Consider the following 228,302-nt stretch of genomic DNA (forward strand, 5'->3'; position numbering starts at 1 on the left):
GCGCAATCAGCACGTCGAGCGCAGGCGCAATCCGGCTGACCGACGGCGCTACAACCTGATCCTCACCGAGTCCGGCCGCGAGGCGCTCGCGACGGCGGACCGGGTGGCCACGGAGGTCGAGTCGGCCTTCTTCGGCACGCTCGCGGAGGGCGAGCGCGACGCGTTGCGCGAGATGCTCGGCAGGATGCTGGCGGGCCGCTGGCCGGCGTCCGTCTGTTCCGACTGACGCAGGCCGCCTGGCCGGCGTCCGTCTGTTCCGACCGACGCAGGCCGCCTGGCCGGCGTCCCGTCTGTTCAGACTGAGACCCACGGCGTCGGGCGGATCCGATTGAGGCGCTCACGGCGCCGGGCGGACCGGCTTCACTCCCTTCGTGCTGTCCGCGCGACGTTGCGCGGGGGCTGACGGCTCGAGCCGTCGAGGTTCGCATCACCTGACCCACACACCTTCACTGCACCGCTTTCGCGTGCCTGGCGGTTTTCGCGTGCCCGGCACTCGAGCCCTCATGCTGTCGACGGCCGGCACCCAACCCCGGCCCGGTCCCACCGCGTCAAGAATGGTCACTCTGCGTGAGGATATGCGCACCGAAAGTGGGTGGCGGCCGGGTTGCGAGATCGGCTGGGCGCTACCGACCGTGACGACTGTTGACGCCCGACTTTCCAATCATCTAGATTTCCATCATCGATTGATCCTGCTGATTGGAGCCTTCCACCATGTCCGCAGAACGCGCACCATCGCCCACGAGGTGGTGGACACTCGGGATCGTCGCGTTGGGCACGTTCATGCTGATGCTCGATCTGAGCGTGGTGTCCATCGCTCTGCCGCAGATCCACGAGTCCCTGGGCAGCAGCTTCTCCGACCTGCAATGGGTGTTCGACGCCTACGCCCTCACGCTCGCGATCTTCCTGGTGGCGGCGGGCTCACTCGCCGACCGGATCGGCCGCAAGAAGCTCTTCCAGGTGGGCTTCGCCATCTTCACCGCTGCTTCTTTAGCCTGTGGCCTGGCCGATGGTGCCGGGGCGCTGAGCTCCTTCCGCGCCATCCAGGGCATCGGTGCCGCCATCATGTTCGCGGTCGGTCCGGCGATGCTCAGCCATGAATTCCACGGCAAGGAGCGGGCGACAGCCTTCACCGCCTTCGGCGCCGCTGTCGGTCTCGCCGTCGCCACCGGCCCGCTCATCGGCGGCTCGCTGATCAACTCGCTGTCCTGGCGCTGGATCTTCTACATCAACGTGCCGGTCGGTGTCGTCGCCATCCTCATCGGCGCCCTGCGCGTCCGGGAGTCGCTCAACAAGCGGGCCCACCCCACCGACTGGGCCGGCCTCGCCACCTTCAGCATCGCGCTCGCGGCACTGGTCTTCGCCACCATCCGCGCGCCCGAGGAGGGCTGGACCAGCGCCACCACGCTGGGTCTCTACGCGGCCAGTGCGATCTTCCTGGTCCTGTTCGTGGCCATCGAGCGGCGGCTGGGCGAGCGCGCCATGATCGACCTGGCGTTCTTCCGCAACCCCACCTTCGTCGGCATCTCCCTCGTCGCCATGATCGGCAACGCCGGAGCCCTGCCTTCGGTGTTCTTCGAGACCAGCTACCTCGAGAACATGCTGCATGTGGACGCCTGGGGCACTGGCCTGCGCTTCCTGCCGCTGACGGGCGCGATGTTCGTGGCCGGCGCCATCGGCGGCGGCCTCATCGGCAAGGTCCCCTTCCGAGTGCTGCTGGGTGGCTCGACCCTGGTCATGGCCATCGGCATTCTGTGCCTGAACCTGACGGAGGCCGACTCGTCCTGGACCGTGCTCATCCCGGCGCTGGTCATCGCCGGCATCGGCATGGGCGCCTTCAACCCGGCCCGGGCGGCGCTGGCCATCGGTGTCACGGAGCCGGCCAAGTCCGGTGTGGCCTCCGGCATCAACGAGACCTTCCAGCAGGTCGGCATCGCGGTCGGTATCGCCGGCGTGGGCGCGTTCTTCCAGAACCGCGTGTCCAATGACTTCACCTCCTCCGAGGCCGGCAAGCAGATGGGGCACGATGCCGCGGAGCAGGCCTCCCACGGCATCAGCGCCGGAGGACTCGACGCCGTCGCGAAGGCCGCGGGACCCCTGCACGACCGGGTACTGGCCGCCGGGCAGGACGCGTTCATGAGCGCCTTCCACAGTGCCATGACCCTGAGCGCGATCCTCGGGTTCGTCGCCGCGTTCATCGGCTTCCTCATGCTGCGTACGCAGGACCTGCACTCCAGTGCGCTGTCGACGATTCCGCCGGACGTCGACGAGGACGGCGAGGTACGGCCGGGCGACGCGTCGCCGGACGTCGCGGTGGGCGTGTCCGCCTGACGCAGGCTTGGACGGGACCGGCTGACGACGCCGGGCCCTCCCCCTCAGTCACCGTCCCGGTGGTTTGTTCCCCCGCGCCACCGGGACGGTTCACCGCGTGAATCCGTAGGACGCCTTCGCCTCGGGCGGCAGTGTCGTAGGGGCCATCCCCACCGCCACAGCCGCTTGGCCGTCAGGAGGAGCCGTCACCAGGCAGCGTGATGCGTCAGGCCTTGATGGTTCCGGTGGTGAGGCCGCCGGTGATGAAGCGTTGGAAGACGGCGAAGACGCAGACCACGGGGATGCTGATGAGAGTGGCGGTGGCCATCAAGGCTCCCCATGCGGTTCCGTGTTGGCCGACGAAGGCGCTGAGCAGGACCGTGACCGGTTGTACGTCGGGCTTCTCGGCGAGCGTGAGGCCGAAGACGAACTCGCCCCAGCCGATCAGGAAGGAGAGTCCGGCCACCGCGACCAGGCCGGGCACCATGATCGGGAGGACGATGCGGAGCAGTACGCCCATCGGGCCGCAGCCGTCGACCAGGGCCGCTTCCTCCAGTTCCCTGGGGACGCTGCGCAGCACCGGGCGCAGCACGATCACCGCGAAGGGCAGCGTGAGGGTGGTGTCCGCGGCGATCAGTCCCAGATACGTGTCGTCGAGTCCGGCCCGGCGTTCGAGGATGAACAGCGGTGCCGCGAGCACGATGCTGGGCGGCAGTTGGGCGATGAGGAGTACGAGCACCATGGTGCCGGAGCCGCGCATCGGGATGCGGGCGAGCGCGTAGGCGAGAGGGACGCCCAGCAGCAGGGTGAGCGCGACCACTCCGCAGGAGATCACCAGGCTGTTGAACAAGGCCTGGAGCAGTGCGCCGTCGGACAGCGCCCTCGCGTAGTTCTCCGTGGTGGCCGGGGCGGGGACCCACTGTGGGGACTCGGCCAGGATCCGGTCCGGCTCGGTGAGGCTGGTGTTGACCATCCAGTAGACCGGCAGAAGGAAGGCGGCCGTGATCAGCGTGGCGGTCGTGGTGAGGAGCCAGGGGCGGCGGGTCGGTCTCCGACCGATTGGCATGCGCTTCTTCACGCTGTCTCTCCCTCCCGGCGCAGTCGACGCACATAGAGCGCGCCCGCGAGCAGCGGGACGAGCAGCAGCAACAGGCCCGCCGCGGCGCCCTCTCCGAAGCGGAAGAACTTGAAGAAGATCTCGTAGACGTAGAGGGACAGGACGCTGGTCGCGTCGACGGGGCCGCCGCCCGTCATGACGAAGATGATGTCGAAGACCTTGAAGGTGTAGACGAGGCCGAGCAGCAGCACGGGCACCGACACGGGCCGCATCAGCGGGAGCGTGATCCAGCGGAAGCGCTGCCAGACGCCCGCGCCGTCGATGGCGGCGGCCTCGTGGAGCTCCGGGTCGATGGTGTGCAGCCCGACCAGGAGCAGCAGCATGTTGAAGGGCACGCCGACCCATACGTTGGCGAGGACGACCCCCGCAAGCGACGTGCTCGGGTCGGTGAGCCAGTCGTGGGACAGGCCGCCCAGACCCGCCCTGCGGAGCAGCGCGTTGTAGACGCCGGACTCGCCGTCGAGCATCCAGCGGAAGAGGGTGCCGCTGACGACCGCGGGCAGCAGCCAGGCCACAAGGAGCAGCGACCGGAGCAGGCCGTTCAGCGGGAACGGCCGGGCGAACAACAGGGCCAGGGCGAACCCGATGACGAACTGGAACAGCAGCGATCCCAGGGTGAAGACCATCGTGAGGCGTACGGCGTGCCAGAAGTCCGGGTCGGAGACGGTGGTCCGGTAGTTGGCGAGGCCGGTGAACCGCGGGGCACCACCGAGCAGTTCCCGCAGGCCCACGTCGTGCACGGACGTCCATACGTTGTAGAGCAGGGGGTACGCCAGGAAGAGGCCCAGGAAGACCAGGCCCGGGACGGAGAAGAGGTACCCCGCCCGTCGACGGCGGGCGGAGAGGGAGAGGGGAGTGGGGCGGCTCGGTCTCACCGCCGCTCCAGCGCCTTGTCGATCTTGACGGCGGCGGACTTCGCCGCGGCGGAGGGAGCGGCGGCGCCGGTGAGTACGGCCTGTTCGGCCTCGGCGACGGCCCGCGAGGCATCGGCGTAGTGCGGCCCATACTGACGTGGACGGGCCACGGGCAACTGGCTGAGGAAGAGCCGCAGGGCGGGGTCGGACGCCCAAGTGCCCGCGCTCGCCAGGTCCTTGCGGGCGGGGAGGTTGCCGAGCGCCACCAGGTACGGCACCAGAACCGAGGGACGCTGGGTGTACTCGAGGACCGCCCACGCCTTGTCGAGATGCTCGCTGCTCGCCATCACGACCCAGTTCTCTCCGCCCAGGCAGGTGGCGGACGTCCTGTCGCTGGGGAGCGCGACGACCTCCCACTCCAGGTCGGCGTTCTTCAGGGTGGGGAGCTGCCACGGGCCGTTGATCTGCAGGGCGGCGCGCTGATGGATGAACCGTGTGTTGACGTCCTGCTGCGTCCAGCCCACGCACTGCTCGGACAGCGAGCCCTTGGCGACGAGGTCGTCGAGGAAGGACAGCGCGGTCGCGCCGTAGCCGGCGAAGGTGTCCAGGTCGCCGCCGGCCTGCCACAGGAAGGGCAGGAACTGGAAGACACCCTCCTCCGTCCTGATCGCGCTCAGTGCCAGACCGAACCGGTCCCCACTGGTCAGCCGGTGCGCCGCGGCGGCCAGTTCGTCCCACGTGGTGGGGGGCTGCACGTCGGCGGTGCGGAGCATCGCGGTGTTGCAGTAGAGGGCGAGGCAGTTGCTGTTGTTGGGGATTCCCAGGCTCTTCCCGGCGACCTGGCAGCCGGCCCAGGGGCCTTCGTAGTACTGGTCCGCCTGACCCCATTCCTCGATCCTGTCGGTGAGATCGGCCAGCAGCCCGCTGCCGCCCAGTGAGTTCATGGCGACGTTGTCGACGATGGCGATGTCCGGAAGATCACCGGAGACCGCGCCCAGGGTGATCTGCCGGTCGAGGTCCGCGAAGGGGAACGTGCGCCGCTCGATCCGCACGCCGGGGACGTGCGCCTCGATGTCCTTGACCAACGCCGTCATCGCGGGCTGGAAGTTGTCCAGGGTGAAGTAGTCCCACCAGGTGAGGGTGGCCGTACCGCCGCTCTGCTGGTCCGAGCCGCAGGAGGCCAGGGCCGAGCCGAGGCCGAGGGCGGCCGCTCCCGCGCCGGCGGCGCGCAGGAATCCACGGCGGTCGACGGCGTACGACATGCTCTGCTCCCACTCTGTGATCGGTGTTCGCCACCTCGGAAGTCGGCAGTCTCGGAAATCGGAAGTCTCGGGGTCGGAAGTCTCGGACATCGGGAGCGGAGTCTCGGGGTCGGCCGTCTCAGAAGTCGGAAATCTCAGAAGTCGGAATCCGGGAGATCGGTGAAATCCTCGAGATCCGGAAAGTCCGCTTCGGGCTCCGAACCGGGCACCGGTCGGCAGGGACCGGTGCTGGCCCGCAGGGAGATCAGGGGTTTCAGCAGGACGTGTCGGGGAGGAGAGCCGGGTGAGGTGAGCCGTCGCATCATCAGGTCGACAGCCACCCGGCTCATCTCCTTGGCGGGGATCTCGGCCGCGGTGAGCTGCGGGTTCACCTGCTCCGCCCAGCGGCCGGCCGCCACGCCGACGACCGAGAAGTCGCGCGGCACGGCGCGGCCGTGGCGCGTCAGCCCGCGATACAGGCCCTCCAGAGCCGCCTCGTTCATGGTGACCAGCGAGGTGGTCGCCGGATCCTCCAGCAGGATCTGCTCCAGGACCGCTTCGCCCGCCGCGACGTCGTCGCCGCAGAGGTACGCGTGTGGGGTGAGTACATGTTCCGCCATGGCCTTGGTGTAGCCCTCGAGCCCGAGGTGCGCGAATCCGTATCCGATCCGGAAGAGCTGTTCGGACCGGTTGACGAAGGCGATACGGCGGTGGCCCAGGTCGGCCAGGTGGTACACGCAGCGGCGCGCCAGGCCCGCGAAGTCCAGATCGACCCAGCCGGTCTCCTCGGCCCTGCTGTTCCTTCCGATGGTCACGAAGGGGAAGCCGGCCTTGGCGAGGTGCTCGACCCTGTCGTCCTCCAGCGTGATTTCCATGACGATCACGCCGTCCACCCGACGCTCGTCGATCACCCGCCGGAACGAGGGGTCACTCGCCCGGTCCGCGGGGGAGAGCAGCAGGTCGTAGCCGTACGTGGTGGCCGCCTCGGCCACGCCGCCGATGAAGGCGAGCTGCATCCCGGTGTAGTCGCGACCCCGGCCGGCCGGCGGATAGACCAGACCGAGGGTGTGCGTACCCCCGCTCGCCGTGGCACCGTCGCCACCCGCCGTGGCACCTGTCGTGCCGGCCTTCGCCGTGGCGCCTTCGCCCGCCGGGGCATCCGTGTCCGCGCGCGGGCCGGCTCCGGTCCTCGGGTCGTCCGGCCGCCTCGTCATCTTCAGCTGACCGGTAGGGGTTGTTCGGCCCAGATGGTCTTGCCGGTCGGGGTCTGGCGGGTGCCCCAGCCCTGGGTGAGCTGGGCAATCATGTGCAGCCCGCGTCCGCCCTCGTCGTAGGTGCGGGCGCGTCGCAGGTGGGGCGCGGTATTGCTGGCGTCGGAGACCTCGCAGATCAGCGTCCGGTCGCGGATCAGCCGCAGCCCGATGGGCACTGCCCCGTACCGGATGGCGTTGGTGACCAGTTCGCTCACCACCAGTTCGGTGACGAACGCCGCTTCCTCCAGGCCCCAGACGGCCAGTTGGCGGGAGGCCTGGGCCCGGGCGTCCGCGACGATCGCGGGGTCGGACGGCACGGACCAGGCGGCGACCTGATCGGTGTGGAGGGCGCGGGTGCGCGCGAGGAGCAGGGCCACGTCGTCGGCCGGGGCCGGGCTTTCGGGGAGCAGCGCCTTGAGTACGGCGTCGCAGGTGACCTCCAGAGAGGGGACGGGGGAGGTCAGGGACTCGCACAGCCGGTCGAGGCCGATGCCGATGTCATGACCGCGGGCAACGACCAGGCCGTCGGTGTAGAAGGCGAGCAGACTGCCTTCGGGCAGTTCCAGCTCGGTGGCCTCGAAGGGCAGGCCGCCGACGCCCAGGAGGGGTCCCGGGGAGAGCCGGACCACGCTGACCGTGCCGTCGGGGAACAGCACGGCGGGCGGCGGGTGGCCGGCGCTGGCGAGGGTGCAGATGCGGGAGACCGGGTCGTAGACGGCGTACAGACAGGTGGCGCCGATCTCACCGGAGGACGTCATGTCCTGCGAGGTGCTGTCGTCGCCCGAGGTGAGGTGGGTGACCAGGTCGTCGAGGTGGGTGAGGAGCTCGTCCGGAGGCAGGTCGACATCGGCGAGGGTGCGCACCGCCGTGCGGAGCCGGCCCATGGTGGCGGAGGCATGGAGGCCGTGCCCGACCACATCGCCGACGACCAGGGCGACCCGGGTGCCGGAGAGGGGAACCACGTCGAACCAGTCGCCGCCCACGCCGGCCCCCGGGCCGGCCGGCAGATAGCGGTACGCGACCTCCACGGCCGCCTGTTTGGGAAGGTCACGGGGCAGCAGGCTGCGCTGGAGGGTGAGCGCGTTGGTGCGCTCGCGGGTGTACCGGCGCGCGTTGTCCACACCGACGGCCGCCCGGCCCGCGAGTTCCTCGGCCAGGACCAGATCGTCCTGTTCGAAGGGTCTCGAGCCCTCTCTGCGGGCGAAGACCGCCACCCCGAGGGTGATCGCCCGGGCCTGCAGCGGAGTGGTCATGATCGAGTGGAATCCGTAGGCCCGTACGCGTTCGATGCGCGTCTCGTCCTCGGTGATCCACCGGATGAAGTCGGGATCGTCGAGGCCGCTGAGCCTAGGTTGCCCGGTGGTCAGGGAGCGGACGGGAGGAGAGAACGGGGGATAGGTGTCGAACGCGCCGAGGTCGACGACGGCTTCGGGCACCCCCTCGTAGGACGACTGGTGCGCGACCCGGCGCAGGAGCACGCCGGCGTCGACGGGTCCCGGGGCCGGCTCCTGCCCGCGGGTCACGGAGTCGAGCAGGTCCACGCTGACGAAGTCGGCGAGCCGGGGCACGGCCAGATCGGCGAGTTCCTGGGCGGTGCGCTGCACGTTCAGGGTGGTGCCGATACTGGCACCCGCTTCGTTCAGCAGGGCCAGCCGTTGCCGGGCCCAGTGCTCCTCGCTGCTGTCGAACGCCGCGGTGCCGACGCCGCACACTCGGCCGGTGGAGGGGTCCCTGACGGGCCACATCTCGATGATCCAGGCGGGTTGACGGGAGGAGAAAGCCCCCGGGGCGCTGCGCTCGTAGCGCATCGGCCTGTCTTCCTCGGCCACCTTTTGGACGAGCCGCAGGAACCCCTCGTCGGCGTGGTGCTCGTCGAGGACGTCCGGGTACGGCGACGACCCGCGCCGTTCACCCGCCTCGCCCGGTCCCGCTCCCCCCTTCGCTTCCCCTCCTCCTGAGGCGACCGTGTTCAGCCGCCACCCGTGCGAGCCCAGGGCGAAGGTGGACATGGCCACCGAGGACTGGGTGTACGCCCACTCCACCATCCTCCGGTCGTACTCCGACTCGGACGCGTCCGAGGTGGCGGTCACGACGAACCCCTGGGCCTCGCCGTTGCAGTCCAGCGAGGCATAGGCGTGCAGGGCCAGATCGACGCGGTGACCGTCCTGGTGGCGGAGGGCCGCTGTGCCGCTCCATTCCTGGGAGCCGATCAGGGAGAACCCGGCAGCGCGGGAGGCTTCCACGGTGGCGAGAAGGTCGGCCGCGGTCTGCCCCACGACGTCCGAAGCGTGGTAACCCAGCAGCCGTCTGGCTCCCTCGCTCCAGCCCGTGACGACGCCGCTGGTGCCGATGGTGGCCGTGGCGGCATCGGCTGAGTACGCGCAGTGACCGGGAGCTTGATCGGAAAACGGCCTTCTGGTGTCCATTCCTGCTCAATTCACGCCAGGCGTGTCACTCATAGTCCTCAGCCTGCGCGCTGCACAAGAAACGGACAAGTCGGACTCGTGCAGGTGGTTGCCAGGGCTGCGCCCGGGCCTTCACCAGGGCTGGGGCGTCCGCCGAGCCTCAGTCGGCGTCCCGTTCGTGTGCCGAGACCGGGATGGTCTCCTTGCGGAAGAACGCCGGGCGGATCACCCGGTACACCAGCATCAGAACAGCGCCGAGCAGCAGTGCGCCGATGCCGGTGACGAAGACGCCGCCGAGTTGCCGGTGGGGCGGGAAGGGCAGGGTCCAGGAGGTGCTGCCGTAGTCCGCGGCGGAGTACACCCTGCAGGCGTTGACGAAGAAGTAGAGGAGGAGGACGCCGCCGAGGCCGGGCATGATGCCCTTGGTCCACAGGTCGCGCGGGCTGCGGGTGAGGACTCTGCGGTGGTACCGGACGCAGGCGAACCCGGTGAGCCCGTAGTAGAAGGCGATCACGAGGCCGACCGAGCCGATGGAGTCGGCCAGTACGTCCTCGCTCACCCGGGTCAGCATGACGTAGAAGGCGATGGAGGCCAGGCCCATGCCGACCGTGGACCAGGTCGGGGTGAGGAAGCGGGGGTGGATGCGGGCGAAGCGGTCCGGGACGGCCTTGAAGGCGGCCATGGAGAGGGTGGTTCGGGCCGTCGGGAGGATGGTGGTCTGGGTGGAGGCCGCTGCCGAGGTGAGCACCATCAGGATCAGGAGCTTGGTGGCGATCTCGCCCCATCCCGCGGTCCCGAAGACCTCGGCGCCGAGGCTGGAGAGGACGTCTGCGGAGTTGTCGGGGTTCGCGAGGCCGATGCCGCGGTCTCCCACGCCGGCGAAGGCCTGCGCGGACGTGGTGACCATGAAGTAGACGAGCAGCAGGATGACGGTGGAGATGACGGCGGCGCGACCCGGGGTGCGATCGCGGTCGATGGTCTCCTCGTTGACCGATACGGCGGTGTCCCAGCCCCAGTAGATGAACACCCCGGCCAGCACGCTCTTGGTGAGGTCGTCGAGCGAATCGATCCGGGCGGGGTTGAACCACGACCAGGAGAGCTCCGACGAGACGCCCGGCGCCGTTCCCCCGTACACCTTGACCAGCGCCGTGATCGCCAGCAGGAAGAGGACCACGATCTCGATGGTGAGCAGCACCTTCTGCAGATTCGCCGAGATCTCGATGCCGATGTAGCAGATCAGCGTCATCACGGCGATCCAGGCCACGCCGACCACGGTGACCCAGAACGTGTCCCGCGCCAGTCCGTCCGCGCCCACGAGCTGGAAGCCGTACGCCCCGGCGATCTGGGCCAGGTTGGCCATCACGATGATGTCCGCGGCGACGATTCCCCATCCGCCCAGCCAGCCGGTACGCGGGCCGAACGCCCTGGAGGCCCAGGTGAAGGTGGTGCCGCAGTCGGGGTCCGCCCGGTTGAGCTCCTTGTAGCCGTAGGCGATCAGGAACATCGGGATGAAGGCGAGGATGATCACGATCGGTGACTGGTAGCCCACGATTGCGACGACGACGCCGAGGGTCGCCGCGAGGCTGTAGGCGGGGGCGGTGGACACCAGACCGATCACCGTGCTGGAGAAGAGCCCCAGCGCGCCGTCCTTGAGCCCCTTGTCCGTCGCTCCCGGGCCCGGCGAGAGATGCGCTGCGGGCGGGACAGAGGGCAGGCTCATGGCGCCCTCCGGTCAAGGAACACGGAGCTGCTGCTCCAAGAGTGACCCGCTCGTCAGTAAGCGGCCAGTTGTCGCCGCGGCGAGGCCGACTGCCCTGTTGCACCTGGGGACGACCCCCTCCGGCCAGGAGACCTCAGGCGAGTGCCGCCGTGACGTCGACGGCCTTCAGATGGTGGGGGCTGAGGACCCGGGAGGCGGGGGCGGATGCGGCCGTGAGTTCCTTGGCCGCCGTGGTGGGGGTCGCGGCCGCGAGGAGGGACGGGGCGTCGCTGAGGGGGGTCGTCATGTCGTCGTGGTGGGTGGGGATGAGGAGGGGCGGGTCGCCGATGGCGGCGAGAAGGCGCTCGACATAGCGGTGGAGTGCCGAGTGCGAGGTCATCGCGATCGCCGCGATGTCCGGGCGGATGCCGGACAGTTCACGCTCGGCGAAGTTGCTCGCGCCCATGAGCAGGATGCTCGGACCGCCGTCCACGGTCAGTTGATAGGCGAGTGTGTCGCCCTCGACCAGGTCGCCCAGCACGGTGGGGCGTCGGGGCGGTGCGGTCTTGCGGCCGGGGGCGAAGTAGCCGTGGTCGGGCTGCTGGCTGTGCAGGCTGCGGAAGACCTCCACGGTGTATCCGTCGAACTGGAGGTACTCGCCGCCCTTGACCTGAATCACATCGTCCAGACGGGGCCGAGGGGTTCCCATGGCCGTGAGCAGATTGCGTACCGTCTCGTCGCACATCGCGCGGATGCGGTGCTTTTCCCAGGCGGGGCGCCCCAGGAGTTGGGGTACGTCCGCCACGTGGTCGAAGTGGCCATGGCTGACCAGGATCAGTTCGGGCGGTCCGGTGAGGTGCCGTGCGGCGACCCGCTCCACGGCCGCCCGGTCGAGGCGCAGGGGGAGCTTCGGGTCGATGGCGCCCTGCGCGTCCCGGTAGGGCATGCGGCTCAGATACGGGTCGAAGAGGATGCTGCGGCCGCCGTCGATGACGATCTCCCAGCCGGAGACGCCCAGCCAGCGCATCTCTACGGGGGTGGAGTACGGCGCGCCCCGCCCGGTCGTCGGCGCCGCTCCGACCAGCCCGGCCGCGGACGCCGCCGCCCCCGATGCCGCCAGGACTCCCTTGAGGACCGTACGTCGCCCGGCCATGTGCTGCCACGCTCCCTGTGACGACCTTGAGTGCGAGGAACGCTACGGCAGGTGAGGGCGTATGGGGTGGTTTTCGGTCATTGGTGCCGAAGGCGTCGCCGTGGCCGCAGGGGCCGCCGTGGTCACGCGGCCGCCACGGTCACCGGGACGCGGAGGTCACCAAGAGGCCGAGCCGACGAGGATCTCCCCGTCGGCTCGGCCCCGCGATCCCGTACTTACGCGTCCGGCTGCCGTGACTTACGCGTCCGGTGTCGTGCGCGGCGTAGTTACGCGCACTCGTGTCATGCGCACCGCACTCACGCGCACTTGTGTCATGCGCGCCGTACTCACGTGTCCGGTGTCGTGCACGCCGTCTCGGTGCCGTCCGAGACGCATGCCCTGACGTACTCGCCCGAGGTGGCGGAGAGGATCCCGCCGTCGGCGACCTTTCGGTATGTGCCGCCGGGAGCCTTGTCCTCCAGCCAGGCCGTGGCGGTGCCGGACGTCTGCGCCCAGGCGTAGACGTCGCTCACCGACCACGTCGGGCGGCCCCCGTACAGCGAGACCTGGGCGCCCGACTTCAGCTTCGCGGCCTTCCACACCGGTCGCCCGTGGCGGCCGGCCGTCGGCTCGCTCCCCGGTCGCCCGGCAGCTGCTCACCCCACCCGGTCGCCCGACAGGGGAATCCCCGTGGCCCTGAGCAGCGATTCGTCCTGCTGCAGGATGGCCTGCATCAGTTCCCTCAGCCGTGCCCCCGGATTGATGCCGATCTGCTCGCGCAGAATCTCCTTGGCCCGGTGGAAGACCCGGATCGCGTCGGCCTGCCGGCCCTCGCCGTAGTAGGCCTTCATCAGGCCCACGTACAGGTCCTCGCGCAGCGGGTCGTGGTCGACGAGCTCCGACAGCTGCGAGATCGCCTCGCCGTAGTGCCCGAGACCGACGTCGATCAGCGCGCGCAGCTCGGCCGCCGCGGTCCGCTCGCGGTCCAGCGCCTCGCCTTTCATTCGGAGCCGGGTCGAGGTGACGTCCGTGAGGGCGGCGCCCCGCCACATGGCCAGCGCGCCGTCGAGGCGCTCGGAGGCGATCTTGTACTGGCCGCGGGCGTGCAGCTCGCGGACGTGGCGTACGGCGTCCCGGAAGACGAACACGTCGATACGGTCGGCGGGGACCCGCAGTTCGTAGCCGAGGGCGTGCGAGCCGAGCGCGTCGCGGGTGAGCCCCGCCTCGGCCAGGGCCGTGCGGATCATCCAGGCCGAGGTCTGCAGCTGTCCGGAGACGGTCAGCGGCGGCTCACCGTCCCACGAGTCCTCGATGATCGCTTCCTTGGTGGTGACCTGTCCGGGCTTCAGCGCCAAGGAAGCGAGGAATCGTCGCTGCCGCTGACCCCGGATGGGTATCGGTATGTCATTTCTCAACAGGGTCACGGGGCCGAGAAGCTGGATGGTCACACTGTTCCTGCTGTCCATGACGGTTCCCCCTTGTGTATGTGAATCAGGCCGTCGCCCAACAGGGGCTGCGGTATTGACGGAAGCGGGGGAACCGCCACCGGCGGCGCGGCTGGGCCGGCCTCGGTGACGCTTCGTGGAATCGTGCGACTCTGTCCCCCGTACCGTTGGCTCTCAGGTGCTCCGTGACCGTTGCTGGGTCACGGATGGGTCGATCACAGATGGTCGATGACACGTGGATCGATAACAGATGGGTCGATCTCAGATGGGTCGATGCGTCAGTTGAGGTTCTTGAGGAACTTCGCGGCGATGGGGCCCGCGTCGGATCCGCCCGACCCGCCGTCCTCCAGGAGGACCGACCAGGCGATGTTGCTGTCGCCCTGGTAGCCGATCATCCAGGCGTGCGTGTGCGGCGGGGTGTCGTCGCCGAACTCTGCGGTGCCCGTCTTGGCGTGCGGCTCGCCGGGCAGGTCCTTGAGGGCCCAGCCGGCGCCGTACGTGACGGTGGCGCGCATCATCTCGCGCAGGTTGCCGACCACGTCCGACTCGAGCCGGGCGGGGGCCTCGTACTTCTTCTTCACGGCGTCGGGCACCAGGACGGGCTGCTTGAACTCGCCCTCCTTGACCGTGGCCGCGATCGAGGCCATGACCAGTGGCGACGTCTGGAGCCGGGCCTGTCCGATGGTGGACGCCGCCTTGTCGTTGTCGCTGTTGGTCACCGGGATGCTTCCGTCGTACGTCGTGGTGCCCACGTCCCAGGAGCCGCCGATGCCGAAGGCCTCCGCGGTGTCGTGCAGGGCGGTGTTCGACAGCTTTCCGCGCGCGCCGACGAAGAACGTGTTGCAGGACTTGGCGAAGGCGTCCCTGAAGGTCGAGCCGGACGGCAGCACGAACTGGTTCTGGTTCTCGAAGCGCTGGCCGTTGACGTAGGCGAACTTGGGGCAGTCCGCCCGGTCCGTGGGACGCATCCCCTGCTTCAGCAGAGCCGCGGAGGTGACGACCTTGAAGGTGGAGCCGGGCGGGTAACGGCCCTCCAGGGCGCGGTTCATGCCGGAGGGCATGTTGGCCGCGGCCAGGATGTCGCCGTTGCTGGGGTCGACGGCCACGATCGCCGCGTTCTTCTTCACTCCGTCGAGTGCTTCGGCGGCGGCCTCCTGCACCTTGGGGTCGATGGTGGTCTTCACCGGCTTGCCCGTGCTGCTTCCCGAGCCGGTGAGCTGCTTGACGACGCGGCCGCTCTCGCGTTCCACGATCACGACCGACTGTGCCTTGCCCCCGCCGCCGGTGAGCTGTTTGTCGTAGCGGGCCTGGAGGCCGGAGATTCCTTTGCCGGTCCTGGGGTCCACGGCGCCCACGAGAGAGGCGGACTGGAGTTCGTCGCCATTCTTGTCGAGGACGGCGGCCCGCTCCCGTGACTTCAGTGCGAGGGTCTGCCCCGGAACCATCTGAGGGTGAATCAGCGGTGTATGGAATTCAACGGTCCATCGACCGCCCTTCTCGATGAGCTTCGCTTTCGAGTCCCACTTGTAATCGCCCGCACCGGAAAGGGCCATCTTCACGGTGAACGGAATCTCTACTTCCCCTTCCGTTTCCCGCTTCCCGGCACCGGCGGTGATCTCCGTCTTCGACGGCTTCAGGTTCGTCATGACGGATTTGATCAACGACTCGGCGTTGTCCGGCGTGTCCGTCAGCCCGGCGGCCTGCTTGGCGTCGCCGGCCTCCCATGCGTCCAGGAACTTGTCCAGCTGTCCCGTGGCCGCGGCGACCTGTGGGTCGTCCTCGTCGTCCCCGGCCAGGGCGTTGTATGCCCAGTAGCCGATTCCAGCGGTCGCCGCAAGTGCCACGAACGTTGATACAACCGCGCGACGACGGGACCGACGCCTGTCGTACCGCGGGTAGTCAACATAGACATCGGAACGATTCATGTGGCGCAGATTAATCGCCTCTCTCTCTTCGTGCTCTCCCCGAACACACGGTTCAAGACAAGGTAAAGAGGAAAGAAATGGTTGGCGGAGAGTGGCGGGTGACACCCTCCTCCGCTTGTCGCCACAGCCGCCTCGGCCGAATCCATGTAGGCCGTCTGGCCGAGAACGGTCGACAACGGTGGCTAACTGGTCTAGACCTCCGAAGGAAATGCCATCGACACGACGCGCGCGGTGGCCAACAGTGGCCTGAACTAATCAGGTTCCTGGCGTCGCGATAAGCGAAATCGGACGAGGGATGTCCCGTATTGGCGCAAGGCGAAACGGAGCCCTCCGCTCCACCGATCTCCTGTTTCTCTCCGCGCGCTCCCCGATATCCGAGGGAGAGGGAGCGAAGAGGGGGCCTGGTCAGGGTTGGCGCGAACTGTCCACCGCTGACCGAGTCTGGAGACCATCCATGTCCCGTGTATCGACCGGCCCCAGCAACAAGCCGACCGCCGCGCACGCCCTCCTGGCGCGACTGCGTGACCACGGCGTGGAGAAGGTGTTCGGGGTAGTCGGCCGCGAGGCCGCGTCGATCCTCTTCGACGAGGTCGAGGGAATCGACTTCGTCCTCACCCGGCACGAATTCACCGCCGGCGTCGCCGCCGACGTCCTCGCACGCATCACCGGCCGCCCGCAGGCCTGCTGGGCCACCCTGGGCCCCGGCATGACCAACCTCTCCACGGGTATCGCCACGTCCGTCCTGGACCGTTCCCCGGTCATCGCCCTGGCCGCCCAGTCCGAGTCGCACGACATCTTCCCCAACGACACCCACCAGTGCCTGGACTCCGTGTCGATCATCGCCCCGATGTCCAAGTACGCGGTGGAGCTGGAGCGTCCGCACGAGATCACCGACCTCGTGGACTCCGCCGTGACCGCGGCCATGACCGAGCCCGTCGGCCCCTCGTTCATCTCCCTGCCGGTCGACCTGCTCGGCTCCTCCGAGGGCATCGACCCCGCCGTCGAGCACCCGGCGGCGAACACCCCGGCCAAGCCGATCGGCGCGGTCGCCGACGGCTGGCAGAAGGCCGCCGACGAGGCTGCCGAGCTCCTGAAGGGCGCGAAGCACCCGGTGCTGGTCGTCGGAGCCGCCGCGATCCGCTCCGGCGCGGTGCCCGCCATCCGCGCCCTCGCCGAGCGCCTCGACATCCCGGTCATCACGACGTACATCGCCAAGGGCGTCCTGCCGCACGGCCACGAGCTCAACTACGGCGCCGTCACCGGCTACATGGACGGCATCCTCGACTTCCCGGCCCTGAACACGCTGTTCGCGCCCGTCGACCTCATCCTCACCGTCGGCTACGACTACGCCGAGGACCTGCGGCCCTCCATGTGGCAGAAGGGCGCCGAGAAGAAGACCGTCCGCGTCTCGCCCACCGCGAACCCGATCCCGCGCGTCTACCGGCCCACCGTCGACGTCGTCACGGACGTCCTCGCGTTCGTCGAGCACCTCGACGCGGCGACCGCCTCGCTCGCGGCCAAGGAGCGGCACGACATCGCCCCGCTGCGCGCCCGGGTCGCGGAGTTCCTCGCGGACCCGACGGTCCACGAGGACGGCATGCGGGTCCACCAGGTCATGGACTCGATGAACACGGTCATGGAGGAGGTCGCCGGGGCGGGCGAGGGCACGATCGTCTCCGACATCGGCTTCTTCCGGCACTACGGCGTCCTGTTCGCCCGCGCCGACCAGCCCTTCGGCTTCCTCACCTCGGCCGGCTGCTCCAGCTTCGGCTACGGCATCCCCGCCGCCATGGGCGCCCAGCTCGCCCGCCCGGGCCAGCCCACCTTCCTCATCGCCGGCGACGGCGGCTTCCACTCCAACAGCGCGGACCTGGAGACCATCGCCCGCCTCAACCTGCCGATCGTGACGGTGGTCGTGAACAACGACACCAACGGTCTGATCGAGCTCTACCAGAACATCGGCCACCACCGCAGCCACGACCCCGCGGTGAAGTTCAACGGCGTCGACTTCGTCGCCCTCGCCGAGGCCAACGGTGTGGAGGCCACCAAGGCGACCGACCGCCAGGAGCTGCTCGCCGCACTGCGCAAGGGCGCCGAGCTGGGCCGCCCCTTCCTGATCGAGGTCCCCATCAACTACGACTTCCAGCCCGGTGGGTTCGGGGCGCTGAGCATCTGATCATGGCCTCCCAGGACCTTCCCGCGGCCTTCGGTCTCCTGGCCTCCGCTCGTCCGAGCGGGGGCCGGGTCCCCCAAGCCGCCTTCGCCACCCGGGGCACCCACACCGGCGTCGACCTGCATTTACGCTCGCAGACTCTCGGCGCGACCCTGGTGCACGCCCCCGGGCTCCCACCCGACTCCGCCCAGGCACACGACGCGGACACCGCCGTACTGCTCGCCGGTGAGATCTACAACCGCGGCGACCTGTACTCCGTACTGGGGCCCAGGACCGAGCGGTCCGGCGACGCACAGCTGGTCCTGGACCTGCTGCGCCGCTACGGCCTGCACGCCTTCCGCCTCGTCAACGGGCGGTTCGCGGCGGTCGTCAGCACCGGCCGGCAGGTCCTGCTGGCCACCGACCACGCCGGATCGATCCCGCTGTACGTGTGCGCGAGCCCCGGCGAGGTCACCGCGTCGACCGAGGCCAAGACTCTGGCCGGGCACGGCAGTCCACGGGGCTTCCCCTTCGCGGACGCCCGCCGGGTCCGCGGCCTGCCGGGCGTCTACCAGGTGCCCGCGGGCGCCGTGATGGACATCGGCCTCGACGCCGGCACGGCCGAGACCCACCGCACCTGGGCCCCGCCGCTCGCCCGCCGGATCATGGACGAGGACGACGCCGTGGCCGCCGTACGCACGGCCCTCGACCGGGCCGTGAGCGCGCGCCTCGCCCCGGGCGGTACGCCGCTGGTGGTGCTGTCCGGCGGCATCGACTCCTCCGGGGTCGCCGCCCTCGCGCACAAGGCGGCGGGCTCGATCGACTCGCTGTCGATGGGCACCGACGTGTCCGACGAGTTCGCCCAGGCCAAGGCGGTCGCCGACCACCTCGGCAGCCGGCACCGGGAGATCACCGTCCCCGCCGCCGACCTGCTGGGCCAACTCCCGTACGCGGTATGGGCGGCGGAGTCCGAGGACCCCGACATCATCGAGTACCTGCTGCCGCTCGTCGCCCTCTACCGCGCGCTCGACGGGCCGCCCCGCCGGGTCCTGACCGGGTACGGCGCCGACATCCCGCTCGCGGGCATGCACCGCGAGGACCGGCTGCCGAACCTGGACACGGCCGTGGCGTACGACATGGCGACGTACGACGGCCTGAACGAGATGTCGCCGGTGCTGTCCGCCGTGTCCGGCCACTGGTCCACCCACCCCTACTGGGACCGCGACGTGCTCGACCTGCTCGTCTCGCTGGAGGCGGGCCTCAAGCGCCGCTACGGGCGCGACAAGTGGGTGCTGCGCGCCGCCATGGCCGAGTTGCTGCCCGAACAGACCGTCAAGCGGCCCAAGCTGGGCGTCCACGAGGGGTCGGGCACCACCTCCTCCTTCTCGCTGCTGCTCCTGGAGGAGGGCGTCGCGGAGCCGTCCGTCGACGCGGCCAAGCAGCAGGTGGTGCGGGAGCTGTTCGACCGCACCGTGGTGGCCGGCGAGGACCCCGGCGAGGTGAGCACCGCCGAGGTCGTGCGGTCGGTGGCCGACCGGCTGGAACGGGGGGCGGCATGACGTCGTACGTCCGTCCGGCGGCGGCTGCGGGTCCGTACGGCTGCCGCGTGCCCGTAGGCCCGTACGGCGGTCCGTACACCCGCGTCGCGAACCCGTCCCTGACCGCCGTCGAGACCCCGGAGGGGGACTGAGCCGTGGAACGCATCGACTCGCACGTCTCGCCCCGCTACGCCCAGATCCCCACCTTCATGCGCCTGCCGCTCGACCAGGAGCCACGCGGTTACGACGTCGTGGTCATCGGCGCTCCCTACGACGGCGGCACGAGCTACCGGCCGGGCGCGCGGTTCGGGCCGCGCGCCATCCGCAACGAGTCCGGGCTCATCCACGGTGTCGGCATCGACCGCGGTCCCGGCACCTTCGACCTCATCAACTGCGTCGACGGCGGCGACATCGATCTGACCCCGTTCGACATGAACATCGCGATCGAGACCGCCCAGCGGCATCTGTCGGAGCTGCTGAAGAGCAACGCCGCCTTCATGATGCTCGGCGGCGACCACTCGCTGACCGTGGCGGCCCTGCGCGCCGTGGCCGAACAGCACGGCCCGGTCGCCGTCGTGCACCTGGACGCCCACTCCGACACCAACCCCGCCTTCTACGGCGGCCAGTACCACCACGGCACGCCCTTCCGGCACGGGATCGACGAGAAGCTCATCGATCCCGCCGCGATGGTGCAGATCGGCATCCGGGGCCACAACCCGAAGCCGGACTCGCTCGACTACGCCCGCGGACACGGCGTACGCGTGGTGACCGCCGACGAGTTCGGCGAGCTGGGCGTCTCCGGGACCGCCGGCCTCGTCCGGGAGCTGGTGGGCCAAAGGCCCGTGTACGTGTCGGTCGACGTCGACGTGTGCGACCCGGCGTTCGCGCCAGGGACGGGCACCCCGGCGCCGGGCGGGCTCAGTTCGCGGGAGGTCCTCGGGCTGCTGCGCTGCGTCGGTGACCTCAAGCCGGTCGGCTTCGACGTGATGGAGGTCTCGCCCCTGTACGACCACGCCGGGATCACCTCCGTCCTGGCGACGGAGATCGGTGCGGAACTGCTCTACCAGTACGCCCGCGCCCATCGCATACAGATGTAGCTGAAAAGGAGATATCGCACCCATGGCTTCTCCGATCATTGACTGCACCCCGCACCGGGAGCAGTTGCGCGCCCTCGCGGCCGAGCTCCCCGAGGTGCCGCGCGCGGACCTGTACGGCTTCCTGGAGAAGGCGAAGGAGCTGTCCGCGAAGCTGCCGCGCGAACTGGCCGAGGCGCTGGACAAGTTCGACGCCGAGGGCACCGAGGACGGCTACCTGCTGCTGCGTGGGCTGCCGTTGGAGGCGGACGACGAGCTGCCCACCACGCCCACCTCCACCCCGGCGCCGCTGGACCGCGGCCGGCTGGTCATGGAGGCGATGCTCGCCGTGACCGGCCGCAGGCTCGGACTGCACACCGGCTACGCGGAGTTGCGCTCCGGCACGGTCTACCACGACGTGTATCCGTCGCCGGGCGCGCACTACCTCAGCTCGGAAACCTCCGAGACCCTCCTCGAGTTCCACACCGAGATGGCGTACCACGTCCTCCAGCCGAACTACGTCATGCTCGCCTGCTCCCGCGCCGACCATGAGCGCCGGGCCGAGACGCTCGTCGGTTCGGTGCGCAAGGCGCTGCCGCTGCTCGACGACGAGACGAAGGCGCGGCTGTTCGACCGGAAGCTGCCCTGCTGCGTGGACGTCGCCTTCCGCGGCGGCGTCGACGACCCGGGCGCCATCGCCAACGTCAAGCCGCTGTACGGGGACGAGAACGACCCCTACCTCGGCTACGACCGCGAGCTCCTCGCCCCCGAGGAGCCGGCCGACAAGGAGGCGGTGGCCGCGCTGTCGAAGGCCCTGGACGACGTCACGGAGGCCGTGAAGCTGACCCCCGGCGATCTGCTCATCATCGACAACTTCCGTACCACGCACGCCCGTACACCGTTCAGCCCGCGCTGGGACGGCAAGGACCGGTGGCTGCACCGGGTGTACATCCGGACGGACCGCAATGGGCAGTTGTCGGGTGGCGAGCGGGCGGGGGACGTCGTCTCGTTCACTCCGCGCCGGTAGTCACGTCGCCGGCCGGCCGGTTGACCGCGCCCCCTCCCCGTTTCGGGAGGGGGCTGCGGTGCGTTCGGCTCATGTGGCTCGTTCGGATCGTTCGCGTCGCCATACCCGCGATGCATGAATATGCTGCCTGATTGGAAGTAATGCAGACAGGAGACGATGACCATGCCCGACTCCGAACACTTCGACGGCTCCGAAGGGAAGACGACGCCGCAGGGGTTCGTCGTGCACACCGCGCCGGTCGGTCTCGCCGACGACGGCCGGGACGACTTCACCGTGCTGGCCTCGACGGCCCCGGCCCAGGTCAGTGGGGTGTTCACCCGCTCCCGGTTCTCCGGGCCGAGCGTCCTGCTGAGCCGTGAGGCCGTCGCCGACGGCCGGGCGCGGGGCGTGGTGGTGCTGGCCCGCAACGCGAACGTCGCGACCGGGCGGGAGGGAGAGGCCAACGCGCGCGAGGTGCGCGAGTCCGTGGCGCGCGTCCTCGGCGTGCCCGAGGACGAACTCCTCATCGCCTCCACCGGCGTGATCGGCCGTCAGTACCCCATGCCGCAGATCCGGGAGCACCTCAAGTCGCTGTCCCTGCCCTTCCCGGAGGGCGGTTTCGACCATGCCGCCCGCGCCATCATGACGACCGACACCCGGCCGAAGGAGGTCCGGCTGCGGTGCGGGGACGCGACGCTCGTCGGGATCGCCAAGGGCGTCGGGATGATCGAGCCGGACATGGCGACGCTGTTGACGTTCTTCGCCACGGACGCCCGGCTCGACGCGGCCGAGCAGGACCGGATCTTCCGGCGGGTGATGGACCGCACCTTCAACGCGGTGAGCATCGACACGGACACCTCCACCAGTGACACGGCGGTGCTGTTCGCCAACGGGCTGGCCGGGGACGTCGATCCCGTCGCCTTCGAGGAGGTTCTGTACGAGGCCGCGCTGGCCCTCGTCAAGGACATCGCGAGCGACGGGGAGGGCGCGAGCAAGCTCATCGAGGTCCAGGTCACCGGGGCGCGTGATGTCGCCCAGGCCAAGCGGGTGGGCAAGACCGTCGTCAACTCACCGCTGGTGAAGACCGCGGTGCACGGCAGCGACCCCAACTGGGGCCGCGTCGCCATGGCGATCGGCAAATGCTCCGACGACACCGACATCGACCAGGACGCCGTGCGGATCCGGTTCGGGGAGGTCGAGGTCTACCCGCCCCGTGCCTCTGGCGCGCGGGAGGAGGACGCGGTGCGGGCGGCTGTCGCCGAGCACCTTGAAGGGGACGAGGTGATCATCGGCATCGACCTCGCCGTCGCGGACGGGGCGTTCACCGTGTACGGGTGCGATCTCACCGAGGGGTACGTGCGGCTGAACTCGGAGTACACGACCTGACGGGTGGGGCGGGTGCGGGCGCGGGTGGGTGGTTTTTTCGCCCCCTCCGCCCCTGCCCGTCCCGACCAGCCTGTCGGCTGCGGGTGGGTGGGGGCTTGTCGCGCAGTTCCCCGCGCCCCTAAAAGGGGCGCGGGGACTGCGCGATCTTTTAGCGGGGGTCTGGGGGCGCAGCCCCCAGGTACGGGACGGGCAGGGGCGGAGGGGGCGAAAGACATCCCTCACGCCCACCCCGGCTATACCGACCCGCCGGCGGCTATGCGTGCCCCAGCCCGTACCCCCTTCCTCGCATGCCCGCCCCCACAAGATGTGGAGGAAGGCATCCGCGAGGAGGGCTGCAGGGACATGGAGAGCACTCGGTCGACGAGTACGGGCAGTACGGGCAGTACGGGCGGCGACGACGGATTCGGCGCGGGGGCGCGTGGCGTGGTGAGGCCGACCGACGCCCTCGGCGGCACGCTCCGGCTGGTGCGGACGGACGACTTCGACTCGCTGGACCCCGGGAACACGTACTACGCCTACACCTGGAACTTCCTGAGGCTCATCGGCCGGACCCTGGTCACCTTCGACACGGCCCCGGGCAAGGCGGGCCAGCGGCTGGTGCCGGATCTCGCGGAGTCGCTGGGGGAGTCGTCCGAGGGCGGTCGGGTGTGGACGTACCGGCTGCGGGCGGGGCTCCGGTACGAGGACGGCAGTCCGGTGACGTCCGGGGACGTCAAGTACGCCATCGCCAGGAGCAATTACGGGACCGATGTGCTGGGGGCGGGGCCGACCTATTTCCGGCATCTGCTGGGGACGGAATACGGGGGGCCGTGGCGGGAGCCCGACATCGACGGGCCCGTCACGCTGGAGACCCCCGACGAGCGCACCCTCGTCCTCCGGCTAAAGGAGCCGTTCGCGGGGATGGATCTGCTGGCGACCATGCCCAGTACGACGCCCGTGCCGCGCCGCCTTGACACCGGCGCGGAGTACCGGCTGCGGCCGGTCGCGACCGGACCGTACCGCGTCGTCTCGTACACCCGCGGCGAACTGGCCGTGCTGGAACGCAACCCGCACTGGGACCCGGCGACGGACCCGGTCCGCAGGCAGCGGGCCGAGCGCGTCGAGGTGCACCTCGGCAAGGACCCGCACGAGGTGGACCGCATGCTGCTGGCCGGAGAGGCGCACATCGACCTCGCCGGGTTCGGCGTGCAGCCCTCCACGCAGGAGCGGATCCTCGCCGATCCGGCGCTGCGGGCGAACGCCGACAATCCGCTCACCGGGTTCACCTGGATCTACTGCCTGTCGAGCAGGATCGCGCCGTTCGACAACGTCCACGCCCGGCGTGCCGTGCAGTTCGCCACGGACAAGGCCGCCATGCAGGCGGCGTACGGGGGTGACGTCGGTGGGGACATCGCCACCACCATCCTTCCGCCGACCATCGACGGGTATCGCGCATTCGATCGCTATCCCGTCGGGGGCGACGGGAGCGGCGATCTCGATGCCGCCCGTGCCGAGCTCGTCGCCGCCGGGATGCCCGACGGGTTCCGTACGAAGATCGCCGCCCGCAAGGACCGGCTCAAGGAGTACCGGGCCGCCGAGGCGCTGGCCGCCGGGCTCGCGCGGGTCGGGATCGAGGCCGAGGTCCTGGACTTTCCCTCCGGCGACTACTTCGACATCTACGGCGGCTGCCCGGCTTATCTGCGCGAGCACGGGATCGGGATCATCATGTTCGGCTGGGGCGCCGACTTCCCCGACGGGTACGGGTTCCTGCAGCAGATCGTCGACGGGCGGGCGATCAAGGAGCGCGGCAACCAGAACATGGGCGAGCTGGACGATCCGGAGATCAACGAGCTGCTCGATCGCGGGGCCACCTCCGGCGATCCGGCCGAGCGCGCGGAGATCTGGCACCGGATCGACCGGCTGACCATGGAACACGCGGTGATCGTGCCGTATCTGTACCCGCGCTCGCTCCTCTACCGGCACCCGGACGCCGGCAACGTCTACGTCACGGGGTCGTTCGGCATGTACGACTACGTGGCGCTCGGGGCGAGTTGAGCCCGGGGGGCATCCGCCTGCCGGTGCGTCGCCGGCAGGCCGATGCTCCGGCAGGCCACGGCCGCATCGTGGAACTCGGCCTCGAAGCGGGCCAGTTGGTGAAGGAAGCGCCGGGTGGGGCTGGTCAGGTCCGTGCCGCGGGCACTGCGCAGCAACAGTCGGGCGCCCAGGCCGAGTTCGAGGCGGTGGATGCGACGGGTCAGCGCGGACTGGCTGATGGACAGCACGGCGGCCGCCCGGTTGATGCTGCCGTGCTTCGCCACCGCCCTCAGTACATGCAGATCCTCGACGTCGAACTTCCTGGTCGCGGTCGGCACGAGCGGTGCGTCGGGCGCGTCGCTCTCCCGTACGGGTCGGGTGTTCCGGGCGGTCTGCTCCCGGTGCCAGCGCGTCCACCACGGGTCGCCCAGCAGGCACTGGTGCTGCTCGGCGAACCGCCGCAGATAACGGTCGGCGAGCAGTGCGGCGAGTCGCTCGGCCAGGGCGCGAGGTACGACGGTCGGGTCGACAAGGAGGCTGGTGGAGCGGTGCGGCCGCTCCACCACGGACCGGTGGACCACGGAGGGCGCGAGCACCGCCGGATGCGTGGGGGAACCGAGCCCGATGGCGTCGCCGCGGCGCAGCATTCCCCGGGCCACCGAGGCGCCGGTGACGTGCAGGGCGGCGGGTGCGGGGAGGCCGGCGGCTTGGAAGACCCGGGCGACCAGGACCTCGGAGTCGGGGCCGGCCTCGGACACCCAGTTCTCGCCCCGCAGATCGGCGAGCGAGACCGCGTTGCGGCCGGCCAGCGGGTGGTCGAACGGCAGCGTGACCCACAGCGGATCGTCGAGGACGCCGTACGTGCGCACGGCCCGCTCGACCGAGTTGCGCGGCGCGTCGAGGCTCCAGGTGTGCGCGGCGTCGACGTGATAGCCGGCCAGCTTGCGCATGACCTGGTGGGGCGTGTCGTGGTGGACCGACAGAAGGACGTCCAGCGTGGCCGCGGCGTCCTCGACCACGTCCTCCAGGAGCGGTTCGGCGGAGGCGATGGCCAGCACGGCGGGCGCGTCGACCGCCTCCGAGCCGCGCCCGAAGATGTTTGTCTGGACGGCGAGATCGACCTGGCGGAAGAACCGGCGCCCGGCCACCAGCAGGCGCGAGCCCGCCGAGGTCAGCCGCGCGGTGTGGCGGCTGCGCAGGGTCAGGGGGAGGCCGACGGTCTTGTCGAGGCGGTCGAGTTGGCGCTCCACGGCCCCGTGCCGCGACCCGGTGCGCCGGGCCACTTCCGCGAGGTCTCCGCACTGTCCCACCGCGTCCAGCAGGGACAGGTCGGGGCGGGTGAAGGGGAAGGGAAGGGGAGAAGTTTCCGGCCGGTCGGGAACAGACGTTGTCGCAGACGTCATCGCGGGCTTTATCGCAGGCGCTGTCGCGGGCTTTATTGCAGGCGCTATTGCAGGCGTTGTTTCTGACCCGTAAGACAATGTCGGTTTCCTTTTTGGTCAAGGACTGTGCCGCTTGATTGTCCGCAGTGGCTCAATGAATTCGCTGCGGCGATCTTAGGCGCGTCCTCTCTTCGGGCTCTCCTCGCGCCGGGGTGAGGAGAGCGTCCGAAGACGGTCCGGATAGATCCGGACAGGACCGTCATGGATCCCGACAGGACCCTCGTGGATCCTGGTAGGACCCTCAGGCCTGGTCGGTCGGGCGGATGAAGATCTCGTTGACCGTCATGTGGGAGGGCGCCGTCACGGCGTAGCGCACCGCCTCGGCGATGTCGGCCGCCTGCAACTGCCGGATCTTGCTCACCCGTTCCTCGATGGCGGCCTTCGTCGGCGCGTGCGTGATGTGCTCGCGCAGTTCGGTCTCGACGGTGCCCGGCTCGATGACCACCACGCGCACACCGCGCTCGGTGACCTCCTGGCGAAGCCCCTCGCTGAACCCGTTCACGGCGAACTTGCTGGCGTTGTAGCCGGCGGCGCCGCGGCCCGCCACACGCGCGGCGATCGAGGAGATCTGCACGACCGCGCCCTGGCTCTTGAGCAGGTGCGGCAGTGCCGCGTGGGTCATGTACATCAGGCCCAGGACGTTGGTGCCGATCATGCGGGTCCAGTCCGTGGTGTCGGCGCCCTCGACCGGACCCAGCAGCATCACCCCGGCGTTGTTCACCAGGACGTCGAGCCGCCCCAGGGTCTCCACGGTCGAGCGCACGGCGCCGTGGACCGCCTGCTCGTCGGTGACGTCCAGTTCGAGTACGTGGACGGTGGCGCCGGTGGCCTCCAGTTCGTCCCTCAGGGCGTGCAGCCGGTCGACCCGGCGGGCCGCGACGGCCACGGCGGCACCCTCGGCGGCCAGCACCCGTGCCGTGGCCGCGCCGATTCCCGAGCTCGCACCCGTGATGAGCGCTACTTTCCCCTGCAGTGCTGAAGTCATCATTCCCCCGGTGGGTGATGGATAGGGCGCGCGAATGACGGACACGGTGCGCGAACGTACGTACAGAGCGCGCGAATGTCTTGAGAATGGTGTGCGGTGGCGCCTGGAAAGGGCTGGATGCCGTGACGCTATCAGCCGCGGCATTGTGCGGTGAATGGCTGTCGGCGCCTCAGGTTATGACTGTTTCCGGCCGGTTATGCATGCCCGGCCGCAGGCCAGGACGCCTCCGCGCGGGCACGGCAGATTGGGTCGACGACAGCACGTCGGCACGACCCCTGTGCAGCGACCTGTGCAGCGATAGGCGGTGGATGATGCAGAACGATGCAGCGGTCCAGGAAGAGAGGGCGGCGGCACCGTCGTACCCGATGCCACGTGTCTCCCCCGTGGACCCGCCGCCGCAGCTCGCCGCGCTGCGGGCCGGACGCGCCGCGAGCCGGGTGACGCTGTGGGACGGCAGCGAGGTGTGGCTGGTGACCTCGCACGCCGGTGTCCGGGCCGTGCTGGGTGACCGTCGGTTCACCGCGGTCACCAGCGCCCCCGGCTTCCCGATGCTGACCCGCACCTCGCAACTCGTGCGCGCGGCGCCCCACACGGCCTCGTTCATCCGCATGGACGACCCGGACCACTCCCGGCTGCGCTCGATGCTCACCCGCGACTTCCTCGCGCGCAAGGCGGAGGAAATGCGGCCCGTGCTGCGGGAGTTGCTGGATGACATGCTGGGCGGTCTGGTGGCGGCCGGTGAGAAGCCCGTCGATCTCGTCGCCGGTCTGACGATTCCCGTGCCGTCCCGGGTCATCGCCCTGCTGTTCGGCGTGGGCGAGGACCGCCGGGACTTCATCGAGGGCCGCAGCGCGATTCTCATCGACCGTGGCTACACCCCCGATCAAGTGGCCACCGCAAGGGACGAGTTGGACGGCTTCCTGCGGGAGCTCGTCGAATCGCGGGTCGCCGATCCCGGCACCGATCTGGTGAGCCGTCTGGTGACCGACCAGGTACGGCCCGGCCGGCTGAGCGTCGAGGAACTGGTCCCGATGTGCCGGCTGCTGCTGGTGGCGGGGCACGGCACGACCACCAGTCAGGCCAGCCTCAGTCTGCTCAGCCTGGCCACCGACCCCGGCCTCGCCGACGCCCTGACCAAGGACGAGAGCCTGCTGCCCAAGGCGGTCGAGGAGTTGCTGCGCTTCCACTCCATCGTGCAGAACGGACTGGCCCGCGCCGCCATCGAGGACGTACAGCTGGACGACGTGACGATCAAGGCCGGCGAGGGTGTCGTCCTCTCGCTCTCGGCGGGCAACCGCGACGAGCGGGTCTTCCCGTCCCCGGACACCCTCGACCCGCACCGCGACGCCCGCCGCCATCTGGCCTTCGGCCACGGCATCCACCAGTGCCTGGGGCAGTGGCTCGCCAAGGTCGAGATCGAGGAGATGCTGGCCGCCGTGCTGCGCTGGATGCCCGGTGTGCGGCTGGCCGTGCCGTTCGAGGAGCTGGACTTCCGCCACGAGGTGTCCAGTTACGGACTCGGCGCGCTCCCGGTCACCTGGTGACAGACGTGAGCGACGCGAGCGACGCGAGTGGCATGAGCGACGGGAGCCACGCGGCCGGCGCGAGCCGCCTGACGATCACCGTCGACCCGGACGCGTGCTGCGCCATGGGCCGGTGCGCGGCGAGTGAGCCGGAACTCTTCGACCAGGACCCCGACACCGGCACCGTGGTCCTGCTCGACCCCACCCCCGCGCCCGCACGGCACGCATCGGCCCGGCTCTGCGCCGAGTTGTGCCCGTGCGGGGCCATCACGGTCACCGAGGACTGAGAGCCCGCGCCCCAGCGGCGCCCTTCGCCGCTCAGCGGCCGACAAGGAGCGATCATGATCCAAGCCCCTGGTTCCGTCCCGTCCGGCGCCACCGCCGCCGAGGCGGCGCTCGCCGCCGACGACTCCCCGATGGGTGACGCTGCCCGGTGGGCGGTAGGGCTGCTGACGGCGCCCGACCTCGCCCCGGACGAGTCCACAGCCGGTCGTTTCGTGCCGACCTTCCCCGCCCGGCACGCGCGGGGCTTCTCCGCGACGCTGGAGGAGTGGCGTACGAAGGGGCCGTTCACGGTCCGGGAGTACCAGCCCGTCGCCCACAAGGGCTGGGTCGTCCTGTCCGGGCCCACCGGCCTGCGCCACACGCTGTCGCTGACCCTCGACTCCACCGGGCTGATCCGCATCCTCGCCCTCCAGCCCGAGACGGTGATCCCCGAGATACGCACCTGGGACGAGCTGGAGGACACGCTGCGCATATCCGGCGTCGACCACTCCGTCCTCGCCGCGCGCCTCACGCCCGGCGGAACCGCCGTCCTGCACGAGTCGGCCGCCGCCCGGCCGATGCCCACCGGCTCCGCGTACAAGCTCTATGTGATGCGCGCCCTCGTCCAGGCGATCGAGAGCGGCGAGCTGAGCTGGGACGACGAGGTCACCGTACGGCCCGAACTGCGCAGCCTGCCCACGGGCGACATGCAGGATCTGCCGGACGGAAGCCGCGTCCCGGTGCGCGAGACGGCGTACAAGATGATCGCGATGAGCGACAACACCGGCGCCGATCTGATCGCGGACCGGTTGGGCCGGGACGCCGTCGAGCGTGCCGTGACCGCCTCCCGCCACCACGACCCCTCCCTCCTGCGTCCCTTCCTGACCAGCCACGAGGTCTTCGAACTCGGCTGGGGCGCACCGGAGTTGCGTAAGGCCTGGGCCGAGCGCGACGAGTCCGGACGGCGCGAGCTGCTGCGCGAGATCGCCCGGCCGATGACGGTGCGCGGCTCCGATCTGGGCGAGACGGTGCACCGGCTGGGCCTCGACTGGCACATGACCGCGTACGACGTGCTCCACGTCCTCGAAGGACTCCGGCACGACAGCGAGCGGGACGCCACCGGCACGGTGGAGCACATCCTGACCGCCTACCCCGGCATCCCCGTCGACCACGCCAAGTGGTCCAGGGTGTACTTCAAGGCCGGTTCCTGCCCCGGCGTGATGATGTTCTGCTGGCTTCTCCAGGACCGGGCCGGCACCGTGCACGTCCTGGTGCTGCGGCAGGCGGCCGACGAGCAGAAGCCCATCGGCGACGGCCTGTTCCTGCGCGGACTGGGTGCGCGGGTCATCAACTCCGGTCTGCTGGAGGCCGGCCCGGAGCACGGCGAAGGAGCCGAGCCCGGCACAGCTCCGCAGCACGGCGAAGGAGCCGACCGGGAAGCCACCCGGTGAGCGTCAAGGACCGACTCCTCGCCGTTCTCGTCGCCGTGCTGTGGGGGCTGAACTTCCTCGCCGTACGGATCGGACTCGACCACTACCCGCCGCTCTTCCTCTCCGCGCTGCGCTTCCTCGTCCTCGCCGTGCCGGTGATCCTCTTCGTGCCCCGCCCGAAGGCGCCGGTGCGCTGGCTGGTGGTCTACGGACTGGGCTTCGGGGTCCTGCAGTTCGGGCTGCTCTTCCTCGCCATCGACCAGGGCATGCCGTCCGGGCAGGCCTCGGTCGTGGTGCAGGCTTCGGCCCCGTTCACCATGCTGCTCGGCGCGCTGCTGCTGGGCGAACGGGTCTCCCCGCGGCAGCTGGGCGGAATAGCCCTCGCCGTGCTCGGCATGGCGGTGATCGCGGTGGAACGGGCCCGCAGCGCCGCTCTGCTCCCGCTGCTGCTGACCCTGCTGGCGGCGCTCGGCTGGGCACTCGGCAACATCGCCAGCCGCCAGGCCCGCCCCGACCATCCGCTGCGCTTCGCCCTGTGGATGTCCGTCGTGCCGCCGCTGCCGCTGCTGGCCCTGTCCGCCGTCATGGAGGGCCCGACCACCGGCTGGCGCGCACTCGGCGGCTCGTTCGACGCCGACGGCTGGCCCGGCCTGGCGGCCCTGGTGTACACCGCGCTCGCGGGCTCGGTGGTCGGCTCGGGCATCTGGACCACCCTGCTGAAGCGCTACGAGGCGGGCGTCGTGGCCCCGTTCTCCATGCTGGTCCCGGTGGTGGGGGTGGCGGCGGCGTGGGCGGTGCTGGGGGAGGAGCTGACGGGGTGGTCACTGACGGGCGGCGTGGCGGTGGTGGTGGGGGTCCTGGCGGGAACGGGTTGGGCACCGAGGGTGCCCTTCCGGCGAAGCAGTGGGGGAGCGCCCCTTGAGGGGCGCGAGGCTGTGACATCTGCGGCTCCGCCGCGTGGGCGCGCCCGGCCACGACCCACCCGCACCGACCGAACGGAGAATCAGTCCCCCGAACCGACCGCCCCGGCCCAGAACACCCACCGGTCATAAGGCACGAACCCCATGGCCGCGTTGACCGCGATCATCGCGTCGTTGTCCTCGGCGTTGGCCGTCTCGATGAGCCGCACACCCGGCTCATGCCGCAACACGTACTCCAGGTTCGCCAGCTTGAGCAGCCGCCCCAGCCGATGTCCCCGATGCGCCCGGTGCACGACGGTCATCCCCTGAAGCGCGTACTCAGGATTCCCCGTGGTCTTCGAGACACTCGTGTACCCGGCCAGACGGCCACTCGCGTCGTGGACGACACCGGTGTGGTACGCCCGCCGCCCGCGCCCGACGCGCATGGTCTCGAACTCCCGGGCGTAGCTGGTCTCGACTTCCTGCTCCTCGTCGAAGGCCTCGTCGCCCAGCGACTCATCGCCGAGCGACCGTTCCAGCACGGACACCCGTACCGCGTATTCGTCGGGCGTGATGGTCCCCCAGGTGACGAGGGAGTACCCCTCCGGCACGGCGGGGACGCCGTCGGCCAGCGGATCGTGCGCGCCGAGGTCCAGCCACTGGTGCACTCCGGCCGGTACGGCCGAGCGCTCCGCCCCCATCGCCGCCGCGAAGGCGGCCGGTCCCGGGTCGCGCGCCGGGCCGCCGGGCAGTGCCTCCACCACGGTCGCGGCGAGCGCGGAACGCCCGTGCCCCGCGGCGATGTCGGCCGCCCGCTCGTACAGCGCGCGCCCGATGCCCCGGCGGCGCAGCTGCGGGTGGACGAGGAGCTGGTCCACGCGTGCCACGCCGGCGCCGTCGGGCAGCGCGAGCCGCAGCGCGCCGACGACCCGGCCGCCGTGCCCGTCGTGGCGTACGACCCAGTCCTCCAGCTTGGTGGCGGGCGGCGGGAAGCGCAGCGAGCCCGTCATGTCGGCGGTGCAGGGGGGCGCGGCCTCCGGGACGTCACCGGCCGAGTCGGCGAGCAGCCGCAGCCACTGGCCGACCGTGGTCTCGTCGTCGGCGGCCAGCGGGCTGAAGCGCAGGTCGTGCGTGATGTCGTTCAAGGGGTGTTCTCCCAGTCGCTACGGTCGGCGCGGTCGGGGGCGATGCCCATGGCCTGGACGTCGTACAGCCCGAAGGCCGGATGGACGTACACATTGGTGACCCACGGGTTGCGGAAGTGCAGGGTCTTGTCGTGGACCAGGGGAAGGATCACGGCGTGTTCCATCACCAGGCGTTCGACGGCGCTCCACTGGCGGGCCCGTTCGGCGGGGTCGGTGGTGTGCAGGCTCTGGTCGATGAGCTCGTTGACGCGCGGGTCGTCGAGCTCGGCGATGTTCCAGTTGCCGCCGTTGGGTTTGATCTGGCGGCCGTCCACGAGGGGCGCGAGGAAGCCGTACTCGGTGGGGAAGTCGGCGCCCCAGTCGGTGACGATGAGCCCGAGCGCGTGCTCGCGGACGGTCTCCGGGTGCCCGGCGCCCAGGCTGAAGTAGCTCGCGACGTCCAGTTCCTTCACGGTCAGCCGGATGCCGACCCGGGCCACCGACTCGGCGACCGCGTCGGCGACCAGCCGGAACTTGCCGCGCTGGGTGCCGATCACCGCGTCGAAGCCGTCCGGCAGCCCCGCCGCCGCCAGCTCGGCGCGCGCCGCGTCGAGGTCGCCGCGCAGGTCCGGGCCGGTCGGATACCGGTCCAGGTCCTGATGCGCGGGCAGCCGTGGCGGGAACAGCGCCGTGGTGAGGTCCCCGCCGGTGACCGGGCCGCCGCGCGCCTGCTGGAGCAGGATCTTGTCGGCCGCGTAGTGCACGGCGCGGCGCGCGTGCACGTTGTCGAACGGCGGGATGTGCGGCTGGATCGACACGAAGTGCAGGAAGCTCGTCCGCGGATTGTCCGTGTACGACCGCAGGACACCGTCCGTCGTGACACGGCCCTGCGCCGCGTGCTGGAGGCCCCGGCCCTCGAGGTTGATGTCGAACTCCCCGGCGATCAGCCGCTCGTCGAGCTCGTCGACGTCCACCCCGATGGTCAGCTCCACCCGGTCGGGCAGCGCGGGCCGCACCGGGTCCGTGGCGCGGTCCCAGTACGGGTTGCGCTCGAAGTGCATGAACTTGCCCGGCCGGTGGACGGCGATCCGGTACGGACCGCTGGAGCGCGGGTTCTCCCCGTAGTCGGCCCCGGTGTCCGCGCGCCGCGGCACCGGGGCCGCGCAGGGCTGCGCCATCAGATGGTCGAAGTCCGAGAACGGGCGCCGCAGTTGGAAGACGATCGTGCGCTCGTCGGGGGTGAGCACGGACCGCAGCGGGTCGCTGGTCCGGTACGGACCCGGGTACGGCCGCGCGGGATCGTCGAGGAGCGGTACGAGGTAGGTCGGGCCGCCGGGCAGCACGTCCTGCGCGAACACCCGCTGCACGGCGTGGCGTAGGTCGTCCGAGGTGATCGGGGTGCCGTCGTCGTAGCGCAGGTTCTCGCGCAGCCGGTACGTCCAGGTGCGGCCGCCGTCGCTCACCCGCCCGGGGCTCTCGGCGAGGTCCGGGACGGGGACGAGCCCGGCGGGGCCCGGGTCGGTGGGGTAGGCCATGAGGGTGCGGTTGAGCATCCGCTGCAGCAGCCACACCCACACGTAGTAGGTGCGCGCGGGGTCGAGGGAGTCCACATCGGCCGAGGAGACCAGACGGAGCGTGCCGCCGCGCCGGTCCGAGGGGTTCACCATCGAACCGACGCCGGCGTCCCAGCCGGCACCCGCACCCGCCGCCGCTTCGGTGATTCGCGTACTCATCGTGCCGTCTCCCCGATCCGCAGCAGGAAAGAGTGCTCCTCGCTCGCCAGGCAGCCGCGCGCGAGTTTCGCCTCGACGCTGCCGATCCCGGCGTGCAGGACGGACACGCCCTCGCGCGCGGCGGCCTCGAGGACGCGGTAGTACAGGACGTCGTAATAGAGCGGCAGCTTGCCCTGGGCGTCGTAGTCGAATCCGGCGCGGTGGCCGAACCACTGCTCCTCGCCGCGGGCCCGGGAGCGCAGCACCATGCCGAAGCCGATGATGCTGCCGTCCTTGCGCGCCACCGAGACCATGGCGTCGTCGCCCATGACCTCGGAGATCCAGCTCAGCAGCCCGGCCGAGTGCTCGGGGCTCGCCGGATTGCCGTACTTGCGCAGCAGGTTGCAGTCGAGCTCGCCCAGGCGCGGGGCCAGTGCCTTGGTCAGCGGTTCGAGGTGGACCTCCACCTTGGCCTCGGCCAGCGCCCGGCGCTCCAGGCGCACCCGGCGGCGCCGGTGCTTGCTCATCTCCTCGAGGAACTGGTCCCAGCCGCCGGGCGGAATGGGCAGCCAGGCGTAGTGCGCCGAGAGGTGCGAACGGTAGCCGCGGCCGCGCAACAGCTCGACCAGGCCGGTGTCGCGGACGTCGACATGGGGGAAGCAGACGGACGCCGCCCCGCGCTCCGCGGCGAGTTGCTCGGCCCGCTCCAGCAGCGCCTCGACGTCCGAGGGCAGCGCATCGGGTCGGGCCGGCGCCCGGGTGCGTCCCAGGTGCCGGCCGCCGCACACCAGGGACGGCAGCAGGGCCGCCGGATCGCCCTGGGCCACCTCGGTGAGGACGGCCTCGGCCTCCGGTGTGCCGCCGTCCTCCAGAGCCCGGGAGAGCATCGCGTCCGGCCGGGCGAGCAGCCACGGCACCGAGTCGTCGGCCCACGCGGCGACGAGGCCCGCGACCGGCTTGTCGTCCCGGTGCTGGACGAGAAAGTCCATCGTGGTCCCGGAGTTGCGCTCCTGGACCGCCAGCCAGCGGGAGGTCTGGAAGAAGTCCTCCGCGCCGAGCAGGTCGTCCCAGCCGGCGGCGGGCAGCGCGGCGGCGTCCGCCACCGCCCGCACATCGCCCCGGCTGCCCGCATACGGACCGGTGCCCCTCACAGCTTCTGTGCCCCGTCCTCCTCGACCACGAAGTCGAGGTACGCGGCCGCCTTGTCGGCCAGGGCCTGTGCTTCGAGGCGGTCGGGGCCGTTGCAGTAGGTGAAGCCGACGCAGGAGGAGTTGTCCATGCGCTGCAACAGGTGGTCGCCCTTCTCCACGTGCAGCAGCACCTGCACGCCCGGCACCGAGGAGGCGGCCTCCACGCCGTCCACGCGCTTGAGGACGCCGCGCCGCTGCGGGTAGATCATGCGGACGGCGGCGCCGCCGGTGTGGATGACCGGCTCGATCGGCGGGATCTCGCCGATCGCGAGCAGCCAGGCGTCCAGGATGGGGCTGCGCCCGGTGACGTCCGTGACGAGCATGGTCATGCAGCTCGACGGTGTGCGCGGGTTGGCCTCGATGATGCGCCAGCCGGACTCGGTGCGCCGGACCTCGGTGTGGCAGGGCCCGCGGTCGTAGCCGATGGCCTCCAGCGTCCTTCGCACCACGGAGTAGAGCTCGTCGCGCTCGTCGTCGGAGAGCGGCACGGGGAAGGTGTGCCCGCACTCGATGTAGGCCGGGTCGCCGAACAGGTCCTTCGAAGTGACGCCGAAGACGTGGGTGTGTCCGTCCACCGTCATCGTCTCGACGCTGACCTCGACGCCTTCGACGTACGTCTCCAGGAGCACGTCGCCCGAACGCGGCTGGCCGCGCAGGCTGTGCCGTATCCCGGACAGCTCCTGCCACGCCTCGACCAGTTGGTCCATGTCGTCGACGCGGCGGACCCCGTAACTGATCGCCTCCGCGGGCGGTTTGGCGATCATCGGGAAGCCGAGCCGCTCGGCCGCTTCTTCGAGCTGTTCGCGGCCGCCGACCAGCATGTGGGGGATGTTGAACGGTACGTCGCCGAGCGCGACGCGCAGCCGGTCCTTGACGTTGGCGGTCTCCACGGCAGCGGGGTCGGGACCCGGCAGACCGAGGCGCCGGGCCGCTTGCGCGGCGAGCACCGTGTGGTAGTCGGAGAACGACGTCAGACCGTCCACCAGGGGAGCGCCGTTGTCGTCGGTCACCACGGACAGCACCGCTTCCAGGTCGGTGGTGTCGACGTCGATCACGTGGTCGACGGCCGCGGCGAGCGGGTGGGAGTCCCAGTCGTGGCCGTGGGTGTACCAGGCCCGGTCACCGGTGAGCAGCCACACCTCGAGACCGTGCTCGCGGGCCTGGTGCAGGCCCAGGACGAACGGGTGGTTCTGCATGTGCTCGACGATCGCGATGCGCCTGCCGGCGAACTTCGCGTAGTCGGCCAGGGGTGTTGTCATGGGACCGCCTCCATGGTCCGCCGCCGATCACGTCGGTGGCGTTGCAGTCGACTGGCGTTGAGGACCAGTTGAACGCGTCGGCCATGGCGAAGCCATGAATCGGGTGGTCACACGCATAGGCGGTCGGCGAGGCGCATAGGAACGCCGCCGGCCGCTCACTCGCTCGGTGACCGGACCCCGGCCAGCAGTCCGCCAAGGACCGCGAACAGCGCCAGGAAACCGGCGGTGGCGCCCGTACCGACGGCGTCCTCGACCACATGGCCCCCGATGAGGATCCATGCCAACGCGCCGAGCAGCACCAGCAGGTGGTTGCCCCTCTCGCGCAGTACGCGCATCCCCGCCCACAGCAGCACGGGCATCGATGCCACCCCGGCGACCCCCGCGAGGAGCGACTCCAACGACCCGGCGAACATCGCGTCCGGATCGGCATCGCCCACACCCTGCGCCCACTCCCGCAGGGACGACCAGATCCAGTAGCAGACGACGGCGGACACCGCCGACACGACGGCGCCCTTCACCCAGCGGGCGGTCCTGCGGTTCGTCATATCGCTCAGCCTTCCACGGCACGGCGACGGGGGCCTGAGTACGAGTACTCAGGCCCCCGTCCCCTGTTGGGATCCTGCCTACAGCGAGTGCTGCAGGCTGTCGGCGTACAGCCGCGCACCCGCGATCTTCGGGTGGAAGGACTTCATGGAAGGCGCCACATTGCCCGGCAGCCAGTTCCAGTCCCGGTTGTCCGCCTGCGAGTGGCCGGACAGGACGATGCCGTGCACGTCCTCCGGGTCACCGCAGATCGCCTTGCCGGCGAACTCGTCACGCGGGTCGGAGAAGACCGCGTTCGCGTTGTACAGGCTGTTGGCGTCGTTGACCGCGCCCTGCATCTCGGCGGCCAGCGTGTCGGCCATGCCGTTCAGCCACGGCGCCTCCTCGGTGCCGATGCCGACGACGCACTGGCCGTTGCCCTCCAGGAGCTTCGGATAGCCCATGAGGACGATCTTGGCGTTGGGCGCCTTCTGGTGCAGCGAGTTGAGCATGCCCGCCAGCCGTGGCCGGATCTGCTCGTGCAGCCACTTCGGTGCCCATTCCTCCAGGGAACCGGTCGACTGTCCGTCGATCTTCTTGCCGGTGTCCGGGTCGACGGCGTCGATGGAGTTGTCGTTGCACACGGTCAGGGCCGTGATGCACTCCTGGATGATGTCGGCGAACCGGGCGTCGTTGCCGCCGATGGACAGGGTGACCAGCGTGGTGTTCTGGTCGAGATAGCCCTGCTGGATCTGTGGCAGCTCACTGCTCTGGCCCTCGCGCAGGATGTTGTAGTGGCGGGCGCCGGAGCAGGCGATGAAGTGGTAGTCCATGTCGGAGTCGCGGTCGTCGGCCATCGCCCCGATCGACTTCGAGTAGCCGGGCAGCGTGGCCTGACGCGACCAGGCGTACTTCGACCGGTGGCACTTGTCCTCGGTGTCGGGCTGCTGTTTGTCGTAGTAGTCGGATTCCGGGTAGTAGTCCGCGCCGCCGTTCTCCGAGGCGCCCTCACCCGAGGAGTACGAGTCGCCCATCGCCACGACCATGTTCTTCGGCTTGCCGATCATCGGTTGGAAGCCGACCGAGTCCCAGGCGACGTCCTCGGTGCCCTTGCCGTCCTCCGTCACGTTCGACAGGGACACCGTGGGCGTTCCGGTGAAGTTGAAGACGCCGATCGGCACCCACTTGTTCGCCATCACCCGCTGCGGCAGCGCGCGGTTGGGGCTGAGGGAGTTGGTGCCGCCCACCTTGTACATGGCCTGGCGGGTGTGCGCGCCGTGGTCGGGCAGGTGCACCCAGACACGCATCCAGCCGCGGTCGGACTTGTTCAGCGTCCAGGTGCCGGTGGTCTGCAGCCTGCTCGCGTCGGTCGTCCCGTTCTTGTTGGTGTGCGAGAACCAGAAGTGGTTTCCGTAGGCCGCGCCGATCTGGTGCAGGTCGATCCGGGACGAGGCGCTTCCGAAGTCGAGGTTGAACGAGCCCGCGGACGACACCGTGCCGCACGATCGGGTACTGGAGCCCGCCGGGGTGATCCCGTCGGCGAGGTCGTCGACGATGTACGTCCCGGAGGGCAGGTTGGCCGAGCACTCCGGCGGATACGAGTTGGCGTCCGCCTGCTCGGGATAGGTGTCGTCGAAGCGGTGGATCGGGTTGCCGCACTGGGCGCTGGACGTGCAGTTCTTCCAGGTCGCGGCCTTGGTGAACCAGCACTTCAGGTACAGCGGGTCCGAGGTGTTCGGGTCACCCGGCAGCAGGCAGGGGCCGCCGCCGGTGTCGTTGGTCGCGCCCGTGCTGATCTTCGACGGGTCGCAGTTGTTGCTGCTGTCACAGAACAGGCTGATCGGAGGCTTGGCCGCCGTGCGGTAGGCGTTGGAGTTCCACCACGCGGCGCGGTAACCGGGCTGGAAGTCACCGGGCTTGAACATCGCCGAGATCGGGCGGGCCGCCCAGCCGATGACCTTCTCCTCGTACGGCCAGTCCTGCGGGTGCGCGGCATGGCTGTAGTCGTCGGCGCCGGCCGCGTCCTCCAGGAACGGCGTACGGTTCTCCTTCCACAGCGGGTTCGCCGGGTTGTTGGTCCAGCCGAGGCCCCACTTGCCGGCGTTGCTGCCCGCGTCCGCCTTGAGGTGGTAGCCCGTGTTGTACGACCACAGGGCGGCGAACCAGTTCTCGATGTACTTCGGGCTGCCGTCGTTGATGACGATTCCGTCGGCACGGGTCTGGTTCCACTTCTCGACCAGGATGTTCACGCCGGCCGCGATGTTCGCCGCGTAGTCGAGCGCGATGGCCTCCTGCTGCTGCACGGTCTTCGTCGGCTGGCCCTTGCCGGGCAGCCGCATGCCGTCGGTGACCTGGGTGACGCCGTAACCGCAGTCGGACTTGGTCCAGTCGATGGCCCACGGGTCGGTCTGGGAGCCGTCGGAGGAGTACTTGACGCCGTAGAAGTTGCCGATCAGCGGGTTCGCGGTGACACCCGGCACGGCGTAGCGAGTCGCCTGCCACATGTTCGACTCCTGCGCGGTGACGCCGAGCATCACCTGAGCAGGGATGTGCCAGTCGGCGCCGCTGCCGCCGCTGAGCGACTGGAGCGGGAACAGGGTCTGCGGCGCGTACGCGCTCATCCCCGTGTTCTTCCAGTTCGCCCCTCGTGTGGCGCCCTTGTTGAGGGTGCCGACGACCGCCTGGTCCACGGCCCACTCGATCTGCCGCGGAGTCGGCTGGAACGCCTGCTTCTTCGGGTCGTTGCGCGGGACCGAACACGTACGGTCCGCGTCGACCGGCGACGCCATCGGGGTGGCCTTGCCGGACTTCGCGGGCGTGCCAAGGGCCGGGCTCAGCGCGGTCGCGGTTCGCTGGGCGGCCGCGCTGCCGATCCGGTTGCCCGGCGCGGCGTCCAGGACGGCCGTCCTTCCGGTGTCCAGGGCCTTCAGGGTGATCCTCGCGGCGCGCGCCGAGAAGGAGTCCTTCTGCGTGATCCGGGAGTCCTTGCCGTCCGCCCACGCGGTGGTCACCGCGGCGCCGCCGCGGCTGGAGATCCGGGCGTCCTTGTCGATGCCTCCCGGATTGCGGACCGCGCCCGGCAGCGACCCGTGGCCGCGGGCCTTGCCGGTGACGTACACGGTTCCCGCCGGGGTGCGCGCGAGGTCGAAGCCGGTCAGCGCACCCTGTGCGAGCTCGGCGGCCCTCGCCCTGCCGTTCGCCGCCCGCAACGCCCCCGCGGTGACACGGGAGACGGCGGCCTGGTCATCGGCCGACGACTTCTTCTTGCCGCCGGGCAGCCGGTCGATGAAGGTGACACCGCCGTCGGCGTCCGGCTGCAGCTGGAACGGTACGGCGTGGGTGCGGGCCACCGTCTTCACCGTCGTGCCGTCGATCCGTACGACCCGGTTGCCGCGCGCGGCGACGATCCCGCCGCCCACCGGAACCGCCGAGGTGACCTGGCCGGCCACCTTCGTGTTCGCGGACTTCCCCGAGGCGGCGGCGACCGTGACCAGCCGGGTTTCGTTCGTCTTGGACGTCTTCTCGTCGGTGAACTGGGAGAACACCGCGTCGTCGCCGGTGCCGCAGCCCGGCGAGAAGTAGCCGAGGGTGGCCTGGAACGGCAGCTTGCGTACGGCGCCGGTCTTCAGGTTCACGATCGCGGTGAAGGCACCGCGGCTCATCAGCTCGGGCTTGTTGGTGAAGGTGCGCGGCGCGTACGCCACCGCCGCGTACGTGCCGGACCTGGTCACACAGGCGTTGCCGATCCAGGTGTCCGTCTCGAACCCCGGCTCGGACAGCGAGGCGGCGGTCTTCCACGCGTAGCCGCTCTTCTCGTCGGCCACCATCACATGGAAGCCCGTGCCGTCACCCGAGGTCGTGAACGCCCGGTCCGAGGAGGACTTGTAGCTCTTGCCGAGCAGCTCGGCTCGCTTCTTCGCGGGAACCGCGCCGGGGTTGGTGTCGTTCGGGGCCCCCTTGCCCGTGCCGCTCGCGGACTTCGAGGTCGGGGAGGTCGGGGAGGTCGGGGACCAGCCGTTGGCTGCTCCTGGCGGGACCGCGTCCGCGTAGGCCTGCGTCGTACCGACCCCACAGGCCACCGCTATCGCGACGGCCGTGGCGACCGGGACACGCGCATATCTCACTATGCTGCGTCTCAACTTCCTGTCTTTCTTCTGGGATTCACGCCCAGATCAGGGCGTGCACCGCACCCAGGGACCGGACCGGCGCCAACAGGCAGAGCGGGCAAGCCCTCAGGGGGCGGAGATGTGGGGTGCGGGAGGTCGACGGACCTCAACCGCTGGGTGAGCGGGGTCAGTTCAGGCTGCTGTTCTTGGACTTGCCTCGGAGCGTGTCGTCCGTGAACCAGACGTGGGCCCAGCCGGCGCCCGTCGCCGCCCGGCACTGGAAGTCGATCTGCCATCCGGCCTTCGAGGGGTACGCGGGATACTCCTCGCCCCACACGACGCAGCTGCCTCGGCCGAGGACCGTCATGACCTGGTCCACGGTCATGCCGGTGGTGACCTTGTTGTAGTTCGCGAGCGTGAGCTGCGGGTTCGTGGGATTCAGCAGCTTTTCCTGCGACTTGCGGTTCAGCTGGTCGGCGGCGTTGAAGTCGAAGTTCGCGTACGGCGGGTAGTCGTCGCTGTACGCCCGGCAGGAGAGCCCGGTCCTGTCGCCGAATTCGTCCGGATCGCACACGCCCGGGCCGACGATGTCCAGCACCTGCTGGCGGCTCATCCCGAACTGGATCTTCTGGAACATTTCCAGGTTCATCCCCGAGCCGGCGCTCGACGGGCCGGCCGTCCCGACGACGGCACCGGCCGCCGCCAGCGCCATCACCGCCGCGGTCGCGAGGGACCTTCTCAGCTTGCGCATGGTCGTTGCTCCTCCCCGTAGTCCTGTGCCGCCCCTGGTGCCACACCTGCGGGGAGGCGGGAGCAGCGTGGCACCGGGCACTCTTCTGGCCATCCCCTGCAACTCCCCTGTGGACAAGGCGGGTTGGAAGCTCTTCGGAGGCTCTTCGCGGCCTCTTGCGGCGCACTTGCCGGGCTCTTCCCGGGCTCTTTCCGGCGGAGATGAGTGCCCGTACTCAGGCGCCCGGCCGACCTCTCTGCCAACCTGGCGGCATGCCTTCTCGCGAGAGCCGTACGAGCCGTACGAGCCGTACGAGCCGTATGGGCGATACGAGCCGTACCAGCGCCGGCCGCGCCGCCCTCTGGGCCGTGACCGCCGTGACCGCCGCCGCCTGTCTCGCCGCGTGCGGAACTCAGCGGCCCGGCGCGACGCCGTCCGAGACCCCCACCTCGTCCGCCGGCTCCTCCTCGTCGCCCGCGAGCCCGCACGCGGAGCCGGACCGCGGCGACAGCGCGCCGCACAACGCCGAGAACAACATCGGCCGGATGCCGGCGGACATGACCCCCGCCGACGAGGCGGCCGCGCAGGAGAAGGCCGAGAAGGTCAAGCCGGTACTGGAGGAACTGCGAAAGCAAGGGCGCATCAGCCCCAAGGACGTACGCCCCGCGCTCGCATCGCTCGGCTTCCGTGCCGCGGACATGCGCGTCCAGGACCCGTGGTCGCGATGGAACGTGGACCACTCGGAGAAGGTGCCGGGCACCTTCTACGGGATCTGGGTCGGCAAGACCGCCTGTATCTCGGGCGCGGTGAGCGAGGACAGGGTGTGGGTCGAGGTCAACGGCCCCTATCCGGAGACCGCCTGCATCGTGCCGCCGGTCGCCCACTGATTCCTGTCACACCCCCTCTCCCGCGCGTAAGCGAGATGACGGCGCCGCGCCACGCCCCGCGCGTACGCGGACTGACGGATCCACCGGCGGTGCCATCCTTCAGGCATGGGTGTCTCCGGCGCGGCGAGCGGCGGGTACTCCGGTACTCCGCTCGCCAAGAAGATCGGTATCAAGGCAGGGCAGCGGGTGCGGCTGACGCACGGGCCGAAGGACTGGGACATTCCCGGGCTGCCCGAGGACTGCGCGGTCTCCGCGGGTGGACCGAAGGGGGCGGACGTCACGGTCGCCTTCTTCAGGGCCCGCGCGGAGCCGGCGGCTCAGGCGGCCGGGCTGGTCCGGGACCTGTCCGACGAGGCGATGCTCTGGATCGCCTGGCCCCGGCGCGCGGCCGGGCACGAGAGCGACATCACCGAGAACGATCTGCGGGAGATCTTCCTGCCGCTCGGGGTCGTGGATGTGAAGGTGGCGGCGCTGGGAGAGGACTGGTCGGGCCTGAAGTTCGTACGGCGCAGGGAGAACCGGGATCAGGGGAGCTGACGTACGCCGAACCGGCATACGGAGAACGGGCGCACGTCAAGGGGGAACGTCCGGACGTACATTCGGACGTACGTCGGGGCGTACCTGAGGGGGACTTCCGGTGAACGGCTAGCATCGCGGCACAGTTGTCGGCCGGGATGGGGTGGATGTCGTGTCACAGGCGGAGGAGGGGCCGCGGGTTGCCGTTGCCGTGGTGACCATGGGGAATCGGCCCGCCGAGGTCGACGCGCTGCTCACCTCCGTGGCCAAGCAGGACGTCGCGCCCGCACGGATCGTGATCGTGGGCAACGGCGCTCCGCTGCCCGAGTTCGCCGAACGCCTCGGACTGCCCGGGGAAGTCACCACCATCGAAGTCGACGAGAACCTCGGATGCCCCGGCGGGCGCAATGTCGCCCTCCAGCGCCTGAGCGAGCTGGGGGACGTCGACGTCGTCGTGGAGCTCGACGACGACGGGCTGCTCGTCGACGGGGACGTCCTGCGCAAGGTACGGGACCTGTACGCCGCCGATCCGCGGCTCGGCATCGTCGGCTTCCGCATCGCCGACGAGAACGGGGAGACGCAGCGCCGGCACGTGCCCCGGGTCGGGGCCAAGGACCCGATGCGGGGAGGACCGGTCACCGGCTTCCTCGGAGGCGGCCACGCCCTGTCCATGCCCATGCTCGCCGAGATCGGCGACTGGCCCGCCGAGTTCTTCTTCGCGCACGAGGAGACCGACATGGCCTGGCGTGCCATCGACGCCGGGTGGACCGTGCTGTACGAGCCCGAGCTGCTGCTCCAGCACCCGAAGACCTCGCCCGCGCGGCACGCCATCTACTACCGGGTGACCGCCCGCAACCGGGTCTGGCTGACCCGCCGGCGGCTGCCCCTCCCGCTGATCCCGGTGCACCTGGGCATCTGGACCCTGGCCACACTCCTACGGACCCGGTCCGTAGGCGGACTGAAGGCCTGGTTCGGCGGTTTCGCGGAGGGGCTGCGGGAGTCCGGTGGGGAGCGGCGCCCCATGCGCTGGCGGACGGTGTGGCGGCTCACCCGCCTGGGCCGCCCGCCCGTCATCTGAGGGTCTGCACGAGCCCGTACGACGGACGGAGGCCCCGGTCGTTCACCTCCGACGACCGGGGCCTCGCGCGTCCCCGGATCCGGCCACGGCGGCGACACTCCCCCGAGTTACGCGTCGTACGCGCGCACCGTCGGGCCAGATCCGATGTAGTGATCACATCAGGCCACGCCAACGGATCGCTAACATGAGGCCAACGGTTCGATCGGGAGCCGTGAGTCGGTCGGCGGGAAGTCGCCGGAAGAAGGCGCGAAGTCGCCGTGGGCGCGGCCGGGGCGGTCGCGCGGGAAGGCAGTGGGGCGGCGTGATGCGGGACGGGCTGCGGTTCGGGCTGCTGGGGCCGCCGGTCCTGTACGACGCCGAGGGCGAGTTCAGGTCGATCGGCGGCGGCAAGACGCGTGCCCTGCTGGCGGCGCTGCTTCTGGAACCGGGCCGGGTCGTCTCGGTCGACGTGCTCAAGGACGCGCTGTGGGGCGGGGCGCCACCCGCATCCGCGCAGGCTTCCCTGCAGAACCATGTGACGCGACTGCGGCGCCTCCTCGACGATCCGGAGCGGCTGCGCGCGGTCCCTCCCGGATACGTCCTGCGGGTCGGCGAGGGCGAGTTGGACGTCCGTGTCTTCGAACAGCACGCCACCGCCGCACGTGCCGCGCACGCCGAGCGCGCCTGGGAGCGGGCGCTGCGCGAATCCACGTCCGCGCTCGCCCTGTGGCGCGGCACCCCGCTGAGCGGCCTGCCGCCCGAGACCGGCGGACACGCCTTCGTCCAGCGCCTGGAGGAGGCCCGCCTGCTGGTCCTGGAGTGGCGGTACGAGGCCGAGCTGCGCCTGAGCGACCTCGGGGAAGCTCGGGTGCGTTCCCGAGGCAGCTCAGCGCTCAACCCTGCCCGACTCGACCGACTGGCCCCCGAGTTGGCCGAACTCACCGCCGAGCACCCCCTCCGCGAGGCCTTCCACCGGCTCCTGATGCTCGTGCTGCACCGCACCGGGCGCCAGGCCGAGGCCCTCGCCGTCCACCGTGACCTGCGGGCCCGCCTGGTGGAGGAGCTCGGGATCGAGCCGGGCCCCGCGGTGCGTGAGGCACATCTGGAGATCCTCCGGGAGCAGGGCGACACGGAGGGGGCGGCGGACGGCGCCGACGACGCCGGGCGAGGAGAGCGGGAGGCCGCGGTCGTCCCCTCGGATCCCGGCCCGCCGCGCCCCGCCCAACTCCCGCCCCCGCCCGCGCACTTCACCGGCCGCGACGACCTCCGCGAGCCGCTGCGCCTGGCGCTGGACCCGGAGCGCCGGTACGCCGGGTCCGACGTCGCCGTGGCCGACGGGATGCCGTGTGTCGCCGTGATCAGCGGCATGGCCGGCGTCGGCAAGAGCGCGCTCGCGCTGCACGTGGCACACGGGCTGAGGGAACGTTTCCCCGACGGCCAGTTGTACGTCAACCTGCACGGCGCCACCCCCGGGATGACCCCGCTCACCTCGGGCCAGGCGCTCGCCGCGCTGCTTCGCGACCTCGGCGCCGAGCCGCGCCGGATCCCCGAACACCCGGACGCGGCGGCCGCGTTGCTCCGGTCGATGCTCGCGCCCACCCGCACACTGATGGTGCTCGACGACGCCGCGCATGCCGCGCAGGTGCGACCGCTGCTGCCCGCGGGCGTGGGCTGCGCGGTGATCGTGACGAGCCGTTCGCCGCTCACCGCCCTGGACGGCGCGCACCGCTTCCCGCTCGCGCCGCTGTCGGACGAGGACAGCGCGGCGCTGCTCCGCGCGATCTCCGGCCGCCGCAACGGGCTCGACGGCGGGCACCCCCTTGTCGAACTCACCGGCCGGCTGCCGCTCGCCCTCCGCGTCGTCGCGGCCCGCCTCGCCGCGCGCCACGCGCTCACACCGGACGCGCTCGCCGGTCAACTGGCCGCTACAGAAGGGCGGTTGCACCACCTGGAGTACGACGACCTGAGCGTCCGCCGTTCCCTGGCCGTCGCCCACGACGCCCTGCGCGCCTCGGAGCGCCAGGCCGACCGGGACGCGGCGCTCGCCCTGTGCCGCATCGGCGCGCTCGACCTCCCCGCGTACGGGGCGCCCCTCCTCGCCCGCCTCTCCGGCATCGCCGAGCGCCGAGCCGAGGCCGCCCTCGACCGCCTCGTCGACGTCGCCCTCCTGGAGGAGACGGCGTACGGCCGCTACGCACCGCACGACTTGGTACGGGACTTCGCGAGGGAGATCGCGGGAATTTCAGCCCCTCCGGCGTTGGAGGAGCAGGGTCCGGGGCGGAGCCCCAGGTACGGGACGGGCGGGGGCGGAGGCGGAGCCGCATCCGTCAGCGGCTCCGCCGCGGACCCATCTGGTGCGGACGCCATGGCTTCGCGTGCCGCGGGCAGCCCTGCTCCCGCCGACACGGGCACCCCCGTTCCCGGCGGTAATGCCGCCGCTGCCCCCGGCGGCCAGGACGCGGTACTCGCCGCCGGCCATGACGCGGCCGTGGCCGAGCGCGCCCTCCGCTGGTACGCCGGTGTCGCCGCCCGCTCCCTGGAGGCGATCCTCGAACCCGGCCTTGACCGCGAGGACCGCGGCCGCCCGACCGCCACGCAGCCCCCCGCGCACGCGGCGGACGTCGCGGCCATTCCACCCTTCTGCTCCTCCAAGGACGCCTTCGCCTGGGGCGATCTGGAGCTGGAGAACGTGGTCGCCCTGGTGGAGCGCCACGCGGAGACCTCCCCGTACATCCCGGTCCTGGTCCGCCTGTTCAACCCCTACGTCCAACGCAGCGGCCGCGTAGCCGAGTTGGAGATCCTTCAGCGGGCCGCGCTCGGCGCGGCGCGGCGGCTCGGGGACGAGGCGGCCGAGGCGTACGCGCTCGGAGACCTCGCGGGGCTGCACTTCATGACGGGCCGCGCGAGCGACGCCCTCGTGCTCAACGACGAGGCGCTGGCGATCTGGCGCAGGCTCGGCGTCCTGTCCTGGGTACGGCGGGGCCTGAACAACCGCGGCATGCTCCTCGAAGGACTCGGCCGCTACGCCGAATCCAGCGAGGCCCTGATGCAAAGCCTCGAATTCTCACGGGAGTTGGGCGACCCGCACATGGAGGCCATCACCTACAGCCACCTCGGCAACCTGTACGAGCACACGGACCCCCGGGCCGCCATCGACCACCACAAGCGCAGCCTCGCGATCGGCGACACGATTCAGGACGTCATCATCCGCCACTCCGCGCACTGCAACATCGGCTACGCCCACCTCACCCTCGGCGAACCGGCCGCCGCCGTACCGCACTTCGAGGAGAGTCTGCGCATCCTCGGCAGCCATGGCGACTGGCACGGCGAGTCGCAGACCCGGCTCGGGCTGGTGCGCGCCCTGCGCGGGGTGGGGCACTGGGAGCGGGCCGCGCGCGAGTGCGATCTGCTGCTCTGCCGTGCGGACCGCCGAGCCGACCGCTACACCGGAGGGCTCGCTCGCCATCAGCGGGGCCTGCTGCTGCACAGCCGGGGGGATGTCGAGGGGGCGTTCGAGCAGTGGGAGTCGGCCCTGGAGGCGCTGGTGGAAACGGACAGCCCGGTGGTGGGGGAGTTGCGGGAACTCCTGGCGTAAAAGCCGAAGCGGGCAAAGTGACTCGGCGGTCTCACTTGGCATCCGCGTAGCACTCCACCACCGCCGTGGTGAACGGAAAGCGGACCGGTGTCTCCCCGAACGTGAGCCGCCCCGCGAGGTCGGCCGCCTCGCGGATCGCCGTCACGACCGTGTCGGCCTCCTCGGCGGGGCAGTGCACGATCACCTCGTCGTGCTGGAAGAAGACCAGCTCGGCCGAGAGGTCGGCGCAGGTGCGCCGGAGTGCGGCGAGCACCAGCAGGGCCCAGTCGGCGGCGCTGCCCTGGACGACGAAGTTGCGGGCGAACCGGCCGCGGGCACGGGAGTTCGAGGAGGCGTACCCCGGAACCCACCCCTGCTCAAGGCCGCTCTCCACGGGATCGTCCTGAGGAATACCCGCCTCCTCCGCACTCTCGTCCGACGAGCCCACCGCCGGGGGAGAGGTCCGGCCCAGCCAGGTCCGCACCAGCCGCCCCTCCTCTCCCGCCCGCGCCGCGTCGTCCACGTACGCCACGGCCTTGGGAAAGCGGCGGCGCAACAGGGCGAGGTTCTTCAGCCCGTCACCCGACGTCTGCCCGTACACGGCACCCAGCACGGCGAGCTTGGCCTGCGCCCGGTCGCCGGCGAACGCCCGGTCCGAAACAGCCTGATACAAGTCGGTCTCCCGCCCCGCGACCTCCATCAGATCGGGGTCGCGCGAGATCGCGGCCAGCACGCGCGGCTCCATCTGATCGGCGTCGGCGACGACGAGCCGCCAGCCGGGATCGGCGACGACGGCACGCCGGATGACCTTGGGGATCTGCAGGGCACCCCCGCCATTGGTCACCCACCGCCCGGTGACGGTCCCGCCCGGCAGGTATTCGGGCCGGAACCGCCCGTCGCGCACCCAGTCCTGAAGCCAGGACCACCCATGGGCGACCCAGATCCGGTACAGCTTCTTGTACTCGATCAGCGGCTTCACGGCCGGATGGTCGATCGACTCGATCTCCCACCGCCGAGTGGACTTGACCTTGATCCCGGCCTGAGCGAAGGCCTTGACAACATCCGCGGGCAAATCGGGTCTGACCCGTCTCCCGAAAGCGGCCGACACCTCATCCGCCAGCTCGGCAAGCCGCCGGGGCTCGCCCCCGCCCGCGTACCGCTCCCCGAGCAGCTCGTGCAGCACCTCCCGGTGGACGTCCGCGCTCCACGGCAGCCCGCCCTGGTTCATCTCGGCGGCGACCAGCATCCCGGCCGATTCGGCGGCCGTCAGCAGCCGCATGCGCTCCGGATGCGCGGTCGCGTCATGCCGCCGTTGCTGGTCCGCGTACACCTCCAGGAGATCTTCCAAAGGCACGTGGACCGGGCGCGGCTCGAAGAGCGACGACTGCGAACCGGGCTCGGCGGACCGCTGCGGCGGATCGACCGGTACGGGCCCACCGCGCAGCCTCGCCAGCGCGGCGGCCGCCGACCGGGGCTCGCCGAGCCGCCCCTCGTGCCCGAGCAGCAGCGTCTCGGCGGCCTCCAAGTCGTAACACCGCTCGACTCGCACCCCCGCGGCGAGCAGACGCGGATACACCTCCGCGGTGGACCGCCAGACCCACCGGCTCACCTCGGGCCTCGACCGCACGGCCTCCGCCAGATCCGCCTCCCTGCGGACCGGCCCTTCGGGCAGCCCGTCGGGGCCGAGGACGGCGACCTCCGCGCCGCCGTCCTCGGCCGGTGCGAGAGCCCAGCGCCCGGTCATGATTCCGAGTCTCGCAGGGAGGTCTGACAATGGCGCCGACCACGAGCAGCGCCCGAGCCGCAGGCTCGCTCAGCCCGTGCTCGCCCCCCCGCGCCCCGTGACGACCTCCTCGAGCATGCGCGCGACGTGCCCTTCGGTCGTCGCCTTGTCGACGCCCGCACCGCTGAGGACGCCCTCGCCGTTCTCGTACTCCAGGAGGGCCAGCAGGATGTGCTCGGTGCCGACGTAGTTGTGGCCGAGGCGGAGGGCCTCGCGGAAGGTGAGTTCGAGGGCCTTCTTGGCGGCGGGCCCGTACGGGACCAGTTCGGGGACCTCGTCGACGGCCGGCGGGAGCGCTGCCTTCGCCGCCTCGCGCACCGTGTCCAGGGACACGCCCTGCGCCGTGATCGCCTTGGCGCCGATCCCCTCGGGCTCGGCGAGGAGACCGAGGACGAGGTGCTCGGGCAGCCCCTCCGCATTGCCCGCGGCCTTGGCCTCACTGTGCGCGACCATGACCACCTTCCGGGCACGCGGGGTGTAGCGCCCGAAGCCCTGGTTCGGATCGAGATCCGACTCAGCCTTCGGGACGAACCGCTTCTGGGCGGCCTGCCGGGTGACCCCCATGCTCTTGCCGATGTCCGTCCAGGACGCGCCCGAACGCCGGGCCTGGTCCACGAAGTGCCCGATCAGATGGTCGGCCACGTCACCCAGGTGATCCGCGGCGATCACCGCGTCCTGGAGCTGGTCCAGCGCGTCGGTGTGAACCTTCTTGATGGCCTCGATGAGGTCGTCGAGACGTACGGATGCATTGCCGAGCGGGTTCGAAGTCATATGTCAACCGTAGGTTGACACCCCACCACTGTCAACCCAAAGTTGACACCCGTCGAAATGGCCGATGCGCACCCTCCTCGACTGCCCTCAGCGAGGACCAGCCGTACGGCGGCCCGCAGCCGCACACGCACGGAAGGGGCCGTGTCGGTACATCGAATGCCCGTATCCGGACGGATCCACAAGGAACGGCTCCGTGGCTCCCCACGGTTGATCCGTTCGGATACGGGCGGATGTACCGACGTGGCCCCGACCCACCACGAACAGCGGGCGGGGCTCCCCACGGTTGATCCGTTCCGATACGAGCGGATGTACCGACGTGGCCCCGACCCACCACGAACAGCGGGCGAACCACCGGCGGCCGTCGTCACGTCCGCCGCCACGCCCCCACCGCCGCCGCCCCGACCGCCACCACCAGGCAAGCCCCCACACACCCGCCCAGCACCCCCCACGGCACATCCACCCCCACCGGCGCCGACACCCGCGCCAGCGCCGCCGCGACCCCCCCGCAAGGTTCACCCCGGCCCGCCGCACCCCCAAGCACCGCCCCACGCAGACCCCCACCACCGCCTCCCCGGCGACCACCCGCAGCACCTGCCCCCGAGTGGCACCCGCCATCCGCAGGGACCGCAGCTCCGTACCCCGCGCCGACGTCGCCATCACCAGCGTCGCGGCGAGCGAAATCCAGGCGTACACAAGGGCGATGCCCAGCACCACGAGAAACCCCAGCCGGGTCTGCGGGCTGGTGCGCGGGTGGGTGGCAGCCAGCCACGCCGACGCGGACCTCACCGTGCCGCCCGTCGAGGCCCGCAACGCCGTCCCGACGGCCGCCCGATCCACTCCACGCCCCACCCGCACATCGAGCCGATCGACCACGGCTCCCACCGCGTTCGCCGAGGTCACATACGCCCCGTTGTCCCCCGTCCCCCGTGCCAGCACCGCCACGACCCGCAACCGCGCAGGCCGCCCGTCACCGAGCCACACACGAACCCAGGCTCCCACCTCATGCCGCTCCCACTCCTCGTTCACGACGATCGACCGGTCGTCGAGATCGCGCACGTCGCCCGCGACGACCGGCAGCCGCGCCACAGCCGCGAACGCCGCCACATCGCTCACCGCCCGCGCGTCGGACCGTATGAGCGCGGTCCCCTCCTCCCGTACGAAGACCGCGGTCGACGCGGTGGCCGAGACCGTGGCCCCAGCAACCCGCACCGCCCGCAAGTCGCCCCCGCTGACCACGAAGTGAGCACGGGTCTGTTCCCGGGCCTCCGTCGCCTTCGCCCGAGTGACGGTCGCCGCAGCCCCCAGCAGCGAACCCGCCAGCGCGACGGTCACCAGGACAGGAGCCGCCACGGCGGCCGTGCGCCGCAGCGCCGCGGCCGCGTTCTCACGGACGAGCAGCCCGACCGCTCCGGACAGCCGGCCGAGGGGAAGCAGCCGTACGAGAGGCAGCCGTACGAGAGGCAGCCGTACCAGGGGACGGACGAGCACGGGAGCGAGGGCCGCCACCGCCGTGATCAGGACCATCGGCTGCGTCGCGTACGTCTTCCGCTTCAGCGGCGCGGACGGATCCGTCGCCAACATCCAGACCATCAGCCCGAGTCCGACCGCGAGCAACCCGAAACCGATCACCCGCCGCGACAGAGGCATCACACCCGTGTCCACGGACGCCTCGCGCAACGCCTCCACGGGCCCGATGCGCCCCGCCCGCCACGAGGCCACCCAGGCGCCCGCAAGGGCCACCGACACACCCGTGCAGAAGGCGACGTGGCAAGGCCAGTCCGCCGACCCCCGCAGCGCGAACCACGAGGGCGCCACCCCGCCGTCCACCAGCGCCCGCACGAGCCGAGGCGCACCACGCGCCCCCAGCGCGCACCCCGCCGCTGAAGCCGCCAGCCCCACCGCGCACGCCTCCCCGAGCAACAGCCGCCGCACCTGCCCGGGCGTCGCACCGGCCATCCGCAGCAGCCCGAACTCCCGCCGCCGCAGGGCCACGACGAACGCGAACGTCGAAGCCGTCACGAAAACGGAGACGAAGGCCGTCACCCCGGCCGCCGTTCCCAGCAGGGAGCCGACCCCGGCCAGCGCCTCGGCATCGCGCGCCGCGGAGGGGTCGGCCTGATGCCGGTCGTCACCGGTCAGCACCCGCGCACGATCCCCGACGAGCCGCCGCACAGCCGCAACGGGCGCGTCAACGCCAACCGCGTCAACGCCAACCGCGTCAATGCCAGCCGCGTCAACGCCGACCGCATCGACACGTACCGCACCGCCACCAACCGCGTCCCGATTCGCACCATCCGTCCGTACGATCCGCACCCGCCCCAATTCACGAAGCTCACGGACGAGTTCACTGTCCACAGGATGTGGATGCGCCAGCTTCTTCGACACGAGGGCGCTGTCCGCCCCCCGCCGCACCTCCACCGTGAGGGTGTCCCGCCCCATCACCACGACGGGCGAGGACGCGAACCGTGTCGGCGGCCGCCCGGACGCGTCGAGGCCGGCGGCAAGGGCGAGCCCCATCGCCGTCATCACCGCGACCCCGAGCCCGACGGCGACGAAGGAGCCGAGAAGGGAGGCCCAGCGCGTACGCAACGACGAAAAACTCAGCACGGCGCACCCTCCAGTCGCTCCAGCCCCGCGAGCCGCTCCAGCCCTGCCAGTCGCTCCAGCTCCGCCATCCGCCCCGCGACGCCCGTCGCCGAAGGCTCCGCCAGCTCCCCGCTCACCCGCCCGTCGACCAGGAACACCACCCGGTCCGCGTACGAGGCCGCCACCGGGTCGTGCGTGACCATGACGGTCGTCTGCCCCTCCCGGTCCACCAACTCCCGCAGCAGCGAGAGCACTTCACGACCCGTCCCGGTGTCGAGCGCCCCCGTCGGCTCGTCGCCGAAGAGGACCGCGGGACGGGTGATCAGCGCCCGCGCGAGAGCGACCCGCTGTTGCTGCCCGCCGGACAGCTGCGCCGGCCGGTGCCCGGCGCGGTCGCCGAGCCCCACCCGGTCCAGCGCCTCGCGCACGGCCCCGCGGGAGGGCCGCCGCCCGGCCAGCCGCAGCGGCAGGGCGACGTTCTGCGCGGCGGTCAGCGACGGCAACAGGTTGAAGGACTGGAACACGAATCCGATCCGCTCCCGCCTGAGCAGCGTCAGCCGACGCTCGCTCAGCCCGCGCAGCTCGACCCCGTCGACGGCCACCGTGCCGGAAGTCGGCCGGTCGAGCCCGGCCGCGCACTGCAGCAGGGTCGACTTCCCCGACCCGGACGGCCCCATCACGGCGGTGAAGGTTCCGGCGGCGAAGTCCAGATCGACCCCGTCCAGGGCGGCGACGGCACCATAGTCACGGCGCAGAGATCGAATACGTACGGCTGTTTCGGTCATGCCTCAAGCGAACCGTCCGGCAACCGCCCGAACACGACCACCAGAGGGCGTCCTGGGGGTAGGGCAGGCCCTACCGGGGCCCGTGACACGATCGACGTATGAGCAGCAGTAACCCCAGCCCCGGCACGGTCGAGCGCGCCTTCGAGACCGCTCTCTACGCCGACTCCGACACGGCCCTCGACACGGGCGCCTCGCTGCTCGCCGCCGACCCGGCATCCGACGCCGAACTCGCCCGCCGAGGCGAGGAGTTCGTCTCCGCGGCCTGGCGGCGCGGCTGGCAGCCCGCCGACGTCGTACGGATCGTGCGACGCGAGCTGGAGGATGTCCACGTACAGCTGGTGTCCGCGCTGATCCTCAGCGAGAACCGCAAGCCACAGGGCCCGCGCTGGGCCGCACAGCTCGAAGACCTGGCGGCCGAGCCCCGGGCTCCCCGCACCGACCGCTTCTCGTACGCGACCGCCGTACTGGAGCTGTACCGACTGCTGCTCCGCCTCCCCGCCATCGAGCCGCTGGACGTACCCGGGAAGGGCCAGGCCGCCCCCCAGGACACCCGCATGCTCACCCGCATCCGCGCCCTGCTCGCCAAGGCCGAGGCGACCGGGTTCCCGGAGGAGGCGGAGGCGCTGAGCGCCAAGGCGCAGGAGCTGATGGCGCGGCACAGCATCGACGAGGCGCTGCTCGCGGCGCGCACGCACGCGAAGGACGCGCCCGGCGCCTGCCGCATCGGCGTCGAGCCGCCGTACGAGACGGCCAAGGCGGTGCTCCTGGACGCGGTGGCAGGGGCGAACCGCTGCCGGGCGGTATGGAACGAGGCCCTCGGCTTCTCGACCGTCGTCGGCTTCGAACCCGACCTGGAGGCGGTCGAGCTCCTCTACACCTCACTCCTCGTGCAGGCCACGGCGGCGATGACGAAGGCGGAGGCCGCGCAGCGGGCGGGCGGCCGGAAGCGTACGAAGACCTTCCGGCAGTCCTTCCTCGCCGCGTACGCGCACCGGATCGGCGACCGCCTCGCGTCCGTGACCGAAGGGCAGGAGGCGGCCACGGAGGGGGAGTTGCTGCCGGTGCTGGCGGCCCGCGACGTGGCGGTCGCGGACCACATGGACCGGATGTTCCCCGAGACGGTGACCACCCGGCTGCGTGGGGTCAGCGACGCGGCCGGGTGGCACGAAGGGGCCGCGGCGGCGGACCGGGCGCAGGTCAAGGGGCGGCCGCCACTGCGGTGATCAGTCGCCCGCGTGCTGGAACGGGCTCACGGAGGCATTCAGGTCGGCCGCCTCGTTCTTGCCCGCGACGGGCCCGTACGACCACTTGAAGTCCTGCGTGGCGGTGGCACCGGGCAGGCTGATCTTCAAGGTCTGGGCGTCGAAGGTCTTCGCGTCGCCCTTCTCGCCCCGGACGTAGGTGATGGTGAAGGTCGCGGTGTCGTTCTTCGCGAGGGTCAGCTTCACCGGGTTCGCGGACTTCTCCGGGGCGATGTCCGTGGAGTCGCCACCGGCATGGACCTCGAGGCCGGGGAAGCCCTTCAGTGTGCACGTGGAGTCGCGGTTGGTGAGGGTGACCGGGACGTTGCCGGTGTCCCCGGCGGCCGGGGCGGCGTTGGCGGGTCCCACCTCGATGCCCACGTGGTCGACCCGGCAGTCGGTGGAGGCGCTCTTGTCGGTCTTGCCGGCCTCGTCGGTCTTGCTGCCGCCGCTGTCGTCGCAGGAGGTCAGGGCGAGGGCGGCCGCGAGGACGGTGACGGCGATGGGCAGGGCACGCATGGGGTTCCCCCGGAGGTGATGACGGTGGTGCATGGATCATCACGCATTTTGATCCCCGGACGTTGCACGCCCCTCGGTCGTTCGCCTCCGCCGAGCCGCGAATGTCCATAAAAGTCCCTTAGGCTGACGGAATGAGCTGGATCCGGGCGCTGAAGGAGACCGCGCGCTCGGGACTGACGATCGAGCGGAAACGTCTCGAACCGCTGATCGCGCTGCGGGGCGCCGCCGGGCTCGCGCTGGTGATCGGGGTGAGCCTGTGGGCGTTCGGGCCCGGGGCGGCGGCGGGGGGTGCGTTCGGGGCGTTCCAGGCGGCGATCGCGACCTTCCAGCGCAGCTGGCGACCGCGTCCCGAGCTGGCGCTCGCCTCCGGCACCACCCTGGCCGTCTCCACGTTCGTCGGCTACCTCACCATCACCCACCTGGCCCTGTTCCTGGCGCTGTTGGTGGTGTGGACGTTCGTGGCCGGGATGAGCTGGGCGGCGGGCCCGACCACCGGCCTGATCGCCACCTCGAACGTGGCGATCATGCTGATCACGGTCACCCTGCCCACCTCGGTCGCGCAGGCCGCGGGCCACAGCGCGATGATGATCGCCGGCGGCGTGGTGCAGGCGTCCCTGGTCGCGCTCTTTCCCATACGACGCTGGGGGGCCCACCGCGACGCGCTGGCCGACGCCCTGGCCGCCGAGGCGGACTACGCGCGCCGACTGTGCCGCGACCCGCTGGCACGCTTCGACCCGGAGCCGCTGATGGAGGCGCGCAACGCGGCCGCCGTCACCCAGCGCCAGGCCCGCCGCCGCCCGGCCGAACTCCACGGCCCCCGCGGCCTCGCCGAACGCATCCGCCCCGTCCTCGCCTCCCTCGCCGACCCGGCGATGGGCGTCCCGACCGAGGGCCCCGAACGCGACCGCGTCCGCGAACTCCTCGCCGCCGCAGCCACGATCCTCGACACCTCCGCCGGCGCCATCCGCCACGGAACCCCGGTCTCCCTCCCCCCGGGCGCCGTCGCGGCCTTCAGAACCCCGGACACGTCCGCCATCCTGACGGGCCCGCCCTACCGAGCGGCGAAGCGCCTGGGAGCCCTGCTCCAGCGCGTGGTGGAAACGGTGGAGGGCGAACGCGACGCGACATCCACGGGCGTACGGGCCGCCGAAGCGCGGCCCCGCCCGGCCAAGACCCCCGGCCGCCTACGAGCTGCCGGACGCGCGGGTATGCGCGCCGCCGGCCGCCTCCGAACCGCCCTGGCCGTGGGCAGGCATGCCACTAGGGGCGGCACCCGTCCCGAGGAGAGCGGCACCTCGCAGGGGCCGAGCAGTGCCCCCACCCCGACTCCAGCCCCCACCCCGGGCAAGGGGAAAGCGGGCGGCACCCGTCCCGAGGAGAGCGGCACCTCGCAACCGCCGAGCAGCGCGCCCAGCTCAAACTCAGCCCCCACTCCGGGGACCCACCACCCCGAGAGCACCCCCACCAAACCCATGCTCCGCCCCACCCTCCTCGAACTGACCCCCGTGGCCCTCAAAGCCATGCGGGAGGAACTCCACCACGACTCCCAGATCACCCGCCACGCGATCCGCGTGTCGACCGTCGCCGCCACCGGCTACCTCCTCGGTACCTGGCTCCCCCTCGGCCACGGCTACTGGGCCCCCCTGGCCGCGGTCATGATCATGCGCCCGGACTTCTCGCAGACCTACAGCCGAGCCGTCGCCCGTTTCGCCGGCACGCTCGTCGGGGTGGCGCTGGCCACGGGCGTCGTCCAGGCGGCACACCCGGGGACGTACCTCTTGGGCGCCTTCGCCGTGGTCAGCGCGGGGCTGATGTTCCTGCTGATGCGCACGGGGCAGATCGCCGCCCAGGCCTGCATCGCCGCGTACGTCGTCTTCCTGCTCGGCATGGGCGGGGAGCAGTTGAACCAGACGGTCCCGGAACGCGTGCTGCTCACCCTCCTGGGCGGACTCCTCGCGGTGATCGCCTACGCCGTCTACCCGGCCTGGGAGACTCCGCGCCTGCGCCCCCGCCTCGCGGACCGGCTGACCGAACAGGGCCGCTACGCGGCCGCCGTCGTCGCCCGCTACGCCGATCCCGGCGGCGGAGGCGACGACGTCCGCAAGGCTCTCCTCGCCTCGCGCGCCGCCCGCGCGGCCTGGCACACGACCGTGACCCGCGCCCAGACGGAGCCGGTACGCCACCGGGGCCTGCCCCGGACCACGGCCGACGCCGCCGACGAGGCCATCGCCCACATGGGCCGCGTCACCATGCTGCTTGAGGCCCACCTCCCGGACCGGGACGCACTCCCGGTCCCGCCCGCCGCCCGCTTCGCCGAGGCCCTGCCCAAGGCCACCCGACAGGGCGCCAAGGCGGTGCGTGAGCGCCGCGTCCCGCGCTGGGACACGGTCCGCGAGGCCCTGGAGGCCTGGGATCGCGAGGGCGTCCCGAAGGACGGCCCGGCGGCATTCGTCCGCCAGGGCGCGAGGCTGCTCCTGGAAGCCCTCGACGAGCTCTCCGAGGCCCTGGACACGGCCGTACCCCCGACGACGGCGGAGGGCGGCGAGTCCACACGCGCGAAGCGCACGAAGCACAGGAAACACGCAAAAAACGTGAAGCACGCGAAACGTGGAAAACATGCGAACGGGCCGCGGAACCCAAAGGATTCCGCGGCCCGAAAATGACCAGCCGAACGATCAGGCGCTCCGAATGATCACGAGCCCCCGAAGGACCAGGCGCCACCAGCGATCACGCGCCGCGAACGATCAAGACCCCAAGCTCGCCGTAGGCAACCCCGTGGGCAACTGCTGCGCGCCCTCGCTCTTCACGTAGGACTCCTTGCCGAGCGCGCCCTCCCACGTGATCTTCAGGCTCGTACCGCTGACGGAGTCGACCATGCCGACCGCACGGTCCTTGCTGCCGTCCGTGCACTTGAGGCGGATCATCCGCATGCCCGACTCCTCGGCGGCGGTACCGCTGCACACGCTGCCCCCGGTCGTGAAGAGCGCGGCCTTCTCGCCGGTGACCATCAGTGCCACGGCCTTGCCGCCCGTGGTGGCCAGCCAGCTGCCCTCCAGCTTGCTCTTGGCGCCGGAGGTGCCGCCCGTGCCGCCGCCCGTGGCGGCCGTCTCCGTCGCGGACGCGCTCGGGCTCGTGGACTTGTCGCCGGAGCCGCCGTCGTCGCTGCTGCAACCGGTCAGCAGGAGCGCGGCCGCCAGCCCCGCGGTCGCGGCCGCGATACGCGCCTGCCTGCGCGGGAAGGTCGCCGAAGTCACTGAAGCCCCCAAGGGTGGGTGAGGATGCCGAGGTCGCCGGGACGACCGCAGCAAGCTACCAGGAGGACTTGCGAACCCCGGGGAGGAATCCGGCGTGCGCTTGCTCACGCAGATTCACCCGGGAGAGGCCGAAGGTACGCAGATAACCGCGCGGGCGGCCGTCCACGCTGTCCCGGTTGCGTACGCGGGTGGCGCTCGCGTCGCGCGGCTGCCTGCGCAGTTCCTCCTGCGCCGCGACCCGTTCGGCATCCGTCGAGGACGGCCGGCGGATGATCTCCTTCAGCTCGGCCCGCCGGGCGGCGTGCCGCGCGACGATCTCCTGGCGCTTCTCGTTCTTCGCGATCTTGCTCTTCTTCGCCATCAGACCTTCACTCCCCGGGCGCGGATCCGCGCCACCGCCGCCTCGACGCCGATCGTGTCGACCGTCTTGATCCCCTTCGCGCTCAGCCGCAGCCGTACGTAGCGGCCCTCGCTCGGCAGCCAGTAGCGCTTGCGCTGGACGTTCGGGTCGAAACGGCGGGAGGTGCGCCGGTGGGAGTGCGAGATCTGGTTGCCGAAGCCCGGCCGGGCGCCGGTCAGCATGCAGTGGGCGGACAAGGTGACGCACCTCTCGTGATCGCTGGCCAGTGACTACTGGCAATGGGATTCATTTTCAGTAAGATACCAGGCATGGCACGCAACGAACTCCGTCCGGTCATCAAGCTCCGGTCCACCGCCGGGACCGGCTACACCTACGTCACCCGCAAGAACCGCCGGAACGACCCGGACCGGATGACCCTGCGCAAGTACGACCCGGTCGCGGGCCGCCACGTCGACTTCCGAGAGGAGCGCTGACCGCCATGCGCGAGGGAATCCACCCGGCGTACGGCCCGGTCGTCTTCCGGGACCGCGCCGCGAACCACGCCTTCCTCACCCGCTCGACCATGACGAGTGAGAAGACGATCGAGTGGGAGGACGGCAACACCTACCCGGTGGTCGACGTCGAGATCTCGAACGTCAGCCACCCCTTCTACACGGGCAACGCGCGCGTCCTGGACACGGCCGGGCGCGTCGAGCGCTTCGAGCGCCGTTACGGAAAGCGGAGCTGAAGGTGGCCGAGCTCTCCGTCGCGATCGTCGGCGGACTGCACGCCGATGCCCGCAGGGCGGCCGTCGAGCGCCTGCTGACGGCCGTCCCGGGCAGCGTCGCGCTCCACCACGACCTGGCCACGGCCGCGGCGGGCACGGTCGTCCGTACGGTCCGTGACCGCACCGGCATCCTCTCCGCCGGCGAAGCGCCCCTGGTCAACGACTGCGCGTGCTGCGCACTGCGCGAGGACCTGGTGCCCGAACTGGAACGGCTCGCGGACGCCGGCCTCACCCGGCTCGCGATCGTCGAGCTGTGGGACTCCGTCGAGCCCAAGGCCATGGCCGAGGTCGTGGCGTCGAGCGGCCTGACGCTGACCGGCGTGATCACCGCCGTCGACCCGGCGCTGCTGCTCCCCTACCTCGGAAACGGCGACGACCTCGCCGACGGCGGCCTCGCCGCGGCCGCCAACGACCAGCGCACCGTCGCCGACACCTTCGCCCGCCAGCTCGAGTACGCCCCCGTCCTCGCCGTGGCCGACTCACAGGAGGCCGACGACGAGGACCGCGCCCTGCTCGCGCAGTTGCACCCGACGGCCCGCCAAGTACCCATCAACGGCACCGCTTCGGCGGACCCTGATGCGTCCGGGGCCGGCTCGGCGGGCCCCGGTCTGCCGGGTGCCGGGTCGTCCGGCCCGGACGTGCCGGCACCCGGGTGGTTCGGCTCGGCCTCAGTGCCGGGCGGGTCGCGCTCGGCGCTCGCCGAGGCCGCGCTCGCCGGGTTCGACGTCGAGGCCGCCGCCGCGGCCCAGCACCCCGCCTGTGCGCTGCTCCCGGCCGAGGCCGACGCGCACGGTGTCTCCACCCTCGTATGGCACCGGCGCCGTCCGTTCCACCCGGAGCGGCTGTATGCCGCACTGGAGGACCTGACCTGCGCGGCCGCGCGCAGCCGGGGGCGGTTCTGGCTCGCGGACCGGCCCGACACGCTGCTGCACTGGGACGCCGCCGGGGGAGCGCTGTGCGTGGAGAGCGCGGGCCCGTGGCTCGCCTCGCTGCCGGACGCGGCGTGGGACATGGTCCCGCCGGTGCGCCGGGCCGCCGCCGCGCTCGACTGGCACCCGGAGCACGGGGACTGCTGCCAGCACCTCGTCTTCACCTCGCCCGGGCTCGACCGCGAGGGGCTCGAACTGCTCCTGGAGTCCTGCCTGTTGACCGACACCGAGTACGCCGCCGGGCGCGCCGCCTGGAAGCGGCTCCCGCCCGCCTTCGACACCCTCCTGGAAGTCTGAGAAGCCTGATGCCCCGCAAGACCGAACGCAAGCCCGCCAAGTCCCGCCCGAATCCGCTGGACCGCGACGGGATCACGTACATCGACTACAAGGACACCGATCTGCTGCGGAAGTTCGTCTCCGACCGCGGCAAGATCCGCAGCCGTCGCGTCACGCGCGTGACCGCGCGGCAGCAGCGGATGCTGGCCCGCGCCATCAAGAACGCGCGGGAGATGGCGCTGCTGCCGTACTCGTCCCGGTAGGCCCGACCGGGAGTGCACAGGTAGGAGATTCCCTACGGTTGACCCGTAGGGAATCTCCTATCTATTGTCGTATCCATGAAACCCATGGAACCCACGAACATCACCCACGCCTCCTTCGTCACCCTCCCGGTCGCCGACCAGGAGCGCGCCCTGCGCTTCTACACGGACGTACTCGGCTTCGAGGTCACCGCGGACCGGGACATGCCTCCCGGGCGGTGGCTGCAGGTCGCGCCCAAGGGGGCGCAGACCGTCTTCACGCTCTCGGGTCCGGGGATGGGCGGTTTCGTGCCCGGCGAGACCCGGGGGATCATGTTGGTCACGACCGATGTCGACGCCGACTGCGCGCGGCTCGCCGCCGCGGGCGTCACGGTGGAAGGTCCCGACGACCTCCCCTGGGGCCGCATGGCCTCGTTCCGCGACCCGGACGGCAACGGTCTGATGCTGATCACGGAGAAGGAAGGCTTCTGATCGCGCCATGACGACCATCGGGGCCCATGAGGACCGCCTCTTCGCCGCGCTCGCCAACGCCACCCGCCGAGAGGTGCTGCGGCTGCTGCGCGACGACGGGCCCCAGCCCGTCCAGGCGATCGCCGACCACTTCGACATGCGCCGCCCGAGCCTCTCGGAACACCTCAAGGTGCTCCGGGAGGCCGGCCTGGTGTCGGAGGAGCGCGCGGGACGGCAGCGGATCTACCGCCTGGAGGCCGCGCCGCTCGCCGACGTGCAGGACTGGCTCCACCCGTACGAGCGGTTCTGGCGCGACAGGCTCAAGGGCCTCGGCGATCTCCTGGACCGCATGCCCGACGATGACGAGACATGAGCCCCGTTTCGCAGTCCGAGCCGGCGGATGACCTGACGACCATCCGCGTCGACCAGTTCCTCCCGCACCCGCCCGCCAAGGTCTGGCGCGCCCTCACCGAGCCCGAGCTGCTCGTGCAGTGGCAGATGCAGGGATCGGAGGACTTCCGGCTCGAAGTCGGCCACCAGTACACGCTGACATCGGTCCCGCGCCCCAACTCGAAGTTCTCCGGCACCGTTGACGTGCGCGTTCTCGCGTACGAGCCGGAGCGGATGCTGCGCGTCCGGTGGGCGGACGCCGATCCCGCCAATCCCGCGGATTGGACCATTACTTGGACACTGGAACACGAAGGCCGCGGTACGCGTCTGTTCCTAGTACACGAGGGATTCGATCCGGACGATCCCGCACAGATGATGGCGCGGAAGATCATGGACGGGGGCTGGAGGTCGCATGTGATGCGAGCTCTGGGGAATGCGCTGGACCGGCTGTAGTCCTTTTGCGGGCCGGTGAGCAGCAGGCCGTAGTCGCGCGAACAACAGCTGGTAGTCAAGCGCCGGTAAAAGCTGTAACCGTAGGACCACCCCGCGTGCACGTGCATCTGCCCATGCATCTGCACATGAACAGAGCTATGATCCGGGTCAGTTGACCACTGCATCTATGGCCACTTCAGCCACTGCACGACCGGGGAGCGACCTGTGGACCACGACGTGTACGACGTGGATGACGTGTACGACGGCATGGCTGACGACGTGTACAACGGCATGGCTGCGACCGCGCTGGACGGGGTGGCCTGGCAGAAGAGCCGGCACAGCAACTCGCAGGGTTCCTGCGTGGAGTTCGCCCGGCTGCCCGGCGGCGAGGTGGCCGTGCGGAATTCGCGGTTCCCCGAGGGGCCCGCGCTCGTCTACACGCGTGCCGAGATAGAAGCGATGCTCCTGGGCATCAAGGACGGCGAGTTCGACCACCTGATCGCGGGCTGATGACGCGCGATCGCCGACACGACCGAGGGCGATCGCCGCTCGACGCTGCGTAACGCGCGTAGAACCGCGGCGCCAAAAGGCGCCGCGGTTTCCTATTCGGTGGCCACCGGCGGCTGGAGCCGGAACAGCGCCCACACGACCTTGCCGCTGAGCGTGCCCGCGAGCGGGTGCCAGCCCCAGCCGTCGGCGAACGAGTCGACCAGGAAGAGGCCGCGGCCCGATTCCGCCGAGAAGTCGTCCGAGTCGCCCGCGACCGGGCTGTCGTGACTGGGGTCGCGCACCGCGCATACCAGACGTGAGGTCCACCGCATCAAGTGCAGCCGCACGGGCGGGCCTTGGTCGTCCCGAGGGGTGTCCGAGGGCAGTGCGTGCCGCAGCGCGTTGGTGACCAGCTCGGAGACCACCAGACAGACGTCGTCGAAGCGGTCGCCGATGTCCCACTGGTCCAGCGTTCTGCGGGTGAACTGCCGTGCTTCGCGCACTGCTTCGTAGCGGGCGGGCAGGGCGCAGGAAGCGGCGTCGGACACGGCCGCGGGATCGAGCGGCGGAAGTCCCTGCCGTAAGGGCTCGAGCATGGTCGATCCATTCGTCCCCATGCGAGGCACTCCCGGGTGTTCGCGGTCGTTGCGATGCAGCGGTGGCGCGGGGACCATGGTTCCGAATGCGTACAGCAGATGCAAGGGCAGATGCACGTGCACGCGCCCGAATTAGACCTTCGTCTACCAGTTCTTGCTCATTTCTTCTGTCACCTTCTTCCCTCTTGTTGCCCCTCTCCTGATCTTTTCGTGCGTGGCTCCTTTGGCTACTTTCCGTTTCCGTAATCGAACGAGTACTGCTTGAAGTGTTTTAGTGGCAGACTTCGGCCCCTGAAGACGGTTGGGGAGGCGGACGAACGTGAGCGCTGGTGAGTCGAGCGGCTCGGTGGTGCGGCGCATGCTGCTGGGGTCACATCTGCGGCGCCTGCGGGAGGCGCGTGGAATCACCCGGGAAGCGGCCGGTTACTCGATCCGTGCCTCCGAATCGAAGATCAGCCGCATGGAGTTGGGACGGGTGAGCTTCAAGACGCGTGACGTCGAGGACCTGCTGACGCTGTACGGCATCACGGACGAGGTGGAGCGCACCTCCCTCGTCTCGCTCGCGAAAGAGGCCAACGTCGCGGGCTGGTGGCACAGTTACTCCGACGTCCTGCCCAGCTGGTTCCCGACCTACGTCGGCCTCGAAGGCGCGGCCCATCTGATCCGGGTCTACGAAGTGCAGTTCGTGCACGGCCTGTTGCAGACCGAGGCGTACGCGCACGCGGTCGTCGCGCGCGGCATGAAGGGCGCGTCCGTCGCCGACATCGACCGCCGCGTGGCCCTGCGCCTGGAGCGCCAGAAGTACCTCGTATCCGAGAACGCCCCGGAGTTCCACATCGTCCTCGACGAGGCCGCGCTGCGCCGCCCGTACGGCGACCGCGAGGTGATGCGCGGACAGCTCCAGCATCTGATCGAGGTCTCGGAGCGTCCCAACGTACGGCTTCAGGTCATGCCGTTCAGCTTCGGCGGGCACTCCGGCGAGAGCGGCTCCTTCACCATCCTGAGCTTCCCGGAGTCCGACCTGTCGGACGTCGTCTATCTGGAACAGCTGACCAGCGCGCTCTACCTGGACAAGCGTGAGGACGTCACCCAGTACGAGAGCGCGCTGAAGCAGCTGCAACAGGACAGCCCGGGCCCTTCCGAGAGCCGCGACTTGCTGAGGGGGCTGCTCCAGCTCTCCTGAGCGCCTTCGCGCAGTCTCCGAAGGCGTCCTTCAACTCCCTTGAAACACAAGTACGATGACGCGTGATCAGACCGTGATCGGATGTCTGCTTCGGCAGCGCAGGGATTGAGGGATCGAGGAGCACATGTCGTCCTACTTCACCGACCTGGCCCAGCAGTACATCGATGGCGAGTGGCGCCCGGGCACCGGCTCCTGGGACATCATCGACTTCAATCCGTACGACGGTGAGAAGCTGGCGTCGATCACCATAGCCACGGCGGACGAGGTCGATCAGGCCTACCGCGCGGCCGAGCGCGCCCAGAAGGCATGGGGCGCGACCAACGCGTACGCCCGTCGCGCGGTCTTCGAGAAGGCCCTGCGCATCATCGAGGACCGCGAGGCCGAGATCACCGAGGTGATCATCGCCGAGCTCGGCGGCACCCACCTCAAGGCCGGCTTCGAACTGCACCTCGCCAAGGAGTTCCTGCGCGAGTCGATCCAGCTGGCGCTGCGTCCCGAGGGCAAGATCCTCCCCTCGCCGATCGACGGCAAGGAGAACCGCGTCTACAAGGTCCCCGTAGGCGTCGTCGGTGTGATCAGCCCCTTCAACTTCCCGTTCCTCCTCTCGATCAAGTCCGTCGCGCCCGCGCTCGCGCTCGGCAACGGCGTGGTCCTCAAGCCGCACCAGAACACCCCGATCGTCGGCGGCTCCCTGGTCGCCAAGGTCTTCGAGGACGCGGGCCTGCCGGGCGGTCTCCTCAATGTGGTCATCACCGACATAGCCGAGATCGGCGACGCCTTCATCGAGCACCCGGTGCCCAAGGTCATCTCCTTCACCGGCTCCGACAAGGTCGGCCGCCACGTCGCCACGGTCTGCGCCTCCAACTTCAAGCGCTCCGTCCTCGAACTGGGCGGCAACAGCGCCCTGGTGGTCCTGGACGACGCGGACATCGACTACGCGGTCGACGCGGCGGTCTTCAGCCGCTACGTCCACCAGGGCCAGGTCTGCATGGCCGCGAACCGTGTCCTCGTGGACCGCTCGATCGAGGCCGAGTTCACCGAGAAGTTCGTCGCCAAGGTCAGGACGCTGAAGGCCGGCGACCCGAGCGACCCGCAGACGGTCATCGGCCCGGTCATCAACTCCTCGCAGGCGGACGCGATTTCGGGCGCCGTCGAGCAGGCGATCGCGGAGGGCGCCACGGCCCTCGTGCACGGCACGACGACCGACAACCTGGTCGAGCCCTCCGTCCTGACCGGCGTCCCCGCCGACTCGCCCCTCCTTCAGCAGGAGATCTTCGGCCCGGTCGTCTTCCTCGTGCCCTTCGACGGCGAGGAGGAGGCGGTCCGCCTCGTCAACGACACCCCGTACGGGCTGAGCGGCGCCGTCCACACGGGGGACATCGAGCGCGGCGTGCACTTCGCCAAGCAGATCGACACCGGCATGTTCCACGTCAACGACGGCACCGTGCACGACGAACCCCTGGTCCCCTTCGGCGGCGAGAAGCACTCCGGCATCGGACGCCTGAACGGCGAGACGACCGTCGACGCGTTCACCACGGTGAAGTGGATCTCGGTGCAGCACGGGCGGAGCTTCTTTCCCTTCTAGGACGTCCTCGGCCTGCCGGGCCCTTGCGGACAGAACCTGACCGCAAGGGCCCGTAGCTTCGTCGGTGTCAGGCAGCAGGTGCCCGGCAAGAGGTCCCGACGAAAGGCGGCCGGTCATGGTGACTCATGTGCGAGCGGAGGCTCAGGGTGACGAGCGTGGGGCGTTGCTCTCCTTCCTGGAGGAACAGCGCGGCGGTATCCGCCGGGCACTGCTCGGGCTGACCGAGGAGCAGGCGGCTTCGCGCCCCAGCGCGAGCGAGCTGTCCCTGTCCGGGCTGCTCAAGCATGTCGCCGAGACCGAGCAGGGCTGGGTCGCCCGTGCCAAGGGCGAGTCGCCGGCCGTCAAGCGGGACGAGTCGAACTGGCACGAGTGTTTCGTCCTCGTCGACGGCGAGACCGTCGATGCGCAGCTCGCGTACTGGGAGAAGGTCGCTGCCGAGACGGACGCGTTCCTCCGCTCGGTGCCCAGCCTGGACGACACCTTCGCGCTCCCGAACGATCCTTGGTTCCCGCCGGAAGGGCGGGTCTCGATGCGCTGGCTGGCGCTCCATCTGATCCGCGAGACGGCCCGGCACGCCGGCCACGCCGACATCATCCGCGAGTCCCTGGACGGCGCGACCGCCTTCGAGCTGGTTGCCCGGGAGCAGGCTGGCTGATCCAGGGGTCCTAATGTGGACCGCATGTCAGCGATCCGTCTCCTCGTGCTCGGCGCCGTCCGCCAGCACGGGCGGGCCCACGGCTACCAGGTGCGCAACGACCTGGAGTACTGGGGCGCGCACGAGTGGTCCAACGCCAAGCCCGGCTCGATCTACCACGCGCTCAAGCAGATGGCGAAGCAGGGACTGCTGCACGCCCATGAGGTCGCGCCGTCGACGGCAGGGGGACCGCCGCGCACCGAGTACGAGATCACGGACAAGGGCACCGAGGAGTTCCTGGCCCTCCTGCGCGAGTCCCTGACGTCGTACGACCAGAAGATGGACGTCCAGTCGGCGGCGATCGGCTTCATCGTGGACCTGCCGAGGGGCGAGGCGGTGGCGCTCCTGAAGGAGCGGATCCGGAAGATCGAGGAGTGGCGGGCCGCGGTCACCGAGCACTACGTGCCCGAGGACGGCCCCGAACAGCTGGGCCACATCGGCGAGATCATGAACCTCTGGGTGCACACCGCCGATGCCGACGCCGAGTGGACGCGCGGCCTGATCGCGCGGATCGAGGGCGGGGCCTACACCTTCGCGGGTGAGGGTGAGCCGTTCGTCGGCGTCCTGGCCGAGGGTGAGGAGAACCCGTACGCGACGGGGGCGCCGCACCCCGGGGACCGCGACTGAAACAAGGGTAATCAAGTTTGACGAATACGTCCTCCGGGGTTACTTTCCAGAAGTAGTCAAGTTTGACTAGCGAGGGAGAACTCAGTGGCCGACGCGGCGATCACCGTCGAAGGGGCACGCAAGAAGTACGGCGACAAACAGGCACTGGACGGACTCGACCTGCTGGTCGGAGGCGGCACGGTGCACGGAGTGCTCGGCCCCAACGGCGCGGGCAAGACAACCCTGGTCCGGATCCTGTCCACCCTGCTGCGGCCCGACGAAGGGCGCGTGGAGGTCGCGGGCCACGACGTGGTGAGCGAGGCGGGCCGGGTACGGCTGCGCATCGGCCTGCTCGGTCAGCACGCCGCGCTCGACGAGGAGCTCGGCGGACGCCAGAACCTGGAGATGTTCGGACGCCTGCACCACCTGGGCGCCCGGCACGCGCGCGTGCGGGCCGACGAGCTCCTGGAGCGGTTCGGGCTCGCGGACACCGGCCGCAAGGCGGTCAAGCGCTACAGCGGCGGCATGCGGCGCCGCCTGGACCTCGCCGCGTCCCTCGTCACCGACCCGGACGTGCTCTTCCTGGACGAACCGACGACCGGCCTCGACCCGCGCGGCCGGGCGGAGGTGTGGGCGTCCGTGCGCTCGCTGGTCGGCGGCGGCACCACGGTTCTGCTCACCACGCAGTACCTGGAGGAGGCCGACCAGCTCGCCGACCGCATTTCCGTCGTCGACCATGGGCGCGTGATCGCCGACGGCACGGCGGACGAGCTCAAGGCCCGCACGGGCGGCGACCGCATCGACGTGGTGCTGCGCGACGCGGGCCAACTGGGCGCGGCCGTGGCCCTGTTGCCGTTCCCCGCCGAGGGCGTCTCGGTGGACACCGACCGCCGGCTCCTCAGCGCCCCGGTCACCGACCGCATGTCGGCGCTGGCCGGAGCCGTACGCGCCCTGGAGGAGGCCGGGATCGAGGCGGAGGACATCGCGCTGCGGCGGCCGACGCTGGACGAGGTGTTCCTGCACCTCACGGGAGACGACCACCGAGTGAAGGAGGCCGCGTGAGCACGACGTACGGGACGAGCCGTCCGGACGCGTACGGGGCGTACGCCCTCGCCGACTGCTGGACCATGACCCGCCGCGAACTCGCCCACTGGGCAAGGCAACCGGTCCAAGTGGTCGTCGGTCTCGCCTTCCCCGTGATGCTGCTGCTGATGTTCGGCTATCTGATCGGCGGAGGCCGGGGCGTCGAGGGCGACTACGTCGACTTCCTGGTGCCCGGCATGCTCGCGCTGACCATGGCCTTCGGCCTGGAGGGCACGATGCTGGCCGTCACCCAGGACCTCAACAAGGGCGTGATCGACCGCTTCAGGTCGATGCCGATGGCGGGTGGCGCGGTCCTGGTGGGCCGTTCCGCCGCCGACATGCTTCAGTCGGCGCTCGGTCTCGCCGCCCTGATCGGCGTCGGGTACGTGATCGGCTGGCGTCCCCACGGAGGTCCGGGCGCCTTCCTGGGAGCCGTCGGCCTGCTCCTTCTGTTCCGTTTCGCGATGCTCTGGATCGGCATCGAGCTGGCGCTGGTCGCCGGGAAGCCGGAGATGGTCCAAGCCGTCCAGATCCTGGTCTGGCCGGTCGGCTTCCTGTCCAACGCCTTCGCGACCCCGGACTCCATGCCCGGCTGGCTGGGCACGGCGGTCGAGTGGAACCCGATGTCCCAGACGGCGACAGCGGTACGCGACCTGTTCGGCGGCCCCGGCGGGGAGCCGGGGCACGTGTGGGCGGCGGTGATCTGGCCGCTGGGCCTGCTGGCGGTGTTCTTTCCGCTGGCGGTACGGCGATTTGGGCGGCTCAGCGCGTAGTCGGGGTCACTCCTCGATCAGGTTGCGCAGGTCGATGTCGACCGGGAAGGGGACGACGGTGGTGAGCTTGTCGGTGTGGACGGGGCGGTCCGGGCGCGGGACGAATACGCCGCTGTCCTCGTCGCGCCAGAACTGGTGCACCTCCGGAACGTCGTCCTCGCCCCGCTCGACGCGCCAGTAGTGGGCGATTCCGGCCTCGGCGTACATGGCGGGCTTGTGGAAACGGTCCATGCCGCGAGAGCCGGGTGAAACCACCTCGATGGCAAGTGTCACGCACGCGACCGGTGTGCAGTCCAGGGTGCGGATGTCGAGCCCGGTCCTGTCGTACACGATGATGTCCGGCTTGGGGGCGTTGTTGTCGTCGAACTGGGTCCAGCGCTCAGTGTTGACGGCGTACGGCGGCCGCTTGGCGAGAGCCAGCGAGAGGTAAAGCTGGTCTCGGACCTGGTCGTGCCACCAGCTGGTAACCCCACGTACCACGATCTTCCCATCCACGAGTTCCCAGTCGAACGGGACGTCCAGCTCCTTGACCTGGTCCCACGTCCAGCCCTCCTCGGGCGGGAACATCCAGTTCTCGGGAGTGGCCCGCGGGTGCTGCTCGGTGTGTGCCTCTGCGGCCATGACTGCTCCCATGGAGGAGATCGTGAGTGGTGGTGCTCTCTGCTGTTCCCCTTACGACAGTAGTGTCACTCGCCCGAGTGAGGGGGCAACGTTCCTGCGGGCCTGGTCCTAGTGGTGGAAGCTGGTCGCCCTGTCCTTGTCGCGGGTCAACGGGTGTGGCTGGCGGCGCAGTTCGGGGAGCAGGCGGCTGAGGTCCTCCATGAAGAGGTCGGAGAGGTCGGTCGTGAAGCCGTTGCGGCACACCACGCGCAGGACGGACAGGTCCTCGCGGTTCGCCGGGAAGGTGTAGGCGGGCAGTAGCCAGCCTTGCTCGCGCATGCGCCGGGACACGTCGAAGACGTCGTACGCGGTCACGTCGGGCGCCGTCGTGACGGCGAACACCGGCAACTCGTCGCCCTTGGTGAGGAGGGTGAAGTCGCCCAGCGCCTCGATGCGCTCGGCGAGGCCGCGGGCCACCTCCCGGGTCGTCTGCTGCACGGCGCGATAGCCCTCGCGGCCGAGGCGCAGGAACGTGTAGTACTGCGCCACGACCTGCGCGCCCGGCCGGGAGAAGTTGAGCGCGAAGGTCGGCATGTCGCCGCCCAAGTAGTTGACGCGGAAGACGAGTTCCTCCGGCAGCTCGGCCGCCGATCGCCACAGCGCCCAGCCGACGCCCGGATAGACCAGGCCGTACTTGTGCCCCGAGGTATTGATCGACGACACCCTCGGCAGCCGGAAGTCCCAGACCAGGTCCTCGTCGATGAAGGGCGCGATCATGGCCCCGGAGGCGCCGTCGACATGGACGGGGACGTCCAGGCCCGTGCGCTCCTGGAGCTCGTCGAGGGCCGTGCACAGCTCGGCGATCGGCTCGTACGACCCGTCGAAGGTGGACCCGAGGATGCCGACGACCCCGATGGTGTTCTCGTCGCACAGCTCGGCCGCCGCCCGGGGATCGAGGTGGAAACGGTCGCCCTCCATCGGGACCAGGCGCGGCTCGACCTCCCAGAAGTTGCAGAACTTGTCCCAGCAGACCTGGACGTTGATGCCCATGACGAGATTGGGGCGCGCCCCCGGGTAGCGGTCCGCGTTCCGCTGCGCCCACCGTCGCTTCAGTGCCATCCCGGCCAGCATGCACGCCTCGCTCGACCCGGTGGTCGAACAGCCCACCGCGGCCGACGGATCCGGCGCGTTCCACAGGTCGGCGAGCATCGCCACGCAGCGCCGCTCCAGCTCGGCCGTACGCGGGTACTCGTCCTTGTCGATCATGTTCTTGTCCCGGCACTCCGCCATCAGGACCCCGGCCTGCGGTTCCATCCAGGTGGTGACGAAGGTGGCGAGGTTCAGCCGCGCGTTCCCGTCCAGCATGAGTTCGTCGTGGACGAGTTGGTACGCGATCGTGGGCGGCAGCGGGCCATCGGGGAGCCGGTGCTTCGGCGGCGCCTCGACCATGTCGCTGACCGGATTCGTCTCCCCGTAGAACGGGTTGACGGACCTCGGGCGCTCGTCGGGCTTCTCGTGGCCTTTGTGAAGCGGCATGGGGTCTCCTCATCTCCTAGCGGACTGGGGTTCCGTCGTCGTGAAGCTGCATCTGGGGTCTGCCGGTCACCAGCAGCCAGGCCGGCAGGGACGCGATGCACATCAGGGCGATGATCGAGGGAGTGGCCACCAGGACGGCGGCCGTGAACAGGCTCACCCAGCCCTGCCGGGTGATGGCAAGCAGCATGCCCAGCACGCCCGAGGCGACACCGAGGGCCGGCTGGACGGCGGGCACGAGCGCGTGGGCGCACAGGCCGAAGGCGGCGCCGATGAAGACCGACGGGAAGATCCGGCCGCCGCGGAACCCGCAGGACGCGGCGACGAGCAGCGCCGCCAGCTTGACCACCGCCATCGTGGCGAACTGCCCGGCCGTCCAGCCCTCTGGGTCCTGCGCCAGCTGCGCGACCTCGTCTAGGCCCTTGAAGAGCGTCAGATGCCCGCCGAGGGCGCCCAGCAGGCCGAGCACGAGTCCGCCGACCGGGAGCGCCACCATGGGGTGCCTGAGCCGGGAGAAGGCGCCATGGACGTACGGGAAGGCGTAGACCGCGGCCATGCCGAGCACCGCGGCGGTGGAGGCGACCACGAGCGCGGCCAGCACGTCGCGCCAGTCGGGGTGCCCGACGGCGGGCAGGTTCAGGTCGAAGGTCGGATGGGCCACCAGGGTGGTCGTGATGGCGCCCGCGGCGGCGGCCGTCAGCGGCCCGAAGAGGTTGTCCCACAGCAGACCCTTCAGCTGCCGCCCGGCGAGCGCCTCGGAGATGAGCAGCGCCGCCGCCACCGGCGTCCCGAACAGCGCGCCGATCGTCGCCGCCTCGGCCAGCGCCGCCCACAGACCGCCCGGCATCCGTGGCGCGAGCCTGCGCCCCAGCCAGAACGCGAGCGCGACGTTGGTGGCGATGATCGGGTTCTCCGGGCCCAGACTCGGGCCGCCGGCCAGCATCAGGGCGGTCGCCACCAGCAGGCCCGGCAGGACGACGGGAGGCATCGGCGCGGCCGCCAGACTGAGGGTCGCCGGGTCGGGGCCCGCGTGTCCCGGCGCCTTCCAGACGACCAGCCCGACCAGTACGCCCGTCGCGGTGAGGACGACGAGCATCCAGAACACGGAGTACCGGCCGATGCCCAGCGCGTCGGGCAGGTCCTTCCACAGGACGCCCTGCAGCTTCTCGGCGAGCACGCTCACCCCGACGTACAACAGGCTGGCCGCGACACCGACGACGAGCGCCGGGAGGATCAGCGGCAGCAGCGACCGCGCGGGGGTCGCCGGGGCGGGGGCCGGTGCCCGCCGTGCCGCGTCGTGGGTCACGCGGTCACCCTAAGCGGGCAAAGGGGACATCACATCCGGAAACCTCCGGAAGTTCCGGGAGGATTCGCGTCCGGAAACTCCGGGAGGATTCGCGGCCGGACGCTTCCGGGCAATACCGCTTGCACCTCACGTCGCGTGAGGATCCATCGTGAAGTGCGTACCCAGAAGGGAGCGGAGTTGAGTTACTCAGTGGGTCAGGTCGCCGGTTTCGCCGGGGTCACGGTGCGCACGCTGCACCACTACGACGAGATCGGCCTGCTCGCGCCCGGCGAGCGCAGCCACGCGGGCCACCGGCGCTACAGCGACGCCGACCTCGACCGGCTGCAGCAGATCCTGTTCTACCGAGAACTCGGCTTCCCGCTCGACGAGGTCGCCGCCTTGCTCGACGACCCGGAGGCGGACCCGCGCGCGCATCTGCGCCGCCAGCACGAGTTGTTGACCGCCCGGATCGAGAAACTGCAGAAGATGGCCGCGGCCGTGGAGCACGCCATGGAGGCACGCAAGATGGGCATCAATCTCACGCCCGAGGAGAGGTTCGAGGTCTTCGGCGACAAGGACCCCGAGCAGTACGCCGAGGAAGCGGAGCAGCGCTGGGGCGGCACGGAGGCCTACGCCGAGTCGCAGCGCCGGGCCGCCCGTTACACGAAGGACGACTGGAAGCGCGTACAGGCCGAGGTCGATGCCTGGAGCGAGCGCTACGAGGCTCTGATGGCCTCCGGTGAGCCGCCCACCGGCCAGGCGGCCATGGACCTCGCCGAGGAACACCGCCGGCACATCAGCAAGTGGTTCTACGAGTGCCCGTACGAGATGCACCAGTGCCTCGGCGAGATGTACGTGTCGGACGAGCGCTTCAAGGCGTTCTACGACTCCATGCGGCCGGGGCTCGCCGAGCACCTCAGGGACGCGATCACGGCGAACGCGGCGCGGTACGCGCGAGAAGCCTGACGGCGGTACGCGCGGGAAGCCTGAGGTAAGGGGCGTCCGCCTGGGCGGACGCCCCTTACTGGCGTACGTGCGCTGTTCCTCGGACCCGCTCGCTACTCCTTGACCAGGACCACCGCCGTCCCGTACGCGCACACCTCCGTCCCCACGTCCGCCGCCTCCGTCACGTCGAAGCGGAACATCAGCACGCCGTTGCCGCCACGCGCGCGTGCCTGCTCGACGAGTCGCTCCATGGCCTGGTTTCGGGTCTGCACAAGTGTCTTGGTGAGCCCCTTGAGCTCACCGCCGATCATCGACTTCAGACCTGCGCCGATCTGGCTGCCCAGGTGCCGGGAGCGCACGGTGAGGCCGAAGACCTCGCCGATGACCTGCTGGACGCGGTAACCGGGTACGTCGTTCGTCGTCACGACCAGGACGTCCGACTGGGGTCCCTGGCCGCCACCGTATTCATCGATGCCCATGGCTCACAGCTTTGTCCCAGTCGCCCCACAGTGCATCCTGGAGTCACCGGTGGAACCTGGTGTCGACACATTGCGTTGATAGCTTTGTGCGGCCGTACCAGGACGCCGTATCTTCCTCCACCCCTTCAGGAGCCCGGAACCGTGACGACGCTTGCCCTTGGTCCAAGCTGGCTGGATCCGAACTCGCTCCTGGACAACTTCGGCATCTGGGGCCTGCTGCTCATCGTCTTCGCCGAGTCCGGCCTGCTCATCGGCTTCTTCCTGCCGGGCGACTCGCTGCTGTTCACCTGCGGCCTGCTGATCACGTCGAAGCAGCTGGACTTCCCGCTGTGGGCGGCGGTCGTGCTGATCTGCCTCGCCGCGATCCTCGGCGACCAGGCGGGCTACCTGTTCGGCAAGAAGGTCGGCCCCTCGCTCTTCACCCGCCCGGACTCCCGCCTGTTCAAGCAGGAGAACGTGGTCAAGGCCCACGAGTTCTTCGAGAAGTACGGGCCCAAGTCCCTGGTCCTGGCCCGCTTCGTGCCCATCGTGCGGACGTTCACGCCGATCATCGCCGGCGTCAGCGGCATGAAGTACCGCTCGTTCATCACCTTCAACATCATCGGTGGCGTCCTGTGGGGCGCGGGCGTCACGCTGCTGGGCTCCTGGCTCGGCAACATCGAATTCGTCCACAAGAACATCGAGGCGATCCTGATCCTGATCGTCCTCGTCTCGGTGGTCCCCATCGCCATCGAGTTCCTGCGCGCCCGCTCCAAGGCCAAGAAGAACCCCCCGCAGGAGCCCGCCCGGCCCCCGGCCCAGACGCAGGCCGCGCCGCCGGTCATGGACGACGCGACGAGGCCGCTCCGGCTGCAGAACCCCCCGTACGACAACCAGCCCCACCAGGACCAGGGTTACCCGCACCAACAGCAGTACCAGCAGCAGTACCAGGAGCCCTACCCGCAGCAGTACCAGGAGCCGTACCAGCAGCCCTACGGCTACGACCAGGGCTACGACCAGGGCGGTCAGGCCCACCCGCAGCAGCAGTACCCGCAGGACTATCAGCAGCAGCCCTATGCCGCGGACCAGGGCTACTACGACCAGGGGTACCCGCAAAACCGGGGCTGAGCCCGACAGGACGACGCGAGCTGCCGGGCGCCCGGCGTCAGAACCCGCGCGTCCGCTTGGCGGCACGGCGTCCGGCCGCGCCGCCGGCGCCCGGCAACCGCAGGAACAGCCGAGAGATCTCCGACCCCAGATTCACCCCGATGGCGATGGCCATGGCGAGCGCGGCGGCCTTGCTGAGAGAGACCAACCCCTTGTCCACCTCGCTCTGCGCGATCGACAGCAGCCCGAAATACGTGGCCGACCCCGGCAACAGGGGCCCGATCGCCGCGGTGGTGTACGGCAGCGCCGACGCGAACCGATACCGCGACAGCAACTGCCCGAACAGCCCCACCAGCCCCGCCGCGACGGCTGTCGAGGCGACCGGCGAGATGTCACCGGCATAGTGCATCGCGCCGTACACCGACCAGGCCACGCCCCCGTTGAGGGTCACCATAAGGACGGTGGACCGTTCCTGCTGGAGCAGGATCGCGAAGGTGAGGGACAGCAGCATGGACGCCGCGATCTGCAGAACGGGCCGCTCGGAGACGCTCAGGGCCTCGTCCGGATTGAGCTCGGCGCCCAGCTTCACCCCGAAATAGAGCACCACCAGGACTCCGACGACGATGCCCACGAAGAAGTACATGACTTCGAGCAGACGCGCGGACGCCGTGATGTAGAAGCCGGTCAGCCCGTCCTGCACGCCCGCGACGAGCGCCCGCCCGGGCAGCAGCGCGAACAGCCCACCGGTGATCACGGCGGACGCCTTCACGTCGACGTTCGCGAGCTGGAGCGCGACACCGATCGCGGCCGCGGGCATCGCGGCCACCGTGAACTGGTAGAACTCCGGCAGTCCGCGCCCGGCGCACAGCCACGCCAGCCGGTCGCCCAGCATCGCGCCGAGCGCCGCGGCGACGAACACGAGCGCGTCACCGCCGACCAGCACGGATGCCGCGCCCGCGAGCAGCCCCCCGGACACGGTGAGCACCCAGCCGGGATACGGGTGCCGGTTGCGGCGGATCTCGGCGAGCCGCCGGTAGGCCTCCTCCAGGGAGATCGAGGTCTCCGGATCGCTGAGGTCGTCGACGAGCCCGTACACGGCCGCCAGCCGCGTGTAGTCGGTGCCCCGGCGCCGTACGGTCCGCGAGGCCGTCACCGGGTCGTCCACCAGGGACGGCTGGTACGAGATGGACAGCAGGGTGAAGGTGACGCCCGGCTCGCAGCGGTCCAGTCCGTACGAGCGGCAGACGGCGAACATCGCCGCCTCCACGTCCTCCGCGCCCTCACCGCCCGCGAGAAGCAACTCGCCGATACGCAGGGTCAGGTCGAGCACGCGCGGGACGGCCGGCCCCGACTCGTCCTCCTTGTGCACAGGTTCGGGCGCCGGACGCTCGGCCACCGGCATGCGCAGCATGGTGCGCATGCGGTCCTGCCAGGGCACGTCCTTGGCCAGGCTGACCACAGGTATGCCGGTCGCCGGGGTGAAGGCGGGCGGCGCGTGCTTGGCGCTGTACGTGCGCGGAGTGCTGAACGCCGAACCCTCCGCCTCGGCGCCGGGCGGCTGCGGCACGTCCAGCCCCTCGGGGAGCGCGAACTCGGACGTCGTCGACGACTCGTCGTCGGCCGCCTGGGGCTGCGGCGGCGCCACACCGGCCGGCGGAGTGAAAGCACTCCTCGCCTCGTCCGACTGCGGCTTGCGGTCTTCCGCCTCCGGGTCCGACACCACCACTCCCGACTAGGACCTCCCGTACGCCCCAGTATGCGTACGGATACACGAACGGGCCGCGCCACCCCGTCAGGGTCACGCGGCCCGCAGGTCACAAGGGTCAGTGACCGCCCTGCTCCTTGAGGCGCTTGTAGGAACGCTCGATCTCGGCCTCGGCCTCCGTGCGGCCCACCCAGTTGGCGCCCTCGACGGACTTGCCGGGCTCCAGGTCCTTGTAGACCTCGAAGAAGTGCTGGATCTCCAGACGGTCGAACTCCGACACGTGGTGGATGTCGCGCAGGTGCTCCACACGCGGGTCGTGCGCCGGGACGCACAGCAGCTTGTCGTCGCCGCCGGCCTCGTCGGTCATGCGGAACATGCCGATCGCGCGGCACTGGATGAGGCAGCCCGGGAAGGTCGGCTCGTCCAGAATGACCAGGGCGTCCAGCGGGTCGCCGTCCTCGCCGAGGGTGTTCTCGACGAAGCCGTAGTCGGCCGGGTAGCTGGTCGAGGTGAAGAGTCGACGGTCCAGGCGGATCCGACCGGTCTCGTGGTCCACCTCGTACTTGTTCCGCGAACCCTTCGGAATCTCGATCGTGACGTCGAACTCCACCGGTGGCTCCTCCATGATCAACACATAGTTCTGGTGGTTAAGTGTCCCTCACGCAGGTGTGTGATCGCGAAAGGGGCTGGTGGTCGTGCCAGAGCTGAGGGCTTGGCGGGCCGCGAGACCGCATGTGGTGCGGGTCGCGCGGACGGTGAAACCGCATGTGGCGCGGGCCACCCAAGCCGTGCGGCCGCGTTCCGTGCAGTTCACGACCCCGCAGCTCACGGTCGTCGCCGCCACCGTGGGCCTGGCGCTCGCGGCCGGGGCGGTGGCCGCGGCCGGTCCCTGGGACTCCTCCGGTCAGCGTACGGCGGAGCGCGACTGGGCCGCATCGCGGGAGGGCGAGGGTGGCGCAGATCACGGCCATACGTCCGCTACGTCCCAGAAGGCGCCGCGGCCCGCGCCCAGCGCCGCCTCCGTCCTGGCCGGACTCGGCGGCTCCACCGGCACCGCCCCCGCCGAGAAGGCCCTCGCGGACGTCCTGAACCCGCTCCTGGACAACGCCGCCCTGGGCGCGCGGCGCACCGCCGTCGTCGTCGACGTGGCGACCGGCAAGCGGCTCTACAGCAAGGGCGCCGACGAGGTCCAGATCCCGGCCTCCACCACGAAGATCGCCACCGCCGTCGCCGCGCTCACGGCGCCGGGTCCCGACCACCGCATCGAGACGCGTACGGTCCTGGAGCCCGACACCAAGGAGGTCGTGCTCGTCGGCGGCGGCGACCCGACGCTGACCGCCGAGAAGGACGCCCAGGGCTGGGCGAGCCTGCGCACCCTCGCCGCCGACACGGCCACCGCCCTGAAGGCCCGTCACCTGGATCAGGTGACGCTGTCGTACGACACCTCGCTGTACGCGGGCCCCGCGCTGCACCCCATCGGCCTCAACGACAACCTCGCCCAGGTCACCTCCCTCATGGTCGACGAGGGCCGCATCAACGACTCAAAGAGCGGACCGGCCACGCGCGTCCTGGACCCGGCGGCGGACGCTGCCCGCAAGTTCGCGGACCTCCTCCACGACAAGGGCATCAAGACGACCTCCCCCGGCGCCTCGAAGGCGACAAGCCGCTCCGAGGCCCTGGCCTCGGTCTCCTCGCCGCCCCTGTCCGCCCTGGTCGAGCGGATGCTGACCAACAGCGACAACGACATCGCGGAGGCCCTGGCCCGCCAGGTCGCCCTCGCCTCGGGCGAGCCGGCCAGCTTCGAAGGCGACGCGAAGGCGATCCACACGCAGCTGGAGAAGCTCGGACTCCCGCTGTCCGGCGCGGACTTCGCGGACGGCAGCGGCCTCAACCGCGCCGACCGGCTCTCGGCCGACCTGCTCACCGCGCTGCTGGCCAAGGCCGGGGACCCGGCCCACCCCGAACTCCGTACGGTCCTCACCGGCCTCCCCATCGCGGGCTTCACCGGTACCCTCAGCACCCGCTACACCGACGACCCCACCGCAACCGGCGTCGTCCGCGCCAAGACCGGCACCCTGACCGGCGTGAACACGCTCGCCGGCACCGTCGTCGACACCGACGGCCGCCTCCTGGCCTTCGCCTTCCTGACCTCCGACGAGGCAGACCCCCCGAACGCACTGGAGGCCCGAGCGGCTTTGGACCACACGGCAACGGCCTTGGCAGCCTGCGGCTGCAGATAGCCGGTCGTTACCGCTGTGGGCAATCGTCCCGCAGGGCGATGGAGGTCCCCCCCGCTCGAGCGAAGCCGAGAGTGGGGGGAAGGTGGGCACAGCCAACAGCGCCGGGTACCGATCAACCAGAGCCCGGCCCCTGCCGACCCAGAGGGCACAAAAAGCCCCGCCGCCCCCAGGACATGGGGCGCCCAGCCGCCCGTACCCCTAACCGCAGCCGGACACGCTCACGTACGGTTGACGCATGACGAGCATCGGTGGTGCCGAGATGGTCGACTGGAATCTCGCGGTCGCGACCGCGACCCGGCTCGTGCGGCCGGGCCCCGAAGTGAGCCGCGACGAGGCCAGGTCCGTCGTCGCGGAACTGCGCCGGCACGCGAAGGCCTCGGAGGAGCACGTCCGGGGCTTTACTCGTATGGGCGAGGACATCGCGCACGACACCCCCGTACTCGTCGTCGACCGCCCCGGCTGGGTGCGGGCGAACGTCGCGGGGTTCCGGGAGATCCTCAAGCCACTCCTGGACAAGATGCAGGAGCGGCGCGGGAGCACCCCGGGCGGTGCCGTCCTCGGCGCCGTCGGCGGCAAGGTCACCGGCGTGGAGCTGGGCATGCTGCTGTCGTTCCTGTCGTCGAGGGTCCTCGGCCAGTACGAGACCTTCGCCCCGGCGACCCGCGAACTGCCCGCAGGGGCGAACGGCGGCGGCAGGCTCCTGCTGGTCGCGCCGAACATCGTGCACGTGGAGCGCGAACTCGACGTGGAGCCCCACGACTTCCGCCTGTGGGTCTGCCTGCACGAGGAGACCCACCGCACCCAGTTCACGGCCGTGCCCTGGCTGCGCGACCACCTGGAGGGCGAAATCCAGTCTTTCTTGGGGGAGACCGAGGTCGACCCCATGACCGTCCTGGAGCGCATCAGGGAGGCCGCCCAGTCGCTCGCGGGCTCGCGCCCCGACACCGAGGAGGACGACGGCGGCCGCTCCCTGGTGGAGATCGTGCAGACGCCCGCCCAGCGCGAGATCCTCGGCCGGCTCACCGCCGTGATGTCGCTTCTGGAGGGCCACGCCGACTTCGTCATGGACGGAGTGGGTCCGGCGGTGGTCCCGTCCGTGGGCGAGATCCGCGAGAAATTCCAGCAGCGCCGCGCCAAGGGGGCCTCCCGCCTCGACCTGGCGCTGCGCAAGCTGCTCGGTCTGGACGCCAAACTGAGGCAGTACAGGGATGGTGAGCGGTTCGTCCGGGCGGTCGTCGACCAGGTCGGCATGGACGGTTTCAACCGCGTGTGGACCTCCCCGAACACCCTCCCGACCAAGGCGGAGATCTCCAAACCGGCGGACTGGGTCGCGCGGGTGCACCGCAAGGCAGAGTCGTGAACCCTACGGGAAGGTCGTGAAACGAATCCGGCCGACGGCAGGCGAACGCCCCTCCAATCACCCGTCCGAGGGACCGTGGGGCATGGGTAGGCGTGCAATGCTCGGGGAACGGCCCGGTTCTGTCACCATCTACACACTCTGAGTGACAGACCCCGGGCTCACCCCCCGAAAACTTCATGAAGGGAACCGGACATGGGTCCCCATCCTGCGGTCGCGGCGATACGCCTGGCGGTTCGCCGCGTACTCCACGACATCCTCACCGAGCACACACCCGCCCCCGACACCCGGCGCACGCCCGTTTGCGGTGCCGCGCGCTCGTCCGCCCCCGACGCGGAACGCGTGCCCGCCCCCGGTACGCGGCGCACCATCAGCCCTGCCCAGCCCCCGCACGAGCAGCTTCCCGCAAGCTCTCGGCCGCGTTCGAGCAGGGAGCTACCCGTACCGCCGCTCGTGCTCGTCGCATGCTCCGGCGGCGCCGACTCCATGGCGCTCGCCTCCGCCCTCGCCTTCGAAGCCCCCAAACTCGGCATCCGCGCCGGTGGCATCACCGTCGACCACGGTCTGCAGCCCGGCTCCGACCTGCGCGCCGACGAAGTCGTGCTGCGCCTCACCGAACTGGGGCTGACCCCCGCCGAGTCCATCGCCGTCACCGTCGGCCGTGACGGCGGGCCCGAGGCCGCCGCCCGCGACGCCCGCTACGCCGCCCTGGACGCCGCCGCCGAGCGTCACGGCGCCACCGCGATCCTCCTCGGCCACACCCGCGACGACCAAGCCGAAACCGTCCTGCTCGGCCTCGCCCGCGGCTCCGGCATCCGCTCCCTGTCCGGAATGGCCGCGGTCTCGGGGGCCGACGGCCGTTACCGCCGCCCGTTCCTGCACCTGGACCGGCAGACCGCCCGCAAGGCCTGCATGGCCCAGTCGCTGCCCGTCTGGGACGACCCGCACAACGCCGACCCGGCCTACACCCGTTCCCGGCTGCGCCACGAGGGTCTGCCCGCCCTGGAGAAGGCGCTCGGCAAGGGTGTCGTCGAGGCACTCGCCCGTACGGCCCAGCTCTCCCGTGACGACGCCGACGCCCTGGACGCCTGGGCCAGCCAGGCCGAGGCCTCCGTACGCGACGCGGCCGGCCTCCTGGAGTGCGCCAAGCTCTACGCCCTGCCCCCCGCCGTACGCCGCCGCATCCTGCGCCGCGCCGCCATCGAGGCGGGCGCCCCGGCCGGTTCGCTGTTCGCCCGCCACATCGAGGAAGTCGACCGGCTGATCACCGGCTGGCGCGGCCAGGGAGCCATCAATCTCCCGGGCAAAGTCGTCGCTCAGCGGCAGGGTGGCAGACTGGTGATTCGGCAAGGCTGAAACCGGACCCTCCACCGGGACCGCTTACGCGGCGCGTGGGCGGTCCGAGCGGCCGGTGGGACGGACGACCGAAAGTGATGCGGGTGGACGCGAAAGACATGGGCACCGACCTCAAGTCGGTGCTCATCACCAAGGAAGAGATCGACGCCAAGCTGGCTGAGCTGGCCGCGAAGATCGACGCGGAGTACGCGGGCAAGGACCTGCTGATCGTCGGTGTCCTCAAGGGTGCCGTGATGGTCATGGCGGACCTGGCGCGTGCGCTGTCCACCCCCGTCACCATGGACTGGATGGCCGTGTCCTCGTACGGCGCGGGCACGCAGTCCTCCGGTGTGGTGCGGATCCTCAAGGACCTCGACACCGACATCAAGGGCAAGCACGTCCTCATCGTCGAGGACATCATCGACTCCGGGCTGACCCTGTCCTGGCTGATCTCCAACCTCGGCTCCCGCGAGCCCGCCTCCCTCAAGGTGTGCACGCTGCTGCGCAAGCCGGAGGCGGCCAAGGTCGCGATCGACGTGGAGTGGGTCGGCTTCGACATCCCGAACGAGTTCGTCATCGGCTACGGCCTCGACTACGCGGAGAAGTACCGCAACCTCCCGTTCGTCGGTACGCTCGCGCCTCACGTCTACGGCGGCTGAGCACCCGCCCTTTCCGAGGGCGGCTCAGTCCCTGTAAGACGATCGGGAACCCCAGCGGGTTTCGCGCCGTTGGAGCATGCGTAGGCGGGAATGCCAGCAGTCCCCTGCGGCTTCGGGTGACAATGCTGGGGTACCGTCCGAAGAACAGTCTTTATCAAACTCACTATGGCAGGAGGGACGGGGCGGCTCCGCTCCGTATGGATGGACGTGAAGCGATACTTCCGTGGGCCGGTCATGTGGATCGTGCTGGCCGTCCTTGCCGTGGTCGTGTTGATGCAGGTCGTCGGTTCGTCCGGCGGCTACAAGACGGTGGACACCGGCCAGGTCGTCCAGGCGATCAATGACAACAAGGTCGAGTCGGCCAAGATCACCACCGGCGACGAGCAGATCATCAAGGTCTCGCTCAAGGACGGCGAAAAGGTCGAAGGCAGCTCGAAGATTCAGTCGAGCTACATCGGCGACCAGGGCGTGGCCCTGGCCAACACACTGCAGGACAAGTACCAGAACAAGCAGATTCCGGACGGCTACACGGTCTCGCCGTCCAAGCAGAACCCGTTCGTCGGCATCCTGCTGTCTCTGCTTCCCTTCGTCCTCATCGTCGTCGTCTTCCTGTTCCTGATGAACCAGATGCAGGGCGGCGGCTCCCGAGTCATGAACTTCGGGAAGTCCAAGGCGAAGCTCATCACCAAGGACACCCCGAAGACGACGTTCTCGGACGTCGCGGGCTCGGACGAGGCGGTCGAGGAGCTCCACGAGATCAAGGAGTTCCTCCAGGAGCCGGCGAAGTTCCAGGCCGTCGGGGCGAAGATCCCCAAGGGCGTGCTCCTGTACGGGCCTCCTGGTACCGGTAAGACGCTGCTCGCGCGCGCTGTCGCGGGTGAGGCCGGCGTTCCCTTCTACTCGATCTCCGGTTCCGACTTCGTCGAGATGTTCGTCGGTGTCGGTGCCTCCCGAGTCCGTGACCTGTTCGAGCAGGCCAAGGCGAACGCTCCGGCGATCGTCTTCGTCGACGAGATCGACGCGGTCGGCCGTCACCGCGGTGCCGGTCTCGGCGGCGGTCACGACGAGCGCGAGCAGACGCTGAACCAGCTGCTCGTCGAGATGGACGGCTTCGACGTGAAGGGCGGCGTCATCCTGATCGCCGCCACGAACCGGCCCGACATCCTCGACCCGGCCCTCCTGCGCCCCGGCCGCTTCGACCGTCAGATCGCGGTCGACCGCCCGGACATGCAGGGCCGTCTGGAGATCCTCAAGGTTCACCAGAAGGGCAAGCCGGTCGCTCCGGACGTCGACCTGTCGGCGGTCGCACGGCGTACGCCGGGCTTCACGGGCGCGGACCTGTCGAACGTGCTGAACGAAGCGGCGCTGCTCACCGCGCGCAGCAACGGCAAGCTGATCGACAACAACATGCTGGACGAGGCGATCGACCGCGTCGTGGCGGGCCCGCAGAAGCGGACCCGGATCATGTCGGACAAGGAGAAGAAGATCACCGCGTACCACGAGGGCGGTCACGCCCTGGTCGCGGCGGCATCTCCGAACTCCGACCCGGTCCACAAGATCACGATCCTGTCGCGCGGCCGTGCCCTCGGCTACACGATGGTCCTGCCGGACGAGGACAAGTACTCCACCACGCGCAACGAGATGCTGGACCAGCTCGCGTACATGCTGGGCGGCCGCGCTGCCGAGGAGCTCGTCTTCCACGACCCGACGACGGGCGCTGCGAACGACATCGAGAAGGCCACAGCCACGGCCCGCGCGATGGTCACGCAGTACGGCATGACCGAGCGTCTCGGCGCGATCAAGTTCGGCGGCGACAACACCGAGCCCTTCCTGGGCCGGGAGATGTCGCACCCGCGCGACTACTCGGAAGAGGTCGCCGCGCTCGTCGACGAAGAGGTCAAGAAGCTCATCGAGAACGCGCACAACGAGGCCTGGGAAATCCTGGTCGAGAACCGCGACGTCCTCGACGCGCTGGTGCTCCAGCTGCTGGAGAAGGAGACGCTGAGCAAGGAGCAGATCGCCGAGATCTTCGCTCCCATCGTGAAGCGCCCGGCCCGCCCCGCGTGGACCGGCTCTTCCCGGCGCGCTCCGTCCACCCGCCCGCCGGTGCTCTCCCCCAGGGAGCTGTCACTGACGAACGGGGCGAACGGTTCGACGCCGGCCATCGCCAACGCGACGGAGTCGGTCCCGGCCACGGAGGCGGCCCCCGAGGACCGCACCGAGAGCTGATTCCTGGCTCCCGGTGACCTCACCAGGCCCGGAATTAATGCCTCACCCCCCAGGTTTTAGCCTGGGGGGTGCGGCATTTTGGTGTGCCCGCACGTTTTGACGCGTCGACAGGCACGCGCAAGATCCACAGGAACGAGGACCAGATGACCGACCCCGTGACGCTGGACGGCGAGGGCGTGATCGGCGAGTTCGACGAGAAGCGCGCCGAGAACGCCGTACGAGAGCTGCTGATCGCGGTCGGCGAGGATCCGGACCGCGAGGGCCTCAGGGAGACGCCGGGGCGCGTGGCGCGTGCGTACAGGGAGATATTCGCGGGGCTGTGGCAGAAGCCCGAGGACGTGCTCACGACGACGTTCGACCTGGGGCACGACGAGATGGTCCTGGTGAAGGACATCGAGGTCCTGAGTTCCTGTGAGCATCACCTTGTGCCGTTCGTCGGAGTCGCCCACGTCGGGTACATCCCGTCCACGGACGGCAAGATCACCGGCCTGTCGAAGCTGGCACGGCTCGTGGACGTCTATGCCCGGCGGCCTCAGGTGCAGGAACGACTCACCACGCAGATCGCGGACTCCCTGATGGAGATCCTGGAGCCGCGTGGCGTGATCGTCGTCGTCGAGTGCGAGCACATGTGCATGTCGATGCGGGGCGTACGCAAGCCCGGTGCGAAGACCATCACCTCTGCGGTGCGCGGTCAGCTGCGGGACTCGGCCACCCGCAATGAGGCGATGAGCCTCATCATGGCGCGCTAGCTCCTGCGAGTGGGACGGCTGCGGTGTTACGCCACCGGAGCCGTCCCGCCGTTGTTCTCGTCGTCCTCGGGGAGCTTGCAGACGCGCTCCAGGAAGAAGCCGGCCGCTATGACGCCGATGCCGGCGACGACGGAGAGGCCGGCGTAGATGGCCTGGTCGCGGCGGGCGGGGATGTCCAGGGATTCCAGCAGGAACGCGCCCGTGCCGCCGTACATACCGGCGACCAGGGCGGCGACCAGGGCGCTCGCCTGACCGAAGACGACCGCGCGGGCCGCCATCAGCGGGTCGACGCCCTTGGCGCCGGGGCGGCGCTCGCGCTGGGCCTTGAGCCGGGCGCGCAGCGAAAGCGCCGTCGCGAGAAGGACGACGGCGATCAGGGCCAGGACGATGGGGGCGGCGAGGGGGACCCGGGGGAGCGTGCCCACCGCGTTCCACAGGCGGGCGCCCGCCCAGGACAGGACACCCGCCACGACGAACACGGCCGCCAGCGTCCTGATGCGCAGCTGTTTCACTCAGTTCCCCTCGCGGTTGCGTGTGCCGGCCCAGAGCCTTGCGGCCGGGGGTTGTCCCCCGGGGAGATGCGGCACTTTGCCCCTTCGGTCATCCGCGGCCAGCTGGTCGTCTTGACCTTAACGACTACTCGGGCAGCCGGAGTTCCAGGTCGGCGCGGGGCGCGACGCCGTCCTGGGTGATCGTCGCGAGGAGCTGGGCCACGGGGCCGCGGCCCGGCAGTTGGGCCTCGGGCTCCACGTCGTACCAGGGGGCGAGGACGAAGGCCCGTTCGTGGGCGCGCGGGTGAGGGAGGGTCAGAACCGGGTCGTCGGAGACGACATCGGCGTACGCCACGATGTCGACGTCGATCGTGCGCGGGCCCCAGCGCTCGTCACGCACGCGGTGGAAGGCCTCCTCGACCGCGTGTGCCCGCTCCAGGAGCGAGGACGGGGGGAGGGTGGTCCTGAGGACCACGACCGCGTTGAAGTACGACGGCTGGCTGCCCGGTTCGACGCCCCAGGGCTCGGTCTCGTACACCGGGGAGACCGCTTTGACGCGGACGCCGGGGGTGTCCTCCAGGGCGTCGATGGCGCCCTGGATCGTCTCCAGGCGGTTGCCCAGGTTCGAGCCGAGGGAGATCACCGCGCGCTTGGGGTTCTGCAGGGTCGTGTCGGCGGCGTCCACCTGCTCCACCACGGAGGCGGGTACCGGCTGTACGGTCGGGTCGCTCTGACCCTCGGTGTAGAAGGCGGTCATACTCGGCTCCGGGTGATGGTGACGGTCACGTCGTCGAAGGGGACCGTGATCGGCGCGTCCGGTTTGTGGACGCAGACCTCGACCTCCTGAACCCCGTCGTGCTTGAGACATGCCTGGGCGATGCGCTCGGCGAGCGTCTCGATGAGGTCGACGGGCTCGCCCTCGACGACGGCGACGACCTCCTCCGCCACGATGCCGTAGTGCACGGTCTTCGCCAGGTCGTCGTCGGCCGCGGCCGGTCGGGTGTCCAGACCCAGCGACAGGTCCACGATGAAGGTCTGGCCCTCCTCGCGTTCCTTCTGGAAGACACCGTGGTGCCCGCGGGCCTTCAGGCCGCGCAGCGCGACACGATCCACGCGAATCACTCCTGCAATCGTCGGTAGCGGCCATCGTGAACCGAGTGCGGTCGGCACACCAGCCTCAAACGAATCTACCTGCGGGCACTGACAAAGCTCGCCCACGGGGACGTGTGCCCTGGCGAAGGCCATGAGGCTTCACCGGGCGTTTCCCCTGGGGAACACGGCGGCTCACGGGTTGGTAGCCGCCCCTACCCCGAGGTTCGTGATTCCAACCACTTCTTGGTTCCTGCGGGGCGCCTACCCACTCAACCGGAGGTGTCCTCGTCCTCTTCCTCGCCGGATTCGGCCAGAACGGGGGAGGCGTGATGCGACCAGAGCTTCCAGCCGTCGGATGTGCGGCGGAACACATTCGTGGCGACGACCAGCTGGCCCACGAGCGGGCCGAGCTCGTCGCTGTCGTCGGGGGCGGGTCCGCCGCTGAGGATGTTCTCGGTGCAGGTGACAAGGGCCGTGTCGCCAGTGACAGAGACATGCACGTCGGTGAGGAAGAACTGGATGTACTCGGTGTTCGCCATGATCAGCGCGTACGAGCGCAGTACCTCGCCGCGGCCGTTGAGGACGGGCCAGCCGGGGTGGACGCAGGAGATCACCGCGCCCTCGCCCTCGATATCGTCCTCGGCCGTGTCCAGCGGGGCCAGCCACAGCGAGGACAGCACTTCGAAGTCGCCCCGTTCCATCGCCTCGTAGAAGGCGGTGTTGGCGAGTTCGACCTGTTCGACGTCGGTGCGCGGGGTGCTCACCGGGCTCCCTCTGCGGCCTGGACCTCCGTGTCCGGCGCTGCCGTCGCGCGGGCGCCCTCGACGGCCCGGGCGACGCGGACGGCGTCGGCGGTGGCCCGTACCTCGTGGACGCGGACGGCCCACGCGCCCTGCTGGGCGGCGAGTGCGGAGACGGCGGCGGTGGCGGCGTCCCGTTCGCGCGCGGGCGGCGGGGCGCCCTCCGGGCCGGCCAGCACGCGGCCCAGGAACCGCTTGCGGGAAGCGGCGACGAGCAGGGGGTGGCCGAGTTCGCGGAGCCGGTCGAGGTGGGCGAGGAGCGCCAGGTCGTGCTCGGGGTCCTTGGAGAAGCCGAGACCCGGGTCGACGACGATGCGGTCGGGGGCGATGCCGCCGGCCAGAACGGCCTCCACGCGTGCGTGCAACTCGTCGACGACTTCGGAGACGACGTTCTCGTACGTCCCCTTCACGTTGCCGCCCTGCAGGAAGCCGCGCCAGTGCATGACCACGAAGGGGGCGCCGGCCGCCGCGACGGCGGGGATCATCGCGGGGTCGGCGAGGCCGCCGCTGACGTCGTTGACGAGGGTGGCGCCCGCGGCGAGCGACTGCTCGGCCACGGAGGCGCGCATGGTGTCCACGGAGACGGTGACGCCCTCGGAGGCGAGACCACGGACCACCGGGATGACGCGCTTGAGCTCTTCCGCCTCGTCGACGCGGGTGGCGCCGGGGCGGGTGGACTCGCCGCCGACGTCCACGAGGTCGGCGCCTTCGCTGACCAGGCCGAGGCCGTGCTTGACGGCGGCCGTCGTGTCGAACCAGCGGCCGCCGTCGGAGAAGGAATCGGGGGTTACGTTGACGACGCCCATGACCGCGCAGCGGTCCCATGCCGGCAGTCCCGCGACTCGGCCGCGCCCGCGCTCATTGCTCATACGTCCAGCCTAGGCCTCCGGAGGGGGGCCGAATCTCCCCCCGGGGGGACTCGCTCGACAGCGGCAAGCGGGGTCGCTCGGTCCGAGAGGGCGGCCAGTCCTTCAGGGGGCGGCCCGAGCGAGGGCCCAGGGCTGGGCGGGTCGGGCCCTCGCTCAGGCCTGTTCATGGGGGCCTACGCCGCCCTGACCCCGTGCTCCGCCACCGTGTGCGCGCACGGGCGCGGAACCGGCGTCCGACGGCGGAGCAGGCGAGGCAGGGCCAGGTTCACGAAGCCCTCGGCCTGCATGGCGGCGATACCGATGCGCGGAAGGTCGCGGGAGGAGCCGTAGACCACGAAGCGGGGCTCCCAGCGCGGGCGGAACTTGGCGTTGAACTTGTACAGGGACTCGATCTGGAACCAGCGCGAGAGGAAGACCAGCAGGCCCCGCCAGGCGCGCAGCACGGGCCCCGCGCCGATCTTCTCGCCACGGGCGAGCGCCGAGCGGAACATCGCGAAGTTGAGCGAGATCCGCTGGATGCCGTGGCGGGGGGCGGCCTGGAGCGCCGCCACGATGAGGAGTTCGTTCATGCCGGGGTCGGCCGAGCGGTCACGGCGCATGAGGTCGAGCGAGACGCCGTCCGTGCCCCACGGGACGAAGTGCAGGACGGCCTTCAGGTCACCGTACGGGCCGAGTTCGGCGTCGGCCTTGTGAGCGGTGGCGATCAGACAGTCCCCGTCGGCCGGGTCGCCGATGCGGCCGAGCGCCATGGAGAAGCCGCGCTCGGTGTCCGTGCCGCGCCAGTCCTCAGCCGCGCGCCGTATGCGGTCCAGCTCCCCCTCGCCCAGGTCACGGATGCGCCGTACCCGCGTCTCGTAACCAGCCCTCTCGATGCGTTTCACCATCTGGCGCACATTTCGCATCGCGCGCCCGGCCAGGGAGAAATCCGCGACATCCACCACCGCCTCGTCACCCAGTTCGAGGGCGTCCAGGCCGGTCTCACGGGTCCACACCTCGCCGCCCGTCTCGGAGCAGCCCATGACGGCGGGCGTCCAGGAGTGCGCCTTGGCCTCGTCCATGAAGCGCTCGATCGCGCCCGGCCAGGCCTCGACGTCGCCGATCGGATCGCCGCTGGCCAGCATCACGCCCGACACGACGCGGTACGTCACCGCCGCCTTGCCGCTGGGCGAGAAGACGACGGCCTTGTCGCGGCGGAGCGCGAAGTGGCCGAGGGAGTCGCGGCCGCCGTGCTTCTCCAGGAGGGCGCGCAGCCGGCTCTCGTCGTCCTCCGTGAGGCGTGCGGCGGGGTGTTCGGGCCGGAAGGCCAGGTAGATCGTCGTGACGGCGGTCAGCCAGCCGAGCGCGCCGAGCGAGAAGGCGACCGTCCAGGACGTGGGTCCGATGTAGTCGACGGGCCCTTCGAAGCCGATCAGGCCGTACAGGACGTGAGTAATGCGGTCGGCCAGACTCGGGTCGCCGACCATGTGGTTCTCGTGGACGCTGACGATGACGAGTCCGAGGACGAGGGAACCGGCGCCCATGAGGACGAAGTTGGCGAGCGCGCGCCAGCGGCTGCGCGGATCGGGCAGCGCCGCGAATTCGTCACGGTGGCGCAGCAGCGGCGCGAGCAGCGCCAGGGAGATGACGGCGCCGATGATGGAGTGGCGGTACGCGAACTGCGCGACGGCACCGGCCGGCAGCAGTACGACGGCGGCCCGCCACGCCCGGCGCTTGCGACGGCGCAGCCCGTGAGCCAGCAGTAGCAGAAGCACACCGGCACTGAGCGACAGCGCGGCGGCGAACGGGCCGAACGAGCCGGGCAGCACTTCGGCCATGGCGTGCATACGACTGCGCCTAAAGCGCGGGAAGACGCCGGCGGCGATGTCCAGGAGTCCTACGAGCGTGCAGGCCCTGGCGACCAGGGCGGGGACGGCCTCAGGGCGCGGACCGCGGAGTATGCGCCGCGACCGGCCAGTTCGGCTCGGAACCTCGCCCGACAATTCCCCATCTATCCTGACAGACATCGCATCCCGTAGTTCTGCGAGAGACCTTGAATCCGGTGCCAATTCCGGCATCCGGCGACATTGCGCCCTCTAGGACGGTGTCTTGGGGAGACAGGTTCACTCCCCTCAGGAAAGCCGGTTCAAAAGGCAAGGAAAGTCCGGGGCAAGCGCACGCGAAGGAGCTGCGCAGGCCGGGGACGGAAAGCGCAGGCAGGAACAGCTCATGGGTCTCACTAGCAACAAGGTGCTGGTGCTGGCGGTCTTGCTCGCCGTGCTGCTGTTCGTCGGCACGGTGTGGTGGTGGCCACGCCTGGCACGGCACAACTGGCGGGCCGTCAGCGGACGGGTCGGCCTGTTGCTGGCCACCCAGGTGGCGATCTTCGCCTCGATCGGCCTCTCCGCGAACCAGGCGTTCGGTTTCTACGCCAGCTGGGCGGACCTCTTCGGGCAGGAGAGCGGCGAGGGTGTGGTCGTCGACCACAACGGCTCGGGCGGCGGTCCCCTCCAAGTGGTCGACACCCAGCAGGTGAAGGTGTCGGGCGGTTCCCGGCCACAGATCGGCGGCCAGATCCAGAAGGTCGACATCGTCGGCCGCACGACGCACATCGCCACTCCGGCGTACGTCTATCTGCCCCCGGAGTACTTCCAGCCGCAGTACCGCACCCGCACCTTCCCCGCCGCCACTGTCCTGACCGGCTACCCGGGCACCGCCGAGGCGCTCATCAAGGGGCTGCACTACCCGCAGCTGGCCCACGAGATGGCCAAGAACGGCAAGATGCAGCCGATGATCCTCGTCATGCTGCGGCCGACCGTCGCGCCCCCGCGGGACACCGAGTGCGTCGACATCCCCGGCGGCCCGCAGACCGAGTCGTTCTTCGCCAAGGACCTACCCGACGCCGTATCGGCCCACTACAGGGTGGGCAAAAAACCCGGCAGCTGGGGCGTCATCGGCGACTCCACGGGCGGCTACTGCGCGCTGAAGCTCGCCATCCACCACCCCGAGGTGTACGCCGCCGGTGCGGGCCTTTCGCCGTACTACAAGGCGCCGATCGACCCCACGACGGGCGACCTCTTCCAGGGGGACAAGGCACTGCAGAACAGCGCCGACCTGCGGTGGTACCTGAAGAACAAGCCCGCGCCCGACACCTCGCTGCTCGTCAGCAGCAGCAAGGTGGGCGAGGCCAACTACAACGCCACGCTGGGCTTCATAGACCTCGTGAAGTCCAAGCGGCTCACCCGGATCTCGTCGATCATCCTCGGCAGCGGCGGCCACAACTTCAATACATGGCGGCGGGAGATCCCGGCGACGCTGCAGTGGATCAGCGGGCGGCTGAGCGACCGCTGACCCGCTCCTCCAGGGAGTGCCCGCTTCTTTATGGGGGCTGCCCGCTCCTTCAGGGTTGCTGACGTACGCAAGTGGCGGTCGTTGCGGACTGCTGAGACGGCGTGAAGGCTGCGGGATGGCTGTGTTTTTACCGCGTGGGACACCAAGATTCGCCTACGCGCGGTAAGTTTCTGGCCATGCCACGTGGACGTCACCGCCATTCCCCGCCTCTGCACAGGCTGCTGCCTCCTTCGGCGATCGCAGGCGTCTCGCTCGTCTGCGCCGTGGGGCCCTGGCTGTTCACGGAGCCGCTGGTGCTCCGTGGGCTGGCCGCGGGTGCCGCGGTGACGGCGGTCGTCGGCGCGGTCGTCATGCGCCGCTGGGACACCTCGGCGGGCAAACGGGTCGCGGACCTGACGCGCGCGCGGGCGAGCGACGAGTGGCGTCACGAGGAGCGCGTCGCCGAGTTGGAGACCGACCTCGACGAGTCGCGCGAGCTGCGCACCAAGCTGGAGCACAAACTGCGCGCGAAGCGCGCGGAGTTGGCGGGCCTGCGCAACGAACACGCTGCGCTGCTGCGGCGGTACGCCACGGCGGAGACGGAGCGGGCGAGCGCCCTGGAGGGGCGTCGGCAGCTCGCGATAGAGGCGACGGCTCCGGCCCGTGCGCTGCCCGCCGCGCGGACGGCACCGGCGGAACCGGAGGCTCCGGAAGCGCCGGGCGCTTCGGAGGCGGTGGCTCCTCCGGAGACGACCGAGGTGCCGCAGGGGGCCGAGGGCACGGCCGCCGCGAGCGCGTCGACGGCCGCCGAAGCGGAGGGTGCCGCCTCCGAGTCCTCCGAGTCCTCCGAGTCTTCCGTGGCGACGGACGCTCCGGCGTCTCCCGAGGTCTTCTCCCCGGCCGGGTCGTCGCTCTTCCTGCGGGCCAACGCGGCGTTGACCCGGATCGTGAGCGGCGCTGCGGAGGAGGAGATCGCGGAGGCCTCGGCACAGACCTCGGAACAGCCTTCGACACCGACCGAATCGGTCGAGGCCGACCCGGCGAAGTCCCACTCGGCGAAGTCCCACTCGGTGAAGTCCCACTCGGTGAAGCACGAGCCCGTGAGGGGTGAGTCCGCGGAGGCCGAGCCTCCGAAGGGGGGTTCCGCCGAGGCGGGTCCCTCCTCGGACGCCGTCGCGGAGGAGGGTGAGGCGCAGGGGAAGCCCGAGGCGGTCGGCGAGCATGAGCGCGCGGCCGCCGAGGCGAAGCCCTCCCAGCCCTCCCTGCCGGCGCAGTCCTCCAAGTCGCCGCAGGGTTCGAAGCCCTCGGCGCCCGCGAAGCCGTCCGGGCATTTCACCGTGCCGACCGCGGTGGCCGTCGTACCGGCCGCGCCCGTACGGCGGCCGTCGGTCGAGGGCGGGTTCGACTTCTTCGGTACGCAGAAGGAGTCGTCCGCGGCCGCGCTGGAGGCCATGCAGAACGAGGACCTCGCGGACGTGGTCGGCCAGGAGGCGCTCGCCCTCCACAAGGCCGAGGCCGAGGCCGGGTTCAAGCCCGCGGACGAGGGCTCGCGCGGCGTGGGCCAGGTCATCGACCTGACGGCACACGACGAGACGGAACAGATCGACGTGGCGGGCTTGCGGAGCGCGGCTTCCTGACCAAGAGCGCCGTCCTGGCCGCGGTCTACCTGCGGCAAAGGACGGCAGCCCACCCTCGACGGTCGTAGCTGTGGGCATGCGTGCCGCTAGGGCGGCACCCGCCCCAAAGAGAGCGGCACCCTGCAAGCGCCGGCAGGGGCCCTGACCCGAGCCCTCACCCCGGGCACCCGCGATTCGGGCGGCATCCGTCCCGAAGGGAGCGGCGCCGCGCAAGCGCCGGGCAGCGTACCCACCCCGACCCCGGCTCCACCTCGGGCACCCGGGAATCGGGCGGCATCCGTCCCGAAGGGAGCGGCGCCGCGCAAGCGCCGGGCAGCGTACCCACCCCGACCCCAGCTCCACCTCGGGCACCCGGGAATCGGGCGGCATCCGTCCCGAAGAGAGCGGCGCCGGGCAACCGCCGGGCAGCGTACCCACCCCGACCCTGGCCTCGCCCCAGGCGCCCGGGGATCACGCGTCAAGCCATCCACCGATCAGGCCGAGCCTCCCGCCGCCCCGTTCGGGATCGGTCGGCCTGCGCCCGAAGGAGCTCCGCCGCCTCGGCGGCGTCCCGCAGCCGCGCAGTCACCGTCTTGTCGGCCCCTGTGTCGACATGCACGTCGGCGACCCCCTTGAACCGTTCCCACGGCCCCTGCGTCAGCCGCACGCTCTGCACCTTCGCGTGCGGCACGAGCGAGAGGCTGCGGCGCAGCAACCCGTGCCGCGCCGCGAAGACGGTGTCGGTGACGGCGAGCCCGTACCCCCGCCACCGGAACGGCACACACCAGCCGGCCCGCCGCGGCGGCCGGGACAAGGACGAGGGCGCCGGCACCGTCACACCCGGCAGCACCCCCGCGATCACCGACTCGGCGATCTCGCGCGGAGCGACGGGCACGAGCACGGAGTTGGACGACCCGGCCACGTCCAGCTCGACGCGCACCCATCCGCGCCGCCGCCACAGCAGCGGCTCCACGATCCGTACGGTCTGCACGCGTCCGGGCGGCACCGTCTCGTGCGTACGGTCGAGGAGTCCATGGTCGATGCGGAGCCCGTCGGGCGATTCGCCCACCGTCCAGTCGTACTCGGCGACGAACCGCCCCACACTGCTCGCGCCCGCCGCGCCGAGCAGCGGCACCCCGGTCGCGAGGACCGTCCACACGCTGTGGGTGGCGAGCCACAGCACCGGCGGTACGACGAGCGCGGCGGCCAGTGATCCCCAGGTGGCGCCGGTGAGCACCAGGGAAATGGCCAGCACGCGCGCGGGGACGTGCAGCAGCTGCCGTACCGGCGCCTCGCCGACCTCGTGCGCGGTCTCCGGCGAGAAACCGGCCGCACGGGCGAGGAGTTCGGCGCGCAGCGCGCGGGCCTCACCCTCACCCAAGTACGCCAGTTCGTCCTTCTTGTCCGTTCCTATGACGTCGAGTTTGAGCTTGGCGACGCCCGCGACGCGGGCCAGCAACGGCTGGGTGACGTCGACCGCCTGGAGCCGTTCGAGCCGGATGTGCGCGGTGCGGCGGAACAACAGGCCGGTACGGATGCGCAGTTCGGTGTCGGTCACGGCGAAGTGCGTGAACCACCAGCTCAAGAAGCCGTAGAGGGCGGCGCCCGGGACGAACACGGCGAGTCCGACGAGCAGTGCGGTCGTCGTGAGCCTGGTGAGCTGCTCCTGCGCCTGGCTGGGGTCGTGCACGGCCCAGCCGGCGATCACGGCGACGGGCGCCCAGGCGCGCCGGAACGGTGTCACCGGGTGCAGCCGCCGCTCGACCAGCGGCTTCTCCTCCGGTATGACGTCGTCCGTGTCCGGCACCGGCGTCGTCACAGCCCCGCCGATCGTGCCTCGCCCAGCTCGGTCAGCCGGTCACGCAGCCGCTCGGCCTCGGCCGGGTCGAGACCCGGAATGCACGCGTCGGTCGCCGCGGCCGCCGTGTGCAGCTGCACGCTCGCGAGCCCGAAGTGCCGCTCGACGGGCCCGGAGGTCACCTCGACCAGCTGCATCCGCCCGTACGGCACCACGGTCTCCTCGCGCCACAGCACACCCCGGCTGATCAGCAGGTCGTCCGCGCGCTCGGCGTACCGCCAGGAGCGCCAGTTGCGCCCCAGCATGCGCCAGCCCCAGGCCATCACGGTGAGCGGCAGCACGGCGAAGGCCGCCCAGACGGGCCCGGCGAGCAGCCCGAGCAGCAGCCCCACGGCGATCGTCAGCAGCCCCAGCCACACCACCAGCAACAGCCGTCGCATCCGCAGCAGCCCTGGGGGCAGTCCGGTCCAGACCGGCCCCGCGTCGGCGTTTTCCATGGTCCCCGTCTCCATGTGGCAAGCGTACGTACGAGAGACTGTCCCCATGACTCCTACGACGGAGACCATGGTCGGTATCGGCGGCGCCGCGGAGAGCACCGACATGGTGCTCAACATCGGCCCCCAGCATCCGTCCACGCACGGCGTGCTGCGGCTGCGGCTCGTGCTCGACGGCGAGCGGATCCAGCACGCGGAGCCGGTCATCGGCTATATGCACCGCGGCGCGGAGAAGCTCTTCGAGGCACGCGACTACCGCCAGATCATCATGCTCGCCAACCGCCACGACTGGCTGTCCGCCTTCTCGAACGAGCTGGGTGTGGTCCTCGCCGTGGAGCGGATGCTCGGAATGGAGGTCCCCGAGCGCGCGGTGTGGATGCGCACGCTGCTCGCGGAGCTCAACCGGGTCCTGAACCACCTGATGTTCCTGGGTTCGTATCCCCTGGAGCTGGGCGGGATCACCCCGATCTTCTACGCGTTCACTGAGCGCGAGGAGCTCCAGCACGTCATGGAGGAGATCTCCGGCGGGCGCATGCACTACATGTTCAACCGGGTCGGCGGCCTCAAGGAGGACCTTCCGGCCGGATGGACCGCACGCGCGCGTGCCTCCGTCGCCGCCCTGCGCTCGCGGTTGGGCGTCTACGACGACCTGGTGCTCGGCAACGAGATCTTCCGGGGGCGTACGCGGGGCGTGGGCGTCCTCGCGCCGGAGACCGTGCATGCCTACGGCGTGAGCGGCCCCATCGCGCGCGCCTCCGGCGTCGACTTCGACCTGCGCCGCGACGAGCCGTACCTCGCGTACGGGGAGCTCCAGGACACCCTGAAGGTGGTCACCCGCCAGGAGGGCGACTGCCTGGCCCGCTTCGAGTGCCTCCTGGAGCAGACGCACAACTCGCTCGACCTCGCCGACGCCTGCCTCGACCGGCTCGCCGAGCTGCCGCCGGGGCCGATCAACCAGCGCCTCCCCAAGGTCCTGAAGGCACCCGAGGGCCACACGTACGCCTGGACCGAGAATCCCCTCGGCATCAACGGCTACTACTTGGTCAGCAAGGGCGAGAAGACCCCGTACCGGCTGAAGCTGCGCTCGGCCTCGTACAACAACATCCAGGCGCTCACCGAGCTGCTGCCGGGCACGCTGGTCGCGGACATGGTGGCGATCCTGGGCTCACTGTTCTTCGTGGTCGGGGACATCGACAAGTAGCCCCCCAAGGGGAGCGTTTGGAATTCCAACCGGCTGGAGCAGCCAGCCGAAGTCGCCGAGACCGCCGGGCGCGGTGAGTTCCGCCGCCGCGCCCGCGCTCGCGAGGGCGCGTACGTAGGCGCTGGGGTCCGTGGACGCGAGCGCGAGCGGAGGACGCGCCCCGCTCACCCCCAGCGCGCGCAGGGCGGCGCGCTGGGTCGTCACGCGCCCTCCGGGCAGCGCGCACGCGTCGAGCGCCACATGCGCGGTGATGTCGCACGACCCGTCCGGCACCGGCACCGTCTCCCGGCCCTCCCTGAAGCCGGTGAGCGTCCCGAAGGGCGGCCGGGCGGCGGCGAAGTGCGCGTAGTCGACGGCGACGGCGAGCCCCCGGTCGAGCGTGGACACGGCGGAGGCCCAGGCGGTGTCCCTGGGGAGCCCGATTTCGGCGCGGGTCCCTTCGGAGAGAGCGCCCACTCCTTCGGAGGGCCGCGTTTCGGATTCCTTCGGTTCGGAGGGCAGCGCCACGGCGGCCGACCTTCCGGGCGGCAGAGCCTCGTCGGCATCCGACGCTTCGGACGCCCGACCGTCGGACGCCCGACCGTCGGACGGTCGAGCGTCGGACGCCGACGACGTATCTGACGGCGGAGCCCCGGATGCCACCGCTTCGGACGGCAGCGGCCACCACCTCCGCAGCCACTCCGCGTCCGCCCCCTCCACAGGCTCCCCGAGGCGTTCGGCCCCGTCCTCCCGTACGAGAACCAGGCGTCGTACGCCCTCGGAGTCCACCTCGGCGACATCAACGGGCACGTTGTCCAGCCACTCGTTGGCGAACAGCAGGCCGGTGATCCCCCTCGGGGGCTCGGCGAGCCACTCGATCCGGTGATCAAGGCCGGCGGGGCGGTCGGCGCGCTCGACCGCGTACCCGCGCGCGCGGCAGGCCACGTCCGCGGGGAGCGCGGCGAGGACGCCGGTCACCAGCTCGCCGCGGCCCGCCGCCATGTCGACGAAGGCGAGCGAGGCGGGGTGGTCGAGCGCTTCGTCGACGCGGCACAGCAGCCGGGCCACGGCCTGCGCGAAGAGGGGGGACGCGTGCACCGAGGTGCGGAAGTGGCCCGCGGGCCCCTCGGGTCTGCGATAGAAGCCGGAGGGCCCGTACAGCGCCTCCTCCGTCGCCTCGCGCCAACCCCGCCATTCACCCGTCGCCTCACGTCTCACCGGGTCAGGCTAAGCGTCACGGAGTGCGGGGCCTCCACCTTGGGGAGTACGAGTGCCGGTTGCGGATCGACCCTCCGGTTGACCCCTGCACACTGCACGCTTCCCTACTCTGGGTTACGTGCAGCGCCTCTATGACTTTCTCCGCAGACACCCGACGTGGGTCGACACCGCCTGGGCCGTCGTCCTGCTCGGGCTCGCCGGCGTGAGTGCCTCGAGTGTCAACGGGGCCCCGGACCACCACGGCTCGTTCGCCGAGGCGTTCGCGATCTCCGCCGTCCTGTGCGTCGTCGTCGCGCTGCGCCGCCGTATGCCGGAGAAGATGCTCCTGCTGACCTGCGCGATCGGGGCGGTCCAGCTGGCCCTGGACGTCGAGACGATGGTCGCCGACTTCGCCATGCTGGTGATCGTCTACACGGTCGCCGCGAACGGCGCGCGCTGGGCCTCCCGGCTGGCGCTGGCCGTCGGACTGTGCGCGGCGACCCTTGCGGAGGTGCGCTGGCCGCAGGGGGGCACGAGCGCCCTGGGCCATGTCGCGATAGCGGTGTTCCAGACGGTGCCGTTCGCTCTCGCCTGGGTGCTCGGCGACTCCCTGCGCACCCGCCGCGCCTACTTCGCCCAGCTGGAGGAGCGCGCCGCCCGCCTGGAGAAGGAGCGCGAGGCGCAGGCCAAGGTCGCGGTGGCCGCCGAGCGCGCCCGGATCGCACGCGAGCTGCACGATGTCGTCGCGCACAACGTCTCGGTGATGGTGGTCCAGGCCGACGGCGCCGCCTACGTCATGGACACCGCACCGGACCAGGCCAAGAAGGCCCTGGAGACCATTTCCGGAACGGGCCGTCAGGCCCTCGCCGAGATGCGCCGCCTGCTCGGCGTACTGCGCACCGGCGAGCACGAGGAGAGCGGCGAGTACGTGCCGCAGCCCGACGTCGAGCAGCTCGACGACCTCATCGAGCAGTGCCGCACCTCGGGCCTCCCCGTCGACTTCAAGGTGGAGGGCACCCCGCGCCCCCTCCCCAGCGGCGTAGAGCTCACGGCGTACCGCATCGTGCAGGAGGCGCTCACCAACACGCGCAAGCACGGGGGGCCGAACGCGGGCGCGAGCGTGCGCCTGGTCTACTTCGACGACGGCCTCGGCCTGCTCGTCGAGGACGACGGCAAGGGCGCACCCCATGAGCTGTACGAGGAGGGGGGCGCCGACGGCCAGGGCCACGGCCTGATCGGCATGCGCGAGCGCGTCGGCATGGTCGGCGGCACCCTGGACGCGGGGCCCCGGCCCGGTGGAGGCTTCCGCATCAGCGCCCTGCTGCCGCTCAAGCCCGCCCACTGACACCTGTAACGACACCTTTTGACCGCTTATATAGCTTTTTGACTTCTGGCAGAGCTTTTCACCGAGCTTGTGACAGAGAGGGAAGAGGACCCCGATGGCGATCCGAGTCATGCTCGTCGACGACCAGGTGCTGCTGCGCACCGGTTTCCGGATGGTGCTCGCCGCCCAGCCGGACATGGAGGTCGTGGCCGAGGCGGGCGACGGCGTCGAGGCCCTCCAGGTGCTGAGCGCCACCGCGGTCGACGTGGTGCTGATGGACGTCCGCATGCCGAAGCTGGACGGCGTCGAGACCACCCGCCGCATCTGCTCCGAGCCCAACCCGCCGAAGGTGCTGATCCTCACCACCTTCGACCTCGACGAGTACGCCTTCTCCGGGCTGAAGGCGGGCGCCTCCGGCTTCATGCTCAAGGACGTGCCGCCGGGCGAGCTGCTCACCGCCATCCGCTCCGTGCACAGCGGTGACGCCGTGGTCGCGCCCTCCACCACCCGGCGCCTGCTGGACCGTTTCGCGCCGATGCTGCCCAGCGCCGGCAAGGAGCACCAGCACAAGGAGCTGGAGCGGCTCACCGACCGTGAGCGCGAGGTCATGGTGCTGGTCGCACAGGGCCTGTCGAACGGGGAGATCGCGGCGCGCCTCGTGCTGTCCGAGGCGACCGTGAAGACGCATGTCGGGCGCATCCTGACCAAGCTGGGGCTGCGGGACCGGGTGCAGGTGGTCGTGCTCGCGTACGAGACGGGGCTGGTGCGGGCGGGCGGTCACGGCTGACTCCGCAGCACGGCACGCGAGGGCGTAGCTGACGTCGGGGGCGTGACCGGGGCGTAATCGGCGCCCACTAGGGTCTGCGCATGCTCCTGTGGATCAACGGCCCCTTCGGGGGCGGCAAGACACAGACCGCACACGAGATCCGGCGACGGCTGCCCGGCAGCGTCGTCTGCGACCCGGAACACGCCGGCTTCGGCCTGCGCCGCGTGCTGCCGCCCGAACTGCGCGGAGATTTCCAGGACTTGGAGTCCTGGCGGCGGGGTGTGGTCGAGGTGCTCGACCTCGCCCTCGGCAAGCACGACGGCGTGATCATCGCCCCCATGACGGTCACGAACCCCCGCTACTTCGAGGAGACCGTCGGGCGGCTGCGCGAACTGGGCCACGACGTACGGCACTTCGCGCTCCTCGCCGAGCGCGAGACCGTACTGAAGCGGCTGCGTGAGCGTGGTTTCGGGCACCTTCTTCAGTACGTCGCAGGCAAGGACGCCCCGCTGCGGCGCGAGAGTTGGGCCGTGCAGCAGCTCGACCACTGCCTGGAGCGGCTGCGCGAGCCGGAGTTCGCCGAGCATCTGTGGACGGACCACACGACGGTCGCCAAGACGGCCGACCGCATCGCCGTGTTGGCAGGCCTGACGCTCACACCGAACCGGGACGGGGCCGTACGGGGACGGCTGCGCAGGGCTTGGGTCGGGGCCAAGCACATCCGGTTCGACTGAGGCACGGGCCGCCGATCTGGGCAGGCCTTCCGCAGGGCGATGGGGTCCCCCCGTTCGAGCGAAGCCGAGAACTTGGGGGAGGGTGGGCACAACCGCCTGCGGTCCGCAGGTGTCCACAGGCCTCAGCGCAGGACGCCCTCCAGGAAGTCGCTCCCCAGCCGGGCCACCACGGCGACGTCCAGTTGGTGCAATACGTACCGCCCGCGGCGCCTCGTCGTGATCAGGCCCGCCTTCTTCAGCACTCCCAGATGCCGGGATATCTCGGGAGCCGTCATCCCGTGCACCTGCGCCAGCTCGCCCGTGGTGTACGCGCTGCGGGCCAGATGACGGCAGATCCGCATCCGGACCGGATGGGACAGCGCGGTCATCCGCAGGGTCAGCTGCTCGACCGAGGGCGGGGCGGCGAGCTCGGGCGAGCCGATGGGGTAGTGCAGCACAGGCTGCCAGCCGTACCGGTGCAGCACCATCAGGTGGGGCCGGCCGAGGCTGGTGGGCACGAGGAGAAGGCCGCCGTCGGTCGTGACCGTGTGGCCCTCGGTCAGCTTGTCGACGGTGAGCCGCCCGGCCGTCTCGTCCAGCGACACCGCGGGGGACACCGAGGTCAGCGCCTCGGTCAGGCTCTTGTGCCGGAGCAGGTCCGTCTTGTGGCGGGCCTCCGCGGCGAGCTGGTGGCGCAGCCGGGACCAGGACTCGGCGAAGAAGGCCTCGTCGCAGTCCTCCAGGAACTGCCTCAGCCAGGCCCGCACCCGCGGCGGATCCTCCAGCAGCCGCTCGGTGAACCGCGTCTGCTGCGGCCCGCGCGAGGCGGCCAGATCCACGGCGCGTCGGCGCACCTCCGGGTCGGAGAGCGCGTGCGGCCCGTACGAGCTGTAGGCCAGCGCGCACGTGAACTCCAGGGCCGCGTCCACGAACTGCTCGTCCGTGAGCTTGTCCAGCAGGTCCAGGTCCTCGGCGAGCGTCGCGCCCGGCAGCGTGGTCCCGCCCGGGATGCCCGCGCAGGGCAGGAACAGGTCCGAGAACGTCGTACGCCACAGGAAGTCCGCCTCGCACATCCGGTCCGCGAGATGCGGGTCGAGCCGCGCGGTGACGCCGGTCGCCCAGCCCTGCAGCCCGGGGTGGTGCGCCGGCTCGGCCAGGGCATGCAGCGCCATCCCGAGCTCGGCCAGCGGCGACGGCACGACAGCGATGCGCTCCCGCCGCAGCCCGGTGATGTCGATGTGCACGCTCATGTCCCCAATGGTGCACTCCACCACTGACAACGCCGCCCCGATTGACGGCGGCCGTCAATCGGGGCGACAGACGCCGTGAGCAGGCGCAACCTGGGATGACCGGGCCCGCGGTGCAGCCGCTGATGGATGGGACACGGGCCTATTGGATCCCATCCCTCGTCCCGAGAGGCGACTCGCCATGAGCATCACCCAGCAGTACCTCCTCGACACCTACCGTGCTGCGCGGCACGGCGAGCCCGCCCCGCCCGCACCCGGCAGCCACGACTGGCAGGTCGCGCGCGAACTGCGCGGCTACCGGCAGTTCCGGGCGGTCGTGGCGGAGCGCCCGGCACACGGCCGGATACGGGAGGCCCTGGGCCGGTGGCTGCACGGGCGCCGCGTCAGCTGCTGACGCCGGGCAGCCGCTCCACGAAGTCCCGTACGGCCGCCTTGACGTCGTCGGCCGTCCACTCCAGGCCGGGCGCCGCCACCGTGACCTCGGTGAACGCCAGCCCCGGGCCGCCACGGACCCAGCTCTGCGCGAAGAGGCCGGTCTTCGTCTCCTCGGTCTGCCGCAGCCCCGCGTTCGTGAGGTTGTCGGGCTCGTACGGCAGCCAGACCTGGAACTGGTGGGTGTGCGGCTCCTCGGGGTGGACGCGTGCCCACGGAACTCCGGCCTCCGCGAACCCCTCGCGCAGCGCGGCGGCGACGACGCGCGCGTGGGCCACGTATTCCGGCAGCCGGGGCAGCTCCTGCTCCAGGCCGATGAGCGCGGCCAGGGCCGTCGGGAACTGCTGGAGGATCATGCCCCCGTACCGGTGCCGCCAGGTCTTCGCCTCGTCGATGAGTGTCTTCGGGCCCGCGATCGCCGCCCCGCCGAAGCCGCCGAGCGACTTGTAGAACGACACGTAGACGCTGTCGGCGAGATCCGCGATCTCGTCCAGGGGCCGGCCGAAATGCGTGGCGCACTCCCACAGCCGGGCACCGTCGATGTGGACCACCGCGTCGCGTTCCCGGGCGGCCTCGGCGACCTCGGAGAGCTCCTCCCAGGAGGGCAGCACGAAACCGGCGTCCCTGAGTGGCAGTTCCAGCATCAGCGCACCGAAGGGCTCGTCGAAGTCCCGTATCTCCTCGGCGGTCGGGAGCCGGGGCTGGTCGGTCACACGGACCGGCCGCAAGCCGCTGACCTGGCTGAACGCATGCCGCTCATGGACCTCGGGATGGCCGAGCGCATGCACCGCGACGGTCGCGTTCCCGGTGCGGCCCGCCCAGCAGCGCAGGGCGACCTGCTGGGCCATGGTGCCGGTGGGGAAGAAGGCGGCGGCATCCATGCCGAGCAGCCCCGCGACCCGCTCCTCCAGCGTCTCGACGACACCGTCGCCGTACATGTCCGCCCGCTGGTCGAGGTCGTGCATGCCCTCGGCGCTCTCGTTCAGCCAGGCCAGGCGCTCGCGGATCGTCTGCTGGTAGCTGGGCCTCCACAGCACCCGCTCCGCTGCCCTCCAGGCGACAGTTCGCTGTTCGAATCGTTGCTCCGGGGACAGCTCCGCCGTCTCCTGCGTGACCTTCTCGGCCGTCTCGCCCACGGGCTGCTCCGCGGGCTCCGTCTCGGTCTCTGCCGCCGTGTCGCTCATCCCTGGATGATGTCGCGAGCCCACCCGACGGGTCACCCCGATTTCCGCGCCCCCGCGACGTGCGGAAACCCGGTCCCCGCGACCTGCGGAAACCCGGCCTCCACGACCTGCGGAAACCCACAGCCTGTGGACAACAAAACGGCCGTCGAACCAATCGCGTTAACATGACGAGAAATCGTCCGGTACCCCGAGCGGACTGGAACGGAAGGCCGCCGTCGAGTGAGTACATTCCCACAGCCAGACCCCAAGGACCGCCCCGCGCGGCTCACCGTCGGCGTTGTCGGCGCCGGCCGTGTCGGCCCCGCGCTCGCCGCGGCCCTCCAGCTGGCCGGGCACCGCCCGGTGGCCGTCTCCGGGGTCTCCGACGCCTCCAAGCGGCGGGCCGCGCAGTTGCTGCCCGATGTGCCGCTGATGTCCCCGGCACAGGTCCTGGAGCGCGCGGAGCTGGTGCTGCTGACCGTCCCGGACGATGCCCTGCCCGGGCTCGTCGAGGGACTCGCCGAGACGGGGGCCGTGCGGCCCGGGCAGCTGCTCGTGCACACTTCCGGGCGGTACGGCGCGCGCGTGCTCGACCCGGCGCTCAGGGCGGGCGCGCTGCCCCTCGCGCTGCACCCCGCGATGACCTTCAGCGGCACCCCTGTGGACGTGCAGCGGCTTGCCGGATGCTCCTTCGGTGTCACCGCGCCCGAGGAGCTGCGGCTGGCCGCCGAGGCCCTGGTGATCGAGATGGGCGGCGAGCCCGAGTGGATCGCCGAGGAGAGCCGGCCGCTCTACCACGCGGCCCTCGCGCTCGGCGCCAACCACCTGGTGACCCTGGTCGCCGAGTCCATGGAGCTGCTGCGCGCCGCAGGCGTGGAGGCCCCCGACCGGATGCTGGGCCCGCTGCTCGGTGCCGCCCTGGACAACGCCCTCAGGTCGGGCGACGCGGCCCTCACCGGGCCCGTCGCGCGCGGGGACGCGGGCACGGTCGCCGCGCACGTCGCCGAGTTGCGCAAGCACGCACCGCAGACCGTCGCCGGCTACCTCGCGATGGCCCGCGCGACCGCCGACCGCGCGCTCGCCCACGGTCTGCTCAAGCCGGAACTCGCCGAGGACCTTCTCGGGGTACTCGCCAACGGCACCGAGGGAGATGCCGGATGACCACCGCCCTGCTGCGCACCGCCGACGATCTGCACGCACGCGTGCGTACGGGACGCCGAGCCGTCGTGATGACCATGGGCGCCCTCCACGAGGGCCACGCCACACTGATCCGCACCGCCCGCGAGATCGCCGGAGACCAGGGCGAAGTGGTCGTCACCGTCTTCGTGAACCCGCTCCAGTTCGGCAAGGGCGAGGACCTCGACCGCTACCCGCGCACCCTCGACGCCGACCTCAAGATCGCCGAACTGGCGGGTGCGGACGTGGTGTTCGCCCCTTCCGTGGACGAGGTCTACCCGGGCGGCGAACCCCAGGTCCGCATCTCCGCGGGCCCCATGGGCGGGCGCCTGGAGGGCGCCGTGCGCCCCGGCCACTTCGACGGCATGCTCACCGTCGTCGCCAAACTGCTGCACCTCACCCGGCCCGACGTGGCGTTGTACGGGCAGAAGGACGCCCAGCAGCTCGCCCTGATCCGGCGCATGGTGCGCGACCTGAACTTCGGCGTGGAGATCGTCGGCGTGCCCACCGTGCGCGAGGAGGACGGGCTCGCCCTCTCCAGCCGCAACCGCTACCTCTCGCCCGGGGAGCGGCGCACCGCCCTCGCGCTCTCGCAGGCCCTGTTCGCCGGCCGCGACCGGCACGCCGCGCAGGAGGCCCTGCGCGCGCGTGCCCGCGAAGTGCCCGCCACACGCGCGCGTGCCGAGGCCCTCAGCGCCATAGGCGAATCCCGCGCCGCGGCCGACGCGCACGCTGTCGCCAAGGCCGTCCCCGGCGGCCCCGCGGGCGTCCGCGCTGCCGCCCGGCTGATCCTCGACGAGGCGGCCCGAATGCAGCCGCCGCTGGTCCTGGACTACCTGACCCTGGTCGACCCGTCCGACTTCACGGAGGTCGAGGACGACTTCACCGGCGAGGCGGTTCTCGCCGTCGCCGCCCGGGTCGGGACGACCCGGCTGATCGACAACATCCCCCTCACCTTCGGAGCCGCCTCGTGACCGGCAATGGCACAGGTACAGGTACTGGCATACGACTGCACGCGCCCGCCCCCGGCTGGGCCCTCACCGCGGATGTCGTGGTCGTCGGCTCCGGGGTCGCTGGTCTCACCGCGGCCCTGCGCTGCGAGGCCGCGGGCCTGAAGACCGTCGTGGTCACCAAGGCCCGCCTCGACGACGGCTCCACGCGCTGGGCGCAGGGCGGCATCGCGGCGGCCCTCGGTGACGGCGACACCCCCGAGCAGCACCTCGACGACACCCTGGTGGCGGGCGCGGGCCTGTGCGACGAGGAGGCCGTACGCATCCTCGTCACCGAGGGCCCCGACGCCGTACGCCGCCTGATCGCGACCGGCGCCCACTTCGACGAGTCCACCGAAGGCGAGCTGGCACTCACCCGCGAGGGCGGCCACCACCGCCGCCGCATCGCGCACGCGGGGGGCGACGCGACAGGCGCCGAGATCTCCCGCGCCCTGGTCGAAGCGGTACGCGCGCGTGGCCTGCGCACGGTCGAGAACGCGCTCGTCCTTGACCTCCTCACGGACGCCGACGGCCGCACCGCGGGTGTCACCCTGCACGTCATGGGAGAGGGCCAGCACGACGGCGTGGGAGCCGTGTACGCCCCCGCCGTGGTCCTCGCGACCGGCGGCATGGGCCAGGTCTTCTCGGCTACCACCAACCCGTCGGTCTCCACGGGCGACGGCGTGGCGCTCGCCCTGCGCGCGGGCGCCGAGGTCTCCGACCTCGAATTCGTGCAGTTCCACCCGACGGTGCTGTTCCTGGGCCCGGACGCGGAGGGCCAGCAGCCGCTGGTCTCCGAAGCGGTGCGCGGCGAGGGCGCCCACCTGGTCGACGCGAACGGCGTGCGCTTCATGGTCGGGCAGCACGAGCTGGCCGAGCTGGCGCCCCGGGACATCGTCGCCAAGGGCATCATGCGCCGCATGCAGGAGCAGGACGCCGAGCACATGTTCCTCGACGCCCGGCACTTCGGCGCCGACATGTGGGAGCACCGCTTCCCGACGATCCTGGCCGCCTGCCGCGCTCACGACATCGACCCGGTCACCGAGCCCGTCCCGGTCGCCCCGGCCGCCCACTACGCCTCCGGAGGCGTCCGCACGGACGCACGGGGGCGCACCACGGTGCCGGGCCTGTACGCGTGCGGCGAGGTCGCCTGCACGGGCGTCCACGGCGCCAACCGGCTCGCTTCGAACTCCCTCCTGGAAGGCCTCGTCTACGCCGAGCGCATCGCCGTCGACATCGCCGAGAGCCAGGCGGAGAACGGCCTCCACGCGCGCGTGCCCGTACCGGTCCCGCACCCCGAGAAGCCCGCGCACCCGTTGCTCGCCCCCGAGTCCCGGTTCGCGATCCAGCGGATCATGACGGACGGCGCGGGCGTGCTGAGGTCGGCCGAGTCCCTCGCTCAGGCGGCCGACCGCCTCCAGCAACTGCACACCGACGCGCGCGACGCCCTCGACGAGAACGGCAAGACCTCCGAGCCCGGCGTCGACACCTGGGAGGCCACCAACCTCCTGTGCGTGGCCCGGGTCCTGGTCGCCGCCGCCCGTAGGCGCGAGGAGACCCGCGGCTGCCACTGGCGCGAGGACCACGCCGACCGGGACGACACCGACTGGCGCCGTCACATCGTCGTGCGGCTGAATCCCGACCGGACGCTCGCCGTACACACCACCGACACAGCAGACTTCCCCCCGACCGTCCCCCAAGCCCTCGGCTTCGCTCGAGCAGGGGGGACCTCCATGCCCCAGCCGGCGCCCCGTCCCCAGGAGCAGTGACAGCAGTGAGCACCCCCGACCTTCCCCTCGCCCAGAGCGGCGGCTGCGGCGACGGCTGCGGCTGCGGCGCCGACATGGACGAGGCGTACATGGAGTGCGGCCTCGACCCCGCGCTCGCCCAGCTCCTCGCCGACGCCGGTCTCGACCCCCTCGAGGTCGAGGACATCGCCAACGTGGCCATCCAGGAGGACCTCGACCACGGCGTGGACGTGACGACCGTCGCGACCATCCCCGAGGACGCCGTCTCCACCGCCGACTTCACCGCCCGGGACGCGGGCGTCGTCGCGGGCCTGCGCGTGGCCGAGGCGGTCATCTCCGTGGTCTGCACCGACGAGTTCGCGGTCGAGCGGCACGTCGACGACGGCGACCGCGTCGAGGCTGGCCAGAAGCTCCTCAGCGTCACCACCCGCACCCGCGACCTGCTCACGGCCGAGCGCAGCGCGCTGAACCTGCTGTGCCGCCTGTCCGGCATCGCGACCGCCACGCGCGCGTGGGCGGACGCTCTGGAGGGCACCAAGGCCCGCGTCCGGGACACCCGGAAGACGACGCCGGGCCTGCGCTCCCTGGAGAAGTTCGCGGTGCGCTGCGGCGGCGGCGTCAACCACCGCATGTCCCTCTCGGACGCCGCTCTGGTGAAGGACAACCACGTGGTCGCCGCGGGCGGCGTGGCGCAGGCCTTCAAGGCCGTACGGGAGTCCTTCCCGGAGGTTCCGATCGAGGTCGAGGTCGACACCCTGCACCAGCTGCGCGAGGTCGTGGACGCGGGCGCCGACCTGATCCTTCTGGACAACTTCACGCCCGTCGAGTGCGAGGAGGCCGTCGCCCTCGTCGACGGCCGCGCCCTCCTGGAGGCCTCGGGCCGGCTCACCCTGGCCAACGCGGCGGCCTACGCCGCTACGGGCGTCGACTACCTGGCCGTGGGTGCCCTCACGCACTCCTCGCCGATCCTGGACATCGGCCTCGACCTGCGCGAGGCCGACGCGGACGAGGCATCGGCGCACGACGCATCGGCGGACGTGGCCTCGACGAACGAGGCGGAGTAGAGCAGATGCTCCTCACGATCGACGTCGGCAACACCCACACCGTCCTCGGCCTCTTCGACGGGGAGGAGATCGTGGAGCACTGGCGCATCTCCACGGACGCCCGCCGCACGGCCGACGAGCTCGCCGTGCTCCTCCAGGGCCTCATGGGCATGCACCCGCTGCTCGGCGAGGAACTCGGCGACGGCATCGACGGCATCGCCATCTGCTCGACGGTCCCGTCCGTCCTGCACGAGCTGCGCGAGGTCACACGTCGCTACTACGGCGATGTCCCCGCCGTACTGGTCGAACCCGGCATCAAGACCGGCGTACCGATCCTGATGGACAACCCCAAGGAGGTCGGCGCCGACCGCATCATCAACGCGGTCGCCGCCGTCGAGCTCTACGGGGGGCCCGCCATCGTCGTCGACTTCGGTACGGCGACGACGTTCGACGCGGTGTCCGCGCGCGGGGAGTACGCGGGTGGTGTCATCGCACCGGGTATCGAGATCTCCGTGGAGGCGCTCGGGGTGCGGGGTGCTCAGCTTCGCAAGATCGAGCTGGCTCGGCCGCGGGCGGTGATCGGCAAGAACACCGTCGAGGCGATGCAGGCCGGCATCGTGTACGGGTTCGCCGGGCAGGTCGACGGGGTAGTCAACCGGATGGCCCGCGAGCTCGCCGACGATCCCGACGACGTCACCGTCATCGCTACGGGTGGCCTGGCCCCGATGGTCCTCGGCGAGGCCTCGGTCATCGACGAACACGAGCCGTGGCTGACGCTCATCGGACTGCGGCTGGTGTACGAGCGGAACGTGTCGCGTACGTGAGGGTTTTCGCCCCCTCCGCTCCCTGACCTCCGCTCCTCAAACGCCGGGCGGGCTGATTTTCAGCCCGCCCGGCGTTTGAGGACGAGCGCGTCAGCGCGATACGGGGGTCTGGGGGGCGGAGCCCCGACGGGACGGGTAGGGGCGGAGGGGGCGAAAACCCTCCCACCGCCCCCGGAGCGAGACTCGCCGCACCCGCCCGCTATGCGAATTTTGTCTGATTAGCGCGTATCGTCGGCGCATGCCCACGCCATACGGATCCCGCGGCGGCATGGCGTTCGGTGCGGAGGAGCTGCGTGTGCTCCGTCGCGCTCTCGCCCTCGCCCTGCACCCCAGCCCCGCCTCGGCCGAGGACGTCCAGGAATGCCTCCGTCTCGCCGAGTCCGTCGACGAGGCGGCCCGCGAGGGGGCCAGGCTCCGGGCCTTCCTGCTGGCCGACCTCGCCCGCTACCGGGCCGCCCTGCCGGGTACCACTCGCGGCTACCTCGCCCTCCTTGAGGAGGCGCTCGGCGCCGGCTACCGGCCGAACCCCGACGACCTCGTCGCGCTCCGCGCCCTGCGCGGCGACCCCACCGCGGCCGCCCTCCTGGACCGCTGCCGGGCCCTCGCAGAGCAGGACGTACGCGCCCGCCTGGCGGGCCGCGCCACCCCTGTGGTTCCGACGTCCCGCACCCGGCTGCTGGCCCTCCCCGGAGGCCTGGCCTCCGATGAGCCCGCCAAGAAGCCGGCGGAGAAGCCCGCCACCGAGCCGAAGCCGCAACCTCCGGTCAAGACCCCGCGCCCGGACCGGCCCATCCCCACACCGGGCGAGGTGTTCCCGCCGAAGCGCAAGGCCGCGCCGCCACCGGCGAACCCCCCTCAGCAGCTCGCGGCGGGCTAGCTACTCTGGAGGGCATGGACTATGTCTCCGCGCTCGTGCCCCCCGTAGTGATGGCCGTGTTCTTCATCGGGCTGATCGTGACGATCGTGAAGAGCCAGGGCGGGGCCAACAAGGCCAAGGAGGACGCGGTCGTCGACGCCGCCCTGGCGCGCGCGGAGAGCGCCCGCCAGGCCTCCCGCGACACCAAGGCCTGAGCCTGGCCGGCAGACCGGCAGACCGGCAGACCGGCAGACCGGCAGACCGGCAGACCGACGGCCCGGCAGGCCGACTGGGATCGCGGAGACGCTCGCACTGAGCTCTACCGCGCCCACATCCGCGTAAGACGGCGTACGACTCATACGTTTTTCGAGTCGTACGCCCTTTTTGTTGGTGATCTCCCACTATTGTTCTGAGCTGTGCCTCGCCCATTGGGAGAACTCGAAGACGCGGTCATGACGCGGGTGTGGAAGTGGAACCGCCCGGTGACCGTTCGAGAAGTCCTGGAAGACCTTCAGCAGGAACGGTCCATCGCGTACACCACGGTGATGACCGTTTTGGACAATCTCCATCAGAAGGGCTGGGTGCGCCGCGAGGCGGAAGGCCGGGCCTATCGATATGAGGCGGTCTCCACACGTGCCGCCTACGCGGCCGCACTGATGAACGATGCGTGGTCACAGAGTGACAACCCCGCCGCCGCTCTCGTCGCCTTCTTCGGCATGATGTCCCCGGAACAGCGCGAAGCCCTGCGCGATGCCGTGCGTATGGTCCAGGGACCGGAAACCCCCGCCGCCGAAACGCCCGCCTCGGAGAACCCGACCGGGAACCCGGCGGACGAGAACCCCGCTGCCACCGAGGGCGACGTCGGGCGATAGCGTCCGCTCATGCCAGCAGAGCATCCCGCAGAGGTTCCCGCAGAGCATCCCGAAGTCGCCGCAAAAGCCATCACCGTCCGCCGTGCCAGGACCAGCGATGTCCCGGCCGTACGCCGCCTCCTTGATGCGAACGTCCGGCGCCGCATCCTGCTCGACAAAGCGACGGTGACGCTTTACGAGGACATCCAGGAGTTCTGGGTCGCGGAACGCGGCGCCGGCTCAAGTACTGAGGTGGTCGGCTGCGGTGCGCTGCACGTGATGTGGGAAGACCTCGCCGAAGTCCGCACTCTCGCGGTGAACCCCGCGGTCAAGGGCCACGGCGTCGGTCATCAGTTGCTGGAGAAGTTGCTGGAGACCGCCCGTTGGCTCGGTGTTCGACGAGTTTTCTGTCTGACCTTCGAAGTCGAGTTCTTCTCGAAGCACGGCTTCGTGGAGATCGGCGAGACACCCGTCGACACCGATGTCTACGCCGAGCTCCTGCGTTCCTATGACGAGGGCGTGGCGGAGTTCCTCGGTCTCGAACGAGTGAAACCGAACACCTTGGGCAACAGCCGGATGCTTCTGCATCTGTGATCGCCGACGACTATTCCGGCGGAGCGCCTTGCCCGGGTTCCCTATGTCCGAAACGCGCACGTTTCCGGTCGGCCAGTGCCCTGTGAGTCTCCGCCAGGGGTTTGTGTTTTTCCGGCAAAAGCGGTTTGCTTTCCGACGTACTGCAGTACTGCATATAACAGGGGACGGTGAAACGGCGGACGCCGCGGACCCCCGGCCCTGAAGTTATCGATGAAAGGAAATCCGGTGGCACAGAAGGTTCAGGTCCTTCTTGTCGACGACCTCGACGGTGGCGAGGCGGACGAGACCGTGACGTTCGCGCTGGACGGCAAGACGTACGAAATCGATCTCACGACCTCCAATGCGGACAAGCTCCGTGGCCTTCTCGAGCCCTACTTGAAGGGTGGTCGTCGTACCGGAGGGCGTGCTTCGGGCGGACGCGGAAAGGCTCGCGTCGCTTCCGGTGGCAGCCAGGACACCGCGCAGATCCGCGCGTGGGCGAAGGAGAACGGGTACGAGGTCAACGACCGTGGCCGAGTTCCCGCGACCATTCGTGAGGCCTACGAGAAGGCCAACGGCTGAGCGTACGCGCGCCGCAGCCTTACCCGATGGCACTGCGTCGCCATCGTGTCCACGAGTCGTACGAGATCGGGGGCGCCCCCACCGCCCCCCACGGCCGACAGTGTCGGCAGCGAGGGTTCGACCTCGCGCCCGAATTCGGGGGGCCGCAGCCACACGGCGGCCCCCTGTGAGTTTTCCGGAACCGCCAACAGCACGGGCATTCCCGATGAGCGAGGAGCCCCGGCCGTTCCCGGTGGCAGCGGAGCCTCGATGCTCTCGCCCGCGCCGATCGCCGTGAGATCCAGTGGGAGGGCGCCCCACTCCAGCCAGTCGAGCAGCCCCGGCAGTTCGTCCGCGCTGCCCGCGGCCACGAGGAGCCGCATCCGGTTCCCCTGCAAGGCCACCGGAGACGCCGGGCCCAGATGCCGCAGAGCCGCGTATCCCGCCTCCGCCGGCACTTCCAGCACGTCGAAGCGCAGGCCCGTGACGAGCCGTACCGGCGGCCCGGGCACTGTCGCCCAGCCCAGTTCGTTCTCGTACCACCGCTGTACTGGATCACTCGAGTCGAGCGACAGACGAGGGAGAGGGACGATGGGAACTGTGGGAACCATGCCAGGAGAAACAGCCGGAAGAGCTTCAGAGTTACGCTGAGTGTTCCGGCAAATACACAGAGTGCCGGAAAGGGGGGCGTGCGGAGGTGTTCGGCGGCGCAAGGATGTTCGCCCATAGCGGAGGGAACCGGTGCGCGCCGCATGGAGTGTCAGTGCGTACGGGTAAGACATCCCTAGTGGGAGGGGCGACACGCATGGATCGGGCATCTCACGTTCGCCATCGGCGTACAGATGGTGAGGGTATCTGCCTGGCCTGCGGGAACATCGTCTCGCACCATCAGGTTGGAGCATATGTCGGCGTTCGGGGTCAGGAGGCCAAGGACGGTGTCGGCAGTTGGAATGAGCGGTCCCCGCTTGCGGGACTAAGCTGCGGAAGGACAGGGAGGGGAGCGTCCCCTTACTGCCTGACCGCTCTGAGGAGCGATTAACGATGTTCGAGAGGTTCACCGACCGCGCGCGGCGGGTTGTCGTCCTGGCTCAGGAAGAAGCCCGGATGCTCAACCACAACTACATCGGCACCGAGCACATCCTCCTGGGCCTGATCCACGAGGGTGAGGGTGTCGCCGCTAAGGCCCTGGAGAGCCTCGGGATTTCGCTCGAGGCGGTCCGCCAGCAGGTGGAGGAGATCATCGGCCAGGGCCAGCAGGCGCCCTCGGGCCACATTCCCTTCACCCCCCGTGCCAAGAAGGTCCTGGAGCTGTCGCTCCGCGAGGCTCTTCAGCTGGGCCACAACTACATCGGCACGGAGCACATCCTGCTCGGCCTGATCCGTGAGGGCGAGGGCGTCGCCGCCCAGGTCCTGGTCAAGCTGGGCGCCGATCTCAACCGGGTGCGGCAGCAGGTGATCCAGCTGCTCTCCGGATACCAGGGCAAGGAGGCCGCCACCGCAGGCGGTCCTGCGGAGGGCACCCCCTCCACGTCCCTGGTCCTCGACCAGTTCGGCCGGAACCTCACCCAGGCCGCTCGTGAGTCCAAGCTCGACCCGGTCATCGGGCGCGAGAAGGAGATCGAGCGGGTCATGCAGGTGCTGTCCCGCCGTACGAAGAACAACCCGGTCCTGATCGGTGAGCCCGGCGTCGGCAAGACCGCCGTCGTCGAGGGCCTCGCTCAGGCCATCGTCAAGGGCGAGGTGCCCGAGACCCTGAAGGACAAGCACCTCTACACCCTGGACCTCGGCGCGCTGGTCGCCGGCTCCCGCTACCGCGGTGACTTCGAGGAGCGCCTGAAGAAGGTGCTCAAGGAGATCCGCACCCGCGGCGACATCATCCTGTTCATCGACGAGCTCCACACGCTGGTCGGTGCGGGTGCCGCCGAGGGCGCCATCGACGCGGCTTCGATCCTGAAGCCGATGCTGGCCCGTGGCGAGCTGCAGACCATCGGTGCGACGACGCTCGACGAGTACCGCAAGCACCTCGAGAAGGACGCGGCCCTCGAGCGCCGCTTCCAGCCGATCCAGGTGGCGGAGCCTTCCCTCCCCCACACGATCGAGATCCTCAAGGGCCTGCGCGACCGCTACGAGGCTCACCACCGCGTCTCCATCACGGACGAGGCTCTGGTCCAGGCCGCGACGCTCGCGGACCGCTACATCTCGGACCGGTTCCTCCCCGACAAGGCGATCGACCTGATCGACGAGGCGGGCTCCCGGATGCGCATCCGTCGGATGACCGCTCCGCCGGACCTCCGCGAGTTCGACGAGAAGATCGCGGGCGTGCGCCGCGACAAGGAGTCCGCGATCGACTCGCAGGACTTCGAGAAGGCCGCTTCCCTCCGCGACAAGGAGAAGCAGCTCCTGGCCGCGAAGACCAAGCGGGAGAAGGAGTGGAAGGCCGGCGACATGGACGTCGTCGCCGAGGTCGACGGCGAGCTGATCGCCGAGGTCCTCGCGACCGCCACCGGCATCCCGGTCTTCAAGCTGACCGAGGAGGAGTCCTCGCGTCTGCTGCGCATGGAGGACGAGCTCCACAAGCGGGTCATCGGCCAGAAGGACGCCATCAAGGCGCTCTCGCAGGCGATCCGTCGTACGCGAGCGGGTCTGAAGGACCCGAAGCGCCCCGGTGGTTCGTTCATCTTCGCGGGCCCGTCGGGTGTCGGTAAGACCGAGCTGTCGAAGACTCTCGCCGAGTTCCTCTTCGGTGACGAGGACGCGCTGATCGCTCTCGACATGTCGGAATTCAGCGAGAAGCACACGGTGTCGCGTCTCTTCGGCAGCCCGCCCGGATACGTGGGCTACGAGGAGGGCGGCCAGCTGACCGAGAAGGTCCGCCGCAAGCCGTTCTCCGTCGTCCTCTTCGACGAGGTCGAGAAGGCCCACCCGGACATCTTCAACTCGCTGCTGCAGATCCTGGAGGACGGTCGTCTGACCGACTCCCAGGGCCGGGTCGTGGACTTCAAGAACACGGTCATCATCATGACGACCAACCTCGGCACCCGGGACATCTCCAAGGGCTTCAACCTCGGCTTCGCCGCCGCGGGTGACACGAAGTCCAGCTACGAGCGGATGAAGAACAAGGTCAACGACGAGCTGAAGCAGCACTTCCGCCCGGAGTTCCTGAACCGTGTCGACGACACGGTGGTCTTCCACCAGCTCACCGAGGAAGACATCATCCAGATCGTCGACCTCATGATCGCCAAGGTGGACGAGCGCCTGAAGGACCGCGACATGGGCCTGGAGCTCAGCCCGAGCGCCAAGTCGCTGCTCGCGAAGAAGGGTTACGACCCCGTCCTGGGCGCCCGGCCGCTGCGCCGGACCATCCAGCGCGAGATCGAGGACGCTCTCTCGGAGAAGATCCTCTTCAGCGAGCTGCGTCCCGGCCACATCGTGGTCGTCGACACGGAGGGCGAGGGCGAGGCCAAGACCTTCACCTTCCGGGGTGAGGAGAAGTCGGCACTCCCCGACGTCCCGCCGATCGAGCAGGCCGCGGGTGGGGCCGGTCCCAACCTGAGCAAGGAGGCGTAGGCGCTACAGCGCTCGCCTGAACAAGGGGCTGCCCCAGGACTTCGGTCCTGGGGCAGCCCCTTTTGGGTGTCGAGGGGTCCTCTTTGGGTTTCGAGGGGTCCTCGTTTCCCGTAGCCCACGTCACATTCCCGGGCCCCTGGATCAGCCCGGTCGGTGACATGACGCACAGGCGTTTTGTCCGGTACTACGTTGAATAGTGGACTGGCCAGAACGGGCAAAAGGGACCTTTGGCCCGGAACCTCGAGGGCGGCTTCTGCGTCGCGAGGGCAGGGAGGCAGGAGGGGCGTTTCCCAAGGGGGGCTATGCCCCGAAGTGGGGTTAAACCTCGGTTCTCGCAATAAATCTGGAAGATCCCTTATAGGGATGTCGGTGCTGTCAAGGTTCGTTAATTTTTGGGGTGAAGTACGACCGGACGTCGTAGATAGGCGTTTTGGGGGTTTGTGGGGCTGCGGGTTACCAAGGGATGGCCCACTCGGTGGCCGGCTGTGCGCCGGGTGGTGTTTGTGCCCCCGCCCCCGTCCCCCGCGAGGTATCCATGTCGAAGCGCGTCACGTCCCGTCTCTCCCGTACGTCCATCCGCTCACGGGCGGCCGTCCTGGCCGTCGGTCTCGGCGCCTCGGTCGTGCTGGGCGCCGGAGTCGCGACCGCCGACACCCTCGCCACCGGCGGAACCGTCACCGCGGCGAACGCCGTGCAGACGCAGGCCGCCGCTCAGGCCAAGGCTGCCGCCGCCAAGAAGACCGCCTCCTGGGTCGACCCGGTGAAGAAGTACGCGCTGTCCGCCAGCTTCAACCAGGCCGGTGGCATGTGGGCCCACAAGCACTCCGGCCAGGACTTCGCCGTGCCGCAGGGCACCGAGGTCGTCGCCGCGCACGGCGGCACCGTCGTGAAGGCCGGCGGCAACGGGGCCGGCGACGGTCCCGCCTACGGCAACGCCGTCGTCATCAAGCACGGCAACGGGACCTACTCGCAGTACGCCCACCTGTCGCGAATAGACGTCAAGGTCGGCCAGGTCGTCGCAACCGGCCAGCACATCGCGCTGTCCGGCAACACCGGCAACTCCAGCGGGCCGCACCTGCACTTCGAGATCCGTACGACCCCCAACTACGGGTCCGCCATCGACCCCGTCGCCTTCCTGCGCGCCCAGGGCGTGACCGTCTAAGACGGCGCCGCGCCTCCGTGCGCCTGCGTCACCAGATCGATCGCGACCTCCAGGACCGCCTTGCGCTTGTCCTCGGGGTCGCCTTCGACGTCTTTGAGGACGAACATGCCGGCGTGCATCGTGAAGAGCGCGCTGATGCAGCGGACCTGGTCGGTCAGCGGCGCCTCGGGCTCCTTGATGATGTCGAGCATGCTGAGCATGCGGTCCTTGAAGGTCTCGCCGATGCTCAGCTCTCGTACCGTCGCCTGGTTCTCCTGCATGAAGCGGAAGAGCGGGGCCGCGCCGGTGAGCGCCTCGCTGTAGCGGCGCAGCACCTCCTGCTTGGTCTCCAGGGTGTGCGGCTGCTGCCTGCCCCACTCGATCAGCTCGTCGAGCGGCCTCGTCAGGTCCTCGAAGAGACTGATGAGAATCTCTTCCTTGGTCTTGAAGTGGTAGTAGAGCGCCGCCTTGGTGACGTCGAGGTGCTCGGCGATCTCGCGCAGCGAGGTCTTCTCGTAGCCCTGCTCGGAGAAGAGTTCGAGGGCCACGTCCTGGATGCGCTGGCGGGTGTCCCCGCGGCGCTGTCGCTTGGTGCCGTCCATGGTGCCGCCCATCCTCGTACTCCTTGCGCTCCCTGAAAACTTACCTGTCGCCCGGCTAGTAAAACTACTTAAACTTACTTGACGCCCGGCTAGTTGCGGGTCTAATTTCCCTGAGTGTAGTCAACTTGCCGGTCGGCAAGTAAGTAGCCGGGCGGCGGCAGCGGTACCTAGGGGAGTGGGAACGATGGCGGACAACACCGAAACGGTCGCGCAGACCGAGAAACAGTCAGTGGAGCAGACCGACAAGCAGCCACGCAGCGTACGAGTCGTGCTGTTCGCGCTCATGATCGCCATGCTGCTGGCGATGCTCGACAACATGATCGTGGGCACGGCGATGCCGACGATCGTCGGCGAACTGGGCGGCCTCGAGCACCTGTCCTGGGTGGTCACCGCGTACACGCTCGCCACCGCCGCCTCCACCCCGATCTGGGGCAAGCTCGGCGACATGTACGGGCGCAAGGGCGCCTTCATGACCTCGATCGTGCTCTTCCTGATCGGCTCCGCGCTGAGCGGCATGGCCCAGGACATGGGGCAGCTCATCGGCTTCCGTGCCATTCAGGGCCTCGGTGCCGGTGGTCTGATGGTCGGCGTCATGGCGATCATCGGCGACCTGATTCCGCCGCGGGAGCGCGGCAAGTACCAGGGCATGATGGCCGGCGTGATGGCGTTCGCCATGATCCTCGGACCGCTGGTCGGCGGCACCATCACCGACCACTGGGGCTGGCGCTGGTCCTTCTACATCAACCTGCCCCTCGGCGTCGTCGCGCTGATCGCCGTCAGTGTCGTACTGCACCTGCCGAAGAAGCGGGTCGACGCGAAGATCGACTACCTCGGTGCCGGACTGCTGGCCCTCGGTATCTCGTCCATCGTGCTGGTCACCACCTGGGGCGGCTCCGAGTACGCCTGGGGCTCCGCCCGGATCATGGAGCTGATCGGGATCGGCGTCGCCGCGCTCGTGGGCTTCGTCTTCTGGCAGACCAAGGCCGCCGCGCCGGTCGTGCCGCTGCACATCTTCAAGAGCCGCAACTTCACGCTGATGTCGATCATCGGCTTCATCACCGGCTTCGTGATGTTCGGCGCGGTGCTTTTCCTGCCGCTGTACCAGCAGTCCGTGCAGGGCGCGTCCGCCACCAACTCCGGGCTGCTGCTCCTGCCGATGCTCGGCGCGATGCTCGCCGTCTCGATGGTCGCCGGGCGGGTCACCACCAACAGCGGCCGCTACAAGATCTTCCCGCTCGTCGGCAGCGTACTGATGATCGCGGGGCTGTTCCTGCTCGCGCAGATGGACACCGAGACGACCCGCCTCACGTCCGGGCTGTACATGGCGGTACTCGGCGCGGGCATGGGCTGCCTCATGCAGATCACCATGCTGGTCGCGCAGAACAGCGTCGAGATGAAGGACATGGGCGTCGCGTCCTCGTCCACCACCCTCTTCCGTACGCTCGGCTCGTCCTTCGGCGTCGCGATCATGGGTGCGCTGTTCAACCACCGGGTGCAGGACGTGATGGCCGAGCGGGCCGGGGCGATCGGGTCCAAGGTGACCGAGCAGTCCGCGCAGCTCGACGCCGCCAGCCTGGCGAAGCTGCCGACCGTGGCGCGGGAGGCCTACCAGCACGCGGTGTCCTCCGGTACGCACTCCGCGTTCCTGCTCGGGTCCGTGGTGGCTGTGGTCGCGCTGGTCGCGGCGGTGTTCGTGAAGGAGGTTCCGCTGAAGGGGGCGGGGCCGGCTGCGCCGGAGCCCGCGGATGACGTGTCGGCCAAGGAGGCCGTGGCCGAGACGGTCTGACGTCTCCTGATCCGAAGGCCCCCGGCGTTGTCCGCCCCGGGGGCCTTCTTGTCGGGTGCGGGTGCGGGTGCGGGTGCGGGTGTACGGGGCTGGGGCCGGGCTGGTTTCGCCCCCTCCGCCCCTACCCGTCCCGTACCTGGGGGCTCCGCCCCCAGACCCCCGTATCGGCCTTGACGGCCTCGTCCTCAAACGCCGGACGGGCTGAAAGATCTCCGGCCGGGGCTGACTGTCAGTCCCCCGTGCCACCATCTGAACCGTGGACAAAATGCGGCAGCTGCGGCTTGCCAAGGACGCGATGGATCGGGACTGGGCCGAGCCCGGGCTCGATCTCGACGCGGTGGCCGCGCATGCTGGTTACTCGCGCTATCACTTCATACGGGCCTTCAAGGCGGCGTACGGCGAGACGCCGGGCCAGTATCTGACCCACCGTCGTATCGACCGGGCCGAAGACCTGCTGCGGACCGCGAACCTCTCGGTGACCGAGATCTGCAACCTGGTCGGCTTCAGCAGCCTCGGTACGTTCTCGGCGCGCTTCAAGGCATGGACCGGGCTGACTCCGAGCGAGTACCGGGCGAAGCATGTGGGGCGGGGGGCCGCACTCATACCCGGGTGTTACGCGATGCTCTGGGCCGGCGGCTTCAGGCCGGGGCCAGGTGCGCGAGAGCGCAATTCCGAAGAAGCACCGTGAGCCCGTCGCTGCCTACCGTGGCAGGGCATTGAGCGCGGGCGACGCCCCCGTGGGGCCGTCCGCCCGACCACCCGCACACCTGGAGCACATCATGATCAAGGGACTCGCCATTTCGACCGTCTGGGTCCTCGACCAGGACCGGGCCAAGGAGTTCTACACCCAGAAGCTCGGCCTCGAAGTCCGTACGGACATGACGATGGGCGACGGCGGCATGCGCTGGCTCACCGTCGGCGCCGAGAACCAGCCCGAGGTCGAGCTGACGCTCATGGTGCCCGGACCGCCCGCGATGGACCCCGAGTCCGCCGAGATGATGAAGAAGCTCGTGGCCAAGGGCGTGCTCGGTGCGGGCGCGCTGACCACCGACGACATCCAGGGGGACTACAAGAAGCTCAAGGACCGCGGTGTGGAGTTCCTGCAAGAGCCGCAGGAGCGGCCGTACGGGACGGAAGCGGTGTTCCGCGACGACTCCGGAAACTGGTTCTCGTTCACCCAGCCGCGAGAGGGCGGGCTCGACCTGGAGAAGGACTGGGGCTGCTGACCCCCTTCTGAGCTGATCCCCTCCTGAGCCGACCCCCTTCAGAGGGGTGAGCGCTAACACGCATGTCGCGCGCGCGTCAACCTCTGTTGTCCAGGATGGTCCGTCCCCCTCTGGCCGCCCAGAATTCAGGCATCGACCACAAGAACGTGTCTCAGGGCATCTAGGGGGAACAGCACATGCGCGTGAACAAGAAGGTCGCGGCCACGGCTTCGGCGTTGATGATGACCACCGGCCTGCTGGCCATGGCCGGCTCCACCACGGCCAGCGCCGCCGACGGCTGCAACAACAACGGCGGCAGGACCGTCCAGGAAGTGATCGGGGCGCGCGGCCAGGGCATCGAGCTGCGGGTGAACGGGTCCGGGGACGGCACTTGCGCCTGGGGCCGGATCGTCGTCGGTGACGTCGGGATGCACGTCTGGGTGGACCGCAGCAGCGACGGCGGCCGCACCTGGGAGCCGCAGCTCGGCTGGCGGGAGATCGAGAGCGGCGGCAGCGTCTGGACCGAGGCCTGGCGCGACCGCAACGGCCAGCTGATGCGGGCCTGCGGCGACTCGGGCTACAACACGACGATCCACTGCACCAAGTGGTACTAGGACGACGACCCAGTGTTGTCAGGGGCACGCGGGAGACGGTGATCCACTGCGCCAGTGGCACGGGTCGACGACCATCCACTGCTCCCAGTGACACTGGGGACGACGACGATCCACTGCTCCCAGTTGTACGGGGACTGGGCGCTGCGGCGGGCTTCCGGGCCTGCCGGGCTCCTGAGTCCTCCTGACGGTGCCTCCTGATCGGGCCCGCATGCGCGAGGGGCGTGGCCGGAATTCTCCGGCCACGCCCCTCCCGTGTCGGTGCGCTACTTCCCCGACGCCGGCAGCATCGGATAGCTCCCCGTGTTCGTCGGCGCGTGCTCCGGCAGCCACAGCACCGCGACCGCGCCCTCGGCGGGTACGTCGTCCGGTGCCCCGGCGGGCCGTACGTTGCGGAAGGTCAGCCGGGCGCCGAGCACCCGGGCCTGGCCCGCGGCGATGGTCAGGCCCAGGCCGTGGCCGTGGCCCGCGCGGTCGGTGCTGCCCGTGCGGAAGCGGCTCGGGCCCTCGGCGAGGAGGGCCTCGGGGAAGCCGGGACCATGGTCGCGGACGCGGATGACGCGGCCCTCGACGGTGACCTCGATGGGCGGTTTGCCGTGCCGGGAGGCGTTCGCGAGCAGGTTGAACAGAACGCGCTCCAGACGGCGCGGGTCCGTCGTGACCTCGGACTCGTGCACCACGCGCACCTCGACGTCCGCGTCCTTGGCGGCCACGCGCCGCGACACGAACTCGCCGAGCATGATGTCCTGCAGCTCGGCCCGCTCTGACGCCCCGTCGAGCCGGGCGACCTCCAGGACGTCCTCGACGAGGGTGCGCATGGCCTGCGCCCGGTCCCGGACCAGTTCGGTGGGGCGGCCGGGCGGCAGGAGCTCCGCCGCCGTCAGCAACCCGGTCACCGGCGTACGCAGCTCGTGCGCGATGTCCGCGGTCACCCGGCGCTCGGCCTCGATGCGCTGCTGGAGCGCGTCCGCCATGGCGTCCACGGCACGCGCGAGGTCGTCGGTCTCGTCGCGCACCACACCGCCGATCGCGTCCCGTACCCGTACGTCGGTCTCGCCCTTGGCGACCCGGTTCGCGGCGGACGCGGCCTTGCGCAGCCGGCGCGAGAGCTGGCCGCCGATGAGTACGCCGAGCGCGCTGCCGCCGAAGACGACCGCGATGGAGCCGATGATCAGCGCCTGGTCGAGGTCCTTCATGACGTCCGCGTTGCGGTCCGTGAACCGCTCGTGCCAGGACAGCACCCTGCCGTCCCTGAGCGGTACGGCGGCCCAGATGTCGGGCACCCCGTTCGGGCCGTCGGACACATAGGTGGCCCGGCGGCCCTCCGAGACCTTCGCCAGCAGGTCCGCCGGGATGGCCGGGTCGTCGATCTTGGCCCCGAAGGGGGGCTGCCGGCCCGGCCCGTACATGCGCTGGGCGAGCTGGATGCGCTCGTCCGCCAGGTCGCGCGAGTTGTCGAGCATCGACACGCGCGCCGCGTTGTGCACGACCAGGCTCAGTGCGATCGCGACCAGGGCGCCGACCAGGGCGATGGCCGCGCTGAGCTTCCACCGGATGCCGGTACGGATGCTCACGCCGTCACTTGCGTCCCTGTCCAGGCCTATGCCCGCACCGCCTCGACCCGGACGCTGAGAAATCCCCCGCATACTCCCGCTCAGGCCTTCAACTTGTAGCCGAAGCCGCGGACCGTCTCGATCCGGTCCTGGCCGATCTTCGTGCGCAGCCGCTGCACATGGACGTCGACGACCCGGGTGTCTCCGCCCCAGCCGTAGTCCCACACACGTTCGAGCAGCTTGTCGCGGCTCAGCACCGTACCCGGCGCGGACGAGAACTCCAGCAGCAGCCGCATCTCGGTGGGCGTGAGCGCCACCGGCGTACCGCCCTTGAGTACCTCCATGCCCTCGGTGTCGATCTCCAGGTCGCCGAAGGCGAGCACCCCGCCGTCGACGGACGAGGCGCCCTCGGTCGCGTGGGCGCCGCCGTTGGCGTGTCCGAAGCGGCGCAGCACGGCGCGGATGCGGGCGACCAGGACGGCTCCGTCGAAGGGCTTGGTCACGTAGTCGTCGGCCCCCGCCTCCAGGCCGAGCACGACGTCGATGGAGTCGGCGCGGGCGGACAGCATGATCACGGGGACGGTCGACTCGTCACGGATACGGCGGCACAGCGAGACACCGTCGAGTCCGGGCACCATGACATCCAGCAGGGCGATGTCGGGGCGGTCGGCGCGGAACGCCTCCAGGCCGGACAGTCCGTCGGGCATGGCCGTGACCGCGAAGCCGTCGCGCTCCAGGGCGAGCTGCGTGGCCTCGCGGATGACGTCGTCGTCCTCGACGAACAGGACGTGGGTCTGCTCTGCCATCCGGCTGCTCCGTGTGCTCTCAGTTCGAGGGGGCGGGGGTGTCGGTGCCGCCCACCGCGTTGCTGTAGTCGTTGTGGATCCGGGACTGCTCGGTGAAGCGGGTCGCGGACCAGCCGTAGGTGATCACTTCTTCGCTGGAGGGATACGACACCGGGTCGCCCTTCTTGTACAGCTGCTGGGTGACCACCAGATCGCCACGGTCGATCTCGGCGTAGACGGGAGGCTCCTCGGCCTTGAAGACATTCTGGTACTTGCCGTCTTCCTCGCGATATACGTACGAGCCGACGCCGACGGCGTCGCCGCAGGTCATCACGTTGATCACGACGTCGTCCGAGGATCCCCCGGTCAGGTCCCCGTAGGACACGTCGACCGGATACTCGTCCGCGACGCACGGCTTCAGATCGCGCTTGACCGACGCGCTGACCTGCGGGTCGTCCTTGACGAGCTGGACCGCGTCCACCCGCTTGGCCGCCTTGCCGGGCGAGGCGGAGGCGGAGGGCGTGGCGGCGCCCTTGGCCACCGCCTCACTGCCCGCCGGACCCTCGTCGCGGGCGCCCGTACCGCCGGTGGCGCAGGCGGTCACGAAAAGGCTGAGGGCGGTGAGCACGGCCGCTGCCGTACTCCCCGCCTTCAGGACCTCCCTGGCCCGAGTTCCTAGGCCGCGCAACGCTCCCGCTCCTCACTCGGTTCGAGCGCGCGGGCGCCGCGCTCCTCGTAGTCCCGGCTCTCCAGCTCCTCGCGGAGCCGGGCCAGCGCCCGGTGCAGCGTGCTCTTGACCGTTCCGGCCGACATGCCAAGCGCGGCGGCCGTCTCCTCCGTGGACATCTGCTCCCAGTGTCGCAGCACCACGACACTGCGCTGCTTGGGAGCGAGCACCTTCATGATGTCCATGAGAAGCGCGCGGTCCGCGTGCTGCTCGGTGGAGTCGTCGACGGACGCGTCCGGCAGCTGCTCGGTCGGGACCTCCTCCAGCTTCCGGGCCCGCCACCACTCGGTGCGCGTATTGATCATCACGCGACGCAGATACGCGTCGGCCAGGCGCTTGTCCGCGATGCCGTCCCAGCGGCCGTACGTCCGTACGAGCGCGGTCTGCAGCAGGTCCTGGGCGTCGACCGGGTCGGGGACCAGGCGGCGGGCACTGCGCAGCAGCGCGTCCTGCCGAGTGCGGACGTACTCCTCGAATTCGAGCACCTCGCCGTGCGCCATGATCAACCGCCTCCATCCCCGTTTCCGACCTGCCTGCTGCCGGTTGTCCGTTGCCTCTGTGCCGCACTGTGTGCGGTACGCAAATGAAGCTACGGAGGGGTTGTCACGGGGTTGTCCGAGCCAGCCTTCGGCAAGCAATCGGCTGTCCGTCGGTTGTGTAACGGATGTAGGTGCGGGGTAAGGCGAGGTGGTTGTACGTCCCGTTTGATCCGCTTTTGCCCTGCGGACTGCCTCAACTGCTATGTCAACGGCAGCCGATACAGACCGCCCGGGAGCGGTTCCACGAGTCCGTCGGCGACGAGACCGTCGAGCGCGCGGGCCCGCTGTACCGGTTCGTCCCATACGCGGTCCAGGGCCGCCTGCGGAACGGGTACGACGGCTTCTCTGAGTACGGCGAGGAGCTTCCCGCGGACCTGCCTGTCCGTACCCGCGTACGTCTGTCCGCGCCTCGCCGGCCCCTCGTGCTCCGGCTTGCCCGCCAGCCGCCAGGCGCACTGCGTGGCGATCGGGCAGCGGTCGCAGGTCTCGTTCTTCGCCGTGCAGACGAGCGCGCCGAGTTCCATGGAGGCGGCGGCCCAGCGGGACGCCGTGTGCTCGCTCTCGGGGAGCAGCGCGCGGGCGAGCTTGCGCTCGGCGGCCGTGGTGGCGTTCGGCGGGTACTGCACGCCGGTGACGGCGCGGGCGAAGACGCGCCGGACGTTCGTGTCGAGCACGGCATGCCGCTGCCCGTACGCGAACGACGCGACCGCCGCGGCCGTGTACTCCCCGATCCCGGGCAGCGCCAGCAACTGGGCGTGCTGCGTCGGTACGTCGCCGGCGTGCCGCTCCGTTATGGCCACCGCCGCGCCGTGCAGGCGCAGCGCGCGTCGCGGGTAGCCGAGACGGCCCCAGGCGCGGACAGCCTCGCCCGGGGCTTCCTTCGCCAGGTCGGCGGGGCGGGGCCAGCGGGCCAGCCACTGCTCGTACACGGGCAGGACGCGGTTCACCGGGGTCTGCTGCAGCATGAACTCGCTGACCATCACTCCCCAGGGGCCGGCGTCGGGGCGCCGCCAGGGGAGGTCGCGGGCGTGCTCCTCGAACCAGGCGATGACGGGGGTGTGCAGGGGCTCGCCGGGGGCGTTTTGGGTGGGCTTGGTGGGTGCAGTCATGGCGTAGTCGATCCTGCCATGCGGGGGTTGGGGGTGCGCGCTCGACGCCGGGTGCGAGTGGGGTGGTTTTTCGCCCCCTCCGCCCCTACCCTCCCCCACTCTCGGCTTCGCTCGAGCGGGGGGACCCCCATCGTGCCTGGGGGCTTCGCCCCCCAGACCCCCTGGGTTGTGTTCTGACTGCGGGTGGGTGGGGGTCTTGTCGCGCAGTGCCCCGCGCCCCTTACGGGCGAAGGGGGCGAACAACCCTCTGGTGCCGGGATGATGATCCGGAAAAGTTGAAGTCGGGGCGGCGGGTGGGGCAAGCGGCGGGGCGGATCTCTCGTACAGTTTGCGCCGTGGGATCTCTGCGCAATCCGGTCGGGCCGCTTCCCTCCACCATCTACTGGCGTCGGAGGGCCGTTCTGCTGTCCATGGTCGCCCTGTTGGCGCTGCTCATCGTGTGGGTGGTCGGCTCCGGCGGCGGAGGTAGCAAGAACAACGCCGACGGGTCCAACGGCAAGAATCCCGCGCCCTCGATCACTCCGGGCCCCTCCGGCTCCGGCCCCGCGATCAGCCAACACCCGGGCGGCCGCGACGAGTCGAGCGGCAGCGACAGCGGCGGCGGAAGCGGGACCGGTGACGGGTCGGGGTCCGGTTCCGGGGGCTCCAGTGGCAGCGGCGGCGCGTCCGGCGGTGGATCCGACGACGGATCCAACGGCGGCGGAGGGGCGGGGGAGCAGCTTCCCGCCGGGTCCAGTCTCCCCAACTGCACCGCCGACGCGGTCAAGTTGACCCTGCGCAGCGTGCACAACACGTACGCCCCGGGCGAGAAGCCCACGTTCGAGCTCATCGCCAAGAACTCCTCCGGCAGCGCCTGCAAGGTCGATCTCGGCCCGAAGAACGTCGTGCTGACGATCACTCAGGCGGGCAGCGACACCGACATCTGGTCCTCGGACGACTGCCCGAAGAGCGCCGGCAGCCTCCTCTTCCGCGTGCCGTCCGACGGACAGGTGACCTACACGGTGGAGTGGGACCGCAAGGGCAGCGCACCCGAGTGCGCCACGCCTCCGGCCGGTTCGGCGTCCGCCGGTACGTACTTGGTGGAGGCGAAGGCGCCGGGCCTGACGAAGGCCCAGACGTCGTTCGTACTGTCGAAGGACTAAGCCTGTCTTTCGGATCAGGCCGCCTTCGAGATGCGGCCTCCCGTAAACACCGGCAAGCCACTCGGCCCAGGGCTGATCCGAAAGACAGGCCCTGGGGCCCAGCGGGCTCGACGGCCCCGGCAGGCGCGCCCGTGAGTCGCGAGCCCGTGCGCGACGCCGGATGCCCGGCTCCAGCCCGGCGCCGCAGCAGCGCCGGGGCGCGGGGTCGGGACAACGTTGCCCCAAGTCGGCTGCGAAAACCGTAGAGGCTTAGACGTACCGCTCCAGAATCGACGACTCCGCCAGCCGCGAGAGCCCCTCGCGGACGCTGCGCGCCCGCGCCTCGCCCACCCCATCGACCGTCTGCAGGTCGTCCACGCTCGCGGCGAGCAGCTTCTGCAGCCCCCCGAAGTGCTCCACGAGCCGGTCGATGATCGCGCCGGGCAGCCGGGGCACCTTGGCGAGGAGGCGGAAGCCGCGCGGGGAGACGGCCGAATCGAGGGCCTCGGGAGAGCCTGTGTAGCCCAACGCCCGTGCCACGGTGGGGAGTTCGAGGAGCTCCGCGTGGCTGAGCGCGTCCAGCTCGGAGAGCGCCTCGTCGACCGTGCGGGAGCGCTTGGCGGTCGGCTCGGGCACGTAGTCCCGTACGACGAGCTCGCGCTCGGGCTCGACGCCCGCGATCAACTCGTCCAGCTGGAGCGCGAGAAGACGCCCGTCGGTACCCAGCTCGACCACGTACTCGGCGATCTCGGTGGCGATGCGCCGCACCATCTCCAGGCGCTGGGCGACCGCCGAGACGTCCCGGACGGTGACCAGGTCCTCGATCTCCAGCGCCGACAGCGTGCCCGCGACCTCGTCGAGGCGGAGCTTGTAGCGCTCCAGGGTCGCGAGGGCCTGGTTGGCGCGGGAGAGGATCGCGGCGGAGTCCTCCAGGACGCGGCGCTGACCGTCGACGTACAGGGCGATCAGGCGCATCGACTGGGAGACGGACACCACCGGGAAGCCGACCTGCTTGCTCACCCGGTCCGCGGTGCGGTGCCGCGTGCCCGTCTCCTCCGTCGGGATCGTCGGGTCGGGCACCAGCTGCACGCCTGCCCGCAGGATCTTGGTGATGTCCTTGTCGAGCACGATGCCGCCGTCGAGCTTGCACAGTTCGCGCAGGCGGGTCGCGGTGAACTCGACATCCAGGACGAATCCGCCCGTACACATCGCTTCGACGGTCTTGTCGGAGCCGAGCACGATGAGTCCGCCCGTGTTGCCGCGGAGAATCCGCTCAAGCCCGTCGCGCAGCGCCGTGCCGGGTGCCACGGCGCTCAGTGAGGCGCGCATCAGGCCATCGGCACCGGAGCTCCCACCGGACTTTCCGGGAGCTGCTGCCCGGTCGTTGGCTGCCACTGCACTCCTCCGGTCGCAGGTTTCCGGTCGCCCTCGGTTCGTACGGACGGGCGAGACCAGGGCAAAGTCTACCGGCGGTCCTCGACCTCCCGTGGGGCCTCTCTGCGACGGGAGCGCGGAAGGACTCGCAGCGCGTCGCCCATGTCCGCGACTTCCAGGACCTTCATACCGGGAGGGATCTTGCCCGGGTCGGTCGGTACGAGGGCGTGCGTGAAGCCCAGGCGGTGCGCTTCGGCGAGCCGGCGCTGGACGCCCGTGACCCGTCTGACCTCGCCCGCGAGCCCCACTTCGCCGATCGCCACGAGGTTCTTGGGGAGCGGGGTGTCACTCGCCGCGGACGCGAGCGCGAGCGCGATCGCGAGGTCCGCGGCGGGCTCGGAGAGCTTCACGCCGCCGACCGTCGCCGAGTAGATGTCCCGTTTCCCGAGGGCTGTGATCCTGCCCCGCTGCTCCAGAACGGCCAGCATCATCGAGACGCGGGAGGTCTCCAGACCGGAGGTGGTGCGGCGGGGGGAGGGGATCTGCGAGTCGACGGTGAGTGCCTGGACTTCGGCGACCAGCGGGCGGCGGCCCTCCAGCGTGACGGTCAGGCAGGTGCCGGGGACCGGCTCGGCACGGCGGGTCAGGAACAGACCGCTCGGGTCGGTCAGGCCCGTGATGCCCTCGTCGTGCAGCTCGAAGCAGCCGACCTCGTCCGTCGTCCCGTAACGGTTCTTGACCCCTCGTACGAGCCTGAGGCGTGCGTGCCGGTCGCCCTCGAAGTGCAGGACGACGTCCACGAGGTGTTCGAGGAGCCGCGGGCCCGCGATCGCGCCGTCCTTGGTGACGTGGCCCACAAGGAGCGTGGACATGCCGCGCTCCTTGGACGCGCGGATCAGGGCGCCCGCCACCTCGCGGACCTGCGCCATGCCGCCGGGTGCGCCGTCGATCTCCGGGGAGGCCACCGTCTGGACCGAGTCCAGGATCAGCAGGGACGGCTTCACCGCGTCCAAGTGGCCGAGGACGGCGGCCAGATCGGTTTCCGCGGCGAGATAGAGGTGGTCGTCGATCGCCTTGATGCGGTCGGCTCGGAGCCGGACCTGGCTCGCCGACTCCTCACCCGTCACGTACAACGTGCGGTGCTCGTCGCTCGCCGACTTCGCCGCCACGTCGAGGAGGAGCGTGGACTTGCCGACGCCGGGCTCGCCCGCGACGAGGACCACCGCACCGGGGACCAGGCCGCCGCCCAGGACGCGGTCCAGCTCGGGCACGCCGGTCGTGCGCGCCGTGGCCTGGCGGCCGTCGACCTGGCCGATGGGCACCGCGGACGTCGTGACGCGGCCGGGCGTCGTCGTCCGTACCGCGGGCGTGCCGTACTCCTCGACCGTCCCCCATGCCTGGCACTCGGGGCAGCGGCCGAGCCACTTTGCCGTCTGCCAGCCGCACTCTGTGCAGCGGTAGGACGGTCGGTCCTTCGCGGTTTTCGTACGGGCAGCCATGCACGGAACCGTAGCCCAGGGCACTGACAGTGCGGGGGCGCGCTGTGCGGGGCCGCGCTGTGCGGGGTGCTGCCGCTCTCTGTGGGCATGCGTGCCGCCAGGGGCGGCACCCGTCCCACAGAGAGCGGCACCCCGTAAGCGCCGGGCTCCGCGACCACCCCGGGCCCCGGCCCCGATGCCGGGGACCAATCCGGTCGGTCGGGGCTGGGCTGGCCTGGGTCGGTCCGGTTCGGGATCAGTTCGTCACGGCTACCGCGACTCCTTCGTCCGCATCCGTCTTGGGCTCCTCCGTCGTACCTCCGCGCAGCGCGAGCAGTACCAGCAGTGCCGCGAACAGGGCCGCGGAGCCGCACACCACGAAGCCGATCGAGTAGCCGTGGCCGAGCGCCTCCAGGGCGTACGAGTGGGCCGCGCCGGGCGGGGAGCTCGCGGGGACGGAGTTGAGGGCGAGCGGGCCGCCCTCCTTGAGGACCTCGTGGGCCGCCGCCTGTGACGCCGGGGCCAGCTGCGATCCGGCGAGCGACTTGGTGACCTGGGAGGCGGCCTGGCTCAGCGCGACCGCGCCGATGACGGCGGGGCCGAGGGTGAAGCCGAAGTCGCGCAGCAGGTTAGTGGAGGCGCTGGCCATGCCCGCGAGCTGCACCGGCACGGTGTTGACGGCCGTCGCCGTGATCGAGGAGACGGTGAACGCGAAGCCGATGCCGACCAGGCCGAGCGGCAGGATCAGCGAGGTCAGCGCCCGGTCGTCCACGTCGAGCGTGGCCGCGAGATAGTCGCCCGCCGCGATCAGGAGCAGGCCCGCCGTGAGCAGCCGACGCGCGGAGACGCGCGCGAGGAGCCGTGAGGTGAGCGGGGTCAGGAACGGGGTGATGCCGTTGAGGAGCAGGAACGCGAAAGCCGTACGCATCGGCGTCTGGTGCTGGATCGGGCCGAGTCGGATGCTCGCCCCGTACGCCGTGCCGAGGAAACTGAACATGCCGACGACCGCTACGACGGACGCCACCGCGAACGAGCGGTTGCGGAACAGATCGAGGCGCAGGAGGGGGGAGGCGGCGCGGCGCTCCGCGGCGACGAACAGGGCCAGGAAGGCGGCCGCGACGATGAAGGCGACGACCACCGGAGCCGACCCCCAGCCGTCGGTCGGGCCCTGGATGACGGCGTAGAGGAGGGCGAAGAGGCCGACTCCGATGGTGATCTGGCCGCCGATGTCCAGCGAACGCCCCTCCGGGGAACGGGAGTCGGTGGCGAGCAGGACGCTCACCAGGGCGCTGACCGCGGCGACGATCGCCACCACGACGAACGACCAGCGCCATGATCCGTAGGTTCCCGTGATCCCGCCGAGCAGTGGCGCGAGGAAGCCGCCCGCCGACAGGCTGGACGCCCACACGGCGATCGCGCGGGCCCGCTGGGCGTGGGTGTGCGTGCCGGCGGCGATCATCGCGAGCGAGGTCGGGAAGAGCGCGGCCGCGCCGAGGCCGGCGAGCGCCTGGCCGACCCAGAGCTGGTGGACGCCCGCGCTGGAGGCCGCGACGATCTCGCCGGCGCCGAGCAGGACCGCGCCGCCGACGAGCAGTCGCTTGCGGCCGAAGAGGTCGCCGAGGACTCCGAAGGAGAGCTCAAGGACGGTGACCGGGAGGAGGAAGGCGTCCGATATCCACGTCAACTGCGAGCCGACCGGGTGCAGATGCTCCTGGAAGAGGCCGTTGAGGGTGGCCGGGATGGCGATGCCGATCTGGGCCAGGCAGACGGCCAGACAGCCGGCGATCAGGGTGCCGAGGGGGAGGCGGGGTGATGGGGGCATGGAGTGTCCCTACGTTGCTGGGGCCGGGGGTGGGTTCGCGTGCCGCCGTCGTGGGTCGGGGCCGCGCCGGTACATCCGCCCGCATCCGAACGGATCGGCTGTGGGGTGGAAGGGCGCTGTCTTTTTTTGGATCCGTCCGGATGCGGGCATTCGATGTACCGGCACGGCCCCTTCTGTGGGTGGGCGGCAGCGGGTCTGTGGGTGGGCGGCTGCGGGCTGGGTCCTGCAGCGCGATACGGGGTGTCTGGGGGGCGGCCCCCCAGGTACGGGACGGGTAGGGGCGGAGGGGGCGAAAGATCGCCCGGGTTCAGCGGCCCACCGTCAGCTCGGCCGGGCGGTACGGGGTGTACGCCGCTCCGTCCAGGTCGAGACCTAGGGCCGCCTTCTGGAGGGCGGCCGGTGTGGCGGCGTCGTCCCAGTGGCCGGTGGTCACGCGGTGTTCGACGGCGTGTACGGCGGCGAGCGTCTCGGCCGTGGTGAAGGTGCAGTGGCCCTGGCGTTCGACGTAGGCCTGGCGGAGCAGCTTGGCGTCGCCGGAGGCGCGTACGCGGTCGGCGAACCGGTTCTCCTGCTCCACCGGTACGAGGTTGTCGGCCGTGGTGTGCACGTCGAGGAGGGGCACGCCGAGCCCTTGTCCGGCGGAAGACGTGCGCTGGGCGGTCCGCACCGCCGCCGGGTCGGCCGTGATGCCGGCATCGTGGGTGAGGGCCCGGAGGTCCGCGTGGAGGTCGAGGCCCGCCGTCCGGTACAGCGCGCGCACCTGCGGGGCGTGGACGGATTGCGCGAGCAGGCCCGCGTAGTCGATCCCCTGGTTCCAGGAGTTGTTGCCGCCCACGGACTGCTCCACGGCGTACCGGCCGCCCTCGACGAAGGACAGCAGGCCCTGGGCGAGCCACGCGTACTGCTGTTCCTCCTGCCCCGCCCAGTCGTCGGCGGCGGGGCGGTCCTCGCCGGGGGCCCAGGTGGGGAGGTTGAGGAAGGCGGCGGCCAGGGCGACGCGGGCCCGGCCCTGGGGGGATGCCTGCGCGGCGGTGACGGCCGCGGTGAGGCGGTCGGCGGTGGCTGCCGCTTCGGTCGCCGAGGTGAAGTTCACCAGCTTCAGGTCCTCGGCCGGCAGCAGCAGGCGGGCGATCGTGTACTCGGCGTCCAGCTGGTAGTTGTCCAGGTCGGTGCCGCCCGCGACCAGGCCGCACAGGCCGAGCGCGCCGTCGACGCGGCCCGCGCCGTCCCGGGCGATCCGGGCGTTGACCAGGCCGCCCATGGACTGGCCGACGGAGAGCGTGAGCCGGGGCTTGCCGATCTCTCCCTTGACGGCGGCGAGGGTGGCGAACTGGTCGCGTTCGGCGCTCTCCAGCGCCCACATGGACCCCTTCGGGTCGTACGAGGAACCGGCCAGCGCATAGCCCTCGGCGAGCAGTTCGGTGCGGGCGGCGTCCGAGGGCGCGTCCTTGGCGACGGTCGGGCCGAAGCCGTGGCTGAACAGCAGCAGCGTGCCGTTCCAGTCGGCCGGGACATCGGCGATCCAGGTGGCGCCGTCGGTGAGAGTCCCGGTCAGCTGCCGGGGGGCTGTCGTCTCCGCGTGGGCGGTGGCGGCCATGGGAGCCGTGACGGAGAGGACGACTGCCGCGCCCAGGGCGGCTGTAGTGCGGGCCAGGCGGGTGCGTGCGGGCATGTCCTGGGGCTCCGATCTGCTGGCTGACGGGGGAGGGAGATGGGGAGGGGGGGGAGATGGGGAGGGGGAGATGGGGGAGTGGGACAGGGGGAGCACGGGGAGCACGGGGAGCGCTGTGTGTCGCAGATGCTCAGTGCACTGAACGCCACGGAATGTAGGGCGGTTATCTGACTGCCGTCAATGGAGTGCACAACATCAGTTCAGGAGGGGGTGCGGGAGGGAGGCCGGGGAACGGGCCCGGGAGTGGTGCGGGAGGGGGCCGGGAAGGGGTGCGGGAGGGGGGCCACCGTGGGTGCGGTGATGGGAGTGGCGTACGGCGGTGGCGTACGGCCGTGGTCGCGGTGACGGTGGCGTACGGCAGGTGCCGCTCTGCCGTGGGTGCGGGGCGCGGGCGTACGGCCGTGGGTGCGGCGGCGAGGTGCCGTACGAGAAGCGGGCTGCCCTACGCCTCCGCCGGCACCGTCTCCAGCACTCGCCGCGCCGCTTCCCGCGCCGGCGCGTCCAGGCGGGCGTGCACCGCCCGGAACGTTTCCTCGGCCGGGGCCGCCGGCCAGTCGGCGGGCAGGTGCTGCACGGGCAGGCGCGGGTCGCTGCGGATGACCTGGAGCCACTCGGTGGACAGGCGCAGGCGCAGCGCGAGCGCGTCCTCCGGGTGCTTGCCGCTCGCGTCCGGGTGCTCCCGGAGCGGGCGCCAGGCGTCGTCGAACGCGCGGTAGCGGTCGGCGAGTTCGGCGAGGTCCCACGTGTCGTTGATCATCTCGGCGATGTCCATGCCGATGTCCGCCCGCGCGCGGAACACCTTGACGTGTGCCGCGAGGCCGAGTTCCGCGACGATCGCGGAGACGTCGACCTCGCCGGGCGCGATCCACAGGCCGCTGAACAGCGGGCCGAAACCGGCCCAGGTGAGCTGCGAGCGCAGATCGTGCCGCTGGCGCTGCCACGACTCGGGCAGCGAGAAGCCGAGCAGCGACCAGGTGCCGTCCCAGTCGCGGTTGACCGCGCCGCTCTTCCAGATCCGCTGTTCGCCGTCGCGCAGGATCGCCTCGGAGCGCTCGGTGAGGCCGAAGTACGTGCGGCGGCCCTCGCGGCGGCGGAGCAGCAGCCCGCGGCCCACCATCCGGGTCAGCGTCGAGCGCGTCGCGTGCTCGCCGACCCCGGCGCGCGCGAACACCTCGATGACGCTCCCGGAGTACACGCACACGCCCCGGCCCAGCACCTGGTCGCCGAGGAAGGTCAGCATCAGGGACTGCGGGCGCGGGGTGTTGTCCATGGGCACGGGGGTACGGTACGACGCCGGCGCCCGTAGGGGGACTGCCGGTGTGGAGAGGAGATGGGCGGAACGCATCGCGGCGGCGGAGGCCGCGGAAGGTCCCCCGGGCCCGCGGCGGCCGGTCCTTGTGATCGTGTCCGGCAAGGCATCTGCCATGGTCTGCCATCGCCGCCCGTGAGGGCCTGGGCCACGGAATCGGAAGTTCCTGTCCCCTTTTGAGGGATCGTTTCACCCGTACGGATTAAATGTGCTCAAGGGGGAAGAAGGGGCCACCCCTGGGCACCTACGGTCGCACGGGTGATGAGCAGCAGTCCGGAGACCTCCACGCACACCACCGGCGCACACCGGGCGCACGGAGACGCGCGCAAGCGGGTGACCGCGCCTCGTGGCGCGCACACCGGCACCATGGCTCAGCGCCCTCCCGCGCGCTACGAGCCCTATCTGGACGGCCTGTTCACCTACTGCCTGTCCGTGCTGTGCGACCACGACGCGGCCACCGCCGCCCTCGGGGACGTCCTCGCGCTGGCCGAGCGACGGAGCCCGCGCGGGCCCGAGTCCGCGGACGACCGCAGGGCGTGGCTGTACGCGCTCGCCCGCTGGTCCTGTCTGCGCAAACTCACCGAGGCCCGGCGCAGGCGCCAGGCGGCGCACGCCTCCGGGCGGCGCGCGAGTCGCAAGAGCGACTCCAAAGGAGCCTCCAAGGGCGCCGCCGACCTGCGCGCGGCCGAGGCGCTGAGCGCCCCCGTCTCCGAAGAGGCCCAGGCGCAGCGCCAGCGCGAACTCGCCCTGCTGGCCTGGCCGGAGGCCGCCGGCACCACCCCCGAGCAGCGCGAGGCGCTCGAACTCGCCGTCCGCCACCAGCTCGCCGTCCACGAGGTGGCCGCCGTCCTCGGCATGGACCTCGCCCTCGCCCGCGAGCTGCTCGCCTCCGCCGCCTGCGAGGTCGAGCGCACCCGCGCCGCACTCGCTGTCGTCGAGACCGGCACCTGCCCGAGCGTCGCCCGCCTCACCGGTGACAACCAGCTCGTCCTGAGCACCACGCTGCGTCGCGAGCTGGTCCGGCACGTCGACGACTGCCCGCGCTGTCGCCGCACCGCCGAGCGCGCGGTTCCGGGCGCCTGGCCCGGCACCAGTGTCACGCCCGCCGCGCTCCCGGTCCTGGAGGCCCCGCGCGCAGCCCTGCACGTCGCCATGGCGCACGCCCCACGCGCGCGGGGCAGCGCTCCCCGCTTCGACCGGCGCGGGTTCCCGATGGACCCCAAGGACCACGCCGCACGAAGGGACCGGCTCCGCGCGCGTGCCGTCACGACGACCGTCGTCGCCACCGTCGTCGCCGCACCCGTCCTCGCTCTCTGGGCGGCCTACCGCGGCGCGCCTCTCACCGGCGAGGGCACCGACGGACGCCCGATCACCGCGAGCGAGGCGCACGACCCCGACGGCATCAACGGCGAGGAGGCGGGCGGCTACGAGAACGCCGGCAACGCCAGCACGAAACCCGACGGCCGCTTCACCAAGGGAAGCCGCTCGCCCGACGTCTCCGTGGAGGTCACCAGCGCCCCCGGAAGCACCTCGGAACCGGGCGCCGGGCACCTCTCCGTGGCGGCGGGCAACAGCGCCGACACGACCCTCGTCACGCTGACCGCGTCCGGCAGTTCACCCGTGCGCTGGGCCGCGTACACCGGAGCCTCCTGGCTTTACCTGAGCCAGTCCTCGGGAACCCTGGAACCCGGCGAGTCGTTGACGATCAAGGTGTACGTCGATCATCTTCGCGAGCCGGTGGGCCCCTGGAGCGCGCGGGTGTCGATCGCACCGGCGGGCGCCGTGGTCACGATCGAGGGGTATGGGAACGCGGGCCCGTCCGACCCGGGCAGCCACGACCCAGGCGGTCACGACCCCGACCCGACGCCCAGCGACCCGACCCCCTCCGACCCCGGTCCCACCCCGAGCGACCCGACCCCGACGCCCAGCGATCCGACCCCGTCCGACCCCCAGCCGACGCCCACCGACTCGGTCCCTTCCGACCCGGGGGGCCCGACGCCGCCGCCCAGCGACACCGGAGACCCGAGCCCGTCCTCGTAGCGCCCGAGGTGGACCGGACAGCGCCGGAATATGTGGGACCTGAGACGGTCAGCCCACCGGATCCGCCGGATGCGGTGCCAGCAGCGGCAGCTGCGAGGCCAGCCGTTCCTCGCAGAGCTCGACCAGGCGGTCGTAGCCCTCCTTGCCCATCAGCTCGATCAGCTCCGGTCGGTACGAGACGTACACCGGGTCGCCCGCGCCGTGCGCGGAGGTCGCCGACGTGCACCACCAGTGCAGGTCGTGGCCCCCGGGACCCCAGCCGCGGCGGTCGTACTCACCGATGGAGACCTGGAGCACCCGGGTGTCGTCGGGCCGGTCGATCCACTCGTACGTCCGGCGCACGGGCAGCTGCCAGCAGACGTCCGGCTTGGTCTCAAGCGGCTCGCGGCCCTCCTTCAGGGCGAGGATGTGCAGCGAGCAGCCCGCGCCTGCGGCGAAGCCGGGACGGTTCTGGAAGATGCACGAGCCCTGGTACGGGCGAGTCTGGCGGTCGCCGTCCTCGTCCTCCGAGACCCAGCCGGTCGCCACACCCACGTCATGGTTCTGCCAGATCTCCGGCGTGAGCCTCGCCACGTGCTCGGCCACCCGCTTCTCGTCGTCCTCGTCCGAGAAGTGCGCGCCCAGCGTGCAGCAGCCGTCGTCGGCGCGGCCCGCCTGGATGCCCTGGCAGCCGCTTCCGAAGATGCAGTTCCAGCGAGAGGTCAGCCATGTCAGATCGCACCGGAAGACCTGCTCGTCATCGGCCGGATCCGGGAATTCCACCCATGCGCGAGCGAAGTCGAGCCCCTTCTCGTCGGACACGGAGGTCTTCTTCGGGGACTTCTTGGACTTGGTGGCCGTCGCCTGCGAAGAACCCTTGGCCGATTTGTCGGGCTTCGCCTTTTTCGTCTTTGGCACCCGTCCAGGGTAAGTCGCTTCAGCCCGCTCCGGGGACGGTCGATCGCCGTAAGCGCAGTAGCGTTCCGTATATGAGACTCGGTGTCCTCGACGTGGGTTCGAACACGGTGCATCTGCTGGTGGTGGACGCCCACCCCGGCGCGCGACCGCTGCCCGCGCATTCGCACAAGGCCGAATTGCGGCTTGCCCAACTGCTCGACGGGAGTGGGGCGATCGGCCCCGACGGCGTCGACAAACTGATCGAGACGGTCCAGGACGGGCTGGAGGCCGCCGAGGACAAGGGCGTCGAGGCCTTGTTGCCGTTCGCGACCTCCGCCGTGCGCGAGGCCAGCAACGCCGACGACGTACTGGCCCGAGTGAAGACCGAGACCGGCGTCGAGCTCCAGGTCCTGACCGGCGAGGAGGAGGCCCGGCTGACCTTTCTGGCCGCCCGCCGCTGGTTCGGCTGGTCCGCGGGCAAGCTGCTCGTCCTCGACATCGGCGGCGGCTCCCTGGAGATCGCGTACGGCATAGACGAGGAGCCGGACGCGGCCGTGTCGCTGCCACTCGGTGCCGGACGGCTGAGCGCGGGCTGGCTCCCCACCAATCCGGCCGACCCTGCCGATGTCAAGGCGCTGCGCCGCCATGTGCGGGCGCAGATCGCCCGCACGGTCGGCGAGTTCAGCCGCTTCGGCGCCCCCGACCATGTGGTCGCCACCTCCAAGACCTTCAAGGCGCTCGCCCGCATCGCCGGCGCCGCGCGCTCCACGGACGGCCTGTACGTCCAGCGCGAGCTCAAGCGCCGCTCCCTGGAGGACTGGGTCCCCCGCCTCGCCTCGATGACCGCGGAGGAGCGCGCCGAACTCCCCGGCGTCTCCCCGGGCCGCTCGGGCCAGCTCCTCGCCGGCGCCCTCGTGGCCGAAGGAGCGATGGACCTCTTCGGCGTGGAGAGCGTGGAGATCTGCCCGTGGGCGCTACGGGAGGGCGTCATCCTCCGTCGCCTGGACCACATGGCATCGGAATAGGACGGGGCGCACCCGCGCCCCGTCCTAGGGCGCGGGGAACTGCGCGACCGGCCAGAGACAACCCGCACGCGCCCACGGCGAGACCCGTGAACGGCCAGGGGACGGCACAACCGGCGGCACGAGGCACCCGGCCGAAGGCCAACCCACTCCACCCGGCCGGGGGGCACCAGTAACCCCGGCCAACGCCCACCACCCCCGGCAAACCGCCGGAGGCAACCCGTACTCTGTCCCTCGTGGCAGAACCAGTGGTGCGCATCCCGGATGCGAAGGTCGCGCTGTCCACGGCCTCCGTGTACCCGGAGTCGACGGCGACGGCCTTCGAGATCGCCGCGCGCCTCGGCTACGACGGTGTCGAGGTCATGGTGTGGACCGACCCGGTCAGCCAGGACATCGAGGCACTGCGCAGACTCAGCGACTACCACCAGATCCCGATCCTGGCCGTCCACGCCCCCTGCCTGCTGATCACCCAGCGCGTCTGGTCCACCGACCCGTGGGTCAAGCTCCAGCGCGCCCGGGCTGCGGCGGAGAAGCTCGGCGCGTCGACCGTCGTCGTCCACCCCCCGTTCCGCTGGCAGCGCCAGTACGCGCGCGACTTCGTCAGCGGGATCTGGCGGATGGCGAACGAAACGGACGTACGGTTCGCCGTCGAGAACATGTATCCCTGGCGCTACCGCGACCGCGAGATGCTCGCGTACGCCCCCGACTGGGACGTGACGAAGGACGACTACCGCCACTTCACGATCGACCTCAGCCACACCTCGACGGCCCGTACCGATGCCCTGCAGATGATCGACCGCATGAGCGACCGCCTCGGCCACGTCCACCTCGCCGACGGCAACGGCTCCAACAAGGACGAGCACCTGGTCCCGGGCCGCGGCACCCAGCCCTGCGCCGAACTCCTGGAGCGCCTCGCGCTCTCCGGTTTCGACGGCCATGTCGTCATCGAGGTCAACACCCGTCGCGCGATGTCCAGCGCCGAACGCGAGGCCGATCTGGCGGAGGCCCTGGCCTTCACCCGGCTCCACCTCGCCTCCGCGGTGAAGGTGCCCCGCCGGTGACAAACGCCGCCCCCCGCCGAGGCCGGGGACGCCCCTCCCGTACGCAGACGGAGGCGGGCCCCGCCACCCGCGACCGCATCCTGGAGGCGGCCCGCGAGGAGTTCTCCGAGCGCGGCTACGAGAAGACGTCGGTCCGCGGCATCGCCAAGGCCGCCGGCGTGGACTCCGCGCTCGTGCACCACTACTTCGGCACCAAGGAGCAGGTCTTCGAGGCGGCGATCGAGGTCGCCTTCGCCCCCGCCCTGGACGCCCCGGCCGCCGTCGAGGAGGGACCCCTCGACGGTGTCGGCGAACGCCTGACCCGCTTCATCTTCGGCGTCTGGGAGAACCCGGCCACCCGTACGCCGCTCCTCGCGATCGTCCGCTCCGCCGTGAACAACGAGACCGCGGCCGCCGTCTTCCGCCGCCTCATCGCCACCCAGCTGCTGCGCCGCATCGCCGGGCAGCTCGACCTCCCGGACGCCGAACTGCGCGCGGAGCTGGCCGCCGCCCAGCTCGTCGGGATCGCGATGCTGCGGTACGTGATCAAGGTGGAGCCGCTGGCTTCGGCGGACCCGGAGCGGATCATCGGGCGGGTCGCACCGGTCGTACAGGGGCACCTGACGAACCCGTGACCGCCGGCGTGTGCGGGGGATTCCACGGCTGACCCGCGGGCGCCCGGGGGCGTACGTCCATGGCCCGCTGGCCGAGACGTACGTCCCGCATTCCGGACGGCCTGTCCGTATCCTGGCGCACCGGCGTACGCTCGACATCAGCCATAACTCTCCTCATGCCTCCCCGAAGGAGCGAGCGACGATGCCCGAGCTGAGGTCCCGCACAGTCACCCACGGCCGCAACATGGCGGGCGCACGCGCCCTTATGCGCGCCTCCGGTGTACCGGGCGCGGACATCGGACGGAAGCCGATCATCGCGGTCGCCAACTCCTTCACGGAGTTCGTGCCGGGCCACACCCACCTGCAGCCGGTCGGCCGCATCGTCAGCGAGGCGATCACGGCGGCCGGGGGCATCGCGCGCGAGTTCAACACGATCGCCGTCGACGACGGCATCGCGATGGGTCACGGCGGCATGCTGTACTCCCTGCCCTCCCGCGACCTGATCGCGGACAGCGTGGAGTACATGGTCGAGGCCCACTGCGCCGACGCCCTGATCTGCATCTCGAACTGCGACAAGATCACCCCCGGCATGCTGATGGCGGCCCTGCGCCTGAACATCCCGACGGTCTTCGTCTCCGGCGGCCCCATGGAGTCCGGCCGGGCGACTCTGGTCGACGGCACGGTCCGTACGCTCGACCTGGTCGACGCGATCTCCGACGCCGTGAACGACAAGATCTCGGACGAGGACATCCTCCGTATCGAGGAGAACGCCTGTCCGACCTGCGGCTCCTGCTCCGGCATGTTCACCGCCAACTCGATGAACTGCCTGACCGAGGCGATCGGCCTGTCGCTGCCGGGCAACGGCTCGGTCCTCGCCACCCACACGGCCCGCAAGGGTCTGTACGAGGACGCGGCCCGCACGGTCGTCGACATCACGCGCCGCTACTACGACCAGGACGACGAGTCGGTCCTGCCCCGCAACATCGCCACGCACGCGGCGTTCGAGAACGCCATGGCCCTCGACATCGCCATGGGCGGCTCGACGAACACGATCCTGCACCTGCTGGCCGCGGCCCAGGAGGCGGGCGTCCCCTTCGGCCTGGACGAGATCAACGAGGTCTCGCGCCGTGTGCCGTGCCTCGCCAAGGTCGCCCCGAACGTCGCGAAGAATCGCACGTACTACATGGAGGACGTGCACCGCGCGGGCGGCATCCCGGCCTTGCTGGGCGAGCTGCACCGCGCCGGCCTGCTGAACGAGGACGTGCACTCGGTCCACAGCCCGTCCCTCTCCGACTGGCTGAAGACCTGGGACGTGCGGGCGGGCTCCCCGTCTCCGGAGGCGCTGGAACTGTGGCACGCGGCCCCCGGCTGCGTCCGCTCCTCCGAGGCCTTCTCCCAGTCCGAGCGCTGGGAAGCCCTCGACGAGGACGCCGAGAACGGCTGCATCCGCTCCGCCGAGCACGCGTACTCCAAGGACGGCGGCCTGGCGGTCCTGAAGGGCAACCTGGCGGTCGACGGCTGCGTCGTGAAGACCGCGGGCGTCGACGAGTCGATCTGGACCTTCGAGGGCCCGGCGGTCGTCTGCGAGTCGCAGGAGGAAGCCGTCGAGAAGATCCTGAACAAGCAGGTCACCGACGGCGACGTCGTCGTCATCCGCTACGAGGGCCCCAAGGGCGGCCCGGGTATGCAGGAGATGCTCTACCCGACCTCCTTCCTCAAGGGCCGCGGCCTCGGCAAGACCTGCGCCCTGATCACCGACGGCCGCTTCTCCGGCGGCACGTCGGGCCTCTCCATCGGCCACGCCTCCCCCGAAGCGGCCTCCGGCGGCACCATCGCCCTGGTCCAGGACGGCGACCGCATCCGCATCGACATCCCCAACCGTTCGATCGAACTGCTCGTGTCGGACGAGGAGCTGGCCGCGCGCCGGGACGCCCTCAACGGCGTCTACGCCCCGGCGAACCGCGAGCGCAAGGTCTCGGCCGCGCTGCGGGCGTACGCCGCGATGGCCACGAGCGCGGACAAGGGCGCGGTGCGGGACGTTTCGAAGCTGGGCTGACGCCTTGGGTCGGGGCCGCTCCTTCGGGAGCGGCCCCTTTTCCGTTTTTCCGCTTCACCAGGCCGAGGGGTCGCGAGCGTCCACTGCGAAGAGGGTGCCGTCGGGGGCGGTTGAGTAGATCTTGTTGTTGGCGGGGACGGGGGCGGGGAGGTTGTTGACCAGCGAGCCCCGCTTGTCACCCAGACGGGCCTTCGTCTGACCGAGCAGGGTGCCGTGGATGCTGTCTATGGCGAGGAGGCGTCCGTCCACGGCGGTGAAGTAGAGGCGGTGTCCGGCCACGACGGGCGCAGAGGCCCAGCTGACAGACGTCTCCACCCGCCAGAGCTGGGCCGACGTCCTGGTGTTCACGGCCACCAGCGCGCCGCCGTCCGCCAGCAGATACGCGGTGTCCCCCTGTACGACGGCTTGCGCACCGGGCAGCGGATAGCGCAGCGCGATGCGGCTGACCTTGCGGTCGGCGACGTCGTATCGCACGACGGCGTTCGTGTAGGTGTCGGTGGCCGTCGATGTGAACCAGACCACTCCGTCATGAGCGCCGACGGGGCTCAGCGTCCCCTCCAGGGTCCGCTGCCAGCGCATGGCACCGGTCTCCGGGTCCACGGCGGCCACCCGGGTCTCGCTCCCGGCCAACGTCACCGCGTAGGCGACTCCGTCCTCGTAGGAGGAGAAGCTCGGCAACGACTGCCCCGGGATGGTGTGTTGCCACTTCTTCTTGCCGGTTGCCGCGTCCAGTGCGGTGACCTTGGAGTCGGGGCCCGTGAGCAGGATGATGCCGCCGGCGTAAGCGATGCGGCCGTCGTAGCGAGTGACGTTGTGGCTCCAGCGGGTCGCGCCCGTGGCGGGATCCAGCGCCGTCAGCCGCTCTCCGCCCCGGCTGAGGACGTGCAGGAGCCCGCCGGAGAACACCGGCGGCTGCGTCACGTCGGTTGGCTGCCACCCCGGGTCGCCCCGTGACCAACGCACCTTGCCGTCCCTCGGATCGACCAAGGCGGCCAGCACGCCCGGTCGGATGCAGTACAACTCGTGGGGCGTGTAGGTGCACTGCGGCTGGCCATCGGCCTTGACACCACGAACAGTCAGTTCGACATCCCAGGGCTGGAAGCTGCTCTGTGTCCGCTGTCCGGCGTGTTTCTCCGGGGCAGGGGCGTCCGACCTGCCGAGGACGGCGAAGGCGCCGGCGGCGAGCATGGCCGTGACGATGGCGGCGGGAAGCCACCGCCGCCGACCTGATGCCCTCTTCGCCGCCGAATGAGTGCGGTCTTCCTTCTGATCCGGGTGCTCGCGCTTCGGCTCCGGAGCAGCCCACTTCGCGGACCGCACCGACTCCCCGTTCCGCGTGCGCTGTTCGGGTATGAACGCCTGGGTGTCGTACGAGGCCGAAACCGACCGCAGCGCCGTCATCAGCTCGTCCGGAGTGGGCCGGTCCCCGGGCTCCTTTGCGAGACAGCGGGAGACGAGGTCGACCAAATCCTCCGGTACGCCTGTCAAGTCCGGCTCGTCGTGAACGACTTGATACGCGACGAGATACGGACTGTCGGAATCGAAGGGCCCGCTCCCGGTGGCCGCGTGCACGATCACCGAGCCCAGAGCGAAGACGTCGGCGGCCGGACCGACCTGTCGTGGCCTGCGGAATTGTTCGGGAGCCATGAACGGCGGAGTGCCGATCAACTTGCCCGTCTCCGTGCGCAATTCACTGTCGGAGGGCCGCGAGATACCGAAGTCGATGACTTTCGGCCCGTCGTCGGCCAACAGGACGTTGCTGGGTTTGAGATCTCGATGTACGACCCCGGCCCGATGGATGTCCCGCAGGGCCTCGGCGAGGCCCGCCATGAGATGGCGCAGCCGGGCGGGCGGCATCGCACCATTCCGCTTCACATGTTCGGCGAGGGTCGGCCCGGGGATGAACAGCGTTGCCATCCACGGCTGGTCGGCCCCGGGGTCGGCGTCCACGACGGGCGCGGTGAAGGCGCCGCTCACCCGTCGGGCGGCCGCGACTTCCTGCCTGAACCGCCCCCGGAACTCGGGGTCTTGGGCAAACTCGGCGTGCACGACTTTGACGGCGAGCCGCAACCCGGAGGCGGACCGTGCCAGATGCACGATGCCCATGCCACCGGAGCCGAGTTCCGCCTCCAGCAGGTACTGCCCGGCGTAGCGCGGATGTTCCGCTTCCGGGTCCGTACCGGTGCTGCGCTGTGGCGGCATCACTCACCCCCGTGTGGTCCGTCCGCATGCGCGACGCGCAGAGCCTAGTCGATGCTTCGTGCGAAACCTCGGCGGCTTGCTAGCCTCAGCGCTCAGCACGATTTTGGCGTGAACCATTCAACGGGGGAGGCCAGGATGGCCACGGAAGACGTAGAGATCACAGGCGCGGGGGAGACGGCCGCAGCGGAGCCGCTGAGCGCGGAAGCGACGCGCACGTACCCGATCGCACCGGGCTACAGCGTCAACGTCCGCAGCGGCCCGGGCACGCACTACCGGGTCGTCCGCACTCTGCCGGCGGGCTCGAGCATCCCGATCCGCTGCCAGTGCCCGGGGGAGTCCGTCAGTGGTCCGTACGGTACGTCCAACATCTGGGACAACATCGCCAACGCGCAGTTCGTGGCGGACGCGTACGTCAAGACGGGCAGCGACGGCTACGTAGCTCCGCGCTGCTCTTGAGGACAAGGGGAAGCACCGTGAAGAAAGTGTCGGGCAGACGGGGCATGGTGATCGGAGGGCTCGCCGCAGCGCTCCTGATGGTGGCGGGGGCCGGGTCCCAGGCATCGGCCGCGCTGCGCACGTATCCGATCGCGCCGGGTATCGAGCTCAACGTCCGCAGCGGCCCGGGAGTGCACTTCTCCATCGTCCGCATGCTGCCGGCGGGCTCCAGCGTTCCCATCTACTGCCAGGCCCCGGGAGATACGGTCACCGGCACGTACGGGACGTCGAACATCTGGGACAACATCTCCAATGGCCAGTTCGTAGCGGATGCCTACGTAAACACAGGCAGCGACGGCTACGTAGCCCCACGCTGCTCCTGAACCACCCCGGTCAGGACCCCGCGGCAGGCACCGGAGCAATAATCGTCGGGTGAGCGACGAGACCGAGACCGGAACCGGCACCCCCGCGGGGCCCCAGCCCGAACCCCTGCGTTTCTTCGGGACGACCTGGGTGGAGCACGACGGCGGCTATACGGGCCGCCGTATCGGCGTCGCCATGGGCGCCCTGGCGGCCGCGGTGGCCGCCTGCTTCGTCCTCCGCTTCGCCTACCAGGGCCTGGCGATCGCGGACGTGGGCAAGCCCGTGACCGTCCTGGTCGTGGTGATGTTCGCGGTCTGCAGCGCCCTGGCGTTCCGCCACACCTGGGACGCGTTCGGCAAGCGCCCCGACCCCGACCGCCAGGCCTCCCTCCGCGGCCCCCTGGCCATCGGCTTCATCGGCTCCCTCCTCGCCTACTTCTTCCGCTCCCTCACCGAGGCCCCGGGCGAGAAACTCCACCGCGAGGAGTACGAGACGGCACGGGAGCAGTACGAGCGCCGCACCAAGCGCCGCACGGGCAACCCGTCGCGTAAGCGAGGCCGCCGCTCCTAGGTGCCGGAGCCCGGCCGGCGCCGGGCCCCGCGGGTGCGAGCGCACCCGTCAGCGGTGCCCGGCACCGGGTCGGCTCGGCATGTCTCAGCCGAAGGAGATGCTGGTGCCGACGGGGCCCGTGGCCTCGAGGTAGGCGACCAACTGACACTGCTGCGCGGCGCAGTCCACGCTCACGGTGGAGCCGGTGCCCCAGTCGGTGGCCGTGAACGCCTTCCGCACGGTGTAGCCGACGGTGAAGGTGCCGTCGGCGCCGACGGTGGCCTTCGTCAGGGCGTCGGTGCACGTGGTGGTCTCCCTGCACTGCGACACGGCGACCTCGGCGCCCGCCGGGTAGCCGGTGCCCGTCACGGTGACGGACTGGCCGTCGGCCAGTCCGGTGCCGGGCGAGGCGGTCACCGCCGGGGCCGCGGAGGCCGGGGCCGTGGAGAAGGCGAGGGCGGCTACGGCGGCGGCGCCCAGCATGCCGGCCTTGGTCAGACGCGAGCGGATCTGCATGTTGCTCTCCCCAATGAATGCGATAGGTCCGGAACGGCGCGCTTGGTGATCACGCCTCACCCAGGCTCGGCCGGGGCGCATGAGACTGGCTCGACATCGGCTCGAATCCGGCTCGAAGCCCGGCTGTGGGAGCGGGCTGTAGAAGCACGGCTGTGGGAGAACGGCGGTGGGAGCACGGCCGTCGGCGTGCGACCGGCCCGGGGCACGCGTACGCCCGGATGGTCACGTACCGTGCCGCCGGATCGGATGGCGGAACCGGGGCTGCGCGCCCTCGGACCGTCGCTACGGATGCGGCGTGGTGGTCGTTGCCGGTGTGACACTGCGGACGTGGCGACCGTGGGTGGACCGGAGTCCATTCACCTCGTACGACGTGCGACTTCGCCGGGCACTGCCTGGTCATCACGCGCACCGGGGACATCCCGGGCGGCGAAGGGGACTTACGTGCCAGCGCGATTACGGGGGTCTGGGGGCGCAGCCTCAGGTACGGGACGGGCAGGGGCGGAGGGGGCGAAAACCCCCTACCCCCACCCCCAACCCACCCGCCACCATGACGGTATGACGACACCCCCCCCCCAACCCCCCACCCCCACCCGAGCCCACTCCTTCAACACCGCCGCAGCCCAATACGCCGCGAACCGCCCCTCCTACCCACCCACCCTCTTCGACGCGATCGAAGCCCTCGCGACCCGCCCCCTCGCCGGCGCGAAGGTCATCGACGTAGGCGCAGGCACCGGCATAGCGACCGCCCTCCTCCACGCAAGGGGCGCGGACGTCCTCGCCGTCGAACCCGGCGACGGCATGACCGCCGAATTCCGCCGCACCCTCCCGCACATCCCGATCGTCCGAGGCAACGGCAACGCCCTCCCCCTGGCCACCGCCTCCGCCGATTTCCTCACGTACGCCCAGTCCTGGCACTGGACCGACACGGCCCACTCCGTGCCGGAGGCACTGCGCGTCCTGCGCCCGGGCGGCGCCCTGGCCCTCTGGTGGAACACCGAAGCCCTGGACGTCCCGTGGATCGCGGCGGCAGCCACCCGCACCGAGCGCTACCTCGGCATCGACCAGGTGGGCGAAACGAGCGGCAGCGGCGCGAGAGCCGCCGCCATCCTCGCCGCCGACCCGAGCGGCCGACTCGCCTTCGACCGCCGCCAGGTCCGCTGGAGCCGCTGCGTCCCCCTGGACACCCACCTCGCCAACATCGGCAGCCACTCGGCGTTCCTGGTCCTCGGCGAGGAACGCACCGCCGAGTTCCTCGCCGAGGAGAGGCGTCACCTCCTGCCGACCTTCCCGGACGGAATCGTGGAGGAGACCTACGTCGTGGACCTGCTGGTGGCGACCCGTTCGTGATCCCGCCCGGCGGCCCACCCCTCGAGGGCCGCCGCACACGCGTGGTCCACATGCCGCAACCCGCCCAACTCCAGCCGTACGTCCCGGTCGTGCGGCAACGCCTCCAAGGCGTCCAGCAGCTTGGGCAGACGCAGGAAGGTCGCATTGCCGACCACTCGTACGACCATCCCCGAGGCCCCGCGGTCCTCGGTCTCGATGTGCACATGGCTGATGTCCCACGCGGTCTTGGCCACGGCGAGCGCGAGCCCGGCCAGCACGCCCTCGAACAGGTTCCCGGCCACGATCGCCACCGCCGTCACGGCGAGCACGACCAGTTCCCCCCGATGCGCCCGCCACAGCGGCCCCAACTCCCGCACCGGCACCAGCTTGCAGCCCGCGTGCACGAGCAGACCCGCAAGCGCCGCCACCGGAATCCATCCGAGCACGCCCGGCACCACGGCCGTGAAGAGAAGCAGCCACACCCCATGCAGCACGCGTGACACCTTCGTCCGCGCCCCGGCCTGCACATTCGCCGCACTCCGTACGATCACCGCGGTCATCGGCAGTGCCCCGAGCACCCCGCACACGGCATTCCCCGCGCCCTGCGCGATCAACTCCCGGTCGTAGTCGGTCCGCGGCCCCCGATGCAGCCGGTCCACCGCCGCCGCGCTGAACAACGACTCGGCCGACGCGATCAGTGCGAACGCCAGCACCGTCCCGATCACGCCCACTTCCGTGAGCCGCCCCAAATCCCCCATCCCCGGCGGCCGTACGGCATCAAGCAGCCCGCGCACCTCGACCCGCCGCACGGACAGGTCGAGCACCCCGGTCACGACCGACGCGAGCGCCACCGCCAACAGCGGCGCGGGCACCACACGCGCTCCCCGTCGCCAACGCGGCCACAGCAGGAGTACGACCACGGTGGCGCCGCCGATCGCAAAGGCCATCGGATCGGCGTCACCCACCAGCGAGCCGAGCCCGGCGATCTTCCCGAGCCCACTCGCGGGCGCGGGGACGTCACCCATGGCGTACACCTGGCCCGCGATCAGCACGAGCCCGATCCCGGCGAGCATCCCTTGCACCACGGCCACGGACACGGCCCGGAACCACCGCCCGAGCCGCAGCACCCCGAGCCCGAGCTGCACCAGCCCGGCCCCGAGCACCAGCACACCCAGCGCCCGCACGCCGTACGACTGCACCGCCTCGTACACGAGCACGGTCAGCCCGGCCGCGGGCCCGCTGACCTGCAGGCTGCTGCCGGGCAGTATTCCGGCGACCAGCCCGCCGACGATCCCGGTCACCAGCCCCAGCTCGGCGGGCACACCGGAGGCCATGGCGACCCCCACGCACAGGGGCAGTGCGACGAGAAACACGACGAGGGACGCGAACAGATCCGCTTTACGCATGACAACGGCACCTCCGATTGAGAGCGGGAGATGCGTGGGTGCCGAGCCGGGGGAGGGCACGGCGGACGTACGACGCGACGCACAGACCCGACACGGGTGCGTGACCGCGCACTGAAATCCATTGTCGGTAACGGAAGTTGATCGCGCAGCCCTTCCGTGTAACCGCCGCGTGAAGACGGAAGTGCGCCATCCCGTCACGCGCCGGAGCGTCCCCTTCCGATCACGCCGACGCGCGCCTGCGCCGCCCGATGCGACCGGGCTTGACCATCCCGCTCCCCGGGAGCAATATTCATCACGTGATGATTATAAACGCGCGCCCACCCGACCCCGCGGAGTCACCCGACCCCGCACAGTCGCCCGCCGTCCGCGCCGAAGGCCTCACCGTCGTACGCGGCACACGCACTGTCCTGCGCGGACTCGACTTCGCCGTACCGCGCGGCCAGATCACCGGCCTGCTCGGCCCCTCCGGCTGCGGCAAATCGACCCTGATGCGTTCGACGGTCGGCACCCAGGCCAAGGTCGCCGGGACACTCGAAGTCCTCGGCCACCCCGCCGGTCACGCGACTCTCCGCTCCCGCATCGGCTACGTCACCCAAGCCCCCTCCGTCTACGACGACCTGACCGTCCGCCAGAACCTCGACTACTTCGCCGCGATCCTCGACCCGGGCCGCGCCTCCGCCGAACGCCGCCACGCCAACGTCACCCAGACCATCGCCGACGTCGACCTCACCTCCCACGCCGACTCCCTCGCAGGCAACCTCTCCGGCGGCCAGCGCAGCCGCGTCTCGCTCGCGGTCGCCCTGCTCGGCACCCCGGAACTCCTGGTCCTCGACGAACCCACCGTCGGTCTCGACCCGGTCCTGCGCCGCGACCTGTGGAACCTCTTCCACGCCATCGCCGCGGAGCGGCAGGCGACTCTCCTGGTCTCCTCCCACGTCATGGACGAGGCCGAGCGCTGCCACCGCCTCCTCCTGATGCGCGAGGGCGAGATTCTCGCCGACGACACCCCCGACGCCCTGCGCGACCGCACCGGCTCCGACACCGTCGAAGCCGCCTTCCTCCATCTGGTCGACGAGGCGATCGCGGCGGGCAACCAGTCCGCGACGGGCAACGCGGCCGACCCAGGCTCAACGTCCGGTGAGCACCCCCGCAAGGAGACCGCCCGATGAGCACCACCGCACCCACGAGCCTCAGCACAGGCGGGCCGACGACCCCGACGCCACGCCCGAGCGCCCTCAACCTCTCCCGCACCACCGCCACCGCGACTCGCGTGCTGCGCCAGCTCCGCCACGACCCGCGCACCATCGCGCTGATGATCCTCATCCCGTGCGTGATGCTCGTACTGCTCCGCTACGTCTTCGACGGCAGCCCGCGCACCTTCGACTCCATCGGGGCCTCCCTCCTCGGGATCTTCCCGCTGATCACGATGTTCCTGGTGACCTCGATTGCCACCCTCCGCGAGCGCACCTCGGGCACCCTCGAACGCCTCCTCGCCATGCCCCTCGGCAAGGGCGACCTGATCGCCGGCTACGCCTTGGCCTTCGGCGCGCTGGCCATCGTCCAGTCGGCCCTGGCCACCGGCCTGGCGGTCTGGTTCCTGGGCCTGGACGTGATCGGCTCCCCCTGGCTGCTCCTGCTCGTCGCCCTGCTCGACGCGCTCCTCGGCACCGCCCTCGGCCTCTTCGTCTCGGCCTTCGCCGCCTCCGAATTCCAGGCGGTCCAGTTCATGCCGGCCGTGATCTTCCCCCAACTTCTCCTCTGCGGCCTCTTCACCCCCCGCTCCAACATGCACCCCGCCCTCGAAGCCATCTCCGACGTCCTCCCCATGTCCTACGCCGTCGACGGTATGAACGAAGTCCTCAAACACACCGACATGACAGCCAACTTCGTCCGCGACGCACTGATCGTGGCGGGCTGCGCCCTCCTGGTACTGACCTTGGGCGCGGCAACACTGAGGAGGCGCACGGCGTAGAACAGCCGCCGCAGCCGATGGCGTGCATGAGGCCGCGGCGGCCCCCACCCGTCATAGCTGCCCGCAGGCGTGCCCCGAGAGGCGGCAGCCCACCCGTTGTCTCAGCTGCGGGCAGTCGTGCCGCTAGGGGCGGCACCCGTCCCTACAGAGAGCGGCACCCGGCAAGCGCCGGTAAGCACACCCACCCAGAGCTCGGCCCCGACCCCGGGCGACTGACCACCCGGCGTCCCGCCCAACGGACACCCCAACCCAACCAGCACCCCCGGTGCGAGGATGGACCCCGGACGACGCACCCCTCGGAGGGCACCCGCACCATGACCCAGAAAGTCGCAGTCCTCGGCACCGGCAAGATCGGTGAGGCGCTGCTCAGCGGAATGATCCGAGCCGGCTGGGCCCCCACCGACCTCCTGGTCACCGCCCGCCGCCCCGAGCGAGCCAAGGAACTCCACGAGCGCTACGGAGTCACCCCGGTCACCAACCCGGAGGCAGCGAAAACCGCCGACACCCTGATCCTCACGGTCAAGCCGCAGGACATGGGCACCCTCCTCGACGAGCTCGCCCCCCACATCCCCGCCGACCGCCTGGTCATCAGCGGCGCGGCAGGCATCCCCACCTCCTTCTTCGAGGAGCGCCTGGCCACAGGCACCCCCGTCGTCCGTGTCATGACGAACACCCCCGCCCTCGTCGACGAGGCCATGTCCGTCATCTCCGCCGGCAGCCACGCCACCGCTGAGCACCTCGCGCACGCCGAGGAGATCTTCGGTGCCGTCGGCAAGACGCTCCGCGTCCCCGAGTCCCAGCAGGACGCCTGCACCGCCCTCTCCGGCTCGGGACCGGCGTACTTCTTCTACTTGGTCGAGGCCATGACGGACGCGGGCATCCTGCTCGGCCTGCCCCGCGACAAGGCACACGACTTGATCGTCCAGTCCGCGATCGGCGCCGCCGTGATGCTCCGCGACAGCGGGGAGCACCCCGTGAAGCTCCGCGAGAACGTCACGTCCCCTGCGGGCACCACGATCAACGCGATCCGCGAACTGGAGAACCACGGGGTGCGTGCCGCGCTCATCGCCGCGCTGGAGGCCGCCCGTGACCGCAGCCGCCAGCTCGCCTCCGGCAACAGCTGACACGTCCCCGACGCCGGGCTCGCCCTTGCCCGGCGCCGGGCTCGCGCCCGACGCCCGGGCTGGGACCCGCTTGCACGGCACCCGGCGTTGCAGGCTGTGCCCACCCGTTCCGCCCCAGCGGAACGACTGCCCGCAGCGGGTCAACCATCAGCGGGGCAGGAGCCCGATCGCCTCGTACGCCGCATCCACCCTCGGCCTGGCCATCTCCCTGGCCTTCTCCGCACCGTCTCGCAACACCCCCTCCACGTACGCAGGATCCGCGCACAACTGCTTGTGCCTCTCCTGTACGGGCCTGAGGAGCTCGACCACGGCCTCGGCGGTGTCCTTCTTCAAAGCGCCGTACGACTCATATACACCGCTCAAGGCTTCGGGGTTCCCACCCTCGCAGGCAGCAAGAATCTCCAGCAGGTTCGAGACCCCCGGCCGCCCCTCCCGGTCGTACTCGACATCCCGCCCGCTGTCCGTCATGGCCCGCATGATCTTCTTCCGCACGACATCCGGCTCGTCGAGCAGATAGACGACCCCGGGCCCGACGTCGTCGCTCTTCCCCATCTTCGATGTCGGCTCCTGCAGATTCATGACCCGCGCAGCCACCGCGGGATGCGTGGCCCGAGGCACCACGAAGGTGTGTCCGTACCGCTGGTTGAACCGCACCGCCAGATCCCGGGTCAGCTCGACATGCTGCGTCTGATCGTCACCGACCGGCACCTCGTCGGTCCCGTACGCCAGGATGTCCGCCGCCATCAGCACGGGATACGTCAGCAGCGACAGCCGCACGCTCCCGCCCCGCTCCCGCTCGCGCGCGGCCTTCTCCTTGTACTGGATCATCCGCCGCATCTCCCCGTCGGTCGCGACGCACTCCAGCAGATACGACAGCCGCGCGTGCTCGTCCACATGACTCTGTACGAACACGGTGCACAGCTCCGGATCGAGCCCCGACGCAAGCAACAGCGTCGCCGCCTGCCTACTGAGCCTGCGCACGCGCCCCGGATCGTGGTCCACGGTCAGCGCGTGCAGATCGACGATGCAGAACAGGGCGTCGGCCCGGTGCTGATCGACGTCGGCCCACCGCCGAACGGCCCCCAGGTAGTTCCCCAGCGTCAGATGCCCGGTCGGCTTGACCCCACTGAAGATCCGCGTCATCTCTCCACCTCCTGGTCGAGGCCGCCGCGCCCGCCGGCCGGCTCTCCAGGAGGGAGACACAAAAACGGCCGCCGAGGCGGCGGCCGTTGAGTACATACGTGAGTACGGCCGCCGTCAGGCGGCCCACCACAGCTGGGTGCACGTATGCGTAGTCATGAACACGAGAGTACGCCCCCAGGACGGCTCCCGGAGCGAAGTTGACACGCCTCCGCCCGCTACGTAATGTTCTCCGAGCTGTCCGACGTGAGCGTCGACTCCGGTCGGTCCCCGGACAGCCATTCCGCACCAAGCACTCAGCGAACGACGATCCGTCGTCGATTCGTTTTCATGCATGTTTGCGAAATGAGGAATCCGCGTTCGAAAGGACGCCACCCCGATTAGCTCGGGAGCCAGGAATCCGCTAAAGTCTCACTCGTCGGAACGGCCGAAACAGCCGCGAAGACAAGCCCCGCTGACTGGGAGTCAGGCCCGAAAGGATCTGATAGAGTCGGAACCGCCGGAAAGGGAAACGCGAAAGCGGAAACCTGGAAAGCACCGAGGAAATCGGATCGGAAAGATCTGATAGACTCGGAAACGCAAGACCGAAGGGAAGCGCCCGGAGGAAAGCCCGAGAGGGTGAGTACAAAGGAAGCGTCCGTTCCTTGAGAACTCAACAGCGTGCCAAAAATCAACGCCAGATATGTTGATACCCCGTCTGCCGGAAACTTCCGGTGGCGAGGTTCCTTTGAAAAAGTCCTGCCGGGCGATGCCTGGCAGGCGCACAGCGAGGACGCTGTGAACCGTTTCGATTATTCCTCGGACGGTTCCGCTCTCGTGGTGTCGTCCCGATTACGGGAAAACATTCACGGAGAGTTTGATCCTGGCTCAGGACGAACGCTGGCGGCGTGCTTAACACATGCAAGTCGAACGATGAAGCCCTTCGGGGTGGATTAGTGGCGAACGGGTGAGTAACACGTGGGCAATCTGCCCTTCACTCTGGGACAAGCCCTGGAAACGGGGTCTAATACCGGATGACACTGCGGACCGCATGGTCTGCGGTTGAAAGCTCCGGCGGTGAAGGATGAGCCCGCGGCCTATCAGCTTGTTGGTGAGGTAGTGGCTCACCAAGGCGACGACGGGTAGCCGGCCTGAGAGGGCGACCGGCCACACTGGGACTGAGACACGGCCCAGACTCCTACGGGAGGCAGCAGTGGGGAATATTGCACAATGGGCGAAAGCCTGATGCAGCGACGCCGCGTGAGGGATGACGGCCTTCGGGTTGTAAACCTCTTTCAGCAGGGAAGAAGCGAAAGTGACGGTACCTGCAGAAGAAGCGCCGGCTAACTACGTGCCAGCAGCCGCGGTAATACGTAGGGCGCAAGCGTTGTCCGGAATTATTGGGCGTAAAGAGCTCGTAGGCGGCTTGTCGCGTCGGTTGTGAAAGCCCGGGGCTTAACCCCGGGTCTGCAGTCGATACGGGCAGGCTAGAGTGTGGTAGGGGAGATCGGAATTCCTGGTGTAGCGGTGAAATGCGCAGATATCAGGAGGAACACCGGTGGCGAAGGCGGATCTCTGGGCCATTACTGACGCTGAGGAGCGAAAGCGTGGGGAGCGAACAGGATTAGATACCCTGGTAGTCCACGCCGTAAACGGTGGGCACTAGGTGTTGGCGACATTCCACGTCGTCGGTGCCGCAGCTAACGCATTAAGTGCCCCGCCTGGGGAGTACGGCCGCAAGGCTAAAACTCAAAGGAATTGACGGGGGCCCGCACAAGCAGCGGAGCATGTGGCTTAATTCGACGCAACGCGAAGAACCTTACCAAGGCTTGACATCACCCGGAAAGCATCAGAGATGGTGCCCCCCTTGTGGTCGGGTGACAGGTGGTGCATGGCTGTCGTCAGCTCGTGTCGTGAGATGTTGGGTTAAGTCCCGCAACGAGCGCAACCCTTGTTCTGTGTTGCCAGCATGCCCTTCGGGGTGATGGGGACTCACAGGAGACTGCCGGGGTCAACTCGGAGGAAGGTGGGGACGACGTCAAGTCATCATGCCCCTTATGTCTTGGGCTGCACACGTGCTACAATGGCAGGTACAAAGAGCTGCGAAGCCGCGAGGCGGAGCGAATCTCAAAAAGCCTGTCTCAGTTCGGATTGGGGTCTGCAACTCGACCCCATGAAGTCGGAGTTGCTAGTAATCGCAGATCAGCATTGCTGCGGTGAATACGTTCCCGGGCCTTGTACACACCGCCCGTCACGTCACGAAAGTCGGTAACACCCGAAGCCGGTGGCCCAACCCCTTGTGGGAGGGAGCTGTCGAAGGTGGGACTGGCGATTGGGACGAAGTCGTAACAAGGTAGCCGTACCGGAAGGTGCGGCTGGATCACCTCCTTTCTAAGGAGCATCTAGGCCGCCGAGCTTGCTCGGTGGTCCAGGGCCATTACGTCGGCACACGTTCGACGGTGGTTGCTCATGGGTGGAACGTTGATTATTCGACCGGGTTCAACGGGTCGGAGGCTGCAAGTACTGCCCCTCGGGGCGTGGAACGCATGATCTCCGGACGGGATCCGGTCGGGCACGCTGTTGGGTGTCTGAGGGTACGGCCGAATGCGGCTGCCTTCAGTGCCGGCCCCAGTGAACTCCGGGTTGTACCGGGGGTGATGGGTGGTTGGTCGTTGTTTGAGAACTGCACAGTGGACGCGAGCATCTGTGGCCAAGTTTTTAAGGGCGCACGGTGGATGCCTTGGCACCAGGAACCGATGAAGGACGTGGGAGGCCACGATAGTCCCCGGGGAGTCGTCAACCAGGCTTTGATCCGGGGGTTTCCGAATGGGGAAACCCGGCAGTCGTCATGGGCTGTCACCCATGCCTGAACACATAGGGCATGTGGAGGGAACGCGGGGAAGTGAAACATCTCAGTACCCGCAGGAAGAGAAAACAACCGTGATTCCGGGAGTAGTGGCGAGCGAAACCGGATGAGGCCAAACCTCAAGCGTGTGAGACCCGGCAGGGGTTGCGCTTGGGGGGTTGTGGGATCTCTCTTCTGTCGTCTGCCGGCGACAGGACGAGTCAGAAACCGTTGATGTAGGCGAAGGACATGCGAAAGGTCCGGCGTAGAGGGTAAGACCCCCGTAGTCGAAACGTCAACGGCTCGTTTGAGAGACACCCAAGTAGCACGGGGCCCGAGAAATCCCGTGTGAATCTGGCGGGACCACCCGCTAAGCCTAAATATTCCCTGGTGACCGATAGCGGATAGTACCGTGAGGGAATGGTGAAAAGTACCGCGGGAGCGGAGTGAAATAGTACCTGAAACCGTGTGCCTACAAGCCGTGGGAGCGTCGCGCATTGAGTTTACTCAGTGCGTCGTGACTGCGTGCCTTTTGAAGAATGAGCCTGCGAGTTTGCGGTGTGTTGCGAGGTTAACCCGTGTGGGGAAGCCGTAGCGAAAGCGAGTCCGAATAGGGCGGTATAGTAGCGCGCTCAAGACCCGAAGCGGAGTGATCTAGCCATGGGCAGGTTGAAGCGGCTGTAAGAGGTCGTGGAGGACCGAACCCACCAGGGTTGAAAACCTGGGGGATGACCTGTGGTTAGGGGTGAAAGGCCAATCAAACTCCGTGATAGCTGGTTCTCCCCGAAATGCATTTAGGTGCAGCGTCGTGTGTTTCTTGCCGGAGGTAGAGCACTGGATAGGCGATGGGCCCTACCGGGTTACTGACCTTAGCCAAACTCCGAATGCCGGTAAGTGAGAGCGCGGCAGTGAGACTGTGGGGGATAAGCTCCATGGTCGAGAGGGAAACAGCCCAGAGCATCGACTAAGGCCCCTAAGCGTACGCTAAGTGGGAAAGGATGTGGAGTCGCACAGACAACCAGGAGGTTGGCTTAGAAGCAGCCACCCTTGAAAGAGTGCGTAATAGCTCACTGGTCTAGTGATTCCGCGCCGACAATGTAGCGGGGCTCAAGCGTACCGCCGAAGTCGTGTCATTGCAGCAATACTCCCAACGGAGGCTGTGATGGGTAGGGGAGCGTCGTGTGCCGGGTGAAGCCGCGCCGGAAGGCAGTGGTGGACGGTTCACGAGTGAGAATGCAGGCATGAGTAGCGATACACACGTGAGAAACGTGTGCGCCGATTGACTAAGGGTTCCTGGGTCAAGCTGATCTGCCCAGGGTAAGTCGGGACCTAAGGCGAGGCCGACAGGCGTAGTCGATGGATAACCGGTTGATATTCCGGTACCCGCTGTGAAGCGTCAAACATCGAGCCCATTAATGCTAAGACCGTGAAGCCGTCCCGGACCCTTCGGGGAAAGGGAAGTGGTGGAGCCGTCGGCCCAAGGTGGTAGTAGGTGAGTGATGGGGTGACGCAGGAAGGTAGTCCATCCCGGGCGGTGGTTGTCCCGGGGTAAGGGTGTAGGCCGTGCGGCAGGCAAATCCGTCGCACATCAAGGCTGAGACCTGATGCCGAGCCGATTGTGGTGAAGTGGATGATCCTATGCTGTCGAGAAAAGCCTCTAGCGAGTTTCATGGCGGCCCGTACCCTAAACCGACTCAGGTGGTCAGGTAGAGAATACCGAGGCGTTCGGGTGAACTATGGTTAAGGAACTCGGCAAAATGCCCCCGTAACTTCGGGAGAAGGGGGGCCATCACTGGTGAGAGGACTTGCTCCTTGAGCTGGGGGTGGCCGCAGAGACCAGCGAGAAGCGACTGTTTACTAAAAACACAGGTCCGTGCGAAGCCGTAAGGCGATGTATACGGACTGACGCCTGCCCGGTGCTGGAACGTTAAGGGGACCGGTTAGTCACTCTTCGGGGTGGCGAAGCTGAGAACTTAAGCGCCAGTAAACGGCGGTGGTAACTATAACCATCCTAAGGTAGCGAAATTCCTTGTCGGGTAAGTTCCGACCTGCACGAATGGCGTAACGACTTCTCGACTGTCTCAACCATAGGCCCGGTGAAATTGCACTACGAGTAAAGATGCTCGTTTCGCGCAGCAGGACGGAAAGACCCCGGGACCTTTACTACAGTTTGATATTGGTGTTCGGTTCGGCTTGTGTAGGATAGCTGGGAGACTGTGAAGCATTGGCGCCAGCCAGTGTGGAGTCGTCGTTGAAATACCAGTCTGGTCGTGCTGGATGTCTAACCTGGGTCCGTGATCCGGATCAGGGACAGTGTCTGATGGGTAGTTTAACTGGGGCGGTTGCCTCCCAAAGAGTAACGGAGGCGCCCAAAGGTTCCCTCAGCCTGGTTGGCAATCAGGTGTTGAGTGTAAGTGCACAAGGGAGCTTGACTGTGAGACCGACGGGTCGAGCAGGGACGAAAGTCGGGACTAGTGATCCGGCGGTGGCTTGTGGAAGCGCCGTCGCTCAACGGATAAAAGGTACCCCGGGGATAACAGGCTGATCTTCCCCAAGAGTCCATATCGACGGGATGGTTTGGCACCTCGATGTCGGCTCGTCGCATCCTGGGGCTGGAGTCGGTCCCAAGGGTTGGGCTGTTCGCCCATTAAAGCGGTACGCGAGCTGGGTTTAGAACGTCGTGAGACAGTTCGGTCCCTATCCGCTGTGCGCGTAGGAGTCTTGAGAAGGGCTGTCCCTAGTACGAGAGGACCGGGACGGACGAACCTCTGGTGTGCCAGTTGTCCTGCCAAGGGCATGGCTGGTTGGCTACGTTCGGAAAGGATAACCGCTGAAAGCATCTAAGCGGGAAGCCTGCTTCGAGATGAGGACTCCCACCCCCTTGAGGGGTTAAGGCTCCCAGTAGACGACTGGGTTGATAGGCCAGATCTGGAAGGCGGGCAACCGCTGGAGGTGACTGGTACTAATAGGCCGAGGGCTTGTCCTCAGTTGCTCGCGTCCACTGTGTTGGTTCTGAAACCACGAACAACCCCATACCCGGGGCCACCGGGTGTGGTGCGGTTGACAGTTTCATAGTGTTTCGGTGGTCATAGCGTGAGGGAAACGCCCGGTTACATTCCGAACCCGGAAGCTAAGCCTTACAGCGCCGATGGTACTGCAGGGGGGACCCTGTGGGAGAGTAGGACGCCGCCGAACTAATTGTGGAGAAACCCCCGTACCGGGAAACGGTACGGGGGTTTTCTGCGTTACAGATCGTTTTCGAGGTCAATTCCCGAGCGTCGTCTAGGGTCTTGCCATGCGCTACGACTTGGTGATCTTCGACAACGACGGCGTCCTCGTGGACAGTGAGCCGATCTCCAACACGATCCTGGCCGGCTATCTGACCGAACTCGGGCACCCGACCTCGTACGAGGAGTCCATCAGGGACTACATGGGGTCAGCCATGCACCGCATCCACGACCTCGTCCAGGAGCGCAGCGGCAAGCGGCTGCCGGACGACTTCGACGACGTCTTCCACGGGCGCGTCTTCGCCGCCTTTGAGCGGGAGTTGGAGCCCGTTCCCGGTGCCGTCGAGGTCCTGGAGAAGCTGGTCGCGGACGGGGTGCCGTACTGCGTGGCCTCCTCCGGGAGTCATGAGCGGATTCGGGTGGGGCACCGGAAGACCGGGCTCGACCTGTGGTTCGACGAGGGGCGCGTCTTCAGTTCGCAGGACGTGGGGCGGGGCAAGCCGGCGCCGGATCTGTTTCTGCACGCGGCCGAGCGGATGGGCGTACCGCCTCAGAAGTGTGTCGTCGTGGAGGACAGTCCGCTCGGAGTGCAGGCGGCGAACGCTGCCGGGATGCACGTCTACGGATTCACGGCCATGACGCCCGCGGCCAAGCTCGCCGGGGCCACTCAACTCTTCTCCGACATGGGGGAGTTGGCTGCCCTGCTTGTATGACGACGCCCATCGCCGGGGACTGACATTTGTCATGGCGAGCTCCGGACGATCGTTTCTGTTGGCGGACGGGGTCCGACCGCGAAGCTGAGTACATCGAAACGGGACGTACACAGTGACGACGGAGGGACCCGATCATGAGCATCACGGCCACCGAGAGCAGCATCGAAGCGCCTGCCGGGACGACCGCCGCTACCGCCGACATCGACGGCGGGAGCGCCGTCCGGCAGACCTTCCTCCCGCTGATCCTGGACGTGGCGGTGCCGATGGGGTCGTACTACCTCCTCAAGAGCGGGTTCGGGATGAGCACCATGGCGGCGCTGGGATGGAGCAGCGTGGTGCCCGCGGTGCGGACCGTGTGGGGTGTGGTGAAGGAGAGGACGTTCAACGGGCTGGCCGCGCTGATCCTCTTCGTCAACGTCGTCGGGCTGCTGCTCAGCCTGGTGGCCGGTGACCCGCGGCTGATGCTGGCCAAGGACAGCGGCGTCAGCAGTGTGGTCGGTATCGGCATCCTGGTCTCCGTGATGCTGGGGAAGCCGATGATGACGACGGCGCTCAAGCCGTTCATCACCAAGGGCGACGCCGTGAAGACCGCCGCGTGGGAGCGGCTGCTCAGCGGATCCGAGCGGTTCCGGAAGTTCGAGCGGACCTTCTCCCTCGTCTGGGGTGTGGCCCTGTTCGGCGAGTGCCTGGTGCGGATCGTCGGCGCGTACACGCTGCCGATCGACACGATGGTCTGGCTCGGCACGGTCATCATGATCGCCACGATCGCCCTGGCCATGCTGTTCAGCGGCGGTCTCGCCGCCGGTCCGATGGAGAAGATGCTGGACGACGAGCTCGCCGACCAGGCTCGGTGAGACCGTCCAGCCCTAGAGGTAAGGCCGTCCAGCCGTAGAGGTAAGACCGTCCAGCCGTAGAGCTGAGCAAAATTCATCTTCGGCTTGATCTACCCACCGGTAAGCCGGGGCCCTACGCTCGCCGCCATGACAGATGTGCTGCGGCGCGGTAGGGCCTCTTTGGCGTTCAGCTTCTTCGCTCAGGGCGCCACCTTCGCGCTGCTCGTGACGCGCATTCCAGCCATCCAGGACCGGTACGGGGTCTCCGACGCACTGCTGCCCGTCTTCCTGGCCGCCGTGCCGATCCTCGCCGGCGTCGGAAGCGTGACGACCGAGCACTTGGTCAAGCGAATACGCCCCAGCCGGCTGCTGCGCTGGTCCCAGCCCGTCGTGCTCCTGGCGCTGCTCGGGGTCGGGTCGGGGGATCAGCTGGTCGAGTTGGCGGTGGCCCTCGGCGCCTTCGGGCTCGCGGTGGGCGCGCTCGACGCCTCGATGAACATGCTCGGGGTGAGCCTGCAGCGGACGTACGGGCGCAGCATCATGCTCGGCTTCCATGCCGCGTACAGCCTCGGCGGGATCGTGGGCGCCTCACTCGCGTGGGCGGGGGCGCACTGGCATCTGTCGCTGTTCGTGTCCTACCTGCCGGTGGTGCTCCTGCTGCTGCCGGCCACTTTCGTCGGGAGCCGGTGGTACGTCGACGGGGGCGCCCCCGATGCGAAGGCGGCGGCCGAGGCCGGGCCCGTCGTCTTCAAGCTGCTGCTGCCGCTCTGTCTGGTGATGACGTTCGCGTACATCGGGGACTCGACGGTCTCCAACTGGAGCGCGAAGTATCTCCAGGACGTGCTGGGCAGCTCGGAGCAGTTGGCGACCGTTCCGTACAACGTGTACATGGTGATGACCCTGGTGGGGCGGGCCGTCGGGGACCTCGGGGTGCGGCGGTTCGGGGCCGTGGCCGTCGTACGGCTGGGGGCGGTCGTCGCGGCGCTCGGGTTCGCGGTGGTGGCGGTGGCGCCGGGGGCGTGGGTGGGGATGCTCGGGTTCACGCTGCTGGGCCTGGGGTTGTGTGTCATCGTGCCGCAGACTTTCGCTGCGGCGGGGCGGCTCTTCCCGGGGTCGTCCGACACGGCGATCGCGCGGCTGAACATCTTCAACTACGTGGGGTTCTTGATCGGTTCGCCGTTGGTGGGAGCGCTGGGGGACGCCTGGAGCTACCGCGGCGCCATGCTCGTACCGATGGTGCTCGTCCTGGTGACCTTGGGGTATGCCCGGTCGTTCGCTCCTGAACCAAACCGATACGGTGACGGGCATGAGCGGCCGCGCACAGCTGATGTGGGACGAGGCAGTAACGGGCTATGACTTCGGTCCGGATCACCCGATGGATCCGATCCGGCTCGCGTTGACCCGGCGACTGGTCGACGCCTTCGGGCTCGACCGCGAGGTCGACGTGGTCGCGGCGAAGCCCGCCGGGGAGTCGACGCTGCGGCTCGTGCACCGCGAGGACTACGTGGAGGCGGTCAAGGCCGCGTCCGCCGATCCTGGGTCGGCCGACCTGGCGTACGGGCTCGGGACCATGGACGATCCCGCCTTCGCCGGGATGCACGAGGTGTCGGCGCTCATCGCCGGGCAGTCCGTGGGGGCCGCCGAAGCGGTGTGGCGCGGGGACGCGCCGCACGCGGTGAACTTCGCGGGCGGGCTGCACCACGCGATGCCCGGCGGCGCGTCCGGGTTCTGCATCTACAACGACGCCTCGCTGGCGATCGCGCGGCTGCTTGAGCTGGGCGCCGAGCGGGTCGCGTACGTGGATGTGGATGTGCACCACGGGGACGGGGTCCAGGCGGCCTTCTGGGAGGACCCCCGGGTCCTGACGATCTCGCTGCACGAGCATCCGCGGACGCTGTTTCCGCAGACCGGGTGGCCGGAGGAGACCGGCGCCGACAGCGCGGAAGGCTCCGCCGTCAATGTCGCCCTGCCCGCCGGGACCGGGGACGCGGGGTGGCTGCGTGCCTTCCACTCGGTGGTGCCCGAGCTCATCGCCGACTTCCGGCCGCAGGTCCTCGTCACCCAGCACGGCGCAGACACCCACTTCGAGGACCCGCTCGCGCATCTCGCGGTCTCGCTCGACGCGCAGCGGGCCGTGCAGGTGGCCTGTCACGAACTGGCGCACGAGTACGCGGACGGGCGGTGGGTCGCGCTCGGCGGTGGCGGGTACGCCGTGGTGGACGTCGTACCGCGGTCCTGGACGCATCTCGTCGCCATCGCGGCGGAGCGTCCCATCGTTCCCGAGACGGTGATTCCGGAGAGCTGGCGGCAGGAAGTCTTCGCCCGTACGAGGCAGTTGGCGCCCGTGCGGATGACGGACGGGCGGTGGCCCGTGTCCTGGAAGGACTGGGAGTCCGGGTACGACCCGGCGGACCGCCTCGATCAGGCGATCGTGGCGACGCGCCGGGCCGTTTTCCCGCTGCGGGGACTTCTGCCGTAGACCGCTGTGGGGACTAGGGCACCGAGGACGTGCGGGGATTACTGGCGTAGACCCTCGTTCGACGAGGTCAGTAGCACAGGCTCGTGTCCGCGTTGTAGTAGATGTCGATCGAGCCGCTCCACGTCATGCACTCGCCGGCCTTCGGGTGCTCCTTGTACACGGGACCCGCGTACGTGGTGAACGAGCCGTAGTCCCGGGCCGGGTTGCCGCTCGTGGGGTCGGTGTCGAGCGTGACCTCCATGAACACCCGGGCCCCCGGGTTGTTTCGGACCGTCACGGCGCAGAACCCCTGGTTCCCGACGTTGTACGTGACGTACGTGGTGCCGATGGTGGTGGTCGGCGAGGACTTGATCGGCGTGGACGCGATGACGTGGTAGCCGGTGCCGCAGGCGCCGTTGTACGCGGCCGTGGTGGCGGCGGACGCCGGAGTGGTCGCGGCGAGGGTGCCGCCGAGGGCCAGCACGGCGAGCGCGGCGGCGGTTGTGGTGCGACGGGACAGCTTCATGGTGTTCCCCCTGTGGTGATGGTCAACTGGCGCTTGGTGCGCACGTGTTGTGAGACCCAGGGGCTCTGCTGATAGTTGTGGGCCCATTTGTCACTGTCCTGTCACCGGCGTCACGCGGATGCGACGGCCCGGCCCGGCGGCGGGCATGGGCGGGGAGACCGGCCCAGCGGAGGGGGACGGCGCGGCCCCGGCGGTGGCTCGGATACCCATTAGGCCAACTGTGCGGCATTTTCCGTGTTTTGGGCGTACGGCGGTGGCCGATGCGCCAGCATCGCTGACGTGTTGAGCACCGGAGCATTGCGTGCACACCTTCTGGCCGCCCGGTTGGCCGGGCCCGTGGCCACTTCGCGCGAGGAGAGCCTGCGCAGCTATCGGCTCTTCGCCGCCCGTGATCCCCGCGTACTGCTCGGTCTCGATCCCGAATGGACCTGGCAGCAGCGGGACTTGATCGAGTTGATGGCCGACAAGTGCGGGGTTTCTGCCGATCCGTCGCACACGTCAGGGCATGATGTGATCGATCCTGAGCGGACCCTGGCGGCTCTCGACGCCTTCGCGGAGCGGATCGGCGAAGCCGCCCGCAACCGCGACCCCGTGCTTCTCGGCACCGGTCATCCGCATCGATTAATCGGTTTCTACGCCGCGCTGGCGGACGCCCTGTCGGCGGCGGGGTGTACCGTCCTCACCCCCGCGCAGGGTAGCTGTGTCGACATAACGACCCGGTTCGGTCTACGCACGTACAACCTTGACTACGTACAAGGTGTCGCGCTGGTGCGCGAACCCGGCGTGCAGGCCACCGGTCGTGCGACCGGCGCGCACACCCACTCACCCCTCCCGGTTCGGACCGCTCTGGCGGCCGCCGCGGAGTCCGGCGGGCCGCTCCCGGAGCTGGTTATCGGAGACCACGGATGGGTCTGCGGAGCAGGTCAGCTGGGGTTCGAGGCGATGGGGCTGGCGGATACGGACGATCCTGCGCTCTTCGTCGGAGAGGCGGAGGGACGGGTGTCCGTCGTCGTTCCGCTTGATGACGCTGTGCGGTCTGATTACTACCGACCGCTTACTCGCTATGTACTCAATCGAGCGTGTCTGTCACAGTAGGCGGCCGATGGCAGCTCCTCTTCCCCACTCGCATCACCCGCCCCTACTCTGGGGAGTGAGCACGCAACGACGAAGTGTCACCGGAAGGGGAAGCCGGTGGCCGTCGAGTGCGGAAGGTTCAGGTGTGTCATGGCTGCAGCTGGCGAGAGGCCTCTGAACGAGGTTCAGTTCCTGACCGTGGCGGAAGTCGCCTCGGTGATGCGAGTGTCGAAGATGACCGTGTACCGCTTGGTGCACAGCGGTCATCTGCCGGCGATCCGGGTGGGGAGGTCCTTCCGGGTGCCGGAGCAAGCGGTTCACGAGTACCTCCGCGAGAGCTATGTGGGGGTGGAGACAGCCTGACGGTGTTCCGGGAGAGCAGTTCAAGATCTCCCGGAACCCCTCGATTACGACCTCGGCGCTCGGACGGGTAGGCTGGCCCCTCATAGGTCGTGTGGGCCCATGCAGCCCAGCACCGAGTAAAGAGAAGTGAGCGAGGGTAGTCGTGGGCTCTGTTATCAAGAAGCGGCGCAAGCGGATGGCGAAGAAGAAGCACCGCAAGCTGCTCAAGCGCACTCGCGTTCAGCGTCGCAACAAGAAGTAAGCGGCGCCGCAGAAGCGCGTACTGTGGCCCCCCACCACGCGGTGGGGGGCCACAGTCGTATCCGGGTCGATCCGAGACCATGGCCGAGTCCGCGGCCGGACCGTTTCCGGCCACCCGAACACTGTGCGTACGCCTGTAGGCCGAATGGCTTGGTCTGATCGTACGTCTGTGGGTGTCGTCACTTCGTGCATCGGGCGGTCATCACAGCGCAACATCAACCCGCTAAGTTGGCGGCACACGGGGAACGCGGCAGGGTACGAGCAGAGCTACGTCCAGTTCTGGAAGGAAGGCGCTGATCTTGGGGAAGGTCGTGCTCGTGACCGGAGTGGCCCGACAGCTGGGGGGCCGGTTCGTGCGACGGATCCAGCGTGACCCGCAGGTGGACCGGGTGATCGCCGTGGACGCGGTGCCACCCGAGCACCATCTGGGCGGTGCCGACTTCGTCCAGGCCGATATCCGGCAGCCCACCATCGCGCGGGTGCTCGCCGAGCACTCCGTCGACACGGTCGTTCACATGGACGTGACGGGCACGGCGCTGGGCAGCGGCAGCCGGACCACGGTCAAGGAGACCAACGTCATCGGCACCATGCAGCTGCTGGGTGCCTGCCAGAAGTCCCCGACGGTCAAGCGGCTCGTCGTGAAGTCCAGTACGAACGTGTACGGCTCCGCGCCCCGCGACCCCGCCGTCTTCACCGAGACCACTCCGCCCAAGTCGCTGCCCAGCGGCGGCTTCGCGAAGGACACGGTGGAGGTCGAGGGGTACGTACGCGGCTTCGCGCGGCGCAGGCCCGACGTCGCCGTGTGCGTGCTGCGGTTCGCCAACATCCTGGGGCCGAGCGCCGACTCGCCGCTCGCCTCGTACTTCTCGCTGCCGGTGCTGCCGACCGTGTTCGGCTACGACCCGCGGCTGCAGTTCGTGCACGAGGACGACGTCATCGAGGTGCTGCGGATCGCCTCGCACGAACCGGAGCGCGGGACGCTCAACAGCGGCACGTTCAACATCGCCGGAGACGGCGTCCTGCTGCTCTCCCAGTGCGCGCGGCGCCTGGGCCGTCCCACCGTGCCGCTGCTGCTGCCCGCGCTGAGCTGGGCGGGCACGGCGGTGCGTACGCTGGGCGTGACGGACTTCTCGCCGGAGCAGCTGCGGCTGCTGACGCACGGTCGGGTCGTGTCCACGAACCAGATGCGCGAGACGCTGGGATACAAGCCGAAGTACACGACGGCGGAGACCTTCGCGGACTTCGCCCGCAGCCGGGGGCCCGGACTGCTGCCCCCCGAGGCCCTTGCGGGGGCCGTCGACCGGATCGCCGCGCTGCCCTACCTGGGCGGCGGCCACCCCCCGACGCAGAGCGCCAACTGAGGAGCGCATCAACGATGGCGGACGCCAAGGTCATTCCGTTCGACGACGACCGGTCGCGCGGGGGTGCTGTGCAGCGCCCGCCGCGGCGGCGGAGTGCGGGAAGCCGGCGCAAGGGCGATCCCGTGGTGGTACGTGAGGTACAGCCCCTGCCCGGGCGGGCCCTCCAGCAGGATGATGTTCCCGTGACCCGTGAGGAACAGCCGCCCCAGAAGCCGCAGGAGGGCCCCGGCGGCGGCCTGGAGCGGCGTATCGCCGGCGGCCTGGCCTTCCTGCGCCGACGCCTGACGGGCGACTACGAGATCGACGACTTCGGCTACGACGCCGAGCTCACCGACCAGGTCCTGATGTCCCTGATCCGGCCGCTGTACGAGAAGTACTTCCGCGTCGAGGTGAAGGGCATCGAGAACATCCCGTCCGAGGGCGGGGCGCTGATCGTCGCCAACCACTCCGGGACGCTGCCGCTGGACGGCCTGATGATGCAGGTCGCCGTCCACGACAACCACCCCGCGGACCGCCATCTGCGCCTTCTGGCGGCCGACCTGGTCTTCATGCTGCCGGTCGTCAACGAGCTGGCCCGCAAGGCCGGTCACACCCTCGCCTGCGCGGAGGACGCCGAACGGCTCCTGGAGCGCGGCGAACTGGTCGGTGTGATGCCGGAGGGCTTCAAGGGCATCGGCAAGCCGTTCAGCGAGCGCTACAAGCTCCAGCGCTTCGGCCGCGGCGGCTTCGTCTCCACCGCGCTGCGCCAGGGCACCCCGATCATCCCGTGCTCGATCGTCGGCGCGGAGGAGATCTACCCGATGATCGGCAACGCGAAGACCCTCGCGCGCCTCCTCGGCTTCCCGTACTTCCCGATCACCCCGACCTTCCCGTGGCTCGGCCCGCTCGGCGCCGTCCCGCTCCCGACGAAGTGGACGATCCAGTTCGGCGAGCCGATCCCCACGGACGGCTATCCGCCGGAGGCGGCCGAGGACCCGATGCTGATGTTCAACCTGACGGACCAGGTCAGGGAGCAGATCCAGCACACGCTGTACAAGCTGCTGGTGCAGCGGCGGTCGGTGTTCTTCTGATCATGGCCATACGTTTCTTCTGAACCGTGTCCGTATGACCCGTGCCCGTGCGACCGTACGTGTTTGACCCGTGCCTGTACGGCTCTTCTGAACACGGCGATACGACGGTGGGGGCGCCCTTCTCCAGAAGGGCGCCCCCACCGTCGTATCGGAGCTACTTGCTGTCCTGGCTGTCGATGCCCAGCCCCGGCAGGAGGCCGGGCAGCAGGGGCGGCAGCGTGACGTCCGGTTCACCGGCCGGCGTGCTCTTGCTGCTGGACGGGGACGAGCTGGTGTCGTCCTTGGGCGGGTCCAGGAGGCCGCCCGTGCTGCCGCCGAGCAGGCCGTCGCCGCTGCTGCCCGAGCTGGAGGGCTTGGGCTTGCCGCTGCTGTGGCTGCCGGTGGAGGAGCTGCTGGTGGCGCTCGGCGCCGAACCGTCCGTACCGGACGAGCCGGCGGACTCCTCGCTCTTGCCCCGATGGCGGCCGGTGCCCTCCGTGGACGGTGACTGCGGGAGCAACGAGCGCAGCGGGCCGACCTCTTCGTCTATGGCGGCGAAGACCGACGACACCTGGTCACTGACGTCGCCGAGCTGCACGGGTAGCCGGTCGCGCAGCGCGCCCCAGGCCTCGCGATGCGACTGGGAGAAGGCGGACAGGGCCTGGATGGGGCCCAGCGAGCCGTCCCGCTCGTACGCTTCGTGGAGCAGGCGGTGGCCTTCCGAGGCGTCGTGCTGCATGCCCGACAGGGCGCGGCGGATCTCGCCCAGGGACTCGTGGTCGAGCTGCCCCGAGCGGCCGCGCTCCATCAGCCGGCGCGCCTCGCTCAGCCGGGTCGAGGCCTGGTCGAGGTAGAGCTCGCCCCGGTCGTCGTCGCCGTGGGCCAGGCCCAGTTTGATGTCCTCCATGCCTCGCTTGAGCCCGTAGAGCGAGTCACCGGGCAGGGCGTCGGAGCTGGCAGCGGCCACGCCGCCGAAGGCTCCCGCGGCCACACCGATGGTGAGCCCGCCTGCGGCGAGGCCCTTCGACAGCCGGGACCGTGGTCGCAATTTCCCCAGCCCGCTCGCCCGGTGCGCGCCCTTGGCCCGATGGGACCGCTGCTCCGGCACCGAAGTGCCCGGACCCTCGCCTCCGGCGGCGGTGCCTTCCAGCAGCATGGCCTCCATCGCGGCGACGAGCTGCGCTCGCTGCACGACCTTGACCTCGGGGTCCAGCTCCGGTTTGGGCAGCTCGCCGAGACCGGTGGCGAGGGCCAACAGCAGGCCCTGCTCGGTCTGTTCCGACGCAGCCTGGGACGGTGCCGATCCATCGGGCTGCTCGGCCGCCGTGCCCTGGTCGGACTGCTCCTCCAGGGCCTGGGCGAAGGCGTTCGCCCGCCGGTGTGCCGATACGTTCGCGATCACTGGCGGCACCTCCTCTCGTCATGACGGTCGACTCCCCAGGGGGTCCTGAGGGTTGCACTCCCTGACCAGATCCACACGATCGAGTGATCGGTGCTGGCCAGGGTGTGACCACAGGGAGCCTGTATCCCGCACAACGAGCGTCGCGGCACTTGGGTTACGGACGACGGATGATCGGACCGCGAAGTCAACGGACTTATACGGAAGGTGAGTTGAGCGTCGCTGAGCGTATGGAGTCGTACGGGGGCCGTGCGCGGTATGGACGTTTCTCAGTGGACGCTCAGCGGGCGTCGTCCGGGAGGAGCCGGGCGAGGGTGCGCACGGCCCGGTACTGGAGGGTCTTGATGGCGCCCTCGTTCTTGCCCATCACGCGGGCGGTCTCGGCGACCGAGAGCCCCTGGAGGAACCGGAGTGTCACGCACTCCTGCTGCTGGGGGTTGAGCCGCCGTACGGCGTCCAGCAGCGCCGCGTTCGACAGGGACTCCAGGACGGAGTCCTCGGGAGAGCGCTCGACCTCGTTGGCGTCGAGCATCTCCCCGGTCGTCACCTCCAGCCGGAAGCGGCTGGACTTGAAATGATCCGCGACGAGATTGCGGGCGATGGTGACCAGCCAGGCGCCGAAGTCGCGGCCCTGCCAGGTGAAGGTGCCGATCCGCCGCAGCGCCCGCAGAAAGGTCTCACTCGTCAGGTCCTCCGCGGTCGCCTTACCTCCCACCCGGTAATAGATGTACCGGTAGACCGTGTCGCTGTACTGGTCGTAGAGACGTCCGAAGGCGTCGGCCTCGCCGGCCTGGGCGCGCTCCACGAGGTCCATCATCCGGGCGCTGTCACTGTCTGCGGCCGGGCGGCGTGCGGTGGTGGTTGAGCCCGAGCGGCCCCGTCTGCCGACCGCCGCGTTGCCGTCGGCCAGGGCGTAGCAGGGGCCGACGGGCGCGGGGACGGCGAAGGCGGGGACGGCGTACGCGGTGGGGACGAAGCCGCGCAGACGGTCCAGGACCGTTGCGCGCAGCGTAGCCAGGCCCGAGGCGTCAACCCCGACGTGTGAGTACACGGGACTCCCAGAGGCAGAGCTTCCATCACGTGCAGTGCGGGACCGTTCACCCGTCGTAGCGACGGAGGGGTACCGGTTTGCGTCTGAGGAGAATAACGCTTCGTACAGGCAGCGCTACACCCAGTTGCTCAAATCATCGATTACGTCGCTTCTGTTACTGATCGACGCCTCTTCAAGTACCGGACAGTGACCGGTTGTTGATCGGATTAGTCCGCGTTCCGTTTGAGTGCGGGGCGTGTTGTGGCCGTCTGCGGTTAACGGGACTGGCGGGGGCGCTGGGCGGGTAGGACCCCGTGATTGCGTCCACCCCGCCGCCCATGTCCGAGCTCCAAGCGGTTTTCGCCCCTCCGCCCCTACCCGTCCCGTACCTGGGGGCTGCCGCCCCCAGACCCCCGCATCGGCCTGAACGGCCTCGTCCTCAAACGCCGGACGGGCTGAAGACCTGCCGGCCGGGGTGGAGGGGCCAGGCGGGGTGGGTGGGATACACCCACAGCCGCGGACGCACACGGTACGGACCCGCAGCCGCGGAGGCAGGCCACCACGGAACCACCGTCGCAGACGCACGCCCCACGGAGCCGCAGTCGCGGACGCACACAGCACGGACCCGCAGTTGCGGACGCACGCCCCCACGGACCCGCAAATCGCGGACGCACGCCCTCACTCAGCGGCAGTTGCGGACGCACGCCCCCACTCAGCGGCAGTCGCCGACGCACGGGAGGGGCCGTGCCGGTACATCACATGCCCCGTCGCTTACGTGGTTGCCAACAGGCAGAGCCATGTAAGGCAAGCGATCTGCCACCGGCGACGGGGCGGATGTACCGGCACGGCCCCGACCCACCCACCGATGGAAAGGCGAGGGAGAGCGGTGAGTGTCAGCGGCGTCGCTGGTGCAGGGCGATCGGGGCAGCCGTGCCCCGCCCCAGCCACCGGCGGAACGCGAGTGACAGCGGCGAGTGTCAGCGGCGTCGCTGGTGCAGGGCGATCGGGGCAGCCGTGCCCCGACCCGCCCGCCGGCGGAACGCGAGTGTCAGCGGCGTCGGCGGTGCAAGGCGATCGCGGCCGCCGTGCCGCCCGCCACCGCGCCGACCCCGGCCGCCGCCGGAATGCCGACCTTCGCGGCCTTGCGCGCCGTGCGGTAGTCGCGCAGGCGCCAGTCGAAGGTGCGGGCGTGCTTGCGGAGCTTCGTGTCGGGGTTGATGGCGTAGGGGTGGCCCACCAGCGAGAGCATCGGGATGTCGTTGTGGGAGTCGCTGTACGCCGCGCAGCGGGAGAGGTCCAGCCCCTCCGCGGCGGCCAGCGCGCGCACCGCCTCCGCCTTCGCGGGTCCATGCAACGGCTCGCCGACCAGCTTGCCCGTGTAGACGCCGTCCACCGACTCCGCGACCGTGCCGAGTGCCCCGGTCAGGCCCAGGCGGCGGGCGATCACCGTGGCGATCTCGACCGGGGCCGCCGTGACCAGCCAAACCTTCTGGCCCGCGTCCAGGTGCGCTTGGGCCAACGCCCGCGTACCCGGCCAGATCCGCTCGGCCATGTACTCGTCGTAGATCTCCTCGCCGATCGACATCAGCTCCGAGACCCGGTGGCCCTTGACGATCGACAGCGCCGAGTCGCGCGCGTCCTGCATGTGCTCCGGGTCCTCGACCCCGGCCAGCCTGAACCACGCCTGCTGCCAGGCGAATCGGGCGAGGTCGCGCGTCTCGAAGAACTTCCGCTTGTACAGGCCCCGCCCGAAGTGGAAGAGGGCAGCGCCTTGCATCACGGTGTTGTCGAGATCGAAGAACGCGGCGGCCTTGTCGTCGCCGAGCACCGGGAACTCCGGTTCCTCGACGGAGACATCCGGCGCGGCTTCGTGTGCGAGATCCTCCAGTTCCTGCGAGGACTTGCGCGCTGCCTCCGCCGAGGCCTCGCCTGCCAACACGCTCCGCGCGGTGGCGGAGCGCCTACGGGGAGTGAGCCATCCGAGAGCGGCCATGTCGTGAGCATAGCCAGTTTGTTCGGTGCTTCCGGAGTCGAGAGGATTCGGCGCTGTGAACTCTCCGCGACCGAGCCGTTAAAGATGCGATCCGAACGGCGCGTCGGGCCGGTGCGGGGGCGGATTGTCGCGTGAGGAGCCGACGGGACTCCCCTGGGGCGCGGCGGCGCGAGAATGGCTGGTATGAGTTCCATGTTCCGGCGCGGTGGGCGTCGTACGGAGAAGAAGGCTCCCGGGGAGCGGCTGGTCACACTGATCAGGAAGCCCGGGTGTCATCTGTGCGATGACGCACAGGAAGTGATCGAGAAGGTGTGCGGTGATCTCGGGGTGCCCTGGGAGCACAAGGACATCACCCAGGACGAGGACCTGCACCGTGAGTACTGGGAACAGATCCCGGTCGTGCTGGTGGACGGCGCCCAGCACACCTTCTGGCGTGTGAACGAGGAACGCCTTCGCAAAGCCCTCACGCAGTGAATTCCGTGAGGGGAACGCCCACCGTGGCCCTGATGTGACCTGACTGAGTAGTCCAAGTGGTCCGGAAAGTCGCCTAGGATCGACGGCGAGTGGTCTCGGGGGCGGGATTCGTTGAGGAGAGTGTGCGGTTTTGCCCCCTTCAGGTGCGGAACGAAGCTGTCCGCGCGCCGGTTCCATACGTGCGCGCCGGGCCTGCGTGACCCCGGTCACGTTGGCCGGGCAAATCGGACACCATCTTTGTGCACGCGTTCACAAAGACATAGCCTGCATTCGACGGGGCGGTCTAGGTATGTGTGACCGCCTGCAGCCCCGCTCTACCCGCAGGAGCACCGTGGCAACTGGCCGAACTCACCGACCGGCGACCCGCAGCCGAGGGATTCCCGAGGCCACCGTCGCCCGGCTTCCGCTGTACCTCCGAGCCCTCACCGCACTGTCGGAGCGCTCGGTACCCACGGTCTCCTCCGAGGAGCTCGCGGCCGCGGCGGGGGTCAACTCCGCGAAGCTCCGCAAGGATTTCTCCTACCTCGGCTCCTACGGGACGCGAGGTGTGGGGTACGACGTCGAGTATCTCGTGTACCAGATCTCCCGCGAACTGGGCCTGACCCAGGACTGGCCGGTTGTGATCGTCGGTATCGGTAACCTCGGCGCCGCGCTGGCCAATTACGGAGGGTTCGCGTCCCGTGGTTTCCGGGTCGCCGCGCTGATCGACGCCGATCCCGAGATGGCCGGCAAGCAGGTCGCCGGGATCGCCGTGCAGCACAGCGACGGCCTGGAGAAGATCGTCGACGAGAACGGCGTCTCCATCGGGGTCATCACCACCCCGCCGGGCGTCGCCCAGCAGGTCTGCGACCGCCTGGTCGCCGCCGGGGTCACCTCCATCCTCAACTTCGCGCCGACCGTGCTGTCCGTCCCGGACGGCGTCGACGTACGCAAGGTCGATCTCTCCATCGAGCTGCAGATCCTCGCCTTCCACGAGCAGCGCAAGGCCGGCGAGGAGGCCGAGGCCCAGGCCGGCGCCGTGGCCGCGGCTGCGCAGGAGAACAACGGCAAAGGGCCTGACGGGGACGTCCCCGCCGTGATGCCGGCATGAGTCTCCTCGTCGTCGGGCTGAGCCACCGCAGCGCTCCGGTCAGCGTCCTGGAGCGGGCCGCGCTGTCCGCGGACGCCCAGGTCAAGCTGCTCCAGGACACGGTCGCCGCCGAGCCGGCCACCGAGGCCTCGGTGCTCGCCACCTGCAACCGCATCGAGCTGTACGCCGATGTGGACAAGTTCCACGCGGGCGTCGCCGAGCTGTCCACGCTGCTCGCTCAGCACAGCGGGGTCGGGCTCGAAGAGCTCACTCCTTACTTGTACGTGCACTACGAGGACCGGGCGGTCCACCACCTCTTCTCGGTGGCCTGCGGACTCGACTCGATGGTGGTGGGCGAGGGCCAGATCCTCGGCCAGATCAAGGACGCGCTGGCCACCGCCCAGGAGCTGCACACGGCGGGCCGCCTGCTGAACGACCTGTTCCAGCAGGCGCTGCGGGTCGGCAAGCGCGCCCACTCCGAGACCGGCATCGACCGCGCCGGACAGTCCCTGGTCACCTTCGGCCTGGAGCAGCTGTCGTCCGGCGCCGCCGTCGACGGCTGGGTCAAGGGCAAGCGCGCCCTGGTCATCGGCGCCGGCTCCATGTCCTCCCTGGCCGCCGCGACACTCGCGCGCGCCGGGGTCGCCGAGATCGTCATCGCCAACCGCACGCTCGACCGCGCTGAGCGCCTCGCCGAGATCCTCACGGACGGCGACGACACGGACGTGCTGGCCCGCGCGGTACCGATGGACTCCGTGACCGTCGAGCTGACACGTGCCGACATCGCCGTCTCCTGCACCGGCGCCACGGGCCTCGTCCTGACGGCCGAGTCCGTAGCGGTCGCCGTCGAGGGACGCACGGGGGAGCCCGCGGCCGAGGGCGCCGGCTCCGGCCGTACGGCGTCGTCCGCGGCCGTACCCCAGAACGCGCCGCTCGCGCCCACGAGCGTCGGCACCGAGGAGGGCTGCCCCCTCGACCTGTCCGCCGTGCAGGGCACGGCCGGCTTCTCGGTCCTCGGCGAGGCGGCCGTGGCCGGCATGGCCGCGGCCGAGCTGGAACAGCACGCGGCGTGGGTGGACAAGGGCGACACGGCGGGCCGCGCGCAGCGCCCCGCAGCCGCGGGTTCCGCCACCGTGCTCGACCCGGAGGCCGACGCGGACGCCATCGCGGCGCTCGCGGCCGCGGCCGCCACCGTCGGGCGCGTCCCCGAGCGTCGCAGGCCCGAGCCCGTCGTCGAGGCCCCCCGGCCCGCGCCCGTGCTCGCGCTGCTCGACCTCGCAATGCCTCGCGACATCGACGCGGCCGTGCACCGGCTGCTCGGGGTGCGGCTCGTCGACATCGAGTCGCTCGCCGAGGCGTCCGCCGACGCGCCGATGGCCGCCGATGTGGACCAGGTGCGCAGGATCGTCTCCGACGAGGTCGCCGCCTTCAGCGCCGCCCTGCGGGCCGCGCACATCACCCCCACCGTCGTGGCGCTGCGCACCATGGCGGCCGACCTCGTCGCGAGCGAGATCGCGCGGCTCGACGGACGGCTGCCCGACCTCGACGACAAGCAGCGGGGCGAGATCACCCAGACCGTGCGACGCGTCGTGGACAAGCTGCTGCACGCGCCGACCGTACGGGTCAAGCAGTTGGCCGCCGAGCCCGGCGGTGCCGGGTACGCGGACGCGCTGCGCACCCTGTTCGACCTGGACCCCGAGACGGTCGCCTCTGTCTCCCGGGCCGAGGACAACACCGAGAACGCCAAGAACCGAGGGCGAGCATGAGTGAGCACCCACTGAGGCTGGGGACCAGGCGAAGCAAACTCGCCATGGCCCAGTCCGGGCAGGTGGCGGACGCCGTGAGCCAGGTGACCGGACGGACCGTCGAGCTCGTTGAGATCACGACGTACGGCGACACCTCCCGCGAGAACCTCGCGCAGATCGGCGGCACGGGCGTCTTCGTGACCGCGCTGCGCGACGCGCTGCTGCGCGGTGAGGTCGACTTCGCGGTGCATTCGCTGAAGGACCTGCCGACCGCGCAGCCCGACGACCTCGCGCTGGCCGCCGTGCCGGTGCGCGAGGACCCGCGCGACGTGCTCGTCGCCCGCGACGGACTCACCTTCGCCGAACTTCCCGACGGCGCGCGCATCGGCACCGGTTCGCCGCGCCGCATGGCCCAGCTGAACGCGTACGCGCGCAGTCACGGGATGACGATCGAGACGGTCGCGATCCGTGGGAACGTCGACACCCGCATCGGATACGTGCGCAGCGGGGAGCTCGACGCCGTCGTGCTGGCCGCCGCCGGACTCAAGCGGATCGGCCGTATCGACGAGGTGACCGACTTCCTGTCGGTCGACACCGTTTTGCCCGCCCCCGGCCAGGGGGCCCTCGCGATCGAGTGTGCCGCGGACAACGCGGACCTCGTCGCCGTGCTCGGAGAGCTCGACGACCCGTTCACCCGGGTCGCCGTGACCGCCGAGCGATCCCTGCTTGCCGCCCTGGAGGCCGGCTGCAGCGCACCCGTGGGTGCGCTCGCCGACCTGCTGGCCGACGGGCAGATTGTCAAGGAAATGCGCCTGCGCGGCGTCGTCGGCACGACCGACGGCTCGACGCTGGTGCAGCTGTCCACCACCGGTCCCGTGCCCGAGACACATGACCAAGCAATGGCGCTCGGCCGTGAACTCGCCGCCGAGATGCTTGCCAAGGGCGCGGCCGGTCTGATGGGGGAGCGAGCACTTTGAGCCCCACTAACCTTCCCGCCGGTCCGGACCACGGGCACGTCACCTTCCTCGGTGCCGGACCCGGAGATCCAGGACTGCTGACACTGCGCGCCGTCGAGGCGCTGGCGAACGCGGATGTCCTCGTCGCCGAGCACGAGGTGCTCGACGTGGTCCGCGTGCACGCCAGACAGGGCGTAGCCGTCCTGCACACGGATCCGGACACTTCTTCGGACCCGTACTTGGGCACAGGCACGCCTCAGCTAACGGTTGTTGACGGCACGTCAACAACCGTTGGTGACCCCGCGTCGAGGGACGCCGCCAATCTTGTCATGGAGGCCGCGCGGGGCGGCAAGCGGGTCGTACGTGCGGTGTCCGGGGACCCCGGACTGGATACGTACGCCGCCGAGGAAATGCTCGCCTGCGCCGCCGCGGGTGTTCCGTTCGAGGTGGTGCCCGGCATCGCGGCCGCCGTCGGTGTGCCCGCGTACGCGGGTGTGCCGCTGCGTGACGCGCAGGGCGCGGACGTGCGGTTCGTCGACGCGCGTACGGCTTCGGACCGGTGCTGGACCGAGGTCGGGGCGTCGGACGGCACGGTCGTGGTGTCCGCGACGCTCGACTCGGTGGCTTCGGCCGCGGGCGAGCTGGTCGCGGCCGGGCGCAAGCCCGACACCCCGATGACGGTGACGATCGCGGGTACGACCACGCGCCAGCGCACCTGGTCGGCCACCCTCGGCACCATCGCGCAGACGCTCAAGCAGGCGAAGGTACTGCCGTCCCCGGACGGCGGCCGGCAGGTGATAGCCGTGGTCGGTGAGCGTTCCGCAGCCGCCCAGCGCGACCAGCTGTCGTGGTTCGAGTCCAAGCCGCTGTTCGGCTGGAAGGTGCTCGTGCCGCGCACGAAGGAGCAGGCGGCTTCGCTCTCCGACCAGCTGCGGTCGTACGGGGCCGTGCCGCACGAGGTGCCGACGATCGCCGTCGAACCGCCGCGCACGCCCCAGCAGATGGAGCGCGCGGTCAAGGGACTCGTCACCGGGCGGTACGAGTGGATCGCCTTCACCTCGGTGAACGCGGTCAAGGCCGTGCGGGAGAAGTTCGAGGAGTACGGGCTCGATGCCCGTGCGTTCGCCGGGATCAAGGTCGCGGCGGTGGGGGAGCAGACGGCGAAGGCGCTGGTCGCCTTTGGCGTGAAGCCGGATCTGGTGCCGTCCGGGGAGCAGTCGGCCGCCGGTCTTCTCGAGGACTGGCCGCCGTACGACCCCGTCTTCGACCCGATCGACCGGGTGTTCCTGCCGCGTGCCGACATCGCCACGGAGACGTTGGTCGCCGGGCTCATCGAGCTGGGCTGGGAGGTCGACGACGTCACGGCCTACCGGACCGTGCGTGCCTCGCCGCCGCCGGCGGAGACGCGGGAGGCGATCAAGGGGGGCGGGTTCGACGCCGTGCTCTTCACGTCGTCGTCGACTGTGCGGAACCTGGTGGGTATCGCGGGCAAGCCGCACAACGTGACGGTGATCGCGTGTATCGGGCCTGCCACCGCGAAGACCGCCGAGGAGCATGGGCTGCGGGTGGATGTCATGGCTCCGGAGCCTTCTGTGCACAAGTTGGCCGAGGCGTTGGCGGACTTCGGGCTTCGGCGGCGGGCTGCCGCGGTGGAGGCCGGGGACCCTGTGACCCGGCCCAGTGAGCGCCGGCCGGGGTCCCGGCGGCGCCGGACCACTTAGCGCCCGTGGGGGCTGGGGTGGGGTGGTTTTCGCCCCCTCCGCCCCTGCCCATCCCGTGCCAGCCTTTCGGCTGCGGACCGGTGGGGGCTTGTCGCGCAGTTCCCCGCGCCCCTAAAAGGGCGCGGGGAACTGCGCAGCCGGACCCCCGCCACGTACCGGCAAGGTGTCGGCAAGGGGGACCGTGGAGCGGGCGTAGCGTAGAGGGCATGACGAAGTACGGATCCTTCCCCGGTACGCGGCCGCGGCGGCTGCGTACCTCGCCTGCGATGCGGCGCATGGTCGCCGAGACCCGCCTGCACCCCGCCGACTTCATCCTGCCCGCGTTCGTGCGGGAGGGCGTGAGCGAGCCGGTGCCGATCGCGGCGATGCCGGGCGTCGTGCAGCACACGCGGGACAGCCTGAAGAAGGCGGCCGTGGAGGCGCTGGAGGCCGGGGTGTCCGGAATCATGCTGTTCGGCGTGCCGGAGGACGAGAAGAAGGACGCGGTCGGGACGCCGGGGACGGATCCGGACGGGATTCTGCAGATCGCGATCCGCGATGTGCGCGCCGAGGTCGGCGACGAACTGCTGGTGATGTCCGATCTGTGTCTTGATGAGACGACCGACCACGGGCACTGCGGGGTCCTGGACGAGCAGGGGCGCGTCGACAATGACGCCACCCTGGAGCGGTACGCCGAGATGGCGCAGGTCCAGGCCGACGCGGGTGCGCACATCGTCGGGCCCAGCGGCATGATGGACGGCCAGATCGGGGTCGTCCGGGATGCCCTCGACCAGATCGGGCGCGAGGACGTCGCCATCCTCGCCTACACCGCCAAGTACTCCTCCGCCTTCTACGGACCCTTCCGGGAGGCCGTCGCCTCCTCGCTGAGGGGTGACCGGAAGACGTATCAGCAGGATCCCGCCAACGTACGGGAGTCCATGCGGGAGTTGGCCCTCGACCTGGAGGAGGGGGCCGACATGGTGATGGTCAAGCCGGCGGGGCCGTACCTGGACGTCCTCGCGAAGGTCGCCGAATCGGTCGACGTGCCCGTCGCCGCGTACCAGATCTCCGGCGAGTACTCGATGATCGAGGCGGCCGCGGAGAAGGGCTGGATCGACCGGGACAAGGCGATCCTGGAGACCCTGACCGGCATCAAGCGGGCGGGTGCGCAGAACATCCTCACCTACTGGGCCACCGAAGCCGCGCAGAAGCTAGGACGCCAGTAGTTCCACCAGGCGTGAGAGGCCGTCGTCGGCGTACCCCTCGGCGATCGCCCGGTCCAGCAACTCGCGCATCGGCTCGAAGAGTTCGGTGCGCAGGCCCTGGTCGGCGAAGGTGTGCAGGAGGCCGGGGAAGGCCGCCTGGCTCACGGCGAGGCTGGAGACGTCGGTGAGGTGGCGGCCGGTGTCGACGGCGGCCGCCGTGCCGGGCACCAGGCCGTTCGCCATCGCCGTCAGCCAGTCCTTCAGCAAGGGGGCCAGCTCCCCGGCGGGGATGCCCTCCGAGCGGATCAGGGCGTAGGCCTGGGCCATGCCCGCGACCATGCCGTACATGCCCGTCAGCAGGGACAGGTCGTACAGCGCGGCCAGGCCCGGATCTGTGCCGGTCCAGCGGGTGCCGCCAAGGGCGGCAAGGGTGCTGCGGTGCCTCTCGTACGCCCGCACGTCGCCGCTGTAGAGGACGTACGCCGCCGGGGTGGCGATCATCTGCGGTACGGCCATGATGCCGCCGTCCACGTAGGCGATGCCGTGCTCCTCCGCCCAGGACGCCAACTTCCTTGCCTGGACGGGCGTTCCGTTGGTGACGTTCACCAGGGTGCGGCCCGCGAGGGCGGTGGTGTGCGGGCGCAGGAGCTCGGTCACGTCGTCGTACGTCGTGAGGCAGACGAGGGTGAGGGGGCCGGCCGTGATGGCCTCGGCGGGGGTCTCGGCCGGGGCGGCACCCTGGGCGGTGAGGGGGCCCGTCTTGGACGGTGTGCGGTTCCAGACCGTCGTGGGGTGGCCCGCCTTCAGGAAGGCGGTGGCCAGGGCCGTGCCCATGAGGCCGAGGCCGAGGACGCTGACCGGGGGCTTGGCGTGTTCGTCGGGTGGTGTCGTCATGCCGACCATGCTGGTCGGACCCCCAACTCCCGACAAGTACCCACTAATTGGTCAGCTGCTGACCATCTGGTAAGTGATCCTCAGCAGCCCTCGGGCGCTCTCAGTAGGCCAGCGCGTCGTCCAGGCTCTGCTGCCAGTACGTCACCGTGAGCTTGTCGTCGACGTACACGCCCTTCGCGGGGAGCGCCGGCCGCGCGCTGCTGCCCTTGTCGAAGGCGACCGTGAGGGTCTTGGCCGTGTAACCGTTCCCGCCGCTGCCGTCCCCGGCGGACAGGAGTACGCCCGCGTAGCCGGACTCGCCGGGAGCGAGCGTGACGACCGCCTGGGGGTGGGTCTCCTCGGCGACCGGGGGGACCGCTTGAGCCTCGCCGAAGCGGGCGATGGGGTAGCCGGTGAGGTCGCAGTTCTTCGAGCCGGTGTTGGTGACGGTGAGGAGGAGGTGGTTGAGGGGGCGGGTGACTTCGGTCGCGGTGGTCTTGGTGTTGGCGCCGTTGCAGGGGGTGTTGCGGGTGCCGCCGCCGTTCGACGTGCCGGTGGATCCGCCGGTCGTGCCTCCGGTGCTCTTGCCCGTGGATCCGGTCGTGGAGCCGCCCGTCGTGCCGCCGGTGTTCCCGGCCGGCTTCGCCGTCGAGCCCCCGGCGGGCGCCGACCCGCTCGGCTGCGTGGACGGCTTGGACGCGGAGGACGGGCCCTCGTCCCGTACGCCCTTCCCGTTGTCGCACGCCGAGAGGGCGAGCGCGGCGAGCGCGACCGTCGTGGCGGCGAGGAGACGAGTGCGGGCGGTGCGTGCGGACATGGGTGATCCCCCTGTGTGGCGTGGCTGGTTGGAGCGGCCGCTCGACCGGTCGAGGGGAGCGGCGTGCTTGGATGACCCCAGCTTGTGGGGTGATCCGTCCCGGCCGCCACGGTTGCCGGGGTATTCGGGACGCCGGAACGTTCGCATGGGGTCTGACCTGGGGGAATGGCGTCCCCCTGGAACGCGGCCCGGGACGCGGGGGATGGAGGAACGGTGGCGGGGGTCGAGTTCGCGGAGCTGCTGCGGGAGCTGAAGGAGCGGTCCGGACTCAGTTACGGGGTGCTCGGCAAGCGGCTGCATGTGAGTGCGTCGACGCTTCATCGGTACGTCAACGGGGATGCCGTACCGACGGATTACGCGCCCGTGGAGCGGTTCGCCCGGCTGTGCAAGGCGACTCCGGAGGAGCTGGTGGAGCTTCACCGGAGGTGGGTGCGGGCCGATCTGCTGCGGGGGCGGAAGGGGGTGGAGATCCCGGCGGCGGGTGTGGTTCCCCCGGGGGATCCTGTGCCGGATGCCGTACCGGAGGTGGAGCTGGAAGCCGTACCGGAGGTGGAGCCGGAAGCCGTCCGTGGTGGCGTGCGTCGGCGGCGTACCGTCGCCCTCGCGGGTGCCGCCGTGGCTGCCGCTGTCGTGTCCGCGGTGCTCGTCGTGAACCTCCTGCCCGGCAAGAGCGACGACCAGGGCAAGGACGCCCCAGGCAAGGGAGGGACCGTGGCTGTCGCTGTGCCGCCTGCCGATGGCACACCCGATGAAACCGCCACGTCCGACGCTAGGCACGCGTCCCCCTCGGCGTCCGCCTCGCGCCGTGGCAGCCCGACGGCGTCCGCCTCCCGGAGCGCCGCGGCGACGGCCCAGGAGTCCGTCGCCGTCACCGCGCCCGCCGTCGCCACCAACGCGTACAGGTACGAAGACCCCTGCAGCCAGCACTATTTGGTGAACCGGAAGCCCGCTCAGGTGCCCCCGCCGCCGAGCGAGCAGGACGCGCGCGGGTGGGTCGGCGCGCTCGGCGGGGTCGCGGGCAAGGACCAGTTCCTCGCGCTGACCGTGCAGGGGACGGGGAAGGCGACCGTCGTCCTGGAGGCGCTGCATGTGCGGGTGGTGCAGAAGGGGGCGCCGCTCGCGTGGAACGACTACGCGATGGGCGTGGGCTGCGGCGGCGGTGTGTCGACGAAGTCCTTCGACGTGGACCTCGACGCCGGGCGGCCGGATGTCTCGCCGAAGCACGGGCAGCGGGACTTCCCGTACAAGGTGAGCGAGTCCGACCCCGAGGTCTTCTACGTGTCGGCGCACGCGCGGGCGCACGACGTGAGCTGGTACCTGGAGCTGGACTGGTCCAGCGGGAACCGGCACGGGACGGTGCGGATCGACGACGAGGGGAAGGCGTTCCGCACGAGCGGCAACGCGGGGCGGCCGGCGTACGACTATCCGCTGGGCGGGAGCGAGTGGGAGACGGCTCCCGCCGACTAGGTCGCGGTCCGGGACGCTCCCGCCGACTAGGTCGCGGTCGTGAACGTGCTCTGTCACCGTCGTGCCACAGACCACCGAACGGATGAACCCCCTAGGCCCGCACTGCGCTCTGAAGCTGCGAGTGCCGATGAGAGACAGGCACCTGAACTTCTACTTCGGGGGATTTCATGCAGAACGGGACGCAGCACCGGACGGGTATCCGCAGAGCCGCTCTGGCGATGGTGACCGCGTCGGCGGCCACCCTGCTCATGACCGCGTGTCAGCCGGGCGGGAACGGGGCGGGGGCGGCCGATTCGCCGTCGGGCGTGCCTGCCAAGCCGGCGGCCTCCTCCGGCGCCCCGACGTCCGCGGCGTCGCGGCCCGCCGGCGCGCACTCGTCGACGCCGCCCGCGGGGAACTCCTCTCCCACGGCCGCCGGTTCGGCTTCCGCGACGGCGACGCCCTCCGCGAAGACGTGTGCCGTGTCGGACCTTGAGGCGTCCATGTACCAGGCCAAGGTCCGGCCGGACGGCACCGGGACCGGAGCGGCGATCGTCGAGTTCACCAATGTGTCCGGCAAGCCGTGTGCCGTCCAGGGCCATCCGACGGTGGCGGGGGCGGGCAACGGTTCCCCGGAGAAGAACCGTCCGCTCAAGGTGACCCCGTCGGGCTCCGCGTCCAAGGTACTGGTCGCGCCGGGCGGGAAGGCCTGGACGAAGCTGACGTTCGTCCAGGTCCAGGGTGAGGCCGACGGCTACTGCGTATCCGGATCCACACCTGTCACCTATCCGACCCTGGTGGTGGGCCTGCCGGCCGCCGGATCACACCAAGTCGCCCTCGACGACGGCGTCCTGGCCGAGTGCGACGACAAGGTGACCGTCACCGCCGTATCGGGCGTCAAGCCCTCGTAGCACCCCAGTCGCGGGCCGCGTCCGTATCGCGGAATTGACCGGTGTAGAGGGCAGCTACCCACCTAAGCTGCCCTCACGAAGTAGCCGCAGCAGCGGCTGTTGCCGTAGCCGTAGCAGAGGCCGTTGTAGAAGGAGCCGCGTCGTGACCGTTGCCGAGCATGTCGATGTCGTGAGCACCGGCTCGCCCGTGCCCCCGCTCGCCGCGCGGGTCGCCGAGGTCGGTGGGTCGCCGGTGCGGGACATTCTCGCGGTCACGGCACGGCCCGAGGTGATCAACTTCGCGGGTGGGCTGCCCGCGCCGGAGCTGTTCGACGTGGAGGGGATCGCCGCCGCGTACCGGGACGTGCTGGCGGAGGTGCCCGAGCGGGCGTTGCAGTATGCGACGACCGAGGGAGAGCCCGGGCTGCGGGCCGCGCTCGCCGAGCGCACGAGCCGGCGCGGGCTGGCGACCGGAGCCGACGAGATACTCGTGACCACCGGGTCGCAGCAGGCACTGTCCCTGCTGGCCACCGCGTTGCTCGAACCCGGCGACGCCGTGCTCGTCGAAGACCCCTGCTACCTGGCGGCACTTCAGGCGTTCCGGTTCGCGGGAGCCCGGGTGATCGCCGTGCCGGGCGACGCGGACGGCATCGATCCCCGGGCGCTGGAAGAACTGGTGACACGGGAGCGCCCCAAGCTGCTCTACACCGTGCCGACCTTCCAGAACCCGACGGGCCGGACCATGGCGGCCGAGCGGCGGGCCGCCGTCGCCTCCGTGGCCGCGCGGCGCGGGCTGTGGATCGTCGAGGACGACCCGTACGGAGAGCTCCGCTTCGAAGGCGAGCGCACGCCGTGGATCGCCTCCTACGACGGGGCAGGCGACCGGACCGTGCTCCTCGGGTCCTTCTCGAAGGTGATGGCGCCCGGGATGCGGCTCGGCTGGCTGCGCGCGCCCGCCGCGCTGCGCCGGGCCTGCGCCGTCGCCAAGCAGGCCGCCGACCTGCACACCCCGACCGTCAACCAGCTCGCCGCCGCACACTACTTGGCCGACCGGGACCTGGACGCCCATGTGGCCCGGGTCGCGGGCGTCTACCGTGAGCGGCGCGACGCCATGCTCGCCGGAATCGCCGATGCCCTTCCGGCAGGGTCCACTTGGACCCGGCCCGAGGGCGGCATGTTCCTCTGGGCTCGGCTGCCCGACTCGTACGACACCACGGCCCTGCTCCCGCGCGTGGTGGAGCAGGACGTGGCGTACGTGCCCGGCGCGCCCTTCTACGCGGGCACGCCGGACGCGTCGACGCTGCGGCTGTGCTTCGTCACGCAAACTCCGGACGAGATCGGGGAGGGACTGCGGCGGTTGGGGAGGGGGCTGCGGGGCTAGGAGATCGGCAAGGAACCGCGGTCCACGTCACCCGCAGTCGTACCAAGTCACGGGCGCTGGCCCAACTTGTCCACCACGGCCGCCTTCACGAGACCCTTGACCTGCTTGTACTTCGTGCCGCCGCTTGTACTGCCCGTCTGGCGCAGACCCAGGTAGGCGTACGTCTCCCGGTCGAAGACGAAAGCGAACGTCGCCTTGGGGTAGGAGATCCCGATTCCGTGCCGGCCAAGGGCGTCCACCTCGTCGTGGTCGATGACGATGCCGGGCAGCTTCGCGACGGCCTCGAAGGCGGCGGCCTGCAGCCCCGGCGGCATGACCCGGGGGCCGCGCATGAGCAGGACCGCGTCCATGAACGCCATATTGTTGGTCATGTCGGAGTCGTCGCCGCCGTGCTTGAGCGCCTTGAGGAGCTCGTCGGGGTCGGTCGGCCACTTCTTGAGCTTCGCGTACTCGGTGGGCGGCCACCGCACCTCGTGCTTGGTCAGGGGCGGCTCGTCGAGGATCCTGCCCTCGTAGCTGTACCGGGAGGCCTTCGAGCCGTCCACGGAGAGCCAGCTCTCGTCCGTGAACTTCTCGACCTTCCCGCTCTTGAGCCACGTTCGTGTGGTGACCTCCTTGGTGTAGAGGTACTGGTCGTTGCGCGGGATGGGCAGGTCGGAGCCGTCCGACCGCGACCGGTCCGCGGCCTTGTGCAGCACCTGCGCCGCGCTGAGCGTGGTCATCCGCGGCGCGTCGTCCGAGTCCTTGCCGTGGACGGCGACGACGGTGGTTCCGGCCACCGCCGCGGCGGCCGTCGCGGCGATCGCGACACGGAACACCAGCCGCCTGGACAGGGCGTCGGCGGTCCCCCCGCGGGTCTCCCGCGTGATGGCGTTGAGCAGTCGGGTGCGTGCGGCGGCGCGGGCCTCGTCGGTCAGCGGCGGGGTGTCGGCCTCCAGCTCCCGCACCGAAGCGAGGTCGTGCTCCCGCACTGACGTGGGGTCATCCCCCCGCACTGAAGTGAGGTCATCCATGATCGGGCTCCTCTTGGACCTCTTGAAGGGCTGTGGGATCCGACCCGCCCAGTGCTTCGCGCAGTCTGCTTCGAGCCCGGTGCAGCCGCGAGCGCACGGTGCCCACCGGTACGCCCAAGGCCTCCGCGGCCTCCGAGTAGTCGAGATCTCCCCAGGCGATCACCAGCAGCACGTCCCGGTAGCGGGCCGGCAGCTCCGCCAGGGCACCCGCCAATGCGCCGCGGGCGCTCTCGGCGCTGACTCGGGCGGCCACCCGCTCCGCCATCGGCTCGCCGCCGCCCCCCTCGCCCGGAGCCGTGGAGGCGACCCGAGACAGCGCCCGGAGACGCCGCGCCTCGGCCCTCCGGTGCTCCCCGACGAGGTTGGTGACGATCCCGTACAGCCAAGGGCGCGCCTGCGGCCTCGACAGGTCGTAACTACGGCGCCGTTGGAAGGCGATCACGAAGGTCTCGGCCATCAGGTCGTCGGCCGCTTCGGTGCCGAGCCGCCTGGCCGCGTACCGGTGGATGTCGTCGGCGTAGCGGTCGAACAGCACGGCGAACGCGTCGGGCTCACCCCAGGACCGTTCGATCACCGAGGCGTCGGAGTCGTCCTTCTCGTCCGCGCGCGGGGCACGGTGGACTCCGACGCTCGGTGAGACGGTCACTGGTCGCCTCTTGGGCTCATGGATTTCCCCCGAAGACGCGGGCATGGTCACCTGCTGTTGGCCGATGCCCGCGATCGAGTTCCAGTTCCGCGATTTCTGCGCTTCGGTGGGGACTCAGTCCCACCAGAAGGACCACGCCCGCTGACCGAGCACCTCGTGTTGCGCGTACGCGCGCAGCGCTTCGTGGTCGCCCTGCGTGATGTTGTCAGGGCAGAAGGCGAAGTGCTCGGCGGCGACCGCCTCCGCCTCGGCCGCGGTGGTGGGCGGGGCCGCCACGGAGAGGACCAGCTGGTCGAAGGTGAGGGCCACGACGCGTATGCCGAAGCGGTCCTCCCAGGAGCGGAGGGCCGCGCACAGGCGCGCCACGTCGCCCTCGTAGTTCACGGGGCCGGACCAGCCGATCGCCGCCGGGATGTCCGCGCTGCGGCGCGCCGGGACGAGCGCCAGGCGCGGATCCTTCAGCCAAGTCCCGCTGTCCGCGAGGGAGTCGGCGATCTCGGCGGCGCGCGCGTCCGGGTCGGCGTCCCGCTCGGGGGCGGGTGCGAGGCCCGGCCACGCGGGGCCGTACGGCGCGACCGTCTCGTCGTACGTCTTGGGCTCGCCGAAGAGTTCGACGACGGCTTCCTTGCCGGAGTAGTCCGCCTCGGGGCCGAGTTCGTCCTCCGCATACTCTTCCCAGAACTCCGCGAGCACCTCCTCGGCGTCGTGATCCCCGGGATACGACACCTCGCCGGGCGCCAACTCCCAGTCCTCCGGCCCGCCTTGGCCGCCGCCGACGTCTATGAGGAGGGGGAGCAGACCCGAGGTGCGCCGGGCGGGCTCCAGCGCCGCCCAGCCGCCGGGGGCCGCCGGCCCGTCGGCATGCCACAGCAACGGCTCGTGCCACGGGCCCTCGTCCGTCGCGTCGATCAGTCTCCCGGGCGGGAGCTCAAGCCCGAGCGCGCGGCCGCTCGGGTCGGCCGCCAGCTGCGGCAGCGGGTTGGGAAGTGTCGCCATGGCAGTGACTGTAGGGGCAGGCACTGACAACGCGGCAGGGACGGGTGGTCACGCAGGTCAGGCGGGTGGTCACGCACGTCGGCCCCCGGTTGTTTCACCACAACCGGGGGCCGCACGCGTCGAGTTCAGAGGCGCTCGGGCGTCCTGATGCCCAGCAGGGCCATGCCCTGGTGCAGGGTGCGGGCCGTGAGGTCGACGAGGAACAGGCGGTTCTCGACGACCTCCGTCGGGTTGTCTTCGCTCAGCACCTGGCACTTGTCGTAGAACGAGGTCAGGAGGGACGCCAGCTGGTACAGGTACGCCGCCAGTTTGTGCGGGGCGTATTCGGCGGCGACCTCCTCGATCGCCTCCACGAAGCGGTCCAGGTGCAGGCCCAACTCCCGCTCCGCCGGGGCGAGTTCCAGCTCGGGGTGCGCGGTCGGCCGCGCCTCGCCCGCCTTGCGCAGGATCGACTTGATACGGGCGTACGCGTACTGCAGGTACACGGACGTGTCGCCGTTCAGGGAGACCATCTGGTCCAGGTCGAACTTGTAGTCCCGGACGGCAGAGGTGGAGAGGTCCGCGTACTTCACGGCGCCGATGCCGACGTACCGGCCGTTCTCGACGATCTCCTGCTCGGTCAGGCCCACCTTCTCGGCCTTCTCGCCTACGACGGCGGTGGCACGCTGGACGGCTTCGTCGAGGAGGTCCTCAAGCTTGACCGTCTCGCCCTCACGCGTCTTGAACGGCTTGCCGTCCTTGCCGAGGACCGTGCCGAAGGCGAGCTGGTGCGCCTTGACGTCGTCGTTCAGCCAGCCCGCCCTGCGCGCGGTCTCGAAGACCATCTTGAAGTGCAGGGACTGGCGGGCGTCCACCACGTACAGGAGCGTCGAGGCCTTCAGGTTGAAGACACGGTCCCTGATCGCGGAGAGGTCCGTCGCCGCGTAGCCGTAGCCGCCGTCCGACTTCTTCACGATCAGCGGGACCGGGTTGCCGTCCGGGCCCTTGACGTCGTCGAAGAACACGCAGAGCGCGCCGTCGGAGCGGACCGCCACGCCCGACTCCTCCAGGAGGCGGCACGTCTCGTCCAGCATGTCGTTGTAGCCGGACTCGCCGACCACGTCCGCGTCGCGGATCTGCATGTCCAGCTTGTCGAAGACCGAATAGAAGTAGATCTTCGACTCGTCCACGAACACCTGCCAGAGCGCGAGCGTCTCGGGGTCGCCCGCCTGGAGGTCCACCACCCGGCGCCGCGCCCGCGTCTTGAACTCCTCGTCGGAGTCGAAGACCGCCCGCGCGGCCTTGTACAGCCGGTTCAGGTTCGACATGGCCTCCTCGCCGGAGACCGCGCCGCCCTTGTGGTCCAGCTCGTGCGGGTGCTCGATCAGGTACTGGATGAGCATGCCGAACTGGGTGCCCCAGTCGCCGATGTGGTGGCGCCGGACGACGGACTCGCCGGTGAACTCCAGGATCTGGACCACCGCGTCGCCGATCACCGCAGACCGCAGGTGACCTACGTGCATCTCCTTCGCCACGTTCGGCTGCGCGTAGTCGATCACCGTCGTGCCCGGGTGCTCCGCGAACGGCACGCCGAGGCGCTCGCCGTCCGCGTACCGCGCCGCCAGGTTCTCGGTGATCGCCTTGTCGGTGATCGTGATGTTCAGGAAGCCGGGCCCGGAGACCTCGACATCCTTGATCACGTCGCCCGTGGTGATCCGCTCGACGACCTGCGTCGCCAGGTCCCGCGGGTTCGCCTTCGCCTTCTTGGCGAGGGCCAGGATCCCGTTGGCCTGGAAGTCGGCCCGGTCGCTTCGTCGCAGCAGCGGGTCCGCGGAACCGGCCTCCGGCAGGGCTGCCGAGAGGGCGTCCGCGAGGCGCTGGTGGACGGAAGCGGTGAGGGACGTGACCGAGGCCATGGAGTGGGTGCCGTTCTCCTCGAAGGATTCAGATAGACCCCGCCAGTATCCCATGGGGCGACAAGCGAATTTTGCGCTCCGTGTCCGGTGCTTCGGCGGTGCGCGGTGCGCGGTGCGCGGTGCGCCGACTGCCCTCGTGGGGTCGGGGCCGTGGCGGTACATCCGCCCGTCGCCGGTGGATCAGACGTTGGCCTATGAGGAGCCGTTTCCAGATCCGGGCGTAAGCGACGGGCATTCGATGTACCGGCACGGCCCCTTCCGTGCGTTCGCGGCTGCGGGTGCGTGGGGGCGCGCCTTCCGGGTGGCGCGGGGCTGTGAAAAGCCGTTTTCGCGGTTCCCGTCCGAGCTGGGAGAATGGTGCGGTCAGCCGTACTGGCGTATGAGAAAGAAGGACGTGCCGATCGTGGCTCAGAGCACCGAGACCACCGACTGGGTCTCCCGTTACGCGGATGAGGTCATCGAGGAGTCGGAGCGTCGGGCCCCGGGCAAACCCGTCGTCGTCGCGTCCGGGCTCTCCCCCTCCGGCCCGATCCACCTCGGAAATCTCCGGGAAGTCATGACGCCGCATCTCGTGGCGGACGAGATCCGGCGGCGCGGGTACACCGTGCGCCATCTGCTCTCCTGGGACGACTACGACCGCTACCGCAAGGTCCCGGCCGGTGTCCCCGGCATCGACGAGTCCTGGGCCGAGCACATCGGCAAGCCGCTGACCTCCGTGCCGGCCCCGGCGGGCTCGGAGTACCCGAACTGGGCCGAGCACTTCAAGGCCGCGATGATCAAGTCGCTGGCCGAGCTCGGCGTCGAGTACGACGGGATCAGCCAGACCGAGCAGTACACCTCCGGCGCCTACCGCGAGCAGGTGCTGTTCGCCATGAAGCACCGCGGTGACATCGACGCGATCCTCGACCAGTACCGGACCAAGAAGAGCCCGGTGAAGAAGCAGGGGCAGAAGCCCGTCGACGAGGCCGAGCTGGAGGCCGCCGAAGGCTCCGGCGCCGCCGCCGAGGACGACGGAAGCTCGGCCGCCGGGTACTACCCGTACAAGCCCTACTGCGGGCAGTGCGAGAAGGACCTGACCACCGTCACGGCGTACGACGACGACACGACCGAGCTGACGTACACCTGCTCCTCCTGCGGGTTCTCCCAGACCGTCCGGCTGAGCGAGTTCAACCACGGCAAGCTGGTCTGGAAGGTCGACTGGCCCATGCGCTGGGCCTACGAAGGCGTCATCTTCGAGCCCAGCGGTGTCGACCACTCGTCTCCGGGGTCGAGTTTCCAGGTGGGTGGCCAGATCGTGGGCATCTTCGGCGGGAAGCAGCCGATCGGGCCGATGTACGCGTTCGTGGGTATCTCCGGCATGGCCAAGATGTCCAGCAGCAAGGGCGGGGTGCCGACCCCGGCCGACGCGCTCCAGATCATGGAACCGCAGCTGCTGCGCTGGCTGTACGCCCGCCGCCGGCCCAACCAGTCGTTCAAGATCGCCTTCGACCAGGAGATCCAGCGGCTGTACGACGAGTGGGACAAGCTGGCGGGGAAGGTGGCCGACGGGGCCGTGCTTCCGGCGGACGCAGCCGCGTACGCGCGTGCGGTGGGAACGGCGGCCGGGGAACTGCCCCAGACGCCGCGCCCGATGCCGTACCGCACCCTCGCCTCCGTCGCCGACATCACAGCCGGCCACCAGGACCAGGCCCTGCGGATCCTGAGCGAACTCGACCCTGAGAACCCGCTCACCTCGCTCGACGAGGTCCGGCCCCGGCTCGACAAGGCCGAGACCTGGATCAACACGCAGGTTCCGGCCGAGGAGCGCACCGTCGTGCGCGACGAGCCCGACGTGGAGCTCCTGAAGTCCCTCGACGACCAGGGGCGCGAGTCGCTGCGGCTGCTGCTGGAGGGGCTGGAGGAGAACTGGTCCCTGGACGGCCTCACCCACCTCGTGTACGGCGTCCCCAAGGTCCAGGCCGGCTTCGCCGCCGACGCCACCGCCAAGGAACTGCCGCCGGAGATCAAGGTGGCCCAGCGCACGTTCTTCGCGCTGCTGTACCACCTCCTGGTGGGGCGTGACACCGGGCCGCGGCTGCCCACGCTGCTGCTGGCGGTCGGGCAGGACCGGGTGCGCAAGCTGCTGGGCGCGTAGCGGTTTCGGCTGTACGACGGAGGGGGTGCCCGGTGATCACCGGGCACCCCCTCCGTCGTACGTCGTACTCAGGCGATGTGGTCCTCCTCCAGTTCCGCGTTGAAGCGGTTCTGGAAGCGGGTCATGTAGCGCCTCAGCTCGCTGTCGGTGAGGGTGATGTTGTAGGTGGCCTCGACGTTGTTGCCGAACTCACCCTTCGTGGGCAGGCCCTGACCGTTGATCGACTGGCGGAACACCTGGTAGAAGCTCTCCTCACGGGTCTTCTCGTCCGCCAGGGGGGACTGCTCCTCCCTCGGGGCCGGGATGGGGAGCTGCTCCGGCTCGGGAGCGGCGCCCTCGCCCAGCTGGCGGGTGCGGCCGGGGCCCGCGGGGATGGGGAAGCTGCCCGTCTCCTCCGGGCCGGGCTCGTACGCCTGGGACTGCTGCTCCTCGTACCACTGCTGGTACTGCTCCTCGGGGGCGTACGTGGGGTCGTAGCCGCCCTCGTAGACGATCTCCTGGGGGGTCTGGGCCTGGAACCAGGGGCTCGACTCCGGCTGTTCCTGTTGCAGCTCCCGCGCGTACTGCTGCTGGTCGTACTGCTGTTGGGCCTGTACGTATTGCCGGTACTCGGGGGTCTGGTCGCCGTCGGGGGCGGGGCGCTGCGCGCTTTGAGGTGCCGCTCCATTCGGGATGGGCGCCGCTCCGGCGGCACGACTGCCCGCAGCCATGTCGGCCACAGCCTCCAGCTCCGGTTGCTGCTGCACCGGCGGTAGCAGTGCCGGTTCGATTCCCGCTGCCGCCAGGCCCGACGGGGCCGTCTCCGCCAGTGGGACGCCGTACCTGGCGAGCCGCAGTGGCATCAGGCTCTCCACCGGGGCCTTGCGGCGCCACGCACGGCCGAAGCGGGAGCGGAGGCGGGCCTGGTAGACGAGGCGTTCTTGCTCCAGCTTGATGACCTGCTCGTAGGAGCGCAGTTCCCAGAGCTTCATGCGGCGCCACAGCAAGAACGTGGGCAGGGGGGAGAGCAGCCAGCGGGTGAGGCGGACGCCCTCCATGTGCTTGTCGGCGGTGATGTCCGCGATGCGGCCGATCGCGTGCCGGGCCGCCTCGACGGTCACGACGAAGAGGATCGGGATGACGGCGTGCATGCCGGTGCCCAGCGGGTCCGGCCAGGCCGCCGCGCCGTTGAACGCGATGGTCGCCGCCGTCAGCAGCCATGCCGTCTGGCGCAGGAGCGGGAAGGGGATCCTGATCCAGGTCAGAAGCAGATCCAGGGCGAGCAGGACGCAGATTCCCGCGTCGATGCCGACCGGGAAGACGTACGCGAAGTTTCCGAAGCCCTTCTGGAGGGCGAGCTCTCGCACGGCGGCGTACGAACCGGCGAAGCCGATACCGGCGATGATGACCGCACCGGTGACGACCACGCCGATGAGTATCCGGTGCAGACGTGTGAGCTGAATGGGCGCGGCCACCCGTACTCCCCTCCCCTTGCGTGTTGTTGCGGCCAACAGGGTGGCACATGTGTGCGGCGGGCGGGTGGCCGGTACGGCAGGAGCCCGGTCTCCGTGGGGGCCGGGCTCCTGCAAATGGCTTGGTGGAGCTACGAGTTGAGCCCCGGGCTGAGCCGGACGCCCGTCAGCTCTTCTTGGACGGCGACGCCGACTTGGAGGGGGAAGCGGACTTCGACGCCGACTTGGACGGGGAGGCCGACTTCGACGGGGACGAGCTTGCCGCGCCGCCGTCCTGGTTCGCGGCGGACACCGCGGCCACCGCCTCCTTCGCGGCCTTCTCGGCCGCCTTCAGCAGGTCTGCGGCGTTCGGGGTCTTCTCGCCCGCCAGACCGGCGCCGTTGTAGTCGAGCGTGATGACGACGTTCTCGACACGGGCCACGATCGTCTGCTGCTTGAAGGAGCCTTCCTTCTTCTTCAGGTCGTAGGTCACGGCCGTCGCCTCGTCGCCCGTCCCGGACACCGGCTGCGACTTGGCGTTCTTCGCCCCCGTCACCGACTGGGCGCCCGTGACCTGCTTCTCGAAGTACTTGTGCGCCTGCTGGCCGCCCTCGCCACGCGAGTCCGAGTCGAAACGCAGCAGGGCCACGTTCAGCCAGCGGAACTGCGAGCCCTTCACACCGTTGTTGTCGAGGCTGCTCCAGTAGCAGTTGCCGCGCGTCGCCACATCATCCGACTTGCCCTCCTTGCCGGATTTGGCGCCCTTCGGGACCAGTTCGCCCAAAGTCTTCTTCGACAGCACCGCACAGGGCTCGGGCAGCGTCGCGTACGCGGCCGGCTTGACGGCGTTCGCCGAGGCGCTCGCGGACGCCTTCGCGTCGGGGCTCGAACCGGCACTCTTCTTGGCGTCGTCACCGGAGCCGGAGTCCGAGGAACAACCGGCGGCGACAAGCATCACCGGGACGGCGGCTGCGCTGACAAGGATGCGGGTGAGTCGCGGTGCTCGGCCTACTCGCTGTACTGGTCGGTGCATGGTTCCTTCACTCGTGGCGCTCGTGGTGCGGCCGCACATGGAACGTGCGACCGGTCGGGTCCGAGGGGCCACGGTACGCGGTGAGGCGGCCGTGCGTTTCCGGTTCGAGCGGTTTGAGTGAGGGTGCCGACAGGCGCCGAGGGCCCCCTGTCAGGACAGCGTGTCCGCGACCTTCTGCGCCAGTTTCCGCGCCCTGTCCTGCATTTCCTTGCTGTCCGGAGAGTCGGTGGACGCGGTCGGCTGCTCGGCGTACTCGATCGTCACGATCACATTCGACGTGCGGAACACCACAGTCACCGTGCGCTGCTGGGCCGCCGAGGACGCCGGGCTCAGCTTGTCGTTCAGGAACGCCTCGTCGCCGAGACCGTCGAGCGTACGGGGCTGGAGATCGGCGGGTGTTTCGCTCGGAGAGGCGGTCGCGGACGGGGAGGAGGACGTGGACGAGGAGGGGGAGGCGGAGGGGGTCGCGGTGTCGGTACTGGAAGTGGGGCTGGAGCTTGAGCCGGAGCTGGTGTCGGCCGGCTCGGGGAGGTCGGCCGCCGTCTCCTTGCCCGCGAAGATCGTCTCGGCCTTGCTGGCGTCGCTCACCGCGTTGTCGTACGACACCACGCGCTCGAAGTCGACGAAGAGATGATCGGTGGCGGACGTCGACTCCACCTTCCAGTTGCAGCCGTCGCGCCGGTCCGTGTCGTACGTGAGCGTGGCCTCGCCCTCGTACGCCTTCTCGCGCGTCTCCGCGTCCGCGATCTGCTTGATCCCGGGCAGCAGCGAGTCGAGGCTGTCGTGACCGGCCGCGCCGCAGGCCTCCGGGAGCGTGCGGTACTTGCCCGGCTGGGCCGCGGGCGCCGTCGTACCGGTGTCGCTCCCCTTCGAGTCGTCCGCCGAGCCACCGCTGCCCGAACCGCCCGTGCAGCCCGCCAGCAGTGCCGCGAGGAGCACGGCGATGCCGGGTACGTACGCCTTCCGCTGCACGGTCAGGCTCCTCTCGACGGTTCCCGACGGCTCTGCGGCCGGGGTGTCCTGTGGTTATTCGGTTGCCGCGTGGGGGCGGCCCTTGGACACAATGTGTATCGCACGCACTGCCCTGGACGCCGGTCCGTTGTCCCATACGTCGACCTTGGCGCGGGTTTTGCGATTTATGACTTCTGATGTTGTCCGGGGGAATGAGGACGAAATGTCGTACGTAGAGGTTCCGGGGGCGAAGGTCCCCATCCGCATGTGGACCGACCCGGCGTCGGTCGAGGACGTCGCACTGCGCCAGCTCCAGAACGTGGCGACCCTGCCGTGGATCAAGGGCCTGGCCGTGATGCCGGATGTGCATTACGGGAAGGGAGCGACGGTCGGGTCCGTCATCGCCATGCGGGACGCGGTGTGTCCTGCGGCGGTGGGGGTCGACATCGGGTGCGGGATGTCTGCGGTCAAGACCTCGCTCACGGCCAACGATCTGCCGGGGGATCTTTCTCGGCTTCGGTCGAAGATCGAAGGGGCTATTCCGGTGGGGCGGGGGATGCATGACACCCCGATGGAGCCGGGGCGGTTTCATGGGCTCGCGACTGCGGGGTGGGATGACTTCTGGGGACGGTTCGATGGGGTTGCGGAGGCGGTGAAGTTCCGCAAGGGGCGCGCAATTGGACAAATAGGAACTCTCGGCGGGGGAAACCACTTCTGGGAGTTTTGCCTCGATTCGGACAATTCGGTCTGGATTATGTTGCACTCAGGTTCCCGGAACATCGGTAAGGAACTGGCCGAATACCACATCGGTGTCGCTCAGAAGCTCCCGCACAATCAAGGGCTGGTCGATCGCGACCTGGCGGTCTTCGTCTCGGACACGCCGCAGATGGCTGCCTACCGGCATGACCTCTTCTGGGCGCAGGAGTACGCCAAGTACAACCGCGCCATCATGATGGCGATCTCCAAGGAGGTGATTCGCCGCGAGTTCAAGAAGGCGAAGGTCACTTTCGAGCCGGAGGTCTCCTGCCACCACAATTACGTGAGCGAGGAGCGGTACGAGGGAATGGATCTCCTCGTCACTCGCAAGGGCGCGATCCGCGCGGGTTCCGGCGAGTACGGGATCATCCCTGGCTCGATGGGAACGGGTTCGTACATCGTGAAAGGGCTCGGCAACGAGAAGGCCTTCAACTCGGCGTCGCACGGCGCGGGTCGGCGCATGAGCCGCAACGCAGCGAAGCGTCGCTTCTCGACGAAGGACCTTGAGGACCAGACGCAGGGCGTCGAGTGCCGCAAGGACTCCGGCGTCGTGGATGAGATCCCGGGCGCGTACAAGCCGATCGAGAAGGTCATCGACCAGCAGCGCGACCTCGTGGAGGTCGTGGCGAAGCTGAAGCAGGTTGTCTGCGTCAAGGGGTGACCCATGGGCGCAGATACAGCACGGAATAAGCGGGTGCCGGACGAAATGACTCGTCCGGCACCCACCTTCTCCATTCTTACCTGCGGTTATTCACCTGAAGCCGGTGAGCCGGTCTTTCGCCGCATGGGCACGACCGTGACAGGCTCGAAGCGATGAGAGCCCTTCGTGCAGAGGAAGCGGTCCCAGTCCGGCGTTCCCGGGGGCAGTTTGCCGAGCGAGTCCGCTCGGAAGAGGCGGCCCGGGCGGACCGTTCTGCTGTCCGCGGTCCTGTACCCGCCCAGGTCGCGGAAGTTGTGCAGACGCTCGAAGGGTATGTGTCTGTTCACATCGCGGGAGCGTACGTCGGCCGTACGCCCGCAGCGATCACTTCGCGTGCGTCACCGCGTAGATCATCACGAACGCCACGATGTGGATGCCGAAGAGGAAGTAGGCCAAGAAGTACCAGACCTTGCGTTCGTTCCTCGTCTCCTCGGCCAGGCGGCGCTTCTCGAGGGAGTCCTCCGGCGTCTGCGGTGTCTCCGGCTGTTCCGTCATCACAGTTCCCGGTGGATCTTCGTGTTCGACGCCTGCGCGCGGGGGCGGACGATCAGAAGGTCGATGTTGACGTGGCTGGGGCGGGTGATCGCCCAGGTGATGGTGTCGGCCACGTCGTCGGCGGTCAGGGGTTCGGCCACGCCCGAGTACACCTTCGCCGCCTTCTCCGTGTCGCCGCCGAAGCGGGTCAGCGCGAACTCGTCCGTCTTGACCATGCCGGGCGCGATCTCGATGACGCGGACGGGCATGCCGACGATCTCCAGACGGAGGGTCTCGGCGAGGACGTGCTCGGCGTGCTTGGCGGCGACGTAGCCGCCACCGCCCTCGTAGGTGCCGTGGCCGGCGGTGGAGGAGAGCACGACGACCGTGCCGTCGCCGCTCGCGGTGAGGACGGGGAGGAGGGCCTGGGTGACGTTCAGGGTGCCGATGACGTTCGTCTCGTACATCTGGCGCCAGTCGGCCGGGTCGCCCGTCGCGACCGGGTCGGCGCCCAGCGCGCCGCCCGCGTTGTTGACCAGGACGCCGATCGACTTGAAGGCGGTCGCGAACTCGTCGACCGCCGCGCGGTCCGTGACGTCCAGCGCGTACGCCGCCGCCTGGTGGCCCGCCGCGTTGATCTCCTCGGCGAGCGCCTCGATGCGGTCCTTGCGGCGGGCGGTCAGCACGACGCGGTAGCCGGCCGCGGCGAGCTGCCGGGCCGTCGCCGCGCCGATACCGCTGCTCGCGCCGGTGACGACGGCGATGCGGGAGGGGGCGGACGGCGCGGAGGGCGCGGACGGCGCGGTCATTTTTGGCTCCTCGGGCGGGTGCTCGTGCGGTGCGTACGGGCGTGTGTACGGGAATCTTCGCCAGGATAGGCAGGTGGTGGGCGTCGGCGTCGAGTTGTCCGGGTTCCGCGGCCGGTCGGGCGGTGGGGTTGCGTGTTTCGGTGCGGGTGCGGGTGCGGGTGCGGGTGCGGGTGCGGGTGCGGGTGCGGCGGGGTGCGGGTGCGGCGGGATCAGCTGCCGCGTGGCGCGTACATGATTACTGCCATTCCGGCGAGGCAGATCAGCGCGCCGGTGACGTCCCAGCGGTCGGGGCGGTAGCCGTCCGCGACCATGCCCCAGGCGAGGGAGCCGGCCACGAAGACTCCGCCGTACGCGGCGAGGATGCGGCCGAACTCGGCGTTCGGCTGGAGGGTGGCCACGAAGCCGTACACGCCGAGCGCCATGACGCCCGCGCCGATCCAGAGCCAGCCGCGGTGCTCGCGTACGCCCTGCCAGACCAGCCAGGCGCCGCCGATCTCGAAAAGCGCGGCGAGGACGAAGAGGGCGGCGGAGCGGACGATCAGCATGCGGTCACTTTCGCATGCGGTCGTGTGGGGGATTCCGTCACCTGATGGACGGCGCCTGTCGGCGGTCAGGGGTGGGATACATCCCGTGACGGTGACTGGATCACCTGACGGTGGCCCGGTCGCCCGACGGTGGCCCGATCACCTGACCGTGACCCGATCGCCTGACGACCTGTCGGTCTAGCGAAGGAAATGACGTCATGCGGATGGGGATGCGGGTGCTGTGTGCGATGGGTGCGAGTGTGTGCGTGGCAGTGGGTGCGGCGTCGCCCGGCTTCGCCCTGGCTCCCGAGGCCGATCTTGCCTATCACGGGTACGTGTCCATGGCCGCCGGGAGCGTCGACGTCCGATTCACCCCGCAGAATCACGGGCCGACCGCCGTTCCCGACGCGACGGTGCGGCTGCGCTGGTCGGCTCCGCTCGCGGATGTCCAGCGGCTGCCGGGGCAGTGCGCGCGGGCGGGGGAGCGGGCGGTGGTGTGCCGGACGGGGGCGTTGGCCGCGGACGGGCTGGGGGAGGAGATCGGGGTGACAGTGCGGCTGGTGGGGGTGCCGTCGGAGGTGACTCTGGAGATCGACACGGTGTGGAGTGGCGGGGCGGTGGATCGCAACCATGCGAATGACCGGCAGCGGGTGCTGGCGCTGGATACGGGGGATTCGTATGTGTTCTAGCGGGGGTGCCTGCGGGTGTCTGCGCCCCGCGCCGCGGGTGCCTGCGTCCCGTGCCTGGGGGTGCCTGCGTCCCGTGCCTGGGGGTGCCTGCGTCCCGTGCCTGGGGGTGCCTGCGGGTGCCTGCCGGTCGGTGGGGGGTCGGGGCCGTGCCGGTACATCCGCCCGTCGCCGGTGGATCAGACGTTGCCCTATGAGGAGCCGTTTCCAGATCCGGGCGTAAGCGACGGGCATTTGATGTACCGGCACGGCCCCTTCCGTGCGTTCGCGGCTGCGGGTGCGTGAGGGTCGACGCACGGCCCCTTCCGTGTGTTCGCGGGTGGGGGTCGACGCACGGCCCCTTCCGTGTGTTCGCGGGTGCGGTGGGGCACGGCCCCTTTCGTGCGTTCGCGGCTGCGGGTGCGTCGGGCTTGGCCTCTTTCGTGTGTTCGCGGCTGCGGGTGCGTTTCCCGGGCGGATGCCGTGGATGTGTCTGCGTCGTACGATTTCTGTTTGGCGCAGAGGAAGGGTGTGCGTGATGACGGGGAACGTGCGGGGGCGGCTGCTCGATGAGTTGTCCGTCGTGTCGCGTCGCTATATGGCGTCGTACGCGCTCTTCAATCAGGCCGTTGCTGATCATTTGAAGCTGCATCCGACGGATCTGCAGTGCCTGAATCTGCTCAGCCTGGAGGACGGGGCGGTGACCACGGGGCGGATCGCCGAGCTGACGGGGCTCACGACCGGCTCGGCGACGCGGCTGGTGGACCGGCTGGAGAAGGCCGGGTATGTCGTGCGCGAGCGGGACGCGGTGGACCGGCGGCGGGTGCTTGTGGCGACCGTGCCGGAGAAGGTCGCCGAGTTCGGGCGGATGTGGGACCGGCTGGGGGGTGGGTGGTACGCCTTGTTCGATGGGCTTGAGGATGAGGAACTCGCCCTGATCATCGGGCACATGCGTCGTACGGTCGACTTCAGTGCCGAGCAGATCGCGCGGCTGCGGGGCGGGGAACTTCAGGAGGCTTCGGAGGACGCGTCGTAGCGGTCGCGTGCCTCGTTGACCTCCTCGATGTGCCGTTCCGCCCAGTCCTTCACGGCGGTGAGCAGGCAGCTCAAGTTCATGCCCAGGGGCGTGAGTTCGTAGTCGACCCGGACCGGTACGGATGGGGTGACGGTGCGGGCGACGATGCCGTCGCGCTGCAGTGAACGCAGTGTCTGCGTCAGCATTTTGGGGCTGACGCCCGCGATCTTGCGGCCGAGGTCGCTGTAGCGCATCGACCCTTCGGCGAGTGCGCTGACGACCAGGCTGACCCACTTGTCGCTGATGCGGTCGAGGAGCTGGTTGGTGGGGCAGCCCTTGAGGAACGCGTCGTACTCGACGCGTGCCTTCTCGCGTCGCTGGGCCGCCGTCGTGGTCGCCATGGCTCACCTCCGGGTGACGTACGCACCTTCAGGTGCCTACTTACCGAAAGATAGTAACTCTTCATAGGGTTGTCGCAACGGGCGAGAAACCCGGGCAAATCCGTCGTTGAGTGGGGAGAGTAGTCATGCGTGCAGCGGTTGTGAACGCTTTTGGTGGTCCGGAAGCCGTGGAGATCGTCGAGGTCGAGGTGCCGGAGCCGGGTGCTGGGCAGGTGCGGATCAAGGTCGCGGCCGCCGCGCTCAATCCGGTCGACGCCGGCGTGCGCGCAGGCGGCTTCGGGGGTGCGGGCAAGCGGTTGGGGCTGGGGTGGGACGTGGCCGGGACCGTCGATGCCACGGGTGTGGCGACGGGGTGGGCGGTGGGTGATGAGGTGGTGGCGCTGGTCTATGGCCCCGTCAAGTCCCTTGGTACGCACGCCGATTACGTCGTCGTGGATGCCGATGCCGTGGCCAAGGCGCCCGCTTCGGTCGATGCGGTGCGCGCGGCGACTCTGCCGCTGAACGCTCTGGCTGCCGCGCAGGCCCTCGATCTGCTGGGCCTTGAGCCGGGGCAGAGTCTGCTGGTCACGGGCGCGGCGGGGGCGGTCGGTGGTTACGCCGTCCAGCTCGCCGTGCACCGCGGGCTGTCCGTGACCGCGCTTGCCCGGGAGGCCGACGAGGAGCTCGTACGGTCGCTGGCGGCGGCCCGGTTCGTGTCGGGTGACGTGGCGCCGGGGAGCGTGGACGGGGTGCTGGACGCGGCGATCCTCGGTGAGGCGGCGCTGGAGTGGGTGCGGGACGGCGGCGCGTTCGTGGGGGTCATCCCGGGAGCCCACCCGGCGTCCGTACGGGGCGTGCGGACCGGCTCGATCGAGGTCGCCGCAGACGGGGCGCGGCTCGCGGAGCTGGCGGCGCTTGTCGACGAGGGGGTGCTGACGCTCCGGGTCGCCGAGACGTACGCGCTGGACGAGGCGGCCAAGGCGCACGCCCGGCTGGCGGAGGGCGGTCTGCGGGGGCGGCTGGTCCTCCAGCCCTAGTGATGCTGTTCCTCCGGTGCCTTGCGCGGCAGCAGGCCTACGAGGGGGCAGCACAGGAGGGTGACGGCGGCGACGGCGGTGAGGCTCACGGTGGTGGCGTGGGCTTCGCCGCCGTTCGCCTTGAAGTAGACGGTGGTGACGGCGGCGGCGCCGATCGCGTTGGCGAGCTGCTGGACCGCGCCGAGTGAGCCGCCCGCGCTGCCGGCCTCGCCGGCGTCGATGTCGCCGACCGTTACGTCGTACACCGAGCCGAAGCAGGTGCCCATGCCGAGGCCGACGACGAGCAGCGGTGGGACCAGGGCCCAACTGCCGGTGTTCGTGCCTGAGGTGGAGACGAGGGCGAGCAGGTAGCCGGTCCCGGCGAGGGTGATGAGCAGGCCGATGAGGACGAGGCGGCGGCCCAGTGCGCCGATCAGGCGGTAGCAGGCGATCGAGGCGATGACGATGCCGGCGGACAGGGGCATCAGGCCGAGTGCGGCGCCCGCGGGGGAGCGGCCGAGGCCTTGCTGCAGGAAGAGCGAGACGACGTACAGGAGTCCGGCGACGGCGGCGAAGAAGACGATGCCGAGGACGAGTCCCGAGGTGAAGCCCCGGTTGTGGAGGAGGGAGGGCTGGATCAGGGGGTTGGCCGCGGTGCGCTGGCGGTGGCAGAAGGCGGCGAAGAGGGCGACTCCGGCGGCGACGAGTGCGGTGCTCGTGGGGGTCCAGCCGTGCGCCGAGCCCTCGATGAGGCCGGTGAGCAGGCCGAGCATGGTGGCGCCCAGGAGGGCGGAGCCGGGGCCGTCGACGGTGACCGTGCGGTCGCCGGTGTCGCGGGGGAGCAGGCGGGTGGCGGCGAGGAGGGCGGCGCCGCCGAGGACGAGATTGATGAGGAACATCGAGCGCCAGCCGAGGCCGGCGATGTCGGTGTCGATGAGGAGTCCGGCGAGGATCGGGCCGCCGACGGCCGAAAGGCCCATCACGGGGCCGAAGAGGCTGTACGCCTTGCCGATCTGGTCCCGGGGCCAGGTGGCGCCGAGGATGCCGAAGCCCTGCGGGATGACGAGCGCGCCGAAGGCGCCCTGTGCGAGGCGGGCGGCGACGAGTGTGCCGGGGGTCGGCGCGAGGCCGCACGCGACCGAGGCCGCGGTGAAGCCGCCGAGTCCGGCGAGGAAGAGGCAGCGGCGGCCGTACTTGTCGCCGAGCCGTCCGCCGAGGACGAGGAGTACGCCGAGCGCGAGGGCGTAGGAGGCGCCGAGCCACTGGATGAGGCCGGTGCCGCCGCCGAGGTCTTCGGCGATGGTCGGGGCGGCGATGTTGGTGATGGTGCCGTCGAGGAGGTCCAGGACGTCGGCGGCGAGGACCACTCCGAGGATGGCCCAGCGGGTTCGGGCGGGCGGGTGCGAGGTTTCTTTTGTGTCATGCAGTGTCTGCGTCACGCAGATAAATGTGGCGTATGGCGAGTGGGCGGGTCAAGTGATTAGCCGGAGGAGGTGCTCGGGGTGTGCGGAATATCAGCCGGGGTGTGGCCGTTGGGGGTTATAGTTGAATCGTAAACAACTTGGAGGGTGAGCGACCATGCAGTTCGGGATCTTCAGCGTCGGTGATGTGACCCCCGACCCGACCACGGGCAGGACGCCGACCGAGCACGAGCGCATCAAGGCCATGGTCGCCATCGCGCAGAAGGCCGAGGAGGTCGGGCTCGACGTCTTCGCGACCGGCGAGCACCACAATCCGCCGTTCGTGCCGTCGTCGCCGACCACCATGCTCGGCTACATAGCCGCACGCACCGAGAAGCTGGTCCTGTCCACGTCCACGACCCTGATCACCACCAACGACCCGGTGAAGATCGCCGAGGACTTCGCGATGCTCCAGCACCTGGCCGACGGCCGGGTCGACCTGATGATGGGGCGCGGCAACACCGGGCCCGTCTATCCCTGGTTCGGGCAGGACATCCGCCAGGGCATCAACCTCGCCATCGAGAACTACGCGCTGCTGCACCGGCTGTGGCGCGAGGACGTGGTGACCTGGGAGGGCAAGTTCCGTACGCCGCTGCAGTCGTTCACCGCGACGCCGCGGCCACTGGACGGCGTACCGCCGTTCGTCTGGCACGGCTCGATCCGCTCGCCGGAGATCGCCGAGCAGGCCGCGTACTACGGCGACGGCTTCTTCCACAACAACATCTTCTGGCCGGCCGACCACACCAAGCGGATGGTCGAGCTCTACCGCGAGCGGTACGCGCACTACGGGCACGGCACGGCCGAGCAGGCGATCGTCGGGCTCGGCGGTCAGGTGTTCATGCGGCACAACTCGCAGGACGCGGTACGGGAGTTCCGGCCCTACTTCGACAACGCGCCGGTGTACGGGCACGGGCCGTCCCTGGAGGACTTCACCGAGCAGACTCCGCTCACCGTCGGTTCGCCGCAGCAGGTGATCGAGAAGACGCTGTCCTTCCGCGAGTACGCCGGTGACTACCAGCGCCAGCTCTTCCTGATGGACCACGCGGGGCTGCCGCTGAAGACCGTCCTTGAGCAGCTCGACATGCTGGGCGAGGAGGTCGTGCCGGTGTTGCGCGAGGAGTTCGCGAAGGGGCGCGCGGCCGGTGTGCCGGAGGCGCCGACGCATGCGGCTCGGGTGGCCGCCGCCGCTTCGGAGGCTTCGCAGGTCTCGGAGGGTTCGCAGGTTTCGGAGGGTTCGAAGGGAGTGACCGTCGTATGAAGCTCGTCGTCGTCTCGGCGGGGCTGAGTGTTCCGTCGTCCACGCGGCTGCTGGGCGACCGGCTGGCGGCCGCCGCGGTCCGGGATACGGCCGCCGACGTCCAGGTCGTCGAGTTGCGCGACCTCGCCGTGGAGATCGCTCACAACTTCACGAACGGGTTTCCCGGGCGGGGGTTGTCCGACGCGATCGACGCCGTGACGTCCGCGGACGGTCTCATCGTCGTCACGCCGGTCTTCTCCGCCTCCTACAGCGGGCTGTTCAAGTCCTTCTTCGATGTGCTGACCGTCGCGGACAAGGACGCGCTTGCCGGGAAGCCGGTGCTGATCGCGGCGACCGGTGGTAGCGGGCGGCACTCGCTCGTCCTTGAACACGCGTTGCGTCCCCTTTTCTCGTATCTGCGGGCTGTGGTCGTGCCGACCGGGGTGTACGCGGCTTCGGAGGACTGGGGAGCGGAGGGGCTGGACGAGCGGATCGAGAGGGCGGCGGGGGAGTTGGCGGGGCTGATGGGGGCGGGTTCGCCCGGGCGGGGCGTGGTGCGTGGCGGGGGTGCGGGTGGCTTCGAGGTGATCCCGTTCGAGCAGCAGCTGGGGGCGTTGCGGCCGTAAGCGTTTTTCGCCCCCTCCGCCCCTGCCCGTCCCGTACCTGGGGGCTGCGCCCCCAGACCCCCGCTTAAAAGATTGCGCAGTTCCCCGCGCCCCTGACGGGGCGCGGGAAACTGCGCGAAGTGGGGCGGCGGGCGAAGGAAGCCGCCCCGGCCGCCCCCGCCGGCCCCGAGCCGGGGGAGTCCTCGGGGCGGCCGGGGCGTGTCAGGGCTCGCCCGTCCTGACATATTGGACACAGTGACCGGGGGAGGTAAGGCGACGCGCCGGGACGTGGTGAGAGGCGGGTAAGAAGGGTGGTCGCGGGGGCGCTCATCAGGTGGTACCCGGCCGAGGGCTTGGCAGACTGGTGGGGTGCCCCAGAATGTGCTGCTCGCCGAGGACGACCGTGCCATCCGTCACGCCCTGGAAAGGGCGCTGGCGCTGGAGGGCTATGAGGTGACGGCCGTCGCCGACGGGGTGGAAGCGCTGGCCCAGGCCCACCGCACTCCACCGGACGTGTTGGTCCTCGACGTCATGATGCCCGGCATCGACGGGCTCCAGGTGTGCCGCGTGCTGCGCGCGGAGGGCAACCGCACGCCGATCCTGATGCTCACCGCGCTCGTCGAGACCGCGGACCGCATCGCGGGCCTGGACGCCGGCGCAGACGACTACGTGGTCAAGCCGTTCGACGTCGAGGAGGTCTTCGCCCGGCTGCGCGCCCTGCTGCGCCGCACGGGGACGGGCGCGGCGAACGGCACCCCCATCGACGTACCGGTGCCGAAGGAGCCCGACGGGCAGATCGTCGCGGCCGGGCTGCGCATGGACATCCAGGCGCGACGGGCCTGGCGCGGGCAGCGGGAGCTGGAGCTGACCCGGACCGAGTTCGAGCTCCTCGAACTGCTCGTCCGCAACGCGGGCATCGTCCTCGACCACGCCACCATCTACGACCGGATCTGGGGCTACGACTTCGGTCCCGGTTCCAAGAACCTCGCCGTATACGTGGGGTATCTGCGGCGCAAGCTCGACGAGCCGGCAGCACCGGCGCTGATCCACACGGTGCGGGGCGTGGGGTACGTACTGAGGGAGGACTGAGTGCCGCCCGGCTCCGACAGATCCCCCGGCTCCCCCGGCTCCCCCGGCTCCCCCGGCTCCCCCGGCTCCCCCGGCTCCGCCTGGGTTCGCAGGTCGCTGCGGCTTCCCCGGCCCCGCTTTCGGCGGGTGTCCTCCCTGCGGGCCACCTTCACCGTGTCCTTCGCGGCCGTCGCCGCCGCTGTCACGGTGCTCGTCGGATTCCTGAGTTACGACGCCGCCGCCCGGCTCGTGCGTGTGGACCAGCAGACCGTGTTCGCCGAGGTCGTGCAGGACCTGCGCGACCAGGTGCGCGAGCACCCGCTGCAGCCGGGCGACTTCGCGTCGTCCGACCCCGACCACGACGGGCCGCTCGACGACATCATCCGGCCGAGCCGTACGGACGTACAGGTGCTCGGGCCCGGCGGCGCGATCGTCGACCGCGGCAACCCTCCGCTGCCCGTGAACAGTCACGACCGGGCGATCGCCGACGACGGGACGGCGGGCAGGCTGGAAGAGCACAAGGAGGTCGACGTCGCCGGCGACCGCTACCGGGTGGCGACCGTCGCGCTCGGCGGCGGGCGGGGCGCGGTGCAGGTGGCCCAGCAGTTCAGCGACACGGAGGATCTGCTGCGGGAGCTGCAGCAGCGGACCGTGCTGCTCGTCGGGGCGGTCGTGATCGCCGCGGGGCTGTTCGGCTGGTGGCTGGCCCGGCGGATAACGCGGCGGCTGGTGCGGCTCGCCGGGGCCGCCGAGGATGTCGCGCGCACCGGGCGGCTCGGCATTCAGGTGCCGGTCACCGGGTACGACGAGGTGGCCCGGCTCGGCCGCTCCTTCGACCGGATGCTCGGCCGGCTCGCCCAGTCCGAGGAGGACCAGCGGCGACTGGTCCAGGACGCTGGTCATGAACTGCGTACGCCGCTGACCTCGCTGCGTACGAACATCTCCATGCTCCGCCGTATCGATGAGCTGCCCCCCGACGCCCGCGAGGAACTCGTCGCCGACCTGGCCCTGGAGTCCCGCGAACTGACCGACCTCGTCAACGAGTTGGTCGCCCTCGCGGCCGGACAGTCCGACACCGAACCCGTCCGGCGGCTCGACCTCGCCGACCTCGCCGAGGACGTCGCGATCGTCGCGCGGCGGCGTACCGGGCGGGACATCACCGTGCGGGTGAGCGGTGACACGACGGTCGACGGGCGGCCCACAGCCCTTCAGCGGGCGATCTCCAACCTGGTCGAGAACGCGGCCAAGTTCGATCGGGAGGGGAATGCGCCGATCGAGATCGTCGTCGAGGAGATGGGTGCCGGCCGTCGTGTCGCCGTCGATGCCGACGGTGGCCGTGCGGGCGTCGACGCGGGCACCGCGGCCGGTCGTCCCGGGCCGGTCCGCGTCGAGGTCCTCGACCGCGGTCCCGGTATCGCCGACGGCGACCTCGTGCGGATATTCGACCGCTTCTACCGTGCCGCCGACGCCCGCAGCCTGCCCGGCTCGGGGCTCGGCCTGTCCATCGTCCGCGAGGTGGCCACCGCTCACGGTGGCACTCCGTTCGCCTTCCGGCGGGATGGGGGTGGCACGGTGATCGGGTTCACGGTGGGCGGGGACGGGGCGGCGGACGAGGGCTGAGGTGGGTGGGTTTTTCGCCCCCTCCGCCCCTGCCCGACCCGACCTGGGGCTCCGCCCCAGACCCCGTTCGCGCAGTTCCCCGCGCCCCTTTTCAGGGGCGCGGGGAACTGCGCGGTCTTTTGGCGGGCGGCACCCCCAGGTACGGGACGGGCAGGGGCGCGACGCGGCGGTGTGCCTCGGAGAGCATCGCGTACGTCTTGCCGACGCCCGGTGCCGCGCCGAGGCAGATCCGAAGCTTGCCGCGCCCCATGATGTCCTCTCACGCCCCCGTGCCCCTCAGGCCTCGAAGCGGTAGCCCATGCCGGGCTCGGTGATCAGATAGCGGGGGTGGGAGGGATCCGCTTCCAATTTGCGCCTGAGCTGGGCCATGTAGACGCGCAGATAGTTGGTCTTGCTGCTGTACGAGACACCCCACACCTCCTGGAGGAGCCGGCGCTGCGTGATGAGGCGGCCCGGGTTGCAGACCAGGATCTCCAGCAGGTGCCACTCGGTCGGGGTGAGGCGTATGTCGTGGCCGGCGCGGGTGGCCTTCTTGGCGGCCAGGTCGACGGTGAAGTCCTCCGTGGTGACCAGGACGGTCTCCGGGGCGAGCGCCACGGTCTCCGTACGGCGGACGGCGGCGCGCAGCCGGGCCAGGAGTTCGTCCATGCTGAACGGTTTGGTGATGTAGTCGTCGGCGCCCGCGTCGAGCGCGGCGACCTTCTCGTCGGAGGCCTGGCGCGCGGACAGCACCAGGATCGGTACGCGGGTCCAGCCGCGCAGCGCCTTGATGACGTCCACTCCGTCCATGTCGGGCAACCCCAGGTCCAGTACGACCACGTCGGGCCGGCGCGCGGCGGCGAGCCGGAGCGCGGTGGCGCCATCGGGGGCCGCGTCGACTCCGTACCCGCGGGCCTGCATGTTGATCACGAGCGCACGTACGAGCTGTGGATCGTCCTCCACCACCAGCATCCGGGTCATCGGCGTGCGCCTTTCCTTTTGTACGGAGCGTTGTCCGGCGGACCGGTGAGCGGGCAACCGGGGTCATGACGGCGGGAGTTGACGAACACGAGGGATGCCCTCGGCCGCCAACTCCCGCGTGGTGCGCGTAAGACCATCAGCTCTTCGCCGCAAGTCCCTTGAGTGCGATGTTGAGTTCGAGGACGTTGACGGTGGGCTCGCCGATGAAGCCGAGGGTGCGGCCCTCGGTGTGCTCGTCGACCAGCTTCTGGACCTGGGCGACGGACAGGTGGTTCTTCTCCGCGATGCGGTGGACCTGGATGTCCGCGTACTCGGGGGAGATGTCCGGGTCCAGCCCTGAGCCGGAGGATGTCACCGCGTCGGCGGGGACGTCGGAGGGCTTGACCGTGTAGCCGTTCACCGAGTTGTCCTTGATGACGGCCTTCTTGGCTGCGGTCACCCAGTCGATCAGGTCCTTGTTGTCACCGGAACGGTTGGTGGCGCCGGACAGGATCAGCTTGTACTGGGTGTTGACGCTGTTGGTGCCGAGACCGTTCTGCGGGCGGCCCTGGAACCACTTCAGGTCGGGCTCCGGGGTCTCCTGGCCCTTCTTCAGCGGCAGGTTGTAGGACTGGCCGATCAGCGAGGAGCCCACGACCTTGCCGTTGGACTTGATCTCCGAGCCGTTCGCCTTGTCCGAGAGCAGGCCCTGGGCGACACCGGTGACGGCGAGCGGGTACAGGACGCCTGTCACCACCGTGAGCACCAGGAGGGCTCGCAGGCCGGCCCAGAGCAACCGGGCAGTGTTCGTAACCGAGTTGTTCATGGTGATCAGCACGCTTTCAAAAAATTACAGCCCGGGGATGAGGGAGATGATCAGGTCGATGATCTTGATGCCGATGAAGGGTGCGATCAGTCCGCCGAGGCCGTAGATCCCGAGGTTGCGGCGGAGCAACTTGTCCGCGCTGACCGGCCGGTACTGCACACCGCGCAGGGCGAGCGGCACCAGCGCGATGATGATCAGCGCGTTGAAGATGACCGCGGACAGGATCGCGGAGTCCGGCGAGGACAGGTGCATGATGTTGAGCTTGTCCAGGCCCGGGTAGACCGCCGCGAACAGCGCCGGGATGATCGCGAAGTACTTCGCGACGTCGTTGGCGATCGAGAAGGTCGTCAGCGCACCTCGGGTGATCAGCAGCTGCTTGCCGATCTCCACGATCTCGATGAGCTTGGTGGGGTTGGAGTCCAGGTCCACCATGTTCCCGGCCTCCTTGGCGGCCGAGGTACCGGTGTTCATGGCCACACCCACGTCGGCCTGGGCCAGCGCCGGCGCGTCGTTCGTGCCGTCACCGGTCATCGCGACGAGCTTGCCGCCCGCCTGCTCTCGCTTGATCAGCGCCATCTTGTCCTCGGGAGTCGCCTCCGCGAGGAAGTCGTCGACGCCCGCCTCGTCGGCGATCGCCTTGGCTGTCAGCGGGTTGTCACCCGTGATCATGACGGTCTTGATGCCCATGCGGCGCAGCTCGTCGAACCGCTCGCGCATGCCTTCCTTGACGACGTCCTTGAGGTGGATGACGCCCAACACCCGGGCGCCGTCGATGTCTTCGACGGCCACGAGCAGCGGCGTACCGCCTGCCTCGGAGATCCGGTTGGCCAGGGTGTCGGCGTCCTCGGACACCTCGCCGCCCTGCCCCTTCACCCAGGCGATGACCGAACCGGCCGCGCCCTTGCGGATCTTGCGCCCGTCGACGTCCACGCCCGACATCCGCGTCTGGGCGGTGAAGGCGATCCACTCGGCGCCCGCGAGCTCGCCCTGGTGGCGCTCACGCAGCCCGTACTTCTCCTTCGCCAGTACGACGATGGAGCGGCCCTCGGGCGTCTCGTCGGCCAGCGAGGAGAGCTGGGCGGCGTCGGCGACCTCGGCCTCGGTGGTACCGGTCACCGGCACGAACTCGGAGGCCTGGCGGTTGCCGAGGGTGATGGTGCCGGTCTTGTCGAGGAGGAGCGTCGAGACGTCGCCCGCGGCCTCGACTGCCCGCCCGGACATGGCCAGTACGTTCCTCTGCACCAGCCGGTCCATGCCCGCGATGCCGATCGCGGAGAGCAGCGCGCCGATGGTGGTGGGGATCAGGCAGACCAGGAGGGCCACCAGGACGACCATCGTGAGATGCGTGCCCGCATAGTCCGCGAACGGCGGCAGGGTGGCCACCGCGAGCAGGAAGACGATCGTGAGGGACGCCAGCAGGATGTTCAGCGCGATCTCGTTGGGCGTCTTCTGCCGTGCCGCGCCCTCGACCAAGGCGATCATGCGGTCGATGAAGGTCTCGCCCGGCTTCGTCGTGATCTTGATGACGATCCGGTCGGAGAGGACCTTCGTACCCCCGGTGACGGCCGAGCGGTCGCCGCCGGACTCGCGGATGACGGGCGCCGACTCACCGGTGATCGCCGACTCGTCCACGGACGCCACGCCCTCGACGACGTCACCGTCGCCGGGGATGATGTCGCCCGCCTCGCAGACGACGAGGTCGCCGACGCGCAGTTCGGTGCCGGGGACCTGTTCCTCGGTCCTGCCATCCTTGGACAGCCGACGCGCGACCGTGTCGGTCTTGGCCTTGCGCAGGGTGTCCGCCTGCGCCTTGCCGCGGCCCTCGGCCACCGCCTCCGCCAGGTTGGCGAAGATCACGGTCAGCCACAGCCAGGCGCTGATCGCCCAGCCGAACCAGTCGCTCGGGTCCTTGAAGGAGAAGACCGTCGTCAGGACCGAGCCGACCAACACCACGAACATGACAGGTGACTTGACCATCACCCGCGGGTCGAGCTTGCGGAAGGCGTCCGGCAGCGACGTGAGCAGTTGCTTCGGGTCGAACAGACCCGCGCCGACGCGTCCTTCGTCCTTGTGACCGGTCGGCACATCACTGTGCGGCGCCCGGGTCGGGGTGGCTGTGGACATCGAGTCCTCTTGCTTCTCTATACGAGTCGTACGAGTGGTCATGACGCCAGCCCCTCGGCCAGCGGACCCAGCGCCAGGGCCGGGAAGTAGGTCAGACCGGTGATGATCAGGATCGCGCCCACGAGGAGACCCGTGAACAGCGGCTTTTCGGTGCGCAGGGTGCCCGCGGTCGCCGGGACCGGCTTCTGCTCGGCGAGCGAACCGGCCAGCGCGAGCACGAACACCATCGGCAGGAAGCGGCCGAGCAGCATGGCGAGGCCGATCGTGGTGTTGAACCACTGCGTATCGGCGTTCAGACCCGCGAAGGCCGAGCCGTTGTTGTTGGCGCCGGAGGTGTAGGCGTACAGGATCTCGGAGAATCCGTGCGCCCCGCTGTTGGTCATCGAGTTGCCCGGCGTCGGCAGGGCCATCGCCGCGGCGGTGAAGATGAGCACCAGCGCCGGGGTGATGAGGATGTAGCAGGCCGCGAACTTGATCTCACGGGTGCCGATCTTCTTGCCCAGGTACTCGGGGGTGCGGCCGACCATGAGACCGGCGATGAACACCGCGATGATCGCCATGATCAGCATGCCGTAGAGGCCGGAGCCGGTACCACCGGGTGCGATCTCGCCCAGCTGCATGCCCAGCAGGGTGATACCGCCGCCGAGGCCGGTGAACGAGGAGTGGAAGGAGTCCACCGCACCGGTCGAGGTCAGCGTCGTGGACACCGCGAAGATCGACGAGGCGCCGACCCCGAAGCGGTCCTCCTTGCCCTCCAGCGCACCGCCGGCGATCTGGAACGCCGGGCCATGGTGGGCGAACTCGGTCCACATCATCAGGGCGATGAAGCCGACCCAGATGGTGACCATCGTGGCGAGGATCGCGTAGCCCTGGCGCAGCGAGCCGACCATGCGGCCGAAGGTGCGGGTCAGGGAGAACGGGATGACCAGGAGCAGGAAGATCTCGAAGAGGTTCGAGAACGGGGTGGGGTTCTCGAAGGGGTGGGCGCTGTTGGCGTTGAAGTAACCGCCGCCGTTGGTGCCGATCTCCTTGATGGCCTCCTGGGAGGCGACCGCGCCGCCGTTCCACTGCTGCGAGCCGCCCATGAACTGGCCGACCTCGTGGATGCCGGAGAAGTTCTGGATCGCCCCGCAGGCGACCAGGATGATCGCGGCGACGACGGAGAGCGGCAGCAGGATCCGGACGACACCGCGCACCAGGTCGGCCCAGAAGTTGCCGAGTTCACCGGTGCGGGAGCGGGAGAAGCCGCGCACGAGCGCGACGGCCACCGCGATGCCGACGGCCGCGGAGACGAAGTTCTGGACGGCCAGACCGGCGGTCTGCACGACGTGGCCCATGGCCTGCTCGCCGTAGTACGACTGCCAGTTGGTGTTCGTCACGAAGGACGCGGCGGTGTTGAACGCCTGGTCCGGATCGATGGACTTGAAACCGAGCGAGCCGGGGAGGTGGCCCTGGATGCGCTGCAGCAGGTAGAGGAAGAAGACGCTGACCGCCGAGAAGGCGAGGACGCCGCGCAGGTACGCGGGCCAGCGCATCTCGGTGTCGGGGTTGGCGCCGATGCCCTTGTAGATCCACTTCTCGACGCGCAGGTGCTTGTCGGAGGAGTAGACCTTGGCCATGTAGTCGCCGAGGGGACGGTAGGCGAGTGCCAGTGCCGCTATGAGCGCGAGCAGCTGGAGCACGCCGGCGAGGACGGGGCTCATGTTGGTGCTCAGAACCTCTCCGGGAAGACGAGGGCGAGGACGAGATAGCCCAGCAGGGCGACGGCCACGATCAGGCCGACGATGTTTTCGACGGTCACGGCGTCACCTCCACATGTCCGGAGGCGGGGACGGGATGGCCCAGCAGGGCGACGGACACCGCGAAGCCGACGCCGCCGATGAATACAGCCTCGGCGGTCACAGCTTCGTCACCCCCTTGGCGACGAGGGCCACCAGCGCGAACACCGCGATCGTGGTGACGACGAAGGCCACGTCGGCCATCGTGAGCTCCTAGATGAGGTTCGGGTTGAACGGACTGTTAGAGAAAAGCGCCTCGCCGGCCGGATTCGTCCGTCGTTGACGGCTCCCTTACGGCGGCCCGTACGCCCTTGTCGCATCCTTGACGCGCCGCCCCATCAGAGACCCGTCAAGGCATGCTGCCTCCGGCCTCCCAGGCCCCTACGGTCGGTCATATGGAAAGCCGCAACGACGTGCGCAACGCGGTCGGCGCACCCCCACCACCGCCCGCGGAAGCGGCACACGACCGCCTCTGGGCCCGGGACGTACGCAGCTCGATCCGCTGCGCGGCCGCGCTCCTCGGCCTCCTGCTGCTGATCGACCGGGCCGCCGGCACCCTCACGGACCTGCGCGCCCTGCTGTGGGTCTCCCTCGCGGTGCTGTTGTTCCTGGTCCTCTGCCCCGCCCGGGTCGCCGCCGGTGAGGGCTGGCTGGCCTCGCGCGGGCTGCTGCGCGCCCGGCGGGTACGGACCGACCACCTGGTGTCGGTGCGTGTTCTGGACGGCGTCGGCCAACGGCTCGTCCTGCGGGACACCTTCGGCGCGAGCCTGGAGATCGACCCCCGGGTCCTCGTCGCCAATCCCGCACTGTGGCACCGCCTGGACGAGGACACCCGCGTCTCCGCCCTCCGCGGCTCGCTCATGTGCGGGGCGACCGCGCTGCACCGCGTCTCGCAGCGCATCGACGGCGAGACTGCGCTGACGGTGTTCAAGGTGTCGGGGCTGGACTGATCCGCGTCTGCCGGGCCGGGGCGACCAATGGCTCCACGTACGGACGCTCAGTTGTTCCCCTTGCGGACGCCCGCCCGCTCCTCGTACGGGCGCCCTTTTGCTCCATATGTACGTGTCCGACGAAACCCTAACGGTCCCTTAACGCCCTGCGGGCCGCTCACCCTCCCCCTCCGTGCCCCTCCCCCGGCTTACCCTCCGCCCGTGCTCAACGTGACGGGGATCCTCAAGCGGCTGGTGATCGGCCGGGCGATGCGCAGCGAAGAGCTGCACGAGACGCTGCTGCCCAAACGGCTCGCGCTGCCGATCTTCGCCTCGGACCCGCTGTCGTCGGTGGCGTACGCGACGCAGGAGATCCTGCTGGTCCTCACGCTCGGCGGACTGGCGTATCTGCATTTCACGCCCTGGATCGCGGCCGCGGTCGTGGCACTGATGACGGTCGTGGTGCTCTCGTACCGCCAAGTGGTGCACGCGTATCCCAGCGGCGGCGGCTCGTACGAGGTGGTGTCCACGAACCTCGGCCCGTCCGCCGGACTGGTCGTCGCCGCCTCGCTCCTCGTCGACTACGTCATGACGGTGGCCGTCTCGGTGGCCTCCGGCGTCGACAACATCATCTCGGCCCTCCCCCAACTCGCCGACCACCGCGTCCTGTTGGCGCTCTGCTTCGTCGCGATCCTGACGGCGATGAACCTGCGAGGCGTACGCGAGTCGGGGCGGGCCTTCGCCGCACCCACTTACCTCTTCATCGGCGGCGTCCTGATCATGGTGATCACCGGTCTGATCCGGTACTTCCTCGGGGACGCGCCGGTCGCCGAGAGCGCAAAGTACGGTGTCACGCCGGCCCCTTCGGACGCGCATCTCACGGGCCTGGCCCTCGTCATGCTGGTGCTGCGCGCTTTCTCGTCCGGCTGTACGGCACTGACCGGCGTGGAGGCGATCTCCAACGGCGTACCGGCGTTCCGCAAGCCCAAGTCGAAGAACGCGGCCTCGACGATGGCGGCGATGGGCATCATCGCGATCGTCATGTTCGTCGGCGTCACCGCGCTGGCGCTGATCACCAAGGTGCACATCACCGGTGACTCCTGCCGTCTGACCGGCCTGAACGGCGACTGCTCCTCGTACACGCAGCGCACCGTCATCGCGCAGATCGCGGCGGCGGTCTTCGGCGGCGAGCACAGCGTCGGCTTCTACTTCATCCAGGCGGCGACCGCGCTGGTCCTGATCCTGGCCGCGAACACGGCCTTCAACGGCTTCCCGCTGCTGTCGTCGATCCTTGCCCAACACCGTTACCTGCCCCGCCAGCTGCACAACCGGGGCGACCGGCTCGCCTTCTCCAACGGCATCGTGGCCCTGGCGGTCGTCGCGGGCCTGCTGCTGTGGGGCTTCCGGGCGAACGTCACCAGCCTCATCCACCTCTACATCCTGGGCGTGTTCACCTCCTTCACGCTCTCCCAGCTCGGCATGGTCCGGCACTGGAACCGCGAGCTGCGCGCGACACCCGACCCGGTCACGCGCCGTCGCCATCACACGGCCCGCGTGGTCAACGCGTTCGGCGCGGTCGTCACGGGGCTGGTCCTGGTGATCGTCCTTGCCACCAAGTTCACCCAGGGCGCGTGGCTGGCGGTGCTCGCGGCGATCGTGCTGTGGGTGATGATGCGCGGGATCCGACGGCACTACGACGCCACGGCGGCGGAGCTGGCAGTGACCGACCCGCGCGGTGAACTCGTCCCGCCCAGCCGGGTGTTCGGGATCGTGCTCGTGTCCACGATCCACAAGCCGACCCTGCGCGCCCTCGCCTACGCGCGCGCCTTCCGCCCCGACCAGCTGGAGGCCCTCACGGTCTCGGTCGACCGCGACGAGGCGGCCGCGCTCCGCACGCGCTGGGAGGAGTACGGCATCGAGGTTCCGTTGAAGATCATCGACTCTCCGTATCGCGAGGTGACCCGGCCGGTCGTGGAGTACGTCCGCTCCATCCGCCGCGAGAGCCCGCGGGACATCGTCGCCGTCTTCATCCCCGAGTACGTCGTCGGCCACTGGTGGGAGAACCTGCTCCACAACCAGTCCGCCCTGTGGCTCAAGAGCCGTCTCCTCTTCACTCCCGGCGTCATGGTCACCAGCGTCCCGTGGCAGCTGACCTCCTCGGCCCGCGCCGACCGCCCGGCGGCCCGGGCCCCGGGCTCATTCCGCCGAGGCGAGCCCCAGCACCCGCAGCCCCGGGCCGGCTCCCGCCACGAGTAGCCGCAGGTGATGGTTGCTCGCCCCCGCCGCCCCGTAAGGGGCACGGGGAACTGCACGGCAAGCCCTCCCCGGCAGGCGCCCGAAAGACAACCCAGGGGGGTCTGGGGGGGAAGCCCCCCGGGTACGGGAATCGGTAGGGGCGGCGGGGGCGAAAAAGCGGTGGGTCAGCGAAACTCCGCGAGTCGTGGGCGCAAGCCGAGCAGTGTCAGCGCAGCCCCGGTGAGGAGCAAGGCGCATGTCCAGGGAAGCAGCCCGGTCGCCTCGGAGCGGCCCGCCCGCACCGCCGCCACGAAGTGGTCACGGTTGATGTCGGTCAGCTCGCCCAGCGCGGTCATCCACTCCGCGAAATGCGCGTTGGACGTGGCCGGTTGCCAGTCCATGCAGAACTCGACGGCCTCGCGCTCCTGGCCCTGCGCGACCAGTGTGCGTATCTTGCGGTCGTCGCGCTGGTAGACGGCGTACGTCTCGACCGTCTTCTCGGCGGCGGCCCGCTCCCCGGGGAAGGTGATGTTGGCGAGCTCGCGCTCGAACTCCCCGGTGAAATCGAGGTCGTCGTGGTCGGCTTCGTACATCTGCCAGGTCCGGTCCAGCTCGGCGTCGTAGTTCGACAGGGTTGCCCCTGAAATGCCGTACAGCTTCTGCGACTTGGCGAGGAAGGACGGACCGTACTGGTAGCGCCGCTCGGGATCGAGGAGCCACCGGCTCTCGTCGGCGTTCGCGTCGTACGCGATCGCGCGGGCGCGGGAGAGCGCGACGACGGAGTCGAAGGCGTCGCGGCGGGCGCCGCGCAGATGCTCGGCGGAGGCGGAGAGCGCCTCGGTGCCGAGGATCACGGCGAGCAGGGCGCAGACCGTGGCGGCCAGTACGCCGGGGTTGAGGATCCGGTGGAAGCGCCGTGTCAGGTAGCACTGGAGGACGCCGAGCGCGGCGAGCAGCAGCGCGCCGAGTGCTACGACGGCGGCGAGCTGGGCGGCGAGGGTCGAACGGGCCTCGGCGTACTCCCTGTTGAACGCGCTGTTGTTGGAGTCCACCAACGTGCGGGCCTCCGGAAGGAGTTGGCCCTGCAGCAGATCGGTCGCCGTACGGTAGTCCTCGAGCGCGGCCGCCTTGCCGCCGGAGCGGCCGTCGTTCTCCAGGGCGCGCCCTATCCGTTCCTGGTACTCGGCGAAGTTGTCGGTGAGGGACTCCACCGTCCGCTCGTCCGCCCGGTCGCCCTGGGCGGCGACGGCGAGGGCGCGCAGGTCGTGGCCGATCTCGCGACGGGCTTCGCCGTAGAAGCCGTACGCCTTGTCGTACGGCGTTCCCAGGCGCCCTTTGCCCGCGTTGCCGCTGGACAGCAGGAGGTTGGCGGCCTGGGCGTCCATGTCGTTGAGGGCGAGGTTGAGGTCGGCGGCAGTGGTGGTGCGGGGCGCGTCGCGTTCGGCGACGGCGTTCCAGGTGCCGGTGGCGGCGAGTGCGGCGAGCAGGAGCAGCAGGGCGAGGGTGGTGGCGAGCGAGACCGTGCCCGCGCGCAGCAGACGCAGCCGCGCGGGCACGGTGGCCCAGTAGCGGCGGCGCAGAGCGGCCCGCGCGGCCACGGCCTCACGACGGAGGCGCCGGCCCGGACGGCCCGGCCGTAACCTCCGGCGCGGCCGCGGACCGGGCGGCCTGCGCCCGGGCGGAGCGCCGACCGGTCCGCGCCGAGGCTGTGAGACAGTCCTGACCCCCGCAACCCCACTGCGTGAAGAACCGGCCGTGATCGTCACGAGCCCCTCCAGCGGCATGCCACGGACGCTCGCCCGTGTCCCCCGTGCCGCTCAGTCTGCGACCGGTTTCGGCCACGACTGTCGTCCCTTGACGCCCTCCTGATGCCTCCTCAGGCGACTTTGACGGCGCCTTGACGCGTCCGGCTCGCGCCGTTCAGCCGAAGAACCGGACCGGCAGGCCGACGGGATACGTCCCCCTCGCCAGCGAACCCGACGCGCTCGACGGCGTCCCGGTCGACGGCGAGGGTGAGACCCTCGCCGCGCAGCGGCAGCAGCTGTTCGAGGATCACCTCGGTCTGCAGGTTGGCGAGCGCGGCGCCGATGAAGGGGTGCGCGCCGTGCCCGTATGCGATGTGCCCGGCGCCACGTGCCACCTCCCGGGTGAGGTCGAGCCGCCCGGGGTCTTGGAAGGTGCCGGGGGCACGCTTGGCGGCATGCTGTGCGCTGCGCCGCATGGTGCGGGGATGCGGGGGATCAGGACGGTTTCACCGCCCGGGAAGCGTGACCGGGGAAGGGCGCGACCGGCCGGTCTTAACGCAGTCTTGACGCGTTTGGCCCAGTTATCCGTGGGCCCGGGGATCACTCCCTGCATACGCTGGTCCTGCCGTGTCCTCGATGGCCGGAAACTTTCGAAGAGCCGTACGTCAGGAGCACGCCGATGGCCGCCACCGACCACGACGCCCGCACGAGCCGCTTGCGCGGGTGGATGCTGGAAGGCCTGTCCGACATGGCCAGGCACCAGCAGGGGCAGCGCGCCGTCGAGCCGGAGCCCGCGCACAAGGGACAGCGCTGGTGGCGGGTGATGTGCCTGACCGGCGTCGACTACTTCTCCACCCTCGGCTATCAGCCGGGCATCGCAGCCCTGGCGGCCGGTCTGCTGTCCCCCGTGGCCACCATCGTGCTCGTCATAGTCACCCTGGCGGGCGCACTGCCCGTCTACCGGAGGGTGGCCGAGGAGAGCCCGCACGGCGAGGGTTCCATCGCGATGCTGGAGCGGCTGCTGTCCTTCTGGCAGGGCAAGCTGTTCGTCCTCACCCTGCTCGGCTTCGCCGCCACCGACTTCCTGATCACCATCACCCTCTCGGCGGCGGACGCCTCCACCCACCTCGTCGAGAACCCCCATCTGACCGCCACACTCCACGACAAGCAGATGCTGATCACGCTGATCCTGGTCGCGCTGCTGGGCGCGGTCTTCCTCAAGGGCTTCCTGGAGGCGATCGGGGTGGCCGTGGTCCTGGTGGCGATCTATCTGGGGCTCAACACCGTGGTCGTGATCAACGGACTGTGGCATGTGATGTCCGCAGGGCATGTGGTCACCGACTGGTCCAGCGCCCTGACCGCCGAACACGGAAACATCTTCGCGATGATCGGGGTGTCCCTGCTGGTCTTCCCGAAGCTGGCCCTCGGTCTGTCCGGCTTCGAGACCGGTGTGGCGGTCATGCCGCACGTCGAGGGCGACCCCGGGGACACCGAGGAGAACCCCAAGGGCCGTATCCGGGGCACGAAGAAACTGCTGACCACGGCCGCCCTGATCATGAGCGTGTTCCTGATCGCCACCAGCTTCATCACCACCGTGCTCATCCCGGAGAAGGAGTTCGAGTCCGGCGGCCAGGCCAACGGCCGTGCGCTGGCGTATCTGGCGCACGAGTACCTCGGCAACGCCTTCGGCACGGTCTACGACGTCTCGACGATCGCCATCCTGTGGTTCGCGGGAGCCTCCGCCATGGCCGGGCTGCTCAACCTGATGCCCCGCTATCTGCCCCGCTACGGCATGGCCCCGCACTGGGCGCGCGCCGTCCGCCCCATGGTGATCGTCTTCACCCTGGTCGCCTTCCTGGTCACCTGGATCTTCGACGCCGACGTCGACGCGCAGGGCGGCGCCTACGCCACGGGTGTCCTGGTCCTGATGTCCTCCGCGGCGATCGCGGTGACCATCGCCGCACGCAAGGCCCAGCAGCGCAACTGGACGATCGCCTTCGCCATCGTCTCGGCGGTCCTCCTCTACGTCACCGTCGTGAACGTCATCGAACGCCCCGACGGCGTGAAGATCGGCGCCTGCTTCATCGCCGGCATCATCCTCGTCTCGCTCCTGTCCCGGCTGGCCCGTGCCTTCGAGTTGCGCGTCACCAGCGTGAAGCTGGACGACCTGGCGGAACGTTTCGTACGGGACATCGCCAGCCGGCGGATCCGGTTCATCGCCAATGAGCCCGACAACCGCGACATCACCGAGTACCGGGAGAAGGTCGAGCAGATCCGGGCGGACAACGACCTCCCGGCCCAGGAGGACTTCGTCTTCCTCGAGGTCACCGTGCTCGATCCCTCGGAGTTCGAGGCGGGCCTGAACGTACGGGGCGAGGTCCTCCACGGCCGCTACCGCGTCCTGACCCTGGAGTCCTCCTCCATCCCCAACGCCCTGGCCGCCCTCCTCCTCCACGTCCGCGACTCCACCGGCTGCACCCCCCACATCTACTTCGAGTGGACCGAGGGCAACCCCTTCACCAACTTCTTCCGCTTCTTCCTCTTCGGCCAGGGCGAGGTCGCCCCCGTCACCCGAGAGGTCCTCCGCGAGGCCGAACCCAACCGCTCCCGCCGCCCACGGGTCCACGTCGGCTAGGTCGGCGGTTTTCGCCCCCCTCCGCCCCTGCCCGGGCTGGTCGCGCAGTTCCCCGCGCCCCTTTTCAGGGGCGCGGGGAACTGCGCGATCTTTTAGCGGGGGTCTGGGGGCGCAGCCCCCAGGTACGGGAATGGGTAGGGGCGGAGGGGGCGAAAAACCTTTCCTCAGCCCCTGCCGACGCGAGCCCCCGCGCTCCACCGCCCCAGCACCGGCTCCGCGAGTGTCCGTGCCGCCAGGCACAGGGTCTGGCCGTGCCGGGCGAAGAGTTCGTCGCGGGAGGTGAAGTGGCCGAGGTCCAGGCGGACTTGGGCTGAGAGGTCGCAGACGGTGCCCGGGGCGCCGGCGCAGCTCGCGGCCGTCCCGCCGTCCGAGTCCACCGCCGTACGGGCCACCGCGTCGAAGAGGGTCTCACCGCCCTTGTTGGTGAAGCCGCCGGACGCCGCGCTCAGCTCGGTCAGGGTTCCGAAGAGCTCGGCGATCGGGACCCATTCCTCTTCCAGGAGGAACTCGGGCCATGCCAGCAGGACCTGCTCCGGTACGAGCGGCTTGAGGCGAGGGAAGCGCGGATACCAGAAGGAGCCGTCCACCAGCAGTCCCCGCACCCGGGTGGGAACGTCCAGCGCCCGCGCGACCGCTTCGAGCACCGCCATCCGCTGGCTGCACGACCCGCGCCCGAGCTCCAGTGTCCTTGAGGCGCGGCGCAGGTCGTCCACGGAATACACGGGCCGCACCTCGCGCGCGATGGTCCCGTGGGCCTGGCGCAGCGACTCGCGGACGTCGCCGTTCGCCGGGATCCGCTCCACCAACTCCCGGACGACCGGGTGTTCCCAGTCCAGGATCGCGGTGGGCCGGGTCGAGCCGGGTACGGGCTCGGGCGTCCTGACCCGTACGGCATCCGAGCGTCGGCACGGCATCAACAAGCGGCTGGTCATGTCCGCGCCCCCCATATCCCCGTGGCTGATCCCCAGCCATCATCACACGGGCCCGGCCCACGAGTTCAGGACCGCGGGAGGACCAGCCGGAACGTACAGCCCTTCCCCGGCGCGGTGTCCAGTTCCAGCCGGCCGCCGTGCCCCTGCGCGATCGCGGCGGCGATGGCGAGCCCGAGCCCGCTGCCGCCCTGGCTGTGCGACCGGGACCGGGACCGGTCCACCCGGTAGAAGCGCTCGAAGACGCGCTGGGCGTCCTCGGGGTCGAGCCCCGGCCCCTCGTCGGCGATCTCCATTACGCCGACGGCAGTTCCGTACGGCAGAGGCGGTGACGCGCCGACGCGGCCGGGCCGGTCCGCCCCACCGGTGTCCGGGCCGGCCCGAACCGCTCCGACGCGTACGTGGACCGGGGTGCCCGCGGGAGTGTGCGTCCGCGCGTTGGACAGCAGGTTCTCGACGACCTGCCGCAGCCGGTGCGGATCGCCGACGGTCTCCACCAGCTCCAACTCGTCCCCCCTGCGCAGCGGATCGAGGCCGATCGGGCGGCCGCCGCTGCCCAGGGCGGCGGCGCTCACGGCGTCGGCGGCCAGCGAGAGGAGGTCGACGGGATCCCGGCGGTAAGAGGGTTCCTGGTCGAGTTGGGCGAGCAGTTGCAGGTCGTCGACGAGCAGGCTCATGCGTTCCGCGTTCTGGGCGATCAGCCGGTTCGCCTCGCGTCTGCCCTCGGCGGACTGCTGCTCGTGGCGCAGTGCCAGTTCGGCGAAGCCCTGGATCGTGGTCAGCGGCGTACGCAGTTCGTGTCCGGCGTCGGCGACGAAGCGGCGCAGCCTGGCCTCGGAGGTCTCGCGTTCGCGCAGGGCACCCTGGAGCCGTTCGAGCATGGTGTTCAGGACCCGGCCGAGCCGCCCGGTCTCGGTGCGCTCGTCGGTGTCGTGCAGCCGCAGGTCGAGGTTGCCGTCGGTGATGTCCGCGGCGGTGTGTTCCATCCGGGTCAGCGGCAGCAGCCCGAGCCGTACGACCCAGCGACCGAGCAGCACGACGCAGGCGATGGTGAGGGCGAGCAGTACGCCGTCCACCAGGAGGATCTTGGAGGTGGCACCGTCCACTGTGTCCATGGGCAGCGCGACGACGGCCTTCATGCCGTCGGGGCCGTTCCGCAGGACGACCCGCCAGTGGCCGCCACCCGACGTGGCGGGCACGGTGGTGGGCCGCCCCGCGGTCAGGCCGAGGTCGTCGGCGTCGGACGACAGGTCGGGTGCCGACGGCTGTGGGTCGCCGAGCGAGGCGCTCAGGAGGCGGCCGTCGGAGTCGTAGAAGGAGACCCGGAAGTCGGAGGGCAGGGAGCCGGGGGTGGTGAACCTGCTCGGGAACCCGTGTCCGCTCACCGCGTCGGCGTACGCCTTGACGGGCGTGCGGAAGCCGGTGAGCTGGTCGTCGAGGCCGTCCATCAGCCAGGACCGCAGGACGACGAAGCCGATGACCTCGGCGGCCAGCACCGCTGCGGTGGCGACGACGGTGATGCCGAGGACGAGACGGCGCCGCAGGGAGCGCGGCTTCATCCGTACGCGGAGCGGCTCCACCTGTACGCGGAGCGGCTCCACCCGTATCAGGCGCCGTACGGTCGACAGCCGCTTCACCGGCCGGCGGTCCGGTCCGCGGTCCGGTCGTGGCCGACAGTCCGTTCCGTGGTCCGGTCGTGTTCGTGCTCGCGGGGCAGCCGCAGGCAGTACCCGATTCCGCGGACCGTGTGGATGAGCGGCGGATCGAAGCGGTCGATCTTCTTGCGCAGGTACTTGACGTACGTCTCGACGATGCGCGAGTCACCGGCGAAGTCGTAGCCCCACACATGCTGGACGATCTGTGTCCGGCTCAGCACCCGGTTGGCGTTGGCCATGAGGTAGGCGAGCAGTTGGAACTCGGTGGGGGAGAGCGGCACGTACTGGTCCGCGCGGTGCACCTCGTGCGCGGCCTCGTCGAGCCGCAGGTCGGCGAAGAGCAGGAGGTTCTCGCCCGCGTCGCCGGACGGCGGCTCCTCCGTGCCGATGCGGCGCAGGATCGCCCGGATCCGCAGCAGCACCTCCTCGATGCTGAAGGGCTTGGTGACGTAGTCGTCCCCGCCGGACCTCAGCCCGGCGATGCGGTCGGACACGTCGATGCGCGCGGTCAGGAACAGTACGGGTGTGTTGTTGCCGCCCGCCCGCATCGCCCGGGTCACCTCGAAACCGTCCAGGTCGGGCAGCATCACGTCGAGCAGGATCAGATCCGGGCCGAACCGCTCGACCTCCCGCAGGGCGGACGCGCCGGAGTCCGCGCTGCTCACCTCGAACCCGGTGAGCCGCAGCGTGGACTCCAACAGGGCGCGAATGCTCGCCTCGTCCTCCACGACGAGGAGTCTGTGCTTGGGCGTGGAGTGCTCGGCCATGGCGCCGACTCTCCCCCCTCTTCATGAGGAGCCGCTTGCAGAAACCTGGGGGTTTCCTGAGAGCCGGCCATGCCGAAAGGCCCCGGGCTCCTCCACTGTGGGAGCCCGGGGCCTGCCCGCGCTGGACTGAGACGGGATGCACGGACCCTGGCCACGCTAGGGACGCGGTGTGGGAGACGCCGGGACGAATGCCAGGAGATCCCTGTGGAATGAAAATGGGAGGAATCGCGGCGGAGTTGGATGAAGACTGAACGGCATGACCCCTTTGAAGGAACAGCCCGGTCTCGTCTGGCCGACAGCGACGGTGCGGGACTCGTACCTGGCAGGTGAGCGTGCCGACTGCGAGGCGGAAGGACGCAGCACGGAGTGGCTCGGACCGGCGGGCGACGACTTCGAGGCGTTCGTCGCACAGCGGCGCGGCGTGCGGGAACGTTGGGGTGTCCCGTCCACCGTCTTCTGGTACGTCTCGGGTGAGCACTACCTCGGCACGCTCGTCGTCCGGCACAGCCTGACACCGGAACTGGCCGAGGTCGGCGGCCATGTCGGCTACCACGTCGTCACACCGTGGCGCCGACAGGGCCACGCCACGAGGATGCTCGCGGCGGGGCTCGCCGAATGCCGCCGTCTGGGCCTCGACCGCGTCCTGCTGACCTGCGACGCCGACAACGAACCGTCACGTCGGGTCATCCGGGCCAACGGCGGTGTGCCAGACGGTCGGGCACAGGGTGAGGACCGCTTCTGGATCACCCTTGGAGCCGCTGGAGCCGCCGGAGCGGCTTGATCATCTTGATCACCCGGTGAGCCGCTCGACCGTCCCCAGCTGCTTCCACCTGCCGCCCACGAGGCGGTCGACCCACACCGGACGGCCCTGCGCCTGATGCCCCTTGAAGGCGTAGTGCCCGAGGAGCCCGTCGGTCTCGACCGTCTCCAGGGTGGCCCGCAGCTGAGTACGAGCGCTGTCGGCGCCCGGCCGCTCACCGTCTCCGTCGCCGAGCACCTGGTCGATCCCGGCGGCGACGGCGAGCGTGGCGTCGTACAGCTCGGCCGTGCCGCGGTACTTCAGCAGTTTCTTCAGCTCGGCGTCGTCCGTGCACAGCTTGGGGAAATCCGTGCAGTCTGGCTTCTGCGCCTCGACGTTGAAGGTACGGAAACGGAGACTGCCGTCGGGCAGTTGCCTGTCCTCCCTGGCGAACATCTCGAAGTCGTCCGAGATGTCGCAGGCTGACGCGTAACTGGCGTGGACGGCGATCAGCGTGCCACGGCTCCGCACGGCCGGGACGATGTTCTCCTCCCCGCCGCCGGCCCGCAGATCCGCCACGGTCACGGCGTCCGGCCGCGAGGTGTTCAGGTCCGCCGCGATCCCGCTCGCGGTCATGTCGTCGGACTCCTTCTGCGCGGGCAACGGCAGCGCGGTCAGCCCGGCCGCGCGCAACCCGTGCCCGAAGGTGTCCTTGTCGGTGTCCGTGTCCCAGTAACTGTCCGAGGTCTCCACGACCTTGCCGACGCCGTACGCCCCCTTGAGATAGCGGCCCGCCTGCTGCCCCACCTCGAACTCCGTTGCGGGCAGGGCGTATTCGTAGTCCGGGCGTCCACCGTCTCGACAGGTGTCGACCATCGCCATCTGCGGCGACCAGTCGACCTTGGCGCTGGCGAAGTCCCCGATGTCGCCGACCATGGCGATCATCCCTGGGTGCTGCTCCAGCAGCTTCTCGGCCGGTGTCTGCCCGTAGTCCTCCACGGCGCTGACGTTCACGGGAATCTTCCGCTTCGCCCGCCGCTCGGCCTCCTTGAGCGCGGCCCTGACGACCTGGGTGCGGATCTTGGGCACCTGTCCGTCCTCGTCCTCTCCCCAGGCGTAACCCACGCCGAGCGTGTACGTCGTCGGGGCGGCCGAGGTCTTCCCGACGGCGGGGGCCTGGCCCTGGCCGTCGCTGTCGTCGCCGTCCGAGGACGACATGCCCAGGCCGATCCCGGCGGGAATGCCGACGGCGAGGAGCGCGGCGGCGGTCGCGAGCACGGGGGTGCGGCGAGGGCGGCGCGGGAGTTCCTTCGCGACCTCCCTGGACACCCGCTGCGGGGTGGGCGCGGGCGGTTTGGCGTCTTCGGGGCCTGATTCCCGTATGACTGCGGGTGCGGGTGCGGGTGCGGGTGCGGGTGCGGGTGCCGGTGCCGGTTCCGGTTCCGGAGCCGGTGTGGGAGCAGGAGGGGCCGGCGGCTGCACCACCGCTTCGATGCGCGCGAGCGCCGCCTCCGCGTCCGCGGGCCGGTCGTCCGGGTCCTTGGCCATGAGGTCGAGGACCAACCGGTCGACGGCGGGGGTGAGTTCGGTACGAGCCCGGCTCGGCCGCAGGGGCTCGTCGTGCAGATGGTTGTACATGATGCCCGCCGCGTCACCGACGAACGGGGGTCTGCCGACGAGGAGTTCGTAGAGCACGCACCCCACGGCATACAGGTCGGTACGGCCGTCCCCCCGCCGCTGGTGGAAGCGCTCGGGTGCCATGTACTGAACGCTGCCGAAGGGAAGCTGACCGGTGTGCGTCAACCGCGGGTCGGTGGCCCGGAATTCGGTGAACTTGGCGATCCCGAAGTCGACGATCTTGGCGGTGCCGTCTGTGGTGACCATGACGTTGGCGGGCTTGATGTCCCGGTGCACGACGCCGGCGGAGTGAGCGGCGCTCAGCCCCCGGCACACATCCGCGATCCACCGCAGCGCGTCCTCGACCGGGACGCGCCCGCTCTCCCGGACGATCTCCTCCAGCGTGCGCCCCTCGACGAGCGCCATCACGAGGTACGGGCTGTCGCCGTCCGTCCCGTGATCGTGCACGGCGACGATGTGGGGACTGTCCAGGGATGCGGCGACCCGGGCCTCGCGCCGGAACCGCGCGAGCGCCTCGTCGCGGTCGGCGTTGTCGTCCCTCGCCGCGAGAAGGATCTTGACCGCCACCTCACGGTCCAGCTCCTCGTCCCGGACCCGCCAGACCTCGCCCATGCCGCCGGAGCCGAGGAGTTCGATCAGTTCGTATCGGTTGTCGAGTCGTCGTCCGCGCACGGGTCAGGCTTTCACCGCGTTGAGCAGGGCGCGGAGGGCGCCGGGGGTTGGGCTGAGGATCGTGGTGGGGTGGTCGCTTTCTCGGAGGTGGAGGCTGGTGGGGGAGGAGGCTATTTCCAGGCAGTCTTCATCTTCGTCGCCTCCAGAGAACGACGACTTCTGCCAGTGGAGAGTGGGGGACATGTGGTGGCCTTTCACAGTTCCTGGGCGATACGGCGGATGAGGTCGAGTGAGGCGTCTTGCGTGAGCGCCGCGCTGTCGATGCGTTCGAGACGTGCGCGGTAGCGCTGCAGTTGGGCAGTGGCGTCGATGAACTCGGCGCCGTGTGCGGTGTCGATCTGCACAGTGTCCAGTTGAGGGACGACTCCGCCGATGTATTGCATGGAGTGCGCCGCGCCCGCGAAACCATCGGCGGTGAACGGGATCACGCGAAGGGTGATGGACTCCCGCTCGGACGTCTTGAGGAGATGCTCGAGCTGGCTACGGGCAATCTTGGGACCACCGACGCGCATGCGTAGTGCAGCTTCGTGGATGATCGCGTCGTACGGCGTCCCGGAGTCGAGTACTGCCTGGCGCCGCATTCGGAACGAGACGCGGATCTCCCTGTCACTCTCCGCAAGCTCCGGTTTCACGAAGGCCGAGGCCGC

General features: G+C 70.0%; 203 protein-coding genes, 3 rRNA genes and 2 pseudogenes (2 of these 208 running past the window's edge). 112 read left to right on the forward strand and 96 right to left on the reverse strand.

Annotation, left to right across the window (positions count from 1 at the left end; genetic code table 11):
* A protein-coding gene (locus tag AB5J53_RS26610; protein ID WP_369248169.1) for a MarR family winged helix-turn-helix transcriptional regulator crosses the window boundary here: on the forward strand, nt 1-226 show its 3' portion. It extends 272 nt beyond the left edge of the window; 226 of the gene's 498 nt are visible here — the last part of the coding sequence; its start codon lies off the left edge, out of view; the stop codon is at nt 224-226.
* Between the two features lie 485 nt (nt 227-711).
* On the forward strand, nt 712-2,328 hold the full coding sequence (locus AB5J53_RS26615) for an MFS transporter (RefSeq protein WP_369248170.1): 1,617 nt from the start codon (nt 712-714) through the stop codon (nt 2,326-2,328).
* 205 nt (nt 2,329-2,533) lie between these two features.
* Here AB5J53_RS26615 and AB5J53_RS26620 read toward each other — a convergent pair whose 3' ends face one another.
* From AB5J53_RS26620 to AB5J53_RS26665, 10 genes are all read right to left on the reverse strand, one after another.
* Nucleotides 2,534-3,385, reverse strand: a complete 852-nt coding sequence (locus AB5J53_RS26620; protein ID WP_369248171.1) for a carbohydrate ABC transporter permease — start codon at nt 3,383-3,385, stop codon at nt 2,534-2,536.
* On the reverse strand, nt 3,382-4,299 hold the full coding sequence (locus tag AB5J53_RS26625) for a carbohydrate ABC transporter permease (RefSeq protein ID WP_369248172.1): 918 nt from the start codon (nt 4,297-4,299) through the stop codon (nt 3,382-3,384). The genes AB5J53_RS26620 and AB5J53_RS26625 overlap by 4 nt, the downstream gene beginning before the upstream one ends.
* Nucleotides 4,296-5,540 (reverse strand): sugar ABC transporter substrate-binding protein, encoded by a 1,245-nt coding sequence (locus AB5J53_RS26630; RefSeq protein WP_369248173.1) that lies wholly within the window; start codon nt 5,538-5,540, stop codon nt 4,296-4,298. The genes AB5J53_RS26625 and AB5J53_RS26630 overlap by 4 nt, the downstream gene beginning before the upstream one ends.
* Before the next feature lie 134 nt (nt 5,541-5,674).
* The gene (locus AB5J53_RS26635; protein WP_369248174.1) at nt 5,675-6,733 is read right to left on the reverse strand and encodes a LacI family DNA-binding transcriptional regulator; all 1,059 of its coding nucleotides are present in this window, start codon (nt 6,731-6,733) and stop codon (nt 5,675-5,677) included.
* Between the two features lie 2 nt (nt 6,734-6,735).
* Nucleotides 6,736-9,198: a SpoIIE family protein phosphatase gene (locus tag AB5J53_RS26640; protein WP_369248175.1), complete on the reverse strand. Its 2,463-nt coding sequence runs from the start codon at nt 9,196-9,198 to the stop codon at nt 6,736-6,738.
* Between the two features lie 139 nt (nt 9,199-9,337).
* A complete protein-coding gene (locus AB5J53_RS26645) occupies nt 9,338-10,897 on the reverse strand; it encodes an APC family permease (RefSeq protein WP_369248176.1) in 1,560 nt (519 codons plus the stop codon).
* Between the two features lie 133 nt (nt 10,898-11,030).
* Nucleotides 11,031-12,029: an MBL fold metallo-hydrolase gene (locus AB5J53_RS26650; protein WP_369248177.1), complete on the reverse strand. Its 999-nt coding sequence runs from the start codon at nt 12,027-12,029 to the stop codon at nt 11,031-11,033.
* A 326-nt stretch (nt 12,030-12,355) separates the two neighbouring features.
* A complete protein-coding gene (locus AB5J53_RS26655) occupies nt 12,356-12,610 on the reverse strand; it encodes a hypothetical protein (protein ID WP_369248178.1) in 255 nt (84 codons plus the stop codon).
* A gap of 54 nt (nt 12,611-12,664) precedes the next feature.
* A complete protein-coding gene (locus tag AB5J53_RS26660) occupies nt 12,665-13,474 on the reverse strand; it encodes a BTAD domain-containing putative transcriptional regulator (RefSeq protein WP_369248179.1) in 810 nt (269 codons plus the stop codon).
* Nucleotides 13,475-13,731: 257 nt separating this feature from the next.
* Entirely contained in the window at nt 13,732-15,378 is a 1,647-nt protein-coding gene (locus tag AB5J53_RS26665; protein WP_369248180.1) for a penicillin-binding transpeptidase domain-containing protein, read from the reverse strand.
* Nucleotides 15,379-15,832: 454 nt separating this feature from the next.
* Here AB5J53_RS26665 and AB5J53_RS26670 point away from each other — a divergent pair, with 454 nt between their 5' ends.
* From AB5J53_RS26670 to AB5J53_RS26700, 7 genes are all read left to right on the forward strand, one after another.
* Complete coding sequence (locus tag AB5J53_RS26670) at nt 15,833-17,554, forward strand: thiamine pyrophosphate-binding protein (RefSeq protein ID WP_369248181.1); 1,722 nt, start codon at nt 15,833-15,835, stop codon at nt 17,552-17,554.
* 2 nt (nt 17,555-17,556) lie between these two features.
* Nucleotides 17,557-19,089 (forward strand): asparagine synthase-related protein, encoded by a 1,533-nt coding sequence (locus AB5J53_RS26675; protein ID WP_369248182.1) that lies wholly within the window; start codon nt 17,557-17,559, stop codon nt 19,087-19,089.
* Entirely contained in the window at nt 19,086-19,220 is a 135-nt protein-coding gene (locus AB5J53_RS26680) for a hypothetical protein (RefSeq protein WP_369248183.1), read from the forward strand. The genes AB5J53_RS26675 and AB5J53_RS26680 overlap by 4 nt, the downstream gene beginning before the upstream one ends.
* Nucleotides 19,221-19,223: 3 nt before the next feature.
* A complete protein-coding gene (gene speB / locus AB5J53_RS26685) occupies nt 19,224-20,165 on the forward strand; it encodes an agmatinase (RefSeq protein WP_369248184.1) in 942 nt (313 codons plus the stop codon).
* Between the two features lie 22 nt (nt 20,166-20,187).
* Nucleotides 20,188-21,168: a clavaminate synthase Cs1 gene (gene cs1, locus AB5J53_RS26690; RefSeq protein ID WP_369248185.1), complete on the forward strand. Its 981-nt coding sequence runs from the start codon at nt 20,188-20,190 to the stop codon at nt 21,166-21,168.
* 162 nt (nt 21,169-21,330) lie between these two features.
* On the forward strand, nt 21,331-22,533 hold the full coding sequence (argJ, locus tag AB5J53_RS26695; RefSeq protein WP_369248186.1) for a bifunctional glutamate N-acetyltransferase/amino-acid acetyltransferase ArgJ: 1,203 nt from the start codon (nt 21,331-21,333) through the stop codon (nt 22,531-22,533).
* Between the two features lie 342 nt (nt 22,534-22,875).
* Nucleotides 22,876-24,567, forward strand: coding sequence for an ABC transporter substrate-binding protein (locus AB5J53_RS26700; RefSeq protein ID WP_369248187.1), 1,692 nt, complete (start codon nt 22,876-22,878; stop codon nt 24,565-24,567).
* Here the strand turns inward: AB5J53_RS26700 and AB5J53_RS26705 are convergent.
* Both AB5J53_RS26705 and AB5J53_RS26710 read right to left on the reverse strand, forming a co-directional pair.
* Complete coding sequence (locus AB5J53_RS26705; protein WP_369248188.1) at nt 24,543-25,949, reverse strand: LysR family transcriptional regulator; 1,407 nt, start codon at nt 25,947-25,949, stop codon at nt 24,543-24,545. The two genes, AB5J53_RS26700 and AB5J53_RS26705, sit on opposite strands and share 25 nt — an antisense overlap.
* 280 nt (nt 25,950-26,229) lie before the next feature.
* Nucleotides 26,230-26,973 carry an SDR family NAD(P)-dependent oxidoreductase gene (locus AB5J53_RS26710; RefSeq protein ID WP_369248189.1) on the reverse strand — a complete coding sequence of 248 codons (744 nt, stop codon included), beginning with the start codon at nt 26,971-26,973 and terminating at the stop codon, nt 26,230-26,232.
* 365 nt (nt 26,974-27,338) lie between these two features.
* On the opposite strand from AB5J53_RS26710, the gene AB5J53_RS26715 reads away from it, so the two are divergent.
* Genes AB5J53_RS26715 through AB5J53_RS26730 form a run of 4 tightly spaced genes read left to right on the forward strand, consistent with a single transcriptional unit; the run spans nt 27,339 to nt 31,242 of the window.
* On the forward strand, nt 27,339-28,517 hold the full coding sequence (locus AB5J53_RS26715; RefSeq protein ID WP_369248190.1) for a cytochrome P450: 1,179 nt from the start codon (nt 27,339-27,341) through the stop codon (nt 28,515-28,517).
* 5 nt (nt 28,518-28,522) lie between these two features.
* The gene (locus AB5J53_RS26720; RefSeq protein ID WP_369248191.1) at nt 28,523-28,783 is read left to right on the forward strand and encodes a ferredoxin; all 261 of its coding nucleotides are present in this window, start codon (nt 28,523-28,525) and stop codon (nt 28,781-28,783) included.
* Nucleotides 28,784-28,837: 54 nt separating this feature from the next.
* On the forward strand, nt 28,838-30,211 hold the full coding sequence (locus tag AB5J53_RS26725) for a serine hydrolase (protein ID WP_369248192.1): 1,374 nt from the start codon (nt 28,838-28,840) through the stop codon (nt 30,209-30,211).
* Complete coding sequence (locus AB5J53_RS26730; protein ID WP_369248193.1) at nt 30,208-31,242, forward strand: EamA family transporter; 1,035 nt, start codon at nt 30,208-30,210, stop codon at nt 31,240-31,242. The genes AB5J53_RS26725 and AB5J53_RS26730 overlap by 4 nt, the downstream gene beginning before the upstream one ends.
* Here the strand turns inward: AB5J53_RS26730 and AB5J53_RS26735 are convergent.
* From AB5J53_RS26735 to AB5J53_RS26765, 7 genes are all read right to left on the reverse strand, one after another.
* On the reverse strand, nt 31,194-32,234 hold the full coding sequence (locus AB5J53_RS26735; protein WP_369248194.1) for a GNAT family N-acetyltransferase: 1,041 nt from the start codon (nt 32,232-32,234) through the stop codon (nt 31,194-31,196). The two genes, AB5J53_RS26730 and AB5J53_RS26735, sit on opposite strands and share 49 nt — an antisense overlap.
* Nucleotides 32,231-33,946 (reverse strand): ABC transporter substrate-binding protein, encoded by a 1,716-nt coding sequence (locus AB5J53_RS26740; RefSeq protein WP_369248195.1) that lies wholly within the window; start codon nt 33,944-33,946, stop codon nt 32,231-32,233. Before AB5J53_RS26740 ends, AB5J53_RS26735 begins: the two co-directional genes overlap by 4 nt.
* Nucleotides 33,943-35,076, reverse strand: coding sequence for a GNAT family N-acetyltransferase (locus tag AB5J53_RS26745; protein WP_369248196.1), 1,134 nt, complete (start codon nt 35,074-35,076; stop codon nt 33,943-33,945). The genes AB5J53_RS26740 and AB5J53_RS26745 overlap by 4 nt, the downstream gene beginning before the upstream one ends.
* Entirely contained in the window at nt 35,073-36,374 is a 1,302-nt protein-coding gene (locus AB5J53_RS26750) for an ATP-grasp domain-containing protein (RefSeq protein ID WP_369248197.1), read from the reverse strand. Before AB5J53_RS26750 ends, AB5J53_RS26745 begins: the two co-directional genes overlap by 4 nt.
* 155 nt (nt 36,375-36,529) lie before the next feature.
* Entirely contained in the window at nt 36,530-36,919 is a 390-nt protein-coding gene (locus AB5J53_RS26755; protein WP_369248198.1) for a hypothetical protein, read from the reverse strand.
* Between the two features lie 78 nt (nt 36,920-36,997).
* On the reverse strand, nt 36,998-41,020 hold the full coding sequence (locus AB5J53_RS26760; protein WP_369248199.1) for an SGNH/GDSL hydrolase family protein: 4,023 nt from the start codon (nt 41,018-41,020) through the stop codon (nt 36,998-37,000).
* A 169-nt stretch (nt 41,021-41,189) separates the two neighbouring features.
* Nucleotides 41,190-41,753: a BLIP family protein gene (locus tag AB5J53_RS26765; protein ID WP_369248200.1), complete on the reverse strand. Its 564-nt coding sequence runs from the start codon at nt 41,751-41,753 to the stop codon at nt 41,190-41,192.
* Between the two features lie 251 nt (nt 41,754-42,004).
* On the opposite strand from AB5J53_RS26765, the gene AB5J53_RS26770 reads away from it, so the two are divergent.
* The 4 genes from AB5J53_RS26770 to AB5J53_RS26785 all read left to right on the forward strand — a co-directional run bounded on the left by AB5J53_RS26770 (nt 42,005) and on the right by AB5J53_RS26785 (nt 47,787).
* Entirely contained in the window at nt 42,005-42,619 is a 615-nt protein-coding gene (locus AB5J53_RS26770) for a hypothetical protein (protein ID WP_369248201.1), read from the forward strand.
* 105 nt (nt 42,620-42,724) lie between these two features.
* The gene (locus tag AB5J53_RS26775; RefSeq protein ID WP_369248202.1) at nt 42,725-43,156 is read left to right on the forward strand and encodes a DUF3052 domain-containing protein; all 432 of its coding nucleotides are present in this window, start codon (nt 42,725-42,727) and stop codon (nt 43,154-43,156) included.
* A gap of 151 nt (nt 43,157-43,307) precedes the next feature.
* Nucleotides 43,308-44,213, forward strand: a complete 906-nt coding sequence (locus tag AB5J53_RS26780; protein WP_369248203.1) for a glycosyltransferase family 2 protein — start codon at nt 43,308-43,310, stop codon at nt 44,211-44,213.
* Between the two features lie 304 nt (nt 44,214-44,517).
* Nucleotides 44,518-47,787 carry a BTAD domain-containing putative transcriptional regulator gene (locus AB5J53_RS26785; protein ID WP_369248204.1) on the forward strand — a complete coding sequence of 1,090 codons (3,270 nt, stop codon included), beginning with the start codon at nt 44,518-44,520 and terminating at the stop codon, nt 47,785-47,787.
* Between the two features lie 31 nt (nt 47,788-47,818).
* Here the strand turns inward: AB5J53_RS26785 and AB5J53_RS26790 are convergent, their stop codons facing one another.
* The 4 genes and pseudogenes from AB5J53_RS26790 to AB5J53_RS26805 all read right to left on the reverse strand — a co-directional run bounded on the left by AB5J53_RS26790 (nt 47,819) and on the right by AB5J53_RS26805 (nt 53,691).
* On the reverse strand, nt 47,819-49,510 hold the full coding sequence (locus AB5J53_RS26790) for a bifunctional 3'-5' exonuclease/DNA polymerase (RefSeq protein ID WP_369248205.1): 1,692 nt from the start codon (nt 49,508-49,510) through the stop codon (nt 47,819-47,821).
* 69 nt (nt 49,511-49,579) lie between these two features.
* The gene (locus AB5J53_RS26795; protein WP_369248206.1) at nt 49,580-50,320 is read right to left on the reverse strand and encodes a Clp protease N-terminal domain-containing protein; all 741 of its coding nucleotides are present in this window, start codon (nt 50,318-50,320) and stop codon (nt 49,580-49,582) included.
* Between the two features lie 364 nt (nt 50,321-50,684).
* A pseudogene (locus tag AB5J53_RS26800) lies at nt 50,685-52,927 on the reverse strand (FtsX-like permease family protein).
* Complete coding sequence (locus AB5J53_RS26805) at nt 52,921-53,691, reverse strand: ABC transporter ATP-binding protein (RefSeq protein ID WP_369248207.1); 771 nt, start codon at nt 53,689-53,691, stop codon at nt 52,921-52,923. The pseudogene AB5J53_RS26800 and the gene AB5J53_RS26805 overlap by 7 nt, the downstream one beginning before the upstream one ends.
* 98 nt (nt 53,692-53,789) lie before the next feature.
* Here AB5J53_RS26805 and AB5J53_RS26810 point away from each other — a divergent pair, with 98 nt between their 5' ends.
* Nucleotides 53,790-54,914 (forward strand): DUF2786 domain-containing protein, encoded by a 1,125-nt coding sequence (locus tag AB5J53_RS26810; RefSeq protein WP_369248208.1) that lies wholly within the window; start codon nt 53,790-53,792, stop codon nt 54,912-54,914.
* Here AB5J53_RS26810 and AB5J53_RS26815 read toward each other — a convergent pair whose 3' ends face one another.
* Entirely contained in the window at nt 54,915-55,451 is a 537-nt protein-coding gene (locus AB5J53_RS26815; protein WP_369248209.1) for a DUF4232 domain-containing protein, read from the reverse strand. It abuts the gene before it with no gap.
* 131 nt (nt 55,452-55,582) lie between these two features.
* Here AB5J53_RS26815 and AB5J53_RS26820 point away from each other — a divergent pair, with 131 nt between their 5' ends.
* Complete coding sequence (locus AB5J53_RS26820) at nt 55,583-58,114, forward strand: FUSC family protein (RefSeq protein WP_369248210.1); 2,532 nt, start codon at nt 55,583-55,585, stop codon at nt 58,112-58,114.
* Nucleotides 58,115-58,195: 81 nt separating this feature from the next.
* On the opposite strand, the gene AB5J53_RS26825 is transcribed toward AB5J53_RS26820, so the two are convergent.
* The 3 genes from AB5J53_RS26825 to rpmB are packed head-to-tail and all read right to left on the reverse strand — an operon-like array spanning nt 58,196 to nt 59,302.
* On the reverse strand, nt 58,196-58,705 hold the full coding sequence (locus AB5J53_RS26825; RefSeq protein WP_369248211.1) for a hypothetical protein: 510 nt from the start codon (nt 58,703-58,705) through the stop codon (nt 58,196-58,198).
* A 55-nt stretch (nt 58,706-58,760) separates the two neighbouring features.
* Nucleotides 58,761-59,066, reverse strand: coding sequence for a 30S ribosomal protein S14 (rpsN, locus tag AB5J53_RS26830; protein WP_369248212.1), 306 nt, complete (start codon nt 59,064-59,066; stop codon nt 58,761-58,763).
* The gene (gene rpmB / locus AB5J53_RS26835) at nt 59,066-59,302 is read right to left on the reverse strand and encodes a 50S ribosomal protein L28 (RefSeq protein WP_369248213.1); all 237 of its coding nucleotides are present in this window, start codon (nt 59,300-59,302) and stop codon (nt 59,066-59,068) included. The genes rpsN and rpmB overlap by 1 nt, the downstream gene beginning before the upstream one ends.
* A 72-nt stretch (nt 59,303-59,374) precedes the next feature.
* Between rpmB and rpmG the strand changes: the two genes are divergently transcribed.
* From rpmG to AB5J53_RS26875, 8 genes are all read left to right on the forward strand, one after another.
* Entirely contained in the window at nt 59,375-59,539 is a 165-nt protein-coding gene (rpmG, locus tag AB5J53_RS26840; protein WP_030573688.1) for a 50S ribosomal protein L33, read from the forward strand.
* 5 nt (nt 59,540-59,544) lie between these two features.
* Entirely contained in the window at nt 59,545-59,793 is a 249-nt protein-coding gene (locus AB5J53_RS26845; protein ID WP_369248214.1) for a type B 50S ribosomal protein L31, read from the forward strand.
* A 2-nt stretch (nt 59,794-59,795) separates the two neighbouring features.
* On the forward strand, nt 59,796-61,058 hold the full coding sequence (locus AB5J53_RS26850) for a GTP-binding protein (protein ID WP_369248215.1): 1,263 nt from the start codon (nt 59,796-59,798) through the stop codon (nt 61,056-61,058).
* Nucleotides 61,059-61,066: 8 nt separating this feature from the next.
* Nucleotides 61,067-61,300, forward strand: a complete 234-nt coding sequence (gene rpsR / locus AB5J53_RS26855; RefSeq protein ID WP_369248216.1) for a 30S ribosomal protein S18 — start codon at nt 61,067-61,069, stop codon at nt 61,298-61,300.
* Nucleotides 61,301-61,375: 75 nt separating this feature from the next.
* A complete protein-coding gene (locus tag AB5J53_RS26860) occupies nt 61,376-61,768 on the forward strand; it encodes a VOC family protein (RefSeq protein WP_369248217.1) in 393 nt (130 codons plus the stop codon).
* Between the two features lie 7 nt (nt 61,769-61,775).
* Nucleotides 61,776-62,120 carry an ArsR/SmtB family transcription factor gene (locus AB5J53_RS26865; RefSeq protein ID WP_369248218.1) on the forward strand — a complete coding sequence of 115 codons (345 nt, stop codon included), beginning with the start codon at nt 61,776-61,778 and terminating at the stop codon, nt 62,118-62,120.
* On the forward strand, nt 62,117-62,590 hold the full coding sequence (locus AB5J53_RS26870) for an SRPBCC domain-containing protein (RefSeq protein ID WP_369248219.1): 474 nt from the start codon (nt 62,117-62,119) through the stop codon (nt 62,588-62,590). The genes AB5J53_RS26865 and AB5J53_RS26870 overlap by 4 nt, the downstream gene beginning before the upstream one ends.
* 246 nt (nt 62,591-62,836) lie before the next feature.
* Nucleotides 62,837-63,079, forward strand: a complete 243-nt coding sequence (locus AB5J53_RS26875) for a DUF397 domain-containing protein (protein ID WP_369252481.1) — start codon at nt 62,837-62,839, stop codon at nt 63,077-63,079.
* Between the two features lie 92 nt (nt 63,080-63,171).
* Here AB5J53_RS26875 and AB5J53_RS26880 read toward each other — a convergent pair whose 3' ends face one another.
* Complete coding sequence (locus AB5J53_RS26880) at nt 63,172-63,675, reverse strand: ATP-binding protein (RefSeq protein WP_369248220.1); 504 nt, start codon at nt 63,673-63,675, stop codon at nt 63,172-63,174.
* 337 nt (nt 63,676-64,012) lie between these two features.
* On the opposite strand from AB5J53_RS26880, the gene AB5J53_RS26885 reads away from it, so the two are divergent.
* From AB5J53_RS26885 to AB5J53_RS26910, 6 genes are all read left to right on the forward strand, one after another.
* Entirely contained in the window at nt 64,013-64,837 is an 825-nt protein-coding gene (locus tag AB5J53_RS26885) for a helix-turn-helix domain-containing protein (RefSeq protein WP_369252483.1), read from the forward strand.
* Nucleotides 64,838-64,961: 124 nt separating this feature from the next.
* Nucleotides 64,962-66,422, forward strand: coding sequence for an aldehyde dehydrogenase family protein (locus AB5J53_RS26890; RefSeq protein ID WP_369248221.1), 1,461 nt, complete (start codon nt 64,962-64,964; stop codon nt 66,420-66,422).
* Nucleotides 66,423-66,537: 115 nt separating this feature from the next.
* On the forward strand, nt 66,538-67,077 hold the full coding sequence (locus tag AB5J53_RS26895) for a DinB family protein (RefSeq protein ID WP_369248222.1): 540 nt from the start codon (nt 66,538-66,540) through the stop codon (nt 67,075-67,077).
* Between the two features lie 24 nt (nt 67,078-67,101).
* Nucleotides 67,102-67,743 (forward strand): PadR family transcriptional regulator, encoded by a 642-nt coding sequence (locus AB5J53_RS26900; RefSeq protein ID WP_369248223.1) that lies wholly within the window; start codon nt 67,102-67,104, stop codon nt 67,741-67,743.
* 84 nt (nt 67,744-67,827) lie between these two features.
* Nucleotides 67,828-68,784: an ATP-binding cassette domain-containing protein gene (locus tag AB5J53_RS26905; protein WP_369248224.1), complete on the forward strand. Its 957-nt coding sequence runs from the start codon at nt 67,828-67,830 to the stop codon at nt 68,782-68,784.
* A gap of 65 nt (nt 68,785-68,849) precedes the next feature.
* Complete coding sequence (locus AB5J53_RS26910; protein ID WP_369252485.1) at nt 68,850-69,578, forward strand: ABC transporter permease; 729 nt, start codon at nt 68,850-68,852, stop codon at nt 69,576-69,578.
* Between the two features lie 6 nt (nt 69,579-69,584).
* Here the strand turns inward: AB5J53_RS26910 and AB5J53_RS26915 are convergent, their stop codons facing one another.
* The 3 genes from AB5J53_RS26915 to AB5J53_RS26925 all read right to left on the reverse strand — a co-directional run bounded on the left by AB5J53_RS26915 (nt 69,585) and on the right by AB5J53_RS26925 (nt 73,017).
* On the reverse strand, nt 69,585-70,199 hold the full coding sequence (locus tag AB5J53_RS26915) for a Uma2 family endonuclease (RefSeq protein ID WP_369248225.1): 615 nt from the start codon (nt 70,197-70,199) through the stop codon (nt 69,585-69,587).
* 108 nt (nt 70,200-70,307) lie between these two features.
* Nucleotides 70,308-71,714, reverse strand: a complete 1,407-nt coding sequence (locus AB5J53_RS26920; RefSeq protein ID WP_369248226.1) for a glutamate decarboxylase — start codon at nt 71,712-71,714, stop codon at nt 70,308-70,310.
* Nucleotides 71,715-71,730: 16 nt separating this feature from the next.
* A complete protein-coding gene (locus AB5J53_RS26925) occupies nt 71,731-73,017 on the reverse strand; it encodes an ion channel protein (RefSeq protein ID WP_369248227.1) in 1,287 nt (428 codons plus the stop codon).
* Nucleotides 73,018-73,194: 177 nt separating this feature from the next.
* Between AB5J53_RS26925 and AB5J53_RS26930 the strand changes: the two genes are divergently transcribed.
* Nucleotides 73,195-73,962: a MerR family transcriptional regulator gene (locus AB5J53_RS26930; RefSeq protein WP_369248228.1), complete on the forward strand. Its 768-nt coding sequence runs from the start codon at nt 73,195-73,197 to the stop codon at nt 73,960-73,962.
* Between the two features lie 92 nt (nt 73,963-74,054).
* Here the strand turns inward: AB5J53_RS26930 and AB5J53_RS26935 are convergent, their stop codons facing one another.
* Nucleotides 74,055-74,420, reverse strand: a complete 366-nt coding sequence (locus AB5J53_RS26935; RefSeq protein ID WP_369248229.1) for a YbjQ family protein — start codon at nt 74,418-74,420, stop codon at nt 74,055-74,057.
* A 141-nt stretch (nt 74,421-74,561) separates the two neighbouring features.
* Between AB5J53_RS26935 and AB5J53_RS26940 the strand changes: the two genes are divergently transcribed.
* Nucleotides 74,562-75,527 (forward strand): DedA family protein, encoded by a 966-nt coding sequence (locus AB5J53_RS26940; RefSeq protein ID WP_369248230.1) that lies wholly within the window; start codon nt 74,562-74,564, stop codon nt 75,525-75,527.
* Between the two features lie 37 nt (nt 75,528-75,564).
* Here the strand turns inward: AB5J53_RS26940 and AB5J53_RS26945 are convergent, their stop codons facing one another.
* Complete coding sequence (locus AB5J53_RS26945; RefSeq protein ID WP_369248231.1) at nt 75,565-77,226, reverse strand: threonine/serine exporter ThrE family protein; 1,662 nt, start codon at nt 77,224-77,226, stop codon at nt 75,565-75,567.
* Between the two features lie 103 nt (nt 77,227-77,329).
* Entirely contained in the window at nt 77,330-77,821 is a 492-nt protein-coding gene (locus AB5J53_RS26950; RefSeq protein ID WP_189150540.1) for an inorganic diphosphatase, read from the reverse strand.
* Nucleotides 77,822-77,900: 79 nt separating this feature from the next.
* Between AB5J53_RS26950 and dacB the strand changes: the two genes are divergently transcribed.
* The 6 genes from dacB (at nt 77,901) to folE (ending at nt 85,780) form a co-directional block, all read left to right on the forward strand.
* Nucleotides 77,901-79,451, forward strand: a complete 1,551-nt coding sequence (gene dacB, locus AB5J53_RS26955; protein ID WP_369248232.1) for a D-alanyl-D-alanine carboxypeptidase/D-alanyl-D-alanine-endopeptidase — start codon at nt 77,901-77,903, stop codon at nt 79,449-79,451.
* 235 nt (nt 79,452-79,686) lie between these two features.
* Nucleotides 79,687-80,811, forward strand: coding sequence for a zinc-dependent metalloprotease (locus AB5J53_RS26960; protein WP_369248233.1), 1,125 nt, complete (start codon nt 79,687-79,689; stop codon nt 80,809-80,811).
* A gap of 192 nt (nt 80,812-81,003) precedes the next feature.
* Nucleotides 81,004-82,164, forward strand: a complete 1,161-nt coding sequence (gene tilS, locus AB5J53_RS26965; protein ID WP_369248234.1) for a tRNA lysidine(34) synthetase TilS — start codon at nt 81,004-81,006, stop codon at nt 82,162-82,164.
* Between the two features lie 77 nt (nt 82,165-82,241).
* On the forward strand, nt 82,242-82,802 hold the full coding sequence (gene hpt / locus AB5J53_RS26970) for a hypoxanthine phosphoribosyltransferase (protein WP_010986089.1): 561 nt from the start codon (nt 82,242-82,244) through the stop codon (nt 82,800-82,802).
* A 201-nt stretch (nt 82,803-83,003) separates the two neighbouring features.
* On the forward strand, nt 83,004-85,031 hold the full coding sequence (gene ftsH, locus AB5J53_RS26975) for an ATP-dependent zinc metalloprotease FtsH (RefSeq protein WP_369248235.1): 2,028 nt from the start codon (nt 83,004-83,006) through the stop codon (nt 85,029-85,031).
* A 143-nt stretch (nt 85,032-85,174) separates the two neighbouring features.
* Nucleotides 85,175-85,780, forward strand: coding sequence for a GTP cyclohydrolase I FolE (gene folE, locus AB5J53_RS26980; protein ID WP_101403642.1), 606 nt, complete (start codon nt 85,175-85,177; stop codon nt 85,778-85,780).
* A gap of 26 nt (nt 85,781-85,806) precedes the next feature.
* Here folE and AB5J53_RS26985 read toward each other — a convergent pair whose 3' ends face one another.
* From AB5J53_RS26985 to AB5J53_RS27010, 6 genes are all read right to left on the reverse strand, one after another.
* Nucleotides 85,807-86,292, reverse strand: coding sequence for a DUF3180 domain-containing protein (locus tag AB5J53_RS26985; protein ID WP_369248236.1), 486 nt, complete (start codon nt 86,290-86,292; stop codon nt 85,807-85,809).
* 124 nt (nt 86,293-86,416) lie between these two features.
* Nucleotides 86,417-87,028 (reverse strand): 2-amino-4-hydroxy-6-hydroxymethyldihydropteridine diphosphokinase, encoded by a 612-nt coding sequence (folK, locus tag AB5J53_RS26990; protein ID WP_369248237.1) that lies wholly within the window; start codon nt 87,026-87,028, stop codon nt 86,417-86,419.
* Complete coding sequence (folB, locus tag AB5J53_RS26995; protein ID WP_369248238.1) at nt 87,025-87,384, reverse strand: dihydroneopterin aldolase; 360 nt, start codon at nt 87,382-87,384, stop codon at nt 87,025-87,027. The genes folK and folB overlap by 4 nt, the downstream gene beginning before the upstream one ends.
* Nucleotides 87,385-87,632: 248 nt before the next feature.
* Complete coding sequence (locus tag AB5J53_RS27000) at nt 87,633-88,127, reverse strand: nuclear transport factor 2 family protein (protein WP_369248239.1); 495 nt, start codon at nt 88,125-88,127, stop codon at nt 87,633-87,635.
* On the reverse strand, nt 88,124-89,032 hold the full coding sequence (gene folP, locus AB5J53_RS27005) for a dihydropteroate synthase (protein WP_369248240.1): 909 nt from the start codon (nt 89,030-89,032) through the stop codon (nt 88,124-88,126). Before folP ends, AB5J53_RS27000 begins: the two co-directional genes overlap by 4 nt.
* A gap of 173 nt (nt 89,033-89,205) precedes the next feature.
* The gene (locus tag AB5J53_RS27010; RefSeq protein ID WP_369248241.1) at nt 89,206-91,011 is read right to left on the reverse strand and encodes a phosphatidylglycerol lysyltransferase domain-containing protein; all 1,806 of its coding nucleotides are present in this window, start codon (nt 91,009-91,011) and stop codon (nt 89,206-89,208) included.
* A gap of 226 nt (nt 91,012-91,237) precedes the next feature.
* Here AB5J53_RS27010 and AB5J53_RS27015 point away from each other — a divergent pair, with 226 nt between their 5' ends.
* Together AB5J53_RS27015 and AB5J53_RS27020 are read left to right on the forward strand one after the other, a co-directional pair.
* A complete protein-coding gene (locus AB5J53_RS27015; protein ID WP_369248242.1) occupies nt 91,238-92,359 on the forward strand; it encodes an alpha/beta hydrolase in 1,122 nt (373 codons plus the stop codon).
* 176 nt (nt 92,360-92,535) lie between these two features.
* Entirely contained in the window at nt 92,536-93,975 is a 1,440-nt protein-coding gene (locus tag AB5J53_RS27020) for a hypothetical protein (RefSeq protein ID WP_369248243.1), read from the forward strand.
* Nucleotides 93,976-94,432: 457 nt separating this feature from the next.
* Here the strand turns inward: AB5J53_RS27020 and AB5J53_RS27025 are convergent, their stop codons facing one another.
* Both AB5J53_RS27025 and AB5J53_RS27030 read right to left on the reverse strand, forming a co-directional pair.
* Nucleotides 94,433-95,773, reverse strand: a complete 1,341-nt coding sequence (locus AB5J53_RS27025) for a PH domain-containing protein (RefSeq protein ID WP_369248244.1) — start codon at nt 95,771-95,773, stop codon at nt 94,433-94,435.
* Nucleotides 95,770-96,264, reverse strand: a complete 495-nt coding sequence (locus AB5J53_RS27030) for a PH domain-containing protein (RefSeq protein ID WP_369248245.1) — start codon at nt 96,262-96,264, stop codon at nt 95,770-95,772. Before AB5J53_RS27030 ends, AB5J53_RS27025 begins: the two co-directional genes overlap by 4 nt.
* Nucleotides 96,265-96,295: 31 nt before the next feature.
* On the opposite strand from AB5J53_RS27030, the gene AB5J53_RS27035 reads away from it, so the two are divergent.
* Nucleotides 96,296-97,447, forward strand: coding sequence for an NADH-quinone oxidoreductase subunit D (locus AB5J53_RS27035; protein WP_369248246.1), 1,152 nt, complete (start codon nt 96,296-96,298; stop codon nt 97,445-97,447).
* Here AB5J53_RS27035 and AB5J53_RS27040 read toward each other — a convergent pair.
* The gene (locus tag AB5J53_RS27040; protein ID WP_369248247.1) at nt 97,412-98,644 is read right to left on the reverse strand and encodes an SAM-dependent methyltransferase; all 1,233 of its coding nucleotides are present in this window, start codon (nt 98,642-98,644) and stop codon (nt 97,412-97,414) included. The two genes, AB5J53_RS27035 and AB5J53_RS27040, sit on opposite strands and share 36 nt — an antisense overlap.
* A 118-nt stretch (nt 98,645-98,762) precedes the next feature.
* Here AB5J53_RS27040 and AB5J53_RS27045 point away from each other — a divergent pair, with 118 nt between their 5' ends.
* The 3 genes from AB5J53_RS27045 (at nt 98,763) to AB5J53_RS27055 (ending at nt 101,447) form a co-directional block, all read left to right on the forward strand.
* Nucleotides 98,763-99,968, forward strand: a complete 1,206-nt coding sequence (locus AB5J53_RS27045) for a sensor histidine kinase (RefSeq protein WP_369248248.1) — start codon at nt 98,763-98,765, stop codon at nt 99,966-99,968.
* A 94-nt stretch (nt 99,969-100,062) separates the two neighbouring features.
* Nucleotides 100,063-100,734: a response regulator gene (locus AB5J53_RS27050; RefSeq protein ID WP_369248249.1), complete on the forward strand. Its 672-nt coding sequence runs from the start codon at nt 100,063-100,065 to the stop codon at nt 100,732-100,734.
* 80 nt (nt 100,735-100,814) lie between these two features.
* The gene (locus AB5J53_RS27055; protein WP_369248250.1) at nt 100,815-101,447 is read left to right on the forward strand and encodes an AAA family ATPase; all 633 of its coding nucleotides are present in this window, start codon (nt 100,815-100,817) and stop codon (nt 101,445-101,447) included.
* 122 nt (nt 101,448-101,569) lie between these two features.
* Here AB5J53_RS27055 and AB5J53_RS27060 read toward each other — a convergent pair whose 3' ends face one another.
* A complete protein-coding gene (locus tag AB5J53_RS27060) occupies nt 101,570-102,676 on the reverse strand; it encodes a DUF5937 family protein (protein ID WP_369248251.1) in 1,107 nt (368 codons plus the stop codon).
* A gap of 178 nt (nt 102,677-102,854) precedes the next feature.
* Between AB5J53_RS27060 and AB5J53_RS27065 the strand changes: the two genes are divergently transcribed.
* Complete coding sequence (locus AB5J53_RS27065) at nt 102,855-103,067, forward strand: hypothetical protein (RefSeq protein WP_369248252.1); 213 nt, start codon at nt 102,855-102,857, stop codon at nt 103,065-103,067.
* On the opposite strand, the gene AB5J53_RS27070 is transcribed toward AB5J53_RS27065, so the two are convergent.
* Nucleotides 103,057-104,289, reverse strand: a complete 1,233-nt coding sequence (locus tag AB5J53_RS27070; RefSeq protein ID WP_369248253.1) for a low specificity L-threonine aldolase — start codon at nt 104,287-104,289, stop codon at nt 103,057-103,059. The genes AB5J53_RS27065 and AB5J53_RS27070 overlap by 11 nt on opposite strands.
* A gap of 219 nt (nt 104,290-104,508) precedes the next feature.
* Here AB5J53_RS27070 and AB5J53_RS27075 point away from each other — a divergent pair, with 219 nt between their 5' ends.
* The 10 genes and pseudogenes from AB5J53_RS27075 (at nt 104,509) to AB5J53_RS27120 (ending at nt 112,910) form a co-directional block, all read left to right on the forward strand.
* Complete coding sequence (locus AB5J53_RS27075) at nt 104,509-105,429, forward strand: Rossmann-like and DUF2520 domain-containing protein (protein ID WP_369248254.1); 921 nt, start codon at nt 104,509-104,511, stop codon at nt 105,427-105,429.
* Nucleotides 105,426-106,418, forward strand: a complete 993-nt coding sequence (gene panC, locus AB5J53_RS27080) for a pantoate--beta-alanine ligase (protein WP_369248255.1) — start codon at nt 105,426-105,428, stop codon at nt 106,416-106,418. The genes AB5J53_RS27075 and panC overlap by 4 nt, the downstream gene beginning before the upstream one ends.
* Nucleotides 106,415-108,202 carry an L-aspartate oxidase gene (locus tag AB5J53_RS27085; RefSeq protein WP_369248256.1) on the forward strand — a complete coding sequence of 596 codons (1,788 nt, stop codon included), beginning with the start codon at nt 106,415-106,417 and terminating at the stop codon, nt 108,200-108,202. Before panC ends, AB5J53_RS27085 begins: the two co-directional genes overlap by 4 nt.
* 5 nt (nt 108,203-108,207) lie before the next feature.
* Nucleotides 108,208-109,182 (forward strand): annotated as a pseudogene (gene nadC, locus AB5J53_RS27090) (carboxylating nicotinate-nucleotide diphosphorylase); the annotation flags it as partial.
* A 68-nt stretch (nt 109,183-109,250) separates the two neighbouring features.
* Nucleotides 109,251-110,048: a type III pantothenate kinase gene (locus AB5J53_RS27095; protein WP_189188525.1), complete on the forward strand. Its 798-nt coding sequence runs from the start codon at nt 109,251-109,253 to the stop codon at nt 110,046-110,048.
* A gap of 268 nt (nt 110,049-110,316) precedes the next feature.
* Nucleotides 110,317-110,925, forward strand: coding sequence for a hypothetical protein (locus AB5J53_RS27100; protein ID WP_369252487.1), 609 nt, complete (start codon nt 110,317-110,319; stop codon nt 110,923-110,925).
* A 14-nt stretch (nt 110,926-110,939) separates the two neighbouring features.
* Nucleotides 110,940-111,119, forward strand: coding sequence for a hypothetical protein (locus AB5J53_RS27105; RefSeq protein WP_369248257.1), 180 nt, complete (start codon nt 110,940-110,942; stop codon nt 111,117-111,119).
* A gap of 201 nt (nt 111,120-111,320) precedes the next feature.
* The gene (locus AB5J53_RS27110) at nt 111,321-111,776 is read left to right on the forward strand and encodes a BlaI/MecI/CopY family transcriptional regulator (protein ID WP_369248258.1); all 456 of its coding nucleotides are present in this window, start codon (nt 111,321-111,323) and stop codon (nt 111,774-111,776) included.
* A 9-nt stretch (nt 111,777-111,785) separates the two neighbouring features.
* Nucleotides 111,786-112,349, forward strand: a complete 564-nt coding sequence (locus AB5J53_RS27115) for an amino-acid N-acetyltransferase (RefSeq protein WP_369248259.1) — start codon at nt 111,786-111,788, stop codon at nt 112,347-112,349.
* Nucleotides 112,350-112,574: 225 nt separating this feature from the next.
* Nucleotides 112,575-112,910, forward strand: a complete 336-nt coding sequence (locus tag AB5J53_RS27120; RefSeq protein ID WP_369248260.1) for an Lsr2 family protein — start codon at nt 112,575-112,577, stop codon at nt 112,908-112,910.
* Here the strand turns inward: AB5J53_RS27120 and AB5J53_RS27125 are convergent.
* Nucleotides 112,889-113,500 carry an SCO3374 family protein gene (locus tag AB5J53_RS27125; RefSeq protein ID WP_369248261.1) on the reverse strand — a complete coding sequence of 204 codons (612 nt, stop codon included), beginning with the start codon at nt 113,498-113,500 and terminating at the stop codon, nt 112,889-112,891. The genes AB5J53_RS27120 and AB5J53_RS27125 overlap by 22 nt on opposite strands.
* 430 nt (nt 113,501-113,930) lie before the next feature.
* Between AB5J53_RS27125 and AB5J53_RS27130 the strand changes: the two genes are divergently transcribed.
* Together AB5J53_RS27130 and AB5J53_RS27135 are read left to right on the forward strand one after the other, a co-directional pair.
* The gene (locus AB5J53_RS27130; RefSeq protein ID WP_369248262.1) at nt 113,931-116,456 is read left to right on the forward strand and encodes an ATP-dependent Clp protease ATP-binding subunit; all 2,526 of its coding nucleotides are present in this window, start codon (nt 113,931-113,933) and stop codon (nt 116,454-116,456) included.
* 535 nt (nt 116,457-116,991) lie between these two features.
* The gene (locus tag AB5J53_RS27135; protein WP_369248263.1) at nt 116,992-117,618 is read left to right on the forward strand and encodes a M23 family metallopeptidase; all 627 of its coding nucleotides are present in this window, start codon (nt 116,992-116,994) and stop codon (nt 117,616-117,618) included.
* On the opposite strand, the gene AB5J53_RS27140 is transcribed toward AB5J53_RS27135, so the two are convergent.
* Complete coding sequence (locus AB5J53_RS27140) at nt 117,615-118,211, reverse strand: TetR/AcrR family transcriptional regulator (protein WP_369248264.1); 597 nt, start codon at nt 118,209-118,211, stop codon at nt 117,615-117,617. The two genes, AB5J53_RS27135 and AB5J53_RS27140, sit on opposite strands and share 4 nt — an antisense overlap.
* Nucleotides 118,212-118,383: 172 nt before the next feature.
* Between AB5J53_RS27140 and AB5J53_RS27145 the strand changes: the two genes are divergently transcribed.
* The 4 genes from AB5J53_RS27145 (at nt 118,384) to AB5J53_RS27160 (ending at nt 121,804) form a co-directional block, all read left to right on the forward strand.
* Entirely contained in the window at nt 118,384-119,985 is a 1,602-nt protein-coding gene (locus tag AB5J53_RS27145; protein ID WP_369248265.1) for an MDR family MFS transporter, read from the forward strand.
* 265 nt (nt 119,986-120,250) lie between these two features.
* Nucleotides 120,251-120,673, forward strand: a complete 423-nt coding sequence (locus AB5J53_RS27150) for a helix-turn-helix transcriptional regulator (RefSeq protein WP_369252489.1) — start codon at nt 120,251-120,253, stop codon at nt 120,671-120,673.
* A 91-nt stretch (nt 120,674-120,764) separates the two neighbouring features.
* Complete coding sequence (locus AB5J53_RS27155) at nt 120,765-121,211, forward strand: VOC family protein (RefSeq protein ID WP_369248266.1); 447 nt, start codon at nt 120,765-120,767, stop codon at nt 121,209-121,211.
* A gap of 176 nt (nt 121,212-121,387) precedes the next feature.
* The gene (locus AB5J53_RS27160; RefSeq protein ID WP_369248267.1) at nt 121,388-121,804 is read left to right on the forward strand and encodes a glycosyl hydrolase; all 417 of its coding nucleotides are present in this window, start codon (nt 121,388-121,390) and stop codon (nt 121,802-121,804) included.
* Between the two features lie 263 nt (nt 121,805-122,067).
* On the opposite strand, the gene cseC is transcribed toward AB5J53_RS27160, so the two are convergent.
* The 5 genes from cseC to AB5J53_RS27185 form a co-directional block, all read right to left on the reverse strand.
* Nucleotides 122,068-123,375 (reverse strand): two-component system sensor histidine kinase CseC, encoded by a 1,308-nt coding sequence (gene cseC, locus AB5J53_RS27165; RefSeq protein WP_369248268.1) that lies wholly within the window; start codon nt 123,373-123,375, stop codon nt 122,068-122,070.
* Nucleotides 123,376-123,455: 80 nt separating this feature from the next.
* On the reverse strand, nt 123,456-124,160 hold the full coding sequence (gene cseB / locus AB5J53_RS27170) for a two-component system response regulator CseB (protein ID WP_369248269.1): 705 nt from the start codon (nt 124,158-124,160) through the stop codon (nt 123,456-123,458).
* Nucleotides 124,161-124,179: 19 nt separating this feature from the next.
* Nucleotides 124,180-124,767, reverse strand: coding sequence for a hypothetical protein (locus AB5J53_RS27175; protein WP_369248270.1), 588 nt, complete (start codon nt 124,765-124,767; stop codon nt 124,180-124,182).
* Between the two features lie 47 nt (nt 124,768-124,814).
* Complete coding sequence (locus AB5J53_RS27180) at nt 124,815-125,366, reverse strand: SigE family RNA polymerase sigma factor (protein ID WP_369248271.1); 552 nt, start codon at nt 125,364-125,366, stop codon at nt 124,815-124,817.
* Between the two features lie 239 nt (nt 125,367-125,605).
* Complete coding sequence (locus tag AB5J53_RS27185) at nt 125,606-126,514, reverse strand: A/G-specific adenine glycosylase (protein ID WP_369248272.1); 909 nt, start codon at nt 126,512-126,514, stop codon at nt 125,606-125,608.
* A gap of 335 nt (nt 126,515-126,849) precedes the next feature.
* Here AB5J53_RS27185 and AB5J53_RS27190 point away from each other — a divergent pair, with 335 nt between their 5' ends.
* On the forward strand, nt 126,850-127,656 hold the full coding sequence (locus AB5J53_RS27190) for a hypothetical protein (RefSeq protein WP_369248273.1): 807 nt from the start codon (nt 126,850-126,852) through the stop codon (nt 127,654-127,656).
* 249 nt (nt 127,657-127,905) lie between these two features.
* Here AB5J53_RS27190 and disA read toward each other — a convergent pair whose 3' ends face one another.
* The 5 genes from disA to AB5J53_RS27215 form a co-directional block, all read right to left on the reverse strand.
* Nucleotides 127,906-129,030: a DNA integrity scanning diadenylate cyclase DisA gene (gene disA, locus AB5J53_RS27195; protein ID WP_369248274.1), complete on the reverse strand. Its 1,125-nt coding sequence runs from the start codon at nt 129,028-129,030 to the stop codon at nt 127,906-127,908.
* A 68-nt stretch (nt 129,031-129,098) separates the two neighbouring features.
* The gene (radA, locus tag AB5J53_RS27200; RefSeq protein WP_369248275.1) at nt 129,099-130,508 is read right to left on the reverse strand and encodes a DNA repair protein RadA; all 1,410 of its coding nucleotides are present in this window, start codon (nt 130,506-130,508) and stop codon (nt 129,099-129,101) included.
* Between the two features lie 235 nt (nt 130,509-130,743).
* Nucleotides 130,744-132,309 carry an MFS transporter gene (locus AB5J53_RS27205; protein WP_369248276.1) on the reverse strand — a complete coding sequence of 522 codons (1,566 nt, stop codon included), beginning with the start codon at nt 132,307-132,309 and terminating at the stop codon, nt 130,744-130,746.
* Between the two features lie 307 nt (nt 132,310-132,616).
* The gene (locus tag AB5J53_RS27210; protein WP_369248277.1) at nt 132,617-133,981 is read right to left on the reverse strand and encodes an alpha/beta hydrolase; all 1,365 of its coding nucleotides are present in this window, start codon (nt 133,979-133,981) and stop codon (nt 132,617-132,619) included.
* Nucleotides 133,982-134,423: 442 nt separating this feature from the next.
* The gene (locus AB5J53_RS27215) at nt 134,424-135,251 is read right to left on the reverse strand and encodes a PaaX family transcriptional regulator C-terminal domain-containing protein (RefSeq protein ID WP_369252491.1); all 828 of its coding nucleotides are present in this window, start codon (nt 135,249-135,251) and stop codon (nt 134,424-134,426) included.
* Between the two features lie 297 nt (nt 135,252-135,548).
* On the opposite strand from AB5J53_RS27215, the gene AB5J53_RS27220 reads away from it, so the two are divergent.
* Nucleotides 135,549-137,330 (forward strand): hypothetical protein, encoded by a 1,782-nt coding sequence (locus AB5J53_RS27220; protein ID WP_369248278.1) that lies wholly within the window; start codon nt 135,549-135,551, stop codon nt 137,328-137,330.
* Between the two features lie 48 nt (nt 137,331-137,378).
* Here the strand turns inward: AB5J53_RS27220 and AB5J53_RS27225 are convergent, their stop codons facing one another.
* Nucleotides 137,379-138,131, reverse strand: a complete 753-nt coding sequence (locus tag AB5J53_RS27225) for a hypothetical protein (RefSeq protein ID WP_369252493.1) — start codon at nt 138,129-138,131, stop codon at nt 137,379-137,381.
* Between the two features lie 167 nt (nt 138,132-138,298).
* Here AB5J53_RS27225 and AB5J53_RS27230 point away from each other — a divergent pair, with 167 nt between their 5' ends.
* The 4 genes from AB5J53_RS27230 to ilvD all read left to right on the forward strand — a co-directional run bounded on the left by AB5J53_RS27230 (nt 138,299) and on the right by ilvD (nt 142,938).
* Entirely contained in the window at nt 138,299-139,231 is a 933-nt protein-coding gene (locus AB5J53_RS27230) for a Ppx/GppA family phosphatase (RefSeq protein ID WP_369248279.1), read from the forward strand.
* A 233-nt stretch (nt 139,232-139,464) separates the two neighbouring features.
* On the forward strand, nt 139,465-140,289 hold the full coding sequence (locus AB5J53_RS27235) for a sugar phosphate isomerase/epimerase family protein (RefSeq protein WP_369248280.1): 825 nt from the start codon (nt 139,465-139,467) through the stop codon (nt 140,287-140,289).
* Complete coding sequence (locus AB5J53_RS27240) at nt 140,286-140,903, forward strand: TetR family transcriptional regulator (RefSeq protein ID WP_369248281.1); 618 nt, start codon at nt 140,286-140,288, stop codon at nt 140,901-140,903. The genes AB5J53_RS27235 and AB5J53_RS27240 overlap by 4 nt, the downstream gene beginning before the upstream one ends.
* Before the next feature lie 181 nt (nt 140,904-141,084).
* On the forward strand, nt 141,085-142,938 hold the full coding sequence (gene ilvD / locus AB5J53_RS27245; protein ID WP_369248282.1) for a dihydroxy-acid dehydratase: 1,854 nt from the start codon (nt 141,085-141,087) through the stop codon (nt 142,936-142,938).
* Nucleotides 142,939-142,992: 54 nt separating this feature from the next.
* On the opposite strand, the gene AB5J53_RS27250 is transcribed toward ilvD, so the two are convergent.
* Complete coding sequence (locus AB5J53_RS27250; protein ID WP_369248283.1) at nt 142,993-145,140, reverse strand: PQQ-binding-like beta-propeller repeat protein; 2,148 nt, start codon at nt 145,138-145,140, stop codon at nt 142,993-142,995.
* A 135-nt stretch (nt 145,141-145,275) separates the two neighbouring features.
* On the opposite strand from AB5J53_RS27250, the gene AB5J53_RS27255 reads away from it, so the two are divergent.
* Genes AB5J53_RS27255 through AB5J53_RS27265 form a run of 3 tightly spaced genes read left to right on the forward strand, consistent with a single transcriptional unit; the run spans nt 145,276 to nt 146,508 of the window.
* Entirely contained in the window at nt 145,276-145,596 is a 321-nt protein-coding gene (locus AB5J53_RS27255) for a peptidase (RefSeq protein WP_369248284.1), read from the forward strand.
* Between the two features lie 44 nt (nt 145,597-145,640).
* Nucleotides 145,641-145,958, forward strand: a complete 318-nt coding sequence (locus AB5J53_RS27260; protein ID WP_369252495.1) for a hypothetical protein — start codon at nt 145,641-145,643, stop codon at nt 145,956-145,958.
* A gap of 49 nt (nt 145,959-146,007) precedes the next feature.
* Nucleotides 146,008-146,508, forward strand: coding sequence for an EamA/RhaT family transporter (locus AB5J53_RS27265; RefSeq protein ID WP_369248285.1), 501 nt, complete (start codon nt 146,008-146,010; stop codon nt 146,506-146,508).
* Between the two features lie 84 nt (nt 146,509-146,592).
* Here the strand turns inward: AB5J53_RS27265 and AB5J53_RS27270 are convergent, their stop codons facing one another.
* On the reverse strand, nt 146,593-147,003 hold the full coding sequence (locus AB5J53_RS27270) for an enediyne antibiotic chromoprotein (RefSeq protein ID WP_369248286.1): 411 nt from the start codon (nt 147,001-147,003) through the stop codon (nt 146,593-146,595).
* Nucleotides 147,004-147,558: 555 nt separating this feature from the next.
* Between AB5J53_RS27270 and AB5J53_RS27275 the strand changes: the two genes are divergently transcribed.
* Entirely contained in the window at nt 147,559-148,350 is a 792-nt protein-coding gene (locus AB5J53_RS27275; RefSeq protein WP_369248287.1) for a class I SAM-dependent methyltransferase, read from the forward strand.
* Here AB5J53_RS27275 and AB5J53_RS27280 read toward each other — a convergent pair.
* Nucleotides 148,314-149,735 (reverse strand): SulP family inorganic anion transporter, encoded by a 1,422-nt coding sequence (locus AB5J53_RS27280; protein WP_369248288.1) that lies wholly within the window; start codon nt 149,733-149,735, stop codon nt 148,314-148,316. The two genes, AB5J53_RS27275 and AB5J53_RS27280, sit on opposite strands and share 37 nt — an antisense overlap.
* 299 nt (nt 149,736-150,034) lie before the next feature.
* Between AB5J53_RS27280 and AB5J53_RS27285 the strand changes: the two genes are divergently transcribed.
* The 3 genes from AB5J53_RS27285 (at nt 150,035) to proC (ending at nt 152,831) form a co-directional block, all read left to right on the forward strand.
* The gene (locus AB5J53_RS27285; RefSeq protein WP_369248289.1) at nt 150,035-150,904 is read left to right on the forward strand and encodes an ABC transporter ATP-binding protein; all 870 of its coding nucleotides are present in this window, start codon (nt 150,035-150,037) and stop codon (nt 150,902-150,904) included.
* Nucleotides 150,901-151,707: an ABC transporter permease gene (locus tag AB5J53_RS27290; RefSeq protein WP_369248290.1), complete on the forward strand. Its 807-nt coding sequence runs from the start codon at nt 150,901-150,903 to the stop codon at nt 151,705-151,707. Before AB5J53_RS27285 ends, AB5J53_RS27290 begins: the two co-directional genes overlap by 4 nt.
* A gap of 314 nt (nt 151,708-152,021) precedes the next feature.
* Nucleotides 152,022-152,831 (forward strand): pyrroline-5-carboxylate reductase, encoded by an 810-nt coding sequence (gene proC, locus AB5J53_RS27295; RefSeq protein WP_369248291.1) that lies wholly within the window; start codon nt 152,022-152,024, stop codon nt 152,829-152,831.
* A 147-nt stretch (nt 152,832-152,978) separates the two neighbouring features.
* On the opposite strand, the gene trpS is transcribed toward proC, so the two are convergent.
* Complete coding sequence (gene trpS, locus AB5J53_RS27300) at nt 152,979-153,974, reverse strand: tryptophan--tRNA ligase (RefSeq protein ID WP_369248292.1); 996 nt, start codon at nt 153,972-153,974, stop codon at nt 152,979-152,981.
* Between the two features lie 841 nt (nt 153,975-154,815).
* Here trpS and AB5J53_RS27305 point away from each other — a divergent pair.
* From AB5J53_RS27305 to AB5J53_RS27335, 7 genes are all read left to right on the forward strand, one after another.
* Nucleotides 154,816-156,341: ribosomal RNA gene (locus AB5J53_RS27305) — 16S ribosomal RNA — on the forward strand.
* Between the two features lie 317 nt (nt 156,342-156,658).
* Nucleotides 156,659-159,781: ribosomal RNA gene (locus AB5J53_RS27310) — 23S ribosomal RNA — on the forward strand.
* Between the two features lie 92 nt (nt 159,782-159,873).
* A 5S ribosomal RNA gene (rrf, locus tag AB5J53_RS27315) occupies nt 159,874-159,990 on the forward strand.
* The 16S, 23S and 5S rRNA genes sit together here, the layout of an rRNA operon.
* Nucleotides 159,991-160,090: 100 nt before the next feature.
* Nucleotides 160,091-160,735 (forward strand): HAD family hydrolase, encoded by a 645-nt coding sequence (locus tag AB5J53_RS27320; protein WP_369248293.1) that lies wholly within the window; start codon nt 160,091-160,093, stop codon nt 160,733-160,735.
* A gap of 134 nt (nt 160,736-160,869) precedes the next feature.
* Entirely contained in the window at nt 160,870-161,589 is a 720-nt protein-coding gene (locus AB5J53_RS27325; RefSeq protein ID WP_369248294.1) for a VC0807 family protein, read from the forward strand.
* A gap of 126 nt (nt 161,590-161,715) precedes the next feature.
* A complete protein-coding gene (locus tag AB5J53_RS27330; RefSeq protein WP_369248295.1) occupies nt 161,716-162,924 on the forward strand; it encodes an MFS transporter in 1,209 nt (402 codons plus the stop codon).
* A complete protein-coding gene (locus AB5J53_RS27335; RefSeq protein WP_369248296.1) occupies nt 162,875-164,047 on the forward strand; it encodes an acetoin utilization protein AcuC in 1,173 nt (390 codons plus the stop codon). The genes AB5J53_RS27330 and AB5J53_RS27335 overlap by 50 nt, the downstream gene beginning before the upstream one ends.
* A 67-nt stretch (nt 164,048-164,114) precedes the next feature.
* Here the strand turns inward: AB5J53_RS27335 and AB5J53_RS27340 are convergent, their stop codons facing one another.
* Nucleotides 164,115-164,552, reverse strand: coding sequence for a hypothetical protein (locus AB5J53_RS27340; RefSeq protein WP_369248297.1), 438 nt, complete (start codon nt 164,550-164,552; stop codon nt 164,115-164,117).
* A gap of 279 nt (nt 164,553-164,831) precedes the next feature.
* Here AB5J53_RS27340 and AB5J53_RS27345 point away from each other — a divergent pair, with 279 nt between their 5' ends.
* The 5 genes from AB5J53_RS27345 to AB5J53_RS27365 all read left to right on the forward strand — a co-directional run bounded on the left by AB5J53_RS27345 (nt 164,832) and on the right by AB5J53_RS27365 (nt 168,660).
* Nucleotides 164,832-165,647, forward strand: coding sequence for a phosphatase (locus AB5J53_RS27345; protein ID WP_369248298.1), 816 nt, complete (start codon nt 164,832-164,834; stop codon nt 165,645-165,647).
* 129 nt (nt 165,648-165,776) lie between these two features.
* Nucleotides 165,777-165,989 (forward strand): helix-turn-helix domain-containing protein, encoded by a 213-nt coding sequence (locus AB5J53_RS27350; RefSeq protein ID WP_004984898.1) that lies wholly within the window; start codon nt 165,777-165,779, stop codon nt 165,987-165,989.
* A 142-nt stretch (nt 165,990-166,131) separates the two neighbouring features.
* Complete coding sequence (locus tag AB5J53_RS27355) at nt 166,132-166,230, forward strand: AURKAIP1/COX24 domain-containing protein (RefSeq protein WP_003948845.1); 99 nt, start codon at nt 166,132-166,134, stop codon at nt 166,228-166,230.
* A gap of 298 nt (nt 166,231-166,528) precedes the next feature.
* The gene (locus AB5J53_RS27360) at nt 166,529-167,590 is read left to right on the forward strand and encodes an NAD-dependent epimerase/dehydratase family protein (protein ID WP_369248299.1); all 1,062 of its coding nucleotides are present in this window, start codon (nt 166,529-166,531) and stop codon (nt 167,588-167,590) included.
* A gap of 14 nt (nt 167,591-167,604) precedes the next feature.
* Complete coding sequence (locus AB5J53_RS27365) at nt 167,605-168,660, forward strand: lysophospholipid acyltransferase family protein (protein ID WP_369248300.1); 1,056 nt, start codon at nt 167,605-167,607, stop codon at nt 168,658-168,660.
* 154 nt (nt 168,661-168,814) lie between these two features.
* On the opposite strand, the gene AB5J53_RS27370 is transcribed toward AB5J53_RS27365, so the two are convergent.
* The 3 genes from AB5J53_RS27370 to AB5J53_RS27380 form a co-directional block, all read right to left on the reverse strand.
* Nucleotides 168,815-170,041 (reverse strand): DUF5667 domain-containing protein, encoded by a 1,227-nt coding sequence (locus AB5J53_RS27370; protein ID WP_369248301.1) that lies wholly within the window; start codon nt 170,039-170,041, stop codon nt 168,815-168,817.
* 277 nt (nt 170,042-170,318) lie between these two features.
* The gene (locus AB5J53_RS27375; RefSeq protein WP_189190642.1) at nt 170,319-171,089 is read right to left on the reverse strand and encodes an ECF subfamily RNA polymerase sigma factor, BldN family; all 771 of its coding nucleotides are present in this window, start codon (nt 171,087-171,089) and stop codon (nt 170,319-170,321) included.
* Between the two features lie 1,027 nt (nt 171,090-172,116).
* Nucleotides 172,117-173,061 (reverse strand): HAD family hydrolase, encoded by a 945-nt coding sequence (locus AB5J53_RS27380; RefSeq protein WP_369248302.1) that lies wholly within the window; start codon nt 173,059-173,061, stop codon nt 172,117-172,119.
* Nucleotides 173,062-173,235: 174 nt separating this feature from the next.
* Between AB5J53_RS27380 and AB5J53_RS27385 the strand changes: the two genes are divergently transcribed.
* From AB5J53_RS27385 to hemB, 6 genes are all read left to right on the forward strand, one after another.
* Nucleotides 173,236-173,535 carry a glutaredoxin family protein gene (locus tag AB5J53_RS27385; RefSeq protein ID WP_369248303.1) on the forward strand — a complete coding sequence of 100 codons (300 nt, stop codon included), beginning with the start codon at nt 173,236-173,238 and terminating at the stop codon, nt 173,533-173,535.
* 331 nt (nt 173,536-173,866) lie between these two features.
* A complete protein-coding gene (locus AB5J53_RS27390) occupies nt 173,867-174,625 on the forward strand; it encodes a redox-sensing transcriptional repressor Rex (RefSeq protein ID WP_369248304.1) in 759 nt (252 codons plus the stop codon).
* Entirely contained in the window at nt 174,622-176,370 is a 1,749-nt protein-coding gene (locus AB5J53_RS27395; RefSeq protein WP_369248305.1) for a glutamyl-tRNA reductase, read from the forward strand. The genes AB5J53_RS27390 and AB5J53_RS27395 overlap by 4 nt, the downstream gene beginning before the upstream one ends.
* Nucleotides 176,367-177,326 carry a hydroxymethylbilane synthase gene (gene hemC, locus AB5J53_RS27400; protein ID WP_369248306.1) on the forward strand — a complete coding sequence of 320 codons (960 nt, stop codon included), beginning with the start codon at nt 176,367-176,369 and terminating at the stop codon, nt 177,324-177,326. The genes AB5J53_RS27395 and hemC overlap by 4 nt, the downstream gene beginning before the upstream one ends.
* Nucleotides 177,323-179,026, forward strand: a complete 1,704-nt coding sequence (locus AB5J53_RS27405) for a uroporphyrinogen-III synthase (protein WP_369248307.1) — start codon at nt 177,323-177,325, stop codon at nt 179,024-179,026. Before hemC ends, AB5J53_RS27405 begins: the two co-directional genes overlap by 4 nt.
* A gap of 206 nt (nt 179,027-179,232) precedes the next feature.
* A complete protein-coding gene (gene hemB / locus AB5J53_RS27410; RefSeq protein ID WP_369248308.1) occupies nt 179,233-180,231 on the forward strand; it encodes a porphobilinogen synthase in 999 nt (332 codons plus the stop codon).
* Here hemB and AB5J53_RS27415 read toward each other — a convergent pair.
* Together AB5J53_RS27415 and AB5J53_RS27420 are read right to left on the reverse strand one after the other, a co-directional pair.
* Complete coding sequence (locus tag AB5J53_RS27415) at nt 180,217-181,104, reverse strand: NAD(P)-dependent oxidoreductase (protein WP_369248309.1); 888 nt, start codon at nt 181,102-181,104, stop codon at nt 180,217-180,219. The genes hemB and AB5J53_RS27415 overlap by 15 nt on opposite strands.
* 100 nt (nt 181,105-181,204) lie before the next feature.
* Complete coding sequence (locus AB5J53_RS27420) at nt 181,205-181,900, reverse strand: DUF4232 domain-containing protein (protein WP_369248310.1); 696 nt, start codon at nt 181,898-181,900, stop codon at nt 181,205-181,207.
* A 165-nt stretch (nt 181,901-182,065) separates the two neighbouring features.
* Here AB5J53_RS27420 and AB5J53_RS27425 point away from each other — a divergent pair, with 165 nt between their 5' ends.
* A complete protein-coding gene (locus tag AB5J53_RS27425; protein WP_369248311.1) occupies nt 182,066-183,367 on the forward strand; it encodes a helix-turn-helix domain-containing protein in 1,302 nt (433 codons plus the stop codon).
* Nucleotides 183,368-183,626: 259 nt separating this feature from the next.
* Here the strand turns inward: AB5J53_RS27425 and AB5J53_RS27430 are convergent, their stop codons facing one another.
* Nucleotides 183,627-183,851 carry a hypothetical protein gene (locus AB5J53_RS27430; protein ID WP_369248312.1) on the reverse strand — a complete coding sequence of 75 codons (225 nt, stop codon included), beginning with the start codon at nt 183,849-183,851 and terminating at the stop codon, nt 183,627-183,629.
* Between AB5J53_RS27430 and AB5J53_RS27435 the strand changes: the two genes are divergently transcribed.
* Together AB5J53_RS27435 and AB5J53_RS27440 are read left to right on the forward strand one after the other, a co-directional pair.
* Nucleotides 183,850-184,257, forward strand: a complete 408-nt coding sequence (locus tag AB5J53_RS27435) for a DUF4232 domain-containing protein (RefSeq protein ID WP_369248313.1) — start codon at nt 183,850-183,852, stop codon at nt 184,255-184,257. The genes AB5J53_RS27430 and AB5J53_RS27435 overlap by 2 nt on opposite strands.
* A gap of 142 nt (nt 184,258-184,399) precedes the next feature.
* Nucleotides 184,400-185,617 (forward strand): PLP-dependent aminotransferase family protein, encoded by a 1,218-nt coding sequence (locus tag AB5J53_RS27440; protein ID WP_369248314.1) that lies wholly within the window; start codon nt 184,400-184,402, stop codon nt 185,615-185,617.
* Nucleotides 185,618-185,664: 47 nt separating this feature from the next.
* Here the strand turns inward: AB5J53_RS27440 and AB5J53_RS27445 are convergent, their stop codons facing one another.
* The 4 genes from AB5J53_RS27445 to argS form a co-directional block, all read right to left on the reverse strand.
* Nucleotides 185,665-186,630, reverse strand: a complete 966-nt coding sequence (locus AB5J53_RS27445) for a CU044_5270 family protein (RefSeq protein ID WP_369248315.1) — start codon at nt 186,628-186,630, stop codon at nt 185,665-185,667.
* The gene (locus AB5J53_RS27450; RefSeq protein WP_369248316.1) at nt 186,623-187,276 is read right to left on the reverse strand and encodes an RNA polymerase sigma factor; all 654 of its coding nucleotides are present in this window, start codon (nt 187,274-187,276) and stop codon (nt 186,623-186,625) included. Before AB5J53_RS27450 ends, AB5J53_RS27445 begins: the two co-directional genes overlap by 8 nt.
* Before the next feature lie 114 nt (nt 187,277-187,390).
* Nucleotides 187,391-188,272: a DUF4253 domain-containing protein gene (locus tag AB5J53_RS27455; RefSeq protein ID WP_369248317.1), complete on the reverse strand. Its 882-nt coding sequence runs from the start codon at nt 188,270-188,272 to the stop codon at nt 187,391-187,393.
* 125 nt (nt 188,273-188,397) lie between these two features.
* Entirely contained in the window at nt 188,398-190,167 is a 1,770-nt protein-coding gene (gene argS / locus AB5J53_RS27460; RefSeq protein ID WP_369252497.1) for an arginine--tRNA ligase, read from the reverse strand.
* 394 nt (nt 190,168-190,561) lie between these two features.
* On the opposite strand from argS, the gene lysS reads away from it, so the two are divergent.
* On the forward strand, nt 190,562-192,301 hold the full coding sequence (lysS, locus tag AB5J53_RS27465) for a lysine--tRNA ligase (RefSeq protein WP_369252499.1): 1,740 nt from the start codon (nt 190,562-190,564) through the stop codon (nt 192,299-192,301).
* Nucleotides 192,302-192,369: 68 nt separating this feature from the next.
* Here lysS and AB5J53_RS27470 read toward each other — a convergent pair whose 3' ends face one another.
* The 3 genes from AB5J53_RS27470 to AB5J53_RS27480 form a co-directional block, all read right to left on the reverse strand.
* Entirely contained in the window at nt 192,370-193,755 is a 1,386-nt protein-coding gene (locus tag AB5J53_RS27470; protein WP_369248318.1) for a DUF2637 domain-containing protein, read from the reverse strand.
* 163 nt (nt 193,756-193,918) lie between these two features.
* Nucleotides 193,919-194,764 carry a DUF3558 family protein gene (locus AB5J53_RS27475; protein ID WP_369248319.1) on the reverse strand — a complete coding sequence of 282 codons (846 nt, stop codon included), beginning with the start codon at nt 194,762-194,764 and terminating at the stop codon, nt 193,919-193,921.
* A gap of 150 nt (nt 194,765-194,914) precedes the next feature.
* Nucleotides 194,915-195,736 (reverse strand): DUF3558 domain-containing protein, encoded by an 822-nt coding sequence (locus AB5J53_RS27480; RefSeq protein WP_369248320.1) that lies wholly within the window; start codon nt 195,734-195,736, stop codon nt 194,915-194,917.
* 202 nt (nt 195,737-195,938) lie between these two features.
* Between AB5J53_RS27480 and AB5J53_RS27485 the strand changes: the two genes are divergently transcribed.
* Nucleotides 195,939-197,132, forward strand: a complete 1,194-nt coding sequence (locus AB5J53_RS27485) for an RtcB family protein (protein ID WP_369248321.1) — start codon at nt 195,939-195,941, stop codon at nt 197,130-197,132.
* 86 nt (nt 197,133-197,218) lie between these two features.
* On the opposite strand, the gene AB5J53_RS27490 is transcribed toward AB5J53_RS27485, so the two are convergent.
* From AB5J53_RS27490 to AB5J53_RS27505, 4 genes are all read right to left on the reverse strand, one after another.
* The gene (locus AB5J53_RS27490; RefSeq protein ID WP_369248322.1) at nt 197,219-197,458 is read right to left on the reverse strand and encodes a tyrosine-protein phosphatase; all 240 of its coding nucleotides are present in this window, start codon (nt 197,456-197,458) and stop codon (nt 197,219-197,221) included.
* Between the two features lie 37 nt (nt 197,459-197,495).
* Nucleotides 197,496-197,666: a hypothetical protein gene (locus AB5J53_RS27495; protein ID WP_369248323.1), complete on the reverse strand. Its 171-nt coding sequence runs from the start codon at nt 197,664-197,666 to the stop codon at nt 197,496-197,498.
* On the reverse strand, nt 197,666-198,454 hold the full coding sequence (locus AB5J53_RS27500) for an SDR family NAD(P)-dependent oxidoreductase (RefSeq protein ID WP_369248324.1): 789 nt from the start codon (nt 198,452-198,454) through the stop codon (nt 197,666-197,668). The genes AB5J53_RS27495 and AB5J53_RS27500 overlap by 1 nt, the downstream gene beginning before the upstream one ends.
* 209 nt (nt 198,455-198,663) lie before the next feature.
* A complete protein-coding gene (locus AB5J53_RS27505) occupies nt 198,664-198,999 on the reverse strand; it encodes a YnfA family protein (RefSeq protein WP_369248325.1) in 336 nt (111 codons plus the stop codon).
* A gap of 197 nt (nt 199,000-199,196) precedes the next feature.
* On the opposite strand from AB5J53_RS27505, the gene AB5J53_RS27510 reads away from it, so the two are divergent.
* Both AB5J53_RS27510 and AB5J53_RS27515 read left to right on the forward strand, forming a co-directional pair.
* A complete protein-coding gene (locus AB5J53_RS27510) occupies nt 199,197-199,667 on the forward strand; it encodes a hypothetical protein (RefSeq protein ID WP_369248326.1) in 471 nt (156 codons plus the stop codon).
* A gap of 514 nt (nt 199,668-200,181) precedes the next feature.
* Nucleotides 200,182-200,679 carry a MarR family winged helix-turn-helix transcriptional regulator gene (locus AB5J53_RS27515; protein WP_369248327.1) on the forward strand — a complete coding sequence of 166 codons (498 nt, stop codon included), beginning with the start codon at nt 200,182-200,184 and terminating at the stop codon, nt 200,677-200,679.
* Here the strand turns inward: AB5J53_RS27515 and AB5J53_RS27520 are convergent.
* Entirely contained in the window at nt 200,652-201,059 is a 408-nt protein-coding gene (locus AB5J53_RS27520; protein ID WP_369248328.1) for a winged helix-turn-helix transcriptional regulator, read from the reverse strand. The genes AB5J53_RS27515 and AB5J53_RS27520 overlap by 28 nt on opposite strands.
* A gap of 125 nt (nt 201,060-201,184) precedes the next feature.
* Here AB5J53_RS27520 and AB5J53_RS27525 point away from each other — a divergent pair, with 125 nt between their 5' ends.
* Nucleotides 201,185-202,075 carry an NADP-dependent oxidoreductase gene (locus AB5J53_RS27525; RefSeq protein ID WP_369248329.1) on the forward strand — a complete coding sequence of 297 codons (891 nt, stop codon included), beginning with the start codon at nt 201,185-201,187 and terminating at the stop codon, nt 202,073-202,075.
* Here AB5J53_RS27525 and AB5J53_RS27530 read toward each other — a convergent pair.
* Nucleotides 202,072-203,493, reverse strand: coding sequence for an MFS transporter (locus AB5J53_RS27530; protein ID WP_369248330.1), 1,422 nt, complete (start codon nt 203,491-203,493; stop codon nt 202,072-202,074). The genes AB5J53_RS27525 and AB5J53_RS27530 overlap by 4 nt on opposite strands.
* 139 nt (nt 203,494-203,632) lie before the next feature.
* On the opposite strand from AB5J53_RS27530, the gene AB5J53_RS27535 reads away from it, so the two are divergent.
* The 4 genes from AB5J53_RS27535 to AB5J53_RS27550 all read left to right on the forward strand — a co-directional run bounded on the left by AB5J53_RS27535 (nt 203,633) and on the right by AB5J53_RS27550 (nt 208,044).
* Nucleotides 203,633-204,772 carry an LLM class flavin-dependent oxidoreductase gene (locus AB5J53_RS27535; RefSeq protein WP_369248331.1) on the forward strand — a complete coding sequence of 380 codons (1,140 nt, stop codon included), beginning with the start codon at nt 203,633-203,635 and terminating at the stop codon, nt 204,770-204,772.
* Nucleotides 204,769-205,377 carry an FMN reductase gene (locus tag AB5J53_RS27540; protein ID WP_369248332.1) on the forward strand — a complete coding sequence of 203 codons (609 nt, stop codon included), beginning with the start codon at nt 204,769-204,771 and terminating at the stop codon, nt 205,375-205,377. The genes AB5J53_RS27535 and AB5J53_RS27540 overlap by 4 nt, the downstream gene beginning before the upstream one ends.
* 348 nt (nt 205,378-205,725) lie before the next feature.
* The gene (locus AB5J53_RS27545; RefSeq protein ID WP_369248333.1) at nt 205,726-206,445 is read left to right on the forward strand and encodes a response regulator transcription factor; all 720 of its coding nucleotides are present in this window, start codon (nt 205,726-205,728) and stop codon (nt 206,443-206,445) included.
* Between the two features lie 96 nt (nt 206,446-206,541).
* On the forward strand, nt 206,542-208,044 hold the full coding sequence (locus AB5J53_RS27550) for an ATP-binding protein (RefSeq protein WP_369252501.1): 1,503 nt from the start codon (nt 206,542-206,544) through the stop codon (nt 208,042-208,044).
* Between the two features lie 91 nt (nt 208,045-208,135).
* On the opposite strand, the gene AB5J53_RS27555 is transcribed toward AB5J53_RS27550, so the two are convergent.
* The 6 genes from AB5J53_RS27555 to kdpF form a co-directional block, all read right to left on the reverse strand.
* Nucleotides 208,136-208,294 (reverse strand): hypothetical protein, encoded by a 159-nt coding sequence (locus tag AB5J53_RS27555; protein WP_369248334.1) that lies wholly within the window; start codon nt 208,292-208,294, stop codon nt 208,136-208,138.
* A gap of 26 nt (nt 208,295-208,320) precedes the next feature.
* Nucleotides 208,321-209,004: a response regulator gene (locus AB5J53_RS27560; RefSeq protein ID WP_369248335.1), complete on the reverse strand. Its 684-nt coding sequence runs from the start codon at nt 209,002-209,004 to the stop codon at nt 208,321-208,323.
* A gap of 136 nt (nt 209,005-209,140) precedes the next feature.
* Nucleotides 209,141-209,809, reverse strand: coding sequence for a potassium-transporting ATPase subunit C (locus AB5J53_RS27565; protein WP_369248336.1), 669 nt, complete (start codon nt 209,807-209,809; stop codon nt 209,141-209,143).
* 24 nt (nt 209,810-209,833) lie between these two features.
* Nucleotides 209,834-211,933, reverse strand: coding sequence for a potassium-transporting ATPase subunit KdpB (gene kdpB, locus AB5J53_RS27570; RefSeq protein ID WP_369252503.1), 2,100 nt, complete (start codon nt 211,931-211,933; stop codon nt 209,834-209,836).
* A gap of 38 nt (nt 211,934-211,971) precedes the next feature.
* Complete coding sequence (gene kdpA, locus AB5J53_RS27575; protein WP_369248337.1) at nt 211,972-213,636, reverse strand: potassium-transporting ATPase subunit KdpA; 1,665 nt, start codon at nt 213,634-213,636, stop codon at nt 211,972-211,974.
* Nucleotides 213,637-213,644: 8 nt separating this feature from the next.
* Nucleotides 213,645-213,734, reverse strand: a complete 90-nt coding sequence (gene kdpF, locus AB5J53_RS27580; protein WP_046925563.1) for a K(+)-transporting ATPase subunit F — start codon at nt 213,732-213,734, stop codon at nt 213,645-213,647.
* A gap of 14 nt (nt 213,735-213,748) precedes the next feature.
* On the opposite strand from kdpF, the gene AB5J53_RS27585 reads away from it, so the two are divergent.
* The 3 genes from AB5J53_RS27585 to AB5J53_RS27595 all read left to right on the forward strand — a co-directional run bounded on the left by AB5J53_RS27585 (nt 213,749) and on the right by AB5J53_RS27595 (nt 216,896).
* Nucleotides 213,749-213,928, forward strand: coding sequence for a hypothetical protein (locus AB5J53_RS27585; RefSeq protein WP_369248338.1), 180 nt, complete (start codon nt 213,749-213,751; stop codon nt 213,926-213,928).
* Between the two features lie 178 nt (nt 213,929-214,106).
* On the forward strand, nt 214,107-214,661 hold the full coding sequence (locus AB5J53_RS27590; RefSeq protein WP_369248339.1) for a hypothetical protein: 555 nt from the start codon (nt 214,107-214,109) through the stop codon (nt 214,659-214,661).
* A 201-nt stretch (nt 214,662-214,862) separates the two neighbouring features.
* Nucleotides 214,863-216,896, forward strand: coding sequence for an amino acid permease (locus AB5J53_RS27595; RefSeq protein ID WP_369248340.1), 2,034 nt, complete (start codon nt 214,863-214,865; stop codon nt 216,894-216,896).
* Nucleotides 216,897-217,060: 164 nt separating this feature from the next.
* On the opposite strand, the gene AB5J53_RS27600 is transcribed toward AB5J53_RS27595, so the two are convergent.
* Together AB5J53_RS27600 and AB5J53_RS27605 are read right to left on the reverse strand one after the other, a co-directional pair.
* Nucleotides 217,061-218,473 (reverse strand): hypothetical protein, encoded by a 1,413-nt coding sequence (locus AB5J53_RS27600; protein ID WP_369248341.1) that lies wholly within the window; start codon nt 218,471-218,473, stop codon nt 217,061-217,063.
* A gap of 278 nt (nt 218,474-218,751) precedes the next feature.
* On the reverse strand, nt 218,752-219,096 hold the full coding sequence (locus AB5J53_RS27605) for a hypothetical protein (protein ID WP_369248342.1): 345 nt from the start codon (nt 219,094-219,096) through the stop codon (nt 218,752-218,754).
* Between the two features lie 203 nt (nt 219,097-219,299).
* Here AB5J53_RS27605 and AB5J53_RS27610 point away from each other — a divergent pair, with 203 nt between their 5' ends.
* Entirely contained in the window at nt 219,300-221,255 is a 1,956-nt protein-coding gene (locus AB5J53_RS27610; protein WP_369248343.1) for an amino acid transporter, read from the forward strand.
* 164 nt (nt 221,256-221,419) lie between these two features.
* Here the strand turns inward: AB5J53_RS27610 and AB5J53_RS27615 are convergent, their stop codons facing one another.
* From AB5J53_RS27615 to AB5J53_RS27625, 3 genes are all read right to left on the reverse strand, one after another.
* Nucleotides 221,420-222,187 (reverse strand): transglutaminase domain-containing protein, encoded by a 768-nt coding sequence (locus AB5J53_RS27615; RefSeq protein WP_369248344.1) that lies wholly within the window; start codon nt 222,185-222,187, stop codon nt 221,420-221,422.
* Between the two features lie 65 nt (nt 222,188-222,252).
* A complete protein-coding gene (locus AB5J53_RS27620) occupies nt 222,253-223,743 on the reverse strand; it encodes a sensor histidine kinase (RefSeq protein WP_369252505.1) in 1,491 nt (496 codons plus the stop codon).
* A 74-nt stretch (nt 223,744-223,817) separates the two neighbouring features.
* Nucleotides 223,818-224,606, reverse strand: a complete 789-nt coding sequence (locus AB5J53_RS27625) for a response regulator transcription factor (RefSeq protein ID WP_369248345.1) — start codon at nt 224,604-224,606, stop codon at nt 223,818-223,820.
* A gap of 256 nt (nt 224,607-224,862) precedes the next feature.
* Between AB5J53_RS27625 and AB5J53_RS27630 the strand changes: the two genes are divergently transcribed.
* Entirely contained in the window at nt 224,863-225,387 is a 525-nt protein-coding gene (locus AB5J53_RS27630; RefSeq protein WP_369248346.1) for a GNAT family N-acetyltransferase, read from the forward strand.
* A gap of 9 nt (nt 225,388-225,396) precedes the next feature.
* Here the strand turns inward: AB5J53_RS27630 and AB5J53_RS27635 are convergent, their stop codons facing one another.
* The 3 genes in view from AB5J53_RS27635 to AB5J53_RS27645 are tightly spaced (at most 11 nt apart) and all read right to left on the reverse strand, a layout consistent with a single transcriptional unit that may run on beyond the window.
* Nucleotides 225,397-227,655, reverse strand: a complete 2,259-nt coding sequence (locus tag AB5J53_RS27635; RefSeq protein WP_369248347.1) for a protein kinase — start codon at nt 227,653-227,655, stop codon at nt 225,397-225,399.
* Between the two features lie 3 nt (nt 227,656-227,658).
* Complete coding sequence (locus tag AB5J53_RS27640; RefSeq protein ID WP_369248348.1) at nt 227,659-227,838, reverse strand: DUF397 domain-containing protein; 180 nt, start codon at nt 227,836-227,838, stop codon at nt 227,659-227,661.
* A gap of 11 nt (nt 227,839-227,849) precedes the next feature.
* Nucleotides 227,850-228,302 carry the 3' portion of a helix-turn-helix domain-containing protein gene (locus tag AB5J53_RS27645; RefSeq protein ID WP_369248349.1) on the reverse strand. The gene runs 393 nt beyond the window's last position, so 453 of the gene's 846 nt are visible here — the last part of the coding sequence; its start codon lies beyond the right edge, outside the window — the gene reads right to left on this strand; it ends in the stop codon at nt 227,850-227,852.

The organism is Streptomyces sp. R41, assembly GCF_041053055.1.
Lineage (GTDB): Bacteria > Actinomycetota > Actinomycetes > Streptomycetales > Streptomycetaceae > Streptomyces.

Excerpts from the sequence above, each read along its gene's own strand:
- AB5J53_RS27350 (WP_004984898.1), top strand. The coding sequence starts at position 165,777 with ATGGCTGCAGCTGGCGAGAGGCCTCTGAACGAGGTTCAGTTCCTGACC.
- AB5J53_RS27275 (WP_369248287.1), top strand. The coding sequence starts at position 147,559 with ATGACGACACCCCCCCCCCAACCCCCCACCCCCACCCGAGCCCACTCC.
- AB5J53_RS27495 (WP_369248323.1), bottom strand. The coding sequence starts at position 197,666 with ATGACGGAACAGCCGGAGACACCGCAGACGCCGGAGGACTCCCTCGAG.
- AB5J53_RS27625 (WP_369248345.1), bottom strand. The coding sequence starts at position 224,606 with ATGGCCGAGCACTCCACGCCCAAGCACAGACTCCTCGTCGTGGAGGAC.
- AB5J53_RS26910 (WP_369252485.1), top strand. The coding sequence starts at position 68,850 with ATGACCCGCCGCGAACTCGCCCACTGGGCAAGGCAACCGGTCCAAGTG.
- AB5J53_RS27100 (WP_369252487.1), top strand. The coding sequence starts at position 110,317 with ATGGCGTTCGGTGCGGAGGAGCTGCGTGTGCTCCGTCGCGCTCTCGCC.
- AB5J53_RS27510 (WP_369248326.1), top strand. The coding sequence starts at position 199,197 with ATGCGGATGGGGATGCGGGTGCTGTGTGCGATGGGTGCGAGTGTGTGC.
- AB5J53_RS26820 (WP_369248210.1), top strand. The coding sequence starts at position 55,583 with ATGAGCTGGATCCGGGCGCTGAAGGAGACCGCGCGCTCGGGACTGACG.
- AB5J53_RS26765 (WP_369248200.1), bottom strand. The coding sequence starts at position 41,753 with ATGCGCAAGCTGAGAAGGTCCCTCGCGACCGCGGCGGTGATGGCGCTG.
- AB5J53_RS27280 (WP_369248288.1), bottom strand. The coding sequence starts at position 149,735 with ATGCGTAAAGCGGATCTGTTCGCGTCCCTCGTCGTGTTTCTCGTCGCA.
- AB5J53_RS26705 (WP_369248188.1), bottom strand. The coding sequence starts at position 25,949 with ATGACGTCTGCGACAACGTCTGTTCCCGACCGGCCGGAAACTTCTCCC.
- proC (WP_369248291.1), top strand. The coding sequence starts at position 152,022 with ATGACCCAGAAAGTCGCAGTCCTCGGCACCGGCAAGATCGGTGAGGCG.
- folK (WP_369248237.1), bottom strand. The coding sequence starts at position 87,028 with ATGACCGCCTTCTACACCGAGGGTCAGAGCGACCCGACCGTACAGCCG.
- AB5J53_RS27565 (WP_369248336.1), bottom strand. The coding sequence starts at position 209,809 with ATGAACAACTCGGTTACGAACACTGCCCGGTTGCTCTGGGCCGGCCTG.
- AB5J53_RS27630 (WP_369248346.1), top strand. The coding sequence starts at position 224,863 with ATGACCCCTTTGAAGGAACAGCCCGGTCTCGTCTGGCCGACAGCGACG.
- AB5J53_RS27515 (WP_369248327.1), top strand. The coding sequence starts at position 200,182 with ATGACGGGGAACGTGCGGGGGCGGCTGCTCGATGAGTTGTCCGTCGTG.
- AB5J53_RS27105 (WP_369248257.1), top strand. The coding sequence starts at position 110,940 with ATGGACTATGTCTCCGCGCTCGTGCCCCCCGTAGTGATGGCCGTGTTC.
- AB5J53_RS26615 (WP_369248170.1), top strand. The coding sequence starts at position 712 with ATGTCCGCAGAACGCGCACCATCGCCCACGAGGTGGTGGACACTCGGG.
- AB5J53_RS27585 (WP_369248338.1), top strand. The coding sequence starts at position 213,749 with ATGTCCGGAGGCGGGGACGGGATGGCCCAGCAGGGCGACGGACACCGC.
- hemB (WP_369248308.1), top strand. The coding sequence starts at position 179,233 with ATGACGAAGTACGGATCCTTCCCCGGTACGCGGCCGCGGCGGCTGCGT.
- panC (WP_369248255.1), top strand. The coding sequence starts at position 105,426 with ATGACCACCGCCCTGCTGCGCACCGCCGACGATCTGCACGCACGCGTG.
- AB5J53_RS26660 (WP_369248179.1), bottom strand. The coding sequence starts at position 13,474 with ATGGACAGCAGGAACAGTGTGACCATCCAGCTTCTCGGCCCCGTGACC.
- rpmG (WP_030573688.1), top strand. The coding sequence starts at position 59,375 with ATGGCACGCAACGAACTCCGTCCGGTCATCAAGCTCCGGTCCACCGCC.
- AB5J53_RS27540 (WP_369248332.1), top strand. The coding sequence starts at position 204,769 with ATGAAGCTCGTCGTCGTCTCGGCGGGGCTGAGTGTTCCGTCGTCCACG.
- AB5J53_RS27180 (WP_369248271.1), bottom strand. The coding sequence starts at position 125,366 with ATGGCGCACGGCGAGGTGCTCGAATTCGAGGAGTACGTCCGCACTCGG.
- AB5J53_RS26870 (WP_369248219.1), top strand. The coding sequence starts at position 62,117 with ATGAGCCCCGTTTCGCAGTCCGAGCCGGCGGATGACCTGACGACCATC.
- AB5J53_RS26680 (WP_369248183.1), top strand. The coding sequence starts at position 19,086 with ATGACGTCGTACGTCCGTCCGGCGGCGGCTGCGGGTCCGTACGGCTGC.
- AB5J53_RS27135 (WP_369248263.1), top strand. The coding sequence starts at position 116,992 with ATGTCGAAGCGCGTCACGTCCCGTCTCTCCCGTACGTCCATCCGCTCA.
- AB5J53_RS27115 (WP_369248259.1), top strand. The coding sequence starts at position 111,786 with ATGCCAGCAGAGCATCCCGCAGAGGTTCCCGCAGAGCATCCCGAAGTC.
- AB5J53_RS27415 (WP_369248309.1), bottom strand. The coding sequence starts at position 181,104 with ATGACGACACCACCCGACGAACACGCCAAGCCCCCGGTCAGCGTCCTC.
- AB5J53_RS27420 (WP_369248310.1), bottom strand. The coding sequence starts at position 181,900 with ATGTCCGCACGCACCGCCCGCACTCGTCTCCTCGCCGCCACGACGGTC.
- AB5J53_RS27340 (WP_369248297.1), bottom strand. The coding sequence starts at position 164,552 with ATGAAGCTGTCCCGTCGCACCACAACCGCCGCCGCGCTCGCCGTGCTG.
- AB5J53_RS26710 (WP_369248189.1), bottom strand. The coding sequence starts at position 26,973 with ATGACTTCAGCACTGCAGGGGAAAGTAGCGCTCATCACGGGTGCGAGC.
- AB5J53_RS27525 (WP_369248329.1), top strand. The coding sequence starts at position 201,185 with ATGCGTGCAGCGGTTGTGAACGCTTTTGGTGGTCCGGAAGCCGTGGAG.
- AB5J53_RS27330 (WP_369248295.1), top strand. The coding sequence starts at position 161,716 with ATGACAGATGTGCTGCGGCGCGGTAGGGCCTCTTTGGCGTTCAGCTTC.
- AB5J53_RS27560 (WP_369248335.1), bottom strand. The coding sequence starts at position 209,004 with ATGACCCGGATGCTGGTGGTGGAGGACGATCCACAGCTCGTACGTGCG.
- AB5J53_RS26895 (WP_369248222.1), top strand. The coding sequence starts at position 66,538 with ATGGTGACTCATGTGCGAGCGGAGGCTCAGGGTGACGAGCGTGGGGCG.
- tilS (WP_369248234.1), top strand. The coding sequence starts at position 81,004 with ATGGGTCCCCATCCTGCGGTCGCGGCGATACGCCTGGCGGTTCGCCGC.
- AB5J53_RS26665 (WP_369248180.1), bottom strand. The coding sequence starts at position 15,378 with ATGAATCGTTCCGATGTCTATGTTGACTACCCGCGGTACGACAGGCGT.
- hpt (WP_010986089.1), top strand. The coding sequence starts at position 82,242 with ATGCGGGTGGACGCGAAAGACATGGGCACCGACCTCAAGTCGGTGCTC.
- AB5J53_RS27475 (WP_369248319.1), bottom strand. The coding sequence starts at position 194,764 with ATGCACCGACCAGTACAGCGAGTAGGCCGAGCACCGCGACTCACCCGC.
- AB5J53_RS26795 (WP_369248206.1), bottom strand. The coding sequence starts at position 50,320 with ATGACTTCGAACCCGCTCGGCAATGCATCCGTACGTCTCGACGACCTC.
- AB5J53_RS26645 (WP_369248176.1), bottom strand. The coding sequence starts at position 10,897 with ATGAGCCTGCCCTCTGTCCCGCCCGCAGCGCATCTCTCGCCGGGCCCG.
- AB5J53_RS27030 (WP_369248245.1), bottom strand. The coding sequence starts at position 96,264 with ATGGAGACGGGGACCATGGAAAACGCCGACGCGGGGCCGGTCTGGACC.
- ftsH (WP_369248235.1), top strand. The coding sequence starts at position 83,004 with ATGGACGTGAAGCGATACTTCCGTGGGCCGGTCATGTGGATCGTGCTG.
- AB5J53_RS27015 (WP_369248242.1), top strand. The coding sequence starts at position 91,238 with ATGGGTCTCACTAGCAACAAGGTGCTGGTGCTGGCGGTCTTGCTCGCC.
- AB5J53_RS27130 (WP_369248262.1), top strand. The coding sequence starts at position 113,931 with ATGTTCGAGAGGTTCACCGACCGCGCGCGGCGGGTTGTCGTCCTGGCT.
- AB5J53_RS26865 (WP_369248218.1), top strand. The coding sequence starts at position 61,776 with ATGACGACCATCGGGGCCCATGAGGACCGCCTCTTCGCCGCGCTCGCC.
- AB5J53_RS26920 (WP_369248226.1), bottom strand. The coding sequence starts at position 71,714 with ATGCCGCTTCACAAAGGCCACGAGAAGCCCGACGAGCGCCCGAGGTCC.
- AB5J53_RS27290 (WP_369248290.1), top strand. The coding sequence starts at position 150,901 with ATGAGCACCACCGCACCCACGAGCCTCAGCACAGGCGGGCCGACGACC.
- trpS (WP_369248292.1), bottom strand. The coding sequence starts at position 153,974 with ATGACGCGGATCTTCAGTGGGGTCAAGCCGACCGGGCATCTGACGCTG.
- argS (WP_369252497.1), bottom strand. The coding sequence starts at position 190,167 with ATGGCCTCGGTCACGTCCCTCACCGCTTCCGTCCACCAGCGCCTCGCG.
- AB5J53_RS27070 (WP_369248253.1), bottom strand. The coding sequence starts at position 104,289 with ATGAGCGACACGGCGGCAGAGACCGAGACGGAGCCCGCGGAGCAGCCC.
- AB5J53_RS27435 (WP_369248313.1), top strand. The coding sequence starts at position 183,850 with ATGTACCAGGCCAAGGTCCGGCCGGACGGCACCGGGACCGGAGCGGCG.
- AB5J53_RS27065 (WP_369248252.1), top strand. The coding sequence starts at position 102,855 with ATGAGCATCACCCAGCAGTACCTCCTCGACACCTACCGTGCTGCGCGG.
- AB5J53_RS27590 (WP_369248339.1), top strand. The coding sequence starts at position 214,107 with ATGGAAAGCCGCAACGACGTGCGCAACGCGGTCGGCGCACCCCCACCA.
- AB5J53_RS27605 (WP_369248342.1), bottom strand. The coding sequence starts at position 219,096 with ATGCGGCGCAGCGCACAGCATGCCGCCAAGCGTGCCCCCGGCACCTTC.
- AB5J53_RS27610 (WP_369248343.1), top strand. The coding sequence starts at position 219,300 with ATGGCCGCCACCGACCACGACGCCCGCACGAGCCGCTTGCGCGGGTGG.
- AB5J53_RS27445 (WP_369248315.1), bottom strand. The coding sequence starts at position 186,630 with ATGGATGACCTCACTTCAGTGCGGGGGGATGACCCCACGTCAGTGCGG.
- AB5J53_RS26670 (WP_369248181.1), top strand. The coding sequence starts at position 15,833 with ATGTCCCGTGTATCGACCGGCCCCAGCAACAAGCCGACCGCCGCGCAC.
- AB5J53_RS27425 (WP_369248311.1), top strand. The coding sequence starts at position 182,066 with ATGGCGTCCCCCTGGAACGCGGCCCGGGACGCGGGGGATGGAGGAACG.
- folP (WP_369248240.1), bottom strand. The coding sequence starts at position 89,032 with ATGAGCAATGAGCGCGGGCGCGGCCGAGTCGCGGGACTGCCGGCATGG.
- AB5J53_RS26805 (WP_369248207.1), bottom strand. The coding sequence starts at position 53,691 with ATGACCGAAACAGCCGTACGTATTCGATCTCTGCGCCGTGACTATGGT.
- AB5J53_RS26675 (WP_369248182.1), top strand. The coding sequence starts at position 17,557 with ATGGCCTCCCAGGACCTTCCCGCGGCCTTCGGTCTCCTGGCCTCCGCT.
- AB5J53_RS27285 (WP_369248289.1), top strand. The coding sequence starts at position 150,035 with ATGATTATAAACGCGCGCCCACCCGACCCCGCGGAGTCACCCGACCCC.
- AB5J53_RS27505 (WP_369248325.1), bottom strand. The coding sequence starts at position 198,999 with ATGCTGATCGTCCGCTCCGCCGCCCTCTTCGTCCTCGCCGCGCTTTTC.
- AB5J53_RS27380 (WP_369248302.1), bottom strand. The coding sequence starts at position 173,061 with ATGGCCGCTCTCGGATGGCTCACTCCCCGTAGGCGCTCCGCCACCGCG.
- cseB (WP_369248269.1), bottom strand. The coding sequence starts at position 124,160 with ATGGCAGAGCAGACCCACGTCCTGTTCGTCGAGGACGACGACGTCATC.
- AB5J53_RS26740 (WP_369248195.1), bottom strand. The coding sequence starts at position 33,946 with ATGAGTACGCGAATCACCGAAGCGGCGGCGGGTGCGGGTGCCGGCTGG.
- AB5J53_RS26935 (WP_369248229.1), bottom strand. The coding sequence starts at position 74,420 with ATGGGCATCGATGAATACGGTGGCGGCCAGGGACCCCAGTCGGACGTC.
- ilvD (WP_369248282.1), top strand. The coding sequence starts at position 141,085 with ATGCCCGAGCTGAGGTCCCGCACAGTCACCCACGGCCGCAACATGGCG.
- AB5J53_RS27150 (WP_369252489.1), top strand. The coding sequence starts at position 120,251 with ATGCGGCAGCTGCGGCTTGCCAAGGACGCGATGGATCGGGACTGGGCC.
- AB5J53_RS27205 (WP_369248276.1), bottom strand. The coding sequence starts at position 132,309 with ATGCCCCCATCACCCCGCCTCCCCCTCGGCACCCTGATCGCCGGCTGT.
- AB5J53_RS26810 (WP_369248208.1), top strand. The coding sequence starts at position 53,790 with ATGAGCAGCAGTAACCCCAGCCCCGGCACGGTCGAGCGCGCCTTCGAG.
- AB5J53_RS27555 (WP_369248334.1), bottom strand. The coding sequence starts at position 208,294 with ATGGGGCGCGGCAAGCTTCGGATCTGCCTCGGCGCGGCACCGGGCGTC.
- AB5J53_RS27020 (WP_369248243.1), top strand. The coding sequence starts at position 92,536 with ATGCCACGTGGACGTCACCGCCATTCCCCGCCTCTGCACAGGCTGCTG.
- AB5J53_RS27215 (WP_369252491.1), bottom strand. The coding sequence starts at position 135,251 with ATGGACAACACCCCGCGCCCGCAGTCCCTGATGCTGACCTTCCTCGGC.
- AB5J53_RS26775 (WP_369248202.1), top strand. The coding sequence starts at position 42,725 with ATGGGTGTCTCCGGCGCGGCGAGCGGCGGGTACTCCGGTACTCCGCTC.
- AB5J53_RS26785 (WP_369248204.1), top strand. The coding sequence starts at position 44,518 with ATGCGGGACGGGCTGCGGTTCGGGCTGCTGGGGCCGCCGGTCCTGTAC.
- AB5J53_RS27140 (WP_369248264.1), bottom strand. The coding sequence starts at position 118,211 with ATGGGCGGCACCATGGACGGCACCAAGCGACAGCGCCGCGGGGACACC.
- AB5J53_RS27160 (WP_369248267.1), top strand. The coding sequence starts at position 121,388 with ATGCGCGTGAACAAGAAGGTCGCGGCCACGGCTTCGGCGTTGATGATG.
- AB5J53_RS27055 (WP_369248250.1), top strand. The coding sequence starts at position 100,815 with ATGCTCCTGTGGATCAACGGCCCCTTCGGGGGCGGCAAGACACAGACC.
- AB5J53_RS27270 (WP_369248286.1), bottom strand. The coding sequence starts at position 147,003 with ATGCAGATCCGCTCGCGTCTGACCAAGGCCGGCATGCTGGGCGCCGCC.
- AB5J53_RS27365 (WP_369248300.1), top strand. The coding sequence starts at position 167,605 with ATGGCGGACGCCAAGGTCATTCCGTTCGACGACGACCGGTCGCGCGGG.
- AB5J53_RS26790 (WP_369248205.1), bottom strand. The coding sequence starts at position 49,510 with ATGACCGGGCGCTGGGCTCTCGCACCGGCCGAGGACGGCGGCGCGGAG.
- kdpB (WP_369252503.1), bottom strand. The coding sequence starts at position 211,933 with ATGTCCACAGCCACCCCGACCCGGGCGCCGCACAGTGATGTGCCGACC.
- AB5J53_RS26700 (WP_369248187.1), top strand. The coding sequence starts at position 22,876 with ATGGAGAGCACTCGGTCGACGAGTACGGGCAGTACGGGCAGTACGGGC.
- AB5J53_RS27095 (WP_189188525.1), top strand. The coding sequence starts at position 109,251 with ATGCTCCTCACGATCGACGTCGGCAACACCCACACCGTCCTCGGCCTC.
- AB5J53_RS27640 (WP_369248348.1), bottom strand. The coding sequence starts at position 227,838 with ATGTCCCCCACTCTCCACTGGCAGAAGTCGTCGTTCTCTGGAGGCGAC.
- AB5J53_RS26960 (WP_369248233.1), top strand. The coding sequence starts at position 79,687 with ATGACGAGCATCGGTGGTGCCGAGATGGTCGACTGGAATCTCGCGGTC.
- AB5J53_RS27255 (WP_369248284.1), top strand. The coding sequence starts at position 145,276 with ATGGCCACGGAAGACGTAGAGATCACAGGCGCGGGGGAGACGGCCGCA.
- AB5J53_RS27455 (WP_369248317.1), bottom strand. The coding sequence starts at position 188,272 with ATGGCGACACTTCCCAACCCGCTGCCGCAGCTGGCGGCCGACCCGAGC.
- AB5J53_RS27145 (WP_369248265.1), top strand. The coding sequence starts at position 118,384 with ATGGCGGACAACACCGAAACGGTCGCGCAGACCGAGAAACAGTCAGTG.
- AB5J53_RS27155 (WP_369248266.1), top strand. The coding sequence starts at position 120,765 with ATGATCAAGGGACTCGCCATTTCGACCGTCTGGGTCCTCGACCAGGAC.
- AB5J53_RS26755 (WP_369248198.1), bottom strand. The coding sequence starts at position 36,919 with ATGACGAACCGCAGGACCGCCCGCTGGGTGAAGGGCGCCGTCGTGTCG.
- hemC (WP_369248306.1), top strand. The coding sequence starts at position 176,367 with ATGAGTGAGCACCCACTGAGGCTGGGGACCAGGCGAAGCAAACTCGCC.
- AB5J53_RS27185 (WP_369248272.1), bottom strand. The coding sequence starts at position 126,514 with ATGACTGCACCCACCAAGCCCACCCAAAACGCCCCCGGCGAGCCCCTG.
- AB5J53_RS27615 (WP_369248344.1), bottom strand. The coding sequence starts at position 222,187 with ATGACCAGCCGCTTGTTGATGCCGTGCCGACGCTCGGATGCCGTACGG.
- AB5J53_RS27520 (WP_369248328.1), bottom strand. The coding sequence starts at position 201,059 with ATGGCGACCACGACGGCGGCCCAGCGACGCGAGAAGGCACGCGTCGAG.
- cs1 (WP_369248185.1), top strand. The coding sequence starts at position 20,188 with ATGGCTTCTCCGATCATTGACTGCACCCCGCACCGGGAGCAGTTGCGC.
- AB5J53_RS26875 (WP_369252481.1), top strand. The coding sequence starts at position 62,837 with ATGGCTGACGACGTGTACAACGGCATGGCTGCGACCGCGCTGGACGGG.
- folE (WP_101403642.1), top strand. The coding sequence starts at position 85,175 with ATGACCGACCCCGTGACGCTGGACGGCGAGGGCGTGATCGGCGAGTTC.
- AB5J53_RS27385 (WP_369248303.1), top strand. The coding sequence starts at position 173,236 with ATGGCTGGTATGAGTTCCATGTTCCGGCGCGGTGGGCGTCGTACGGAG.
- AB5J53_RS26715 (WP_369248190.1), top strand. The coding sequence starts at position 27,339 with ATGCCACGTGTCTCCCCCGTGGACCCGCCGCCGCAGCTCGCCGCGCTG.
- AB5J53_RS26860 (WP_369248217.1), top strand. The coding sequence starts at position 61,376 with ATGAAACCCATGGAACCCACGAACATCACCCACGCCTCCTTCGTCACC.
- AB5J53_RS26890 (WP_369248221.1), top strand. The coding sequence starts at position 64,962 with ATGTCGTCCTACTTCACCGACCTGGCCCAGCAGTACATCGATGGCGAG.
- argJ (WP_369248186.1), top strand. The coding sequence starts at position 21,331 with ATGCCCGACTCCGAACACTTCGACGGCTCCGAAGGGAAGACGACGCCG.
- AB5J53_RS27620 (WP_369252505.1), bottom strand. The coding sequence starts at position 223,743 with ATGAAGCCGCGCTCCCTGCGGCGCCGTCTCGTCCTCGGCATCACCGTC.
- AB5J53_RS26880 (WP_369248220.1), bottom strand. The coding sequence starts at position 63,675 with ATGGGGACGAATGGATCGACCATGCTCGAGCCCTTACGGCAGGGACTT.
- AB5J53_RS26915 (WP_369248225.1), bottom strand. The coding sequence starts at position 70,199 with ATGGCCGCAGAGGCACACACCGAGCAGCACCCGCGGGCCACTCCCGAG.
- rpsR (WP_369248216.1), top strand. The coding sequence starts at position 61,067 with ATGCCCCGCAAGACCGAACGCAAGCCCGCCAAGTCCCGCCCGAATCCG.
- AB5J53_RS27535 (WP_369248331.1), top strand. The coding sequence starts at position 203,633 with ATGCAGTTCGGGATCTTCAGCGTCGGTGATGTGACCCCCGACCCGACC.
- AB5J53_RS27210 (WP_369248277.1), bottom strand. The coding sequence starts at position 133,981 with ATGCCCGCACGCACCCGCCTGGCCCGCACTACAGCCGCCCTGGGCGCG.
- AB5J53_RS27485 (WP_369248321.1), top strand. The coding sequence starts at position 195,939 with ATGTCGTACGTAGAGGTTCCGGGGGCGAAGGTCCCCATCCGCATGTGG.
- AB5J53_RS27060 (WP_369248251.1), bottom strand. The coding sequence starts at position 102,676 with ATGAGCGTGCACATCGACATCACCGGGCTGCGGCGGGAGCGCATCGCT.
- AB5J53_RS27325 (WP_369248294.1), top strand. The coding sequence starts at position 160,870 with ATGAGCATCACGGCCACCGAGAGCAGCATCGAAGCGCCTGCCGGGACG.
- AB5J53_RS26725 (WP_369248192.1), top strand. The coding sequence starts at position 28,838 with ATGATCCAAGCCCCTGGTTCCGTCCCGTCCGGCGCCACCGCCGCCGAG.
- AB5J53_RS26750 (WP_369248197.1), bottom strand. The coding sequence starts at position 36,374 with ATGACAACACCCCTGGCCGACTACGCGAAGTTCGCCGGCAGGCGCATC.
- AB5J53_RS27430 (WP_369248312.1), bottom strand. The coding sequence starts at position 183,851 with ATGGACGCCTCAAGGTCCGACACGGCACACGTCTTCGCGGAGGGCGTC.
- AB5J53_RS27260 (WP_369252495.1), top strand. The coding sequence starts at position 145,641 with ATGGTGATCGGAGGGCTCGCCGCAGCGCTCCTGATGGTGGCGGGGGCC.
- AB5J53_RS26640 (WP_369248175.1), bottom strand. The coding sequence starts at position 9,198 with ATGGACACCAGAAGGCCGTTTTCCGATCAAGCTCCCGGTCACTGCGCG.
- AB5J53_RS26815 (WP_369248209.1), bottom strand. The coding sequence starts at position 55,451 with ATGCGTGCCCTGCCCATCGCCGTCACCGTCCTCGCGGCCGCCCTCGCC.
- rpsN (WP_369248212.1), bottom strand. The coding sequence starts at position 59,066 with ATGGCGAAGAAGAGCAAGATCGCGAAGAACGAGAAGCGCCAGGAGATC.
- AB5J53_RS26635 (WP_369248174.1), bottom strand. The coding sequence starts at position 6,733 with ATGACGAGGCGGCCGGACGACCCGAGGACCGGAGCCGGCCCGCGCGCG.
- AB5J53_RS27335 (WP_369248296.1), top strand. The coding sequence starts at position 162,875 with ATGAGCGGCCGCGCACAGCTGATGTGGGACGAGGCAGTAACGGGCTAT.
- AB5J53_RS26630 (WP_369248173.1), bottom strand. The coding sequence starts at position 5,540 with ATGTCGTACGCCGTCGACCGCCGTGGATTCCTGCGCGCCGCCGGCGCG.
- AB5J53_RS26900 (WP_369248223.1), top strand. The coding sequence starts at position 67,102 with ATGTCAGCGATCCGTCTCCTCGTGCTCGGCGCCGTCCGCCAGCACGGG.
- AB5J53_RS26650 (WP_369248177.1), bottom strand. The coding sequence starts at position 12,029 with ATGGCCGGGCGACGTACGGTCCTCAAGGGAGTCCTGGCGGCATCGGGG.
- AB5J53_RS27230 (WP_369248279.1), top strand. The coding sequence starts at position 138,299 with ATGAGACTCGGTGTCCTCGACGTGGGTTCGAACACGGTGCATCTGCTG.
- radA (WP_369248275.1), bottom strand. The coding sequence starts at position 130,508 with ATGGCTGCCCGTACGAAAACCGCGAAGGACCGACCGTCCTACCGCTGC.
- AB5J53_RS27395 (WP_369248305.1), top strand. The coding sequence starts at position 174,622 with ATGAGTCTCCTCGTCGTCGGGCTGAGCCACCGCAGCGCTCCGGTCAGC.
- AB5J53_RS27250 (WP_369248283.1), bottom strand. The coding sequence starts at position 145,140 with ATGCCGCCACAGCGCAGCACCGGTACGGACCCGGAAGCGGAACATCCG.
- AB5J53_RS27035 (WP_369248246.1), top strand. The coding sequence starts at position 96,296 with ATGACTCCTACGACGGAGACCATGGTCGGTATCGGCGGCGCCGCGGAG.
- AB5J53_RS27500 (WP_369248324.1), bottom strand. The coding sequence starts at position 198,454 with ATGACCGCGCCGTCCGCGCCCTCCGCGCCGTCCGCCCCCTCCCGCATC.
- AB5J53_RS26845 (WP_369248214.1), top strand. The coding sequence starts at position 59,545 with ATGCGCGAGGGAATCCACCCGGCGTACGGCCCGGTCGTCTTCCGGGAC.
- AB5J53_RS27320 (WP_369248293.1), top strand. The coding sequence starts at position 160,091 with ATGCGCTACGACTTGGTGATCTTCGACAACGACGGCGTCCTCGTGGAC.
- AB5J53_RS27050 (WP_369248249.1), top strand. The coding sequence starts at position 100,063 with ATGGCGATCCGAGTCATGCTCGTCGACGACCAGGTGCTGCTGCGCACC.
- AB5J53_RS26885 (WP_369252483.1), top strand. The coding sequence starts at position 64,013 with ATGCTGCTGGGGTCACATCTGCGGCGCCTGCGGGAGGCGCGTGGAATC.
- AB5J53_RS26770 (WP_369248201.1), top strand. The coding sequence starts at position 42,005 with ATGCCTTCTCGCGAGAGCCGTACGAGCCGTACGAGCCGTACGAGCCGT.
- AB5J53_RS27125 (WP_369248261.1), bottom strand. The coding sequence starts at position 113,500 with ATGGTTCCCACAGTTCCCATCGTCCCTCTCCCTCGTCTGTCGCTCGAC.
- kdpA (WP_369248337.1), bottom strand. The coding sequence starts at position 213,636 with ATGAGCCCCGTCCTCGCCGGCGTGCTCCAGCTGCTCGCGCTCATAGCG.